Genomic DNA, 226,564 nt, shown 5'->3' with positions numbered 1-226,564 from the left:
GAGGCGCGTGGACAGTGCGTTGACGACGGACGAGCCGACGCCGTGGAGACCACCGGAGACCGCGTACCCCCCGCCACCGAACTTGCCGCCGGCGTGCAGGATGGTCAGGACGACCTCGACGGTCGACTTCTTCTCGACCGGGTGGATGTCGACCGGGATGCCTCGACCGTTGTCGATGACGCGGACGCCGCCGTCCTCCAGGATGGTCACGAGGATCGTGTCGCAGTAGCCGGCGAGGGCTTCGTCCACGGAGTTGTCGACGATCTCGTAGACCAGGTGGTGCAGACCACGTGGACCGGTGGACCCGATGTACATACCGGGCCGCTTCCGGACGGCTTCGAGACCTTCGAGAACCTGGATGGCACTTGCGCCGTAATCAGAGTCTTGGGCGTGCGTGTTGGGTTCTGATGTCATAGGAAAAGAGGGCTCCAAACCGTCGAGATTCGACCGTTCCATCCTACCAAACAGACCCCGTGAAGCCGCGAGAAAACGCCCGTTTGAGGCACTTTTCCATGCCCGGAGGCCGTATTTGCCTCCCTAGCCGTAAGTATCGCGTGGACCACGCCCTGGGATCGACCTGGGGCCTCTTTTCCAGGAGGGTGCTCCGGGGCCCTGGAAACGGATCGTGTCGACACCGGCGTCGGGATAGCGTTCGGTGATGCGGACGAGGATCTCGTGGCGCATGTGCCGCAGCTGTGTCGCCCAGGCCGTCGACTGGCATTGGACGAGCAGGACGCCGTCCGCGATCGACACCGGTTCGGAGTACCTGGCGGTGTCCTCGCCGCACAACTCCGCCCAGTTCCCGAGGACCTCGTGCTGGGCGAGTGGCGAGTCCCACCCGAGTCCGGCGGTCAGCGAATCGATGACCGTCCCGAGGCCCTTGGGGTCGCGACCGACACCGTACGGCACCGAGTCCTGAGGCCCCTCGGCCGAGCGTTCGCGGCGCTTGCGATCACGGGAGATCCGTTCGCCACCGAAGATCTCCTTGAATCGGAGATACACCGTGGCGGAGAGTTCCCCCGCCGGGTCGGCGTCCCGTCCGAGTCGCCGCGGCTCAGTCATGCGTCGACTCCGTGAGGAGCGGCTCGTTCACTGGGCCGGCCGTCTCTTCCGGACCGTCGACGATCCGTCCGGCCTCGATGCGCACGACGTGCGCGGTGAACCGTTCGGGGACGTCGTCGAACACGGCCGCGGTGATGATGACCTGGTCGTACTCCGCGACCGCGGCCGCGAGGCGTTCCCGGCGACGCGAATCGAGCTCGGCGAAGACGTCGTCGAGGATGAGCACCGGATCGCCGAGGGACGAGTCGGCCCGGAGGAGCTCGGCCGAGGCGAGTTTGGCGGCGAGCGCGAACGACCACGATTCGCCGTGGCTCGCGTAGCCCTTGACCGGCAGCCCGTTGAGACCGAAGAACACGTCGTCGCGGTGAGGTCCGACGAGCGTCAGGCCCCGCTCGAGTTCGGCCGACCGACGCTGCGCGAGCGCCGCACGGAACCGTTCCGCGATGCGCGCCAGATCGACGGGCGCGCCAGGCTCGACACCCTCCGTGGGATCGGCGGCTGCCGACTCGTCCTCGGCATCGGTGCCGGCGATACTGAGCACGGGCAGGAGGACCGGTCGGTGATCGTCGCCGGCCACGGCCTCGTACGCGGCACGCAGTGGCCCACCGAGCATGGCCAGGAGCTGCAGACGTTCGGCGATGATCTCCGTGCCGTACTGCACGAGTCGGTCGTCCCAGAGGTCGAGCGTCGCCAGGGGCCCGGACTTCAGCCCACGCGCCCTCGCCGACTTGAGGAGCGAGTTCCGCTGCTTCAGGGAGCGGTCGTAGTCGGCCATCACCCCGGCCAGGCGGGGGATCCGCTGCACGAGGAGCTGGTCGATGAACCGCCGGCGCGCCGACGGGTCGCCTCGGACGATCAAGAGGTCCTCCGGGGCGAACAGCACGGTGGACACGTACCGCGGCAGTTCGCGCGGCTTGATCTGCGACCGGTTCACCTGCGCGCGGTTGGCCGAACCCCGGTTGAGCTGCACCTCGGCGAGCAGCTCACGACCGTCGTGCACGATGCGCGCCCTGATGATCGCCGCGTCGGCACCGTGTCGGATGAGCGCCTGTTCGGAGGAGACCCGATGGGACCCGAGGCTGCTGAGGTATCCGATCGCCTCGACGAGGTTGGTCTTGCCTTGGCCATTGCGACCCACGAACAGATTGGGTCCGGGTTCGAGCGCCACATCGACCACCGCGTAGTTGCGGTAGTCGGTGAGATTCAAGTGCCGCACGATCACCACGTCACCCTACCGCCTCGCCCCGACGCCGAACGGGTCGGGGCGCCGTCGGACGTCCGAGCGCGCCCGTCACGACGACGCAGGGTGAACGAAATCGACCCTCCAGCGGAGCGGAAGGCTCCGGGAGGGTCGATTTCGTTCGTCAGGAGACGTCGTGTCGTCAGTCGTCGGCCTTCTTGACCGCGTGTCCGCCGAACTGGTTGCGGAGTGCGGCGACAGCCTTCATGGCCGGCGAGTCCTCCTGGCGCGACACGAAGCGGGCGAAGATCGATGCCGAGATGGTCGGGACGGGCACCGCGTTCGCGATGGCCTCCTCGATCGTCCAGCGGCCCTCACCCGAGTCCTCGACGTAGCCCTCGATCTGTTCGAAGTCCGGGTCCTCCTCGAGGGCGCGGACGAGGAGCTCCAGCAGCCAGGACCGCACGACGGTTCCGCGCTGCCAGGCCTTGAAGGTGCCGGGCACGTCCTTGATGATGTCCTCGCGCTTGTCGAGGAGCTCGAAGCCCTCGGCGTACGCCTGCATGAGTGCGTACTCGATGCCGTTGTGCACCATCTTCGCGTAGTGGCCGGCGCCGACCTCTCCGACGTGGACGAAGCCCTCGTCGCGTGGGCCTTCAGGACGCAGGGCGTCGAAGACGGGCATGACCCGCTCCACCTGCTCCTTGGAACCGCCGACCATGAGGCCGTAGCCGTTGTCGACACCCCAGACACCGCCGGAGACGCCGGCATCGATGTAGTCGATGCCCTTCGCCGACAGCAGCTCAGCGTGCTTGAAGTCGTCCGTGAAGCGGCTGTTGCCGCCGTCGATGATCAGGTCGCCGGCCTCGAGCAGGCCGTTCAGCTCCTCGACGACGGAGTCGGTGATGGCCCCGGCGGGGACCATGACCCAGACCGTGCGAGGTGCCGGGAGCGCAGCGACGAGGTCGCTGATCGTCGCGACGTCGGTGACATCGGGGTTCCGGTCGAAACCGGTGACCTCGATGCCGTTCGCACGCAGACGCGTGCGCATGTTGTTGCCCATCTTGCCGAGACCGACGAGACCGATGTGCATGGTGGATCCTTTGCGTGTCAGCGCAGCAGCAGGTTCGGCTGCAGCAGGTACTTGTAGCTGTCGGCACCCGGCTGATCCTTGGAGGATTGGCTCGTGATGAGCATGGGTCCCGGCTTGTTCGTGTTCTCCGTCTTCGTGAACGAGAACCGCACGTACTCGCTCCGGACCGCGGTCAGACCGTCGATCAGGAACTGCGGCTTGAGGGAGAGCACGATGTCGTCGCCGGTGAGGAGGGCGTCGATGCCCTCGGATGCCTGCGCCTGCTCGGATCCGACGGCTTCGAGCGTGAGGCCGTCGATGGTGAAGGTGAAGCGGAGGGCCGCTTCGCGCTCGAGGACGAGCGACATGCGCCTGGTCGCCTCGATGAGTTCCGCGGTGTTGATGATCGCGTAGTTGTCGGTCGTCTCGGGGAAGAGCCGCTTGACCGGCGGGAAGTTGCCCTTGATCAGCAGCGAGGTGACCGTCTTGCGGTCGGCCCGGAACGCGATGAGCTCGCGGTCGTCGCGATTCGTGATCGCGACGTTGATGTTGCCGCTGTGGCCGAAGGTCTTGCCGACCTCCTGGAGCGTGCGGGCCGGCACGAGGGCCGTGATCGTCTCGCTGGAACCGTCGCCCTGGCCCGAGTCCCAGTCGATCTCGCGGACCGCGACGCGGTAGCGGTCGGTCGCGACGAGGCTGAGGCTCGTCTTGGAGACCTCGAGCTGCACGCCGGTGATGACCGGGGTCACGTCGTCGCGGCTTGCGGCGACAGCGACCTGGCTCACTGCGGTGGCGAACTCGTCGGCGGGCACGAGGCCGAAGTCGGCGTCGACCTGCGGGATCGTCGGGTACTCCTCGACGGGCATCGATCCGAGCGTGAACCGGGCAGAACCACAGGTGACCTCGATGCGGTTCTCGACCTTGCTGAACCGGACGGGCGCGTTCGGAAGGCGGCTGGCGATCTCCGAGAGCAGCCGGCCGTTGACGAGTGCCGTGCCGGCCTCCTCGACCTCGGCCGCAATGCCGGTTTGGCTGGAGACCTCGTAGTCGAAGGAGGACAGGATGAGACCGTCGTCACCGGCTTCGATGAGGATGCCGTTCAGGATCGGCAGCGTCGGGCGCTGCGGGAGCAGCTTCACTGCGAACGAGACGGCTTCGCTGAATACATCCCGGTTGACGCTGAATCGCACGACAAGTCCCCTGTCTCTGGCTCTCGATGACGTCACCAATGCTAGTGGGTCTGCTTCCGGGGTCGAGTGGGACGAGGTGCTGTGGAGAAGCGAGCCTGGGGAAAGGTTGTTTGGCGGAGAGATCATTGAATTAACGGTTAACAGTCTTAACCGGTGTGGAAACTGTGGATAAGTCCGCCGAACCCGCTCGAACACAGGGAACTACATGTGTGTAACTTGGTGGTGGCCTGTGGAGAGAACGACACGAGGGTGTGGGACGCGGAGGCCGGTGAACGATGTTCACTCACAAGCCTGCCCGGAGCTTCCACATCTCTCCACAGGTTATCCACAGGGCTGCGAGGTCCGAATGTGGACAGATCGGGCTCGGATCATGTCGTCGAATGAGCGCTCGTCGTCGCCTGATGAACGAAATCGGCCCCTCGAGCGCACCGAGTGCGTCGAGGGGCCGGAAACGTTCACCAGGACGGGTCAGGCGCCGTAGCGGTTACCCGGTCCCCGAGCCTGTCGAGGGCCCTTCGACAAGCTCAGGGACCGAGTGAGGCTCAGTGACCGAACAGGGGTCAGGCGCCGTAGCGGAGGTTCTGCTTGATGCGGCTCGTGAGCTCGGTCACCTGGTTGTAGATCGAGCGCTTCTCCTGCATGAGGTCGGTGATCTTGCGGTTGGCGTACATGACCGTCGTGTGGTCCCGGTTGCCGAACAGCTGACCGATCTTCGGGAGTGAGAGGTTCGTGAGCTCGCGACAGAGGTACATCGCGATCTGACGCGCCGTCGCGACCGCCTGCGACCGGCTCGAGCCGTACAGGTCGTCGACCGAGAGCTTGAAGTAGTCGGCCGTCGTGTTGATGATGTCGATCGGCGAGATGACGTTGTCGTCGTCGAGGCTGATGACGTCCTTCAACACCGTCTGGGCCAACGTCATGTCGACGGCGGTCCGGTTCAGGCTCGCGAACGCGACGACCCGGATGAGCGTGCCCTCCAGCTCACGGATGTTGCTCGACACCTTGGTGGCGATGAACTCGAGGACCTCGTCCGGGATGTGCAGCTTCTCGTTCTGCGCCTTCTTGCGCAGGATCGCGATGCGCGTCTCGAGGTCGGGAGCCTGGACGTCTGTGATGAGTCCCCACTCGAAGCGCGAACGCATCCGCTCTTCGAAGCCGGTGAGCGCCTTCGGCGGCAGGTCGCTGGTGATGACCACCTGCTTGTTGTGATCGTGCAGGGTGTTGAAGGTGTGGAAGAACGCCTCCTGCGTCTCCGCCTTGCCCTGGAGGAACTGGATGTCGTCGATCAGCAGGATGTCGATGTCGCGGTACCGCGACTGGAAGAACGAGCCGCGGTTGTTGGCGATCGAGTTGATGAAATCGTTCGTGAACTCCTCGCTGGACACGTACCGGACGCGGATCCCCGCGTAGAGGTTCATCGCGTAGTGGCCGATGGCGTGGAGGAGGTGGGTCTTGCCGAGCCCGGAGTCGCCGTACACGAACAGTGGGTTGTAGGCCTTGGCCGGCGCTTCGGCCACGGCGACCGCGGCCGCGTGCGCGAACCGGTTGGACTGACCGATGACGAAGTTGTCGAAGCTGTACTTCGGGTTGAGTCGGGTGTCGTTCTCGCGAGCCGGCAGCGTGGGGGTCGGGGTCAGCTGCGGTTGCGGTGACTCGAGCGGTGCCGGGTCGATGTGCTGGAAGCCGGTCTGCTCGTACCGTTCCTCGACGATGTCGGGGTTGACGACGATCGCGTAGTTGCCGACGGGGCCGCCGTCGACGATGGACGCGAGTGCGGCGAGGATCGGTGCCCGCATGCGCTGGTTGAGCATGCCCATCGTGAACTCGTTGGGCACCTCCAGGTAGAAGGTGCCGCCCATGATGCCCTTGGGGACGATGAGGTTGAGGAACCCGCGGAGCGGCGGGGTGATGCGGTCGTCGACGGAGAGGATCTCGAGCACCGATTGCCAGGTCTCAGCGATCGCATCGTCGGCGTCCGACATAGTTCTCCCCACACATACTCACAGGTTCATCCACAGGCTCTCCCCTGAGTATTCGGGGCTGAGCGCGGTGCTATCCACACGCTGTGCATAACCCGAGGGCTTACGCTAACAACACGTCGCCCCAGTCCCAAATCACTGTACGGCCGCCCTGCGTGTCACTGCTACAATATCTGTGAATCCTGTGGATAATCATTCGTTTGGGCGCCGCTGGTTTGACCTTCGCGCGAGTAGACCGTAGGTTTAATCAGTTGACTTCTGCCCACGGGCACCCTTCCGTACCCTGCTGCCACCTGTGCAGTGGTGGGTCATGATCCGGAGATCGTAATTATGAGCAAGAGAACCTTCCAGCCGAACAACCGTCGTCGCGCCAAGAAGCACGGCTTCCGTCTGCGCATGCGCACGCGTGCCGGCCGCGGCATCCTGTCGGCTCGTCGCGCCAAGGGCCGCACCGAACTCTCCGCGTAGAGCCGTCGTGCTCGAGCGTGCGAGCCGGATCACGTCCGGCGACGACTACCGAGGGGTAGTTCGTCGCGGGTCCCGGTTCGTCGGCGAGCACACGGTCACGTACGTACGCATGAACCCGAAGGGCGGACAGCCGCGCTTCGGGTTCATCGTTGCGAAAACGGTCGGTAACGCAGTGACCCGCAATCTTGTCAGACGTCGTTTGAAGGCCATCTGTCACGACAGCGTCGTTCAGGCTGCCCACGGCGCTGACGTGGTCATCCGGGCGCTGCCGTCTGCAGCGACGGCGCCGTTCGCCTCGCTCCATGCCGAGATCGATCGCGCCTTCGCCAAACGCGGCGTCATCGTCGAGAGTTCGGACGCGCACCGATGAACGGCGTCCTCGCTGCCACCTGCCTCGCGCCCCGCAATGCTGCGGTGCTGGCGCTTCGCGGGTATCGCGCCGCGATCTCTCCGCTGTACGGCGACGTCTGCCGGTATTACCCCAGCTGTTCCGCGTACGCTCTGGGAGCGGTGCAGCAACACGGTGTCGTCGTCGGTTCGGCGATGGCAGCGGCGCGCATCGCGAGATGCCACCCCTGGGCAGCACCTCGTTTCGACGAGGTACCGCCCAAGAAGAACTTCCGGTACAGCGTCACTTCTCACGGATTTGTCGTGCAACCGAGCCACGGAAAGGGCTGACCCGCACCTATGGACATCATCGGCACAATTCTCTGGCCGCTCAAGTGGGCGGTCGAGCTGCTCCTCGTGGGCTGGCACCTGCTGTGGACGGCCATCGGACTCGACCCCGCGGCCGGTCTCACCTGGGTCCTCTCGATCGTCGGGCTCGTCCTGGTCGTCCGTGCGGCACTCATCCCCCTCTTCATCAAGCAGATCAAGAGCCAGCGCAAGATGCTCGAGATCGCGCCGCAGATGAAGAAGGTGCAGGAGAAGTACAAGGGCAAGCGCGACCAGGCCAGCCGTGAGGCGATGTCCCGCGAGACGATGGAGCTGTACAAGAAGCACGGCACCTCCCCCGTCAGCGGATGTCTGCCGTTGCTCGTCCAGATGCCGATCTTCTTCGCCCTGTTCTCCGTGCTCAACGACGCCCAGAAGAGCAAGGCCGGCGTCGGTCCCCTGAACGAGACCCTCGCCGTGCAGTTCGGCGACGCGAACCTGTTCGGGATCGCTCCGCTGCACACGAGCATGCAGGCGGCACTCGCCGGCAACCCGGTCAACTGGGCGGTCGTCATCATCGCCGCCGTCATGGTCATCCTCATGTGCGCGTCGCAGTTCATCACGCAGCTGCAGATCGTGTCGAAGAACATGTCGGCCGAGACGAAGGCCAGCCCGCAGTTCAAGCAGCAGCGGATCCTCCTCTACATCCTGCCGTTCGTGTTCCTCTTCTCCGGCTTCGCCTTCCCGCTCGGCGTCATGTTCTACTGGCTGACGTCCAACGCGTGGACGATGGTGCAGCAGTTCCTCGTCATCCGGAACATGCCGACGCCTGGTTCCGACGCTGCGAAGGCTCGTGAGGAGCGTCTCGCGCGGAAGGGCAAGCTCATGACGCCGAACGGCGACGTCATCTCGATCTCCGAGGCGCCGGTACCCGAGAAGAAGACCCCGACGCAGCGCCAGCAGCCCATGGGCAAGGCGCGCGCGAAGAAGCAGCAGACCGACGGACGAGACAAGTAGGAGTATCGGTGACTGACCAGGAACTGGCCCCGGCCCAGGACGAAGCACCCACCATCACGCAGCTCGAAGAAGAGGGCGACGTCGCAGCGGACTACATTGAGGAGTTCCTCGACATCTGCGACATCGATGGCGACATCGACATCGATGCCCGCAATGGTCGTGCGTACGTGTCGATCGACTCCCCCACGGAGAGCAACCTGCGTCTCCTCTCGCGTCCCGACACGGTCAACGCGCTGCAGGAGCTGACCCGCCTGGCTGTTCAGAACCGCACCGGTGGCTTCTCCCGGCTCATCCTCGACATCGGCGGATCCCGCGAAGCGCGTCAGCAGGAGCTCGGCGCCCTCGTGGAGCGAGCGGTCGAGCGCATCGAGGCTGGTTCCACGGAGGCGGCACTCCCCCCGATGTCGAGCTACGAGCGCAAGCTCGTCCACGACATCGTGTCGGCTCGCGGCTTCGTGTCCGAGTCGCACGGCGAAGGCCGCGACCGTCACACCGTCATCACCCGCGGCTGACGCGGCTTGATCGTTTCACGTGAAACTGCGATGACTGACGTGCCTGCAGGACTCGAACCGGAACCGGCGGAAGCAGCCGAGTTGTTCGGCGACCGGATCGATGTCGGTCGTGCCTTCGCCGCGAACCTGGCGGAGTTCGGTGAGCCACTCGGGCTGATCGGGCCCCTGGAGCTTCCGCGTCTCTGGACGCGCCACATCCTCAACAGCGTGATCGTGGCTCCGCTCCTTCGTCCCGGCCGAGTCGGGGATGTCGGCACTGGCGCGGGGCTGCCTGGACTGGTTCTCGCGATCGCCCGGCCGGACGTCGAGTTCGTGCTCATCGAGCCGATGGAACGTCGAGTCGCCTGGCTCAACGATCAGGTCGGAGTCCTCGGGCTCGAGAACGTCACCGTCGTGCGAGCGCGCGCTGAGGAGGTTCGTCTCGATGAGCCCCTCGACCAGGTGACCGCGCGCGCGGTCAGTGCGCTCCGCAAGTTGCTCCCCCTCACTGCTCCCCTGCTCCGGGACGGCGGAGAGCTGGTCCTCATGAAGGGTGCCGGCGCGCAGGCGGAGGTCGATGCATCGACCAAGGAGCTTCGCAAGTACCGGGTCTCCGGCGTCGAGGTTCGAACGCTTGGCGAGGGCGTTCTCGCGGAGCCGACCCGAGTCATCGTGGGAACCGTCCGCGGCTGAAGTCGGGCGAGAGCTCTTGGGGCCTCCGCGAGGGGCCTCACAGACGATGTTCGGCGGTTTGCGAGCTCTCGGGAGAATGGCTCCTGACGAACCCCGCTGGAAAACGAGGCCATTTCAGGGGTCCTGAGTTCGTCAGGAACGATTCTCCGGCCCATTCCGACGCGGATCAGGCCCGCTCGGTGGGCTGGATTCGAGTGTTTTCTGGCCTTTGTCAGCAGTGTTGCTCCTGATATCTCACATATGTTCTTCAATTGGCCTGTAGCCCAGTCTCGTGACGCGGAGCCGGCACCGCCATCGACGGACGGCGATGCTCCGCGCTCCGGTGGTCGGCGCACCCAGGTGTCGATGCTGTGCGCTGTGGCCGGCCAGCTAGCTGCCCCTCCGGAGATGACGGACGAGTGCGGGTGGCAACGGTGGGACCTCCCCGGTTGGTGATCCGGTCGGGCTTGTCAGGGATCTGTGGCCTTGGTTCGAATCCCGGGTAGGTCCGAGGCGGTCGTTGGTTGCAGGGAAGATGCGTCGGCCCCGTCCCCGCGTTCCACACGTTCAACTGACTCGCGGTGGTGCTTCACGTGGCTGATCCGTCGTTGGAGACCTGCTGCGAGATGCGCAGTCCGCCAGTTCCTCACCTGCCTGCGGGCCGACTGGCGCCCGACTATCGGCAGGTTCATGTCCACCGGCGGGTCGGTCCTGGGTGAGGTGCTGGGTGAGCTGCCGGCCGGAGAAGGAGAGATGGTCTGCCTGTCGCTCTCGCGTGCGTCGAAGGCGCCGCGCTCGTGGAGGTTCTGGCGCCGTGCGGTGCGGTCATGCGGAGCACCCTGCTGCTACTCCGAGCGCTCCCCCACGGACGGCGACGTACGGCGCATGGGGGAACTTCGGCGTCACGGTGTGTCGAAGGGTGTCGGCATTGCGGAAATCGTGCTCGTCACTACCGTCAGTTTGGAAGGAGCTGGCGTACTCCCGATTCCCGACGTATGATTTCGCGCCGAGATCGCCTCGACGGAGCGTGCTTACTGCCGTAAGGATGAGATCGAGCGACGTTTCACGTGGAACGTGGGAATGCGCCACGCGCTTGAGTTCTTCGTTCTCAGAAATGGTTCCCGTCGACCCGGAGCCGTGTGACCCGGCTCTCTGAGTGAATGCATACGCGAGTGAGGTCGTCACGGCTGACTGGCACGGTGTTCGATGTTTCACGTGGAACATGGGTGGCGGTCTGCTCCTGCGTGCCTGCAACGCGGTGGCGCAGACGGGTCGAGCTCGACGAGCACAGTGCGCGGGCGCAGGCTGGCTTGCGCTCGAGATCACACCCATCGGGTGCGTTGGTCCCGCCGAGAGTGTTTCACGTGAAACAGCGGCCGGGTATGACTGACCGAGTGTGGATTTGGACCGGTTACGTGATGCTTTGTCGCTACCGCTTCCCCAGTGTCGGATCACACCGGTGAGGCGGATGGCGAGCTGTGGCCAGAGGTTGGAAAGGCGCCTAACGATGTGAGCCGTTCGACGGCTCGGCGTGCACGGAGTCTTGGTTTCACGTGAAACGCTGGCGCGAACTTGCGCCAGTCGTACAGCTCTCCACAATACGTGCGCGTGGAGATGGCGCCTGTGGATAACTCTGTGGACAGTTCTCGCGCCTAACCGGAGGAAGTGGTGATCCTCCGCGAAGAAGCGGGCCCCAACCGGCGTACCACCGCACTGTGGTCAACCCGCACTGGGGCAAGAGAACGGACCTACCGAACCCGGAGAGGGGCCTTCGGGTGCGAACTTCCGCGGAAAGACGCGGATCTCTGCCTGATCACAGAGGACTCTCCCTCGTGGTTGTCAACACACATCCGCCGGGCTCGTCGCGGGCTGATCTGACCAGCTTCGACCTGCACGCCCGAAGCGCACGCGGTTCCGCGGGATCGGGCATCCCGGAGCCCTGTGGATAACCCTGTGGAAGAAGGAGGGGGAGGTGGCCCTTCTGGGCGCCGTTCGGGACGTCCGACGATATGCGGGTGTCGCGAAACAGCGCTCGATGGCCTCCGTGCGTACGCACTCCCCCGATCACTGTCGGAGATCGCTCCCCTGGCGTCAGCCCACGCTGGTACGGTTGAAGTACACGTTTCGAGCAAGAAGGTTTCACGTGAAACAACCCGAACCAACGCATTCCGCGGCTCCCGAGCGCGACTCCGTTGGTAGCGCCTTCGACGCGTCCACGCCGTTGGCTCGCGAGCTCCATCATCTGACTGAGAGGCGTAAAGCCTTGGCTCACGCAACCCTGCCGACGCCCGACCACACTCGGGTCTTCACGGTCTCCAACCAGAAGGGTGGGGTCGGCAAGACGACGACCACCGTCAACATCGGCGCCGCCCTCGCCCGTTCGGGCGCTCGTGTCCTCGTGATCGACCTGGATCCCCAGGGGAACGCGTCAACCGCACTCGGTGTCGAGCATCACTCGGACGTCCCGAGTGTCTACGACGTCCTGATCGACGACTTCCCCCTGGCCGATGTCGTCCAGCAGAGCCCCGAGTTCCCAACGCTGTTCTGCGCTCCCTCGACGATCCATCTCGCCGGCGCGGAGATCGAACTCGTGTCACAGGTCGCGCGTGAGCACCGACTCCGCACGGCGCTCGAACAGTTCATCCAGGACGCCGAAGAGCCGTTCCACTACGTCCTGATCGACTGCCCGCCGTCCCTCGGCCTCCTGACGATCAATGCCTTCGTAGCGGCCAAAGAGGTACTCATCCCGATCCAGTGCGAGTACTACGCGCTCGAGGGCTTGAGTCAGCTCCTCAGTAGCATCCAGCTGATCCAGCGGCACCTGAACCCAGGGCTCGCCGTCAGCACCATTCTCCTGACGATGTACGACGGGCGCACCAACCTCGCGCAGCAGGTGGCCCAGGACGTCCGAGACCACTTCACCGGGCAGGTCCTCGAGTCGGTCATCCCACGAGCGGTGCGCATCTCCGAAGCCCCCAGCTTCGGGCAGAGCGTCATCAGCTACGACCCCACGTCACTCGGCGCGGTGTCCTATCTCGAAGCAGCGGCGGAGATCGCCAACCGATGGGCCGCAGGCTCCTCCGATACACCCGATACGAACCACCCTGAGGGAGTCAGTCACTGATGGCAACGAAACGAACTGGACTCGGTCGCGGGATCGGTGCACTCATTCCGACGACGAGTTCAGACTCGCAGGCGAACCGTCCCGTCGACGTCTTCTTCCCCGACAACCAGGGCACTGCCCGCAAGGCGGCGAAGGACGCGGCTACTGCCGCCGCGGACGCCGCCGCAGCAGAGGCGGCGGCAGCCGACGCGTCCACTGCACCGGACGCCGCTGCGCCCACGACAGATGGGCCGCAGCTCGTGGCCGTCCCCGGTGCCCGGCTGGCGTACCTCTCCCCCGAACTGATCGTGCCGAACGCCAACCAGCCGCGCACGGTCTTCGATGAGGACCACCTCGCCGAACTCGTCACGAGCATCCGTGAGGTAGGCGTGCTGCAGCCGATCGTGGTCCGACCGATCCCTGGCGACGACGAACGATACGAACTCATCATGGGTGAGCGCCGTCTTCGCGCCTCCAAGGAGGTGGGTCTCGACCGCATCCCCGCGATCATCAAGGACACCGCCGACGAGGACATGCTGCGCGATGCGCTGCTCGAGAACCTGCACCGCTCTGAGCTGAATCCGCTCGAGGAGGCTTCTGCATACCAGCAGCTCCTGGCCGACTTCGGAATCACCCAGGACGAGCTTGCCAACCGCATCGGTCGTTCCCGCCCCCAGATCAGCAACACCATCCGCCTGCTCAAGCTGCCCGCGGCCGTGCAGCAGCGCGTCGCTGCCGGTGTGCTGAGCGCCGGACATGCTCGCGCCATCCTGTCGCTGACCGATCCTGAGGCACAGCAGCGCTTGGCCGACAAGATCGTGAACGAGGACCTGTCGGTTCGCGCGGCCGAGGCTGCTGCGGCTCAGGGCATTCAGGCGAAGAAGCCGCGTCCGGTGGCCGGATCGCGACGCGGACAACTCGATGAGATCGCAGACCGCCTCGGCGACCGCCTGAACACCCGCGTGAAGGTGACGCTCGGTGCGAAGAAGGGACAGATGGTCGTGGAGTTCGCAACCATCGCCGACCTCAACCGCATTCTGAGCGAGCTTGGCGAGTCAGGATTCGGACAGTCTTCCTGACGCTGTTTCACGTGAAACATGGGCCAGTCGGCCGCAAGGTTACTCATGCCCTTCGACAAGCTCAGGGACCGAGACGGTCGAGATCGCTCTGTCTGAACGGAGCCTGTTCGGACTAGCTAATCCCTGATCAGGGACGGTTTCGTAGATGTTTCACGTGAAACATCTACGATACCGAAAACCGCCCGGCTCAGATGAGCCGGGCGGTTCAGTGGTTCAGAAAAACCTGATCAGGCGAGGAAAGCTGCGAGATCCTTCTCGAGTGCGGCCTTCGGCTTGGCGCCGATGACGGTCTGCACGACCTCGCCACCCTTGAAGACCTTCATCGCGGGGATGGAGGTGATCTGGTACTTCATGGCCAGGTTCGGGTTCTCGTCGACGTTCAGCTTGAGAACGGTGATCTTGTCGCTGTTCTCGGAGCCGATCGTGTCGAGGATCGGGCCGACCGCGCGACACGGACCGCACCAGGCGGCCCAGAAGTCGACGAGGACGGGCTTGTCGCTGTTGATGACCAGTTCGTCGAACGTGGCCTCGGTGACTGCATCTGACATGAGTGTTCTCCTTCGTGGTGGCCAGGCCGACAGCCTGGCCGTCGATCAAACGGTGGTGGTGAGCACGGGGTCGGCCGGCTGCGGACGACCGGCCGTCTGTGCTTCGCCGATGGCCGACGCTTCCCCAGCAGCCTGCTCGAGGTCTGCGAGGTAGTGCTCCGCGTCGAGGGCGGCGATGGTGCCGCTGCCGGCCGCGGTGATGGCCTGTCGGTACGTGGGGTCGATGACGTCGCCCGCGGCGAAGACGCCGGGGAGGTTGGTCTTCGACGAGCGGCCCTTGACGGCGATCGTGCCCTCGGGGGCGAGCTCCAGCTGGCCGTGGATGAGGTGCGTGCGCGGGTCGTTGCCGATCGCGATGAAGAGGCCACCGAGCGGCAGGTGTGTCTCGGTGCCGTCGGTGGTCGAGCGCAGCGTCACGCCGTCGACCGCGTCGGCGCCGGTGATGCCGGCGACTTCGCTGTTCCAGATGAACTCGATCTTCTCGTTCGCGAACGCACGGTCCTGCATGATCTTCGACGCGCGCAGGGTGTCCTTGCGGTGGATGACGTACACCTTCGACGCGAACCGCGTGAGGAAGGTGGCCTCCTCCATGGCGCTGTCGCCGCCGCCGATGACCGCGATCGTCTTCTCCTTGAAGAAGAAACCGTCGCAGGTGGCGCACCAGGACACACCGTGGCCGGAGAGTCGCTCTTCGTCGTGCAGGCCGAGCTTGCGGTAGGCGGAGCCGGTGGCGAAGATCACGGTGTGTGCCTCGTGCACCTGTCCGTTGCCGAGGGTGACCGTCTTGACGTCGCCGTCGAGCTTGAGCTCGGTGACGTCGTCGTAGAGGACCTCGGTGCCGAACCGCTCTGCCTGCTCCTGGAGCTTCATCATGAGCTCGGGGCCCTGGATGCCCTCGGGGAAGCCGGGGAAGTTCTCGATCTCGGTGGTGTTCATGAGCTCGCCGCCGGCCTCGACCGATGACGCCACGAGCAGCGGCTGCAGCGAGGCGCGGGCAGCGTAGATCGCCGCCGTGTAGCCGGCGGGTCCTGATCCGATGATGATGACCTGACGCACGATGCTCCTCAGTGGTTCGTGGGCTCCCGGACCAGGTGGGTTCCGGGGTTCCGAGTGGTGTAACACATCCTAACCGGCCGCTATTCCGCTCCCCCCGGGGCCTCGGGCAGCTCTCAGCCGGTGTGCGTGAGGTGGCGTCGACCCGTGGGTGTCAGCGCCCGAACCGGGCGAGGACGGGCGCCAAGGCCGCCTTGAGCTCCGGCGTGCGGAGGAGGGCGAGCACCGCGAGGTACACGGCGGCCATCGCCGCCCCGACGACGCCCATGGTGACGATGGCGCCGGGGATCGTGGCGGTCGGGAACCCTTCCTCGCTGACACCGCCGAGCAGCAACAGCACGACGACTCCGACCACAGCCGCAGGCACGGCGGCGGCGATGAACCGGACCAGGCTCAGGACGATACGTCGGCCGTCGAGACCCCCCAGCCGGCGCCGGAGCAGCAGTGCGGCGACCACGGTCTGTGCGATGCACGCGATCGTGATGGCGAGCGCTACGCCGGCACCCACCAGATGCGGTGGGAGGACCAGGAGCACGATCAGCGCCAGGAGGACGAACAGGAGGGTCTGGAACAGGGTGAAGAAGAAGGGTGTCTTCGTGTCTCCGAGGGCGTAGAAGGCGCGCTGGAGGACGAAGAGGATGCAGAAGGGCACGAGTCCGATCACGAACGCGATGATGATGCCGCCCATCGCCTGCGCCTGTTCGAACGTCTCGGCGAAGACACTGCCGAACGGCACGGCGACCACCATGATGACGGCCGCTGCGAGCACGATGAGGACGCTCACGACGCGGATGGCCCCGGAGATGTCGGCCTGCAGCCGCGGGATGTCCCGTCCGCGATCGCGTGTGCCCTGCGCGTGCTCGCTCATCCGCGTGAAATAGGCCGTCGCGATCGAGACGGTGATGATCGAGTGCGGGAGCATGAAGATCAGCCAGGCGTAGTTGAGGATCGCGACCGAGGGTCCCTGCTTGCTCACGGAAGCGACGATCTGGGTCTCGACGATCCCCGCACCGGTCGTCAGGAGCAGCATGCCGAAGGTCCAGCTGGCGATCCGCCCGGTGGCGCGGAGGCCGACGCCTCGCCACTGGAAGTCCGGTCGGAAACGCAGTCCGGCCCGACGCCAGAACAGCATGAGGAAGGCAGCCTGGACGACGACGCCGAGGGTGGCGGAGCCTGCGAGGAGCACCGTTCGACCGTCGGTCCACTCGCTGACCGCGAGGTCGCCGCTGCCGTACAGCGTGATGAAGGCGATCAGCCCGGCGATCGCGATGACGTTGTTGAGCACCGGTGCCCAGGTGAACGGTCCGAACATCTTGCGTGCGTTCAGGACCTCCCCGAGGACGGTGTAGAGCGCGTAGAACAGGATCTGCGGGAGACACCAGTAGGCGAATGCCGTCGCGAGCGCGAATTGATCAGGCGACAGCGTCGCGGCGACGATGAACACGAACACGGGTGCGAGCAGGGTGATGAGCGCGGTGGCCCCGCCGATGAAGACGAGGGTGATGGTGACGAGCTTGTTGATGTACGCGTTGCCACCGTCGGCATGGATCCCCGCACGGACGATCTGTGGCACGAGCACGGCGCTGAGCACGCCGCCACCGATGATGACGTAGATCGTGTTCGGGAGCTGGTTGGCGATCGCGAAGGTGTCGCCGATGACCAGGACGCCGATGGCCTGAGCCACGAGGATCGCCTTGACGAAGCCGAGCAGTCGGGAGACGAGGGTTCCCGAGGCGAGGAGCGCGCTCGCCCTGCCGATGCCGTCAGCCATTCGTCTCCTGTCGTCCGGGTGACGACTCTACCGGGGGCTCATCGCCTAGCGGCTGACCGCTGTGCGGAGCATCTGCGGAGGCGGCGGAGTCGGCACCCGGGCCGCGTCGCTTGGCTCGTCTACTGAGGACCATGCGGACCACACCGCTGACGAACAGCAGGGCGACGAGCAGGGCGAGGACGACGGCACCGATGCCCTCCCAGTCGGCGCGGACGTTCACGCCCACGAAGGACTGTTCGCCGATCGCCTGCCCGCTGGTGCTGAAGAGTTGCAGACGGAGGGTGACGTCGCCGTTGCCGATCTGCGACTGCACGGGGACGAGCACGGTGGCGCGCGAGTCCGCGGCGATCTCCTGCGTCACGGAACCGGAGATGCTCAGTCGACCGTTGCTCGGCGAGGCCTCCATGACCACGGTGACGGGATAGGGCAGGTCATTGCGCACGGCGAACGGCAGGGACACCTCGCCGCCGACCATGTTGATGCGACTGCTGTCGGTGACGCGCACCGACGCGAGGACCGTGTCCGTCCGTTCCTGCTGCGCGGTCACCGCCGATCCCCAGTCGCCCTCCGTACGCAGCCAGCCGGCCGCGAGGCTGGAGAGCAGGGTGGCGCGCTCCCGTCCGGTCAGCAGCTCGGGTTCGTCGAGCACCGAGGAGAAGGCGTTGACGTCCTGTTCCTCGTCGAGGAGGACCTGCACGTCGGACACGCGTTCGCTGTCGGGTGCCATCGCCCCGAGCGTCGCCGCGGCAGGGGGCTCGGCGAGCGTCGCCGCCAGGGAGGTCTGCGTCGTGGCCGGCAGGGAGCGGAGCGCGTTCACGGTGTCGGCGAGGGCGGGCAGGGTCGTGTCCACTCCCCGAGGCAGCACGGCGACGACCGTTCCGCCGGACGAACCCTCGGTGCCGATGGCGGCCGCCCGCGCGTTCACGTCGGCGATGGCGCTCTCGAACGCGGCGTCTGTCGTGGCGGCGGCGGCGTCGCCCAGTGACTCGGCGAGGCCGTGGTCGGCCAGCAGCGTCTGCGCCGTGCCGACCGCCGTCGAGGCGCGCACGGACTGTCCGGTGTCGGTCGTGTTCGCGGAGTCGAGCAACGTGACCGTTCCGCCCGATGCGGCGAAGACGGCGAGATCCGCATCGGTCACCGCGCCTCCCGCCCACACGATGCTGGGGAGCGAGTAACTCCACCTGAGGAGCTCGTCCATCGTCGGAACGGTCGGCACCGCCTGCCCGGGCGTCTCGGAGGGGCTCGGTGTGGGTGTCGGCTCGTCCGACGGAGTGGCTGCCGCCGATGGGTCGGAGGACGTGGCCGGTGAGGAGCCGGCCTGCGGAGTCGGCTGGACGTCGTCGGGCCCGGTGGTCGGCGACGCGGTCGGGGTGGGCGTCTCGGTCGGCTGCACGACGGGGAAGTCGGCGACGTTCAGGGCGAAGGAGAACGAGCTCGGGGTCAGCAGTCGGTCGAGGCCGGCTTCGGCCTGCACGGCGGGTTCGGCGTCGCCGTACTGGAGCGCGAAGGTCTCGTTCGGAGCGGCCTCGAGGCGGGCGAGCCAGGCGACGGCGCTCTCCGGTGCGCGCGTGCCGAGCGCCCGGATGGACGCGATGATGCGTGGGTCGATCCCGAGCGCGATCTGCTCGCCGAAGAGTGCGTCGAGCTGCGTCGTGAGCGCGCCGTCGTCGGCCGTGAGCTCGGTGAGTTCGTCCGCATCGAGGAGTCCGCCGTAACTGAGCGGCACGGTGAGCGGGGCGACGAGCGCGACGGTGGCTGACGTGGGCTGTCCTTGCGCCCGCCAGACGAGCGCCGTCCGACCTCCGGCCGCCGTGTCGCCCGCGACGTAGCCGGCTGAGACGCCGTAGGAGCCCCACGCGTCGGTGTCGTCGAACCCCAGCGCCGGAGGAGTGAAGTCGAGCCCGCTGACGACGTACTGCTGCCCGGCGATGAGCTCGGGGATGTCGATCGTCCGCACCACGGTGGTGCCGGCGGGGGTCGCGGCCGCGTCCGCACCGGTCGTGTCGAGCCAGGCGTCGAGCGCCGCCGTGCCGGTGATCCGCGCCGTGGTGATCGCCACGGACACGGAGCCGGCGGGGAGATCGGCGTCGGTGCCGTTCGTGAGCGTGATGCCGAACGAGGTGAGGGAGGAGGGTTCGACCGCTCCCCCGTCGCTCGGACTCACCTCGACGGACACGAGGCCGTCGGGAGTCGATGCCGTGTTCGCGCTCAGCTCGGGCGAGGCGATCGCGCTGGAACCCGTGGACCATCCGCCGGCGGACACCACGGCGAACGACAGCGCGGCTGCTGCGAGGGCGCTGAGGAGGCGTGGGCGGTGGCGGTGGCGTGTCATGGGCGGTGGGGACGGTCCGCTCGGGCGGAGCCGTCCGGTGACGATTGTACGGGGGCCTCCCAGTCGAACCTGGATGCTTGTGCGCTGTACGACGCCGATGCGACGTCGGCGGAGGTGTGAGGCGGCCTCGCGTCCTACGCCCGCGGGGCCGGGTCGGACGTCTCGGAGGAGTGCGTCCCGTCCGCTCGTGCTCCGGCTTCGTCCTCTCGGTCCTCCCGGCGCCCGGCGCCGAGCGACAGGGTGGCGAGGAAGCCGACGGCCAGGAATCCTGCGGCCGCGAACGCCGCGGAGCGGGTGCCGTCCGACAGGGCGATCCTGGCGTCCTCGGCCACCGTCGCGGTCGCCGGGTTCGCGTCGAGACCGGCGATGGCGGCGCCCGAGCTGTCGACGACACTCGTCACGAGGGCGTCGCGCTGCGCGGTCGGCACACCGGCGTCCTCGAGTCGTCCGTCGAGGACCGACGCCGTGCTCACGAAGAGGATGGTCCCGAGGACGGCGATACCGAGTGCCGAGCCGATCTGCCTCGCCGTGCTCTGCGTCCCGGAGCCCTGGCCGCTCTGCTCGACGGGCACGTCCTTCAGGACGACGCCCGTCAGCTGTGCGGTGGCGAGACCGACGCCGAAGCCGTAGACGAACAGGAACGGCACGATCGCGAACCATTCGGTCGCCGGTCCGACGACCAGCCCGATACCCGCGACACCGATGATCTCCGCGACGATGCCGACGCGGACGATGAGGACGGGCGCGACCCGGTTGCCGAACGCGCCGGCGAACCCGCTCGCGACGAAGGAACCGATCGCGAGGGCCAGGAGGATCAGACCGGTCTGCAGTGCGCTGTAGCCGAGGACGAACTGGAGCCAGATCGGCAGCGAGAGGATGATGCCGAACTCCCCCAGCGAGACGATGAGGGCGGCGATGTTGCCGTTCCGGAACGACGGCAGTGAGAACAGGGAGAACGCGATGATCGTGCTGCGCCCCTGGCGCATCCGGTGGCGTCCCCAGAGGACGAACGCGACACCTGCGAGGACCGTGACCATGAGGGCCACAGGTACCGGGGAGAGGGTGAACGGCCAGGTCCAGTCCCCGATGACGAGCGGGGTGTCCGTGAGCCACCACCCGAGACTCCGGCCCTCGATGAGTCCGTAGACGAGGGACGCGCTCGTCAGGATCGACAGGACGGCGCCGACGGCGTCGATGCGGTCGGTCGCGGGTTCCCGCGACTCCGAGACGAACAGGAGCAGTCCGACGATGATGAGGACACCGAGCGGCACGTTGATCCCGAACGCCCAGCGCCAGGAGAAGTCGGTGGTGAGCCAGCCGCCGAGGAGCGGACCGACTGCCACCATGCCCCCGATCGTGGAGCCCCAGACCGCGAAGGCGATCGCACGGTCGCGACCTCGGAAGGTCGCGTTGATGATGGAGAGGGTCGTCGGCAGGATCATCGCGCCGCCGACGCCCTGGATGACCCGGGACAGGATCAGGAGGTCGCCCGTCGGCGCGATGGCGGCGAAGACGGAGGCTCCGCCGAAGACCACGACGCCGATGAGCAGCATGCGACGACGGCCGAACCGGTCGGCGAGCGTGCCGAACACGATGAGCAGTGCGGCGAAGACGAGCGTGTAGGACTCCTGGACCCACTGCACCTGGGTCGAGGAGATCCCGAGGTCGTCGACGATCGACGGGATCGCCACGTTGACGATCGTCGAGTCGACGATGATGAGCGCGACGGCGATGCTGATGACGACGAGGCCGAACCATTTGCGACGGTCCGACGGCGAGCGCTCAGGCTTCGCGGAAGGCGTGGACTCCGTCATGCGCGGAAACGATCAGCTGGCTGCATATTCTGATTATGCGCCTTCTCGAGGCTGATGTCACACGGACATCCGGTGGTCAGACGAGGAGCGGCTGCAGCTGGTGCGAGCCGTCGAGCAAGAGGTCCAGGAGTGCGGCGGGGCGCTCGATCCGCTCACTGGGTGCCGAGAGCGACAGCCCCGCGACGAGACCGCCGCGGTCGTCCCGGATCGGGACCACGAGGCAACCGTGACCGGGCGTCACCTCACCCACCTGTCGTGCATACCCGAGTCGTTCGACGTCGCGGATCAACGGCTCGGCGTCCCGGAACGGCCGTTGGACGAGTCCTGACCAGTCGTATCCGCCATGAGCGAGCTCGTGCAGAAGGAGGCGCCCGATCGCGGAGGTGTCGAGGCGCCTGACGATCCGCTGCTCGTCACTCAACGGGAAGTCGGGATCCGCATCCGCGATCCTGATCCGATCGCCCTCGTACCGCACGAGGTGGACGCCTCCTCGGACGCTCGACCGCAATCGTCCGATCACCTCGCGCGCAGCGAGCGGGGGTGGGGCCGGAGCGACGAGATGGGCGAGCTCGACGACCTTCCGCCCGAGTGCGAATCCGCGCAGGTCGGGCATGCGGACGAGGTATTCGTCCTGGACGAGGAGGTTGAGGAGTCGGTAGGTGGTCGCCCTCGGCATGTCGAGTCCGGCTGAGACCTCCTGCGCCGTCACACCGGCACCGCATCGCGCGACCTCTTCGAGCACGGTGAGCGCGCTGTGCACGGCCTTCGGCTGTCGGGCGCGGAGCTCGCCCGCGCCGCTCACCGGTGCTCCGCGGACGGTCCGCCGAGCACGTCGGCGCTCACCGTCTCGTCGTAGACCCCCACGGTCGAACTCAGCCACGGTCGGCGTCGATGCCGGATCGCCCAGATCGTGATACCGAGCGCCATCGTGACGAGGAACACCCAGACGCCGACGCCCCGTTCGCCGGTGCTCTCGACGACCAGGTAGACGACGAGCGCGACGGACAGCAGCACCCCGGCCACCACCGCGCGCAGGAGCGGCCAGAGCGTCAGTTCTCCGATCCGCCAGAGGAAGACCGGGGCTGCGATGCAGACGAGGACGTAGGCGGTGATGTACCCGGCCGCGGCCACGACGATGAGGACCTGCATGGCCGCCCAGGCTCCTCCGGTCAGCAGGAGCGCGAGCACCGAGACGGGCGTGACGATCGCCAGAGCCGTGATGATCGCCACATGGGGCGTTCGGAACCGGCCGTGCGTGGTCCCGAGGCGCGACGGGAGGACCCCTTCTCGACCCATCGAGAAGACGACCCGCGAGAACGCCGTGATGGAGGCGATCGCACAGGCGAGGAACGAGGCCGCTACGGACAGGTCGAGCAGCAGTCCCATCCATTCGACCCCGGAGGCCAGCGCCAGGTCGTTGATGGGCGTCCGCGTCGCGGTGATGTCCTCCCCCAACGCCGCGAAGCCCGCCAGCTGACTGTACGAGGTGACGAGGAAGAGGAGACCCGCGCCGACGACGGTCCAGACCAGGGACCGTGGGATGCTCGCGAAGGGCCGGCGGGCTTCGACGCCCAGCGTCGAGGAGCTCTCGAATCCGACGAAGGCGGTCACGGCGAGGACCGATCCGACCGCGAGGTGTTCCGGGGAGGCGTCCAGCCCGAGCACCGCCCAGTCGGGCGTCGGTCCCAGCTGCGACAGGAGCACGCCCACGAGGATCAGGATGATCGCGACCGAGGCGCTCTCCACGATCAGGGTCACCCGGGTGGACAGGTGGATCCCGCGGACGAGCACGACGAGGCAGACCATGGCCATGCAGACGAGCAGTGCGGACACGACTCCCGTCGAACTCGGCATGCCGGGCCAGAACCGGTGCAGCAGGATCGACAGGTAGTACCCGGCTCCGGCCAGGGCGAACATGGCGATGAAGCCGTACCCGATGAGCAGCGCGACGCCCGTGACGAAGGCCGCACCCGTTCCGAGCCCCTTGGAGACGAAGGTGTACAGCGAGCCGGTCGCGGCGATGCGCTTCGCGAACACGTTCACGGTGGTGGCGACGAGCAACGACAGCAGCATCGCGATGGCGAGCGACCACATGGTCGCCCCGCCCGCGGTCACGGTGACGATCAACGGGATCGTCGTCGCAGCGGCGGACGGCGCCACTGCCGAGACGGACTGGGCGAACACGTCGATGAACCCGACACTGCGCCGCTGGAGGCCGTCGACCGGTGACCGGGACTCGAGACCACGGACGCTCGGAGGATTGCTGATCGCGCGTTCCAGAGCCGTCACGTCCCTCACCTCCTCCTCGTCGTTCAGGCTAGGCGCGTCCCGTTGCACCGGCGTGGCGGGCGTGTTTCGGCTTCATGACCGTCAAATGAGACAGCGGTGTCGACCGGTCTCATTCGGTGCCGAGCAGGTGTTACGGCGACGAGACGAGGCGGCAACAGGAGACCGCGATGCTGGCCTCGTCCCGATACCGCCGCATTGCTCGAGGAGTGTCCATGACCGTCACGAAAGGTCCGGCCACCGATGCCGGACAGCCCACCCGGTCCCTGAAGGGATCGCTCGGCGTCACCGCCATCGTCTTCATGGTCGTCGCCGCGGCGTCGCCGTTGACGGTCGTCGGTGGAGCCGCACCGCTCGGCATCCTGCTCGGCAACGGGGTCGGCTTCCCGAGCATGTACGTCGTGTCCGCGGTGATCCTCCTGCTGTTCGCCGTCGGACTCTCGGCCATGACCCGGCATGTGCCCAAGCCGGGTGCCTTCTTCACCTTCGTCGGATACGGGCTCGGCAAGCCGGCCGGTCTCGCGTCGGCGTTCCTCGCCCTCCTGACCTATACGACCATCCAGGTGTCGGTGTACGGCTACATCGGCTACCTGTTGAGCGTGACCTTCGCCGGTCTCGGCGCTCCGGAGATCCCCTGGTACGTCTACTCGCTCGCGTCGATCGCCGTGGTCGGTCTGCTCGGCTACCGCCACATCGACCTCAGCTCGAAGGTCCTCGGCGTCCTGCTCGTGGCGGAGGTCGGGATCGTCCTCGTCCTCGCCGGCGCGGTCATCGTGACCGGCGGTGCCGACGGGCTGTCGGCCGAGCCGTTCGTGCCCGAGCAGGTGTTCTCCGGGTCGCCCGGTGTCGGACTGATGTTCGCGATCGCGGCGTTCATCGGGTTCGAGGCGACCGCGATCTTCCGCGACGAGGCGAAGGACCCGTCCCGCACGATCCCGCGGGCGACCTACATCGCGGTGATCGGGATCGGCCTGTTCTACACCCTCGCCTCCTGGGCGCTCGTCATGGCCTGGGGGCCGGACGACGTCCTCGCCGTGGCCGGTGAGGACCCGGGTGCGATGATCCTCCGCACCACGCTGCTCTACCTCGGTCCGGTCGGAGAGCTCGTCATCAACGTCCTCCTCATCACGAGCATGTTCGCCTGCGTCCTCTCCTTCCACAACGTCATCACCCGCTACCAGCACACGATGTCGAACGCCGGCGTCCTGCCGGGCCGGCTCGGCGGAGTCCACCCCAAGCACCTCTCGCCGCACACCTCGTCGCTCGTCCAGAGCGCAACCGCAGCGATCCTGATCGTCGTCTTCGCCGTGCTCGGTCTCGACCCCGTCCTGCAGGTGTTCACGTGGTTCGCCGGCGTGGCGACCCTCGCGATCGCGATCCTCATGGCGGTCACGAGCCTCGCGGTGATCGTGTACTTCGCTCGCACGAAGCAGGATCGGCGGCTGTGGAACACGGTCGTCGCACCCGGCCTCGGGTTCATCGGACTCGTCGGTTCGGCCGTCGTGATCGTCGTCTACTTCCCGATGCTCGTCGGAGACGTGGATGCGGGCGGCAACCCCGTGTTCGGAACCGTGAGCGCCGTCCTCCTCGCCCTCATCGCGGTCTGCCCCGTCGTCGGCCTCGTGCAGGCCGCGTACCTGCGTCGTCGTCGCCCGGCCGCCTACGCCGACGTCATGGACGCCATCGGCGGTTGACCATCCGACCCTTCCCCTCGCCACCCGCGACCACCCGCATCACCGAACCAGGAGCATCACGATGACCATCACCGACCCCACCACCCTGCGCAGCGCCGACGGCGACACGCCCGTCCAGCACCCGCTCGCCAGCCTGTCCGCACCCGAGTTCGACCGCATCCGCGACATCGTCACCGGCTTCGACGACTTCACCGAGACGACCCGGTTCGCCTACGTCGGCCTCGAGGAGCCCCACAAGCGGGCGGTGCTCGCCTGGCAGGCCGGCGACGGTCCACTGCCGGAACGCCTCGCCCGCGTGATGCTGCTCGACATGGCCACGGGTCGATCGACGGACAACGTGGTGTCCATCGACAGCGGGTCCCTGCTCAGCACGGGCGTGCTGGACGGCTCCCGCGGCCAACTGCCGATCCTCATCGAGGAGTTCGACGCCATCGCGGAGATCGTGGCGGAGGACGAGGGGTGGGTCGCCGCCCTCGCCGCCCGTGGCTGCACGGTCGACGAGGTGAAGGTCGTCCCGCTGTCGGCAGGCTTCTACGACTATCCCGAGGAGGTCGGGCGCCGGATCGTCCGGGTCCTCGCATTCCGCCAGGACTACCCGGCCGACCACCCGTGGGCCCACCCCGTCGACGGGCTGAGCGCCTATGTCGACACCGCGGCGCGGCGGATCACCCGCCTGATCGACGCGACCGCCCTGGCGATTCCGGCGGAGCCCGGGAACTTCGACGACCCGGCGGTCCAGGGTGCTCCGCTCTCCTCGCTCAAGCCGATCGTCATCACCCAGCCCGAGGGTCCGAGCTTCCAGGTCGACGGCGAGTTCGTCGAGTGGGGCAATTGGCGGTTCCAGGTCGGGTTCGACGTCCGTGAGGGCCTCGTCCTCCGTCAGCTCTCGTTCGACGATGCCGGCGAGGAACGACCGATCATCTACCGGGCGTCGATCAACGAGATGCTGGTCCCCTACGGTGACCCCTCCCCCGTGCGCTTCTGGCAGAACTACTTCGACACCGGCGAGTACCTGTTCGGCCGGTTCACGAACTCCTTGGCGCTCGGGTGCGACTGCGTGGGCGAGATCAAGTACTTCGACGCGGTGCTCGCCGATGAACTCGGCAACCCGTTCACGATCGAGAACGGTATCTGCATGCACGAGGAGGACTTCGGCACCCTCTGGAAGCACTCCGACCTGTACACCGGCTCGAACGAGGTCCGGCGGTCGCGTCGGCTGGTCATCTCGTTCTTCACGACCGTCGGCAACTACGACTACGGGTTCTACTGGTACCTGTACCTCGACGGCACCATCGAGTGCGAGTCGAAGCTGACGGGCATCCTGTTCACCTCGGCGTACCCCGGGCTCGACGCGGAGGGCGCCGACTACCCGTACGCCTCGGAGGTCGCGCCCGGGCTCGGTGGGCCGTACCACCAGCACCTCTTCTCGGCCCGTCTGGACATGATGGTCGACGGTCTGTCGAACGCGGTCGAGGAGGTGGACGCGGTCCGGGTGCCGATCGGGCCGGGGAACGAGCACGGCAACGCGTTCACGAAGCGGGTCACGCGGCTCAGCACGGAAGCGGGGTCCGGACGCGTGGCGGACGGCTCGGCCGCTCGGGCCTGGCACATCGTCAACACGGAGAAGACGAACCGGATGGGACGCCCGACGGGGTACGTGCTGTACCCGCAGGAGTCGCCGACGCTCATGGCCGACGCGTCGTCGTCGATCGCCAAGCGGGCGGAGTTCGCGACGAAGCACCTTTTCGTCACGAAGTACGACCCGGCTGAGCGATACGCGGCGGGCGACTTCGTCCACCAGAACCCGGGTGGCGACGGTATCACGCGGTTCATCGAGGGCGACGAGTCGATCGACGGCGAGGACATCGTGCTCTGGCACACCTTCGGACCGACGCACTTCCCACGTCCAGAGGACTGGCCGGTGATGCCGGTGGACTACGCCCGGTTCACGCTCAAGCCCTACGGTTTCTTCGGCAAGAACCCGACCCTGAACGTCCCGCCGAACGAAGCGGTCGGGCACTGTTCGCACGACACCGGCGCCGCGCACGCGGGACACGGAGGTCACGACCAGGGTGCCGAGGAGCACTGTGGCCACGGGCACTAGGTCGCGGCGATGAGCGAGGTCCTCCATCTCGGGGCGCTCGTCCCGGCCGCCGTCGGCGCCTGTTGCACCGTCGGCGGCCGACGCGGACCCCTCGACCTCGTGGCCGCGATCGTCATGCTCACGGCGATGCTCGACCTGGCGACCGGTGTCGGGATGCTGCATCCGTTGCTCTGGGCCGTCGTCCTGATCGTCCTCGCCGTCGCCTCGGCGGTCCGGCTTCGGTCCATCGCCGGACTGCCGGCTCCGGTCGACGACGCTGTGTCGCTCGCCGTCACGCGCCACCGTGCGGCGATGACCGTGCACACCTCAGGCGGTCTCGTCATCATGGCGGCGCTCGTGTGCACGATGGCGGGTCATGCCGCCGAGAGTATATATGCCGGATCGGGTATACACCCGGCAGGCCATCAGATCGGAAGCAGTGCCCTCCCTTCCGTGCTCCTGGCGGGCGCCATGGCGGGGTTCATCGCTCTGTCCACGCGCATCGCGGTCGACGCGGCTCGGCGGCGTGAGCGGGTCGTGGTCGTCGAGGTGGTGAGCATGACGGTCTCCGTCGTCGCCATGGGGCTCGCCGCGGCGCTGTGACCTGGGCGGCGGCGTCGATCTACTCGGCGTCGTCGCCCTCCCACGGCGGCCGCGCGACCTTGCCGGACATCCGCCATACCGCTCGGGTCAACTCGGGGTGCACGCGGGCGATCTCACGGAGTACCTCGTACTCCAAGTGGTCCGCGTTGTCGCGGTGGTCCTGGGCGTCGTCGAGCGACGAGTACCCGGCGAGCCGCGCCATCGCGTGCTGGGCGGCCAGACCCCGGGCGTGCAGCGCGTCGTCCCGGAGGACGGCGACGACGAGCTCGTCGACCGTCGGCATCGAAGGCAGGAAGTCCCAGGGGTCCTCGCCGTCGCGGGCGCGGTGCTCGATGATCACCTCGCGCTCGAGCTGTGCGTCGCGGCGCAACCTGGGGAGGTCGACGGCCTGCAGATCCACGTACCCTCCTCGCTCCGGCGCACCCCGCGGCGCGCACTCGGGTATCAAGGGTACGCCCGGTATCGGTGGACCATGCCGTCAAGGCGCAGCTCCCTCGCGGCCGAGGCTGGTACCGCAGGACCACCGATGTCGTCCGATCGGCGGATGCCGGGGTCGCATCAGGTCCATCCTCATGCGGATGTGACCGGCGGCGGCGCTCCATAGCGTGGAGTGGGGCGGATCGCGCCCACTCCGCGACCGAGAGGCCCGTCCTTCCATGTCATTCCTCACGAGGCTCAGCCTCGCCAATCGACTGATCGTCGGCCTCATCACCGCGGCGATCGTGGCCTTCGGACTCTTCGCGGTCGGTTCGCTGAAGCAGGAACTCCTGCCGTCCGTGCAGCAGCCGGGTGCCGTCGTGGCCGCGACGTATCCCGGTGCATCGCCGTCGTCGGTGGAGCGCGAGGTCACGAAGCCCGTCGAGCAGGCGGTCCAGGGGGTCAAGGGCGTCACCGGCGTCACCTCGACATCGGTCAGCGGTTCCACGTCCGTGCAGGTGAGCTGGGACTTCGGCCAGGACGACGAGAAGATCGTCGGCGACATCCGCAGCGCCCTCGCCGGCCTGAAGAGCACGCTCCCGAACGACACGACCACCGAGGTCTACGCCGGTGGGAGCGAGGACATCCCCGTGCTGCAACTCGCGGTCGCGTCCGAGGACGAGTCCGGCGAGTTCGCGGGCAAGGTCGAGTCCACCGTGCTCCCCGCGCTCCGTGGGATCGCGGGCGTCCGCCAGGTCGATCTCGCGGGTGAGAACGCCACGCAGCTCGTCATCACGATGCGTCCGGCCGACCTCGCGGCCAAGAAGGTGACCGCAGAGGAGGTCATGGCGGCCGTCCAAGCGAGTGGTGTCATCACGGCCGCCGGGACGAGCGTCGACGCCGGCAAGGAACTCTCGATCGAGGTCGGGTCGCCCGTCGGCTCGCTGACCGAGGTGCAGGCGCTCCCCATCCAGCACGAGGACGGGCCCTTCGCGCTCTCCGCCGTCGCGGACGTGGAGCTCGTGCCCGCAGCCGAGACCTCCATCGCCCGGGCGGACGGTCTCCCGTCGCTGTCGCTCACGATCCTCAAGGACCCGTCGGCCAACGCCGTCCAACTCGCCCACACCATCCGTGACGCCCTCCCCGGGCTGGAGCAGGAGCTCGGCTCGGGTGCGGCCTTCACCGTCGTCTTCGACCAGTCGCCGATGGTCGAGCAGTCCATCCACGACCTCTCCGTCGAGGGCGGACTGGGGCTGTTGTTCGCGATCATCGTGATCCTGGTCTTCCTGTTGTCGATCCGGTCCACGATCATCACGGCCGTGTCGATCCCGCTCTCCCTCCTCATCGCGATGATCGGTCTGTGGATCGGCGACTACTCGCTCAACATCTTCACGCTCGCAGCGCTGACCGTCGCCGTCGGGCGGGTGGTCGACGACTCGATCGTGGTGATCGAGAACATCAAACGTCGGCACACCGGGCGGGCGATGACGACCACGAGTGTCGTCGAGGCGGTCCGCGAGGTCGCCGGGGCCGTGACGGCGTCGACGATCACGACCGTGGCCGTGTTCCTCCCGGTCGCCTTCGTCGGCGGGACGGTCGGCGAGCTGTTCCGACCGTTCGCCGTCACCGTGTCGGTCGCGCTCATCGCGTCCCTCGTGGTGTCGCTCACGATCGTGCCGGTGCTCGCCTACTGGTTCATGCGAGGCTCCTCCGCCCCGGCTGTGGGCAAGACCACCGACGACGCGGCCACCGAAGCGGCGTCCGTCGTCGAGGACGAGTCCGAGGCGTACTCGAAGCTCCAGCGCGCCTACCTGCCGGTCCTGCGCACCGCCCTGAAGCGTCCGGTCGTGACCCTGCTCGTGGCGGCGGTCGTGTTCGCCGGGACGATCGTCTCGGCCGGGTTCCTGAAGACCGACTACCTCGGCGACATCGGGGGTGAGAACACCGTCACGGTCACGCAGGAACTCCCCGAGGGGACGAGCCTCGACGTGACCAGCGACGCGGCCGCGGCCGTCGAAGCGGTCCTCGCGAAGACCGCCGGCGTCTCCGGGTACCTGACCACCGTCGGTGGGAACGGCTCGAGCAACACGGCACAGATCAGCGTGACCGTCGGTGAGGAGAGCTCACGCGAGGGCGTCGCCGACACCATCCGGAAGGCCGTGGCGAAGCTCGACGACGTCGGAGAGGTCACCGTCGGTGACGCTGCCGGCGGGTTGACCGGTGGCGGAGGCGGCATGGAGGTCACGCTGCAGGGTGAGGACCCCGTGGCACTCGCCACAGCGGCCGCCGCGGTGCAGGACATGCTCGGCGGTACGGACGGCCTCCGCGATGCGACGAGCGACCTCGCCGACGAGCAGGGCCTGCTCAAGGTGAACGTCGACCGCGCCGCCGCCGCCCGGTACGGCTTCACGCAGGAGCAGGTCGGTCAGGCCATCGCCAGTGCGCTCCGCGGTACGCCGATGGGTTCGGTCATCCTCGAGGGAGCGTCTCGCGACATCATCGTGCGGTCGCAGCGGGTCGGCACGACGCCGGCCGAGATCGCCGCGCTCCCCCTCCCGGTCAGCGCGTTGCAGCAGGCCGCGGCCCAGAAGGCCGCGACCGACGCCCTCACGGCCGAGCAGGACGAGGCCACCCAGCGTGCGAAGGACGAGGCGGCATCCCAGGCCGCGACCCAGCGCTCGGAACTCCAGGAGGCCCGCTCGACCGCGGCATCGCAGCTCGACGCCCTACGGGCTCAGCTGAGCGCGTTGCAGGCGGCTCCCGTCGAGGTGCCGCCGGTCACGCCCACGACACCGGAGGAGGAGGCGGCACGACAGGCCTACGAGGCCCGCGCCGCCCAACTCGCCGGGCTGAGCGACGCCATATCCCAGCTCCAGGGCTCGATCACGACCATCGACGAGCAGCTGACCGCGATGCGGGACGCCGAGAGCGAGGCCGCCGAACAGCAGGCGGAGGCGGACCGCCTCACCCAGGCGCAGAAGGACCTCGCCAACGTCAGCGCCGTCCCGATCCCGGTCAGCGCCGTCGCGCAGGTGGGCGAGGAACGTGCCGCCGCGGCGATCACGCGCATCGACGGCGTCCGGACCGTGACCGTGTCGGCGACGCCGACGGGTGACGACCTCAGCGCGACGACGCTCGCCGTCCGGGAGGGCCTCGACGGCCTGGACCTCCCGAGCGGGGTCACCGCCTCGGTCGGTGGTGTCGCCCAGGATCAGGAGGAGTCGTTCGCGCAGCTCGGCCTCGCGATGCTCATCGCGATCGTGCTCGTCTTCATCGTCATGGTGGCGACGTTCCGGAGCCTCTTGCAGCCGCTCATCCTGCTGGTCTCCGTGCCGTTCGCGGCGACCGGCGCGATCGCGGCCCTCCTCATCACGGGGACACCGCTCGGCATCCCGTCGATGATCGGCCTCCTCATGCTCATCGGCATCGTCGTCACGAACGCGATCGTCCTCATCGACCTGGTCAACTCGTACCGGGCTCGGGGCGACGGCATCGACGACGCGGTCCTGCACGGGGCCCGACTCCGTCTGCGACCGATCATCATGACCGCCTGCGCGACCATCTTCGCGCTCGTGCCGATGTCGCTCGGCCTCACCGGCGGCGGGGTGTTCATCTCGCAGTCGCTCGCGATCGTCGTGATCGGCGGCCTGGTGTCGTCGACGCTCCTGACGCTCATCCTCGTGCCGGTGCTGTACCTGCTCCTGGAGCGCCGGACCGAGCGCCGTCTGGCGAAGCGCGAGCGGAAGCGCACGGCGAAGGCCGCGCAGCGCGAGGCCGAGGAGCACGACGAGCAGACCGATGAGGACCTCGACGCGATCCTCACCACGGATCGCTGACGGCGGCTGCAGGGTGGGCGGCTCGGCCCACCCCGCAGCTGGCACACTGGTGGGCGTGGACCAGCGACTGATCGACCTCCTCCGTTCCGACCTCGACGCGGCCGGGTACACGGTGGAACGGGTGCGTGGCCTCTGGGGTGAGACGGCCGAGGCCGCCCTGCACCGTTCCAACCGGGTCGTGGCGATCCGCTCACTCGACGAACGCCGCCGGACCGCGGGGGTGGAACCGATCGCGACGCTGGCGACGCTCTTCGTGCTCGGTGTCGCCGTGGAGGCCGATGACGCGACGCGGGCACTGCCGTCGCTCGGTCTCGACGGCGCGGTGGCGCTCGGTCTCGTCGGCCTGAGCGACGACGGATCGGTCGCCCCGGCCATCGATCTGCGGCCGTACGCCTGGGTCGACGCCAACGGGAGCGGTGCCTGGTGGATCGCCTCCGATCTCGGCGAACTCGCGCTGGGTCACGAGCTCGGCGAGGAGCACGTCCTCGGGGTCGGCGGCGCGTCGATGACCCTGAGCGGCATCATCCTCCCTGAGCGGATCGGAACGGCACTCGACCTCGGGACCGGGTGCGGCATCCAGGCGCTCCACCTGTCGCGGATCGCGGATCACGTGGTCGCGACGGACATCTCCGAACGAGCCCTCGAGCTCGCCGCACTCAACGCGCGCCTGAACGGCATCGACTCGATCGAATTCCGCCACGGCAGCATGTTCGAACCCGTCCGCGGTGAACGGTTCGACCGCATCGTCTCCAACCCGCCGTTCGTCATCACACCGCGTGCCGAGGGCGTGCCGAGCTACGAGTACCGCGACGGCGGTCTCGTCGGCGATGCGCTCGTCGAGTCCGTGTTCCTCGAGGTCGCCCGGCATCTGACGCCCGGCGGGGTCGCGCAGTTCCTCGGGAACTGGGAGTACCGAGACGGCGCCGACGGGCTCGACCGCGTGGCCGGGTGGGTGGAGCGCAGCCCGGAACCGGTCGACGCCTGGGTCATCGAGCGCGAGGTGCAGGATCCGGCCGAATACGCGGAGACCTGGATCCGCGACGGTGGAACACGGCTCGGGACGCCGGAGTTCGAGCGCCTCGCGGGAGCCTGGCTCGACGACTTCGCGGCTCGGGCCGTGACCGGCGTCGGTTTCGGGTACGTGCTGCTCCGTCGATCGGACCCGTCCACTCCGCTGCGCCGCTTCGAGCGGCTGCACGGGCAGGCGGGCTCGAACTCCGCCGGGCTGGGTGCGCACCTCGCCGTGTGTCTCCTCACTCACGACTGGCAGGTGGCGCTCGACGACGACCAGCTGCTCGGTGAACGCGTCATCCTCGCGGGCGATGTCACCGAGGAGCGCCACTACTGGCCCGGGGACGAGGACCCGACGGCGATGACGCTGCGGCAGGGTGGCGGCTTGGCTCGCTCGGTGGGCATCGACACGGGCCTGGCGGGGCTCGTCGGGGCCTGCGACGGCGAGTTGACCCTGGGAGCCATCATCGACGCGATCGCCCAGCTCGTCGAGGTCGATGCGGCGGAACTCCGCGCCGAACTCATCCCCCGGGTCCGCGCCCTGCTGGACGATGGCGTCCTCCTGCCGAGCTCCTGAGGTGTTCAGGCACGCTGGCCCTACTCGTCGTGGAACCGTGCCTGGGCGATGAGGACGCCGTCGTCCGTGATGCGGGAGACCAGTCGATGCTCCACAGCACCGACCGGGTGCCGGTTCGGGCGGTCTTCCAGGTGATGGCGATAGTCTGCCGTGTCGGACCGACCGACGCCGCCGACGAAAGCGACCACCCTCCATGCCGGAGAGCCCACTCTCAGCCAGCCCGTACGAGGTGCTCGGCGTGAGCACGACGGCGACGCAGGACGAGCTCCGGAGGGCCTACCGACGGCTCATGCGCGAGACCCACCCCGACCTCGGCGGAAGCGCGCGGCAGTTCAACGCCGTCCAGCTCGCCTGGGAGCGCGTCGGAACCGAGCAGGACCGGGCCGCCTACGACCGCGGGCGCAACGTTCCGTCCTCCGACGCGGGCGACGACGACGCGCCGACCTGGTCGGCGTCGACCACTGGTCGGTCGGGTACGCAGCGCGCCGACTCACGCCCTCGCGCTCGTGCCTACGGACACCCCGGCGGAGACTCGCGGGAGGCCTACCTCGGGCTCATCCGGGAGTGGGTCGGCCGAGGTGTCCCACTCGACGACCCCTACGACCCGAAGCTCGTCCGCTCGGCTCCGCGCGAGATCCGGCACCAGTTGGCCAACGCGCTCGCCGAGGAGCAGACGGCGCGCACCGTGGCGACGCTCGGCATCGGATACACGGTCTGGCACGACGTCCTGGCGCCGGGCGAGGCGAAGCTCGACCACGTCGTCCTCGGCCCGACCGGCCTCTTCGCGGTCAAGTCGGAGGACTGGGGTGGGCCGGTCCGGGTGCACCGTGGAGAGGTCGTCGGGGAGACGCTCGATCCTCGCGAGGAGCCCGTCCGGTCGATCGTGCGCTCGGCTCGGACCGTCGCGAAGGCGGCGCGGGTGAAGTTCACGGCTTCCGTCATCGTCGTGCCGGACGGCGCCACCCCGGAGTCGGTGGAGTTCATCGGTCGCAAGCATCCGGTGACGGTCCTCGTCGAGCGCTCCCGCCTGGCCGACCTCCTCCGCACCGGTCTCCCGGGCGTCGACCGCATGGGCGGCAACCAGCTGTTCGACATCCGCACGCGTCTGCAGCAGACCATCCGCTTCGTCGGCCTCTGACACGCGCCGTGACACGGCACGGGAGGAATCCCCTCCCGCCCCACTCGGGGACCTTGTGCCGTCGTGCTCCGGGCCCCAACATCAGGGCATGACTTCTCCCGCAGGCTGGTATCCCGATCCCGAGCAGCCCGGCCGGCAACGATGGTGGACCGGAGTCGGCTGGGGTGGGCAACGCATGCCGGCGGCCGTGCCCGCTCCCCCGGTCGCCGTCCCTGCTGCTGCTGCTGCTGCCGGGGACACGCGAACGCGCCGCCTCGGACCACTCCACATCGTCCTGCTCAGCCTGGTCGGAGCACTGCTGCTCGTCAGCGCCGTCGGTGGCGCGTTCTGGGCGATGCTCGCACTCGTCGCCATCGTTGCCGTGGTCATCGGCGTGGTCGCGCTCGTCCGTGGTCGCGTCTCCTCCCTCGGGATCCGCAACCGCGGGATCGCGGCCGCCGTGATCGGTGCCGCCTTGTGCCTGGTCGTCGTGGGCGGAAGCGCCAACGCGGCCATCCACCCGGTCGGGCCCCGTCCGGCGGCGCTGTTGTCGGCTCCGGAGGGGACGTCCGTCGCCAAGTCGAGTGCCACACCGACCCCCACCCCGACCGAGGTCGTCACCGAGGTGACCGAGGTGGTGGAGATCCCGTTCGCGGTGACCGAGGTGCAGGACCCGAACATCGACGTCGGTCAGGTCGTCGTGACGACGACGGGCGTCCCCGGGCAGCAGACGAACACCTACCGCGTCACCACGCGAGCCGGGGTCGAGATCGCTCGAGAGCTCGTCGCACAGCTCGTGTCGGTCCAACCGGTCGCGCAGGTGACGTCCGTCGGGACGCGGCAACCCGCTCCGCCGCCTCCCGCTCCCGTCGCCGATCCGGCCGGTGGAGGGTGTGACCCGAACTACGAGGGGCAGTGCGTTCCGATCGCCAGCGACGTCGACTGCGCCGGGGGAAGCGGCAACGGACCGGCGTACACGCCCGGCCCGGTGTACGTCGTCGGGAGCGACGTCTACGACCTCGATCGGGATGGTGACGGTATCGCCTGCGACGCCTGAGCAACCCCGTTCGCGTTCGGCGGAAGTCCGGGTCCGAGATGTGGAGCCGAGCGTATCGTCGCTGGCGAGGCGCTGGACGGTGCCTCGACGCTGACGGATTGGAGCGACGATGAGCGCAGCACTCAACGGCAAGCAGGTGGCCTTCCTGCTCACGGACGGCTACGAGGACAGTGAACTGACGAGCCCCTGGGAGGCGGTCACCGGAGCCGGAGCGACCGCCCGACTGGTGTCGCCCGCCACCCAGGACGTGACCGGCAAGAACGGACACGTCCAGCCCGTCGACGTCGCGGTCGCCGAGGCCTCCTCCGACGATTACCACGCACTCGTGCTGCCCGGAGGCGTCGTCAACGCTGACGACCTCCGCGTGGACGAGACCTCGATCGCCTTCGCGAAGGCGTTCTTCGAGCAGGGCAAGCCGGTCGGGGTCATCTGCCATGGCGCATGGATCCTCATCGAGGCGGACGTCGTCCGTGGTCGTGAGCTCACGAGCTACCCGAGCCTCAAGACGGATCTGCGGAACGCGGGCGCGTCCTGGGTGGACGAGGAGGTCGTCGTCGACCAGGGCCTCGTGTCGAGCCGGACGCCCGACGACCTCCCGGCCTTCAACGCGAAGCTCGTCGAGGAGATCGGCGAGGGCGAGCACGAGGGCCAGCACGCCTGACTCGGGTCGCAGCGCGACGCATGAACGCCCGGTCCTGGAGGACCGGGCGTTCGTGCGTGCGGGTCAGGCCCAACCGCAGATCGCGCGGAGCAGCTCGAGCAGCTTTCGGTAGAAGTCCATGAGACCACCTCCCCTCATATCAGATGCTGACATCAAACATCAGACATCCTGACAGGGCGCAGGAGGTCACACAGTCCCCTCAATGGCGGACACCCCGCGGTCGCCAGCCTTCCTCAGACACGCACGAACGCCCGACCCCTTGGAGGGGCCGGGCGTTCGAGTGCTGTGTGGAGGCGCTTACGCCTTCTTGTTGCGGGTCAGTGCGCCGTAGATGAGGAGCACGACGATGGATCCGCCGATGGCGAGGAGCCAGGTCTGCAGCGAGAAGAACTCCTGCAGGTTCGCGCCGAAGAGGATGCCGCCGAGCCAGCCGCCGAGCAGTGCACCGACGACGCCGAGCAGCAGCGTGATCAACCAGCCGCCGCCCTGACGGCCCGGAAGGATCGCCTTGGCGAGAGCGCCGGCGATGAGGCCGAGCAGCAGGAAGCCGAGAAAACTCATGATGTCTCCAAATGTGATTGCCGGATCGAACGGGGTGCCGGTCGACCGTGTTACCGCCCCCGCCGGTGGGCGGGGGCAGCCACTGTATCGCGAGGACTAGTGCTTGAACGCGTCCTTGACATTCTCGCCGGCCTTCTTGGCGTCGGCCTTCGTCTGGTCGGCCTTACCCTCTGCGACCTTGCTGTCGTCGCCGGTGACCTTGCCCAGGGCTTCCTTCGCCTTGCCCGCGAGGTCCTCAGCGGCGTTCTGGATCTTGTCCGATGCACTCATGGCGTTCTCCTTCGTCTGCGTTGGAAACCGGTGATGATGTCCGGTCATCGGGTAAGACGCAGCTCGGCGGGCATTCGTCACGAAATCCGTCGAAAAACTTCCGGGACGCCGCCGGTGTCCGATCGAATGCGAGACTGGAGGTTCGTGTTCCGCCAGGCAGCGCCGCCGTCCAGACCCGCCAGGAGGTGAATCGCTTGAGGACAGCACCCCCTCGCTCGGGCTTCGCGCGCTTCCTGCGTGTCGTCCGCAACACGATGTTCTGGATCATCGGCGTGATCCTCGCCATCGCATTGGTGATCTTCGTCTGGTTGCAGCTGACCCCGTGGCCGGGCTCGATGGTCATCCGCATGGCATTCGACGAGCGGGCGAAGGTCGTGCAATCCGACCTCGTGAAGTACGTCCCCGACGGTGTCGACGTCCGACAGGACATCCCGTACCGCTCCGGCGACGCGGACGCGCTGCTCGACGTCTACACGCCCGACGGGGTGCGCGGCAGCGGTGCCGCCCTCCCGACGATCGTGTGGGTGCACGGTGGAGCGTGGATCTCCGGCAGCAAGGAACTCATCTCCAACTACATGCGCGTGCTGGCCGGCGAGGGGTACACGGCGATCGCGGTCGAATACACGATCGCGCCCGAGGGTCAGTACCCGTTGCCCATCGAGCAGGTCGCCGACTCGCTCGGCTACCTCGACGCCAACGCTCGCGCGCTCAACGTGGACCCGTCCAAGCTCATCCTCGCCGGCGACTCCGCCGGTGCCCAGATCGCCGCCCAGGTCGCGAACGTGGTCACGAGCTCGGAGTACGCCAGCTCCATCAAGGTCGAATCGCCGATCGAACCGGAGCAACTCGCCGGGGTGGTCCTCGCCTGCGGGGCCTACGACCTCAGTCTGGTCAACGCCGAGGGCAGCTTCGGGTGGTTCCTCGACACGGTGCTCTGGTCGTACTTCGGAGCGCGCGACTACAAGACCCGACCGGAGGTGGCGTCCGCGTCCGTCGTCGACTATCTGACGGCGAAGTATCCACCGACGTACATCACGGTCGGCAACTGGGATCCGCTCTACCCGCAGTCGGTCGAGTTCAAGGCGAAGCTCCAAGGCCTCGGTGTGGACGTGCAATCGATGATCTTCAACCCGGACTTCCGACCGGGGCTCGAGCACGAGTACCAGTTCCTGCTCAACGACCAGGGCCGGTTCAACCTCCAGCGCATGGACGCCTTCATCGACGGCGTCACCGACACGAGTCTGCCGTTCGGCCAGCAGGGTCCGCCCGTCCGCTGACCGATCGGCGTCAGGGCAGGCGGATGCGTTCGCCGTCCTCGACGAGACGACCGTGGAGCACCGCCTGGGCGAGCGTGAGGTCCAGCCAGCGTCGAGCGGTCTCACCGAGGCGACCGTAGCCGAGCACGGACGCCGCCTGCATCGGCAGCTGCTCGCGGTCGACCTCGTGCTCGGGGCTCGCGGTGATCACGAGCTCCATGGCGTTGCAGATCTCCGCGGGACTGATGTCGGTGACCGCGCGGTGATCGCGATGCACCACCCGGCGGACGCCTCGCCACGTGACGACGTCGAGTCCGGTGGGCCAGGCGAAACCGTTCTGGACGACGAACGCCTCCGTCACCAGCGCTGACAGCTCGGTGCGGGACTCCTCGGACGGTCGGTCGACGCCGAAGCGCCGGGCGACGATGGTCACGAGTCGTGGGACGGCGATCGGGCCCTCGGTCGTGAGGATCGCCGATGCGACGCGGGTCACGGCGGCCTTCGTGAGCTCGAGGTTGTCGAGCACGGATGCCGGGCCGATGACGGAGTCGTCGGCGAGCTCGAAATCGGTGATGGCGACGCTCAGGGGGACGACCGGGGCCGACGCGGTGACGGGGAGGGCGACCGGGTCGACCAGGCCGGTCGTGGACCGGTCATGGGCTGGTGCTGCCTCGTCGACGTCCGGGCCGGCGACCGGCGTCCGGGGTGCGTGCGCGTCGCGGTCGTCCAGTGGCGCCGAGTCGTCGGGCTGCTGAGTAGGGGGTGTCGGCGTCGCCCGGGATGTGGGATCCGGCGTGCGCCGCGTCGAGTGGTCCGCTGCGGACTCGGCGTCGTTCGTGTCCGGTGTGGCCGGTGTCGAGGGGTCCTCCGAGAGCGCACGTTCAGCGCGTTCGCGCCACGCCTTCGGAAGCCATGTCGACTTCGCGACGAAGCCGTTCCACCCGCGACTCACGGTGCCACGCTCCGCTCGGGACGCGGGCTGGCAGAGCGACGATGCCCTGCTGGGTGGGTCGTCGAGGTCAGAGGTGGCACCTCCACAGGATAGACCGCGGCGGACGTGCGCTCAGCTCGCCGTCTGTCGACGCGCCTCGCGTCGGCGCTCGCGTTCGAGGTCGGCGGCTGCAGCCTCGGCGGGCGTCGGCGCCGTTCCGCCCAGGGCGCGAGGTTGCCACCACGCCCCGGTCCCGTCGACGGGATAGTCGCGTTGCAGTTCGTCGACCATGCCCTGCAGGCGGTCGCGGAGCTGCTCGGTACTCGTACCGACGTCGTCGCCGGGCGCGACGACGATCGGCTCGCCGAACGAGAAGTGCACGGGGACCCCGAACCGCTCGCGGAAGCCGACCCGGTGGTTCTTCGTCAGGAGGCGATGACCGCCCCAGACCGCGACGGGGATGATCGGCACGCCGGCCTCCTGTGCGAGGCGGACCGCGCCCGACTTGAGGTCGCGGACGGTGAACGAGGCGCTGACGCCGGCCTCGGGGAAGACCCCGACGAGCTCGCCGCTGCGGAGCGCTGCGACGGCGTCGGCATAGGCGGCCGCGCCGGCGCGCATGTCGACCGCGATGTGCCGCATGCTCCGGAGGAGGCGGCCCACGACGGGCTGGTCGAAGGCGCCCTGCTTGGCCATGAAGCGGATACGGCGACGGTTGTGGAGCACGGTGGCCCACTCGACGAGTGCGAACTCGAGGTACCCGAAGTGGGTCATCGCGATCACCGCGCCACCCTCGTCGGGCAGGTGTTCGATGCCGGTGGTGTGACGGCGCAGACGCCAGAAGCCGAAGAGGGAGCGACCGACACCGACAGCGGCGTCGTACACGGGCTCGATGCGGCGTCTCATGGCGACACCGTACGACAGCGACCTGGGGAAGTGCCGGGGTGGACACCTGGGGAAGGAGCGGGCTAGGGGCGCCTCGGGAACCCTTCTCCGGCGGTCCTCACGCCCGATACGATCGCAGGATGACGGTGACGCAGACGGGCCGCTCCCGCGGCAGCTACGCCAAGACGGCGGCAAGACGTCGGGAGATCCTCGAGGCGGGGATGGACGTCTTCGCCGAGCAGGGGTTCCGCAGTGGATCGCTCCGTGAGGTCGCGGAGCGCGTGGGCATGAGCCAGGCCGGCCTCCTCCACCACTTCTCGACCAAGAACGACCTGCTCGCCGCGATCCTCGACTTCCGGGACGACCGGGATCGCGAGGAGTCCGGCATCGAGATCGGGAGCGGCATCGAAGGCATCCGTGGGCTCCTCCGCCTCGTCGAGCACAACATGCGCGTCCCCGGTCTCGTCGAGCTCCACTGCGTCCTGTCCGCCGAGGCGACCTCGCCGGACCACCCGGCGCACGAACACTTCGTCCGGCGGTACAGCTGGTTGATCGACGGGATGACCGTCTCCTTCGAGGTGATGGCGCGCGAGGGCCAGCTGGTGGCCGGCGTCGAGCCCGCAAGCGCGGCACGCATGCTCATCGCGATGATGGACGGTCTTCAGCTGCAGTGGCTGCTCGATCGTGATTCGGTGGACATGGCCGAGGAGACCCGACGTTCGCTGCGGCCGCTGTTGACCGTCGAGCTGTAGCACGGCACTCGCCCGGCCGTGATCGGGATCTCTCCACATCCGGCGGTGTCCACCGGTCCCTCACTCATATCTGATATTAGAGTTGGGGTGGCTGCGGGACAACGCGGAGGGGAAGTCCTTATTTTGACTAATTCAAAACAACTCGGTACGGTGGCTGCATGAACGGATCGGGTGTGGAGTCGGCGGCGTTCGACTTCAATACGAAGATCCGGGCAGCCGGGCTGCGGGTGACCACGGGACGCCTCGCCGTCCTCGAGATCCTCGCCCGGACCCCGCACGCCGACGTGGAGCAGGTGGTCGCGTCCTTGAAGCCGCGAGCCCCGCAAACCTCCCCACAGGCCGTGTACAGCGTGCTCAACGCCTTCGTCGCAGCGGGTCTCGTGCGCAGGATCGAACCGGACGGCCATCCCGGCCGGTACGAGCTGCGCGTCGACGACAACCACCATCACCTGGTGTGCAGCTCGTGCGGCGCCGTGGTCGACGTCGACTGCACGCAGGGTGCGGCGCCATGCATGCACCCCGACGACACGGCTGGGTACGTCATCGACACGGCCGAGATCACGTTCTGGGGAGTATGCCCCGCGTGCCAGGCGGATGCCGCCTGACGCCGTTCCACAGACCACTCGACGGCACCTCCATGCCGATCGTCAGCTGACACCGCCAAGGTGGCAGTGCTGAATCCATCCGACCGTCCGACCAGCCCCACCCTCGAGGAGAGACATGTCCGAGACCAGCTACACCACCACCAACAGCGGAGCACCCGTCGCGAGCGACGAGCATTCGCAGAGCGTCGGCGCAGACGGAGCGATCGCGCTCCACGACCACTACCTGGTCGAGAAGCTCGCGCAGTTCAACCGCGAGCGGGTGCCGGAGCGCGTCGTCCACGCCAAGGGCGGCGGTGCGTTCGGACGGTTCGTCACGACCGGTGATGTCTCCCAGTTCACGCGCGCCGCGCTGTTCCAGCCGGGCGTCGAGACCGAGATGCTCGCACGCTTCTCCACCGTCGCCGGTGAGCAGGGCAGCCCCGACACCTGGCGCGACCCCCGTGGCTTCGCGCTGAAGTTCTACACGAGCGAGGGCAACTACGACCTCGTCGGCAACAACACGCCGGTGTTCTTCATCCGCGACGGCATCAAGTTCCCCGACTTCATCCGCTCGCAGAAGCGTCTCCCGGGCTCGCACCTGCGCGACCACGACATGCAGTGGGACTTCTGGACGCTCTCCCCCGAGAGCGCGCACCAGGTCACCTGGCTCATGGGCGACCGCGGTCTGCCGGGCTCCTGGCGCCACATGGACGGCTTCGGGTCGCACACCTACCAGTGGGTCAACGCCGCAGGCGAGCGGTTCTGGGTGAAGTACCACTTCAAGACCGACCAGGGCATCGAGATCCTCACGCAGGACCAGGCCGACCAGATCGCCGGCGAGGACGCCGACTTCCACATCCGCGACCTCTCCGAGGCCATCACGCGAGGGGAGCACCCGAGCTGGACGCTCTCCGTGCAGGTCATGCCCTACGCCGACGCCGCAGGCTACCGCTTCAACCCGTTCGACCTCACCAAGGTCTGGCCGCACAGCGACTACCCGCTCATCGAGGTCGGCAAGATGACCCTCGACCGCAACCCGGAGAACTACTTCGCGCAGATCGAGCAGGCGACCTTCGCGCCGTCGAACTTCGTCCCCGGAATCGCTGCGAGCCCCGACAAGATGCTCCTGGCCCGCATCTTCAGTTACGCGGACGCACACCGATACCGCGTGGGCACCAACCACGCACAGCTGCCGGTCAACGCGCCGCACGCGCCGGTGCACACGTACTCGAAGGAAGGCGCCATGCGCTACACCTTCAACGACGCGGACGCGCCGGTCTACGCACCCAACTCGGTCGGTGGCGCCCACGCCGACCCTGCGCGTGCCGCTGAATCCAACGGCTGGCAGTCCGACGGCGAGCTCGTGCGGGCAGCCGCGACGCTGCACGCCGAGGACGACGACTTCGGCCAGGCCGGGACCCTCGTGCGCGAGGTGCTCGACGACGCCGCCCGCGACCGTCTCGTCGGCAACATCATCGGCCACGTCTCGAAGGTGACGCGCCCCGAGCTCCGTGCGCGGGTCATCGCCTACTGGACCGCCGTCGACGGCACGCTGGGCGCGCGCGTCGCAGCCGGCCTCCCGCCGCTCGTCTAGAGCTCACCGCCGAACACGCAGAAACGGTCGCCATCCTTCGCGGATGGCGACCGTTTCTGCGATCTCGTGGGCTCAGACGCCCATCGGGCCGCCACCACGGCGCGGAACGCCGCCGGTGCTTTCGGCCAGGCCTCTCGCGCGTTCGCGCTCGACCTCCGCGTCGTTGTCGTGCGAATGGTGTTCGTCGGCCGAGCGCGCGGCGCGGTCTCGCCGTGACACGTACCAGACGGCCGCGATCGCCAGGAGGACGAGCGCGGCGAGGATGACGATGGTGCCGATGTCCATGTGATGCTCCTCTCCTCGTCCATCGACCCTAACGAGGCCTCGGATGCACGCAACCCCCTCGCCCGACGGGCGAGGGGGTTGCGGAACGGGGGTGTGTGATCAGCCGGCGACCTGTTTGGCGCGGGCAAAGACCTTCTCGATCTCCTCACGACGACCCGGCTGCTTCAGGGACAACGGCGAGGGGTGCGGAGCGTTGAAGGCGCTGTAGGTGTTGCCGAGCAGGGGCTCGACGTGCTTCCACCAACCGTCCTGGGCGTGGGGTCCGCAGAGGACGACGACGCGCAGGTTCTTGAGGAGGGGCAGGAGGGCACGCAGTTCCATCGCTCCCTGAGCGACCTCGGGCGCGTTCGGCTTCTTCCGCCCGGCGCTCAGGTACCACGGGACGATGTTCCAGACCATGACGTCGTCGAAGCCGATGTCGTTCCGCAGATTCCAGAGGCTCTCGGCGATCGGGTCGTCGTTGTCGACCGAGGCGAAGCCGGATCCCGGGGCGTCGAGGCTGTCGGGGGCCAGGGTCCCCGGGGCGTCGAGGAGGATCAGTGTCTTCGCGTTGACGGCCGCATCGGCCGGGTCGACGAGCGGGAGGACGAGGTCCGCCTGCCGCCGTCCTCGGCGGGTCATCATCGCGTCCGACCAGTCGCGCAGCGGCGCGAGTGCCGGCGACTCGGCCAGCATGCGGTGTCGTTCGGCCAGTTCGTCGGGGTCTTGCAGCCCGCGAGGGGCATCCATATGCATCTTCCGAGCGTAGCCCGTGACGGCTGCCCCGTCATCGTCTGAGCCGGTTCTGAGGCTGAAGATGCTGGACAGGACGGTGGATCCGTGCCCGTCAAGCCGGGGTGGACCGGGTTGACGCGGGCCTAGGCTGGCCAGGATGACTGACGAGCGAACCGCCCCCGACGACCGGACGAAGTGGCGCGCGTTCGCCATCTGCGTGTCGGTCGCCGCCCTCACGATCCTCGACCTCTCGAAGGTCAATGTCGGACTGCCGTCGATCGAGGAGGCGCTCGACGCCGGCCCGACCGCCCTGCAGCTGATCGTCGCCGGGTACGCCCTGGCCTTCGGTCTGATCCTCGTGCCCGCCGGGCGCTACGGCGACCTGCACTCGCGGCGTCGCATGTTCATGATCGGCCTGAGCGTGTTCGGGGCGGCCAGTCTCGCCTGCGCCGTCGCACCGAGCGTCGGCATCCTCATCGGCGGGCGGATCCTCCAGGGCATCGCCGCGGGTCTGCTGATGCCGCAGGTCATCGGGCTCATCCAGCAGTTGTTCGTTGGGAAGGAGCGCGGCCGCGCCTTCGGTCTCTTCGGAGCCATCATCGGCCTCTCGACGGCGTTCGGACCGACGCTCGGCGGTCTGCTCATCGCCATCGGCGGCCCGGAGGACGGCTGGCGCCTGCTCTTCTGGATGAACGTCCCGCTCGCGATCATCCTGTTGCCGATCGCCGCCCGACTGCTGCCCAAGCAGCAGCCGCACGAGGCGGGCGCCGGATCGCTCGACCCGGTGGGCATCGTGTTCCTCGGTCTCGCCGTGCTGTCGCTCATGCTCCCGTTCGTCCTGACGACCGGTTCTCCGGGCGACGACCCGGCGCGCTGGTGGTTGCTGGTCGCGTTCGCCGTCTTCGCCGGCCTTTTCGCCTGGTGGGAGGGTCGCTATCAACGCGCCGGGAAGACACCCGTCGTCGACTTCTCCCTGTTCAAGCTCGGCAGCTACCGCAATGGCGTCCTGATCTCCACGACGTACTTCGCGGCGATGCCGGCCACCTTCCTCACGCTCACGCTGTTCGTGCAGCAGGGGCTCGGGCTCGAGCCGGTCTTCGCGGGCATGATCACGATCCCCTTCGCCCTCGCCTCGGCCGTCAGCTCGTGGTTGAGCGGTCGGGTCGTCGACCGACTCGGACGTCCCCTGGTCGTCGGTGGGCTCGTGCTGGTCGTGGTGGGGTTCAGTCTCAACTCGCTCCTCGCCTTCATCACACCCCCGGAGATCACGCCGTACGCGATGGGTGCCGCGATGCTGCTCGCCGGCATCGGCGGCGGCGCGGTCATCTCTCCGAACCAGACGCTGATGCTCGCGGACATCCCCGTGGCCTCCGGTGGTGTCGCCGGATCGATCGGTCAACTCGGCCAGCGCATCGGCACCGCGGTCGGACTCGCCGCCGCGACGGCCACCTTCTACGCGACCGTGTACTCGGAGAACGGCGGCGATGCGTCGGGGGCCTCGCTCGACGTCTATCACGACGCGTATCGCAACAGCACCCTCGTCACGATCGGCTTCGTGGTCGTGGCGCTCGTCTTCGCGCTGCTCGACACCCGTTCGCGGAAGGTCGCCGCCGACGCACCCGGATCCTCCAAGTAAGGGTGACCTGAGTTAGGGTAGCCTCAGTCGCGGCCGTCGGAGCCGCCGGAGGAAGGGGCTCGAGTGGCTCGCACGAATGCCGAGACGGCGCGCATCAAACCCGAGGCGGCGACACTCCTCACGCTGCGGGTCGTCCGCCGCTCGCGTATCTCGCCGAACATCGCCAGGGTCACCCTCGGTGGCGGTGACATCGCCGACTTCACGTTCCTCGGTTACGACCAGTGGTTCCGGTTCTTCATCCCGGTCTCCGAGGGCGGGCTCGAGCGGCTGCCGACCAAGCTCGACATGCTGGCCTACGCCAAGTACCTCGCGATCTCCAAGTCGGTGCGCCCGGTGCTCCGGAACTACACGGTGCGGGATTTCCGGCGCGACGGCCCCGACGGGCCGGAGCTGGACATCGACTTCATCATCCACGGGTCGGCCGCCGAGGGGAGTGCGGGGCCCGCGGCGAGCTGGGCCCAGTCATGCGAGGTGGGCGATGCCGTGGCGCTGCTGGACGAGGGGCGCATGTTCAACCTCCCGGCGGACCTCGACCGGGTGCTGCTGGTCGCGGACGAGACCGGACTCCCCGCCGTCGCAGGCATCCTGACCTCGCTTCCGGCGTCGACCGTCGGGACCGCGATCGTCGAGATCCCGTCCGCGGCCGACGCGCAGGACGTGCGTGTCCCGGACGGGGTCGAGCTGCGATGGGTGGTCCGAGAGGATCCGCACGACGTCCCCGGACGAGCGGCGCTGGCCGCCGCGACGGCCCTCGGAGTGCCGTCCGCCCCGTGCTACGGGTGGGTCGTCGGAGAGCAGTCCCTGGCCGCGAACGTGCGTCGACTCTGGGTCCGTGGTGGCATGCCGAAGGACCGTGTCATGTTCTGCGGCTACTGGAAGGCCGGCAAGGCGCACTGATCGTCCGACCGAACCGGCGTTCGCGTCGACCGTGCGGTGAATTGGGTCGATCACCCGAATTCGGGGTGTCCCCGACGCGCTGGGCTGACGGCTCCACTAACCTCACGACATGCCCTCTCCCGCCGGTGCGTCCGGAAACACGATCGGTGCGCTGCCGACCGGCGTCGCGACGGGTCTGATCCGGACGGTGACCGGCGGATCCGCCGACCGGGCGTTCGAGGCCGATGTCCCCGAAACGGCCACGAGCGCTGCGGACACGTCCTCGCACTCGCACGACGCCCTCCGCAGCTGGGACGTCGTCCGCTCCACCTTCCGACCAGGTGAGGCGCTCACCTTCGACGAGCGCTACCGGTACGCCCAGCTCCCCCTGATCGACGCCGACCACCCGCTCGCGCTCGACGCAAGCCCTGACGGCGTCTACCGTGGCGGGCGGTACGCCGAGGCGCGCCTGGCGGTCGTCGTCCCCGTCCCGATCGAACGACTGTTCGTCGATCCGATCTTCCTGAGCTACGAGGCCGATCTCGCCTCGGCACCCTTCGCCCCCAAACTCGCCCGAGGCATCGAGCTCCGACGCGCCCACCGCTTGCACGCGACGCTCTCGTCCATCGACGCGGACTCCGGGTTCCTCGACGGGCTGCGGACGAGCGTCGGCGCGTTCACGCCCTTCCGGGTCAGGCTGGCGGGCCCCGTCATCGGCGGCTTCAACCGCGGACGCTGTTACCTGCCCGCCATCGCGGACGCCTTCGCCCCCATCCAGCGGGCCGTCGGCGGGCGTCCAGCACCGCTCGTCGGGGTCGGCCTGCACCACTTCCGCGATGAGCTCGACGCTGCCGAGACCGCGGCGCTCGCCGCATTCCTCGAGCGTTGGCGCGACGTGACCCTGTTCGAGTGGACGGTCACCGAGCTGGCGATCACCTCGACCAACGACGATCTCGTGCTGAGCGGGCGCACGCTCGCGCGCATTCCGCTCCACGCGGCCGACTGACACGCCGCGTCTCCGGGGTCAACTCGCGGTGAGTCGCCTGACCATCGGGAGGTCGGGGGTCGCCCAGTCGAGTTCGCCGAGCCGCTCGCGCGTGACCCAGCGCAGTTCGTCGTGATCGGTGCTGTGGGTCGGGGGCGCACCGCGGAAGACGACCTCGTAGCAGGCGAGGTCGATGACGAGCTCGCCCACGGCGACCGTGGAGCGGTCCAGCAGTGCGCCCACAGTGACGTCGGCGTGGAGCTCCTCGAGCAGCTCGCGAGTCAGCGCGTCCTGCGGCTGCTCATCGGCCTCGACCTTGCCGCCGGGGAACTCCCACAGTCCTCCGGACGCCCGCCCGGGTGCCCGCCGACATGCGAGCACGGTGTCGTCCTGTGAGGCGACACCCGCGACGACCTGGATCGTGGTGGTCATCATGCGCTCCCGTCCCGTGGCGTCGTGGTCGCTGTCCAGGCTAGGGGACGCGGGATCGAGGACGCCCGACGCCGCTCCACAGACGGCTCCCCCTCGGCCGACGACAGCCTGCGTCCCGCGGCGGTGCTGTGGTCGGTGGTGCGTGCCAGACTGACAGCGATCGGAGGCGGACCAGCCCCCGCAGCAGTCGTCTCGAAAGGCACCCACCGCACCGATGTTCCTCCTCGACGGTTCCGCCATCACGAGCGCCAGCGACCTCTCCAACGCCTCCTACTGCGAGTTCGCCTTCCTGCGCACGGTCGACGCGAAGCTCCGTCGGATCGAACCGATCGTCGAGCCCGAGGACGAGATGCTCATGCGGACCTCCAAGCTCGGCGACCAGCACGAGCTGCGCGTCCTCGAGTCCTACCGCGCCGAGTTCGGTACCGGCGTCGTCGAGCTCGACCGCCCCGACGTCCGAGACGCGGTGGCGCTCGCCGCAGCCGTCGAGTCGACGATCACGGCGTTCCGCGACGGAGCCCCGGTCGTCTTCCAGGCCGCGTTCTTCGACGGATCCTTCATCGGCTTCGCCGACTTCATCGTGCGCCGGCCCGACGGCCGGTATCGCGTGCAGGACACCAAACTCGCGCGCTCTCCGAAGGTGACCGCCCTCCTCCAGCTTGCCGCCTACGTGGAGCAGCTGCAGATGGCCGGGATCCCGGTCGACGACGACGTCGACCTCATTCTGGGAGACGGCACCGTCAGCACCCACGCGGTGGCCGACATCCTGCCGGTGTACCGTCGCCGTCGTGCGCGCCTGCTGCGGATCGTCGCCGAACGGCTCGAGGCCGACGGGCCGGTGGCCTGGGGCGACCAGCGCTACAGCGTCTGCGGACGATGCGCGTGGTGCGACGCCGAGATCACGGCCTCACGCGACGTCCTGCTGGTGGCCGGCCTCCGGTTGACGCAGCGCGACCGCCTGCTGGCGGCCGGCATCGCCACGATCGACGATCTGGCGTCGCTCACGCTCACCGGATCGACCGAACGACCGGGGCAGCACGGGCCGTCGGGTGGCGCCGGCGGGACGGTCGACGGCATCGCCGAGAGCACGCTCGCCGCGCTGCGAGAGCAGGCGCACCTGCAGCTCGAGCCGTCACTTGCCGCCGGCGTGCCGGCGTTCCGCGTGCACGACGCCACGGCGCTCGGACTCCTGCCGCAACCCGATCCGGGCGACGTCTTCTTCGACTTCGAGGGCGACCCGCTGTACACCGAGGGCGAGCCGGGCGACGCCCGCCGGGGCGACCGCACGAGGTGGGGCATCGACTACCTGTTCGGTCTCGTCGACACCGACGGCCGGTTCCGATCCTGGTGGGCGCACGACTTCCATGAGGAGCGCACGGCCCTGATCGACTTCCTCGCCTACCTCACCGCCCGTCGTGCCGAGTTCCCGAGCATGCACGTGTACCACTACGCCGCGTACGAGCGGACGCACCTGCTCTCGCTGGCCGCTCGGCACGGCGTCGGGGAGGACACGATCGACGACCTCCTCCGCGAGGCCGTGCTCTTCGACCTCTACCCCTTCGTCAGGAAGACGGTGCGCGTCGGCTCTCGGTCGTACTCGATCAAGAAGCTCGAGCCGCTCTACATGGGCGAGGACCACCGCGACAGCGACGTCACCGACGCCGCGGCATCCATCACCGCCTACGCGGAGGCGCGCGAGCTGAGTCGGAGCGACGACCCGGAGCTCGTCGCCGAAGGCGAACGGAAGCTCGCGGAGATCGCCGAGTACAACGCGTACGACTGCGAGTCGACCCGTCGGTTGCGGAACTGGTTGCTCGACCTCGGTGCGGAACGGGGCGTGCTGCCGGGCACCTTCGTCACCGACGCACCCGAGCCCCTCGTGGACGAACCGACGCCGCTCCACGACGCGCTGACGGCGTTGGCCGGAGACCCCCTCGACCCGGAACGCACCGCCGACGCCACCGCGTATGCGCTCGCGGCCGCCGCCATCGACTACCACCGGCGCGAGCACAAGTCGTTCTGGCAGGAGCACTTCTCCCGACTCATCGCCGCGCGCGACGAATGGGAGGACACCCGGAACGTCTTCACCGTCACCTCGGGAGTCGTCGAGCGCGACTGGTTCCGCGAGGGGCGGCAGCGCAGCGACCGCCGTCACGTCCGACTCCGCGGCCGATGGGCTCCCGGCAGCAGTGTGAAGGTCGGCGCCGACCCGTTCGCGGTCTACGACCACCCGGGACCGTACACGCTCCCCCGCGCCGAGCCCGGCTCGCGACCGGCGGGGCAGATCACGGTCCTCGACGTCGACGACGACTCCCTGCTCATCCAAGAGACGCTCAAAACGGATCGTGAGCCCTACACGGAGCTGCCGGTCGCGCTCACGCCGTCTCCTCCCCCGCGACCCGGAACACAGGTCGACGCGATCGCCGAGTGGGGGCAAGCGGTCCTCGACGCCGCTCCGGAGTGGCCGGACGACGGCGTCGTCGACATCCTGCGGCGACGGCCGCCCCGCACGAGCTCGGGTGAGCCGCTCCCCCACCGTGGAGACGGGCGGACGATCGAAGACGTGACCGCCGCGTTGCTCGACCTCGACGACTCGGCGCTCGCCGTCCAGGGGCCGCCCGGAACCGGCAAGACCTACGTCGCCTCGCACGTCATCACGGCCCTCGTGCAGCAGCACGGCTGGCGGATCGGGGTCGTGGCGCAGTCGCACGACGTCGTCGAGAACCTCCTCGAGCGTGTGGTGAAGGCGGGGCTCTCCCCCGCGCTCGTGGCGAAGACCCTGCGATCCGGTGCCGACCCGGATGCGGAGCGCGGCTACACGGTCCTTCCGGCCAATGGTCATGGCGCGTTCATGGCCGAGCAGGCCGGCGGCTTCGTCATCGGCGGGACGGCCTGGGACTTCAGCAACCCCAACCGGTTCGACCGGAAGTCGCTCGACCTCCTCGTCGTCGACGAAGCCGGCCAGTTCTCGCTCGCATACACGATCGCGGCGAGCGTCGCCGCGCGGAACCTCCTCCTCCTGGGCGACCCGCAGCAGCTGCCGCAGGTGAGCCAGGGGACGCATCCCGAACCGATCGACACCTCGGCCCTCGGATTCGTGGCCGACGGTCGCGACGTCCTCCCTCCGGAACTCGGCTACTTCCTCCACGAGACCTGGCGGATGGACGCCGCGGTCACCGAGCCGGTCTCGCGCTTGTCGTACGGTGGCGAGCTGCGCTCAGCAGCGGCCACGACGAAGCGGCGCCTGGAGGGTCGTGCGCCGGGACTGCACGTCGTCCCGGTCCACCACGTCGGAAATGCGACGAGTTCGCAGGAGGAGGCCGACCGCGTCGCCGAACTCGTCCGGTCGAGCATCGGGCTCCGCTGGACCGATCCGGATGCCGGCCGCATCGACGACCCGGTGAGCGAGGCCGACATCATCGTCGTCTGTCCCTACAACGCCCACGTCGCCGTCGTCCGTGCGACGCTCGACGCGGCCGGGTTCGACGCGGTGCGCGTCGGGACCGTCGACAAGTTCCAGGGTCAGGAGGCCGTCATCGCGATCGTGTCGCTGGCCGCGTCCTCCCCCGCCGACGTCCCGCGGGGCATGTCGTTCCTGTTGATGAAGAACCGACTGAACGTCGGGATCTCCCGCGCCCAGTGGGCGGCGTACCTCGTGCACTCCCCCGCGCTCACCGAGTACCTGCCGGTCACGCCGGAGGGTGTCGCCGAGCTCAGCGCCTTCATCCGGTTGGTCGACGGCCACTGACCAGCTCCACCGCGGCTGCGGAGGGGCGAGGATTCCGTCGCGCCGCGTCGATACGACCGTTCTGCGCCGCCTTCGCGAGCCACCGCTGACGCTGCTCCACGGTCGAATCCTTCACCCGACCGAACCGGTTCACGGCGACGGGCTTGATCCCGCAGAACCGGAGGGTGGTGGTGCGGAGTTGCTTCACCGTCGTGTCGCCGACGAGCGGCAGGTACCACGAGGGCGAGTCCGACGTGACGATCATCCGACCAGTGCGGCCCGCCAGCAGCCCCTCAGGGAGGCCGGTCGACTTCATCCGGTAGGCGCGACGGGGCAGCAGCAGGCGATCGAAGAACCCCTTGAGCAGCGCCGGCACCGATCCCCACCAGACCGGAGCCACGATCACGATGTGGTCCGCGGCGAGGATCTGCTCCCACGCCCGTTCGAGGTCGGGCTCCAGGTCTTGACGGCGGGTGTAACCGAGGCGGAGGTTCGTGTCGAACGCGAGGTCGCGGACGGCGAGGACGGTCGCGTCGCCGTGCGCCTCCGCGTAGCTCGTGGCGAGGGCGGCGCACAGGGACCCGGGGTTCGGGTGTCCGTCGATGACGAGGGCGGGCATGAGTTCTCCAACAGTTGTAGGTCTGGACAGTGCCAAGAATCTGGACACTGTCCACTTCCGGCCGGAACCGACTGTACGGGTACGATGTTGCTTGTGTCAAGATCGACGACGGCGTACCACCACGGCAACCTCGGGCCGGCGCTCGAGGACGCTGCGCTCGAACTCATGCGGACGCAAGGCCATGCCACGCTGAGCTTGCGAGAGGTCGCGCGGCGCGCGGGAGTCAGCCATAACGCGCCGTACCACCATTTCGGCGACCGGACCGCGCTCCTGAAGCGGCTGAGTGAACGCGGCATGGCCGAGCTCCTGGACGCCATGCGCGAGGAGCGGGAGGCGACGGCGGGTCGAGACCCACGGGAGGCGGCCGTCCGGATCGGTTCGACGTATGTGCACTACGCGGCGCAGCATCCGGAGCGGTTCCGCCTAATCTACGACCCCGAAGTCTGTGTCCCCGGTTCGCCCAGCGAGGCTATGGCGCCACTCATCGGTGGCGTCGAAGCGCTGCTCGCCGAGACGACGGCGTCGCTGGCGCCCGGCGCCGAGCCGCAGGTCGTCGCCGCCCTGACCACGGCGGTCTGGGCCGCGGTCCATGGGCTCGCGGAGCTCGTCGTCGCCGGACACATCTCCGAGGTGGAGGCCCGACCCGCGCTGGAGGCGTTGCTCACGCGACCCTGAGTTCGCGTCTCGCATGGAGCCTGTGCACGATCCTTATCCGGGAAACGGTCGGGAAGCTCAGAGGTCGTTCATAGTCGAACCAGACGATTCACTCGGATTGCGGGAGTCAGATGATCTCAGCACCCCGCCGAGAGGAATCCCCGTGAACACCACGCCAGATCCAGAACACCCTGAGCCGCGTCCCGCGGACGGCACGCAGACGCCGCAGCCGTCGCCCGCACCCGACCCGTACCAGCCGCCCACCGGCTCGTATCAGCCCCAGCCCGGGGTGGACGTCACTCCCCCGGCCGGCTACCCCGGCAACACGGCCGCGGGTGGTCCACGACGCGAGCCCACGACGCCCTTCGGTTACGCGACGGTTCCTCACGCGACGAGCGGTCACGTGTGGCCCGATCATCACCAGGGCCCGCAGGGTCAGTACGGACCGTACGCCGCCGGCCAGGGCCAGTCCGCGCCCTCCGGCACCTGGCAGCCCCAACCGTACGGACAGCAGACGATTCCCCAGTCGTTGTCGACCACGGGCACTCCCGCGAAGAAGCAGCCCATCGGCTGGATCATCGCCGCCGCGACGGCCGCCACGGTCGTGTCCCTCGTGACCGGTGGCCTCGGCCTCGCTTCGCTGGCGGCCGGCGCGTTCCAGAGCGTCGCCGCCTCCTCACAGGTGACCGAGACGGTGCCGGACGAGGGCGGTCAGAGCTTCCGCGCTCCCGGCGGGCTGCCTGGGCCGCAGCAGGCGACGCCGGATGCCGCGACGGCGAACACCCGGAGTGCCACCGCCGCTGAATCCGTGGGAGTCGTCGACATCGACACCGAGCTGGCCTACCAGGGGGCCGCCGCCGCGGGAACCGGGATGATCCTCACCGCGGACGGCCAGATCCTGACCAACAACCACGTCGTCGCGGGAGCGACGAGCATCGTCGTGACCGTCGTGGCGACCGGGGAGAAGTACGACGCACGCGTCGTCGGGACGGATGCCACGAACGACGTCGCGCTCCTGCAGCTCGACGGCGCCTCAGGGCTGGACACCGTGGCAGTCGACGATGACGGCGGCGCGGCCGTCGGTGACGCCGTCACCGGGGTCGGGAACGCGGGAGGCACGGGTGGGACGCCCAGCGCGGCGGACGGGTCCGTCACCGCCCTCGACCAGGACATCACGGTGCAGGATGAGACGACCGGGGCGGGCAAGCAGCTGACCGGACTAATCCAGACGGACGCGGACATCCAGTCGGGCGACTCCGGCGGACCGCTCTACGACTCGGAGGGCGAGGTCGTCGGCGTCGACACCGCTGCCTCCTCCGGTGGGACCGACATCGACGGATTCGCGATCCCGATCGACGACGCGTTGTCCATCGTCGACCAGATCCGCACCGGCGTCGCGACCGACACCGTCTCGATCGGCTACCCGGCCTTCATCGGGGTCGGTCTGGCCGCGTCCGGCGTAGCCCAGACCGTGCCGGGGGCTGTGGTCGGTTCGGTGATCGAGAACACGCCGGCGGCGTCGATCGGCCTCGCAGCCGGCGACGTCATCACGGGCATCAACGGTGCCGCCATCGACTCCGCGGAGACCTTGACGGCGACCATGGCCACGCTCGAGCCCGGCCAGACGGTCTCCGTCACCTGGACCACGGCGCGTGGGACCTCGCAGACCGCTGACGTGACCCTGATCGAGGGCCCGGTCGGCTGATCGCGCGCTCGGGACGCTCGACGACTCCTCACCTCCGGCCCGCAGCCGGACCCGAGGAGTGGTCGACGTCTGGCCAGTAGGCTCGGGAGGCGGTGCCTCGCCGCGACCACCGGAAGGAACCGCTCGTGACCCGCTTTCTCGGAGTCGACCTCGCCTGGGGCGAGGGGACCGGCTCCCGCGCGGCGAACGAGTCGGGACTGGTGTGCATCGACGAGACCGGGGCGGTCATCGAGGCCGGGTGGGCCGTGGGGATCGACGCCGTCGTCGCCTGGCTCGTCGACACCGCATCACCGGGCTCCGTGATCGCGGTCGACGCCCCACTGCTCGTCCAGAACCAGACCGGCATGCGTCTCTGTGAACGTGAGGTCGGACAGCGGTACGGGCGCTGGCAGGTTTCGGCCTATCCGTCGAACCTCGGCCTGCCGGCGCTCGGTGGTGTCGCGCTCTTCAGGGCGCTGGAGGCGGCTGGGTTCCAGTATTTCGACGGACTGAGCACGCCCGCCGCGGATGCCGTCCTGTTCTTCGAGGCCTATCCCCACACCACGTTGGTGGGTGCCGAGGAGTTCGGGTACCCGGATGCGCGGCCCCGCTACAAACGACTCGACCCCGGTCTCCCTGTCGCCGAGCGACGGCGACGCCGTGCGGAGGTCTGTGACGACCTCGTCTCGCGCCTGCAGGCGCTGACCTCGGCGACTCCGCCACTCGACCTCGACACACACCCGGTGACGGCGCTCCTCATCGCGGAACCCTCGCCGCTGAAGGAATCGGCACACAAGCACCGTGAGGACCTCATCGACGCGGCCATCTGCGCGTGGACGGCATCCGCCTGGTCCCGCTGGGGGCTCGAACGGTTCCAGGTCCTCGGCGCCTCGGATGCTCCGGACGACCGGGGGCGTGTCCCCACGCTCCTCGCCATGGCGCGGCCCGAGCAGCGCTCCAAACCGGATATTCCTTTCTCGGCATATAACGGTTCAGCCCCACAACGGGCATTCGCGCCACTCAGGGGGCCGATATCCCTGCAAACCACAACAGACCACGATCTCGACGAAGGACATATGAAGAAGAAGGAATACGCCCAGGACGACGCCCCGGCGGAATCGAACACGATCGAGTTCGTCCCCGGCGGAGCGGCGAACGCCGACGCGTCACCCGCGGCCTCGACGCGAGCCCCCTCCCCCGCTCCGACGACCGTCGAACTCCTGCGCAGTGCCACCTGGCACCTCGAGCACGCACGGGTGGTGGGCCACCCCGACGATGTCGAGTTCGAAGCGGCGAGGTCGGCGTTGGCGGAGGCCGTCTTCGACCTCGAGCACGTCCAGTACGGGGAGACGACTCGCGGCTAGGGCACCCGTCAGGCGGGTCCTGAGCCCGATCGGCGCCGTGTCTCCCGGTCCGCGCGTGCGCGTCGCTCGAGGATGTCGTTGCGAACCCAGCGGATCAGCAGCGACATGGCGAGCGACAGGAACAGGAACGCCGCCGCGCCCAGGGCGTAGGAGATGAAGTCCGTGGGGATGAACGTCGTGCCGAGCACGAGCGCCGAGGGCGGCCACTGGTCGGCGAGTGCGGCCGGCACGCCCGTGGCCTGGAAGCACTCGATCGCCGCCGAGAAGACGAACGCGCCGAGGGCGATCTGCCACAGCGGACGCCGTGGGGCGGCGAAGGCCAGGAGGAGCGCGACGAGGACCGTGTACAGCGCGTTGGTCACGGGGTTCGCCCAGGCTGCCGCCACCGACCAGTGCACCGTCAGCCCGGCGACGATCGTGATGATGGCTGCGCCGAGGAGCAGCGCGCGCTTGAGCGAGGTGGCGGGGCGTGGCCCCTCGTCCGTCTGGTCGGGTGCGTCGGTCATGCTTTCGTCCTCCGGGTGCGTCGTTGTCGCCCACGGGCCCAGTCACGGGCCTCGGTTCCGGAGAGGGCGAGGATGATGGAACAGTCGACCGCGAAGCCGATCAGGTTGGTCTGCAGGGTCAATCCGCCGGCGCCGGCGACATAGCTCGCGGCGAGGGTGGCGATGGACGTCGAGCTGAAGGTCATGGCGAGCAGGCGCGCGAGATTGCCTCCCCGATGGACCCGCCAGGCGAGGACGAGGTAGCAGAGCGTCACCACGGCCGACAGGGCCAGCACGGCCCCGACCACCCACGGGATGAGGACGACGTCGTCAGCCGTCGCAGCTGTCGCGCGGGCCTCCGAGATGACCTGCTTCCAATCGGAGACCAGGAGGGCGCCGGAGAGCACGGTGGACAGCGCCGCGACGACCATGAGGACCACGCCGACGGTGGTGTCCAAAGGCCGCGGATCGCCGGCCCGGATGAGGGAGCGCGTCGGGGGAGCGTCGGCGGCCGGCAGGGTCGCCGCCGGCGGCACAACCACGGCGCTGAGATCGATGATCGGCAGGTCGCCGTCGGTGACGATCGCGTCGCCTCCGCCGTTCCGCGAGTGGTAGCCGGTGGAGAAGTTGTCGATCACGGACGTCGACGCCCCGAGGTCTGCGGCCGCGATCGACGCGACGATGTGATCGCGTTCGTCGTCGACGTCGTCGGCGATCCGATGGGTCACCTGCAGGGTGAAGACGCTGATGCCGACCGATCGGTCGTACGTCCCGGCGGCCAGCCAATCCGCCTGGTAGCCGCCCGGGAGCAGCCAACCCTCGGGGGTCGGCCAGAACCGGACGTGGTGCCGCTTCCCGGGACTGCCGTCGACCTCCTGCTGGTAGCAGAACGCCTGGGGGCGACCGAACAGGTAGAGCGACGAGACGGGTGCCTCGGAGTAGCTGCGCCTGGTCAGCGTCGAGGTCACGATCCGCAGGTTCGCGCGCAGGCCGAGGTCGTCGGCGAGCGTCCAGCCCGCCGAGAGCATCGCCATGTGGATCTGCTCCTCCCGACCACGGAGGCCGAGGTTCACGGGATCACCGAGGATGCCCTCGCGCGTGCGAGTGCGTCCGATGAAGTAGTCGGGCAGGTAGACGCGCGACAGCACGGTGTGCAGGCGGGGGAGGATGAGGTAGGCGATGACGAGGTAGATGACGAGGATGAACCAGGCTTGGGCCCACCCGCGCGCGAACGCCTCGGTGAGCAGCACGTACGCCAGGAAGACGGCCGCAGCCGTGCCGAAGGCGAAGAACCAACCGTCGACGATGCGTGCGATCCGTCCGCGACGATCCTCGGACAGGCCGCTTGCGGGCCCGATGAGGTCGCTGCGGGTCTTCGTCACCCGTCCAGGGTAGGGCCTGGTGCATCCACGTGCCGGGTGCGTGGGTGGTGGGAGGATGGTGGGATGGACTCCGTCGCCCACATCACCGACCTCGCCGACTTCATCGTCGCCTCGCCCACCTCGTATCACGCGGTCGCGGAGAGTGCTCGGCGCCTCACGGCGGCCGGCTTCACCCGGCGGCTCGAGACCGAGTCCTGGGACGGCGGCGCCGGCCGGTTCTTCGTCGAACGCGAGGGCGCGGTGATCGCCTGGGTGCAGCCCGAGCAGGCCCACGCCACGACGCCGTTCCGCATCCTCGGCTCGCATACCGACTCGCCGAGCTTCAAACTCAAGCCGAAGCCGACGACCGGCGCTCACGGGTGGCTGCAGGCCGGCGTGGAGGTCTACGGGGGACCGCTCCTCAACTCCTGGCTCGACCGCGAGCTCGAACTCGCCGGACGCCTGGTGACGCTCGACGGCACCGTGCACCTCGTCCGGACCGGCCCGTTCCTGCGCATCCCGCAGCTCGCCGTGCACCTCGATCGAGGTGTCAACGACGGCCTCGTCCTCGATCGCCAGCGCCACCTGCAGCCGGTGTACGGGGTCGGCGACCTCGCCCACGCCGACGTGCTCGCGCACCTGGCGACGATCGCAGGTGTCGACCCCACCGCGATCGCCGGGTACGACGTGCTCGTCGCCGACACCCAGGAGCCTCGGCGATTCGGTCTCGACGGTCAGCTGTTCGCCGCCGGACGCATGGACAACCTGACCTCGGTCCACGCGGGACTCGCGGCGTTGCTGGCCGCGAGCGACGGGGGAGCGACGGACGACGCCGGACACATCACGGTCTTCGCCGCCTTCGACCACGAGGAGCTCGGTTCGGCCTCGACGTCCGGTGCCAGCGGTCCGTTCCTCGACGACGTCCTCACCCGCATCGGCGCATCGCTGGGCGCGACGACGTCCGAACGGCTCCAGGCCTATGCGGCCTCCTGGTGCCTGTCAGCTGACGCCGGCCACGCGATCCACCCGAACTACCCGGAGCGCCACGACCCGGCCAACCGTCCGATCGCCGGTGGCGGGCCACTGCTCAAGATCAACGCGAACCAGCGTTACGCCACCGACGCCCTCGGGGCCGCACTGTGGGCCCGGAGCTGCGCCGCCGCAGGTGTGGCCTCACAGGACTTCGTGTCGAACAACACGGTGCCGTGCGGCTCGACCATCGGCCCGCTCACCGCGACGCGGCTCGGCATCCGGACGGTCGACGTCGGGACGCCGCTGCTGTCGATGCACTCCGCCCGCGAGCTGTGCCACATCGACGATCCGACCGCTCTGAGCGCAGCGGTCCAGGCATTCTTCCGGGGCGCCTGAGCCGCGCCGCAGCAGGAGATCCGCGCGGGAGCAGGACGCCCGAAGGCGGACGGTCCTGCTCCGGCGCTGATCTCCTGCTACCGGACCGGGCTCAGCCCAGTTCGCGCAGTCGCAGACGACGTCCGTCGGGGCTCGCGTCCGGGTTCACCTCGACGAGGTCGGAGCGCGAGTTGATGAAGTCGCTGAACGAGCGGTAGCCGAGCGGCTTCTCCTTGAACGCCGGATCCATGCGGATCATCTGGTTCTTCACCTCGGCGTTCAGCAGCCAGTCCTCGTCGTCGTTCTTGGCGTGCACGAGGCGGAGCGCCCGCACGAGGAGCTCGGTCGCCGCACGCTGTGCGTCGGGGCCGGAGGGGTCCGCGGTCTCCTCGTCGGTGTCGTCCAGGTCGTCGGCGTCGCGGTGGCTGAAGACCGGTTCAGTGAAGAGGCCGCCGATGCGGGGAGGTGTCTGGGCGACCGGCGCTTCGGCCGTCGGCGTGGACCCGGACGAGGCGCGACGACGCCCGCCGGACTTGGGCGCGGACTTCGGCGCCTCCTCCGGGGAGACCTCCGCCGTGCTCTCGACGGCGGCAGGGGTCCGGGGCGTGCGCGTGACGACCGGCCGGACGATCCCGGGGATGTCGTCGTAGTCGGAGAACTCGTCACACGCCGCCATGAGCGCACGACTCGTCGCACCGGCGACACCGATCCCGATCACGTGGCGTCCGAGGCGTCGGCAGCGCTGCGCGAGGGAGATGTAGTCCGAGTCGCCTGCGACGATCACGATGTGCGTGAGGTCGGGGAGGCGGAAGAGGTCCTCGACGACGTCGACGGCGAGGCGGATGTCGGCACCGTTCTTCATCGCCTTCGTCGTGGGGAACATCTGCGTCAGGTCGACCGCGCGGTCCACGAGGTCCTTCTGATACGCGGAGTTGACCGGCTCGGACCAGTCGGCGTAGGAACGGCTGATGACGATGTTCCCGAACGACGAGGTGTAGTCGAGGATGGCGCCCACGTCGACGCGAGCGGCCTGCAGGCGCTCGGAGATCTCGTCGCCTTCGGGTGCGGCGGAGGGCACGTGGGACCGCGCGCGATCCCGGCTGAACGCCGCCTTCCCGTAGAGCTGGTTGTAGCGCGAGATGACGATGTTGTCGAAGTCGATGTAGACCGCGACTCTGGGCGTTCCGGTTTCTGCCATGACTCCATCATCCTCTGGTGGCCCGCGAATCGGCGACTTCAGTCCTCCACAGCCCGGCTTGCGGGGCTCCTCTCCACCGCTGCTGCGCCGGCCAGGCCGTGACCGACCTGGGCTGCGTACCGTGGTCGCATGCCCAGTCACGCCGTCGACATCTTCAGCCCAGGGTCGCAACCCAAGTTATACCCGGTTATACTCTCACCTGTGAAGACCGCCATCTCGTTGCCTGATGAACTGTTCACCCGCGTCGAGGCTCGCGCCGCCGAGCTCGGTGTCAACCGGTCCGAATTCTTCGCGGCGGCGGCGAGTCGGTATCTCGACGAGACCGATGCCGCCGGTCTCACTGACGCAGTGGACACCGCGCTGCGGCGTGCGGGAGTCGCTTCAGCGGAGGAAGCACGGGGCGTCGCCGCGGCCGGACGCGACCGCCTTGCCGAACTCACTGCCGGAGACGATTGGTGATCCGCCGCGGTGACATCCGGTGGGTCGATCTCGGCCCTCGCGAACGGGGGAGTGCGCCCGCCGGCCGCCGCCCGGTCGTCGTCGTCCAACATGACGCCTACACGCGGAGCGCACTCCGGACCGTGATCGTCGCGGTCGTCACGTCGAACACGGCGCTCGCCGAGCTCCCGGGCAACGTGTTCCTCCCTGCGACGGCTTCCGGCCTGCCGAAGGACTCGGTCGTGAACACCACGCAGCTGCTCACCCTCGATGAGGACGACCTCGGTCCGGCCGCCGGAAGGGTTCCCGTCACCCTGTCACTGGACCTGGACGCGGGGCTCCGGCGAGTGCTGCACCTCTGAGGCGGTGCCGGAGCGATCGGCTCAGAGGTGGCCGGTGAGCTTTCCGTGGAACGCCGAGCTGCGTTCGTCGAGTCCGGTGAACACGACCCGCTTGCCGTGTGCGGCGTACTTCTCCTGCACGGCGTCGAGGACGGCGACGCTCGAGGCGTCCCAGATCTGCGAGGCGGTGAAGTCGACGACGACTTCCGCAGGATCGGCGGCGTAGTCGAACTGCTCGACCAGGTCGTTGCTACTGCCGAAGAACAGGGGGCCGATGACGCTGTAGCGGACGGAGGCGGCGTCGTCCGCGAGGACCCGGCGGACGCGGATCACGTGGGCCACGCGCCGCGCGAAGAGCACCATCGCGAGGACGGCTCCTGCAGCGACGCCGATCGCGAGGTTGTGTGTGATGACGACCACCGAGACGGTCACCACCATCACGACCGTCTCGGGGATCGGCATCCGTCGCAGGGTCGCCGGGCGCACGCTGTGCCAGTCGACGGTCTTGATGGCGACGATCATCATCACGGCGGCCAGCGCGACCATCGGGATCTGCGCCATCACCGGGCTGAGCGCGGTCACGAGCAGCAGGAGGAAGACGCCGGCGACGAATGTGGAGATCCTCGTCCGAGCTCGGCCCAGTTTGACGTTCACGACCGTCTGACCGATCATCGCGCAGCCGGCGATCCCGCCGTACCAACCGGCCAGGATGTTGGCGACGCCGAGGGCCCACGACTCACGCCCCTTCGACGAGGTCGTGTCGGTGATGTCGTCGACGAGTTTCGCCGTGAGGAGGGTCTCCATGAGCCCCACGAACGCGACGCTCAGCGCGGTCGGCCAGATGATGCCGAGCGTCTCGAGGTTCAGCGGCACGAGCAGCGCGGTCAGGCCGGGGAGGCCGCCGGAGACGTCGCCCTGGTCGCCGACGGTCGGCACGGCGGCGTGCGCGATCATCGTGATCGCGGTGACGACGACGATGGCGACGAGCGGCGCCGGCACCGTGGTGGTGAGCTTGGGGAGCAGCAGGACGATCAGCACCGTGATGACGAACAGCGGGTAGACGAGCCACGGGACGCCGAGCAGGTGGGGGACCTGGGCGACGAAGATGAGGATGCCGAGCGCGTTGACGAACCCGATCATCACCGAGCGGGGGATGAACCGCATGAGCCGGGAGAGACCGGTGACGCCGAACACGATCTGGATGAGGCCCGCGAGGATGACGGCGGGGAGCAGGTACTCCACGCCGTGTTCCTTGACGAGCGGCGCGACGACGAGGGCGACGGCTCCCGCGGCGGCCGTGATCATCGCCGGACGCCCGCCGAGGATCGACATCGAGATGGCGAGCACGACGGAGGCGATGAGGCTGACCTTCGGGTCGACGCCGGCGATGATCGAGAAGGAGATGACCTCGGGGATGAGCGCCAGCGTCGTCACGATCCCGGCGAGGATCTCGACACTGAAGGCCCTGGGGTTCCGCAGGGTCGCGATGACGCCCGGGCTCGGGCGGACGGCGGTGCGCATGGGGGCGTCGGGCTGACTCACCGTGCAAGCCTAGGCTCGTTCGCAACGCAGGACGCACCGGGCGAGTCGCTGCTGGTGCCGCAGGGGCGCGTCGCGACATGCGACGACCGTCCTGAATTGTGAACCGTCGGTCAGCTCCGCAACCAGGCCTCGAGACCGTCCGCGCTGATCGGGAGTGCTGCGGAGAGCACCTCGTGGCCGGTGGCGGTCACGAGCAGGTCGTCCTCGATGCGGACGCCGATACCGCGCAGCTCCGGCGGCACGGTGAGGTCGTTCGCGTGGAAGTAGAGGCCGGGTTCGACCGTCAGGACGGCGCCCGGCTGCAACGGCTCGTCGAGGTACCGCTCGTCGCCGATGCGGGCGCAGTCGTGCACGTCGAGTCCGAGATGGTGGCCGGTGCCGCTCGGCAGGTAGCGGCGGTGCTGCTGGCCGTTCGGCGACATCGCCTCGTCGACCGACACCTGCAGGATGCCGAGTTCGCGGAGGCTCGTGGCGATCTGCTCGTAGGCCGTGTTCCGCATGTCGATGAACGACCGGCCGGGGCCCACCTCCGACATCGCGGCGCGGTGGGCCCGCTCGACGTGGTCGTGGACCTCGCGCTGGGCCGCGGTGTAGGACCCGCTCGCCGGGAAGGTCCTCGTGACGTCGGCGGTGTACAACGAGCGGGCTTCGACACCGGCGTCCATGAGGATGAGATGCTCGGGGAGGACCGGACCGTCGCAGCGCGTCCAGTGCAGCGTGGGAGCATGCGGTCCGCTGCCGATGATCGTCGAGTACCCGACACCGTTGCCGAAGGTGCGGGCGTGGCGCTCGAAGGTCGACTGCAACCAGCGTTCTCCGCCGAACTCGATGGCGGCGGGCAGTTCGCGCACGACCGAGCGGAACCCGCCGACCGTGGCGTCCACGGCGGCGCGGAGCTGCGCGATCTCCCAGTCGTCCTTGACGAGCTTCGCGGCGGACAGGGCGATGAGGAGCGCTCGCGACGCCGCGAATCGACCGTCGACCCTGGGCTCCGGGGCGCCTGCGCGGAGCGCGTCGGCGGGTACGAGGGCGAGGGACTCGTCCAGCACCTCGAGCGAGCGGACCTCGATGCCGAGCGCCTCCGCCCACTGGGGGAGTCCGGCGGACGGGCCGATCCAGAGCTCGCCGCGCATGGCGTCGGCGTAGAACGCCTCCTCACCGGGACCGACGGGCTCGGCGAGGTACAGCGTCGCGTCGTGCCCACCGGCGGTCGGCCGCATGACGAGGACGGCGCCCTCCGCCTGACAGGAGGTGAGCCACACGAAGTCGCTGTCGGGCCGGAACGGGAACTCGGTGTCGTTCGCGCGCGTCACGGCGCGTCCCGCGGTGACCACGAGCCACCGGCCGGGGAACTGCGCGCTGACGACGTCGCGGTGACGCCCGGCGGCTGCGCCGGCACCCTCGGCGAGGTCGACGGAGCGGTCCACCGCACCCCAGCCCGTCGCGAGGTACTCGCGGAACGCGTCGTCCCGGGGGAGCGGCTGGGTGCGGGGGTCGCGGAACTGCAGGCTGTCTGGACACATGGAGATCAGTAAGCCACCCGCGGTGGACGCCGTCAAGCTGCGACGCCTGGAGCCAGCGGAACATCTCGTCGGTGTCGTCAGATCCGGCGTTTCGTCCTGTCTGACCGGCTCAGGTGATGGACGGGATGGACGGATCGTCGGCAGGTTGACACCTGTTCGGACGCCTCCGCAGAATGACGGCATGACAGGAACCGCCGACACCGGCACCAGTGCCACGCTCGATTTCAACCTCGATGCGAAGGTGTTCGACATGGTGTCGTCGTCCGCGAGCGTCGTCGACGCCGACGCACCCACGCGATTCGTCTACCACGAGACGCACGGCGTGCTGTGGGGCGAATACGTCGGCGACACCGTCTCCGTCGGACGGTTCTGCGGGGTGCGCAGCGGCGAACGCATCGACATCTCGTTCGTGCACCGCAACCGTGCCGGCGACCTGACGACGCGCGGCGAAGCGAGCTCGATCATCTCCCGCGCCGAGGACGGCTCGTTCATCCTCACCGAGGACTTCATCGGCCCGGACGGCCAGTCCCACGTCAGCGTCTGTCGGGAGATCGCCGCCGCCTGAACCGGTCAGGTTCGGCACGCCGCCGCCGGCGGGTCAGCGTCCGCGTCGCTCCGGCACCCGCTGGGCGCGCTCGTCGCTCGTTCGGACGAACCGGGTCATGCCGAAGCGCTCGCCGGAGTCCTCGACGCTCGTGCGTTCGGACCTCGTCATGCGGAGCGACACGTTCGACCGCTCCTCGTCCATGAGGAAGACGGTCGTCGTCGCCTTGATGGACGGCCACTGTGCGAGCCGGGTGGCGACCAGTTCGTGGATCGCCGCCACATCTGGGGCCCGGATCAGCATCATCGCGTCGTGCTCGCCGGTCGTGACGGCGAAGTACTCGAGCTCAGGGACCGAGGACAGGCGCGCGCGGAAGTCCGCCCACTGGCTCTGTCGCAGCGTGATGAAGACCATCGCCGCGACACCGAGCCCGACCGTGGCCGGCTCGATCTCCGCGTGGACCCCTTTCAGGACGCCGGCGCGGAGCATCGCCTCGTAGCGCGAGTAGGCGTTCGAGCGGGAGATCCCGAGCTCTTCCGCGAGTGCGGCGACCGAAGCCCGCCCGTCCTCCCGGAGCAGCTCCAACATGCGGATGTGGGTGTCGTCGAGTTGCATCGATTGCTCCAAACGTCCAGATTCAGCGGTGGTCCTGGCGGTCGATTGAGAGGATATGGCAGATTCGCCGCGAAATCGAGACAATTCTTCTTTGGTAACGGCTTGTGGATTGACGAATGATCGCGTATCGCACTACTTTCAGCTCATCCCTCCAACCAGATAAGGAGCTCCACCTTGTCACGATCCTTCAGCCGCACGAGCCGGCGCGGCATGGCGGCCCTCGGCCTCGCCCTCGCCGCCGGCCTCGCGCTCAGCGCCTGCTCCCCCTCAGGTGGCTCCGATGACAGTGCGGGCAAGTCGCTCGTCGTCGACGCGTCCTTCGACCTCAAGACCGCCGACCCGAACCGCGAGTACGAGACCACCGGCTCGATCGTCGCGAAGGCGCTCTACGAGACCCTCCTCACGTTCAAGGGCGACGACGTCACCGCCCCCGTCGACGGCCTCGCGAGCTACGAGATGAACGCCGACAACACGGTGATGACCCTCACGATGAAGGACGGCAAGAAGTTCTCCGACGGCTCCGACGTGACCGTCGACGACGCGGTGTTCTCGCTGCAGCGCGTCCAGGGCGTGAAGGGCAACCCGTCCTTCCTGCTCGACGGCGTCACGATCGAGAAGACCTCGGACACGACCCTCACGCTCACCTCGGCGACGCCGAACCCCGCCCTCCCGTTCATCCTTCCGAACCCGGCCCTCGGCGTCGTGAACAAGAAGGTCGTCGAGGAGAACGGTGGCAGCGCGACCGCCGACGACGCGGCCGAGTCGTTCCTCAACACCACCTCCGCTGGCTCCGGCCCGTACAAGCTCGAGTCCTTCGACGCCGCCTCGCAGGTCGTCTTCACGGCGAACCCCGAATACACGGGGACCAAGCCCGCGTACGAGCGCGTCGTCCTCCGCAACGTGCAGGGCCCGACCCAGAAGCTCAACGTCGAGGCCGGTGACTCGCAGGTCGCCCTCGACCTGAACCCCGACCAGGTCTCCGAGCTCGACGACTCGAAGGTGAAGATCATCGCGAACCCCTCGCGCTACATGATCTTCCTCATGCTCAACCAGGACCCCGCGATCAGCGACATCACGAGCAACCCGAAGTTCCTCGAGGCCGTCAAGCTCGGCATCGACTACGACAAGATCGTCGACCTCGCCGGCGACGGTTCCGTCCGTCCCGGTGGCTTCATCCCCTCGATCTTCAACGGTGCGCTCGACGCCGCCGACGGCAACCAGTTCGACGCCGATGCAGCGAAGGCTGCGCTCAAGGAGTCCGGTTACGCCGGCGAAGCCGTCACGCTGAACTTCCCGAACGACATCACGGTGCAGGGGCTGTCGCTCCAGAGCATCGCCGAGTCGGTCCAGGCGCAGCTGAAGTCGGTCGGCATCACCATCACGCTGGCCCCGGCTCCGGTCGCCACCGAGCTGGACGCCTACCGCGACGGCAAGGAGACCGTGGGTCTCTGGTACTGGGGCCCGGACTTCCCGGACCCGTCGAACTACCTCGCGTTCACGCCGGGCGAGCTCGTCGGCCTCCGCGCGGGCTGGCCGGCAGGCGCCGACCCGACCGTGACCGACCTCGCGAACGCGGCGCTCGCCGCGACCGACACGGACGCCCGTGCCGCCGCGTACCAGGACCTCCAGAAGGCGCAGAACGCGAGCGGACCGTTCATCCCGCTCCTGCAGCCGGCGCAGAACGTGGTCACCGCGACCACGATCACCGAGGTTCCGCTGAACCCGACGTGGACCGTCGATCTTGCCGGAATCAAGTAGCGTCGCACCGACGACGTCCAGCGCGCGAGCGGGTCTCCACCCGCTCGCGCGCTATCTCGGCATCCGGCTCGGACTCACGGTCCTCCTGATGTTCGGGGTGACGCTCGTCACCTTCACGCTGACCAACCTCGTCCCCGCGGACCCCGTGCAGGCGGCGCTCGGTGAGCAGGCCGCAGCGGATCCGACGATCGTCGCGCAGTTCCGCGAGAGCGCCGGCCTCGACAAGCCACTGCCCGTCCAGTACGTCACCTACCTCGCGAACCTGTTCCAGGGTGACCTCGGGACCTCGCAGCAGACCCGCGGCGCCGTCGCGGACGAACTCGGTCGCGCCTTCCCGGCCACGGCCGAACTGGCGCTCACCGCCATCGTCATCTCGATCATCATCGGCGTCGGTCTCGGCATGTGGGCCGCGCTGCGACGCAAGACGATCACCGACCAGGTCATCCGGGTCGTGAGCCTCATCGGCATCTCGGTGCCGTCGTTCTGGCTGGCACTCGTCGTCTACTTCGTGTTCTTCTCCCAGCTGCACTGGTTCCCGGGCTCCGGGCGACTCTCGCCCGCGGCGATCCCGCCGCCGAAGGTCACCGGGATGTACACGATCGACGCGTTGCTCGCCGGCCAGTGGTCGACCTTCGGCGACGCCGTCGCCCACCTGATCCTGCCCGCCTCGGTCCTGGCGCTCTACACGATCGGTCTGCTCACCCGGTTCGCACGGTCGGCGATCCTCGAGGTGCTCGACCTCGACTACGTGCGCGCAGCACGGGCGAAGGGCCTTCCCGGCCACGTCGTCGTGACCCGGTACGTCCTCCGCGGTGCACTCGTGCCCATCATCACCGTGCTCGGCGTCGCCTTCGGGTCGCTGCTGTCCGGGACGGTCCTCGTCGAGAAGGTGTACTCGTGGCACGGCCTCGGCGAGTACGCGTACTCCGCGGCGACCAAACTCGACCTGCCCGCGATCATGGGCGTCGGGCTCATCGTCGGCTTCGTGTACATCGGCCTGAACTTCCTGGTCGACGTGCTCTACGGCTTCATCGACCCGAGAGTGAGGGTGGCATGACCGACGTCCTCGCCGTCCAGACCAAGCGCAAGGGCCGCCTCCGCATCTCGAAGCAGCTGCGCACCCCGCTCGCCGTCGCGGGTGGTGTCATCGTGCTCTTCTGGCTGCTCGTCGCGGTGCTCGCGCCGTGGATCCGGCCGTTCGACCCGCTCGCCCAGGACTTCGACCGCCTGCAGGCCCCGAGTGCTGCCCACTGGTTCGGCACCGACCAGGTGGGCCGCGACGTCCTGTCCCGGGTCGTCAGCGGCGCGCAGGTCTCGATCCCGCTCGCCCTCATGCTCGTGATCTTCGCGATGCTCATCGGTTCGCTGCTCGGGGCGATCGCCGGCTACTTCGGCAAGGCCCTCGACGAGACCATCATGCGGATCGCGGACCTCGTGTTCGCGTTTCCGACGATCATCCTCGCGATGGTCATCGCGGCTGCGCTCGGCCCGAGCCTCACGAACGCCGTCATCGCGATGCTCATCGTGTCGTGGCCGGCGTACGCCCGAGTGACGCGTTCACTCGTCATCGGAGCCAGGGGTGCCGAGTACGTCATCGCCGGTCGTCTGCTCGGCAATGGGCCGTTCACCTCGCTCGGCAAGGACATCCTGCCGAACGTCGTGTCGCCGGTCGTCGTGCTCGCCACACTCGACGTCGGTACGGCCATCCTGCTGCTGTCGGGGCTCTCGTTCCTCGGCCTCGGTGCCGTCCCGCCGACGCCGGACTGGGGCGCGATGGTGTCCGACGGGGTGCAGAACTTCTCCTCCTGGTGGATCGCGGTCTTCCCTGGACTCGCCATCCTCACGGTGGTGCTCGCCTTCAACTTCCTCGGCGACGCCCTCCGCGACGCCCTCGACCCCCGGTCGCAGGAAGCCGTGCAGGGGCGCGCGCTGTGAGCGGCGAGCACGGAGTGACCGATCCGAAAGGACGCGACATGACCCAGTCAGCAGGCAGCAGCGGTGGCGGGATCGTCATCGAGGGGCTCACGCTCGGCTTCGGTCGCGGCGCCGCCGCCAAGCAGATCCTCCGCGGCATCGACCTCGAGGTCCCCGCCGGTCGCATCACGGGGCTGGCCGGTGAGTCGGGGTCAGGTAAGACCATGACCGGGCTCGCGATCTGCGGGCTCCTGCCGGCCGGCGCGGACCTCGGCGGCAGCATCCGATTCGACGGCACCGAACTCGTCGGGCTCAAGCAGCGCACCATGAACCGGTACCGCGGCACGGAGATCGCGATGATCTTCCAGGACCCGACCGCGAGCCTGCACCCCATGCTCACGGTCGAGGCCCAGCTCGTCGACCACTACCGGCATCACACGGGAGCCTCGAAGGCGGCCGCCCACGCGCGGGCGCTGGAGATGCTCGGCCTCGTCGCCGTCCCGAACCCGGAGGCGGCGCTGCGCAAGTACCCGCACCAGTTCTCGGGCGGGCAGCTGCAGCGCATCGCGATCGCATCGGCGCTCATGTGCGAGCCCTCGGTGCTCATCGCCGACGAACCGACGACAGCCCTCGACGTCACGGTCCAGGCCGGCATCCTCCGCCTGCTGCGGAAGCTGTGCGACGAGCTCGGGATCGCGATCATCCTCGTCACCCACGACCTCGGAGTGATGTCGGCGCTCGCCGACACGATCGCGGTCATGCGGCTCGGCGAGATCGTCGAGCACGGCAGCCGGTACCAGGTCATCACCGATCCGCAGCACGAGTACACCAAGGCGCTCATCGACGCGCTGCCCGACACGGGAACGGAGGCGGCGTCATGACGCTGCTGCACCTCGACGACGTCCACGTGACGTACAAGCTGCCCGGTCGCGGCACGCTGAACGCGGTCGACGGCGTGACCTTCGACCTCGAGCCGCGACAGGTGCTCGGCCTGGTGGGGGAGTCGGGCTGCGGCAAGTCGACCCTCGCGCGAGCGGTCTGCGGGCTGGAACCGACCTCGGGTGGCGCGATCACGTTCAACGGGACGCCGATCGGCAAGCTGGGTCTCCGGAAGCGCGCACCGGAGCTGCTGCGGATCCAGATGGTCTTCCAGAACCCGTACGCCTCGCTGAACCCGCGCCGCACGGTCGGGAGTCAGATCGAGGACGGCCTCCGGGTCAACCCGGTGCGCGACGCGTGGGACGTCGGTCAGCTGCTCGAGCACGTCGAACTCGACGCCGCCAGCCGCACCCGCTACCCGCACCAGTTCTCGGGCGGCCAGCGGCAGCGCATCGCGATCGCCCGGGCCATCGCGGCGGGCCCCGAGCTGCTCATCGGTGACGAGCCGATCGCGTCGCTCGACGCCTCCCTGCAGGCACGGGTGGCGAAGCTCATGCGGAAGCTCGCGGTCGAGACCGGCGCGGCGCTCCTGTTCATCAGCCACGACCTGTCCGTCGTGCGGGTCATCGCGGACGACGTGGCGGTCATGAGCGCCGGTCGCATCGTCGAGCACGGTCCGGTCGACCGCGTCTGGTCCGACCCACAGGACGCCTACACGCAGCGGCTCCTCGCGGCGATCCCGGTCGTCGACGGACTCGGCACCCTCCCCGGCGCCTAGCCGGACCCCTGCTCCGTCCCTGTCTCAGGAGCGTCTCGGCGTGTCGGGTCCCCCGTGCTCGACACGCCGAGGCGTTCCTGAGTCAGGGAACCGGTCAGCGGAGGGTCGGCGGGCCGACCGGGCCGGGGGAGTCGTCGATGAACGGGCGGTCGATCGTCTCCCGGACGAGCAGTTCGAGGAGGCGGAACGCGCCGACCGCCGCGAGCTGGACGAGGAGGAGCGGCCCGAGGAGCGCACCGGCGTACGGCAACCAGACGAGGAGTCTCCGTTCCTCCCGCCAGCACACGGCGAGGACCGCGGGTGCCATCGCGAGGCCGAGCCACCCGGGCGTCGGAGCGCCGAGCACGGGCGTGACGAGTCCGATCGTCGCGACCCAGACGGCCAGGACCCCGAGGACCGACTGCCCGATCAGTACGGCGGCGATGCCTGGAGCGTGCCTGACGTATCGCTCGACCGACACGACCGCCCACATGAGCCAGGCCCGGAGGAGCGGCACCCGCTGCTGGCGGAGGCCGACGCGGAACTGTCGGTCGTCCTCGAACCGCTGCTCGAGTGCCTGGTCCGGCGGGAGCCCGAGCGCGAGGAGTGCCCGGTGGTCGTGCACGACGGCCGGCGCGGACTGTCGGCCGTAGCTGCCGATGAAGCTCCAGAGGACGCCCGGGACGGACGCGAGGTCGGTCCATCCCTCCGTGCGGTCGCCGTCGTGCCCGCCGTCGGACGCCGGTGCCCACACGACGGGACCGTCAGGTGCGTGCTCCTGGAACCCGATCCGCCGTTCGAGCCGGAACCGGCGTCCGGTCGGGGGGATCTGCGCCAGATCGATCCGCTGCAGCGGCTGCTCATCGTCGTCGAGGTAGGGCATGCGGACATCCTCCCGCAGCCCACCGTCAGGTGTGAGTCCCCTGGATGTCGGCTCGTGACCTTGCTCACGAGTTTCCCGCGTCGTAGCGTGGCGTTCCGTTGCCGTTCAACCGAGTCTGGTCAGATGGTCAAACAGCTGCGATGCGGTTCGGAGAGCATCGCTCGAACGAGAGTTGTCACGTGAGTCTTCGCACGGCCGAGTACCCGAGGCCCGATCACTTCCTGCTCCATGTGAGCGACACGCACCTCCTCGCCGGCGGGGGGAGCCTCTACGACAGCGTCGACAGCGAGACGCATCTGCGTCACCTGTTCGCCGAGTTCGAGGCGTCCGGCGGTCGGCCCGAAGCGATCGTCTTCACGGGCGACCTCGCCGACAAGGGCGAACCCGACGCGTACGACCGCATCCGCTCCATCGTCGAGCCGGTCGCCGAGCGCCTCGGATCACAGATCATCTGGGTGATGGGCAACCACGACGACCGCCAGGCGTTCCGGGCCGGGCTGTTCGGTGAGGTGCCGACCACCCGCCCGGTCGACCGCGTCTACGACGTCAACGGCCTCCGCGTCATCACCCTCGACTCGAGCGTGCCCGGTCACCACCACGGTGAGGTGTCGGACGAGCAGCTCGACTGGCTCGCCGAGGAACTCTCGACGAAGGCGCCCCACGGCACGATCCTCGCGATGCACCACCCGCCCGTCCCGAGCGTGCTCGACCTCGCCGTGAGCGTCGAGCTGCGCGATCAGGCGAAGCTCGCCGAAGTGCTCGAGGGATCCGACGTCCGGAGCATCATCGCCGGTCACCTGCACTACTCGTCGACCGCGACCTTCGCGGGCATCCCGGTGTCGGTCGCCTCGGCCACGTGCTACACGCAGGACCTCAACGTGCCCGTCGGCGGGACGCGTGGTCGCGACGGCGCGCGGGCGTTCAACCTCGTCCACGTCTACGGCAAGACGGTCCTGCACTCGGTGGTGCCGCTGGGTGAGACCCCGCCGCTGCATTACATCGACGCCGAGGAGAGTGCGCGCCTGCTCGCTCGCGACGGCATCGAGCTGCCCGTGTCCGACACGGTGCCCGTGCAGCCGGAGCCGCCGCTGACGATGCCGATCGGCGTCCTCGTCTAGGGCGGCACCTCCCCGCTCCCTGAACTTCCCTCCGGTCCCTGAGCTTCCCCCGGTCCCTGAACTTCCCCCGGTTCCCTGAGCCTGTCGAAGGGCTGCACGTTCTCCGGTCCCTGAGCTTGTCGAAGGGCTGCACGTTCTCCGGTCCCTGAGCCTGTCGAAGGGCCGCAGCCCGGCGGGTCCGCCGTTCCGGGAGCCTCCCCAGACCGACGCACCTATCGTGTACGGATGACCTCCCCAGAAGCACCCCGCACCGCACTCGTCGTCGGCGCCAGCGGCATCACCGGTTCCGCGATCGTGTCGCAGCTCCTCGAGGACGGTGGCTGGCGGATCCTCGCCCTCGCTCGCCGAGCGCCGGCGGCCCACCCGCAGGTCGAGCACGTCGCGGCCGACCTCCGGGACGCGGACGACCTCGCGCGCGCCCTCGGCGGCACCGGCGTCACCCACGTGTTCTTCACCGCCTGGTCACGTCAGGAAACCGAGGCCGAGAACATCCGGGTCAACGGCGGCATGGTCCGCGACCTGCTGGCAGCCCTCTCCGCCGAGCCCGTTCAGCACGTCGCCCTGGTCACCGGCCTGAAGCACTACCTCGGCCCGTTCGAGGCCTATGCGGCGGGCGAGATGCCCGACACCCCGTTCCACGAGGACGAGGACCGACTCGACACGCCCAACTTCTACTACGAGCAGGAGGACGAGCTCTTCGCCGCGGCTGCGCGAGCAGGGTTCACCTGGTCGGTACACCGCTCCCACACCGTGATCGGACATGCGGTCGGCAATGCGATGAACATGGCGTCCACGCTCGCGGTGCAGGCGGCGCTCTGCAAGCGGCTCGACCGACCGTTCGTGTTCCCCGGTTCCGAGACCCAGTGGAACGGCCTCACCGACATGACCGACGCCGGACTCCTCGCCGAGCAGATGCTCTGGGCTGCGACCTCACCGGCCGGTGCGGACGAGGCGTTCAACATCGTCAACGGCGACGTCTTCCGCTGGCGCTGGATGTGGCCGCGACTGGCTGCGCACCTCGGCGTCGAGCCGGAGGGTTTCGACACCGAGCCGCGTCCGCTCGAGCAGCAGATGGCGGGCGTCGAGGGCACCTGGGCCGAGCTGGCGGCCGAACACGGTCTCGCCGAGGCCGATCTCTCCCGCGTGGCGTCGTGGTGGCACACCGACGGCGACCTCGGCCGGGACATCGAAGTCGTCACCGACATGAGCAAGAGCCGACTCGCCGGCTTCACCGGCTACCGGCGGACGCTGGACGCCTTCACCGCGATCTTCGACCGCCTCCGCGCAGAGCGCATCGTCCCCTGACCGGCCCGCCGGTCCCTGAGCACCCGTCCGGTCCCTGAGCTTGTCGAAGGGCGGCACTTCGACAAGCTCAGTGACCGGGTTCGGCTCAGTGACCGATTCCGCTCCCTGAGCACCCATCCCGGTCCCTGAGCCTGTCGAAGGGCGGCGACCGTCCCGGTCCCTGAGCCTGTCGAAGGGCGGTCAGCTGAGCTTGGCGGGCTCGATCTCGAGCGCGTTCGGCACGGCGGCCTCGCGCTCCCACGGGGCCGGGAACGGGAAGTACCGCTCGAGGAAGTCGATCACGGCGGTGGTGCGCTGCTCCACCGAGATCTCCGGCCGGCTGCCGTCGTTCAGGCAGAACATGTCCTGGTCGCGTCGCTTGAGGAGTCGCTCCATCTGCCCGAGCGACTGCTTGAGCGTCGTCTCGATGTAGCGGACCTTCGCCTGGGTCTGCTGCACCGCGCGACCCGTCATGAGGCCGTAGTAGTGGTAGAAGGAGTTCGTCACCGAGATGTTGTCGGCCGCGCGGAAGGCGCTGTGGGAGGTCGCGCGGAACTCCTCCGCGAACTCCTGCTCCATCTCCGCCATGATGCTCCGGCGGAGGGGCGCGGCGCAGTGCTCGAGGTGACGGGTGGTGACGCGTCCGAAGCGCTCGTGCAGGAGCCGACGGTTCACGCGGGCCGCGTTCTCGAAGCCGCTGCGCGAGGGGTCGTTCGCCCCGAGGCCGATGCGGGTGGTCGCCTCCACGAACTTGCTGATGCCGCCCGGTGAGAAGAACAGTTCGGGACTGATCGGTCGTCCGAGGAACATGTCGTCGTTGGAGTAGAGGAAGTGCTCCGACAGCCCCTCGATGCGGTGGAGCTGGCTCTCGACGGCCATGGAGTTGTGCGTCGGCAGGGCGTCGAGGTCGCCGAAGAACTCCTCGCTGCGAACGATGGTGACCTTCGGGTGCTCCGCCAGCCATTCGGGCGCGGGGGAGTCGGTCGCGATGAAGATGCGTCGGATCCAGGGGGCGAAGGTGTGCACGCTGCGGAGGGCGTACTTGAGCTCGTTGATCTGGCGGAAGCGGGCGTCGGAGTCGTCGCCGTCGCCGACGACGTAGCTCTGCATCCGCTTGGCGCGGGCGCGCTGGAACTCCTCGGAGGAGCCGTCCACCCACGAGAAGACGAGGTCGATGTCGAAGGTGACGTCGCTCGCGAGCGCGCCGAACATGTGCTCGAGCGTCCGCCAGCTGCGGCCGTATCGTTCGACGGTCGTCTCGACGGCCTCCGTCCGTGGCATGTACGTCCGCATGAGGACGTTCTCCACGGGAGCGGTGATCTCCTCGTCGCCGAAGCGCCAGAGTTCGAGCTGCAGGGCGGTCTCCATGCCGTAGCGGAGGCGGCCGAGCGGTTCGATGCGCGGCCGGTACAGCCGGAACACCTCGGCCTTGCGGGCGCCGGTGAGCAGGCCGTCGGAGAGGAGGTGAGGATCGCCGGCCGGCTTCACCGTCGACATGCGCGCTTTGAGCGGCACGCTGTAGAAGGGCTCGTCGGCGAACGCCTCCGCGAGTGCGGTCTGCAGGCGCTTGCGCAGGGAGCGGTCGACGACGATGACGGGGCGGTCGTGCTCGCCCCGGATGAGGAGGTACTCGATCTCGGCCGCGTCGAGCACGTCGGCGACGGCGAGCAGGTCCTCCACCATCGACTGCTGTGGGGTCAGGTGACCGTTGATGAGGGTGTAGACGCCCTTGCGCTGCACCACGTCGGGGCGGTCGAATCGCTGCGATCGGGAGCCGCCGGTCACGAGGACGAGCTCAGGGGAGGTGGTGAACGGGAGTTCCGGCGGAATCGGGTCCTTCGCGGTACTGGTGAAGGCCGTCGGTGCCTGAGTGCCGACGGTTGGCCGCTGGTCGTCGAGTTCGTTCGTGATCGTGTCCGCCTCTGGTCTGCTGGGGAGTGGGTTCATCGTTATTGTACGGCCGTCGCCCGGGACCGCTCGCGGCTTGACGGCGACGGGGTCGCAGGCGGCGTCCGGGTACGATTGACCCCATGGTGAGCGTGGCGGAATCCTTGGTGCGCCTGCAGGACGTGGCCTCGTCGCCCGTGGTCGCTCGGGTGGCGTCGGCGTTCGCCGAAGCCGGGTACGAACTGGCCCTCGTCGGCGGACCGGTTCGCGATGCGATGCTCGGTCGCACCGTGAGCGACCTCGACTTCACGTCGAACGCCTCGCCCGACCAGATCCTCGCGGTCCTCAAGCCGATGGCGAGCGCCTGGTGGGACGTCGGCCGCGACTTCGGGACGATCGGCGCGAAGGTCACCGTCACCGACGACGGCGGCGTCGAGCACGCCGACACGGTCGAGATCACCACCTACCGGGCCGACGCCTACGACGGCGTGACCCGCAAGCCGGTCGTCGCGTTCGGCGACACCCTCGAAGACGATCTGCGCCGGCGCGACTTCACCGTCAACTCGATGGCGCTCCGCATCCCCGAGATCACCCTCGTCGACCCGTCCGGCGGCGTCGAGGACCTCGTCGCCCACCTGCTGCGGACGCCGAGCTCGCCCGAGGTCTCCTTCGGCGACGACCCGTTGCGTATGCTCCGGGCCGCGCGGTTCGCTTCGCAGCTCGGCTTCCGGCCCACCGACGACGTGATCGAGGCGATGGAGGAGCGTCGCGAGACCATCTCCATCGTGAGTGCGGAACGGATCCAGGCGGAGCTCGGCAAGCTGCTCGCGACCGACCACCCGCGCGCGGGCCTCGAGCTCCTCGTCGACACCGGCATCGCCGATATCGTGCTGCCCGAGCTGCCGGCGCTGCGACTCGAGCCCGACGAGCACCACCACCACAAGGACGTCTACCAGCACTCGCTCACGGTGCTCGAGCAGGCGATCGGCTACGAGCACTCGCGGCACCCCGGCGAGGCGCCCGACCTCGTCCTGCGTTGGGCCGCGCTGCTGCACGACATCGGCAAGCCGGCGACGAAGAAGACCGGCCCCGGCGCAGCCGTCACCTTCTACCACCACGACCTCGTGGGTGCGAAGCTGGCGAAGAAGCGCCTCACCGCGCTCCGGTACGACGGCGACACGATCAAGAGCGTCGCGCGGCTCGTCGAGCTGCACATGCGGTTCTTCGGGTACTCCGAGGGCGTGTGGGCCGACTCCGCGGTGCGGCGCTACGTCCGCGACGCCGGTCCACTGCTCGAGCGGCTGCACATGCTCGTCCGCGCCGATGTCACGACCCGCAACCGGCGCAAGGCCGACCGCCTCGGTTTCGCCTACGACGACCTGGAGCAGCGCATCGTCGAGCTCCAGGAGCAGGAGGAGCTCGAGTCCGTCCGGCCCGACCTCGACGGCAACCGCATCCAGGAGGTGCTGGGCATCGCACCCGGTCGCGAGGTCGGCGAGGCGTACCGCTGGCTGCTGGAGCTGCGTCTCGACGAGGGCCCGCTCGGCGAGGAGGAGGCCACCCGCCGCCTCCTCGACTGGTGGTCCTCCCGGTGACAGCCCCACCTGCCCGCGAACTGTCACAAACGCACAGTCAGACGGCGTCACACTGACCGTTTCTGACAGCTCGCGGGCGTTCAGACTGAACTGCTAGCCTCCCTGAGGTTCACGGAACGAAGGATTCTCATGCTCAAGCGCCACGCCGCCCTCGCGATCGCGGCCGCCTCCGCCCTGATGCTGAGCGGTTGCGCCGCCGGATCCACGGAGCGCACGACGGTCACGGTGCGCGTGTGGGATGCCGCCGTCGCCGACGCCTACGAGACCTCGTTCGCCGCCTTCGAGCGCGAGAACCCCGACATCCGCGTCCGCGTCGACGTCGTCGAATGGGCGGACTACTGGACGAAGCTCCGCACCGACGTCGCGGCGGACACCGCTCCCGACGTCTTCTGGTTGAACAACTCCTACCTCGCCGGGTACGCGGACAGCGGGAGCGTGCTCGACGTCGGGCAGACGCTCGGCAAGGACGCCTCGAAGGACTGGGCACCGAGTGTGGTCAGCCAGTTCACCCGGAACGACAAGCTCTGGGCCGTCCCGCAGCTGTCCGACGCCGGTATCGCGGTCTACTACAACGCCGACCTCCTCGACGCGGCCGGCGTGAAGCCCGCCGAGCTCGAGGACGCGACCTGGTCGCCCGACGCGACGAAGGACACGTTCCTGCCCCTGGCGAAGAAGCTGACGAAGGACGCGGCCGGGGTCTCGGCCGACCAGCCCGGCTTCAACCCGGCGGCGCCCGCGACCTACGGCACCGGCCTCGGGTACGACCTGCAGGCCGTGCTCCTCCCATTCATCGGTTCGAACGGCGGGAAGTACCAGGACGGCGACGACTTCGCCTTCAACGACCCGAAGACGAGCGAGTCCGTGAGCTACCTCGTCAACGCGATCAACGGCGCCAAGGTCGCCCCACCGGCCGCCTCCACGAACGCCGACGGTGACTTCTCCCGCGACGCCTTCCTCCAGGGCAAGGTTGCGATGTTCCAGTCGGGGCTCTACAGCCTGAAGGCCGTGCACGACGGTGCCGACTTCCGCTGGGGTGTCGCCGAGCTCCCGGCCGGCCCTGCGGGCAAGGTCAGCGTCACGAACGGGATCGCCGCAGCGGGCAACGCGGCCACGAAGCACCCCGACCAGGTGAAGAAGGTGCTCGCCTGGTTGGGCAGTACCGAGGGCAACGCTCCCGTCGGTTCGTCCGGCTCGGCGGTCCCCGCCGTCACCGCGGCCCAGAAGCAGTACTTCGACTACTGGAAGGGCCAGGACGTCGACGTGCAGCCCTTCTTCGACGTGATCGCCGACGACGCGAAGACCATCGCGCCGCCGACGGGTGCCGGGTACGCGAAGGGACTCGCCGCCTACGACCCGATCTTCAAGGAGATCTTCGCCGGCACGACGCCCGTCGCCGACGGCCTCAAGAAGGCGCAGGAGGCGGCCAACGCCGCCATCAACGACTGAGTCCGGGCGCAGGGCATCGCAGGGCATGATGGACCATCATGCGGATCCTCATCGCGAGTCACCTCGAGCCTGAGTACGTCGAGGCGATCGGCGCCTCCCACCCGGATGTCGAGGTGCTGTACGACCCGACGCTCGTCGCGGTCCCGCAGTACGTCGCTGATCACCGTGGGCCGGCCCCCGAGCTGTCCGTAGCGGACCAGCAACGGTGGGCGGAGATGCTCGCCCGGGCCGACGTCGCGTTCGACTTCGACTGGCAGGACCCGGCGGCGCTGCCGGAGCGCGCCCCGAACCTGAGATGGATCCAGGCGACGAGCGCCGGCATCGGTGCGTTCATGCGCCGGACCGGACTCGACCGCAGCGGCATCACCGTCACGACGGCGGGCGGCGTGCATGCCGTCCCGCTCGCCGAGTTCGCCCTCACCGGGGCGCTCTTCGTGGTGAAGGGTGTTCCGTTCCTCCAGCGACGGCAGCGTGAGCGCCGGTTCGAGCGGTACACGACCAGGCAGCTCGCCGGGATGCGGGTCACGGTCGTCGGCGTCGGCGGCATGGGGTCGAACGTGGTGCGGACCTTCGACGCCATCGGCGCACGGGTGACCGCGGTGGGTCGGGTCGGTGGCACCTATGAGCTCCCCGACGGCATCGAGCTGAGCGATGTGGACCGGCTCGACGAGGTGCTGCCGGGCACCGACGTGCTCGTCCTCTGCACGGCGCTCACGCCCGAGACCGAGAACCTCATCAGCGCCGACCGGATCGCGCTCCTGCCCCACGGCGCCGCCATCGTCAACATCTCCCGTGGGCAGGTCGTCGATGAGGACGCGCTGATCGAGGCACTTCGGTCGGGCAAGCTCGGTGGCGCGGCGCTCGACGTCTTCCGCGAGGAGCCGCTGCCCGCGGACTCCCCGCTGTGGGACCTCGACAACGTGCTCATCTCGCCCCACTCGGCGTCCACGGTCGAGAGCGAGAACGCGACGCTCACGGCACTGTTCATCGAGAACCTCGCCCGCTACCGCGCAGGCGGACCGCTGCTGAACCGGTTCGACGCCGAGCGCGGGTACTGACCGACCCCGGCCATCGGGGCGTCGAGCCCGGGATCTCGGTGGCGTCCGAACCTGGCGAAACGCGCGGTCATTGCGCTAGAGATGTCGCTCGCGCACGTTTCGTGCTCGTAACGAATCTGCACCGGAAGCCTTCTCGGTTTGAGGGATTTGTTCGGAGCGTGCTGTAATCCTCTACAAGCACGTGCGAAGAACCTGCACACAGCCGTGCCGTCTCTCACACACAGAAAAACGAGGTCGACATCAATGTCATCCCCACGTAGTGGATTCCGGAAGAGCGCCGTCGCGCTCGCGGGTCTGTCCATCACCGCCCTCGCCCTCGCCGGCTGCGCCGCCGGTGGCAGCGGCTCCAGCAGCGGTGCCAGCGGCACGATCGTCATCGGCACGACCGACAAGGTCACGACGCTCGACCCGGCCGGATCGTACGACAACGGCTCCTTCGCCGTCATGAACCAGGTCTTCCCCTTCCTCCTGAACACGCCGTACAACAGCCCCGACGTCGAGCCCGACATCGCCGAGTCGGCCGAGTTCACTTCGCCGACCGAGTACACGGTGAAGCTCAAGAAGGGCCTCAAGTGGGCCAACGGCAACGACCTCACCTCCTCGGACGTGAAGTTCAGCTTCGACCGTCAGCTGGCCATCGCCGACGACAACGGCCCGTCGTCGCTCCTCAGCAACCTCGAGAAGACCGACGCGCCCGACGACCTCACCGTCGTCTTCACGCTGAAGACCGAGAACGACCAGACCTTCCCACAGGTGCTCTCGAGCCCCGTCGGCCCGATCGTCGACGAGGACGTCTTCTCCGCCACCGAGGTCACGCCCGACAACGACATCGTCAAGGGCAAGGCCTTCGCCGGCCAGTACACGATCGACAGCTACAAGTTCAACGAGCTCATCTCGTACAAGAAGTACGCCGACTACCAGGGCCTCCTCGGCGAGGCGAAGAACGACACCGTCAACGTGAAGTACTACACCGACGAGTCCAACCTGAAGCTCGACGTCAAGCAGGGCAACATCGACGTCGCATCGCGCAGCCTCTCCGCGACCGACATCGAAGACCTGAAGAAGGACAAGAACGTCAAGGTCGTCGACGGCCCCGGTGGCGAGATCCGCTACTTCGTCTTCAACTTCGACACGATGCCCTACGGAGCGACCACTGCTGACGCCGACCCGGCGAAGGCGCTCGCCGTCCGCCAGGCCGCTGCCGACCTGATCGACCGCGCTGCGATCGCCAAGGACGTCTACAAGGACACCTACACGCCGCTCTACTCCTACGTGCCCGCCGGCCTGACCGGTGCCACCGAGTCCCTCAAGGGCCTCTACGGCGACGGCGACGGTGGCCCGGATGCCGCCAAGGCGAAGGAGACGCTCGAGGCAGCCGGCGTGACCGTTCCGGTCGCGCTCAACCTCCAGTACAACGGTGACCACTACGGTTCCGGCTCCGGCGACGAGTACGCGCTCATCAAGGACCAGCTCGAGGCCGACGGCCTGTTCACCGTCAACCTGCAGCAGACCGAGTGGGTGCAGTACTCGAAGGACCGCACGACGGACGTCTACCCGGCGTACCAGCTGGGTTGGTTCCCGGACTACTCCGACGCGGACAACTACCTGACGCCGTTCTTCGCCACGGACAACTTCCTCGCGAACCACTACGACAACCCGGCCGTCAACGACCTCATCAACGAGCAGCGCTCGACGACGGACGCGGACGCACGGACCAAGCTCATCGAGCAGATCCAGGACACGGAGGCGGCCGACCTGTCGACCATCCCGCTGCTCCAGGGCGCTCAGGTGGCGGTCGTCGGCAAGGACATCGAGGGCACCGTCCTCGATGCGTCGTTCAAGTTCCGCTACGCGCCCATCACCAAGGGCTGAGTAGCCTGACCAACTGATATCCGACTATGGTGAGTCGGACGTCGCGATCGGGGTGGCTCCACAGAGCCGCCCCGATCGTCTGTCCGGGCTCTACCGAGTCGGTGATCGAGGAGGATCCACTGCAATGACGGCAGCTGTCGCAACCCCACCCCCCAAGGCGGCCAGACGTTCCGGAGGTGGCGGACTCTGGCGGTACCTCGTCATCCGCTTCCTGCTGATCATCCCGACGGTGTTCATCCTCGTCACCATGGTCTTCTTCCTGATGCGCCTGACCGGTGACCCGATCACCGCGGCGCTCGGAGGTCGCCTCCCAGCCGACCAACTTGCGGAACGCATCAGCGCCGCCGGCTACGACCGGCCGCTCTTCGTCCAGTACTTCGAGTTCCTCGGACAGATCGCCGTCGGCAACTTCGGCACGACGATCTCCGACAACCGCCCGGTCATCGAGGTCCTCCTCACCTACGGCTCCGCGACCCTCGAACTCGCGATCTACGCCCTCATCGTCGCGTTCATCGTCGGCATCCCGCTCGGCATGCTCGCCGCCGCCCGCCGCGACCGCTGGCAGGACGCGGGCCTCCGCATCTTCGCGATCCTCAGCTACGCCACCCCGGTGTTCTTCGCCGGCCTGCTGCTCAAGCTGATCTTCTCCGTCTGGCTCGGGATCCTCCCGGTCGCCGGTCGAGCCAGCACCGGCACCGAGCTGACGCTCCAGACCATCTCGAACCCGTCCGGCATCTACCTGATCGACGCGATCCGCCTCGGCGACCCGACGGCGATCAGCGACGTCCTCGCCCACGCGGTGCTCCCGGCGATCGCCCTCGGCCTGTTGACGGCCGGCGTCTTCCTGCGGCTGGTCCGCACCAACGTCATCGGCACGCTCGGTTCCGGCTACGTCGACGCGGCCCGGTCGCGCGGCGTCAGCGAGTTCCGGCTCGTGACGAAGCACGCCTACCGTCCGGCGCTCATCCCGATCATCACGGTCATCGGCCTGCAGATCGCGCTCCTCCTCGCGGGCGCGGTCCTCACCGAGACGACCTTCGAATGGAAGGGCCTCGGCTTCATGCTGAGCGAATACCTCAAGGCGCGTGACTTCGTCGCCGTCCAGGGGATCGTCGCGCTGCTGGCCGTCATCGTGGCCCTGACCAACTTCATCGTCGACATCATCGCGGCGATCATCGACCCGAGGGTGAGGTACTGAGCATGAGTGCTCCGACAGCCACCACCGCCGTGCAGACCGCGCCAGCGAAGCGTCCGCTGCGCGACCGCCTGCCCGTCGTCAAGCAGTTCCGCCAGTCGGTCGGGCTGCAGCGGGCGATGCTCGTCATCGGTCTCGTCGTCACGGGCGTGTTCGTGCTCATCGCGATCCTCGCGCCGCTCGTCGCGCCCTACCGGTTCAACCAGCTGCGCGGCGACGACGGTTCGTTCGGCACGCAGCAGGCGCCGAACGCGACGAACCTCCTCGGCACGACCGTCGGCGGGTACGACGTCCTGTCCCGGGTGCTCTGGGGCGCCCAGACCGCGCTCTTCGTCATCGTCTCCGCGATCATCCTGTCGATCTTCATCGGCGTCCTGCTCGGGCTCGTCGCCGGGTACTTCGGTGGCTGGCTCGACCGCGTGCTCGTCGTCGTGTGCGACGCGGTCTACGCCTTCCCGTCGCTGCTGCTCGCGATCGTCATGTCGATCGTCATCAGCCGCGGGCAGTCGAGCCTCTGGGGTGGCATCCTCGCCGCCGCGATCTCGATCACCGTGGTGTTCATTCCGCAGTACTTCCGGGTGATCCGCTCCGAGGTCGTGCGCATCAAGAGCGAGGCGTTCGTCGAGTCGGCGAAGGTCATCGGTGCGTCGAGCTCCCGCATCATGTTCCGTCACGTGCTGCGGAACGCGACGCGGACCCTGCCGCTCATCATCACCCTCAACGCCTCCGAGGCCATCCTCACGCTCGCGGGGCTCGGCTTCCTCGGGTTCGGCATCGAGCCGACCGCGGCCGCCGAGTGGGGCTACGACCTCAACCGGTCTGTCTCCGACGTCACGAGCGGGATCTGGTGGACCGCGCTGTTCCCGGGCCTCGCGATCGTCCTCGTCGTGCTCGGCATCACGCTCGTCGGAGAGAGCCTCAACGACCTGTCCGACCCGCGTCTGCGCAGCCGTCGTCGTGTCGGCGCGTCGAGCGGATCGGTCGCTGCGACGTCGAGCATCACGACCACCGGTGGCACGCCCGACAGCCCCGGTGGCGCCGGGATGATGGACGCCGAGTCGCTGGGAGCCGTGAGCGACGCCGCGGCGGACAGCGATCTGGAGAACCGACGAGAGGACGAGCGCTCATGAGCCAGTCGACGCCGACCACCGGTCCACGCGACCTCGGCACCAAGGACATCGTCAGCATCCGCGACCTCGGGGTCTCGTTCTCGACCGACGCCGGCGCGGTGAAGGCGATCAACGACATCTCGCTGTCGGTCGCACCGCGCGAGATCGTCGCGATCGTCGGTGAGTCCGGCTCGGGCAAGACGGTCACGGCCAAGACCATCCTCGGTCTGCTCCCGGAGACGGCCACGGCCTCCGGCGCGGTCGTCCTGCGCTCGCGCGACGGTTCGACCGAGCAGGACGTCGTCACGGCGTCGGCGGAGCAGCTGCGGTCCATCCGTGGCAGCGACGCGGCGATGGTGTTCCAGGAGCCGTCCACGGCCCTCAACCCCGTCTACAAGGTGGGGTGGCAGATCGCCGAAGGTCTCCGCGCGCACGGGTCGTACACGAAGGCCGAGGCGCGGGCCAAGGCCATCGACATCCTGCGTCGCGTCGGCATCCCGGAGCCGGAGGAGCGGGTCGATTACTTCCCGCACCAGTTCTCCGGCGGGCAGAAGCAGCGCATCGTCATCGCGATGGCGCTCGTGCTCGACCCCGGACTGATCGTGGCGGACGAGCCGACGACGGCGCTCGACGTCACAGTGCAGGCGGAGATCCTCGACCTCCTGCGTCGGTGCCGCGACGAGTTCGGCACGGCCATCGTCCTCATCACCCACAACATGGGCGTCGTGGCCGACCTCGCCGACCGCGTCGTGGTCATGTACCAGGGCGACATCGTCGAGGAGGCTCCCGTCCAGGAGCTGTTCTCCTCACCGAAGGCCGAGTACACCAAGAAGCTCCTGTCGTCGGTGCCGCACGTCGGCCGCGGCAAGAGCTCCGCGCCGGCCGAGGTTGAACGCGGGAAGCAGCTGCAGCTCGGTGAGCCGGTGGTGGTCGCGAAGGGGCTCGAGATCGAGTACCCGGGGCGTTTCGGCCGTGCCGGGTTCCGGGCGGTCAAGGGCGTCGACTTCACGATCCACGCGGGCGAGGTCCTCGGCCTGGTGGGGGAGTCGGGGTCCGGCAAGACCACGATCGGCCGCGCGATCGCCGGGCTCACCAAGGTGACCGGCGGCTCGCTGTCGGTGCTCGGTGTGGAGATGAACCGGGTGAAGGAGCGCGAGTTCGCTCCGAAGCGTCGTGAGATCGGGTTCGTGTTCCAGGACCCGGCGACGAGCTTCAACCCACTGCTCACGATCGCGGAGTGCGTGGCGGAGCCGCTCATCGTGCACGGCCGCTTCGGCGACGCACGGGCGGCCCGACGTCGGGTGGACGAGCTCCTCGAGGCGGTCCAGCTGCCGAAGGCGTTCGGCGACCGATTCCCGCACGAGCTCTCCGGTGGGCAGCGGCAGCGCGCTTCGCTTGCGCGGGCGTTGGCGCTCGAACCGGCACTGCTGGTCGCCGACGAACCGACCTCGGCGCTCGACGTGTCCGTGCAGGCCCGCGTGCTGGAGCTCTTCGCCGAGCTGCAGCGTGAGTTCGGGTTCGCGTCGCTGTTCATCAGCCATGACCTCGCCGTCGTCGACATCCTCGCTGACCGCATCGTCGTGCTGTACCGCGGGGACATCGTGGAGGAGGGGCCCGGCTCAGCAGTCCTCGGTGCGCCGAGCGACGTCTACACGCGCCGACTCCTTGCATCGCTCCCCGTGCCAGACCCGGCCGAACAGGCCGTGCGTCGCGAGGAGCTCAAGCGCCTCCGCGCCTGACCCTTCTTCGGTCCGTGAGCCCGTCAAAGGGCCCGGTCCCTGAGCCTCACCCCCCGGTCCCTGAGCCTCACCCCCCCCCGGTCACTGAGCTTGTCGAAGTGCGCCCTTCGACAAGCTCAGGGACCGGGATGGAGCTCAGGGACCGCGTCGGTTCAGGCCCCGACCTCAGCCGAGCTTGACGGCGGTGCCGTAGGCGACGACCTCCTGGTAGTTCTGGCCGACCTCGGCCGCGTCGAACCGCATCGCGAGCACCGCGTCGGCTCCGAGGGCGGTGGCGGCCTCGATGAGTCGCTGCTTCGCTTCCTCGCGGCTCTCAGCGAGCTGCTTGGTGAGCCCGGAGAGCTCACCGCCCAGCAGCGCCTTGAAGTTGGCGCCGAGTTGCACGCCCGCATTGCGTGCACGGACCGTGAGTCCGGTCACCTCGCCCAGCACCTCGGTGACCTGGCGGCCGGGGACATCGTTCATCGTCGAGATCAGCATGCTCGCAGTCTGGCACCGCTGCGCCCACCCCCATAGGGGGGATGTCCCGTCTTCGGGGACTGCTTGGCCGTGCCTGCCGCCCAGCGAGCCCGCCCCCCCGTTCCGTCCCTGCGCTGCCCGCACGAGACCCGGATGGAACGCGCGATTCTGTCCGGGTCTCGTGTCTCCAGCGTGAGGTCGCGTCGGGTGAGGTCGGCGGGTGACGGCAGACTGGGGTGGTGCACATCGTCCTCCAGCAGCTCGACGGCGCCCGCGTGCGCGTCGTGCACCTCGAGGACCGCCCCACTCCGTCCGGCGAGCCACCTCCGGTCTCCGAGACCACCATCCCGCGGGCCGACCTCGCGGCCTTCGTCCGGCGTCTCGAAGCCGAGCCGAATCCGCCGCGCTGGGTGTGGGACGACACCACGCTTTGGTACCCGGCGCTCCTCGCCGCGGGTGTCCGGATCGCCCGCTGCGTCGACCTCCGGCTCTCCCACAACCTCCTCCGCAATGCCGCCTTCACCGCCGACTCCGCCCTCGCGACGGCTCCGGCCGGCCCGTGGGACGAGGTCCTCGACCCGCGCGTCGCCCAGCGTGCGGAGGCCGTCGGGACCCTCTTCGACCTCGACCTCCCGGGCGGCGAACGCGATCCCGTCGCCGAGTTCACGCTCCAGCGTGACGCCGTCGACGGCGCGACACCGCAGGGACGCTCGCAGCTCGGACTCCTCCTCGCCGCCGAGTCCGCCGGTGCCCTCATCGCCACGGAGATGACCTTCGCCGGTCTCCCGTGGGACGCCGAGGCCCACGACCGCATCCTCGCCGACGCCCTCGGCCCCAAGGTGCCGCCCGGTGTCCGTCCGGCGAAGCTGGCTGCGGTCCTCGAGGAGGTCAAGGCCGCCCTCGGCGTGCAGGAGCTCAGCCCCGAGTCACCTGGCGAGCTCCTCAAGGCGCTCCAGCGTGCCGGCATCAACGCGACCTCCACCCGGCAGTGGGAGTTGCAGGAGATCGAGCACCCCGTCATCGAGCCGCTGCTCCGGTACAAGAAGTTGTCGCGTCTCCTCACCGCGAACGGTTGGACGTGGGTCGAGACCTGGGTGAAGGACGGACGCTTCCGACCCACCTACGTGCCCGGTGGGGTTGTCACCGGCCGCTGGGCGTCCGACGGCGGCGGTGCCCTCCAGCTGCCGCACCAGGTCCGCGGTGCCGTCCTCGCGGACGAGGGGTGGCGTTTCGTCGTCGCCGACGCCGCCCAGCTCGAGCCACGCATCCTCACCGCGATGTCCGGCGACCGCGCGATGGCCGATGCCGGACGCGGCGTCGACCTCTACCAGGGCATGGTCGACGTCGGCGCGGTCGACACCAGGCCGCACGCGAAGATCGCGATGCTCGGCGCGATGTACGGCGCGACGACGGGGGAGAGCGGGCGCCTCCTGCCCCGGCTCACGCGGGCGTTCCCTCGGGCGATCGAGTTCGTCGAGACGGCCGCCAGGGCCGGTGAGCGCGGCGAGCGGGTCAGCACCCGACTCGGTCGGACCTCTCCGCTCCCCGGTGCCGACTGGCGGGAGATCCAGTCGGCCGCCTCGATGGAGGGGGCGAACGCCGCCGCGACCCAACGCGCCCGCATGGAGGCGCGCAGCTGGGGTCGCTTCACGCGCAACTTCGTCGTGCAGGGCACAGCCGCCGAATGGGCGCTGTGCTGGATGGCCGGCCTCCGGACACGGCTGCAGGCGCTCGCCGCAGAGTCGGTCGGTCCGGCGGCCGCGCTCACCGAGTCGGCCCACCTCGTCTTCTTCCTCCACGACGAGATCGTCGTCCACTGCCCCGAGCACCAGACCGAGCGGGTCGTGGCCCTCGTGCGTGAGGCGGCGGCGGAGGCCGGTCGCCTGATCTTCGGCACCGCGCCGGTCGAGTTCCCGGTCACCACCGCCGTCGTCACCTCCTATGCCGACGCCAAGTAGCCCGCGAACTGTCAGTTGATGCGGGTGTGCGCGGCCCGCACTGTGCCGAAGTGACAGCTCGCGAGCTGGGCCGGGCTCAGCCGCCGGTGATCGCCCGGACCGCGTCGCCGATGATGAGGTACCAGCCGTAGACGGCGAGGGCGAGACCGATGAGCCACCACCATCCCGTCCGGCGGGACAGGCGTCTGCCCTGCCCGGCCACGCCTCGTGGCGGACGGATCAGCGGGAACGAACCCGGCATCGTCGCCGCGTCGACCGGTTCCAGGCGGCGATCCCGCCAGCGCTCCCACTGCGCGATGCGCTCGGCCAGGATGTCGACGACCGACATCAGCCACGTCCACACCTCGGGGTCGAGGGTCGAGAGGTCCTTGGGTGAGTAGAGGAAGAGGTGGTCGTCGACGATCTCGACATCGAGCTCGGCGACGGTGTCGATGAACCTCGCCATGATGTCGGGCGTGAAGAGGTAGAGGGCGTCGGTCTCGTACCCGCGCGGGCAGTACAGCTCGAAGTGGCGGTCGAAGTCGCCTTCGAGCGACAGCCGCTGGTCCTTGGCGTAGGTGACGGGCAGACGGGGGTGCAGGAGCGAGTTGTTGCCGACGGCGTCCAAGACGATGTGGGGGAGCGCCACCGGCAGCCGGAGGGCCACGTAGCCCCAGCGGTGCTCCTTGCGGTTCCGTCCCGAACCGATGGTCGTGCGCAGGTTCCCGACGGACAACGGCGACCGGCCGCCCCGCCACAGCAGGTCCCTGACCACGCTCGTCCCACCCATCGTGAAGATGAGCCCGGGCAGCGCCACCGGTATGGCGAACGGACGGTAGCTCAGGCCGTTCGCCCGCGCGAACCGGTCCAGCCGGAACTGGCGGACGCCGCTGCGTCGTCGGACCGTGCGCACCAGCAGGACGAGCATGCCGACGGGCAGCGCGAGGTAGGGCAGGAGGATCAGGGCCGACCAGTCCCATGGCTCATCCGGCATCGAGCCGTCTTCGAGCACGAACCACCAGGCGGAGAGGAAGCCGATCGGCAGCACCGCCAGCACGACGGCGGGCCAGATCGCCGCCATGAGTGGTGGACGGACTTCGCCCGGGAGGCCCTTGCGGTACTCGCGGAGCGCGCGTCGGTCGATCCGTTCGGTGAGTGCTCGCGTGTCCGGCGTCGTGGTTCGAGTCTTCGGTGCGGTCATCGCACGTCGGGTGTTCCGTGGGGTACGGGCACGGGCGTCATCGTCGCGGGCGTTCGAACAGGGCGGTTCGCGGCGACCGTGAGTGCCCGGCCGGCCGCGTGGACGAGCGCCTCGAGCGGACCCCGACGCTTGGTGAGGGCGATGAGCCAGCCGAGGAGGAGCGCACCGGCGACGTGGATGAGCCAGAGCTGCGGGCTCGAGATGAGCCACGCCGTGTCCGCATACGTCCCGGCGATCGCAGCGATCAATGCGCCGACCGACGCCATGAAGACGTGCGCCGAGTAGACGGTGAGCGGAGCGGCTCCGGCCCCGGTCGCCGGCAGGAGCGCGAGCGACCAGCCGCGGTTCAGGACGGTGCCGAGCGCCAGGCACAGGCCGATGACGAGCGCCGCGATCCCGATCGTGAAGACGAGGTCGAGCGTGGTGCCCGAGTGCGGGGCGCGGGCGACGAGCCACCAGAAGGACTCCGTGGGGCTCGTGCCGTACATCCCTTCGGCGAGGGCGTCCTCGACGGCGGTGATCGTCGTCGGATCGGGCTCGAGGCCGCCGGTCCAGGCGCGCGCGATGCCCTGCACGCCGCCGACGGGACCGAGGAGCAGGGCGGCGAGGCGATCCGCGGCGATGGCGACGACGAGTCCGATCGTCGCGAGCCGGAGTGCGAAACGCCGCAGGGTCCCGTTCGCCCGCGCATCCATGAGCAGCCGGCCGACGGCCATCCCGACGAGCACGTAGACGATCCAGGTGAGCGCCGGGTACACCCCGGTGAGGAGCAGCCCGCGGGCGAACCCGCCGCCCGCGACGTCGAACCAGGACGCACTGCCGATCTCGGGGGAGTCGACGCCGCTGAGCGGCACCCGGAGCGCCTGCGAGCAGATCGGCCAGACCACCGCCCAGGCGGCCGCGACGATCAGCAGCGTGCGTGGACGCCACGTGACGGCCGGGATCGCGAGCCAGAAGGTCACACCGTAGTAGGCGATGATCACGTAGATGCCGCCGGGCAGCACGCCGAGGGTGAGGCCGAGGACGAGCAGGGCGAAGCCGCGTCCGAAGAGGTTGAGGCGCGCTGCTGCGGGAGAACCGGCGGCGAGGTCGCGTCGGCTCGTGAGGACGATCCCGATCCCGGCCAGCACGGCGAACAGGGCCGCGGCCTTGCCCGAGAGGACCTCCGTGATCGGCGTGTGTCCGCCGGTCGCGATGTCGAACGCCCAGACGTGCGTGGCCATCATGCCGATGAGTGCGAGGAACCGCGCGAGGTCGAGACCGATCAGTCGGTCGGCGCGCTGTCGGCTGGCTGGGGTGCTCATCGGGTCCAGCATCCCACGCGTGGCGGCTCCGCGACAGGCCCGCGGTGGCGGTACGGGCTCCCGTCCGGTACGCTGTGAAGGTTGCCCGGGTGCGTCCGCTCTGTTCTCACCCGATCGCAACGATGCTTACACCCTCCTGCCACAGAAAGTCTGTGGCCGTTCGAGTCCGAAGGAGGTGGGTTAGTGACGCATCAGTACGAACTCATGGTCATCCTCGACCCCGAGATTGACGAGCGCACGGTTGCACCGAGCCTCGACAAGTTCCTCAACGTCATCCGCAACGATGGTGGAACCATCGACAAGGTCGACATCTGGGGCCGTCGTCGTCTCGCTTACGAGATCAACAAGAAGACCGAAGGCATCTACGCCGTCGTGGACTTCACTGCATCGAGCGCTGCCACGCAGGAGCTCGACCGTCAGCTGAAGCTCTCCGAGGCCGTCATGCGCACCAAGGTGCTGCGTGCCGAAGAGGCCATCGCTCAGGTCGCCACCGAGACGAAGCGCAGCGAAGAGAAGGCCGCCCGCAAGGCTGCCGCCAAGCCCGCTGCTGCTGTCGCCGCGGCTCCCAAGGCAGACGCGGCTCCGGCTGCGGCTGAGACCAAGGAAGCCTAGGGCTCATGGCCGGCGAGACCGTCATCACCGTGGTGGGCAACCTGACCAGCGATCCGGAACTGCGTTTCACGCAGAACGGCCTGGCTGTCGCCAACTTCACCATCGCTTCCACGCCGCGCAACTTCGATCGCGCGACGAACGAATGGAAGGACGGCGAAGCGCTGTTCCTGCGCGCGAGCGTCTGGCGTGAATTCGCCGAGCACGTGGCCGGATCGCTCACCAAGGGAAGCCGCGTCATCGCGACCGGGCGTCTCAAGCAGCGTTCCTACGAGACGAAGGAAGGCGAGAAGCGGACTTCGATGGAACTCGAAGTCGACGAGATCGGCCCTTCGCTCCGGTACGCGACCGCGACCATCAGCCGTGCACCCTCGGGTGGCGGCGGCGGTGGTCAGCAGCGCGGCGGCGGAGCTCCGCAGGTGCAGCAGAACGAGCCCTGGGCTCAGAGCGCACCCGCAGCTTCCGGCGGCAACGGCGGTGCAGATGCCTGGAACACTCCGGGCAGCTACAGCGACGAGACCCCCTTCTAAACAGATTCGATCGGTCCGGTTCTGCCGGCTAGCCGATCACTCCATTCACACGCAAAGGAACAACCATGGCTGGAAAGTCGAGCGGCGACCGCCGCAAGCCTGCCCGCGGTGCTAAGGGCGGCAAGAACGTCGCTCCCGCGAAGGCGATCCGCGTTGGCGTCATCGATTACAAGGATGTCGCCACGCTTCGCAAGTTCATCTCCGAGCGGGGAAAGATCCGCGCTCGTCGTATCACCGGTGTCAACGTCCAGGAGCAGCGACTCATCGCACGTGCGGTCAAGAACGCACGCGAGATGGCGCTCCTGCCCTACGCCGGCTCTGGCCGCTAGGAGGCGCCGCACATGTCGAAAGTGATTCTGACGCACGAGGTCTCCGGCCTCGGCTCCGCTGGTGACGTCGTCGACGTCAAGAACGGCTACGCTCGCAACTTCCTCGTTCCCCAGGGTTTCGCGACCCCGTGGACCCGCGGTGGCGAGAAGCAGGTCGAGCAGATCAAGTCGGCCCGCGCTGCGCGCGAGCACGCCACGATCGAAGAGGCCCAGGACCTGAAGGCTCGCCTCCAGGCCACCAAGGTCAAGCTCACGGTCAAGACGGGTGGCGAAGGCCGTCTGTTCGGTTCCGTGAAGCCTGCTGACATCGCGAAGGCCGTGGCGGAAGCCGGGCTGGGCGAGGTCGACAAGCGCAAGATCGAGATCCACACCCCGATCAAGTACGTCGGCGAGCACGAGGCCACCATCAGCCTCCGCGACGAGATCGTCGCCACGATCACCCTTCAGGTGGTCGCGGCCAAGTAGTACCCGCCGTGCGGTGTCGGGCCTTCGGGTCCGGCGCCTCATGCACGTCGTGATGAGCGCGATGGCGGTGGACCGAGAGGTCTGCTGCCATCGCGTTTTTCTGTGCCCAGAACAGGGGCGACGCGTCGCTCCGACACCTGTGTGCTACACCCGTTTCGCCCTCTGCGTCAAGCAAGTTGTACACAGGTGACCCCCGTTCTCCCCAACGTTCGACACAGGATCGAAAGAACTTTCCACACACAGCCTGTGGAATCAGAATCTCCTGATCAGGGGCGTATTGCGTGGCAGAAAAACTTCTCTCTCCACAGGGTTTCCCACAGCTTGTGCACACGACACGCGGCGTTTCCCCCGATCTCTCCACAGAGTTATCCACAGGCAGAGTTGGTTGTGAAGACGAGTGGCCCTATCGTGAGTCATCGGCGTCTCGGAACAGTCGGGCGAGCAGGCTGCGCAGCCCTCGTCCGTAGCCCTCGAGCGCCCCGCAGGGCCCGTGCATGTCGCATGTTCCTGCTACACCTGAGTCGTCACCACCAGCACCACCCGAGTCCACATCGAGAAGGGATGTCCACTTGTCGATCGCTCATCTCAACCGCTCCGAAGGCGGCGGTTCGTACGACGAGCCTCGCGGCAACGAGCGGGTCCCTCCGCACGACCTCCTCGCGGAGCAGAGTGCACTCGGCGGCATGCTGCTGTCGAAGGACGCGGTCGCCGACGTGGTCGAGACGCTCCGTGGCGTGGACTTCTATATCCCGAAGCACGAGGTCATCTACGACGCCCTGCTGACGCTGTACTCGCACGGCGAGCCGACCGACGTCATCACCGTCACCGACGAGCTCGTCAAGACGGGCGAGCTGTCTCGCGCCGGTGGTGCTGACTACCTCCACACGCTCACGAGCCTCGTCCCGACCGCGGCGAACGCCGGCTACTACGCCCGCATCGTCGCGGAGCGCGCGCTGCTGCGTCGTCTCGTCGAGGCCGGCACCCGCATCGTGCAGATGGGCTATGCGGCCGAGGGGGAGGCCGTGGAGCTCGTCAACTCCGCTCAGGCCGAGATCTACGCCGTCTCCGGCAACCAGGAAGTCGAAGACTACGTCCCGCTGACCGACGCGGTGAGCGCGGCGATCGACGAGATCGAGGCCGCCAAGCACACCGACGGTTCCATGACCGGCGTGCCGACGGGCTTCCGCGAGCTCGACGAACTGACGAACGGTCTGCACCCGGGCCAGCTCATCATCGTCGCCGCCCGACCCGCTATCGGTAAGTCCACGCTCGCGCTCGACTTCGCTCGCGCAGCCTCGGTCCACTACAACCAGCCGTCGATCTTCTTCTCGCTCGAGATGGGGCGCAGCGAGATCGCGATGCGTCTCATGAGCGCTGAGGCGTCCGTGCCGCTGCAGCTCATGCGGAAGGGGACGGTCGATTCGCAGGACTGGACGAAGATCGCGCAGGTGCGCGGCCGCATCAACGACGCACCGCTCTACATCGACGACAGCCCGAACATGACGCTCGTCGAGATCCGCGCGAAGTGCCGTCGACTCAAGCAGCGCGTGGGGCTGAAGATGGTCGTCATCGACTACCTGCAGCTGCTGACCTCCGGTAAGCGTGTCGAGAGCCGTCAGCAGGAGGTCTCGGAGTTCTCCCGTGCGCTGAAGCTCATGGCGAAGGAGCTCCAGGTCCCCGTCATCGCGCTGTCACAGCTGAACCGTGGTGCTGAGCAGCGTGCCGACAAGATGCCGGCACTGTCCGACCTCCGTGAGTCGGGCTCGATCGAGCAGGACGCCGACATGGTGGTGCTCCTGCACCGCGAGTCCGCCTACGAGAAGGACAGCCCGCGAGCCGGCGAGGCCGACCTCATCATCGCCAAGCACCGTAACGGACCGACCCGGACGATCACCGTCGGCTTCCACGGCCACTTCAGCCGCTTCGCCGACATGGCGCCGGGGATGTAGTGTGAACGCGCAACATTAAGTGTCGTTGGCCAACGTAAAGTGTCGTTTTGTGTTCCCGACGACACTTTAGGTTGAAACGGCCTTAGTGGGCGGCGCACTTTCATGGTGTGAGTGGTCCGTGGGGATTGTTGCCATCCATCGCCTCGATGTACACCCCGATCAACCCGTCATCGCGAGTGATGATGCTCACCTCAGGCTGGGGAGCGAAGTGCACGTTCGCGTGGTCGCCATCGGCGAGTTGGCCTCCGATGGCAATACCATGACAACCACCATCGCCCGCACTCGGGAATCAACGGCGAAGTTCCCGCGGCGCGCGTTTGCAACGTCGCGGGGAAGTGCACCTAGCAGAGCTCTGTAGCGCAGCGCTCCTTCACGTGCTCCAGCAGCACCGTCGACTAGTCGGTCGGAGCGTTCAGCTGGACCTCTTAGAGGCCTCTGCCTCGGTTCTAGGCGGATCCGCGGAGCAACACACCCCGGGCCGCCGTGAGCTCAGGACTACGCGCCTTTACAGTTGACACGACACGTTCGGGCTGACCTTTCGGCCCTGTATGCGCGGAGCCGCAGCGGTCACACGAGGGGATCATCGCTATGCGCATGAGGACGTTGCGAATACAGAACTTTCGCGGCATACGGCAAGCGAATCTCGATCTCAGTGCGCCATTCATCGCCCTGGTCGGCCCGGGAGACAGCACTAAGACAACGATCCTCGATGCCCTCGGATTCGTCCTTACTCCTCGGTACAATCTCGTCTTCACTGACGCGGACTTCCACAACACAGTCACGACCGAGCCCATGGTCATCGAGGCCGTCATCGTTGACCTGCCAGACACTCTGGTCGACGAGCGTACTCATGGCAAGAATCGCAGCGGTATCCGCTCCGACAACACCCTGACCCATGACCCTTTAGACGAGGACTCGGTCGAAGAGTGCCTAATCGTGCGCCTCACCGTCGCAGCTGATCTTGAACCCGTATGGGAAGTGGTCCGCCCGGGAGAAGAGGTCGGCGACCGAATGACTGCGTCCGAGCGCGGGCAGCTCGGGCACTTCAGAATCGGGGAGAACTCCGGGCAGAACCTGCGGTGGGGTCGCGGATCCGCGCTGACCACGCTGACTCAGTCGAAGTCCGGCGCAGCGCATGCTCTCGTAGAAGCACAGCGCCAAGCACGCGACGCAGTGCGCGCACTCACCGGAACTGCATTGCACGACGCGGCAACTCTTGCTCAAAACCAATCCCTCCTGCTCGGCCCGGCGAAATTCTCTGACCTGCGACCGGGGCTTGACCCTGCATTCGGTGCCGGGAGCTCTTCTTTGATGCTGCACGAAGGCGATATCCCGCTCTCCCAATACGGTCTCGGATCGAGGCGGCTCTTGAGCCTCACGATCCAAGAGAACGCGTTGACTACTCGCTCCATGGTTTCCATCGACGAAGTGGAGTCGGGACTAGACCCACACCGCTTGTCGAACCTGCTGCGCCATCTGCGCGAACAGACCGAGTCTGGGACCACGCAGGTGATCTTCACTACCCACTCGCCCTTGGTCGTCGAGTCGCTGTCGTGGAGACAACTTTTCGTCGTTCGATCGGTCGACGGAGTCACAACGGTCAACGCTGTACCTGAAGACCTCGCGCCAGATCACGTCGAGACCGTCCAAGGTCTCGTTCGGTCGGCACCGTCATCCCTGCTTGCTCGTAAGGTGGTCGTCGGAGAAGGCGCCACCGAAGTTGGATTCCTCCGAGCGATCATGAACTCGCGCGACAATGCGCGAGCTGCCAAAGGCAAATCAATCTCGGTGTCGACAGGAACCTCGATAGCCAATGGCGGAGGAGACTCGCAAGCTCCGGAACGCGCCCGAGCGTTCGCTGACCTTGGGTATCGAACGATGCTGGTACTAGACGCGGATGTCGACACGAACGCGGATAGAGTGACGGCAGCCGCAGATGCCGGTGTCGAGGTAGTCCAGTGGGACCCGCCTCACGCACTCGAGGACGCGATCTTCGCCGCGATCCCAGACGCTGGCATAGCGGCGATCCTCGACGTCGTAATCGAGGACAAGGGCGTCGAATCTGTTGCAGGTGCCCTAGGGTCACGATTGGGCTCCAACCTTCCTCAAGACAACGTCGAAGGTTGGTCCGCGCTCGCAAATGACAGTGAATACAGGTCGGCGCTTGCCGCGACCGCAAAGGCCAAGAAGTGGTTCAAGAGAGAAGACCACGGCATGGAGCTCGGCGAAATCGTCTGGCTGCATCGGACCTCCCTTCCGCAAGGCGGGCTGCGCGCAGGTCTGAAAAACTTCCTCAACTTCGTCTATCGCGATGAATCCTGACGAGGACGTTTCGCGCATCCTCGATGCGCTGCCATGCTCCGTTGAGCTGCCCGCAGGAACGGGGAAAACCGAGCTCATCGCCCGACTCGTCGCAAGTGTCTCCCACAAGGGTCAGCGGTCACTGATCCTGACCCACACGCACGCTGGCATCGACGTTCTGCGCAGGCGCTTCAAGAGATTCGGCATCCCCCAGAACTCGTATTCAATCCGAACGATCGACAGCTGGAGCTTCGACCTGATCTCCAAGATGCCGGAGCTCTCGGGCATCGTCGTCGGGGACGAGCCCGACTGGAAACTAGCCCGCGACTACCACGCAGCTGCACAGTCAGCAGTCCAGTCGACGGCGATCACCCGAATGCTGGAGGTGAGCTACGACCTGATGTTCGTCGATGAGTACCAGGATTGCCAACTATGGCAGCACGAACTCATCGCCTCGATCTCGAACGTGGTTCCCACCGCAGTTCTCGGTGACCGGATGCAAGGGCTCTTCTTCTTCAACAATGCACAGCCTGTCGATTGGGAGATGGATGTAATCCCGGCATTCCCTTCCATTGAAGTTTCGATCCATCCGTGGCGTTGGCAAGGTCAGAACCCTGATCTGGGCGACTGGCTCCTTGAAGCTCGCACGTCGCTTCTCAGCGGCGACGGCATCGACCTCGACGGAGCGCCGATCACGCTTGCTGCTCCCTCGGACGGGCTCGCGACATACCACGCTGCACCCCGCCACCCAGAAACCACAGTGGCCATCGCCAAGTGGCCGAGTGACGCTGCGCTCCTCGCCCGAAAACTCGGCGGCGCCTACACGATGATCGAGGAGATCGAGGGCAAACACCTTCGCGCCTTCGCGACCATCATCGACGCGAATGACGCGGGCGAGATCGCAGCTGGCACCGTCCAGTTCGCGATCGATTGCGCATTCGGGCTCACCGATTCCTTTCCGATGCGACAGCGGAACCGCCTGCGCGGCGGTGACCTCCTGAACGGTGCGCCCACGAGCTCAGAAATGGATGAGGCCGTCTGCTCAGTCAACGCGTTGTTCGACGACGCGTCTGCTTCAAGGGTTCGTACCGCGCTGCTGGCGCTCAGCCAGATGCCGAGCTTTCGTCTCTACCGCCGCGAAGCCTGGTTCGGTGTTCTTGACGCCCTTCGTCTCTGCGAAGCAACTGAAGACCTTCCCGTACTTGATGCAGTGGTCAGCATCAGGACACGTGTCAGCCGTGCTGGAAGACGACCCGAGTCGCGAATCGTCGGGCGACCTCTGCTCATCAAAGGTCTGGAGTTCGACCACGCCGTCGTCGCCGACATCTACGGATACAACGCGCACGAGCTGTACGTCGTCTTGAGTCGAGCCTCAACCAGCCTCACGGTGATCACCAATGAGACGTGGTTTGCGCCACCGCGCCCCCGGCGAGCATGAAGTGAAAGTCCAATTTAGTCCGCTCACTCGCCCCGCATGCGCTGGACTTGTCGGTTGCCGGCCCAGCCTGGCTTGAGTGAAGACCATTTTGCAGGGAAGGGGAGGAAGCGTGAAGCGCGCCTACAAGGACGAGCAGGACATTATTGAACACGCCTCGGAAATCGACGATCTCGATGTGTGCTTCTACCCTGCAGAGAGCAACCTCGCTCATCGATTCCTAGCCTCAGTTCGCAACGGAACACTAGTTCAGCGAGAGCGCCCCGATTTCGAGGACCCCGCCGAGGCTCTCCTACTCGAAGCAATGGTCGTTGACGATCATCCGCGTCCGGGCGGACAGGACAAGACAAGGTCGCGCGAGGCCGAGGCGCTTAGAGAGCTCGCGATCGCGGGGCTCAACCTTCCAGCCGACGTCAAAGTGATCACGACGGTGAGCAGCGGGCTGCCGACGCACCAGGACCACAACTATCGGGCATACATCGACCACTTCACGGGTACCGTATTGAAGCACGCTCGGAAATCCGCAGCCTACAGGGCGACGCAACCGGGCTACGAACTGGGGTTCATCGTTTTCGATGAGTCCACCGCATACTTCGAGGAAGCAGATGTGGCCGGGCTACCGGGCGCGGTGCGGCCTCATTTCTGGTTCGCCGATTCGGCGTTCATTCATGTTGTCGTGCAGGCAGGCGCGGACTGTGTCGTGTGGTTGACGCCTTACAAGCGCCTGCTTACGGCGGAGTCTGTCGCAGTACCGCTCCCGGCTATGACAGTCATTGATGTCTCACTCCTGCGACAAGCGAAGCACCTCACCTACGAACCGCCCCGCATGGTCTCATCCGAGCGATGACGCAGAACACGTTTTTTAGAGCTTGTGTAGATGGCATGGTTACCTCGAGCTCTCGCCGCGTCCGGGTCGGTGGTTCGCGCTAGCCTTCAGCAACACGACGGAAGTGAGATGAAGTGGCGCGCTCCAGCAATAGCCTCCCCGACGGACGGATCATGTCAGCCGACGACGAGGGTATCGAAGCCGCCTTCCGAAGCATGGTCCCCACCATTGCTAGCCTTCGTCCTGGTGAGACGCTGGTAGACCTCGTGGGGCGTGCGCCGGGAATCATTCGCACGCATGTCGAGGCAATCTCGACGGTATTCCGCAGAGCAGATGCGTTCGACGTTATTGAACTGATGCGGCTCCGTGAAACGCCGATGGTGCTCGATGGATACCGCGAGAGCCTCGCTGATCAGCGACCCGCCGCGGTCGAAGTGGTAGCTCTCGTCATGTTGGCGCGAGGCCACCGCCTGCCGCCCCGATACCTGCGGCGAGCAGGGAACCCTTCACAAGCGATCTCGAATGTCCATGACCGCGCCGGAGTAATGCTCAGCGTCGGGCAGTTCATGCTCCTGTCAGATGGACAAGCTGAGAGGTTCGGGCCGCTGACAAGCTTGGCAGCCACCTATGTGGGCCACGAACTGAACGTTAAGTTCAAGCAGTATGCGCACATTCAGGATGGGTTGAACGAGGCGCTCTTCGCAAGTGAGTATCTCGGCGAGCTGCTGCTCGACACGCTGGGCTTTACGTATGAGGACTTCCATAGGGTCCGAGAGGCTATTCGGACGGTCTACCTCGACCGCTTCTTCGCGGCACGAGACATGCTTGGAAAAGTCTCGGAGGAATGGTACACGAATGGCCGTCGCGACCAGGGCGCGGAACGGATCGAAGAGGGTAGAGGTGCGGTCGAAGACCTGATGATCTTCCCTGGGCAGCGTGCGAGCTTCACAGCGGGTGACATCGCCGAAGCATCGGCAGTTAATCTCGATCGCGTCGGGCAGATACTCCAGCGGTTCAGCCTCGCGTTCGGTCCGGCGGGCGACGCGGTTGCGGCTGTGGAAGCGTTTCTCGCTGGAGATTCGCCCTTCCGCAGCGCAGCGCTCATCTACGACGGTGATGGGAACTACATCACGATGAACGTCCCGATCGGGACCGATTGCTTCCGCCAGGTGGTCGAGACAAAGCTGAAAGGCCAGCCTGCTCCATGGCGACGATATGAAAGGCGACGGCTTCTCGTCAGTGAACAGTGGTCAGTGGCGCATCTGGCTTCGCTGCTCGGCACAGCTCCGGCTTACGAGAACCTCAAGTACTTCCGACCGAACCCCGGTGTCGACGTTACTGAGCTGTCATCCTCTGGGACGAATATCACTTCGATCGCAGAGCAGACAGAGGCAGACGCGCTATTCATCGTCGAAGACGTCGCCATCTGTGTTGAGGTCAAGGGGCGAAGCGTCTCTCATCAAGCTCGCGGGGGGCATGTCCAGCGTCTGAGTGCGGATCTGCGCGCCACGGTGGGTGACGCTACTCAACAGGCATTGCGCCTCGAAGAGCTGATTCGCTCCAACGGTGGCCTCTGGCGCGAGGATAGAACCTGGCTCGACTTGTCCGGTATCCGCGAAGTCAGATCGATCGCAGTTTGCCTCGACGACATGGGGCCGTTGGGGACTGCTCTTGACGAACTGGTGCGTGGCAACGTCATCGCGTCCGATCGATTCCCATGGGTTGTGTCGCTCCACGACCTCGCGATCATCTCTGAAGTGCTGGATCGGCCAGCGGAGTTCTTGCTGTATCTTCGCCGTCGAACCGAGTCCGAGGTGTCGCTGAAATACTGGGCCGCGGACGAGCTGGACTTGTTCATGCTCTTCCTGTCTGGGCAGTTGTATGTCGAGCCAGACCCGGACCGAGTGAACGAAGAGTTCTTAGGAGTTCGCCGGCCGACTGGTGGTGACCGGCACCGGTATCGTAGCCAAGCCGTCCCGACGCGGGTGATGACTCACACCGATCCCCTCGATGCGTGGATCTACTTCAATGAAGGCGCATCACAACAAGCATCACCCAAGCCGGTATTCGAGTCACACGAGGCCGTGCTGGAGCTCGTGGACTTCCTGCAGGACGGGAAGAAGCCGGGCTGGTTCCGCTTCTCGGCAGATCTGCTGAATATTGCTGGAGACTCGCAGGAAGCGCTCGCGGTCGGAGTGAAGAAGCTGGTACGTGAGACGAAAGCTGACGGGCGACCGCACCACTACTTTGTCGGCTTTGCCGGCGCTTGGGGGTACCCGGCGCTGTTCGTTGGCACCATGCCCGCCGGAATGCCCCTGGCAGACGCCAGCAGCCATCTGGCGACCTACGGGGCCACCAAGAAGCACCAAATCAAGTCCGATCGGGCGCTGATGGTGCTGATTGATGAGCGCGGAAAAATCCGATCCATTCGCTACGACAATTCTCCGTCTGGCGAGAATCCTGCACTCGACACGCTCGGGCGGGCCATCGGACTCCTGCCCCTCGAAGTGATGGGTCGCCCAGTGCCGCCATCCGCGCGAAGGACAACGAAACGGCTGAAGCCCGGCAACAAGAAGCGGAGGTAGACGACGCTCGAAAGAACCATGAGCAAGTGCTCGGTGACTGGGAGATTTGCAGGGTTGAGACCGCTGTCCCCATCTGGCCGATCCATGGTCTCCGCTGTGATGAATGAAGCACCGTCAGGTCGGCTCGGCCGGCCGTGGGAACTATTGATTTCGAGGTTCGAGCTGATGCACCGGACTTATCCTCAAGACGGACCGCGCCTGTGTGAGCAGAAGACGCGCCGGAGAAGGTGACTAAGTTGGAGGCATGAAGCAGTTGAAAGTCGCTCGTGAGCAGCAGGTTGCCGTGTTTGGTGAGTCGGGCAGCGGTAAAACGGTCTTGCTGTCATCGTTCTACGGAGCGGCGCAGGAGCCGGCGTTCTTGAAGCAGAGCCTGTTTGCAATCGATGCCGACGACACCGCGCAAGGTCGCAAGCTGCACCAGTTTTTCCTGGGGATGAAGAACGCCGGTGCCACCCCACCGACAAATCGCTTCTCGGCGACGAAGTACGTGTTCTCAGTGAAGCGTCGTCCAAGAGCTATGGAGAAGGGGAAGAAAGCGGCCGCAGAGGAGCTGCGGCTGGTGTGGCACGACTACCCCGGCGAGTGGTTCGAGGAAGATCCGTCCACTCCTGAGGAGGTCACGCGCCGCGCCGAAACATTCAGCGCGCTGGTTGGCTCGGATGTCGCTGTACTTCTCATCGACGCACAGCGGCTGACTGACAACTCCGGCGAGGAGGAGCGGTATCTGAAGGCGCTCCTAACCAACTACATCTCTCATGTGTCGCGGGTGCGGGATGAGCTACTGCCGGACGGCCAGCGGCTCGTGCGTTTCCCCCGGGTCTGGATATTCGGCCTGTCGAAGGCAGACCTGCTGCCTGACGTGGATGTGACGACATTTCGTGACCTGCTTGTCGAGAAAGTCGGTCAAGAGATGTCACTTCTGCAAGAGGAGTTAGCCGCGTTCGTGGAGGAACCGGAAGCATTCTCGCTGGGCGAGGACTTCGTTCTGTTGTCCTCGGCCCGCTTCGAGCCTGGGAGAATCGATGTCGGCCATCAGGTCGGGGTGCGGCTGATGCTGCCGATCGCTGCCATGTTGCCATTCTCGCGGTACGTTCGTTGGGCGAAGGCGCTCCGCACTGGTGGGAAGGTAGCCTCAGAGCTCGTTAAGTACGCCGGGTCAGCAATCACGTTCCTAACTGCGTTGAAGCTGCCCGGGAAACTGAAGATCTTCACTTTGGTGCTCCCATTCGTCGCAGACCCGCTTCTCGAGTTCAGCACCGCGAAAATCCAGGCGGCGTACGACACTGCGGTGGCCAGACATGATTTTCTCGCTGCAGTGCTGCTCGGCTTCCGGCTCGACCTTGACCGTGCGGTGGAGGAACAGGTGCTCGTCGAAAGCACGAAGTGAAGTTCATCTGGGCAACCCGCGGCAAGTCTTGGGGTTTCCGATTCCTCCAGACGGGCGGGGTCGCAAACCCTCTTGCGGTGTACGAGCGTGCCTTTGCTGGGATCGATGGGGCGCCAGCGTTGCTTGAGAGGCGAGACGAACTCGTTGCGGTGAGGTTTCCTGACCCAGACGGGAGATCGGATCGCGCTGGGCGCCCCATCCCGCACGACTTTGTGATCCTCTCGGCTCACACAGACAGCTTCCACAATGTGGATGATGCGCGCGCGGCGCTCTGGCCGGAAGTCAGGGATGAGTACGATGCGATTTGGGAGACGCCGATCGCGCCGGATTCGGTCGCACCGGAATAGACCGACTGGGCGATATAGAGGATGCTCCTTCTTCCCCTATAGGCATCCCGCCGCACCCACGTGAATAGACCTCAAGCAAGGACGGGGCAGCCAGACCGCCAGCAGGCCCAGCAGACAGCGGTCTCGCTTGGTAGCGATTAGTGTCTGCGCAACGCGAGGTTGTGGAAGCCGCTAGATTTCGACTGTGCGTGCACCCGATCCCATCCCCGCTATAGCCGAACCCATCGTGATCTTCGTCATTAATCGGGCATGGTCTCCTGACTCCGATTCGCAGGCGACGTACGACGCGACTCGTATGTACTGGCGCGTGGGATCCGACACTCGTGAGCGTTCTAGGTATGCGCTCGGCGTCGCTGGTGGGATTGTCCGTGGCGCGTTTCGAATCCAGAGTTGGCACTCGAGCGAAGAGGAGGGCCGCTGGGGCTTCGAAGGCGTGCCGGCACCGGAACTCGGCGTTGTCGGGACGAGCGTCGAACGGCTTGCGCCTCCTAGAGGGGCGGCCAACCCGGTGCGCCGCTACTTGGACGGGGTACCGCCCGCCGAGGAAAGACCAGTTGAGTCGCTCGCCCACGAGCTGAATATCGAGCCGCTCGCGCGAATCATGTATGGACAGCGCGAGTTGTTTCACAGCAACCTACTCGCATGGTTTTTCGACACGCTGCCAGAAACTGCAGACTCCGTTTTCCGCGACCTGACCGTCGACGACCCGTCCGGTATCGGTTCGGTTCGAAGCGTCGAACGAGAACGCGAGAGCCTCGACCTTGTGCTTCGCTGGCCTGCCGCAGCACCTTTGGTGATCGAGAACAAGGTGTTCTCGCTCCCGGAGAGAGAGCAACTTGATGAGTATCGCAACAAGACCGCGAAGTGGAAGGGAGCGCGTGCTCAGCACGTCTTGCTGAGCATGTCCCCGCCGCGCGAGCCTGTCGACGGGTGGACCTACCTGAGCTACCAGGAACTCTCCGAGCGCATCGATCTCGCCCTCGCAGAGTGCGATGAGGTGAGCTACGAGATCGAGACGGTTCGACGCTACTCGCGAATCGTGAGGCTCCTGAGCGCGCTCCTGGACACCACGGCTGTCCACTCTATGAAGGAGCCTGTGTGGCTGGACGGCGATCAGCTGGCTGCGATCGACTTGCGGCAGACGAGGACGGCGCTGCAGAAGCTTCGCGCTCGGCGAGTGCAAGTCGTACTCGAAGAGATGGGTGTGCATCGCGGATGGGTCGAAGCGGGCCACACTCGCGGTGGGCCGTTGGTCTGGTGGCGACGCGGGGTCCGAGTCGGCGGCATCTCTATCCAAGCCGGATGGCAGTATCAATCGGGTCAGTTTCGCCGATGTGTGGTGTTGCCGCATCTCATCGGCCGTTCGGACGGGGACCGGAACGCTCGAGCTGAATTCGCTGCCGCGCACCCGCAGTTGTTCGACTTCGCTCCGCTGGATGACGTACTTGGACACACGGACTTGCTACCGATGCCGCTTGAGGGTTTCGGACACTTTGCGCCTGACTTCGTGCATCGATACGTGAAGGCGCCAGATCTGACCATCGAACAGCTCGTCGGTGCGACCCAGGCTATCGACGCTCAGCTCGAGGCGCTTGGCGAATAGCGTGGTTGGTCGATGGACAGATCAGGAACGCATCGATCGGCTCCGTCCGCAGGCTCAGGGTTCAAGACATAACGTCCCGCTGAAGGACTATCACCGGCTCTTGGCGGCTGTAGGATCCGGATGGTCATCGGGCGCAGCTCTGCCGTTCCGCGAGTGACGATCAACATCGAGGGCTAGTCGGCAGTACACGTATGTTCCCACATTGCTCCATACGCGCTTTGGCCGTCGTCATACGAGTAGACCACACCCATTGGACCGATGATTCCGGCGTTTCGCATTGCTGGAAACACCGTGGAGTCGCACACGCTGTCGATTGTCGCTCGCTGCCCGTCCAGAGCAGTTGTCGCGCTCGACCAGTCGACTGGATTTGCGTAGGTGTAGTAGAACCAGACAACCGAATGAGTTCCTACCGACAGTCCTCGACTACCATCTGACTCCTCCAAGCTTCCTTCGATGCGAACTTCCGAGTACAGGCCTGGGTACTGCGACATGATCTGCGGAATGGTGGCTCGCTCAGCATCCACGTAGCTGAGGAGCGCCTTGGCGTTCGCACTTTCCGCACTTGACACCGAGGAATCAGGGGAGCTTTTTTCCGAGGAGGCAGAGCATCCCGCTGTCACGAGTAGTGCGCTGGAAACGAGCAGGGTGAGGAACAAGCGGCGCAGCGTCACGGAAATTTCTGCCTTCATCGGGTTCGGGTGTCGATGATTTCTACCACGGATTGGCGCAGCGGTCGCGACTCGCCTGAGTCGAATCGTGAAGCACTCTGTTGCTTTGCCGGCAGCAGTCCCTACGGGCAGATCGCAAGTTGATGGTGCAGGTGGATGCGTCTGACCAGATTCAACGTCGTCTCATCATTCCGCACGTAGATCTCGCCGCGGAGCGCCACCAGATGACCCCATCCCTGCCCCAGAATCCGCGGATTCACGCGGGCGTGTTCGGAGCGACCCTTTGTGCTGGAAACCGCGGCGACACTTTACGTTGCAAACCCGCTCGTTCACTGGCCTCACAGCGACACTTTACGTTCGCGTTCACAGTAGTTGTGAACGCGCCACGCAAAGTGACGCGTGGCCAAACTTCTTGTCGTTTCGTGTGAAGCGCGACAGATTATTTGGCATTTCTGCCTCGGCGCGTCTCTTCAGCACAAGAGACGGGGCGCCCCGGTGAGAGCAAACCCGAATTGCCCTCTGGTCCGGCCGTGGCGGAACCCGATCCGCCGCGGCCTGCTTTCAACCTTGGTAGGTGAAGTCACTCGAGTTCGTCTATCCAGCGGTTCACCGTACGAGATTGGCAGATCCCAGTGTGCAGGGGAAGCTTTGGGCTGCTTGGCGTCTGTGTACGTGGGCTGAGGCCACGAAACCGGGCTCATGCGGACTCGAGTTTGCAGGTGGTGTCGACTACCCGACGTCGGTACGCACTCTGGCGTCACCGTGACTGTGCAAAGGGATTGGAACGGAGAAGCCCACGGCTGTTCGGAGGGGACCGGAGTAGCCGTGGGGCCCGAGCGACGTATCCACTTCCGCTCGGAAGTGCAGTGCTGCGGTCGTTCGGGGAAACGGGTGCAGCACCGCGACTGGAGCTGGATGAGAACAGCTCCGAGGGGACGGGGTTCAGGACGTCGGGCGGACGAACTTCTCCGGCGGGGTCCGAGTGCCGGCGAGGAACGCGGCGAGGCCGGCATCGAAATCCATGGCGGAGCCGACGAAAAGCGCACTCTCGTCGGGAGCGACGTAGATCGTCCCGCCCCCGCGCGTGGTATGCACGACGCAGACTCCTGCACCGTCCTCGAGCGGGATACTGCGCAGTTCTGCGTCGGGATCGAGTTGAGCGAAGTACCGCTCAGCCACCGTTACAAGCTGTTCGTTGTTGCGGGATCCGTTCATGGGAGCCTCCCAGGGGTCGTGAGGAGCACATCGAGTGAGATTCCGAGCACTGCACGGTCGCTCCGAGTCAGAGTCGGTGGCCGTAGAAATACTTCGCCCCGCGGACCCAGTCCTGGCGACTGAGTGCGTCGACGTAGGCGTGCACGGCGTCGAGCCGGTCGCCGTTCATCTGCGTGTCGTAGTCGACGGGACAGTCGACACCGGACCAGATCGACAGGAGACTCCCCGGAACGATGATCCCGAGCTGTTCCCCGGAAGCCGCAGCGATCGAGGCGTGTTCGACGAGTCTCCGTGCCAACAGCGAGGGGTGAGCGGGCTGACCGTAGAGGACGTATGCTGTCCGATCAGTCGACTGGATGGCGCGGCCGACGTGCTCGGCGAGTTCGTCGGGGGACGGAGAATCGCCGAGTTCCGCCTGGAACGGCACCAGGCTGGCGATGGCCTGGAGCAGGGCCTCGGAGATCTCCGGGTCTTCGTTCCAGTCCTCGAGCAAACCCAACATCAGCGCCACAGCCTCGATGGACATCATCGACGTGCTGCTGTGCGCGAAGGTAACGACCGTGGACGGAGCCGCATTCGTCAGGAATGCCATCGTCTCGAGGTCGGCCAGGTCGTCGTGCGTCGCAACCGACGCGAACACTCGGACAGCGAAGTCCGTGAATGGCTGGTGACGCACCGTATTGAGAAGATCGATGAGGATGCTCTTCGGATCGAGATCGCCGACCCTGAAGGAGTCGAGTGCTGCGAGAAGGTACTCGTCCGGCGTCCGCGCGGCACGCAGTGCTGCTGCGCGATCCGCAGCCGTCGCGCTCGATACCGGGCCGAACCATTTGCTGCGTTGCAGTTCGATGGAGATCGTCATGGCTGGCTCCTCTCGGCCGTCGAGCCTACCCGTCGCTGCCACGCCATGACGCTGATCGATCCGGAAGGCGATCACTTCGGTGCAGTTCGGGTTCGCTCTTGCGTCGATGTTCAGCCACTCCGGATTGGGCGTCCTACCGTATTGGCCAACGCAGAAGTCGGTGTTCACGTCGGCAAGGGCATCGGACGACACACGGTTCTCGCCGGTGAGCGGACATTGTCGACATCCGATACGCGGCCGACCTCATGGTGCACGGCGACCGGTTGAGACCGCCATCGTTACTGGACGGCGCTCAGCGGTTTATCGTGGATAACGCCAACGTCACACGCTGTTGTGGGACGGTCAGTAGGTCGGCTCGATCCTCATGTCCGTTCCCCGCACCGACCCAGGGCCTACGTTCTAGCGTGAAGCCCGTCGATGCTGGTTTCTCTCACCATCGAAAGCGGGATGGTCGGGAATGCTGCTTTCTCGTGGTGGGGTGGGTCGCGAGCGACGCGCTCCACGGAACCAACGCCAGCGGATGATCGCCATGACGAGCGCCACCGCGCCGGCGCCGCCAGGGAGGATCGCGATGAAGATCCCCGCCATGAGCCTCTCCTGATCGCCACTCGTCATTCCGATGGCGACAAAGAGGGCGGCGGCGCCGAGCATGAGGAGGCCGAGGGAGCCTAGTCCCCAGGGGCTGACCACCGGCCAAAAGTGCGGACCCGCCTGCCGTTCGTCGGTCAGCCAGGGAAACGGCCCACGACGAAAGTCGGGGCGGGGCGGACGAGTCACGTGCAGCTCCTGGTGCGCGTCACGGCTACCCGCCGAACTTCGGGACGTCGATGCTCACGGTGTCGTCCACGCCGTCGATGCCGGTGCTCGTCATCCTCTCACCATACTGCTCACCCCAATGATGACTTCCGCACGAGATCGCGATCACTGGCCGCGCCTGAGTTTGGCACTTTGCCCATCGTCAGTTCTGGCTCGGCACCGGGTCGCGCGCGACATTCCGCGGTGAGAAGCTTGCGTTGTGACCGGTATCGACCTGACCTTCGCGCCACCGCTGAGGGGCACGTTCTATCGCGCGATCGACCCGAGCTTCCGCGAGTTCGCGATCGCCGGATCGCGTGCCGCCGGGCGCTACTCGCGGGCGAACGAGCCGACGCTGTACCTGAGCTCGTCCATCGACGGAGTGGAGGCCGCGATGCTCGCCCACCAGGACGCTCGGGCGGCGGCGCGTGAGATCGTGGAGATCGATGTCGAGGCGTCCGGCATCGTCGACCTGCGCGACGTGGGTGCGCTGGAGTCGGCAGGCATCGACCTCGCTGACGCGGCAGCCCCGTGGCAGAACGTCGCCGCCGCCGGAGGCACGCCGACATCGTGGAGCGTCCGCGACCGCCTCCTTGCCGGCGGCGCGAACGGTTTGATCGATCCCTCGCGCAAGCGACCGGGCCTCTGGCATCTGGTGCTCTTCCGCTGGAACGAGGCCGATGCGCCGGTCGTCAGCTTGAGAGGGACTCATGTTGCCGCCGCGAATTGACGCCGCGATACGACGTTCATACTGATCCGAGCGTGTACCGGGCCGCTCAGCTCTGAGCGCGGCGCGCGTGCGTGCGCGCCTTCATCCGGTTGCCGCAGACCGCCATCGAGCACCATTTCGCGGTGCCAGGTCGGCTGTGGTCGACGAGGAACTGCGTGCACTCGTGGTTCGCGCAGGCGCGGAGGCGCCCGGGGAACTCCGTGATCACGCTCGACCACGCCAGCACGACCCCCGCCACAAGACGATCGTCCTCAGGGACTTGAAGCTCCCAGGCCACGCCATCCGGGGTGATGCGCGGCGTGCGCACGGCATCGTCGAGGATGCCCGCGAGGTCTCTGATCGCTCCTCCGTCATCTCCACGGACCATGGTCTGCAGCGCCTGTCTCGCACGTCGGAGGCGCGCCACCTCGTCCACGGATCCCGTGCCGCCCCAGCTGCGCGCCAGGTCTCGTCCGGTCGCCCCCTCGAGACGGTCGGTCGGGGTGCCCTCGACGACCGGCGCACTGTTCAACAGGCCCAGCAGCAGCTCCTCGTCGCGAAGCATCGTTCTCCGTTCTCGTGCGCCGTCCGGCGCCCAGGATCCATGCTACCGTCTGACTAACCAGTAAAACAATCTAAAGGGGTTAGCAATGGTCGCCGTCCACCACCGCACCGTCTCGATCGACGGGCTCGACGTCTTCTACCGGGAGGCCGGCCCGGCAGACGCTCCCGTCCTCCTGCTCCTCCACGGGTACCCGAGCAGCTCCCACATGTTCCGGCACCTTATCCCGGCGCTTGCCGGCCAGTACCGCGTCATCGCTCCGGACCACATCGGCTTCGGTCGCTCCTCCGCCCCCTCGGTCGACGAGTTCGAGTACACCTTCGCGGCGCTCGCAGGGGTGACCGGCCGGTTCCTCTCGACCATCGGCGTGACGCAGTACACGATCTACGTCCAGGACTACGGCGCACCGGTCGGCTGGCGCCTGGCCCTCAACGACCCCGCTGCCGTCGTCGGGGTCATCTCCCAGAACGGCAACGCCTACGAAGAAGGCTTCGTGCCGAGCTTCTGGGACCCGATCTGGGCCGACGCCGCCGAACGGACCACCGAGACGCGCGACGCGCTCCGTCCGGCCCTCGGGCGGGAAGCCGTCGAGTGGCAGTACACCCACGGCGTGCCGGACGTGACGACCGTCGACCCCGACGCCTGGGAGCACGACCTCGCGCTCCTCGCCCGTCCGGGTCAGGACGACGTGCAGCTGGCGCTCTTCCGCGACTACGCCACCAACCGGGACCTCTACCCCGCGGTGCACGAATGGCTCCGCACCTCACAGGTACCGGTGCTCGCGATCTGGGGTCGTAACGACGAGATCTTCGCCGCCGCCGGCGCCACGGCGTTCACCCTCGACGCCCCCGATGCTCGCGTCGAACTCGTCGACGGCGGACACTTTCTCCTCGAATCCGACCTCGACCACGTCGCTGACACCATCACGGACTGGCTCCGGACGACCGACCGGAGCGCATAGCCCGGCGGGTCAGTCCGTCCACCTGGACCGAGGTCAGCGGCGGCGCGTTCGGCTCGGACGGCTGGCTTGACCGTCCGGCGGCAGCGTGGACGATGCTGGCCATCTTGGAGGCGGTCATCGGCCCGCGGCCGCCGGACCCGTTCGCGGTCGCGGCCGCACCCGTCATACTGGACGGCGACCAGGGCGATGGCGGCCCGCACGGCCGACATGGAGGGCACCCGAGGATGGGTAGAGAACGGACGCCGATGGATCTCTGGGCGCGGATCCTCTTCCTGGTGCTCGGGCTAACGCTGGTCGTCTTCTGTACCTACGCCATTGCGACGCAGGACTTCCTGCGGCCTCGCTTCTACGTGTTCACGGGACTGGCGGGCGGGCTGATGCTCTTGGGAGCACTGGTCGTCGATGCGGTGAAACGGCGCGGCAAGTCTCGTTGAACACGGAAGATCACCGCTGATCCTCGCTGGAAGACGGGTCGTGAGGCGTTCGCTGATCGGGCGCGACGCTCGGCGGCGAGGCGAGGTGCTGGAAAGCAGCGAGGAGCGAGTCGCGCTGAGTCGGAGTCAACGCGGCGAAGTAGGAGGCGTCGGCCGATTCGACGTCTCGTGTCGCCAGGTTCGCCAGCTCGATCCCTCGCTCGGTGGGGTGCAGGGCGTTGGCGCGTCCGTCCTCGGGGTGCGGCTCGCGGCGGATGTACCCTTTCGTCTCCAGCGCACGGAGGACTTGCGAGGTCATCATCACATCGAGTTCCGTGTGCGCCGCGAGGTCCCGTTGGCTCACCGGCACGGTGCGATCCATCCAGGTCAGCGATGCGAGGAGCACGTACTGGACGTGCGTCAGATCGTGCGGGGCGAGGGCTGCACGGATGTGGCGCTGCCAGGAGGTACTGGCGCGCCAGAGCGCGAGCCCGAGGCTCGACTGCGCGTCAGGGAAGCGGGTGTCGAGGTCGCCGGCCATCGGATTACCGGGCCGAGCGCTCTGCCGCGGAGAGCAGTTCGCCCATCGCCACGGGGAAGTCACCGCTGATCTGCGGCCCGAGTTCGGGTCCCACCTCGTCGGAGCCCGGTCCGTCGATGACGAGCGTGTGCGTGACGGTCGTCCCGCCGTCTGCGGTCGGGCGCAGGTCGTGTCGGAAGGTCAGTTCCAGGTCGCCGAAACGGGTCCGGTCCGCATAGGTGGTCTCCGGGACGAGTGCGACGATCGTCGACTCCATCGGTTCCTGCCCCTGCGGTGTGATGGTGAGCGTCGTCCCGACGACGAATGGCCCATGCAGTTCGAAGCTGTCCGATGCCGGGCCAAGTGGGGTGCCGGAGTGCAGGCGCTCGAGCGCACCCCAGACTGCGGATGCGCTGGCCGTCGTCGTCTGCTCGTAGTTCGTCGTCCACATGTTGATCCTCCAAGTAGTAAGTGCGCTTACTGTAACATCAACCGGATCCCCGCGGAAAGCTCTTCGTCGGAATCGGTCTCGTGGCGCGTTCGGCTCGGACGGCTCAGGCTGTTGGCGGGTTGATCGTGAGCTCGCCGGGGAGTCCGGAGGCTGCGAACGCCGCTTGGATGGCGGCGGTGACCTGGTCATCCGGCTTGCTGAGGTTGGCGTGGAGCGTGGTTTCGCCATCGGCGACGGTGTAGATGATGCTGTCCAGGCCCGATGATCCCTGGAACGGGATGGTGAGCGCTTCGAGGAACTCGGCGAGCGCGGCGGGCGGTGTCTCGTCAGTGGTGATGCGTACGCCCTTGTAGGCGCCGGTGCCGCTGTCCCAGGTCAGGGTCCACCGGACGGGACCGACGGTGTCCTCGAGGCGGTCGCCGGTCGTGTGCTGACGGAGCAGGTCGACGAAGTCGGTGTACCGTCCCCGCTCGGAGGCGTCCAGATGGGCTGGGGCGTCGGTGGCGAAGTACAGCGTGATCGGCCCTGGCTCGGCCAGGTGTTCGGCGACCGACACCCAGCCGTCGTCGGAGATGGTGTTCCAGTCCTCGGCGAACACGGTCGAACGGGCGGCCGTTTCGACGGTGCTGATGTCGCAGGGCGCGAAGCGGTCGGTGGGTGCGAGTGACTGCAGGACCGTCGCCGTCTCATCGACCGTGATGTCCTCGTCGAGGTCCACCGACAGGGTGCAGCTCGAGCCGGAGCTGTAGGTGAACTCCTTCGCGTACGCCGAGACGGTGCCGTGTTCGCCGACGACCTCCTGGAGGACCGGTGTCACCCGCCAAGAGGCGATCTTCATCGTCGAACAGGAGTACAGGATCATCGCTGCGATGCAGGCCATGGCGATGAGGAGGACGAGCACGACGATCCGGCCGGCTCGGCTGCGACGGGTGCGTGGCGATCTCGGTCGAGGCTCGCGAAGGGTTGGCTGGAAGAACATCTCACACCACTTCCTGGGTGGCCGACCTGCCTCGGTGGAGGCGACCGGTGCCGACGGCGGCCGCGCGCGGTCTGATCGTCGCCGTCGCGGACATCATCGTCGGGAGAAGAGCCGCTCGAACAGCGAGGGCTTCGGAGCGGGCCGACTGCCGGCGATCCGGCGCATCCGTGCCTGGATCTCCGGATCGCTCTGCATCGCCAACATCGCCAACCGCGCCGATCCGAGACCCCACTGCGACCAGTGCTTCGCGTGAGCCGTCACCGCCGTGATCTGGCTGAGCTGGTTCAGATCGCTGAGTTCCCGCCATCGCGTGAGGTCGAGCATCGCGATCTCCTCGGCATAGGTCTCGTTCACCCGGGTGATCCCGGCGTTGCCCGCTCGACGGCGCGCAGGGGTCTCCGCTGAGGCGTCGCCCGTCGCGAGGTGGATGGTGGCGAGCTCGTCGAGCAACTCCTCGAACACCGCGTGCAGCTCGGAACGGACCTTGGGGGCTGTCGCGATGACCTGGTCCTCCTCGGTCCTCCACGCGATGAGCACGCCGCCGGAGCAGAGGCGGCACAGTTGCCTGGGCACGATGCGGCTCGTGGCGTAGCCGCACTGGCAATACCCCGCGATGTTGGAGAGGGTGTCGTCGAGTGAGACGAAGGTGGTGTTCTCGTCCGACTCGGCTGACTCCACGGACTCCACGGACTCCATCAGCAGCAGGGCTCCGGGCACACCCACGGCCGCTGCCCGTCCGACGTAGGTGCCGGGCACCCGGGTGATCTTCGCGGTCCACAGGTCGACGTCCTCGGTGCTGAACAGCCCACTCGCCTGACGGACGTACTCACTGACGCTCCGCTCGACGATCGCCTCGAGCTCGGTGTCGAGTCGCTTCATCGCCGTGTCGTCCGACGGGTCGTCGAATCGTTCGTTCAGCGCGATCACGGCTTCGCGGCCGCGAGCCACGATCGCCTGGTGCACGGCTGCGGCGCGCGGGTTCCGCTGCAGCAGCAGCTCCTCAGTGCCGAGTATCTCGATGCTCGTGATCATGGGGTTCCTCGCAATCGGGGACACCGGCTCATCCGGTGTGCTGACAGGACGTGTGCCCGGTGGGGCCGCGCCGGGTTTGACAGCCCGCAGGACGAGCCCACCGTGGACCGGCTAAAGAGGCCCAGCACCTCAGCGGGTGAAGGCGATGGCGCCAGCAGCGTCACGGGTCAACACTCCTGTGTAGGAGACGGTCAGGATGGGCAGGGCGTCGTCGGAGAAGCGGATCCGGAACGCCGACGTGGCGTGATACTCGCCGTCGATCAACACGATCTCCGGACCCGGCTCGCGGAACCATTCAGCCGTCACCGCATCACCGAGCGGTCCTGGCAGCACACTCGTCAGCTCTTCCGGACAGGACGGTCCGACGAAGTGCTCGGCCCCGCATGCCGCCTGCAGCCCCTCGATCGCCGCGGCCAGTCCGGGTTCCACGTCTGACATGAACGCCGGCGAGAAGCTGAAGCCGTCTCCCGTGGCCTGTCCATCGGCATCGACCAGATCCGGGACGTACGCGGTGAACGCATCCTCTTTCCCGATCAGCTTCACCAAGCCGGTCGGATCCTCGAAGGCCACGGCATAGGCGCCGGGGAGCAGCTGCAACTCGTTTCCGTCCTCAGCGAGCACGTACTTCAGCTGATCGTTGACGGTCACGGTACCGACCGACTCCATGCGGCTGATCGTGATCGGGCCGTCCCCTCGCCAGCTGGCGATCCTGAGTTCTCCTTCTTCAGGAACAACCCTGAGTTCGAGCCGTCCGGTTCCCTCGGCGCCCTCGAGCGTGTATTCGACGGTGGCGGTGAACCCGCCTGCGTCATAGCCCGTCGTCTTGACGATGCGCGCGTCAGATGGGAGCGCGTCGGACGCGCGGTAGAAGTCGTCGTCGATGAACTCCTCGGGGAAGTCGATGCTGGTCAACGCAGCTGCCTCGGTCGCTTCACCCGCCTCGAGGTGTGCGAAGAACGCTTCGACGAGAGCGATGCTGTCGGAATCGTCCGTGTCGATCGGACGTGCACAGGCCGTGAGCGCGAGGGCGACGGCGCAGACGACGGCGGCGAGGTGCGGAACGCGTGCAGAACGCCTGACCGGCGGCCTCGCGGTCGCGCTCTGCACCTCCACTGGCGGTGCGCCCCGGAGACTCACTGGTTCAATCCGACGAGTGTGATGCGATTCCCCATGGCCAAACAGTACTGTCCCCGTGCCGCCGAGCAGATGGGGACCGCTCCCCATCATCACGGCGGCGGGCCGCTCACTGGCTGGGGTCCGACGGAACGCGTGAGCAACTGGACGCCACATCGTGCGCGGACTTGCACCTGCCGTAGCGTCATGTGGTGCAGTGGACGTATTCCGCCCACCGAGGAAGGCCCCCCACATGTTCTCGTCCTTCACCCCACCGCGCCAGGTCACGATCGGAGGCGCCGCTGCGTTCGTCGGCACCACCCCACGGGCGATCCGTCACTACCACCAGATCGGTCTGCTCCCTGAGCCCGAGCGGGGGAGTGACGATCGCCGCCGCTACGGCTACGACGAGATGATCCGGCTGCTGTGGATCCGTCGGATGGCGGACGCCGGCATCGCCCTCGACGACATCCGCGACGCCTTCGCGGATGGCATCACCGACACCGACGACGATGTCACACGCATCCTGGACCGCCTGGAGGGCTCCCTCGTCGCTCGGCAGGCGGAACTCGAGCAGCAGCGGACCGCTGTGCAGCGCATGCGTGCGCAGGGCAGCAGGCTAGGGCTGCTCTCCGACGTCGTGAGCGACCGCCTCACAGACCTGCCCGAGGGCGCTCTGCGGCAGGACGACCTGGACACCCTGCTCGTGACCGAACGGATCTTCGGCGGGCTCGGCGCGTCCGTCCAGGCGTCGCGGTTCATCGCCCTGGCCACCCACCCGGAGCTGCGGGAGGAGTCCGACCGAGTCGACGCCGCCGAAGCCGCACTCGACGACACGGTCGCGGTCGACGATCCCCGCGTGGCGGAGATCGCCGCCGAACGGCATGCCTTCGAGGCGGTTCTCCGTGCGGTCATCGAGGACTCCGGCCTGGCGCAGACTGACGACGACCGCTTCGACGCGTGGGACGACTCCCACCCCCTTCCCGACGACGAGGACGGCGCAGGCTCGACGTGCGGCTCGACGAGCCTCACCGACGCCGTCCGGATGATGCCCTACGACTTCTCCCGCGCACGCCTGCGGTGCATGGAACTGGTCCTGGAACTCGATGCGCTCGACGTCGCGCCCGCGCTCGGACGCTGAGTCGTCGACCGCGATCGTCCGTGTCGCGGCTGGGCGTCACCGTGCCCGTCCTCGTCTTCATGACCTGATCATCCGCGCTGCTCGGTGTCACCGACACGGGTAGGTTCGGTGCATGGAGCAGACGCAGAACATCCAGGGCTTCCGGAAACTCGTCGATGAGCCGCTCTCCACCTGGCCCGGAGCGCTGGTCGTGCTCTTGGCCGTGTTGGGCGTCGGTTTCGTCGCAACGGCGGCGGCGGTGGGCCCACTGGACGACTACTCCGAGGAGGAGCTGGCGCAGACCCTGCCGGTCATCGTGATCTCGCTCGGGGCGTCGCTCTTGGCTGTCGGAGTCGTCGCCCACCAGGTCGCGGGAGCGGTGCAGCTGCGGATCGACGCCTCTGCCCGCGCCGTGGAGCGGCTGTCCGAGCCGACGACCGCCGCTCCGACCACACCGGCGGACGACGCCTTGAGCCGTCGTTTCGCAGGAGAACTCGCGATGCACGTCGAGACCGTCTCCGGCCTGCGTCGACGTCTCGGTCTCGCCAGGAGGATCAGCGCGGGCCTCGTGTGTGCTGCCGGGCTGGTGCTCGTCTCGGGTGCCGTGCTGAGCTTCTGGGCACTGCCTGTCCTGACCTGAGCCAGTCTCGCGAGGCGTCCGGGCCTCGCTCAGCCCGCGTGGAGGGCGTACCCGACCCCGTAGACGGTGACGAGGCGGGTGGGCTGCTGTGGATCGGACTCGATCTTGGCCCGGAGGTTCTTCACGTGGGTGTCGATGGTGCGGCCTCCGATCCAGCGGTCGGTCCCGTGGAGACGATCGAGCAGGCGGGCACGGCTGAGGACGATGCCGGGATGCAGAGCGAACTCCTCGAGGAGGTCGAACTCGGCACGCGTGAGGTCGAGCAGCCGATCCGCGAGGGTGGCTCGATGCCGGTCCGGGTCGATCTCGAGGTCTCCGACGGTGATGACCGTCGAGGCCGGCACCGTGCGGCGGGCTCGTCGCAACAGCGCTCGGACCCGGGCGACGAGTTCGCGGGGGCTGTAGGGCTTCGCGAGGTAGTCGTCGGCACCGAGTTCGAGCCCGAGTAGCAGGTCGTTCTCGGTGGAGCGTGCGGTGAGGAGCAGGATCGGGAGGTCGAACTGCTCCTCGCGAAGCGTGCGGCAGATCGTGAGGCCGTCGGCCCCGGGGAGCATGACGTCGAGGATGAGCAGGTCGGGCGCGGAGCGACGCACCTCGGAGAGCGCTTCGGCCCCGTCGGCCAGGACGGTCACGTCGTGCCCCTCCCGTTCGAGGTAGCGGCGGACGAGCTCCGACTGCAGGGCATCGTCCTCGACGATCAAGACTCTGGTCACGATCCGATCCTAGGCACGGGCTCGGCGCGCGGTCGGGCTCCGGACCGATCGCTCACAAGTCCTTCACATCCCTCGGCGAGCGTGGGTCACAGCCGCTCATGACACGAGGAGGAACCGTGACACGCATCATCCACCGATCCCTGACCGCCGCCGCGGGTGCCCTGGCGCTCCTGGCGGCACTCACCGCTTGCGCTGCACCGTCCGCCGATCAGTCCGGAGACGGAGGCATCGCGACGTTGGAGACCGCCGCTCCGACGCCCACCGAGGTCGCCGACCCGCTCGTCGCGAAGTACGGCGAGCCCGTGCGTCTGCGTCTCGACATGTCGGATGAGGAGGAGGCCGACGCGTGGAAGCCACGGGACCGCTGTCTCGCAGACCACAGCCCGGCGACGCCGGACGCTCCGACGGGCGGTGATGGAGACGCGGTCAGCGGCGGCGTCGCAGAGGATCTCGCGGGGTTCGCCGAGGCCGAGGCGCTCTGCCAACGCGTGGCGCCCTTGCCGCCGTGGGAGCTCGACGCTCAGAACCCGGACGCCCTGCGGTTCGCGCAGCGCGTGGTGGACTGCCTGCACGAACGCGGTGTCCGCGAGGTCGAGATCACCGAGCCGGATGCGTTCGGCCGGATCAACCTCGCCTTCGGTGGCGAGGCCAACGACACCACCTCGATCTCACTGGGGATGCAGTACGTGGACGCCTGCATGGTGTCCGCATCGGATGGGAGCGCCGAATGACCCGGTCGCGTCGCCGCACCGCGCTCGTCGGATCGCTCGTGCTCTGTGCCGTCCTCGCGGCGGGGGCCGGAGGAGCCGCCCTGTTCCTCCGGCCCGTGGCCGACGCAGCCCCGGTCGAGCAGACCGCCGCGCCGGCCACCGCGGTCGTCGAGCGGGGTGAGCTCGTGCAGACCGCTCACCTCGACGGCACCGTCGGCTTCGGTACCGCGGTCCCCGTGACGACGAAGGCCGACGGCATCATCACCGGGTTGCCCGACGTCGGCGCGACACTCGATCGGGGATCCGTGGCACTGCGCGCGAACGAGCGACCGGTGCCGGTGCTGATCGGAGCGCTTCCGCTCTATCGCGCGATCGACGGCTCGGGGATGGAGGGGGCGGACGTGAGTATGGTCGCTTCGAACCTGATGGACCTCGGACATCTCAGCCGCAGTGATCCGGAGACCTTCGAGGCCGGGTGGGAGTTCACGGAGGCTGTCAGGGACTGGCAGGAATCGCTCGGCCTGGAGTGCACCGGCACGCTGGCCCCCGCCGACGTGGTCGTCTTGAGTGCGCCGAGTCGCATCGCCGCAGTGACGGCACGCCTCGGCGACGCGGCGGGCGGTCAGCCGTTCTCGGTCACGCCAACGACACGCGTCGTCGATGCGTCGGTCCCGGCGCAGGACGCGGGAGTCATCGGGGTCGGCGCGAAAGCGACGATCGAACTGCCCGACGGGCGCGCCGTCGGCGGGTCCATCGTCACGGTGACCACGACCGGGGAAGGAGCCGACGCGAAGGTCCGCGCGCTCGTCGCGATCGACGATCAGGCTGCACTCGTGGGCGTCGACGCCGCCGCCGTGACCGTTCGGGTCGTCACGAGATCCGTGCCGGACGTGCTGATCGTGCCCGTCGCCGCGCTCGTGGCGCTCGCCGAAGGCGGCTACGCGCTGCAGGACGACCGCGGCCGACTCCACGGCGTCGAGATCGGCCTCATCGCAGACGACCGGGTCGAGGTCAGCGGTGCAGGGATCGAGGCCGGCATGACGGTGGTGTCTGCACGATGACGACGCCGGCACTCGAGCTCGAGCACGTCAGCCGCGTCCACCCCGGCGGAGTCGCTGCACTCGACGACGTCTCGTTGCAGATCGACGCGGGTGAACTCACCGCGATCGTCGGACGATCCGGCGCAGGCAAGTCGACGTTGCTCAACGTCCTCGGCACCCTCGACCGTCCCACGGCCGGCGTGGTCCGCATCGGCGGCACCGACACCCGCGACCTCACGGATCGCGCGCTGTCCACCTTGCGCGGGAGCTCGATCGGGTTCGTCTTCCAGGGTTTCCATCTGACCGACGGCGTGACCGCAGAACAGAACGTCGCAATGGCGCTGCTCTACAGCGGCGTTCCCAGGCGGGAGCGCCGTGACCTCGCCCGCGCGGCACTCGAGCGCGTGGGACTCGAGCACCGCATCGGGCACGCGGCGCAGGACCTCTCCGGCGGTGAACGACAGCGGGTCGCCATCGCCCGGGCGATCGTGACCGACCCGCTCGTCGTCCTCGCCGACGAACCCACCGGCGCCCTCGACACGGCGAACGGCGAACGCGTGCTCAGCCTCCTCGAGCGACTGCACGACGAGGGCACCACCGTCGTCGTCATCACCCATGACGTCGAGCTCGCCGCACGACTGCCACGACGCATCGAGCTGCGGGACGGCCGCATCATCACCGACACCCGGACCGACACCAGGGCGGTGCCGCATGCGTGAGCGTCGCAGACGTCTCGACCCCCGGGATCTGCTCGCCGTCGGCACGGTCGGGCTTCGCACCCGACCGCTTCGCGCCGTGCTCTCGACCATCGGGATCGCCATCGGCATCGCGACACTGGTGACCGTCACCGCCGTGCCCGCGTCCTCCCAGGCCGCGCTCGATCAACAGCTCACGGCGCTCGGAGCGGACCTGCTGCGAGCCGACCCTCGCGCAGGCGCAGACGGAACCCCCGTGCCGCTTCCGGCCGAGGCACTCGGCATGCTGCAGCGCATCGGAACCGTGAAGGATGCCGCGACGGTCGGCAACGCCCACGCCCCCGTCCGCAGCAACGAGCTCCGCGGATACCCGGAGACCGGGCTGACCACACTCGCGGTCCGCGGTGATCTTCGCGAGGTGCTGCGAACGGACGTGACCTCCGGCCGCTGGCTCGACGGGAGCGACCTGCCGACGGCCGTGCTCGGCATCGACGCCGCTGATCGGCTCGGCCTGTCGCAGCTCCCCGATCGGCCGGTCACGATCGACGTCGACGGCGTCGCGTTCACCGTGATCGGCGTGCTCACAGCGACGCCGCTCTCCGCCGACGTGCAGTCGGCGGTCCTCGTCGACGATGCTGCCGCTCGGCGTTGGCTGAGCTTCGACGGCGCACCGACGGTCGCCTACGTCACGGGTGTCGAGGCGTCGATCGACGCCTTGCGGCCGGTCGTCGCCGCAACCCTCTCCCCGGGGGCGAGCGGACTCGTGCAGGTGAGCCAGCCGTCAGCCGTGCTCGCCGCGAAGGCTGCTGCCCGATCAAGCTTCGATGGACTCTTCCTCGCGCTCGCGGCAGTCGCACTCGTGATCGGAGGCATCGGAATCGCGAACACGATGTTCGTCTCCGTGCTCGAGCGCCGCCGGGAGATCGGATTGCGACGAGCGCTCGGCGCCCACCGCGGTCAGATCCAGGCGCAGTTCCTCGTGGAGGCCATCCTGCTCTGCGCGCTGGGCGGCGTATCCGGAGTCATGCTCGGTCTCCTCGGAACCGCGGCCTGGAGCGGTCTGCAGGGCTGGCCGCTGGTCGTTCCGGTGGAGACGATCCTGTCCGGCATGAGCGCCGCGCTGGTGACGGGCGCCGTCGCCGGACTCGCACCGTCCATCCGCGCCGCCCGCCAGTCGCCGACCGCGGCGCTCGCCGCGACCTGAGCGGGTCCGACGGTGCGCGGGTGCGCGGATGCGGTCCGGGATGGAAAGTGATGAGAGCATGGCCGACGACATGAGCAACAGCAGAAGAGCGGGTACCGCTGGGCCCCGACGCGTGCCACGGCTGCTCGCGCGCTATCTCGCGGCTGGACTGCTGCTCGTGCTCGCCTCGGCCGGCGGTACGGTCTGGCTGGCTCAGACCTCGGAGTACCGGTACGACGAGCAGGCGTCCGGTGCCGATCTCGTGCGAGACGAGCAGGTGCTGGATGCGCTCAGGACGTGGGCGGGGAGTCACTCCGACTGGAGCGACGTCGGGTCCACGCTGCTGCTGCTCAGCCAGGAGACCGGGCGTCGGATCGCCGTGGTCGACGGTGTCGGAACGGTGATCGCCGACACGGCGCCCGAGCTGCCCCGTCCGGCGACCTCCACCCGATTGCTCGACCCGCTCGAGCCCCTCGGGGACCCGGTGACATCCGAACTGCGTCTGCCCGACGGCATCAGCGGGCCGTTCTCGCTCGACGATGCGCAACGTGACCAGCTCACCGGGCAGGCCGCCGCGGTGGTGGCGTGCCTGGGCGATGCGGTCGTCGACACCGGCGTGTGGGGGAGCGGCCGCCCCGTGGTCAACGGGTACGACGATGCACCGGACTGTGGCCGTGCCGCCTTGAACACCCCGCTGCCGAGCGAGCGGGTCGCCCTCGACGAGCTCCGTGATCGCACGAACGCCTGCCTGCTCGCCGCGAACGCGCCGCTGGTCACCGACGTCGAACTCGATCTGTCTCCGTCGAGCGCCCCTGCGCAGCTCGCGTTGCGCACCGTCCCGACCGGCGACGACTCGGCTGACGGGTGCCTGCTGCAGGCGCGCATCGACCAGGCTCGGGCGACGACGGCGCCTGCCGTGAACGTGGTGCTCACCGACCAGCGAGGTGACGCGCAGGGCCCGCTCGACGCGAGTCCTGGATCGATCGCCCGCGTGGGCGTGTTCGTCGTGGTGCTGCTCGCACTCCTGGCGGTGGCCGCGGCGCTCATCGTTGTGCCGACCCTCCGTAGTGCCCGCCGACTCGAGACCGCGGTCGATCGGTTCAGCGCGGGCGATCGTGAGGCCCGCGCGGCGTTGCCCGCTCGCGATGACCTCGCCGGCGTCGGCGCCGCGTTCGACCGCATGTCCGGTGAGATCGCTGGACACGAAGCGTCACGGCGACGGCTACTCGGCGACATCGCCCACGAACTGCGCAGCCCGCTCACGAACATCCGCGGATGGGTCGAGGCGGCTGACGACGGTCTCGGTCTCGACGATGCGGCACTCCGCCGGCTCGTGCTCGACGAGGCCGGGCGGATGGAGCGGATCACCGGGGACCTGCAGCTCCTCGCTCTCGCGGAGGCCGGCGACCTCGTGCTGGAGCGCAGGGCGTGCGACGCGGCGGTGATCGTGCGAGAGCTCGGCGAAGCGTACCGAGCGCAGGCGGCGAGCACGGACATCGCGTTGCACGTCGAGCTCTCGGGGCCGTTGCCGCTCGAGACCGATCCTGCGCGGCTGCGGCAGATCCTCGACAATCTGCTCTCGAACGCTCTGCGCCACACGCCGCCGGGCGGTCGTGTCGACCTCGAAGCGGTGACCGCTGACGACCTGGTGCGGATCGCGGTCGTCGACACCGGCGAGGGCATCGCCCCGGCAGACCTGCCGCGGGTCTTCGACCGGCTCTGGCGCGGCGAGCCGTCTCGGGTCCGCGCCGGGCAGAGCACCGGCCTCGGTCTCTCGATCGCCCGCGGCCTCGCTGAGGCGTTGGGCGGCACGCTCGTCGCGCAGAGCGCCCTCGGCGAGGGCAGCCGCTTCGAGCTGTCGCTGCCTGCGCGCGTGCCGGAGTGAGGGAATCCGCTTCGCGTCAGAGCCTCTGGTTGCAGGTCGGTCTCAGTTCGGTGCGTCGCCCATCGTCAGTTCCGGCTCGACGCCGGCCGGCATCGGGAACCAGGCGAGGAAGGTGACGCCCTCGTCGGTCGCGTCGAAGACGATCGTCTCGTTCGCCGGCTCGGTGAAGGTGTCGCCGGCGCGCAGGACGGTCTGAGGCCCGGTCCCCACGTGGAAGTTCACGGAGCCGGTTTCGATGGTGCCGAAGACCGGGCCGTTGTGCCAGTGCGGCCCGACGTGGAAGTCGGGGGCGATCGTGATGCGTCGCACTTCGACTGAGGCGAAGCTCGGAGCCCCATCGAGCGTCACCGTGCTCAGGGTCGTTCGTTCGATCGGGGATGCACTCATGGGTCGATGATGCCAGTGGTTAGCGATGCCGGGCCAGGCCGACGGTCAGAGACGTCCCCGCCGACGACGTGCCCGTGCGCCGAACTCATCCAGTGCTTGCAGGACCTCGCTGGCCTGCCAGTGGCGGTTTCGTCGGCCCGCGCTGGACTGGACGAGGATCCCGGCGTCGACGAGCTTCTGCACCGAGGTGTCTGCCGTCGAGAAGTGCAGCCCCAGGGTCGATGCCACGAGCGACGTCGTGATCACCGGCTGCCGCAGGAGCAGTTGCTTCAGACGCTGCACGGATGAGTCGCTGCGCACCTTCACGGTTTCGTCCCACCGCTCTGCGATCGACGTGATGTCGCGTTCCAGCGTTCGGCCGTTGGCGACCGCCGCGTACGCGGCTTCCGTCATCGTCTCGATGATCGGGCGCACGTCACCGGATCGGTACGCCGTGAGCGCGCGGAAGTAGTGGTCAGTGTCGCCGAGCAGGCCAGCGGACACGGGTACAGTGACGTTCCTCGTCACGTCTGCTGCCCGCAGCATGCCCTGCACGAGCGCGCGGCCGGTGCGTCCGTTGCCGTCCGGGAAAGGGTGGATCGTCTCGAACTGAGCGTGAGCGATCGCGATCTGCGCCATGACGGGCACATCGAGACGGTTCGCGAAAGTCATCACATCCGCCATGAGCTCAGGCACACGATCCTGGTGCGGGGGGACGAATGCAGCGCCGTGCGGGGAGAAGCCGGTTCCGCCGATCCACACCTGGTCGTCGCGCCACCGACCCACGATGTCGGGATCGGACCGCTCCAGCAGTGCGCGGTGCATCGTGAGGATCGCCTCGGGGTCCAAGCGATCCGCCAACGCCACGGCCGCCTCCATGGCGGCGACGTTCTGCACGACGAGCTTGGCGTTGACCGACGTCGAGTCGCCGATCTCGGCGAGCGCCACCTGCTTCGCGCTCGAGGTGAGATGCTCCACCTCGGAGCTCGATGCGCTCTCGGTCCGCAGCAGGATCGACGAGAACGGAGCCGCGAGGGTGCCGACCTCGGCGTCGAAGCGGGTCAGCTCGCGGCCGGCGTCCTCGCTTGCCGCCACGAGGTCCGCGGGCAGCTCGACAGACAGATCCGCGATGAAGGGTGGGACTGCCGCCTGGTATTGGCCCGCGGCCAACCGGCGGCGTCGCTTGGACGCGACCGCGTCGCTGTCGTGCGTCCATGGCCGCGGTTCGTAGCCCGTCGCCGGCCAAGACCTCTCCAGCCCAGCGGAGTCGTTAAGCGAGATCATGGTGACACCTTATTCGGGTTTACTGGAATTACCCCGAATACAGATCGCGATCCCAAGCATGGTGAACGCGACGGCGATCACCACGGTCGGGACGGCCTCGGGTACATCGGTGATCAGGACGGATGGCCGATCATGACGCTCTCCCGCTCGGCGCGAGAGAGTTTGACCCGGGCGAGACGGATCCGCTGCCCGCCCTTCACTGGTCGCGGAAGGGCCACGGTGAGCAACCCCTCGTCCTGGGCGCCGAACAGGCAACCGTCCGCTTGTGGAAACACCACCGTCGCGGGAATGGCGCGAAAGACGCCGATCTGCTGCTTGAGCACCGCCAGTCGGTGGATGTCGAATGCATGCGCCACCGTGGCCGCGCGGACCGTGCGCAGGGCGCCTGCGAACACCCACGTCGGCATCCGCGGGCCTGAGACGAGCATGAACGGCTTCTGGAGATCACGAGCGCGAGCTTCACCCCTGCCGCCGACCAGACGCTGGTCGTACGTGATGGTGGGCGAACCCTCGCCACCCCATTCGGCGAGGCCGCTCGGTGCCTGCAGGGCGACCCAGCCGTCCTTGCGGAAGATCCCGAACTCTCGCCGGAGACGCACCTGTATCGACACCACCGAGATGGCGATCAGCAGGAGGCCCGTGGCGACCCACCCTGCCACGGCCGGCCTCGAGAGCCATTCCCCGAGCACGCCGATGCCGGGCTCGGATGCTGTCGTGAAGGCATCGACCAGTCCGAAGACCTGTGGGATCAGGAACGGGATCCCGAGCACCAGCCCGAGTATGGAGTACTCGCCTTCAGTCTTCAACCGGCGACGGAAGCCGCCGAGGGTGCTGATCTCCTGCTCGATGCTCCACCGCAACTCGTCGAGGCGGCGAGGATCGACGCTCGCTTCCCAATCCGGGCCGAGCCAGCCACGCACCGGCCCACTGTCGTTCCGAGGAATGCTCACAGAACCCAGGGTAGAGGCACCGCCGCACTGCTCGACGAGTGGCCGAGAGACGTGTTCCGACTCAGTAACCGGTTGCGACATCCGCTTGGGGAAGCTATCTTCCTATAAACACGTTCCATGAACATTGGGGGAGATGATGATTCGCAAGAAGATCCTGGTACTGCTCACGTCCGGACTGGTGGTCGCCGGCGGACTCGGCGGTGTGGCGGCGCAGGCCGTGGCGAGCTCCGCGAAGGCGCCGGCGGAGGCGACCGCGACGCCGACCGAGAGCGCGACGCCGACCGCGACCACGCCGCCCACCGAGTCCACGCACATCAATGAGTTCTACCTGCAGGGCCTCTGGCAGCGATTCTTCGAGGTTGGTACAGCCGCGATGGCGTCCTGCATGACTGAAGCGGGGTTCGGGTTCGACGACACCAGCTTCGACGGGATGCCGCCAGGTCTGAGCGAGGCCGACCAGGACGCCTGGCAGGCGGCCGCGGTCCCCTGTCGTGAGGAGCGTGACGCGGCGACCGCTGCTGCCGAGGCGGCCTACGTGCCGACCGAGGAGGAGCGTGCCACGGCACTGGGGTTCGCGACGCAGTACCAGGGCTGGATCGATGCGATGCGCTCGTGCATGGCTGATCGCGGCCACGAGTTCGTGGGCGCCGTCGACATGACGCTCCAGGCCTACCCGTATCCCGAAGGTCAGCAGGCGACCGGGATGCCCGACGGCCTGTCTCCGGAGGAGAGCCACCAGTGGAAGTTGGATGCCACCGGCTACGACTACTCCTTCCCCGAGTCGGAGCAGAGCACCTGGGAGGCGTCCTGCGGATTCGTCGCCGACGCCGCCTACGGTGGGCCCGGTCACTGATCGGTCTGTCGAGAGTCGGTCTCGTGTCCGCCACAGAGCGTCGGACACGAGACCGGCCACCGAGTGGGTGAGGATGGGGCCATGCGCGCAATCTTCACGGACATCGTCAACGGGGCCGAGCAGCAGGTCCGAGACCGGATCGCACAGGATCCGTCGGTCGTCGGAGCCGTCGCCGCGGGTACGCCGAAGCAGTACGCCGGACAATCCACTCTGCAGGTGGCAGTCCGTTCCGGTGAATTCGCCATCGCGCACTTCTTGCTGGCGAGCGGCGCCGACCCCGGGTTCATCGACGTCGACTCGCCGAGTGGATGGGCCAAACCCGTGCTCCACGATGCGCTCTTGGCTGCAGTGCAACGCTCACGCTGGATGCGTCAGACGTTCACTGCGCAGTCGGAGCGAGCGTTTCGAACGGTGAACAGCGCATCGAAGTCGGACGACGCGTACAGCGTCGTCGTGGCGCTGCTCGATGCGGGCGCCGATGTACGCGCAGTGGATTCGAAAGGATGCACGCCGCTCGGTCGCGCCGCACGCGCAGCACACGACGTCCTTCCTCGCAGGCCGCACGGACAGCCCGATGCGCGAGACGGCAGACCGTTGAACCCGGAACTCGTCGAAGACCTCTCGCGGATCTTCGACCTCCTCCGCCAGCGTGGGGCCGACCCGGCACTCCGAGAGCCGCAACTGGACATGTCGTTGAGCACCTACTACGAGACTGAACTCGTCGGGGCCTTCCTCGCAGGTCGCGCGCGACCGGATCCCGCACCGTAGTCGACGCCTGCCCTGCCCATGGTGGGGGCAGTGGAGTGCGGGGTCATTCGGCTTGGAAGCCCTGGTCGTCGGTCTGTCGACGATCACCTCCTGGCTGGATGTCGGTCCGAGTCGTCATCCACGGTCACCGGATGCGTGTTCCGGCGTGGCGGGCCGGGCGAACGGAGCCCCCGGCGAGGACGAGCAGCGAGCTGGCTGGGATGGTGAGTACCGCCATCCCCGCGGCGGAGAGGGAGCGCCGATTGGCGCAGACGTCGTAGGGCGGCTCCGAGGTGTCTGTCGAGACGATCCCGCGAGCGACCATCCGGTCGCCTCCCGCGCCGAGCTCGCGGGGCCAGCCGGCGACGACCACGGATGAGCACACGGTGGTGTATCCGGGATGATCATCGCCGTCGACCCGCTCGTGGACGGTCGACGGGATGAACGCGAGCACGCCCATCGCCACGACGGACGCCAGCCCGACCGCGAGCAGCACCCACCACGAGACCGATCGTCGAAGGCTTCCGGTGTCGTCCATGCCGGTATTGTGACGCATCAGGGACTCGCCCGTCATCTCGGCGTGGGCAAGGCCACCGCCGAGGGCTCACCGCGGTCGCCACGACCCTCGATGTCGTCGCCGGCACCGCGGTCACCGGGTTCGGTATCCGTCTCGCCGTAACGCGCTGAGCACGGGCAGTCGAGAGTGTCGGCTTGGGTCGCCGGTCTCCGAGCGACGCTCGAATCGTCCGTAGGCTTGCGCGATGCGCAACTTGGTTCGCTTGGACGATTGGTCACCCGCGGACGTCGACGAGGTGTTCCGTCTCGCCGAGGCCTACCGCGACGGATCCGCCGTCATGTTCTTCCCGCCGACCAGCCTGCGCACGCGGGTCTCCTTCGAGCGCGGGGTCGCCCTGATGGGGCTGCAGCCGATCGTGTTCCCCAGCGAGACCCTCGACAAGTCGGAGGCGCTCACCGACGTCGCCCGGTACCTCGAGTCGTGGGCCGACATCATGATCGTGCGGCACGGCGACATCGGCGTCCTCGAACAGCTGGCCGAGGCCGCGGCGCTCCCCGTCGTGAATGCGATGACCGACGTCAATCACCCCTGCGAAGTGCTGTCCGACCTCTTTGCGATCCGTGAGCGGCGCGGGCTCGACGGGCAGCGGTTCCTCTTCGTCGGCGCCGACGGCAACATCGCCCAGGCATGGCAGGAAGCCGCCAGAGTGCTGGGTCTCGATCTGGCGCAGTGCTGCCCCGCGGACCTCGCGATCCCCGGTGCAGTGTGGACCGACGATCTGGAAACCGCCGTCCGCACGGCCGACGTCATCCTCACCGACGGGTTCGGCGAGCATGTGGCGCAACTGGAGCCGTTCCAGATCACCGCAGCCCTGCTCGACAGCGCACCGGCCGGCGTCCTGCTCAACCCCTGCCCGCCGTTCACGCGCGGCGAGGAGGTCAGCGCCGACGCCATCCGGCACCCCGCCTTCGTCGGTCACCGGTTCAAGGCGCGTTGCTCCCGGTGCAGCAGGCGATCATGGCGTTCGCCATCGGGATGTCCTGAGCTGCAGCGCCACCACTTCCGTGGTCAGCTCTCCGCGCCCGCCTCGGTCGCCGGCATCGACGTGGTGGGCGGCCACCACCAGATCGCGGCAGCGACGAGGCCGAGGAGGGAACTGATCCCGACACCGGCGGCGAGGAGCCCGAGGCTTCCGGCGGTCGCCGTCAGGTGGTCGGCCCAGAAGGCGATCTGCACACCGGTGGCGCTGATCAGGCTGAGCGATTCGACGGCGACGTACCCGAGCAGGAGCGTGGGCGGCGCGAGCGCGACCGCACCGGCGATGCGAGTGCGGCGTCGGGCTGTCAGTGCGGTCCCGACCAATGACAGGACGGCTAGCACACCGACGAGCATCGCCATCAGCGGCGGGACCCGGAGGTCGTCGATGATGATGGCGCGGATGATCCGCGCGTAGGTGTACCCGCCGAGGACGGTCAGGGTGACGCCGAGCGCGAGCATCCAGGACGTGATGCGCTGAGCGGTCCGCACGGTCTTGCCGTGGCGTGGGTCGGCCAGTGCGCTGCGACCGAGCTGGTGGACGCGCCAGGTCACGTCGTGGATGCTCCCGGTGACGAGTCGCCGGACGATGTCCCGGCGAAGGCGCCCGGCCGACCATCCGGCCTCGTCCGCCCAGAGCGCGTGCTCATGCAGGTCTGAGGCGAGCTCATCGCGCCGCGCGGCCGCGACCTCCTCGGGGAGGTCGCGGGTGTACTGAGCGCACCAAGCGAGGACCCAGTGTGCCGTGGTGTTGAACGTCCTCGTGTGGAGCAGGCTCATGCGATCCCCTGGTCGGCGACGCGAGCCGCGACGCGGTGCTCGTCGACGAGTCGTGCGTGCTCGCGGTTCCGTGCGGCGGCACCGACCGCCGTGATGCGGTACATCCGTCTTCGGGGTCGACCTTCGGCGGCCGCGATCTCGTGGTCCTCCCAGTCCTCCTCGATCAGGCCGGCTTCGGACATCCGCGAGAGCGCCTTGTACAGGGTGCCGTGCGCGGCGAGTTTCCCCTCGGGGCCGGCCAGGCGTTTCGCGAGCGCGAATCCGTAGAAGGACCCCTCCGACGCCTGCAGCACCGTGCCCACGTCGAGGATGTCGAGCTCGAGGGGGAACAGGGTGCCGGGGCGACGCTTGACCATGCGGACAGTATACGGAAGCTATCGGCCCATAAATCCACTTGTGTTCTCCGTGGGCAACAGTTGTCCATATATCACGGGCAATTTGCGGCCCGCCTGTTCGCGAGCTATCTTCCTATAAACGTGTTGTTCTAAGTTGGAGAGATGATGGCTCGCAAGAAGTTCTTGATCCTGGTCGCGGCCGGGCTGGTGGCCGCCGGCGGGTTCGGTGGCGTGGCGGCGCAGGCGCTCAGCATGAGGCCCGCGACGGACTCCTCGGATGCTCCGGAGACCTCGGCGAGTTCCCCGGAGACGCCGACGCCGACGTCGCCACCGACCGATGCCGCTCACATCGACGAGTTCTTCCTGCAGGACAAGTGGCAGGAGTTCCGCCAGGTGGGCCTCCTGACGATGGAGTCGTGCATGGTGGAGGACGGGTTCCCGTTCGACGGAACCACCTTCGACGGGATGCCGTCAGGGCTGAGCGAGGTCGACCAGGAGGCATGGTACGCCGCGGCGGAACCGTGCTGGGTCCAGCGGGACGCGGCGTCCGCGGCGGCCGAGGCAGCGTACGTCCCGACCGCGGAGGAACGAGCTACCGCGCTGGCGTTCGCGGCGCAGTACCAGCGCCACATCGACGCGATGCGCTCCTGCATGGCCGACCGCGGCCACGAGTTCGTCGGTGAAGTCGACATGACCCTGCAGACCGCGCCCTTCGCTGACACCGAGCGGCCGGCCGGTATGCCCGACGGCCTGTCGCCGGAAGAGACCCACCAGTGGATCATCGACGCATACGCGTACGACTCCAGCTACCCGGAGTCGGAGCAGGGGACCTGGGAGCGCGCCTGCGTCACCGCCGCCGACGCTGCTGCAGGGTTCGAACACTGATGGGGACGCCAGGAGCTGCACGTCTGGTCCCTCGGAGCCGAGCGCGAACCATGACAGCGCTCCTAGCGGCTGCCCTCGGTGTCGGCGTGTTCGCTGGCACCGGGGCGGCGGCGGTCGCCCAGGCCGCGTATGCAGCCGAACAGCGCACTGTCGGCACGCTCGAATTCGTCCCGCTCGAGGACCGTGGCGTCGATGTCTCCGCGTACCTGAATCCGGATCCCACGATCACGACTGCGGACGGCCGCCGGCGCAACACCTTCGGAACGCCGGTCTACGACGCGGACACCGACCCGAAGCTCGTGACCTACCCGAGCACGCTCACGCCCCAGCAACGTGCGGCGCAGGAACTGCTCGTCACCCGGAACTTCATCGCGGCGCAATGCATGGCGGAACTCGGCCTGGACTTCACCTTCTCCCTCCCGTGGGAGCGGACGGAGGATCAACGCCGCAGCAACTCCATCGATCTCCCCGCAGTCGGCACGCCGGAGTGGAAGGCGTACGTCGGCACGCGGCTCGCGGGCGAAAGCTACAACTGGGAGGACGCCGGCTGTGGCGGGTACGCGGAGCATGTCCTCGCATCAACCGGCGACGGCACCGAATGAGCGTCCCTTGAGGCGCGCTATGCGGCCGAAGCCGCTCCTCTCCCATGACTGCCGTCTCGGGAGACACGCCATGCGCGAACGATCCGCCTGGGACCAGCTCCTCGACGAGCCGGCGCGATGTCGCTGCAGATGCCACGGTGCGAGCCTGGGCTAGGAACCGGCGCAAGCGCCGAGAGTGCCCGTTCCGCTCGCCACGCGCGTCTCAGTGAGCGGAACGTGCGCTTTCGGCGGGCGCTGCCGACGCGGCGTCCAGCAGTTCGAGCACGTGGCGGTAGTCCTCGCCCGTGGCGCGGGTCATCCCGAGTTCGCAGGTGCGGTTGCAGGACGCGTGCGCGTCGGCACCCAGGGCGGCGACCTCGGTGGCCTCGGCCTTCGTCGCGGAGGCCGTCAGCTCGGGGTGCAGCATGCCGCGGTCGCCGGCGAAGGCGCAGCAGCCCCAGTCGTCCGGGACGTGCACGCGCTCGGCCACGGCTTCGCCGATCCGCACGAGATCGGGGTCGAGGCCCATCTGCCGTGAGGAGCAGGTCGGGTGCAGGACGAGTTGCTCGATCTGCGCTGACACGTCGACCCGGGGCAAGATCTCCCGGGCGGCGAAGGCCACCGCGTCCTCGACGACCACGCCGCTCTCGCTGAGGAGCTTCGCGAAGCCCTCGGTGCAGCTCGACGCGTCGCTGACGACCACGAGCCCACTGTCGGCCACGGCCGCTCGGATGCGTTCGACCGTGCGTTGCTCGTTCACCGCAGCACCGGACGCGAACCCCTTCGACGACCACGGGGTGCCGCAACAGATCGACTCCACGCCGTCGGGGACCATCATGCTCAGGCCCGCCCGCTCGAGCAGTCGGGTGAAAGCGCCCATGACGCCGTCCCCGCCGTCCACCGCGCCGAACATGCTGTTCACGCACGCCGGGACGTAGATGCCGACGGTCGGACCGTCACCGGCACCCACCGTCCGGCCGAGGGCCTTCCGCGACCGTCCGCCGCCCGGCAGATCGCCCGAGTACTTCGGCACGGTGTCCGCGCCGAGCACGGCACGCGCGACGTCCGTCACCGCACCGACCACCGGGGCCGGCAAAAGCTTCGCGCCGGAGAGCGCGACCGAACCGATCCTCGTGACCGGCCCCCAACCGGTGGCAGCAGCCTTCCAGCCCGCGGCGGCGACCGGAGCCGCCTCCGTGCGCCGGATGCGCTTGACCAGCGCGCCCGTGTTGATCTGGACCGGGCACGCCGTCTGACACATCCCGTCGACGGCGCAGGTCTGCACGCCGGCGTAGTCGTAGTCGTCCGCGAGCTCCTCCGCGAGGGCGATGTCCCCGCGAGCGCGAGCGGACTCCTCGGCACGGCGGACGACGATGCGCTGCCGCGGCGTCAGCGTCAGGTCGCGACTCGGGCAGACGGGTTCGCAGTACCCGCACTCCACGCAGCGGTCGACCTCCTCCTCGACGGTCGGCTGGAGCTTGATCCGCTGGAGGTGCGCCTGGGGATCCTCGTCGATCAGCACGCCGGGGTTCATCACCCCGGCCGGGTCGACCAACCGCTTCAGCTCGAGCATCACCCCGTACAGTTCGTCGCCGTACTGCCGGCGGACGTACGGTGCCATGGCGCGACCCGTGCCGTGCTCGGCCTTCAGGTTGCCGCCCGCCGCGAGGACGAGGTCGACCATCTGCTCGGTGAAGCCGTTGAACCGGCCGAGTGCGGCGTCGCCCTCGAACCGGTCGGTCAGCATGAAGTGGATGTTGCCGTCCTTCGCGTGGCCGAAGATGACCGAGTCGCGATAGGCGTGCTGCACGAAGAGCTCCTGCAGGCTCGCGCAGGTGTCGGCGAGGGCGGCGGTCGGCACGACGATGTCCTCGAGGAGGGCCGTGGTGCCGGAGGGACGCGCTCCCGCGACCGAGGCGTAGAGGCCCTTCCGGAGTGCCCAGGCGCGCGACCGCTGGGATGCATCGCTCGAGAACACCACCGGCGCGTGCACGTCCAGACCGTTCAGGAGCACACCGCCCGCCGTCGCGCGGTCCCTGAGTTCGACGGCGTCCTCGGAGCGGTACTCGACGAGGAGTGCCGCGTGATCCTGCGGCGTGAAGCCCTGGATCTCCGCCGGGCTGCCGGGGAGACGCTGCCCGACCGTCAGGGACGTGGCGTCCATGAGCTCGAGCGTCGCGGCTCCGGACGCGACCAGCTCGGGCAGCGCGCGCGTCGCCGCGTCGAGGGAGGGGAACACGGCCAGCGCCGTCGACACCAGTGGGAGGACGGGGACGGTGCGGAAGGTCGCCTCGGCGACGAATGCCAGCGTGCCCTCCGAGCCGATGATGAGGTGCTGCAGGACGTCCACGGGCGACTCGAAGTCGAGGAACGCGTTGATCCCGTACCCCATGGTGTTCTTCAGGGAGAACTGGCGCTCGATGGACGCGACCGACGCCGGGTCGGATCGCACGCGGCGCTGCAGGCGCTCGATACCCTCGGCGAGCTCGGGTTCCGCTTCGTGGAGCCGTTGGTCGGCCGTCGGGTCGGCCGTGTCGATCGTCGTGCCGGACGGGAGGACGAACACCATCGACTCCAGCGTCCGGTAGGTGTTCTCGTCGATCCCGCAGGCCATGCCGCTGGAGTTGTTCGCGATGACGCCGCCGATCGTGCACGCCACCTCGCTCGCCGGATCCGGGCCGAGGCGGTAGCCGAGTCGCGTGAGTCGCGCGTTGACCTGCGCCACCGTCGCCCCCGGCTGCACCCGGACACGCTTGCCGTCGTCGAGCACCTCGATGGACTTGAACCGCTGCCTGGTGTCGACGATGATGCCGGAACCGGAGGCCTGACCGGACAGGCTGGTGCCGCCCGACCGGAACGTGACGGGCGCGGCGGACCGCGTCGCCGCCCGGAGGATCGCGGCGACCTCGGCGGCGCTCTCCGCGATGACGACCGCCTCCGGTGTCAGCAGATAGTGCGATGCATCCCCGGCGTACGCGGCCAGGTCGATCGCCCGGGTGCGGATCCGGGAGGGGTCACCCACGGCTTCGCCGATGGCTTCGGTCATGAGGGATGGGACGGTGGTCGGGTGTGCCACGAGGCTTCCTTCTCGAATGCGGGCGTCAGCGGGGTGCCGGGGAGCGGGGTGCTGGGTTGCGGCTGCGGTGGCCGGACGCCTCAGAGGATGGGGCGTCGTCGGCCATCGCCCGGCCGATTCATTCGAAGCGTTGCCAGTCCGGCCGGTTGTCGTAGGTGTAGCGATAGTAGTCCGACAACTGCAGCCCTGATGCCGCTGCCTCGTCGACGATGACGGTGGCGTGCTCGTGCAGCTGGAGCGCCGACCCGGGGACGAACGCGCTGAGCGGTCCTTCGACGGCGGCCGCGACGGCGTCGGCCTTCCCCGCACCCTGGGCGACCAACACGAGCTCGCGCGCCTCGAGGATGGTCCCGAGTCCCTGCGTCATGCAGTGGGTCGGCACCTGGTCGGGCGAGTCGAAGAAGCGGGCGTTGTCCTGTCTGGTCTTCGGTGCCAGGGTCTTGATGCGCGTGCGTGACGCGAACGACGACGTGGGCTCGTTGAACCCGATGTGTCCGTTCGACCCGATGCCGAGGATCTGCACGTCGATGCCGCCGGCCTCCGCGATGGCCCGGTCGTACTCCTTCGCGGCGGCCGCGAGGTCCGCGGCGCGACCGTCCGGGACGCGGACGCGCGAGGGGTCGAAGCCGAGCGGGGCGACGACCTCGCGCGCGATCACGCTGGCGTACGACTCGGGGTGGTCTGCGGGGATGCCCACGTACTCGTCCAGCGCGAAGCCGCGCGCTTCGGCGAACGACAGCGAGCCCGCCTGCACGCGACGGGCCAGTTCCGCGTAGATGCCCTGCGGGCTGGACCCGGTCGCGAGCCCGATGACGGCTTGGGGCCGCCCGGCGACGATCGACGCGATCTTCGCGCCGGCGACGCGACCGACCTCGGCGGCGTCGGGAAGGATGATGATCTCCACGGTGTCCTCTCGTTCCTGCTCAGGCGCTCGCCGCGGCCACGGCCGAGCGGACGTCGCCCACGTGCGATTCCAGCAGCCGGGCGGCCGTCGCTGCGTCCACGTCGGCGAGGAGCATGACGACGGCGGTCTTCGCGTGGGCGCCGGCCTGCTCCAGGGCGTCGTCGGCGATCGACCGTTCGACCCCGGTGGCGTCGGCGACGATCCGCTGCGCGCGGTCGACGAGCTTCTCGTTGGTCGGCTTCACGTCGACCATCAGATTGGAGAAGACCTTGCCCGAGCGCACCATGGACGCGGTGGACAGCATGTTGCACACGAGCTTCTGTGCGGTACCGGCCTTCAGACGGGTCGAACCGGTGAGCGCCTCGGGGCCGGTCATCACCTCGATGGCGATGTCCGCCTCGGCGCTGATCCTGGCGTTCCGGTTGCAGGACACCGCGATCGTCCCCGCGCCCAGGTGGCGTGCGTAGCGCAGACCGCCGATGACGTACGGGGTGCGACCGCTGGCCGCGAGACCGACGACGACGTCCGTGGGGCGGAGGTCGGCCGCGATGAGTTCCGAGGCGCCGAGCTCGATGTCGTCCTCAGCACCCTCGACGGCGACGACGAAGGCGTGCTCGCCCCCGGCGATGAGCCCAACGACCTCGGAGGGGTCGGTGCCGAAGGTCGGCGGGCACTCGACCGCGTCGAGCAGTCCGATCCGACCGCTCGTCCCCGCGCCGAGGTAGATCAGTCGTCCACCCTGCCGACGAGCCTCCGTGATGCGCTCCACGGCGCGCGCGATGCTCGGCAGTTCCGCTCGGACCGCGTCGGCGACGAGTCGGTCCTCGTCGTTGATCACCTCGAGCAGCCGGAGCGTGTCCAGCGTGTCGAGGTCGACCGTGCGCGGGTTGCGTCCCTCGGTGGAGAGCGCTGCCAAGGTACTCGATGCTTCAGGCACGATCGGCCCTCCGTTCTGGGTCGGACGGGCTGGCGCCGTCGTGGTGGTCCGTGGGGCTGTCGACGGTCATGCTTCGAACCGCAGCGAGCGAGGCGGCCCGTCGAGCGTCCGCGCGGGGAGCGAGTGCCCCGGGACGATCGCGCCGAGGACGCTGCCGTGCGAGGCGCCGGTGGCCGAGGGGAGGGATCCCGCCTGGCCGTTCACCGTCAGGAAGCCGAGGACGGCGAAGGCGAGCGCCTCCTTCGCATCGGACGGGAGGCCCGCGTCGTCGCTGCTGACGACGTCGGCCTCGGGGAGTGCAGCCCGGATGCGCGCGACGAGCTGGGGATTGCGCACCCCACCACCGGCGAGGATGACGCGCTCCACCCCACGGACGGCGTCGGCGACGGTCCGTGCGGTCAGTTCGGTCAGGGTCGCGACGAGGTCCTCGATCGGAAGCGTCGGGCGGCCGGCGAGCTGCTCGCGGAGGTAGTCGAGGTGGAACAGTTCCTTGCCCGTCGACTTCGGGGCGGGGCGCTGGTAGTACGGCTCGCGCAGGAGGAGGTCGAGCGTCTCCTCGTCGACGGTGCCACGTGCGGCGAGCTCACCGTCGGCGTCGAACTGCCGGGCGCCGCCGGTGTGCTCGGCGACGACGGCGTCGATGAGGGCGTTCGCCGGTCCGCTGTCGAACGCGATCGGGTCCTGGCCGGGCCGCACGATGGTGGCGTTGGCGATGCCGCCGAGGTTGACGGCCGCAGCGGTCTCGCCACCCAGCCAGAGCGCGTCGATCATGCTGACGAGCGGAGCACCCTGCCCGCCGGCCGCGACGTCACGTGAACGCAGGTCGGCGACGACGGTGCAGCCCGTGCGTTCGGCGATCCAGGCCGGCTGGCCGAGCTGCAGCGTGCCCTCGACCCGGCCGTCCTCGACCCAGTGGTACATCGTCTGGCCGTGGGAGACGATCAGGTCGGCCTCCCCGTCGCAGAGCTCTGCAACCGCTCGGACGGCGAGGTCGGCGAAGGCCTGCCCGATCCGCGTGTCCAACCGACAGATGTCGTCGACACTGGTGGTCGCCGGTGGCAGGGCTGCGGTGATCGCGGCTCGCAGTTCCGGGTCGTACCCGGCGGTGAGCATCCCGAGTGGGCGGACGACGAGGGTGTCGCCGTCCACGCTGATCTCGGCTGCGGCGGCGTCGATCGCATCGTGCGAGGTGCCGGACATGAGGCCGATGACGCGCATCGGGCGGCTCACTTGCGCAGCTCCGCCCGGTGGGCGTTCCCACGCAGCGTACCGATGGCGATCGCGCTCACGAGGCAGGTCGCCATCACGTAGTACGCCGGGACGTCGACGTTGCCGGTCGAGGCGATCAGCGACGTGATGATGAGGCCGGCGCTGCCCGAGAAGACGGCGTTCGAGATCGAATAGGACAGCCCGAGGCCGGTGTACCGCACGGAGGTGGGGAACATCTCGGCGAGCATGGCGGGGCCCGGGCCTGCGATCAGGCCGACGACCGCTCCGGCGACGAACACGGCGAGGCCGTGGACACCGACGCCGAGGTCCGGGTTCTGCAGCACGTTGAGCAGGGGCAGCGCCAGGATCACGATGAGACCGGTGCCGGCGAGCATCACCCAACGCCGACCGATCTTGTCCGACAGCCACCCGGCCGGGAGGATCGTCGCCGCGAAGCCGGCGTTCGCGAGCACCGTGGAGATCAGTGCCTCCTGGAAGGACGCGTTGAGGCTGCTCTGGAGGTAGGAGGGCATGACGACGAGGAAGGTGTACCCGGCGGCGGACCAGCCCATCAGGCGGCCGATCCCCAGGAGGATCGCCTTGGCGGTCTCGGCGGCGCCCGCACGCACGACCACCGGCTTGGCGACGTCGGTGGTGTCTGCGGCGGCGACCTTCTGGAACTCCGGGGTCTCCTCGAGCTTCAGGCGGAGGAACAGGGCGACCGCGCCGAGGGGGATGGCGAGCAGGAAGGCGATTCGCCAGCCCCACGCCGCCAGATCGGCTTCGGACAGCAGGGATGCCAGCAGTGCGACGGTGCCGGCGCCGCCGAGGAGTCCGAGCGCGACCGTGAACGACTGCCACGATCCGTAGAAGCCGCGCTTCCCGGCCGGGGCGAACTCGGTCATGACCGAGACGGCGCCACCGAACTCACCGCCGGCGGAGAGGCCCTGCAGGATGCGCACGATCGTGAGCAGGATGGGCGCCGCGATGCCGATGGAGGCGTACGTCGGGAGGATGCCGATGAGTGCGGTCGCCCCGGACATCATGACCAGGACGAGGATGAGCGTCGGCTTGCGGCCGATCCGATCGCCGATCCGGCCGAAGAGCGCCGCCCCGACCGGGCGGAAGAAGAAGGCGATCGCGAAGGACGCGTAGGTCGCGATGAGCGACTCGATGCCGGTCTGCTGGCCGTCGCTGAAGAACTGCGCGGCGAGGATCGTGGCGAGGAACCCGTAGATCCCGAACTCGTACCACTCGATGAAGTTGCCGACGCTGCCGGCGACGATCGCCCGGCGTCGGGCGGTGCTGCTGATCACGTCGCTGCGTGGTGTGGAGCTGGTCACGGGACCTCCCTTGGTTCCTGGATCGTGCATGCCGGCAGCACCCGCGGTACTCCGCTACACGTGTCGGCCAGTCCGCACCTGAGGAGGGCACTGGTCGCGAGTCGGTGCAACAAACATACACAACTCAACGACGGATGGTAATTTCCATACATCCCGCCGGTGGGTGCCGACGGTACAGTGTTGACGGTCGAGAGGAGCACCGATGGGAGCCGACGTCCACCGGACATCACGGGCGGTGTCCACCGAGGTGCGCGCCCGTCTCGATGAACTCCGTCCCTCCGAGCGGCGGATCGCCGAATCGCTGCTCGCCGACCCGGGTGCCTTCGCAACGCGGTCGGTCGCCGAGATCGCCGAGGGGGCCTCGACGTCGACGACGACGGTCGTCCGTTTCACGCGCAAGATCGGCTACGACCGCTTCAAGGACTTCCGCCACGACCTGACCGAGGAGAACCTCCGCGAGCGGCTCGCGCTCGCCGGGACGAACGTGCAGTCGCCCGACATCGTCGCCGGAGACAGTCTCGACGACATCGTCGCGAAGGTCGCCGCGAACGAATCGCTCTCGATCGCCGACACCGCACAGGCGCTCGACACGGCGGCCCTCACGCGTGCGGTCGCTGCGGTCGCCGGCGCTCGCCGGGTCGACATCTTCGGTGTCGGAGCGAGCTCCATCGTCGCCGTCGACCTGCAGCGGAAGCTCTCGCGGATCGGGCGCGTGGCGCTCGAATGGCCTGACCCGCATGCCGCCTGGACCGCCGCTGCGATCCTCAACGAGCAGGCGGTCGCCGTCGCGATCTCGCACTCCGGCGCGACCGCTGACACCGTCGACTACCTCCGGCTCGCGGCCCGCTCCGGGGCGACGACCATCGCGATCACCAACCACGCGGAGTCGACCCTGGCGACCAGCGCGGACATCGTCCTCCAGACGTCCGCGCGGGAGACGGCGTTCCGCTCGGGAGCGCTCGGCAGTCGCATCGCACAGCTGATGGTCGTCGACTGTCTCTTCATCGGTGTCGCCCAGGTCGACTCCGAAGCGTCCATCGGTGCGCTGCAGCGGACCTTCGACGCGGTCCGCGAGCGTCGCTCCTCCGAGTGACGCCGGTGCCGGGCCCTCTGCACAGCAGGGCGTCGACCGCGAGGGTTGCCATCGCGACCGGCCTTGCTAGAGCATCCCGGTCAACACTCCGCCGTCCGCGCGGAGGGCTGCACCGTTCGTCGCCGACGCCAGTGGGCTCGCGAGGTAGGCCGCCACCGAGGCGATCTCCTCGGGCTCCATGAAGCGTTCGAGCAGAGTGGTGGTGTTGCGACCGATGATCGAGGCCTTCACCGCGTCGACCGGCGCGGCCCGGTCGGCGGCGATCGACTCGATCGTCGTGGCGACGCCGTCCGAGTAGGTCGGGCCGCCGAGGATCGTGTTGACCGTCACGGCGCTGCCGCAGGTCAGCTTCGCGAGTCCGTTGCCGAGGGCGATCATCGCCGCCTTCGTGACGCCGTAGTGGATCATGTCGGCGGGGATGTTCACGCCGGACTCGCTGCTGACGAACAGGATTCGTCCCCAGCCGCGGTCCAACATGCCTGGCAGGGCGTGCCGGGACAGCCGGACGCCGCTCATCAGGTTGACCTCGAGGATGTGGGACCAGTCGTGGTCCGAGATGGCCTCGAATTCCGCGAGACCGAACTGGCCCACGTTGTTCACGAGGATGTCCACGGCGCCGAGGTCACCGAGCAGTTGCTCGACGGAGGCGGGATCGGCGAAATCTGCGACGATCCCGTCGTGGCCGGCATCGGGGTGCGTGCGCCGAAGCGCGGCGACCGCGTCCTGCACCGCCTGCTCGGAGCGTCCGTTCACGATGACGCGTGCGCCTTCGGCAGCGAGCCTCCGCGCGACGGCGGCACCGATGCCGCCGGTCGATCCGCTGATGAACGCCGTCTTGCCGCGGAGTTGTAGGTCCATGTCGTCTCCCTCTGTCGGCGATACGCCGCCTCACTTGCTCAGGCAAGTCACTCTAGGTCGGTTCACTTGCTCAAGCAAGTCGAATAGGCTTGCCCCATGACCGAATCCGCCGAACATCCTGGCCTCAGCGGCGAGCGGCTCGCGGCCTGGGCCTCAGTCGCCACCGTGGTGGAGCGGCTTCCCGCGGCACTCGACGCCCAGCTGCAGCGAGACAGCGGGCTGAGCCACTACGAGCACGGGCTGCTCTTCGCGCTCGACACCGCCCCGGACCGCACACTCCGGATGAGCACGCTCGCCTCGTACGCGAGCAGCACGCTCTCGCGGCTCTCCCGCGCGGTTTCGCGACTCGAGAAGCAGGGCTGGGTGCGACGCGAGGTCGACCCCACCGATGGTCGGTTCACCCTCGCCGTCCTCACGGACGACGGCCACGCGCACGTCGCCCGGTCCACGCCGGCGCACCACGCCCTCGTCGAGGAGCTCGTCTTCGGCTCGCTCACGGAGGCGCAGGTGCGACAACTGGCCGAGATCAGCGCGAGGATCGCGACGACGATCGATCCGACCGTGCCGTGGGCGCCGTCCGAGTGAACCTCGGAAAGACGTCCTTGTGGGCGCGCTCACGCCGGGCGTAGCTTGACCGCATGAGCCTCTTCATCACGTGTCCGGTCGAGAGCGTCGAACGCGCGACCGCCTTCTACGACGCCCTCGGCTGGACCCGCAACGCGGCGATGTCCTCTGACCAGGTCTCCTGTTTCGAGATCGCTCCCGGGCAATACGTCATGCTCGGGAGCCGAGAGATGTACGCGAGCGTCGGCGGCACCGAGGAGCTGATCGGCGGACCGGACACGCCCTCGAAGGTGACGGTCTCCTTCGACCTCGGCAGTCGCGAGGCGGTCGACGAGCTCGTCGAGCGGGCCGGTGCCGCGGGTGGACGGATCGGCGACACCGACGACTACCCGTTCATGTACCAGCGCCAGTTCGACGACCCCGACGGGTACCACTACTCGCCGTTCTGGATGAAGCCCGACGCCGAGCCGACCGCCTGAGTGACCTCCCCGCGACACGGCGCGGCGAGCAGGTCGCCGGGCGCGAGGTCGCGGGGGAGCAGCACGCGCTGCTCGGTTCCTGCCGCGCTGTCGAGGTGGAACGACACTGTGTGCGTCGTCGACGCTCGCCCGATCAGCCGGAGTTCCGACCAGCACGGCTCGACGTCTGCGAGACAGGCGTCGAGGGTGAGGTGATGGCCGTCCTCGCCGAACGCCGCAGCGACGACGCGAGTGACGACCACGGAGGCCTGCTCGGTGGCGGACGGGCACCCGCCGGTGCCGGGGATCACCGCTGCCGCCGAGTGGACGCACGGGGTTCCGCGCTGCTCGACCAGGCGCAGCATCGGAACGTCGTCGACGATCACGTCCGTGGTGCTGAGGTGGGTGTGTGCCGGCCAGCGGTCGGCGAGGAACGGGTCCGGGATGCTGCGGCGGAGTGAAGGCAGGATCGTCGTGAGGGTCATGACCTCCGGTCTACGCCTCGCCTCCCGCCCGAATACCAGTCCTCACGGGATCCATACATCGTTCCCCGGAACCCAGACGGTCTCCTCACGTCGCGCGCGGGCGAGGGGGCATCGGGCCCCGACCATGGCTGGCATCTCCTGTCAGAGTTCGCGCGCGAACGACACCGTCGTGGCCGTGCGTCCGGTCTCGGCGAGTCCCGCCTTCAGGAGGACCCGCTGGGATGCGAGGTTGGTGACGTCGGTCTCCGCGGCCGCCCGTTCTGCGCCATGCGCTGCGGCGAACGACAGTGCGCCGGCGACCGCTTCCGTCGCGAGTCCGACCCCGCGAGCAGCGGGAACGAGACCGTAGCCGAACTCGACGCGGCCATCGCTGTCGGGCGGACCGAAGAAGCCGAAGCCACCGACGGCCGACCCGTCGGCATCACGGATGAGGTACATCGTGAAGATCGGGTCGCCGTCGGTCGATTCCGCGAGGCCACGGAGCGGGCCGAGCTCGTCGGCGAAGGGGTACTCCGGGTGCCAGGCGTCACCGTCGCGCTCATCGAGTTCGATGATGCGTCGTGCGAGCGCGGGGGAGATCGGTTCAAGGGTGGTTCGTTCGGTGCGGATGATCATCGACGCCAGTCTGGCAGGGGCCAGACACGCATGATCGCCATGCGGTATCGGCCGGTCTGACGCCGCCGCCCAGAGCGCCCGTTCTGCGCTTGACCGGAGCGTCAGGGGACGGATTGCGCACTCTCGGTGGCCTCCTCGAGGACCTCCAGCTCGTGACGCACGTGGTCGAGCGCATCCCCGGGGTGGCGATGCTGCAGATCGTGCAGCATGAACCGGCAGGCCCAGATGCGTGCGGCCGTCGACGCCTCGTCGAGGTTCGCGCCGTCGGTCCAGCCCGCGAGGAACGCCCGCCACACCGGCTGGTCGAGCAGCGGTATGGCGTGCGGGTCCAGCCGGAAGATGGCGGAGGTCCTGGCCCGGTCGTAGTCCGGCGACCCGGCTGCGGCGTTGGTCCAGTCGATGACGGCGGTCACGCGGTCGTCCGGCCCCAGCAGGATGTTCAACGGGTGGAGATCGAGATGCAGGAGCGAGCGCTCGCCGTCGATGGAGGCGAACGCCGGCGGAGCGGTGACCGTCCACAGCGCCGCCTGCGCACGACCACAGGCCAGACCCCGGGTGAAGGCCCGCTCCGCGGTCACCCCGCTGAGATCGGCGGCGACGGTGCCGTCGACCCGCTCGATGAGCGAGGCCGCCCATGGTCCGCCGTCGGTCGGGACGAAGGTACCGAGGGTCGCTGGAACCGGCACAGCCACGGAGGCTGCGTTCGCAGCGGCGAGTTCGTGCGCGATCGTCTCCGGGGAGCCCAGGCGCAGCACGACGTCGTCGGTACCGAACACCCGCCCGGTCATCCCGCCGAGCGGCTCGAGGCGTTCATGATCGAGCCCGAAGTGGGCGCTCGCTTCGATGAGGGCGCGACGGAATCCGCGCTCGTTGTCGTCGACCATCACGTCATCGTAGGTGAAGCGCGCCATCTGGTCACGGCTGTCGTCACCGTCTCCCCGATGACGAGCGGGTCGTGGCTGAGCGGCGCTGCCATGCCACTGTCGCAACGATGAGGACGGTCGTGATCGCCAGGCCCAGGACCGCTCCCATCGCGACATCATGGACGTAGTGCACGCCTTGCACGACCCGGCCGGCGGCGACGAGCGCCGCCAGCGCGAGCGCCGAGCATGTGACCCACCAACGGCCGACGGCGATCGCTATGACGACGGTCGCTCCGAACGCGAGCGTCGCGTGATTCGACGGCAGTGACCAGTCGCCGGCCGGCGGGCATTCGGTCGCGATCGACCACCGGGTGCATGGTCGAGGTTGGGCGAAGAGGAGTTTCAGTCCCTCGCTCGCGGCGTAGGCGAGGCCGACCCCGGCGGCGCCGGCGAGCAGCCGCGCCCGCCGTTCCGGGTGGCGGACCCAGGCGAACGCAGCCGTCGACATCGTCGTCGCCGCCAGGAGTGCGAGGCCGATCTCCGAGGCGAGTTCGACGTTCGGGATGGCCGAGCCGAGGGCGGCGAGCCAGCGCGTGCCGACGACGCTGACGCTGCCCGGCGCTGGGGCGATGAGGAGGGTGAGAGCGAAGAGGGTCACCGCAGCGAACGGTAGGAGGGCGCGGCGATGCGGGATAGAAAGCGGCATGCCTCGACCGTATGGACTTGCCACCGGCATCGCATCGGACTCCGGATGGCCCTGATGTCGCCACCGAGTCGGATGTGGAGAGCGCTGAGATCGTGCAACCGGCGCGCTCAGTGCTGCAGTTGTGTGGTCGGAAGCCGGCGCGCACCGAGACCGACGGGCTATACCGCGCCACGACGCACGACAGCCGGGAGAGGATGGATGCATGACTGCTCTCCACGGAATCGATATCGCCGCCGAACTCCGACAGGTCGAGGCCCACTGGACTCCTCGAGTGGTCGGGCGGGTCAACGATCAATACGTGAAGGTGGCGAAGCTCCTCGGCCAGTTGGTCTGGCACGACCACGCGAACGAAGACGAGATGTTCCTCGTCGTCTCGGGCACGCTCCGTATCCAGCTCCCCGACGATGAGGAGGTCGTGCTCACGCCGGGCCAGTTCTTCGTGGTGCCGCGGGGCGTGCAGCACAATCCCATCGCCGACGAGGAGGTCGAGATCGTCTTGATCGAGACCGTCACGACCGCGCACACCGGTGACGTGATCGTCGAGGGCACGGTGCCCGTCGAGCGTCAGCTGGGCGACTTCCGCTGAGGACATGATCGCCGGACGGCACTCGACCGTAGGGTGGGCGGATGCCTGTTCCGGATGAATCACGTTGGACCACGCTCGGGAAGACGACGGTCCAGCGAGGTCGAGTGACCTTGGTCGATCACGAGGTCCGATTGCCGGACGGGTCGCGGTCGAGCTATCTCGTCGACGAGAGCGTTCCCTTCTCCGTCGCCTCGCTGATCATCGACGGCGACGACGTGCTCCTCGCACGTCAGTACCGATACCCGCTTGACCGCTGGATCCACGACCTGCCGGGCGGTGCCGGTCGAACAGACGAAGCCCCGCTCGATGCCGCCCGGCGTGAGCTCGAAGAAGAGCTCGGTATCGTTCCGGACGACCTCCGACCGCTGCACACCTTCTTCATGAACCCGGGGCGAGCGTCCTGGCCGACACACCTGTTCATCTCGACTCGAGGCATCCGCCCCGGCCTGGCAGACCTGTCGGATCCCGCGGAGCAGGTGCGGCTCGTGCGCATCCCGCTGTCCGAGCTCGACGCGCTGATCGCCACCGGAGCGATCGTCGACCCGCCGCTCATCGTCGCCCGAGCCGTGGCGGCGGCCCAGGGCATCCTCCCGCCGCTGGGAGTGGCAAACGAGTAACGATCTCGCTGAACGCATCTGACCGAGAGCTCGAGCAGGCGGCACCGGTCGCGCTCCCTCGATTCGGGTACGCTCGCGGCGTGAACGAAGACGAGACGCTCGTCCACGTGACGCACGACGCGCCGTGGCTTCCCCCGGGAGGCCGGGCCGAGGTGGTCCGCCGGACGACACCACCCCGGCCGATGGCGGTCGTGCGCCTGCTCCTGCGCGACTCCGACCAGGTGTTCTGCGTGCCGAGGCAGGGCACAGGGCGGCTCGATCTGCCGATGCTCGAGGCTGCATCCGATGATGTCGACGGCACGGCGGCCGTTCGTGAACTGGCGCAACGCATCACCGGTGAGCACGCGGGCACGCACTTCATCGGCGCCGTACGCAACGTCGTGGAGGCACCGGCCGACGGATACGACTGGCCGGCACCGGTCGCCCACTTCGGCGTGTGGGCTTCGGACGCGACTCCGAAGGCTCACGGCACATGGGTGCGTCTCGACGATGACGAGCATCAGCTGCGCGACCGACACTGGTACCCGTTGGTGAGCTGAGTCGACAGCTCAGCGCGGCGACCTGACCGGAACGAGGCAATCGACCTCGCCCTCGCGCCGGTAGTGCTCGATGTGGGGACGGCTCTCGTCGTGATCGGCGAGGTCGAAGAGCACCTCGAAGGCGTCGCCGATCCGGGCGTAGACGCCGGGCACCTCGCCGCGAAGACGCAGCCTGAGGTAGTCGCCGCCGGGGACCACGGTCTCTTCCAGGCCGAGCGGGTTGTCGGCATCCCGGTCCAGCCGCGCGGACGCCATGCGGTACCTGTCACTTCCTCCGTAGACCAGGCCCATCATCCTGCGGCCCCGCAACGAGTCGAACGAGTTCTCGAACGCCGGCCAAGCCGCCTGCACCTGCTCGATGTCGAGTGCGACGTCCTGACTGAGAGCGGCGATGTCGTCGAGCGTCACGACGTCGAGCCGGCCGAGGTGGTGGGCCCGTGGGAAATCGGTCGCGTCTCGTGTCATCCGATCCACGTGTTCCCTGCGGCGTAGAGGTCGTTGTCCTCGGCGTCATCCCCCTGCAGGAGCCGATGTTGGATCGCTGCCGCGACGCCGGCAAGAGCAGGCAGACCGATGGCCGCGCTGAGGATCAAACCGAGCTCTCCCGACATGACGGCGAAGGCGATTCCGACCCCGAGCACGACGATCACGACGGCACCGAAGATGAGCCAGGCGCGGCGCCGGTGACGGTGTTCAGCCGCGCGCCGCTCCTCGTCTCGGCGTTGTCTCGTGGAGCGCTTGGAGCGTTGCGTCATGTACGAACTCTCTCACGGAGGTCGTACCCGAGGTGCAGTGGTCGGCCGGTTGGCGATCGAAGCATCTCGGGGGATCGCAGCCTGCCGGAGGGGACGCGACGCACGGACGGCGCACCCGAGATCACCCGGGTGCGCCGTCCGTCTCCGGTGGTGGTTCCCTTACTGCTCGATGAAGGCGAGGAGGTCGGGGTTGATGATGTCGGCGTGGGTGGTCAGCATGCCGTGCGGGAAGCCCTCGTAGACCTTGAGGGTCGCGTTGCTGAGGAGCTCGGCCTGCTTGATGACGGCGTCCTCGTACGGCACGACCTGGTCGTCATCGCCCTGCATGCAGAGGACCGGCACGGAAATCGCCTTGAGATCCTCGGTCTGGTCGGTCTCGGAGAACGCCTTGATGCCCTCGTAGTGCGCCACGGCGCTGCCGGTCATGCCTTGACGCCACCAGTTGTCGATGACGGGCTGGGACACGGTGACACCGTCACGGTTGAAGCCGTAGAACGGGCCCGAAGCCACGGCCTGGAAGAACTCCGCCCGGTTCGCGGCGAGCGCGCTCCGGAAGCCGTCGAAGACCGAGATGGGCGTCCCTTCGGGGTTGGCGTCGGTCTGCACCATCAGCGGAGGCACGGACGAGACCAGGACCGCCTTCGCCACACGACCCTGCGGTTCGCCGTACTTGGCGACATACCGCGCGACCTGGCCGCCACCCGTCGAGTGGCCGATGTGGACGACGTTGCGCAGGTCGAGGTGCTCGACGACCGCCGACACGTCGCTGGCGTAGTGGTCCATGTCGTGGCCTGAGCCGATCTCCGAGGACCGCCCGTGACCGCGTCGATCGCTGGCCACGACGCGGTACCCCTTCGACAGGAAGAAGAGCACCTGCGCGTCCCAGTCGTCCGACGACAGCGGCCAACCGTGGTGGAACATGATGGGCTGCGCCGTCGGGTCGCCCAGATCCTTGTAGTAGATTTCCGTGCCGTCGTCCGTTGTCACGAATGGCATGACTGACCTCCAAGCTCATGTCGAGCCAAGCCGTGCTCGGAACGACTCGCGAATTCCACTTCCACGGAATGTGGGAGCGCGACCACGGTAACGCGGCGAAGCGGCGGATTCGACGGCCAGCTGAAAGTCCCGACACCTGTCCAAACCGGTTGCCGCAGACGTCCAGTTCCGCCCGGCCGAGAGTGCTCGTTCTGCTCGCTGAGCGTGCTCGGAAGAGCAGAACAGGCACTTTCGGCGGACGACGTGTTCAGTCGTGGTTCGCGAGCCAAGCCGTGATGGCCGCCGGTAGCTGCGTGAAGTCCTCGACGGCGGTGTCGGGCTCGATCGGGACACCGTAGCGCTTGCCCGTGCGGTCGGCGTCGACGGCGACCGTCAGGTTGACGACCGCGCCGTCGTAGAGGCGGACCGGCTGGTTCGCCGTGCTGAAGCCGTAGCTCGGCTGACCGAACACGCGCACGTCCGACTGCCCGATGAAGGCGATCGCGACCGCCTCCGCGGAGCTGCCGGTCGCCCCGTCGATGACCACGGCGATCGGACCGTCCACCTTCGGCTGCGGCTTCGTCGCCGCGCTCTGTCGATTGCCGTCGGACGAGACGCCCCCGCCCGACACCGAGACGACCGTCGACCTGTCGACGGACTCGAAGGTCTCGACGGTCCCGTCGTCGAGCAGGGGTGCCACGGCGGCCAGCATCGGCCACACGTTGCCGCCATGGTTGTCCCGCAGATCGACCACCCATGCCGACGTTTGGGGCGCGGCGGCGGTGATCGCGTCGACGGCCGTGTCGATGTATCGCTGGCCGAAGGAGTCGCTCCCGGAGCCGCCACCGATGAGTGTCGGGAGCCGGATCGTCGTCACACCGTCAGCGCTCGTGACGGTGGGCAGTTCGTTCTCCGCTTTCGATCCCGACGACGGCCCGAACAGTTCGGCCGCGGTCGCAGGATCGTTGAAGGTGGTGTGGGGGCCGCCCAGCTCGGCCGCCGCTTTCGTGAGCGGCCCGTAGGTGTCGGCATAGTCGGAGGCGTCCGCGACTGAGGCCAGAGCCCGCTCCCGCACTTGCGTGTAGCGGTCTGGCGTCGCGTTCACGCCCCGCTGCATCGCATCCAGCGCGACCTCCGCATACGTCTGCGGCGATGGTGGGACGAGGTAGATCCCGCACGACCGCAGGAGCGGCGCGGCGACGACCGCACCGCCGACCACCAGCGCGAGGAATGATGCCGTGACGACGGCAGCGATGAGGCCACGCCGACGCCGACGACGTCGCTGTTCCATGGGGGCCGGTGATGGCAAGGGCGGTCGACTGCGGGTAATGCCGGGCATGCCTCCAGGCTACAAATCGTCGATGGTCGAATCGTCAGCCCGCAGGACGATCCCGCTCGCGGAGCATCATCCGCAGGCGGGACGTGGCAGATGGATCCCACACCGAGGTGGCAGGATGCGGTCATGAGAAGTCACCATGTGAGCCGGGTCATCGGCGCTTCGCCGGACGCCGTCTACGAATACGCGTCCGACATCGACAATCTCCAACGGTGGGCGGCCGGTCTCGCGCAGGCCGAGGTGGTCCGCGAGGGCGACACACTCTTCGTCGAGTCGCCGATGGGTCGGGTGGAGGTCCGGTTCGTCGAGCGCAACCGCTTCGGCGTGCTCGACCACGACGTCACCCTGCCGTCGGGGACCGTCGTGACCAACCCGGTGCGCGTCCTGGCCCATCCGGAGGGTGCCGAGGTGGTGTTCACCGTGCGCCAGATCGAGCTGGACGACGACGCGTTCGCGCGTGACGTCGCGATGGTCGAGGCGGACCTCGAGCGCCTCGATCAGCAGGTCGCCGGGCAGGCCGGCGTTCGTCGATGACGCGCAGCACTGGTGGCGTCGTCGCCGTCGCCCTGGCCGGTGGGCTGGTGTTCGGGCTCGTGGGGTGCGCCTCCGCTACTCCGTCCCCTTCGATGTCACCGAGTTCCCCGGTCTCGGCCCCGCCGTCGGCCTCGCCCACGTCGATGCCCGACCGGTCCGTCGAGTTCCAAGCCCTGGAGGCCGAGTTCAGCGCGCGCGTCGGCGTGAGCGCCGTCGACACCGGGACCGGTGCTCGCCTGTCGTACCGCGCGGACGAGCGCTTCGGGTACGCCTCGACGATCAAGGCGCTCGCCGCAGCGGTCTTCCTCCACGAGGTGCGCGGCTCGGCGCGTGACGAAGTCGTCACCTGGTCGGCCGAGGATGTCGAGGAGGCCGGCTATTCGCCGGTGACGAGTGAACAGGTCGAGACCGGCCTGACCCTGTCGCAGCTCGCCGAGGCCGCCGTCCGGCGGAGCGACAACACGGCCCTCAACCTCGTCCTCGCGCGGATCGGTGGGCCCGCCGCGTTGGACGCCGCCCTCGTCGCGCTCGGCGATGAGGTGACCGAGGTCGTCAACGCGGAGCCGCTGCTGAACGTGATCGAACCGGGCAGCACCGATGACACCACCAGCCCTGCCGCGTTCACCGACAACCTGACGCGCCTCGTCGACGGCTCCTACCTGGAGTCCGCCGACCGGGCGACGCTCCTCGCCTGGATGAGCGGCAACGCGACCGGCGACACCCTGATCCGGGCAGGTGCTCCGGCGGGATGGCAGGTGGCCGACAAGTCCGGGGGTGCAGGTGGGATGCGCAACGACATCGCGATCATCGACCGGCCGGGCGGCGACCCGATCGTCCTGACCATCCTCACGAACACCCTCGACCCGGATGCCGAGTACGACGACGCGTTGGTCGCGGAGGCGGCGAGAGTCGCGCTCGCCGCCTTCGAGCAGTAGCCGGGCTCCTGCGCCTACGGGATGAGTCGCTGATCGCGGAGGTCCTGGAAGATGCGGAGGAACATCGCCTCGGTTTCGACGTACTCGTGGAACCCGGCCCGGCGCGACTTCGACGTGTCGGCGATGACGTCGTAGTCCCACGCGAAGACGAAGTCACCGAACGCCCACGACGACACCTCGGCGTAGCTGGTGGGCGCGAGGCCGTGCCGCTCGACCATCGCGTTCCACAGGGCCTCCTTGTCGGCCATCACCTCGACGAGGCTCATCTCGAGTGGCGGCGCGACGTCGAGGTCGAAGAAGGCGGCGATCTTCGGCCACATCGACGACCAGCGGAACACGTCGCCGTTCGTGATGTTGAACGCCTCGTTGCGGGCGTGCTCGGTGGTCGCCGCCCACACCGTCGCCTTCGCGAGGAGGTCGGCGTCCGTCATCTCGATCAGGCTCGTGTACGCACCGGGCTTGCCGGGGAACCGCAGAGGGATGCCGAGCTCCTTGCTCATGGAGGCGTAGACGGCGATGACCATCGCCAGGTTCATCGGGTTGCCCAGGCCGATCCCGGCGACGACCGACGGCCGCAACGCCGACCATGACCAGGCCGCCCCGACCTGGCGGCGCTCGAGGAACTGCTGCTGGTCGACGTTGAACTCCGGCGGCATGTGCGGCGGGTCGGACTCCTTCGCGGGTGTCGCGAAGGGTCCCAGGTGCGCGCCGTAGACCTTGTAGCCCTGCATCAGGCTGATGTGCTCGAGGCCCGGCGCGACGGGTTCGACGGCATCGACGACGTTGGTGAGCATCGCGAGGTTCGGCTCGACGAGCTCGGCCCAGCTGGGGCGGTCCTGGTACGCGGCGTAGAACAGGTGCGTCACCTCCGACAGACCCCGCAACTGGTGGATGGTCGCGTCGCGGTCGAGCAGGTCCACCGCGAGGTGCCTGACGGATCCCCGGTGGGTACCGCCGCGGCGGGACAACCCGATCACGTCCCAGCCGAGCCCCTCGAGGTGGGTGATCAGGTTGCCGCCGATCACTCCACGGGCTCCGACCACCAGCGCTGTGTGCTGTGTCATGACATCTCCATCGTTAGATCGCGATTTACCGATCCACAGTGTTGCACAACATCGTCGATTCGCGATATTGCGATATGGTCGACGTATGACGAACGCTGACGAGTTGGACCTGGTGGCGGTCTTCAAGGCGCTCGGTCACCCGACGCGCCTGGCCATCCTGGGGTGGTTGAAGGATCCCGAGTCGTTCCCGCCGCAGGATCAACCGGCGGCCGAGGTCGGCGTATGCCTCAAGCACATCCAGGCGAGGGCCGAGGTGTCGCAGTCGACCGCCTCGCAGTTCATGGCCACGCTCCAGCGCGCCGGTCTCGTGACGTGCACCCGGATCGGCCAGTGGTCGCACTATCAGCGCGACGAGGCCGCGATAGAAGCGCTCGGTCGGCGGCTGTCCCTCGACCTCTGATCGCTGCGGGACGTCGGGGCGGCCTGCGGCCGCAACGGGGCACGTGCGCGATGGGGCGGGCGTCCGTAGGACCGCCCCGGCACCGACTGGATCATCACCGAGCTCTCACAGGAGTGTGCGGGGTAGGACTTGACCTTGCACCGGGGTGCAGGGTCGACAGTGAGGACATGACTTCCTCGATCGCGCGACGCACCGTGCGCCTGTCCGCTCTCTACGACCTGGTCGTCACCGCCGGGTTCGCCCTACCCTTCACCGCACCGACGCTGTTCGCCGGATTGGGCGTCATCCACTCCGCACTGGCACTTCCCGGGGTCGTTCCCGACCCTGGAGACGTGTTCGCGGTGATGTTCGCCAACCTCATGGGTTCGCTCGTGGTGGTCTGGTCGGCCTTCCGCCTGGTGCGCCCGACGTGGGCGGCCGGTGTGGCCGACACAGCCGGGAGGTTGCTCTTCTCGCTCGGCATGGGGGCCGCGTTGCTGCATGGCGCGTCACTGCTGGTCCTCGGGATGCTCGTATTCGAGCTGCTGTGGGCGGTCGTCCAGGGCGGCGTCATGCTGTCGGCTCGTCGGGCGGCCTTGGCCTAGGGTCGGCTTGTGCGTATCGCTGAGCTGGCCCGGCTGGCCAAGGTGAAGGTGTCCACCGTCCGGTTCTACGAACGGTCCGGTGTGCTCGCCGAGCCCGAACGGACCACCGGCGGTTATCGCGACTATCGGGAGACCGATGTCGTCCGCCTCCGGTTCCTCCGTCGCGGCCAGGAGCTCGGGTTCACGCTGGCGGAGCTCCACGACTTCGACCGGCTGTCTCAAGCGGCCCGGAGCGGCGGCGCTTCCGCCGGTGACGTCGCCGCCGCGGCCGCGCAGAAGCTGCAGGAGATCGACGAGAAGGTCGCCGACCTGCAACGGACGCGTTCCGCCATCTCGGATCTGCTCGATGCCCAGTGCGTCGATCCGTCGGTACCCTGCCCGATCGTCAGTGCCCTCGCCGGTGTGGTGGAGGCTGAGTCGTCCTGACGGGGTCGCCGCGGAGCTCCCGCCGCTCTCATCCAACGCCACCGCGACCTCGAGCGCAGTGAGCTCGACGTTGGTTGTTTCCTTTGGGGAAACACTGTGATAGTTTCTTCAGACGCAACGACTGGAGGTCGATCATGGATCATGAAGACGCACAGGACCGCTTGAACCAGGCACGAGACGCCTCGCGCCGCTCCGCCCGACAGGGAGCGCTCACCACCGCCATCCTCACCGCGGTACTCATCACCGCGCTCGGGGTCGTCGTCGACCTCGACATGGTCTGGCTGCTCGGACTCGTCGCCATCGGGTTCGTCGCCCTGTCCCTCGCGCGCCCGGTGAAGCTCCGCCTCGACTGGTCGGACCGGACCGGCGTACTGCTGCTCACCGCGAGCGGCGTGGCGGTCGCCGTGGTCTACGTCGTGACCCAGTGGATCGCCCGTTCCGCAGGCGTCTCCGTACCGAACACGGTGTCCGCGGTCGTCGCAGCCGTCGTCGTGTTCGCCGTCTGCCTGCCCGCACTGGTGCGCCTCGCGAACGGCTCCACGCCGCTCGGCGGACGGTCGGGGTCGCGCGATGCCTGACGACCACCCAGCCGAGGATGCCGCGGTCAGCCGCCAGGCGCTGAACCCGCTCTTCCACGAGCCTGCCCGCCTCGCTCTGCTGTCCGCACTCGCGCCCGCCGAGTACACCGACTTCGCCTCGCTCCTGCGCATCACCGGCGTCAGCAAGTCGGCGCTCTCGAAGCACCTCTCGGCGCTCGCCGATGCCGGGGTGATCGAGGTCGGGAAGAGCGACGCGGACCGCCGCGGACGCCGTATCGCACTCACGACGGAGGGCCGGGTCGCCTTCGACTCCTATCTCGACGCCCTCGATGCCATCGTGCAGCGGGCGCGTCGGTGACGCGGGGTCTTCCAGCGGCGGGCGGCGCTCATGGCTCGGCACCGGACTTCCGACGGACGTCGCAACGAGGCGTGACCCGCCCGACCTACGGTGGAAGCAGACCATCGGAAGGGGGCGCGATGCGAGCGACACCTGCTGGAGAGCGTCTGTCGATCGGGATCGTGGGCGGCTCCCTCGGTGGCCTGTTCGCGGCTTCCCTCCTCACGCGTCGCGGACATCGTGTGACGGTCTTCGAGCGGTCCCGGACCGGGCTCGAACGGCGCGGCGCGGGGCTCGTCGCCCAGCAGGAGCTCTACGACCTGCTGCACGCGGTGGGCCGTGACGCCGAGGCCCGCGTCGGCGTGGTCGCCACCGATCGCATCACCCTCGCTCGAGACGGCCGGGTCCTGACGAGCGACCCCACACCGCAGATCCAAGTCTCCTGGGACCACACCTACTCGGTCTTCCGTAGCCTTATCCCGCCCGAGGGGTACCGGCTCGGACAGGCAGTCGCCACCGTGCGCGACCGCGACGAGGGTGCCACCGTCGAGACGGCGACGGGGGAGCTGCACGAGTTCGACCTCGTCGTCGGCGCCGACGGACTCCGTTCCGTCACCAGGCATGCCGTCGCCCCCGACGACGACCGCAACCGGTACGCCGGGTACATCACCTGGCGCGGCCTCATCCCCGAAGCCGAGCTCCCAGCCGCCGCCGCACGCACCTTGCTCGGACGTTTCGCCTTCTACTCCGGTCCCGAGGTGCACATGCTCGGGTACCTCGTCCCCGGCGCGGACGGGGAGACCGAGCCCGGCGCACGCCGCTACAGCTGGGTCTGGTACCGCAGCATGTCCGAGCACGAACTCGCCGACCTCATGCGGCTGACGCACCGGCCGGCCGGGAGCTCCTCGACCGCGCCCGGCGACCTGCCGAGCGAGCTCCGCGAACAACTCCTCGCCGAGGCGGATCAGCTCCTCCCACCGCCGTTCGCCGCAGCGGTGGCAGCCGAGCCGCGCCCATTCATGCAGGCGATCTACGACTACGTGCCGCCGCGCATGACGAGCGGTCGCATCGTGCTTCTCGGAGACGCTGCAGCCGTGGTCCGCCCGCACACCGCCAGGGGAGCCGCCAAAGCGGCCGGCGATGCACTCGCGCTCGCAGCGGGCCTGGACCTGGGGCTCGGTGTCGAGGCGGCGCTCGCGCAGTACGAGGCCGAACGACTCCCGGTCGCGCGGGCGATCAGCGACTATGGACGTCGCATCGCTCGTTCCCTGCAGCTCTGACCGCACATTCATCAGGAGGAGAACACCATGGACGACGTCGAGCAGTACATCAAGCCGGACGTCCCGCCGTCCGGGCCCGGTTGCGTCGAGTGCGAGGCGACCGACAGTTGGTGGCTGCATCTCCGCCGCTGCACGTTCTGCGGGCACATCGGATGCTGCGACGACTCTCTGAACAAGCATGCGACGAAGCACGCGACCACCACCGGGCATCGCGTGATCCGCAGCTACGAGCCGGGCGAGGACTGGTTCTACGACTACGGCACGGAGGAGTCGTTCGTCGGTCCGACCCTCGCGCCCCCGCTCAGTCACCCACGCTCGCAGACGGTCCCCGGGCCGCACGATCGTGTCCCCGCCCAGTGGGAACGACTCCTCGGTTCATGACCGTCGTCGGGGAGGTCGCGATCGCGCCACTGCTCGTGTTCGAGCGGTCCTTCGGTCGCGAGGCCTTCGCGATCCGCGACTACCTCACCCGCAGCGGTGTCCCGTTCCAGACGGTGGTCGTCGAGACGGACGAGGACTGTCGGACACAGCTCGGTTCGGGTCTGGCGGAGGCCCGGCTTCCCGTCGTCGCCTTCCCTGACGGCACCCGGCTCGCCGATCCGACGCCCGCGCAGATCGCCGAACACTTCGGCTGGATCAAGCGACCGCAACGCAGTGAGTACGACGTGCTCGTCTACGGCGCCGGACCGGCCGGCCTCTCCGCCGCGGTCTATGCGGCGTCCGAGGGACTCGATGTCGCCGTGGTCGAACGGGATGCCATCGGCGGCCAGGCAGGATCCAGCAGTCTCATCGAGAACTACCTCGGCTTCGCGCACGGCATCTCCGGTGCGGCCCTCGCGGAACAGGCTCGTCGACAGGCGATCGCGTTCGGCGCCGAACTGCTCGTCATGCGTCACAGCCTGAGCCGGAGCTTCGGTGACCACCACATGCAGGCCGAGCTCGCGGACGGCTCGCGACTCTCCGCGCGGGCGGTCGTCTGCGCGACGGGGGTGCAGTGGCGTCGCCTCGGCTTGGCGAAGGAGGACGAGCTGGAGGGCTCCGGCGTCTACTACGGCGCCGGCACGAGCGAGGCGTCCTCGTGCGTCGGCGAGCACGTCTACATCGTGGGTGGCGCTAACTCGGCGGGCCAGGCGGCGATGAACCTCGCCGCGCACGCTGAGCGGGTCACCGTCCTCGTCCGCGGTCACTCCCTCTCGTCGACGATGTCGACCTACCTCCTGCGGCGACTGCTCGCGGCCCCCAATGTCGAGATCCTCGTGGACACGACGGTCACCGCGCTCCATGGCGAGGACCGCCTCCGCGGCCTGACCATCGACTCGGCGGGGACGACGACCGACGTGCCTGCGTCGCGCCTGTTTATCTGCATCGGCGGGAGCCCCAACACCGCCTGGGCCCGCGACTCCGCGGTCGCGCTGGACCCGCGCGGCTTCCTGCTCACCGGAGGCGACCTGCTGCCGGAGCAGCTGTCGGCGTGGCCGCTTCGCCGTCAGCCCCTGCACCTCGAGACGAACCAGCCCGGCGTGTTCGCCGCCGGTGACGTCCGCGCCAACTCCATCAAGCGGGTCGCGTCGGCCGTCGGTGAGGGGGCGATGGCGGTCTCCCTCGTCCATCGCCACCTCGCCGAGACGTTCGGGTAGGCCGAAGAGACACCGCCCGTTCAGCGGCAGCCGGGCCAGGTCAGGGGCGTCCGGCCGCTCGCCGGGTCATCGCGACACCGGCGACCACCGTCGTCACCAGTACGAGCGAGACGAAGATCAGCAGCACGTTGATCTCCGGAGCGAAGGTGAGGGCGAAGCCGATGGCCAGCACCGGGAGTGCGAGGCCGCAGTAGGCGATCAGGAACACGAGCGACAGCGTCTCGCCCCGGCGGGCGGGATCGGCGAGCGATCCGGCGGTCGCGATCGCCGACTTGAACAGGACGCCGACACCGAGTCCGGCGATCACACCGCCGACGAGGAAGACCCCCAGCTGCGGCAGGACCGCCCCCGCGGCGACCGCGGCGAGTCCGATGCCACAGCTCACGGTCGCGATCAGGAGTTGGCGCTGCAACGGGAGTCGAGCGAGCAGCACCTGACCGAGCGCGGCGGCTCCGAACACGGAGAAGGTCGTCACACCGGCGAGCAGGTGGTCCGGTGCATCGAAGGTGCCGATGAGGATGGTGGGTGCGAGTGAGGTGAACAGGCCGAGGAGCGCGAAGCCGGCGAAGGCACCGAACCCGGCAGCGATGAACGCCCCGCGGGACGACGCCGGGACCGCGAGGCGCTGTGGTCGGTAGCGCCTCCGTGGTTCGCTCTGCTCGACGGTCTCGGGCACGGAGACCATGACGATCGCGGCGACGACGAGCGCGACGAGGAACACCGCGTGCGGGAGCACGAGCGGGTTCGGGAGGAACTCGGCGAAGAGTCCACCGATGAGCGGTCCGAGGGCGAGACCGCCCAGGTTGCTGGCTCCGGCGACCGATGCCGCGACGATCGAGTTCTCGTCGGGCCGCGCGACCGCGCGCAGCTCGCCGAGGTGCGCGGTCGCCGTCGCGGTGAGCACACCGATGCTGACGCCGTTGACGACCCGCGCGACGATCAACCCCTCGACGCTGCTCCACAGGAGGAACAGCACTGCCGACAGCGCCGAGATCAGGATCGCGATGAGCAGCATCCGCCGCCGCCCGACCCAGTCGCTGATGTGACCGACGAAGAAGAGGCTGAACACGACGCCGACGGCGTAGGCGGCGAAGATGACGGTGATCGTCGAGACGGGGAACCCGTCCCTCGCCTGGTACAGCGCGTACAGCGGGGTCGGGACGGTCGAGTAGGCCATCACCAGCAGGAACGTGGTGGCGACGATCCAGAATCCGGCACCGTGGGAGACGCGGGATCGGGTCGAAACAGTGGAGGTCGTCATCGGGTCGCTCGGCTCTCGATCGGTGTCGACGTCAGGGCAGGATCGAGTCGACGTAGCCGCCGTCGACCCGGAGCGCGCCGCCCGTGGTGCCGGACGCGAGCGGCGAGGCGAGGTACACCACGAGGTTGGCGATCTCGATCGGCTCGAGGAGGCGGCCGATCAGCGACTGCGGGCGATGCAGACGCATGAACTCCCGCTGGGCGTCGTCCCACTCGAGCTCGTCGCCGACGAGCTGCCGGACGAAGGTCTCCACGCCCGGCGTGTGGGTGGGGCCGGCGATCACCGAGTTCACCGTCACGCCCGTCCCTGCGGCGGCCTTCGCGAAGCCGCGGCTCACCGCGAGGAGTGCGGTCTTCGACATGCCGTAGTGGATCATCTCCTCGGGGATGACCACGGCGGAGTCGCTGGCGATGTTGACGACACGACCCCATCGCCGCTCGGTCATCTCGGGGAGGAGGAGTCGCGTGAGCCTCGCGGCCGACAGGACGTTCACGTCGAACATCGCCCGCCACTGCTCGTCGGTGATGTCCAGCGGCGGTACGGCCTCGAAGACACCGAGGTTGTTGACGAGGATGTCGACCTGGCCGGCCTCGGCGACGAGCCGTTCAGCTCCCTCCCGGGTGGTCGCGTCGGCCGTGATCCCGCGCACCGACTCCACCGATTCGGTGTCGAGTGACAGGACAGCGGCCTCGAGGCGATCGGCGTCGCGACCGTTGACGATGACATCCGCCCCCGCCTCGACGAGCCGCGCGGCGATGGCGTAACCGATCCCGCTCGTCGAGCCGGTCACCAGCGCGGTGCGATGGGTGAGGTCGAGGGGGATGGTCCCCGCGCGTTCGAGTCGCATGAGCGGATCTCCTTGGGCGTCGTGGAGTGGATGGGTCGGATCCCAGGCGGCGGGCCGGTCCGACCGAGGCTACGCCGACGCCGGGCCGGAGTCTTCGGACGTTCGTCGGCGGCAGGTGCGACAGAAGTCGAATCCGACGTTGGCCGGGGCGCTCTCGTCGGGCAGGATGTGGGGATGAGCCCGCCCCAGCAGGAGCCAGGACCACAGCCCATCCTCGGAGGACCCACGCGACGACGCCGCGTCGGGATCTTCCTGTTCGACCAGGTGAAGACGCTCGACTTCGTGGGCCCCGCCGAGGTGTTCACCGAGGCGAACCAGCGGGTCGACGGCTACGACGTCCGGTTCTTCTCCCACGACGGCCAGGACGTGGTCACCTCGATGGGACTCCGGGTCGGCGTGGACGCCGCCGCGGCCGACAGCGGCCCGCTCGACCTCGTGATCGTCCCGGGGAGCGAGTCCGCACCACAGGTGTACCGCCCGGAGGAGGTGCAGCGTGCGGTCCGCCTCCTCGCGGCCCGAGCCGAGCGGGTGGCATCGATCTGTAGCGGCGCGTTCGCCCTCGCGGTCACGGGTCTCCTCGACGGCAAGTCGGCGACGACCCACTGGAAGTTCACCGGCGCGCTCGCCACCGCCTACCCCTCCATCGACGTCCGCCCCGACTCGATCTTCGTCCGCGACGGCGACACCTACTCCTCGGCCGGAGTCGCCGCCGGGATCGACCTCGCGCTCGCGATCGTGGAGGAGGACCACGGTGCGGACGTCGCACGCTCCATCGCGCAGTTGCTGCTCGTCTACATGCGCAGGTCCGGCGGCCAGTCGCAGTTCTCCGCCTCCGTCCGCGCGAAGCCGGCGCGGACCTCGATCGCGAAGGCCGTCGCGGACTACATCCATGGCGATCCGACCCGGGCGGGATCGTTGGCCGACATCGCCGCACACGCGAACGTCGGTGTCCGCCATCTCAACCGGGTCATCCGGGACGAGCTGGGCATGACGCCCATCCAGTACGTCGGCTCGCTCCGACTCGACGTCGCGCTCGGCATGCTGGAGGCCGGGGACACGGTGGGGCAGGTCGCCGCTGCCGCCGGGTACGCCAGCCCGATCGCCTTCCGCCGTGCGTTCGCGGCACGGTACAACACGACGCCCTCCGAGTACCAGCGACGGTTCCGCACGACGGGTGTCGGCGTGGCCGAGGCGTCCCTGCAGACCCGATCGCGCCTGGCTGACCCGATCGACGGAGCCGTGTCGCCGCGCTAACGGATCGCGATGGCAGCCTCTGGCGTCACGACGCGGAAGCTGAAACTCTCCTCGAGGTACAGGCTCACCGACTCGGCCGAGTGCGCCGCATAGCCGAGGGCGATGTCCTGACCGGATTCGAACAGGAAGTCGCCGCCACGTCGGCTGAGGACGACGGCTCCCTCGATACCAGGCGTCCAGACGACCTCCCCGCCGAGGATCGCCTCGATGTGCGAGGACAGCCGCGCACCACCGCTGTCGTTGCCGCCCGTGACCGACACCCAGCCCGGTGCGTCGATGGCCAGGGCGTAGGGGCCGCCGACCCCGGCCCGCGCGAGCGTCTCGACCGCCGTGGCGACCACCTGTGCGAACCGCGTCGGGTCGTCGTCCCGTGTCAGCCGTGGGTGCGGCGAGGCAGCCGTCGCACCCGTGTACCCGGCCGCGGACCAGCCGGACAGGATCGCCGCGTTCTCCACCGTGGACAAGCGGGTGACCGCGTCGTCGAGCGGGGAGAGGTCCACGTCGAGGGCGCCTCTCGCCGCGCTGTCCAGCTCGCTGCGCATGAGCGCGAAGTCGGCACGCACCTCCGTCAGGGGCAGCGACGCACGCTGTCGGGCGATCACCCCGTCCATCGGGGCGTCGACGACCGCGCCGACACGGCCGATGTCGGTGGAGGAGTGCTCCCAACCCAGCGGGCCGGCGAAGTCGACCACCCGTCGGCCGCCGAGTACCGGGGTGAGGCGCGCACGGGCCTCGTCGTCGAGCATCTGCCAGGTCTCATCGGTGATCGGCGCGAGGTGTCGGAAGAGATGGTTGTTCACGGTCACGTCCTTTCGGGAGCGGTTTGGAGCGAGCCGAGACCGAGGGAACCGTCGGCGGGCTCGGGCGGCGAGGCAGGGATGACGGCGCTCGCCGGATCAGCGGGGCCGGACGGGGCCGGATCGTCGTCCATCGCCTCGAGGAACGCGGCGCTCGGAGCGAAGAACACGGAGCCGGTCCGGGCGGTCGAGAAGTCGAGGAGTCGGTCGTGGAGTCCCGGTGGGTCACCGATGAACATGCGCTCGAGCATCCGCTCGATGACCCAGAGCCGTCGGGCGTACCCGATGAAGTAGGTGCCGAACTCGCCGCCGGCCGGGCTCCCGAACGGCATGTTGTCGCGGAGGATGTCGTGCTCGGCACCGTCGACGACGATCGTGGACAGGGTCTTGTGCGACTTCTGGCCGGTCTCCGCATCGTCGAGTTCGACGTTGTCGGCCTTCGTGCGGCCGATGATCGCCTCCTGCTGTTCCGTGGTGAGCGCGCGCCAGCGGTCGAGCGGATGCGTGTACTTCTGCACCACGACGTAGCTGCCACCGGCGAAGGCCGGGTCCTCGTCACCGACGAGCGTGGCGTCGGGAAGGTCCTGCCCGACGGGGTTCGCCGTGCCGTCGACGAAGCCGAGCAGGTCGCGGACGTCGAAGTACCGGAAGCCGACCGTCTCGTCCACGACCTCGACGGCGTCGCCGAGCAGGTCCAGGAGCTGCCGCTCGAACTCGAAGCACATGTCGCGTCTCGCAGCGCGGATGTGGAGCAGGACGTCGCCGGGCGTGGAGGGCGCGGTGTGCCGGTCGCCGACGACCGCGGGGAAGACATGAAGCTCCCTCGGTGCGGGACCGCGCGTGAGCTCACTCCAGACGCGCGCGCCGATCCCGACGGTGCAGGACAGGGCGGCGTCGAGGTCGCGGAAGGCGACGTTCTTCAGGACATCGGTGACACCCGCCAGGGTGCTGCGGACGGTGTCGATCGCGCCGACCGCGTCGCCCACCGTGAGCACGAGGAAGACGGCGGTCCCGCTGAGCGGCGCGTCCACGGCCTGAGGCTCGATCGGGACGCGTCGTGCTGAACTGGTCACGTCGACCTCTACTCGGTGCCAGCGGTCTGCGGGTGCAGCTGCCGCACCGGGGCGACGGTACGGGTCTCCGAAACGCGTCGGCGTCGGCTGGACGCGGACGACCGCTCCGACGCGGTGGGGACGTCGTTCCAGAGGCGGAGCAGCTTCAGCGACAGGTGCAGCGTGCTCCGCTTCAAGCCGTCGGCCAGCGCGTCGCGCACGACCTCCGGCATGGTGTCGAGCCGGTAGTAGAGCGTCGTGCGGTGGATGTGGAGCCGCTCGCACGCGACGACGACGTTGCATCCGGAGTCGAGGTAGGTCTCCACCGTCTCCCGACGCACGGGATCCGCGTGCCAGAGCTCGTCGGCCGCCGGCGACGCCGAGGTCACGAGCTGCGGCCCGCCGCCGATCGCGTGCAGGAGTCGCCAGCCGCCGAGATCCTCCGCGCGGGTCGACCCGAGCGCGTCTCCGACCTGACCGACGATCTCGGCCGCGGTGCGGGCCTCGTCGACGACGCCGAGCAGGTCGTCCTCGTCCGCGTGCAGCACGGCCGAACCGATCGCGGAGATGCGGACACCGGCCGGCGCGACGGAGCGGACCCACTCGTCGACGGGCGAGGCGGCGCGTCGTTCGGAGGTCACGAGGACGAAGCCGCCGACGTGATCGAGGACGAGCGTGTGGTCGCGGCCGTCGTGACGGAGAGCCCGCGCATACTCGTCCCGTTCCATCGTGCTCGTGGTCCCGAGCAGCACCGAACGCACGACCACCTCACCGTAGGAGTCGAGCCAGCGCCTCGCACGCGCGGTCCTGAGCGCGTGGCGCCGACGATCGCGGTGGTCGCTGAGCATGTCGATGAGGACGAACGCCCGGTCGTCCGAGATGGACCAGGAGCCCTCGGCCGGTTCGATCGTGCTGCGTTCGCTGTTCATCGGTGCCTCCGCGCGGTTGAACGAGTGGTGTCCCGCTCAAGCTAGGACGGATGGCCCTGGGCGAGCGTGGCCCGCCGAGAGCCACCCTGCCCGTATCACGGACGCAGCGGCGTGATCCCCTGCGCTTCCCGGGGGAAGGTCGCCAGGGTCGCCTCGTCGATGTTCAGGTGTGCGGCGACGAGCGACGGCGGCACGTGCGCCAGCCAGTTCGCGAGGGAGACCTCCTCGTAGCGGTCCGTGCGGAACACCTCGAGGAACTGGAGCACGTCGTCGCCGGTGTTCTCCACGTAGTGTCCGAGGTTCTTCTTCACGACGCCGATGTCGCCGGGGCGGAAGTCGGTCGTGTTCGCGTGGGGTCCGGTGTTGAACACGGTCATCCTGGCGGATCCGCGGAGGTAGTACTGCCACTCGTCGGCGTTGGGATGCCAGTGCAGCTCGCGCATCGACCCGGGTTCCACCGTCACGAGCGCTGCGGCGACCGACTGCGACAGCGGGAAGTTGGTGCTGTCCGCGATCTGGATGCTCCCGCCGCTGTTCCGGTGGAGTGGCTTGGACCGCGACAGTCGGAAGATGATCGGTTCCGACGCTCCCCACTCGACACCGGCGTCCTCCTGGTCCTTGGCGAGCGGGCCGGGCTCGTCGCCGGGGAAGATCCAGAGGTTGTGGAGCGGGATGTCCGCGAAGGTCTCCTGGGCTACCCCGAAGTTCTTCGCCAGCACGTCCGGCGGCGTGTGGGCGAACCAGTCCGTGAGCAGCAGGGTGTTGGACTCCGACTGGTCGCCGTCGTCGAACGCGAGCACGAACTCGGCGCCGTCGGGACCCAGCCCCTGCAGGGAGTGCGGCGTCCCGGCGGGGAAGAACCACAGATCGCCTTCCTCCACGTCCTCGACGCTGGGCATCCCGGATCGGCTGAGGGTGGTGACCCGGCACCTGCCGCGGGTCATGACGGCCCACTCGGCCGTCTGGTGCCAGTGGAGCTCGCGGATGCCGCCTGACTCGAGGTACATGTTCACGCCGGCGATCTCGTCGGAGATTGCGAAGTCCTGCTTCGTCACCTCGCGCGCCCACCCACCGTCCTGCACGCGGCGAGGCGAGATGTTGAACGACGACCAGAAGAACGCCTGCGTACTGATGTCGGTTCCCGGAGCGTCGATCTGGTTCGGGAACTGGCTTGCGACTGCCGGGTTCTGCGGGCCGGTCATCTGCGTGCTCTGCGGGTGGCGGAACGTGTTCACCTCGCCCTCCGCCGGAAGATCCGGGTTGCCCAGACTCGGGGTCTCGTGGTGCGGGACGGTGTCGTCCGTCGAATCCATGGTGTCCTCCTCGCTCCGCCGCCCTGCGGCCTGGATCGTCTCCAGCCCAGCAGGGACGGCACGACAACCCTTCCGACGGATGACGAGATGGTGCCCGTCGGCGGTCGGATCGTGGCGGCCCGCTCGTCAGGTCCGGTCGGGGGACTGCCCGGCGAGGACCGCGAGCAGCCGTGCCGAAGCCTCGTCGCACGCTCGCCAGACCACGAGACTCACGCCGAAGTGTTCGGGGACCTCCAACTGGAGGTAGCGCAGCTCGAGACGCCCGAGATCCGGACGGTCGAAGGTGAACGACTCGGCCGCATCGGGTCGGAAGCCCGGCTCCAGCCCGGCCCAGGCCTCGGCGAAGCGGCTGTTCCCGGAGCGGAGTTCGTCCACGAGGCCCTCGAAGATCGCGTCCCACTCGTGGGTGCCGAGCGACCTCCGGAGTTCGCCCACCACATGCTCGGTGACGAGGCCGGGATCGGGACTCGCCCGAAGGACCTCCGGGCGGAGGAAGGTCGAGCGCAGCAGGTTGGCTCCTGGGAGGAAGGCCTGCGACAACGCCTGGGCGAGGTGGTTGGCGTGCAGCACCGTGAAGTGGCGGTCATGGACGAACGCGGGGACGGTCGACCAGGAGTCGACGAGATCGACCAGGTCCTGAGGGAGCCGATCGGCGGGTCCGCGCTCAACCATGCGACCACGATAGTGACGTCGGGCGGCGACCGGGTGGGACGCGCAGGGTCAGGCTCAGCGAACGACCGATCGTCGGTCGACATGTCCAGAAACGACCCATGATCGGCCGCGGAAGGATGCATACGGACGAGCTTGCTAGGGGAGGATTGGCGTCGATCCCACTCGCTCTCCGGAGGACGCGGCGATGTCACCAACTCGGCTTTCGAATGCTCTCGGCGAGTTCCTCCGCGCGCGCCGGGAGTTCGTGCGGCCAGAGCAGGTCGGCATCGGCGCCGATGCCTCCCGACGGGTGCCGGGCCTGCGTCGCGAGGAGGTCGCGCACCTTGCGAGCATCAGCCCCGAGTACTACCTGCGGATCGAGCAGGGTCGTGTGCAGCGGCCGTCGGAGCAGGTCCTCCTCGGCCTCGCCCGTGCCCTGCTCCTGGACGACAGTGGACGCCGATACCTGCTCCGGTTGGCGAGTCCGAGGCCGTTCATGCGCGCGGTCGACGACCGGTCGACGCAACTCGACGACCGGGTCGCCCGGCTCCTCGCGCACTGGTCCGGTACGCCCGCGTATGTGAGCGACGGCAATCAGTACGTCGTCGCCGCGAACGCGCTCGCGAGGGCGTGGGTGCCGCCGGGCATGCTCGACCCCGGGGTCAACCTACTCGTCTCGGCCTTCGAGCAGTACGCCGACTTCCGAGGCGCCACGGCGCCCGACGCACCTGAGTACGAGCGCATGCACCGGGAGTGGGAAGGGACCCTCCGCGACCTCACCGCCCCGCTCCGCTACTACGGCCGCCCGGACGATCCTCGCCTTCAGGAGATCGTCGGGATGCTTTCGGCACGGCACCCGGTGTTCCGGACGATCTGGGCGGAACACCTCGTCAAACCGCAGATGTCCCGGCGGACGCGCACGTTCATCGAGCCGCTCGGCTGGGTCGACTTCCGGGCGCAGACCTTCGAGGTCCCGCACACGGACCAGTTCCTCACGGTGTTCTTCGACGAGCCAGGCTCAGCTGCGGCGGCGGCGATCGCCTACCTCGCAGCTCGGGACGAGCTTCAGCGGGAGGGCACCGGATCGCTCGAGGTGGAGGGCTCGTCCGGCGAGACCGCCTCGGACAGCCGCTTCAGCCGCGCCCGGGACGATGCTCCCGACGGGACGAAGACCAGCAGCAGGTCGCCCTCGGGCCCGGGCGCGTTCAAGACGTTGTAGACCATCCGAACCTCCCCGGCCGGCGTGGGGAAGACGATGGGGCCCGACGTCCCGGAGTGCCCGTCGCCCGAGGCCCAGGTCTGGGCGAAGTCGCGCGACTTCGCGGAGAGTTCGCCGATGATCCGAGCCGCCGGGCGATCCGTATCGTGCTCCTCGACCGACCGCTTGAGGAGCTCCGCGGTGGTCTCGGACATCCGGGTCCACAGCGGATCGCCGACGACCCGGTCGGGGGAGAGGAACGCGAAGCGCGCCAGGTTGACGCCGGTGTGGAACGCCGGCGTCAAGCGTGCCGCCGCCGGATTCGCCTCGAGGACATCCAGCGTGCGGTCGCAGAGGACCACGGGTACCTCTCGCCACGAGTCGATGAAGTCCCTGATCCGGTCCCGGCGCTCACGCACGCCCTCGTTCGCGATCATGCGTCCACGGTAGGCGCTGCGACCGCCGTCGGCTACCCCTCCGGTGCCCGCCGGCCCACCTCGGTCAGCGTGCGCCGGTCATCGCTCCGGATGGCGGTCAGTCGGCCCGGGCGGCGAGGTAGGCGAGCACCGCGGCCCCTGGGGAGCCGCGCTCTGCGAAGACCGTCGTCAACTGATGACCGGGCCAGTCGGGGACGAGGAGGTGCTGATACTGCAGCTCGACGGTCCCGAACTCGTCGATCGAGGCCCGAAGTGGACCGCCGGCGAGGGGACGGGCGTCATGGCGAGCCCAGAGTCGGGCGAACAGCGGACTGCGAGCGGTGAGCTCCTCGACGATCGTCTGCAACCGAGGGCTGCTCGGATCGCTGCTGTAGCGGAGCGCTGCGACCACGGCCGGGGCGCTCACCTCCCACTCCGGGGCGATGGACCGCACCCGATCGTCGAAGTACCCGAGCACGTCGTTCCGCCCGACGTCGAGGAGGCCGCCGCCGATGCGTCGCGCGAGCGCGTTCGATGCGACGATGTCCCGGTTGCCGTCGGTGATGTACGCCCCGGTGTCCGACCAGTGGTCGAGGAGTGTCGTGTCCGGGACGGATCGTCCGGCCGGTGCGGGCGTGCCGGCGTCCAACGGTCGGCGCTCGGCCGGGAAGAGGTCGACGTCGTAGGCGAGCCGGAAGAGGTAGTCCACGGCGTGCTCGTCGAGTCGAAGGGCCCGACCGATGCCCGCCAGCACCTCCTCGGACGGGCGCTGATCCCGCCCCTGCTCGAGGCGGAGGTAGTAGTCGGCGCTGACGTCCGCGAGGGCTGCCACCTCGGTGCGTCGGAGTCCGGCGACCCGCCGCCCGTCCTCCGGGACGAACCCCGCGTCCTCCGGTCGGACCAGTCCTCGACGAGCCCTGAGGTAGTCGCCGAGCGCGGCCGCCCGCGTGATGCCGGTCTCCGATGCTCCCTGCGTCATGGCCCGGTCAGAGTCCGCGCGACACCGCGGCTGCCGCTGCGAGCCACGCCCGCTGCGTGCTCGACCGCAGGGCGTCGTGACGGATGACGCCGTTCTTCAAGGCGGGATCGAAGGGGACGACGACCACGTCGCGCACGTAGGGTCGGAAGTCCTCGGCGTATGCGTTGGCGATCGACGTGTCCTTGGCCTCGGCCTCGGAGACGATGACGACGGCGTTGCGCGCGAGTTCAGCACCGCGCTCGCTCACGCGGCTGACGGCGGTGAGGGTGAGCCGCGCGCCCTCCTTCTTGTCCTCGACGGTCGTGGTCGGGATGACGAGCTGGTCGGTCAGCTCCACCATGCGCCGCCAGTTGGGGGCACCGGCCGAGTTGCCGGAGTCCATGACGATCAGGCGGTAGTACTTCGCGAGGACGCGATGCACGAGGTCGACCTCGTCGGCGGTCACCACGTGCTCGCCATCGGCCGCGGATCGCAGCACCTCGTACTTGTCGCCGGGCTGGTGGTGGACGAACCGCGACAGGTCGGCTCGCTCGGCGCCGGGCGAGAGGAGGTCGCCCGCCGCGGCGAGGAGGTCGAGGACGGTCGAATCATGGCCGCCCTGCTCGGTCCGCCAGCCGAGCGTGCCCATGGTCTCGTTGTTGTCCCAGGCCGCGACGCCGCCACCGCCGTACCGGGCGAAGACGGACGACAGGTTGACGACGGTCGGCGTCTTGTTGGCGCCGCCCTTCTGGTTCGCGACGGAGATGGTGCGACGCCTCGGGAAGTGGCGTGACACGGCGTGGACGTCGTCACGCTCGGCGCGCTCGCTCGCGGACGGCGGCACCGAGAAGCCGAGCTTGTTGAGCAGGCCGGCGAGCCCGTGCTGCGCCGGGCCGATCGTGGGCGGCGCGAGGAACGAGGGTGCATCGCGCAGGTCTCGTCGAGCCGGGGCGGTCGGCTGGCCCGGAGCCTGCTGCTGCTGCTGTGGGACCGGGTGCTGCTGCTGCGCGGGCGCGGCCGGCGGTGCCTGCACCGACTGCTGGACCGGGACCGCCCGCTGCGACGGCACCGGTTGCTGCGCGTTCGGCTGGTTCGAGACCGGCTGGAACGGCGGTGTGCCGAACGCGGGCTGCTGCACGGTCGGGCGCTGCGGCGGGACGGGCTGTGGCGTCGCGGTCGCCTGTGGGTTGGCGGAGACCGGCGGCGTGGGCTGCGCCGGGACCGGCGCAGGTGTCGGCGGCTGGACGGGCGCGGCACGGGGCGGTGTCTGCGGCTGCGCCGGGGCCGGGCGCGCGGGTGCCGGCTGCGAGGGCGTGGGCGGCGGCGCCTGGATGAGCGGCACCCGTTGCGCGGCAGCGGGCGGTGGCGTGGTCCGTTGCGCGGTGCGCGCGGGCGCTGTGGACTGCGGTTCCTCCTGCAGTTCGCCGTCGACACCGATGAGGAGCACGGTGACGCTCGTCGGGTCGGTCACCGTCACGCGGATCGGTCGACCCGACTTCCGGGCCTCCGCCTGCATCAGTTCGACGAGCTGGCGGCGGGCCGTTCCCTCGTCGGTGGCGGTCAGGTACTGCTCGGCGGTGCCGACGCGGAACACGCCGGAATTGTCCGCCAGCAGCGATGCCGTCATCGGCGGGAAGTCCTGTATCGAGGCCTTGTCGATCATGCTCTCACTCCTTCGCGGCGGGGGTGAACCCGTCCCCACTATGCCTTAGTACGCCGCATGTCGGATTTCCGGTCCCAGCCGTGACGCCTCGCCGAGAGTGCTCGTTCTGCGCTCTCAGGCGGCATCAGCGAGCGGGATGGGCACTTTCGACGAGCCTCCGAAGTCGCCGGACCCGAGCGATGAATGATGCGCGGTCGACGAAGAGGTCGTGCGCAGTGACGCGGACGATCCGCCACCCTGCTGCCTCGAACCGCTCCCGGCGAACGATGTCGGTGCGAAATCGGTGCTGGTCGGTGCGGTGCAGGTCGCCTTCGTATTCATACGCGATGCGGAGGCGAGGTTCGGCGAGATCCGGATGGAGCACCGCGGTGCCCCCGTCCACCTGCACGGGTGGATTGACGCTCGGCTCGGGGATGCCCGCGTCGATGAGCGCGAGTCGTAAGTGTGTCTCGGGACGGGAGTCGACGCCGATACGGACGAGTGGCAGGGCAGCGCGGAGAAGCAGAGCCGACCGACGAGAGCCGTAGGTGGTTACAGCAGCAGTGAGTTCGTCGATCGTCGTGTGTATGTCGACGCGCGAGCCGCCTCGAGATCGCGACCCCGATACGAGGAAGTCGCCGACAGCGACGAGGTCGGGCAGCTCGAGCATCGTCGCCAGGAGCGCGAACGTGTCGGCCGGGGCGGTGAGGGTGAAGCCTCGGACCTGTGTCGTGCGGGTCGCCTCGGCAAGCCGGTGACCGACGACGCCTCGGCCACGCGCGGGTTGCACTCCGTGAAGCGCGCCGATGTGGAGGTCCGTGGCCTGCTTGCAGGAGTTCGGAAGCGGGGCGCCGAGGAGCGCCGCCGCAGTGAGATGGCTGAAGACCCACCCTGGTCGGAGCCGAGGGGAGAACGCCGCGCAGCGCCCGAAGACGTTACCCAGGTCGACGTCGACCGAGCGCACACCCCAGAACGGTGCCTCGAGATCACTGCCGCGCAGTCTCCCGTTCGTCTCGCCGTGCAGCGCGCGGTCGCCGACCGCGAACGCCGTGCCGCGGAGCCGTGGCGGGAGCGGGCGATGGCGGGACATCGACCCATCGTGCCGACCTCACTCGGACGCTCGCTGTCGCTCTCCACAGAGTGCCCACCGAGAGTGCGCGTTCGGTCGTTGCCGAGCGGTTCAGAGAGCGGATTGCGCACTCTCGATCGCTCCAGGGCCCGCGAGGCCGACGTACATCGAGCGGTGGAGCTCCGCGACGTGGTCGAAGGCGAGGCGACTCGCTGCTGCCGCATCGCCGATGCGGAGGGCGTCGACGAGCTGGGCATGCTCCTCGTTCGACGCGCGCAGGTACTCGATCCGGTAGGGGATGAAGTAGGAGTACAGCTCGCGGGACACGCGGTGATGGAGGTCGGCCGCGCCCGGCACGCCCGCCGACACCGCCAGCTCGGCGTGGAACGCGGCGTCGGCCTCGCGGAACCGGCTCCAGTCCGGCTCCGTCCGCATGGTCGTCACGAGGTCGTCGAGTCGATGCAGGGACGACGCCTCCGGTTCGGTGGCTGCGAGCGCCGCCAGCCCGGCTTCGAGCGTCGCGCGCTGGTCGATGAGCGTGTGCACGTGGACGGCGTCCTCGCGGTAGGCGGCGATCTCGGGCACGGTGCCCACCGCGGGTGCATCCGCGATGAACGTTCCGCCCGTGTTGCCCTGCCGCCGGACCACGACGCCCTCGTCGCTCAACGCCCGATACGCGCGCCGCACCGACATCTCGCTGACCCCGAACGCTCGAGCCGCTTCCTCGGGTGCCGGGAGCCGTTGGCCGGGCACCAGCATCCCGACCTCCAGCGCCAGCGAGATCCGCGCGCGGACGGTGTCGACGGCGGTCGTGCGTCGGATCGCTCCGAGTGAGGGCGAACCCAGATCCATGGCACCCTCGTCTCGTCGCTGATCGACTCCGCGACCCTGGTTCAGCCGGCGGTCGGTTGGTCGGCGGTCGCCTCGCTCACCGCGCCGTCCGGCTCGGCGTCCAGGGGGAACCGCTTCCCCAACACGATACCGATCAGCATGGCGACCACGGGGATGAGGGCGAGCACGACACTCACGGTGACGCTTCCGCCGGTGACGAGCGTGAAGTTCGACAGCACGAGCCACAGCGCGAACGCGAGTCCGACCACCGCGAGGATCGGGAACACCCGCGCACCCCAGGTGCGGCCGGCGACCAGCTCGGGTCGGCGCGCGAAGAACACGAGGACGGCGATCGAGGTCGTCAGCATGAGCAGCACCATCCCGACGGTCGCCACCCCGGCCATGGATCCGAAGACCCCGACGAGCGGGTCGAGGCCGGCGAGTGCGAGTGCTGCGAGGACGATGGCCGCCGTCACCGTCTGCACGATCGAGGAGGTCGACGGGGAGTGGTGTGCGGGGTGGCGCCGGCCGAGGCGGGCGGGCAGCACCGACTTCTGCGCCAGTGTGAACTGGTAGCGCGCGATGACGTTGTGGAAGGACAGCACGCACGCGAACAGGCTCGTGATGAGCAGCACCTGGACGACATCGCGCATGATCGGGCCGAGGTAGGTCGTCGTCGTGTCGAGCAGGAGGTTGCCCTCGCCGGCGAGCGTCTGCTGGGCGACCGCGACGGCGTTCCCCGCGCCGACGCCCGTCACGAGCGCCCAGCAGGAGATGGCGTAGAACACACCGATGATGACGACGGCCAGGTACGTTGCTCGCGGGATGGTGCGTTCCGGGTTGCGCGCCTCGTCTCGGAAGACCGCGGTCGCCTCGAATCCGATGAAACCGGTGAGGGCGAAGAGCACGGCGACGCCGATTCCACCGGTGAAGATGTTGGCGGGGTCGAAGGTCTCGACCGCGATGCCGTCCGCGCCGCCCGTCGCGAAGATGACGACGTCGAGCACGACGACCACGAGGATCTCGAGCGTCAGGGCGATGCCGAGCACCTTCGCGCTCAGGTCGATGTGCCGGTAGCCGAGCACCGCCACGATCGCCATCGTCGCGAAGGAGTACAGCCACCAGGGCAGGCTCGGGCCGCCGAAGTACGTGACGAGGTCGTCGAGCGCCCACCCCATGTAGCCGTACACGCCCACTTGGATCGCCGTGTAGGCGACGAGTGCGGTGAACGCGGAACCCAGACCGAGGCGAGAGCCGAGTCCGGCCGTCACATAGGAGAAGAACGCGCCGGCTTCGCGGACGAACGGCGTCATGGTGACGAAGCCGACGGAGAAGACGAGGAGGATCACGGCGGCGAGGGCGAAGCCGATCGGGGCTCCGGCGCCGTTGCCGGTGCCGATCGCGATGGGGACGTTGCCGCCGATCACGGTGAGTGGTGCGGCGGCGGCGATCACCATGAAGACGATGGAGCCGGTACCGAGCTGGCCGTCGAGGCGCTGACGCGGCTCGGCGATGGGGTTCACGGTCATGAGGTCACTTTCCAGGGGAGTCTGGGGACTCGGAGGGGGAGGGGAGGAGGGACGGGGTCCTTCAATACAGCTCGGCGCGGCGGTCGGCGAGGTAGGGGTTCTCCTGCCTGGCGCGCTTGGTGGCCTCGGGATCGATCGTGGCGATCATGAGACCGACGGCGTCCGCGTCGAGCGCGTCGAGGACCACGCCGTCCGGGCCGACGATGCTGCTGCGGCCGACGTAGGTGAGGTCCCCTTCGGAGCCGACGCGGTTGACGTAGACGAGGTGGACCTGGTTCTCCCAGGCGCGCACCGGGATGAGCCGCTCGGCGATGTGCGCGTAGGGCTCCATCTGCGCGGTGGGGACGATCACGACGTCGGCGCCGTCGAGGGCCGCCGCGCGGACGGTCTCGGGGAACTCGACGTCGTAACAGATGAGGACGGCGACGCGGACGCCACCCAGGTCGACGGTCGGTGCGAGGGTGTCACCGGCTACGAAGAGCTGTCGGTCCAGCTCGCCGAACAGGTGCGTCTTGCGGTAGCGGAGTAGCTCCGTCCCGTCAGGACCGACGAGGACGAGGGCGTTCGCGACGGCTCCGCCGGGGAGCGGTTCGGGGAGGCCGGCGAGGATCGCGATCCCGGTCTCGCCGGCGATGGCGGCGACCCGGTCGATCAGCTCCGGGGTGGCGAGCGGGGCGAGGCGGTCGCCGAGGTTGTAGCCGGTGATGAACATCTCGGGGGTGACGAGCAGATCCGCGCCGCGATCCGATGCCTGTCGGGCGGCGTCGGCGACGAGCGCGAGGTTCGCCTCGACGTCTCCGAGGACGCCGTGGTGCTGCAGTCCGGCGATGGTCAGCGTCATGGCGGTGGAGCTCCTCTATGGGTGTGCGTCGATGCACTCAGTAAACAGCTCAAAGTGAGTTGTTTGATGTCCATCATGTTTCGATCCGGTTTCGCCCGCAAGAGGGGCGGGACATACTGGTGGCGTGCGTGCCCTTCCTATCGACGTCCCGATCGTGCTCGGCCCCTTCGGAGGCCTGTCCTCCGTCGAACTCACCGCGACGGTGAGTGAGCTGGGCGGCCTCGGTTCCTTCGGCCTGTACGGCTACGACGCCGAACGCATCGAGCGGACGGTCACGGCGCTCCGCGAGCGGACCGCGGCGCCCTTCGCACTGAACCTGTGGCTGCCGCGTGGAGACGAGCTGTCGCCCGACGACTCCGAGGCGTCCTTCGCAGCCGCGGTCGAGGCGCTCCGACCCGTGTTCGACGAGTTGTCGCTCGAGCTGCCCGATCGCCCGGCCCGGTACGTGCCGCCCTTCGACGAGCAGATCGAGGCCGTCCTGGAGGCACGGCCCGCCGTGGTCAGCTTCGTCTTCGGGGTTCCACCGCGGCCGGTGGTCGACGCAGCGCACGAGCAGGGCATCGTCGTGGTCGGGACGGCTACCACGGTTGCCGAGGGACTCGCCCTGCAGGAGGGCGGCGTCGACGTCGTCGTCGGCACGGGCATGGAGGCCGGCGGCCACCGCGTCTCGTTCCGGCGAGCGGCCGAGGACTCCCTCGTCGGTCTGGTCGCCTTGATCCCGCAACTCGTCGACGCTTTGGACGTCCCGGTGATCGCCGCCGGCGGTATCGCCGACCGACGTGGTGTCGCCGCCGCACGGGCGCTCGGCGCCGCCGGTGTGCAGGTCGGGACCGCCTTCCTCCGCACGAGCGTCTCCGCGGCGACGGCCGAGCATCGGGCGGCCATCGTCTCGACGCCCGCCGACGGTACCGTCCTCACGCGCGCGATGAGCGGCAGGCTCGGCCGGGGTGTCCCGAACCGGGTGCTGCGCCAGATCGAGGCCTCGGGGGTCGTCGCCCCGTTCCCGGTCCAGAACTGGCTGACCGGTCGGTTCCGCACCATCGCCTCCGAGCGGGGCGTCGCGGACCTCCAGGGCTTCTGGGCTGGGCAGGCGTCACTGCTGACCCGGGATCGGGCCGATGCCGAGTCCGTCTTCGCGGAACTCGCCGCGGGCCTGTCGGTCCCACCCAGGGCGCCCTGACCCCGGTCCGCGTCGCCCGCAGGACCGCGTAAGCTGGAAGGGACTTCCTGCAAGAGATGAGACGTTCACCGTGCCCAGCATTCCGTTCGACGGCGCCAAGCACGATCGGTACTGGATGGTCCCGATCCTGCGTGCGGTGATCGCGCTCGCCACGGCGGGGGTCGTCACCTTCACGCAGGGCCACTCCTCGCAGTTCGGCCTCGTGGTCTTCGGGGTCTTCACGCTGCTGTCCGGAGCGATCGTCGGCGCCTTCGCGTTCCCGAACTTCTCCGACACCGTGACGCGCGCGTTCTTCCTCGGCCAGGGCCTCATCGGCGTCGTGACCGGCGTCTTCTCGCTGCTCGTGAGCGGCGGCGGGCTGAGCATCTTCCTCTATGTCGTCACCCTGTGGGCGGCCCTCACTGGATTCCTCGAGCTGTACAGCGGGATCCGCTGGCGCGGACGCCTCGCCGCGGCGAAGGACTGGACCGCGGTCGGTGCCTTCACGGTGCTGCTCGCCATCGCGACGCTCCTCGTCCCGCCCGGACTCGAGCAGCGATTCGCCGCCCCGGGAGGTGTCGAGGGTGTCCTCCGTGCGGACATCGTCGTCGTCGGCCTCGTCGGGGCATACGCCGCGATCATCGGCGTCTACCTCGTCATCGGCGGACTGTCGCTGCGGTGGGCGGGCAAGCGCCCGGTCACCGGCGCAGCCACCGACGACACCACCGGCACGGCTGGAGCCGCATCATGAGCAAGCCCAACCGCGACGACGTCCTGCGGCCGATCGAGCTCCTCGTGCTCTCGGGCGTCATGGGGGTCTTCACCGGCGTCGTCGTCCTGATGTCGACCCGCGAGATCGTCCTGTCGCTCATCGGCCTGGGCATCGCGTTCATCGCCTCGCTCGTCGTCCTCGCGATGCTGGCGCTCGCCGTGAAGCCCGACTTCCAGGAGAAGCTCGACCTCGACGAGCAGGACGGCGACGACAAGCGTCCGCCGCGCCCCTCCGGCCACTGACCGTCTCGTCCTTCCGGCCCTGAGCGCTCCCTCCGGTCCTTCGGCGTCTTGCCGGGTCCCGCGCGTTCCCTCCGGTCCCTGAGCGTCCCTTCCGGTCCCTGAGCGTCCCTTCCGGTCCCTGAGCCTGTCGAAGGGCGCACGCCGACAGGCTCGGTGATCGGTCTCCCGTTCCCCGAGCCTGTCGATGGGCGACCTACGGCAGGTAGTCCACCAGGTCGTCGGAGAGCCCGAGGTACGTCGCCGGGGTGAGCTCGAGCAGGCGCTGCTTCGCGGCGTCGCCGATGTCGAGCTTGGAGACGAACTCGACGAGCTCCGCCTGCCCGAGACGCTTGCCGCGCGTGAGCTCCTTGAGGAGCGCGTAGGGGTCCTCGATGCTCGAGCGACCCGCGGTCACCTCGGCGCGGATGACCGTCTGGATGGCCTCCGCGAGCACCTCCCAGTTGTTGTCGAGGTCCGCGGCGAGCACGTCCTCCGCGAGGTCGATCTGTCCGAGGCCGCCGAGGATGTTGTCGAGGGCGAGCAGCGAGTGGCCGAACCCGACACCGATGTTGCGCTGGGCGCTCGAGTCGGTGAGGTCGCGCTGGAGTCGCGAGGTGACGAGGGTGGCGGCGAGGGAGTCGAGGATCGCGCTCGACAGCTCCAGGTTGGCCTCGGCGTTCTCGAAACGGATCGGGTTGACCTTGTGCGGCATGGTCGACGAGCCGGTGGCGCCGGCGACCGGGATCTGCCGGAAGTAGCCAATGGAGATGTACGTCCACATGTCCGTGGCGAGGTTGTGCAGCACGCGGTTGGCGTGGGAGATCTTGCCGTAGAGCTCCGCCTGCCAGTCGTGCGACTCGATCTGCGTCGTCAGCGGGTTCCAGTCGAGGCCGAGTCCTTCGACGAACTCGCGCGAGATGGCGGGCCAGTCCGCATCGGGATCGGCGACGACATGGGCGGCGAAGGTGCCGGTCGCGCCGGAGAACTTGCCGAGGTACTCGTTCGCCTCGATCTGCAGGGCGATGCGCTCGAGTCGGTAGACGGTGACGGCGAGCTCGCGGCCCATCGTGGTGGGCGTCGCCGGCTGGCCGTGCGTGCGGGCGAGCATCGGGACGGCCCGGAAGTCGACGGCCTTGGTGCGCAGGGAGTCGAGGACGAGTCGCAGCTTCGGCAGCCAGATGGCGCGGACGGCCTGCGACACGGTGAGCGCGTAGGAGAGGTTGTTGATGTCCTCGCTCGTGCAGGCGATGTGGGTGAGTTCGGCGATGCGGTCGAGACCGAGCTCGGACAGGCGGTGGCGCACGAGGTATTCGACGGCCTTCACATCGTGACGCGTGACGGCCTCCTTCTCGGCGAGCCAGTCGATGTCGGCCTGGCCGAAGTCGAGGTAGAGCGCGCGGAGCTGTTCGATCTCCGCCGGGGTGAGCGGGGAGGAGCCGAACATCGAGTGCTCGGTGAGGTAGACGAGCCACTCGACCTCGACCTGCACGCGGGCGCGGTTCAGGCCGGCCTCCGAGAGATACTCTCCGAGCGCCGTCACGGCGGGGCGGTAGCGACCGTCGAGCGGGCTGAGCGGTTGGGCGGGGAATTCGGTCATGGGGTGGCTCCCTGGGTCAGTGCTGGTTCGAGCTGGTGGAAGAGGGATCTGCAGGCATGGTCGATCATGCCGAGGACGGTCTCGAACATCTGGGCGTCCGAGTAATAGGGGTCGGGCACGTCGCGGGTCCCGGAGGTGCTGTCGAAGCTCAGGAGCAGGTGCACCTTGGAACGGTCGGCGTCGTTGCCCGCCCAGGCCCGCAGGATGCGTTCGTGACTGCGGTCGAGGGCGACGACGAGGTCGTAGCTGTCGAAGCGGTCGGGGTCGAACTGCTTGGCCCGGTGGGCGGTGGCGTCGTGGCCGTGCGCTCGCAGTGCGGTGACCGTGCGGTGGTCGGCGTGCTCGCCGACGTGCCAGTCGCCGGTGCCGGCGGAGGAGACTTCCACGACCCGCTCCAGCCCGGCGGCCGCGACGAGGTCGGTGAAGACGCTCTCGGCCATCGGGGATCGACAGATGTTGCCCGCGCAGACGAAGCACACGCGGAACGGGGTCGTGCCGGGGTCGGCCTCCCCGAGGGTGTTCATGCGTCTATTCTGGCCGACCGCGCCCGAGCCGTCGAACCGTTCTCAGCTGACTCCGCTCCACAGTCCCCGCGAGCGACATCCCCTCCACATCGAACGGACGGCGCCTCTGGCGATCGGCGGTGCTCCGGCAGAGTCGAGAGCTGTGGCTGGCGCGGGATCAGCACAGAGGGGACGGCGGGGATGGACGACGATGGCATCAGGATGTGCTCGGCCGAGGAGAGCCTCGAGGAGTCGGTCGCCGTGCTCGAATTGCGGTCGCTTCGTCTCGAATCCGTGATGTTCGACCTCGAGGTCTGGATGACGACGCTGGGGGACGCGCGTGCCGGGGCGCGGTGGTCGGGCCCAGCGGCCACGGTGTTCGGGTGGAGTGCGGATGAGCTCGCTCAGCACTTGCGTGCTGCCGCAGCCGCGCTCGATGTCGGTGCAGGCATCGCTCGCGGGGCCGCGACGAGTGCCGTGGCGGATGGACGCGGATGAGTGACGACGTCGTTCTGAGCGGAGGCGGCTCCACGGCCGTGGCGACCGACGACCAGCTGCATCTCGCGCGGGTCACCGCCGCCCTCGCCGAGTGGTGTCTCGACGCGGCGTCCCAGGTCGAGGCGGTCGCCGGTTCAGCGGACACCGGCACCGCCATCCCGACTGCGCTCGCGCGTCCGTGGCTCGACCCTTCGTCGTCCTCAACACCGTCCAGTGCGGGCGGGGAGGCTGCGATGCGCGCAGCCTCCGCCCTGCGGGACGCCGCGGTCGATGCTGAACGTCTGAGCGGGCAGCTCACGCTCGGTGCCGAAGCGTATGGGGCACTCGAGCGCGGGGTGTCTGAACTGTTCGAGTCGATCGCGGGTGCGGGTGCGTGGGTCCTCGGGGCTGTCGTCGGCACGGTGGTGCGGTTCCATGAGACCGACAAGCAGGTGGCGCCTGGCGAGGCGCAGTTCATGGAGGACATGGCGGTCACCTGGGGGCGGTCGCTTCTCGTTCCGTTCGTTGCGCCGGCCGTGGCCGCCTTCGCCCTCATCTCGCTCAACCCGAAGGTCTGGCCTGCACTCGAGGCGACGGCACAGCGGACCCTGCGGAACCTAGGATCCTCTGCTGCGACTGCACGTCTGCTGCGGACGTTCGTCTCCTCGGTCGACGATGCGCTGACCGGAGCCGCTGGTGCACCCGTCCCGTTCCTGCGCGACTACGACCCGCGGACGTCCGGCGGGGTCGCCGGTGTCGCGCTGCTCATCGCCCGTGGAGCAGACACGAGCGGGATCTTCACGCCGGCACCGGTCGACGTCAAGCCGATCCGTCCACCCGGATGGACGGCGCCGGCCGGAGCGCCGGCAGCTCAACCATGGGCGGCCATGGGGCCGCCGCGTAGCCCGTCCGAACTCATGGAGCGGATGCCGGGGAACGCTCCTGGCGCCCCGCAGATCAGGATCGAACACCACGTCGACGAGAACGGCGAAGACGTCTGGATCGTCTGGTCCGGCGGAACCGTCGAGATGCTCCCCGTGCCGGGTTCGACTGAGCCATGGGACGCTCGGAGCAACCTGAACGCTGTCGCAGGTGCGGCGGCGGAGAGCGTGCAAGCGACGATGGAAGCCATGAGACAGGCAGGGATCCCGGAGGGAGCGCGCGTCATGCACGTCGGGTACTCCCAGGGAGGGATCGTCGCAGCGGCCATCGGCGCTTCAGGCCAGTACGACTCGTCGGTCGTCACCTTCGGGGCGCCCGTCGAGACGATCGATCTCCCTGAGGACGTCCCAGCGTTGCACGTGCAGCACGAGGAGGATCCGGTCCCGGCGCTGTCCGGGGAACGGGCGGAACCGGTTGACGGTGGGCGAGTGGCGCGGCGTTCACTGTATGACGGTGGGCCGCCCCCGCCTCCCGCCGACGGAGTCGACGAACCGGTCCCGGCGCATCTGGCGCGGAACTACCTCGACACCGCCCGACTACTGGACGGCTCGAGCGACCCGGGCGTCAGAGATGCCCTTCGTCCGCTCGACGGACTGGCCGATGAAGGGGAGCGGATCATGTACCGGGCCGACAAGGTCCTCCCGTGACCGGGTGGTGGAGCTGAGTGTCAGTCGCGCGTCTTCGGGCGGATGACGATGCCGAGCAGCCAGTTCACGATCGAGATGACGATCGCCCCGAGGACGCCCCACCAGAAGCCGTCGACGGTCAGGCCGAAGCCGAACCAGCCGCTGATGCCTGCGGTGATGAGGAGGAGGAGCCCGTTGATGAGGAGCCCGATCAGGCCGAGCGTGAGGATGTAGAGGGGGAACGCGAGCACCTTGATGACCGAGCCGATGATGGTGTTCACGACCGCGAAGATGAGGGCGACGAGCGCGAAGGTCAGGATCGTCTCGAGCGTGCCGCCGGGCGCGTACGGTGTCACGTTCACACCGGCGACGATGAGGGTGGTGACCCAGATGGCGAAGCCGTTGACGATCAGGTTCAGCAGAAAACGTCCCATGACGGCAATCCTCCCACCCTTGCCACGGCGGGCAAAGGGCCGATTCGGACCGGCGCACTGCATTCCGACGCAGGTATCCTTCGCGGCCTAGACTCGTCGAGTGAGTGACAACCTGCCAACCACCGCCCAGCCGGCCGCTCAGCCGGGCCGGAGCCCGGTCCGTCTCCGTCCGGAGATCGCAGATCTGCCGCCCTACCGCCAGGGCAAGCCGGCCGCACCCGACGCCTTCAAGCTCTCCAGCAACGAGGTCCCGTTCCCGCCGCTCGACGCCGTCCTCTCGGCCATCACCGACACGGCTGCGCACTCCCACCGCTACCCCGACGGCGCCGCACTCGCGTTGCGCACGGCGCTCGCCGAAACCAACGGCGTCACGCCGGAACGCATCCACATCGGGGCGGGCTCGGTCGCACTCCTCAGCCAGTTCATCACCGCGACCGCCGGTCCGGGAGACGAAGTCGTCTTCGCCTGGCGCTCCTTCGAGGCCTACCCCGGTCTCGTGACCGTCGCCGGAGCGACGTCGGTGCGCGTCCCGAACCGGCCCGACGGCTCCCACGACCTCGAGGCGATGGCCGCAGCCGTCACCGACCGAACCCGCGTCGTCATCGTCTGCACGCCGAACAACCCCACGGGCCCGGTCGTCGAGCGCGCCGCCTTCCTCGCCTTCCTCCGCTCCGTGCCGTCCGACGTGCTCGTCCTCCTCGACGAGGCCTACCGCGAGTTCGTCACCGACGATGACGCCGTCAACGGCATCCCGCTCCTCGACGAGCACCCGAACCTCGTCGTGCTCCGCACCTTCTCGAAGGCCTACGGACTCGCCGGCCTCCGCGTCGGCTGGGCCATCGGCCACGAGCTCGTTCTCAACGGCGCCCGTAACGCGGCCATCCCGCTCTCCAGCACCGCGCCGGCGCAGCAGGCGGCCATCGCCGGACTCGCGAACGCCGAAGACATCCGAGCCCGCGTCGCGGTCATCACCGCACGACGCGACGACCTCGCCGCCGCACTCCGCGAGCAGGGCTGGTTCATCCCCGCGGCACAGGGCAACTTCGTCTGGTTCGGCCTCGGCGAGCAGACGGCCGCGGCGAACGAGACCTTCCTCGCGCACGGCATCGTCGGCCGCGCCTTCCCCGGCGACGGCGTCCGCATCTCGATCGGTGAAGCCGAGTCGATCGAACCGCTCCTCGCCGCCGCTGCAGAGATCCTCGCCGGACTGCCGGCCGACCACCCGACACGAGAGGGAGTGCGCTCACGATGAGCCGTTCCGGAGACGACCCCACCGTGCCCAGCGTCCAGTTTATCGACGCGGCCGGCACCTTCGCGCCGAACGAACACGCGGAGCGCTATCAGCCGTTCCTCGATCGCCTGACCGAGACCGACCTGCAGCAGTTCTACCGAGACATGGCGAACGTCCGCGCCTTCGACATCGAGGCGACGAACCTGCAGCGCCAGGGCCAGATGGCGCTGTGGCCGCCGAGTCACGGGCAGGAGGCGGCACAGGTCGGTTCGGCCCGTGCGGCGCGAGCCCAGGACCACATCTTCCCCTCCTACCGCGAACACGTCGTCGCGATGATCCGCGGTGTCGACCCCATCGACATCGTCCGCCTCATGCGCGGCAACACGCACGGCGGCTGGGACCCGGCAGATCCGTCCAACGGCAACATGCACCTGTACACCCTCGTGCTCGCCGCTCAGACCCTGCACGCGACCGGCTACGCGATGGGCCTGAACTTCGACAAGGCCGTCGGCACCGGCGACCCCGACCGCGACACGGCCGTGCTCGTCTACTTTGGCGACGGCTCGAGCTCCGAGGGTGACGCGAACGAGGCGTACATCTACGCCGCCAGCTACCAGACGCCGCAGGTGTTCTTCCTGCAGAACAACCAGTGGGCCATCTCCGTCCCCGTCTCCCGCCAGGCCCGCGAGCCGCTCTACCAGCGCGCCGCCGGGTTCGGCCTCGACAGCGTCCGCATCGACGGCAACGACGTCCTCGCGAGCTACGCGACGGCGGCGAAGCACCTCGACGACGCCCGCGCCGGCCACGGCCCGAGCCTCATCGAGGCGATGACCTACCGGGTCGGCGCCCACACCACGAGCGACGACCCGACGAAGTACCGCACCGACGACGAACTCCAGTCCTGGATCGCCCGCGACCCGATCGTCCGGTTCAAGACGTACCTCCAGGGGCTCGGCGCTTCGGACGCGTTCTTCGCCGAGGTCGACGAGGAGGCCGCTGCGCTCGCCGAGGACACCCGCGTGCGCACGCTCGCACTCGAGGCGCCCGGTCCCGAGCTCATGTTCGAGGGCGTCTACTCCGAACCGCACCCACTCATGGTCGAGCAGCAGGCCTGGCTCGAACGCTACGAGGCCTCGCTCGAAGGAGGCAACGCATGACGATGACCACCATGCCGATGGCGAAGGCGTTGAACGCCGGCCTGCGCAAGGCGATGACCGAGGACGACAAGGTCCTGCTGATGGGCGAGGACATCGGCCCGCTCGGCGGCGTCTTCCGCGTCACCGAGGGCTTGCACGCCGAGTTCGGCGGCGACCGCGTGCTCGACACCCCGCTTGCGGAGTCCGGCATCGTCGGCACCGCGATCGGCCTCGCCATGCGCGGCTACCGTCCGGTGTGCGAGATCCAGTTCGACGGCTTCGTGTTCCCGGCCTTCAACCAGATCACGACGCAGCTCGCGAAGCTCACCAACCGGCACGAGGGCAAGCTGCAGATGCCTGTCGTCATCCGGATCCCCTACGGCGGACACATCGGCGCGGTCGAGCACCACCAGGAGAGCCCCGAGGCGTACTTCGCCCACACCGCCGGTCTGCGCGTCGTCAGCCCGTCGACCCCGAACGACGCCTACTGGATGATCCAGGAGGCCATCGCCTCGAACGACCCGGTCGTCTTCCTCGAGCCGAAGAGCCGCTACTGGCCGAAGGGCGAGGTCGACCTCGACGGCTCGGCCGCGCCACTGCACGGTAGCCGCATCGTCCGCACCGGCACGGAGGTCACCCTCGCCGGACACGGCGCGATCGTGAGCGTCATGCTGCAGGCGGCGGAACTCGCCGCCACCGAGGGCACGAGCGTCGAGGTCGTCGACATGCGCTCGCTGTCGCCCATCGACTACGACCCGCTCGTCGAATCCGTCCGCCGGACCGGCCGCCTCGTCTATGTGCAGGAGGCGCCCGGCTTCACGAGCGTCGGCTCGGAGATCGCGGCGACCGTCACCGAGCGTGCCTTCTACTCGCTCGAGGCACCCGTTCTTCGGGTGTCCGGGTTCGACACCCCGTTCCCGCCGGCGAAGCTCGAAGGCGTCTACCTCCCGGATGCCGACCGCATCCTCGAGGCCGTCGATCGCTCGCTGGCGTACTGAACACCGAAGGAAGACGAGGAACCACGATGAGTGATCTCCAGTTCGAACTGCCGGACGTCGGCGAAGGCCTGACCGAGGCCGAGATCGTCGCATGGAAGGTAGCGCCGGGCGACGCCGTCTCGGTCAACCAGGTGCTGGTCGAGATCGAGACCGCGAAGTCGCTCGTCGAACTCCCGTCGCCGTTCGCCGGCACTGTCGGCGCTCTGCTCGTCGAGGAGGGCCAGACCGTCGATGTCGGGACGCCCATCATCAGCGTGAGCACCGGTGGTGGGGCAGCGACCGCCGAGCCGACCGTGCCCGCACCGGCGGTCGTCGAGTCGGAGGAGGCCACGCTGGCCGCTGACACCGCAGCGAGCGTCTCTCCTGCCGAAGAGCCGCGCCCTGGTGCCGTGCTCGTCGGGTACGGCAGCGCCGGCAGCACCTCGAGCCGTCGCCGTGGCCGTGGCGCGACGCCGGTCGTCGAGCCGGCGAGCCCGGCCGTCACCCCGCAGCCGCCCGTGCGCCGCCAGCCGCCGTCGAGCATCCCCGCCGCGTCCGCGCTGCCGGTCATCGCCAAGCCGCCCATCCGGAAGCTCGCGAAGGACCTCGAGGTCGATCTCACGGCCATCGAAGGCACCGGGCTCGCGGGTGAGATCACCCGCGACGACGTCATCCGCGAGGCCAGCCAGGCGAGCGTGTTCCGCAACATCGAGACGCCGGAGTGGGCCGACGAGCGCGAGGAGCGCATCCCGGTCAAGGGCGTCCGCAAAGCCATCGCGACGGCCATGACCCGCAGCGCCTTCACCGCGCCGCACGTCTCCCTCTTCGTCGACGTCGACGCGACGCGCACGATGGAGTTCGTCAAGCGCCTGAAGAACTCGACGGACTTCGCCGGCGTCAAGGTCTCGCCGCTGCTCATCATGGCCAAGGCGATGATCTGGGCGGTCCGCCGCAACCCCACGGTCAACAGCGAGTGGACCGACCAGGAGATCATCGTCCGCCACTACGTGAACCTCGGCGTCGCCGCCGCGACACCGCGCGGACTGATCGTCCCGAACGTCAAGGAGGCGCAGGCGATGAGCCTGCTCGAGCTGGCGCGAGCCCTCGAGACCCTCACCCTCACGGCCCGCGACGGCAAGACGCCGCCGGCCGACCAGCAGAACGGCACGATCACGGTGACGAACATCGGTGTCTTCGGCATGGACACCGGCACCCCGATCCTCAACCCGGGCGAGGTCGGCATCGTCGCGCTCGGCACGATCAAGCAGAAGCCGTGGGTCGTCGACGGCGAGGTGCGCAGTCGGTTCGTGACGACGCTCGGCGCCTCCTTCGATCACCGCGTGGTGGACGGCGACGTCGCGAGCCGCTTCCTGGCGGACGTCGCGTCGATCATCGAGGAGCCGGCGCTGCTGCTCGACTGAGCACCGGGCCCCTGAGTCATCTCTTCGGTCCCTGAGCCCGTCGAAGGGCGATTTTGAGAATCAGTATCAATAGGCGTAGCGTTGGTGCTCTCACCCCGATCGAGAAGGTTCATCAATGCGCGCTCGCACCCTGCTCCCAGCCTTGGCCATCTTCCCGGCAGCCGCCCTCGTCCTCGCGGGCTGCTCCGGCAGCGGCGCGTCGAGCGCGACCGACGATGGCAAGATCAACATCGTCGCCTCCACGAACGTGTACGGCGACATCGCTTCGAAGATCGGCGGCAAGGACGTCGAGGTGACCTCGCTCATCTCCTCGGCCGCCCAGGACCCGCACTCCTACGAGGCGAGCACGCAGGACCAGCTCTCCATCAAGAACGCCGACCTCGTCATCGAGAACGGCGGCGGCTACGACCCGTTCGTCGACACGCTCCTCGACGCAGCCAAGAACGAGTCCGTCGAGGTCGTCAACGTCGTCGACCTGTCGGGCCTCGCCCCGGACGACGACCACGCAGACGAGCAGCACACGGATGAGGCGCACGCCGAGGACGACGGCCACGACCACATCGAGGGCTTCAACGAGCACGTCTGGTACAGCTTCCCGACGATGGCGAAGCTCGCCGACGAGCTGGCCAAGGAGCTCGGCGAACTCGACAGCGGGAACGCCGCCACGTACACCGCGAACGCGAAGGCCTTCACCGAGTCCCTCGGCACGATCGAGACGGCCCAGGCCGCGATCAAGACCGCACACGACGGCGAGGGCGTCGCCATCACCGAGCCCGTCCCGCTCTACCTGCTCGAGGGCGCCGGACTCGTGAACCGGACCCCCGAGGCGTTCAGCGAGGCGATCGAGGAGGGCACCGACGTGTCACCGACCGTCCTCAAGGAGACGCTCGACCTCTTCGGCGGCGGATCGGTCGCGCTGCTTGCCTACAATGAGCAGACGAGTGGCGGCGAGACCGAACAGGTCAAGACCGCCGCGGAGAACGCAGGCGTGCCGGTGCTGTCATTCACCGAGACCCTCCCGGACGGCAAGGACTACCTCTCGTGGATGACCGAGAACGTCGACGCCGTGGCGGACGCCCTGAATCGATGACCAGCGGTCCGACCAACGACTCAGGCCCCGTCGACGTCCTGGCGCTCGCCGGGGCCGAGCTCGGTTTCGGCGGACGCACGCTCTGGGACGGCCTCGACCTCTCGGTGCGCCCGGGGGAGTTCCTCGCCGTGCTCGGCCCGAACGGCTCCGGCAAGACGAGTCTGCTGCGCACCATCCTCGGGCAGCAGCAGCTCGACCGCGGGACCATCAGGGTCGCCGGAGGCCCGGTGCACCGCGGCGACCGCCGCATCGGCTACATCCCGCAGCAGAAGCTCATCCCCGCCGGCACGCCGATGCGCGGTCGCGATCTCGTCGCCCTCGGCGTCGACGGTCACCGCTTCGGACTCCCCATCCGCACCGCGGCGACGAAGCGTCGGGTCGACGAGCTGATCGCCTCCGTCGGCGCGACCGCCTACGCCGACGGCGCGGTGGGCACCCTGTCCGGTGGTGAGCAGCAGCGGCTCCGCGTCGCCCAGGCGCTCGCAGACGACCCGATCCTCCTCCTCTGCGACGAACCGCTGCTCAGCCTCGACCTCCAGCATCAGCGCGGGGTCAGCGAACTCATCGACCGTCGTCGGCGCGAGCACGACACCGCGGTGGTCTTCGTCACCCACGACGTGAACCCGGTGCTCCCCATGGTCGACCGCATCCTGTACCTCGCGGGCGGCCGGTTCCGGGAGGGCACCCCCGACGAGGTGCTCCGCAGCGAGGTGCTGTCGGAGCTCTACGGCACGCCCGTCGACGTGCTCCGCAGCCACGGCCGGGTCGTCGTGGTCGGCATCCCCGACAGCGAGACCCACCACCATCACCACGACGATCCGCACACCGGTGCGGTGGGGGTCGGCGCATGAACACCGACGACCTCTGGGGACGCCTGTTCAACTTCCAGGACTACGGCGCACTCCTCGAACTCGTGCAGAACTCGATCATCGCCGGCGCGGTCCTGGGCATCGTCGGCGGCCTCATCGGCGTGTTCGTGATGCAGCGGGACATGGCGTTCGCGGTGCACGGGATCAGCGAGCTGTCCTTCGCCGGCGCCGCGGGTGCGCTGCTGTTCGGGGCCAACGTCGTCGTCGGGTCCCTCGCGGGCTCACTCGTCGCCGCGATCCTCATCGGCCTGCTCGGCTCCAAAGCGCGCGACCGCAACTCGATCATCGGGGTGCTCATGCCGTTCGGCCTCGGCCTCGGCATCCTGTTCCTCGCGCTCTATCCGGGCCGGAGTGCCAACAAGTTCGGGCTCCTCACCGGGCAGATCGTCTCGGTCGACGACCCGCAGCTCGGCCTGCTCATCGTCATCAGCATCGTCGTGCTGGTAGCGCTCCTCCTCCTCTGGCGGCCCCTCAGCTTCGACAGCCTCGACCCGGACGTCGCCGCAGCGCGTGGGGTGCCGAGCCGGTTCGTCTCGCTCGCCTTCATGGTGCTGCTCGGGCTCACCGTCGCGGTGTCGGTGCAGATCATCGGTGCGCTGCTCGTCCTCGCACTGCTCGTGACACCTGCGGCCGCGGCGCTCAGGGTGTCGTCGTCGCCCGTCCTCGTCCCGGTGCTGAGCATGCTCTTCGGCTTCGTCTCGGCGGTCGGCGGCATCCTGCTCGCCATCGGTGGATCGCTTCCGATCAGCCCCTACATCACGACGATCTCCTTCCTCATCTACCTCGTCTGCCGCATCGTCGGGCCGCGCACCGCGTCCGGGCGACGTGGTCGTCGGGCACCCGTCGGCGAGACGCGGCACGCCAAGGTCGCGTGATGATCGTGGACCGTGCACCGCGTCCGCGTGGAGCTGCTTCGGAGCGTCCTCCGAGCGGTTCCCGGGTACCCTTGAAGCGACAGGCAGGAGCACCCGTGGCGAAGCGCAACACCTGGCAGCGAGAAGCTGTCCGCGAGGCCCTCGGCGGCAACGACGGATTCATCAGCGCCCAGGGTCTGCACGCCGAACTCCGCGACACCGGTTCGCCGATCGGGCTCGCGACCGTGTACCGCGCCCTCTCCGACCTCGCGGTCGAGGGCGAAGCGGACTCCCTGCAGTCGCCTGAGGGCGAGAACCTCTACCGCGCCTGCACGCCGGGCACCCACCACCACCACCTCATCTGCCGCAACTGTGGTCTCACCATCGAGATCGAGGCCGACGAGGTCGAAGCCTGGGCGCGCTCGGTCGCGTCGCAGCACGGGTTCACCGAGGCGAAGCACGTCGTCGACGTCTTCGGGCTCTGCGAGAACTGCTCGGCGGCGGCCCAGCGCGCGTGAGGCCGGAGTGAGCAGGACGACCGGCACCCTCGGGGTCGACGACGACTGGACCGCGCCCGACGACGACGGCGCGGAGCACTGGGGTCGCACCGAGGGGCGTGATCCACGGAACCTGCGGACACCGCTCCTGATCGGCGTCGCACTGCTCGTGGTGGTCGGGCTCTTCGTGCTCCGGGCGCTCATGCCGCTCGACGAGGCGCTCACCCCGCCCACCGCGGTGCGCGACTTCGTGACCCTGACGCTCAGCGTGGTGGTGGAGTCGCTGCCGTTCGTGGTGCTCGGCATCGTGCTGTCGATCCTCGTGCAGATCTGGCTTCCCGACGGCTGGCTCGAGCGGTGGTTGCCCACGCAGCCGATCCTCCGCCGGGCCTGCATCTCGCTGCTCGGCATGTTCCTGCCGGTCTGCGAGTGCGGCAACGTCCCGCTCGCCCGCGGCCTCATCGTGCGCGGGTTCACGGTGCCGGAGTCGATCACCTTCCTGCTCGCGGCGCCGATCCTCAACCCCATCGTCATCGTCACGACGCATCAGGCCTTCGGCTGGGACGGCGGGATCCTCGTCGCCCGGCTCGTCGGCGGGTTCCTGCTCGCGAACCTCATCGGGTGGCTCTTCAGCAAGCACCCCGACCCCAGCTCGCTGCTCACGCCGACCTTCCAAGCCAGCTGCGAGGTGACCGAGCAGCACGGGCACGAGCACACGAAGGTGGAGCGCAGCCTGCAGCAGTTCGTCGCCGAGGCGCGCGCGATCATGCCGGCGCTGCTCATCGGGTCGGCCGTGGCCGGCGCCGTGCAGGTGCTCGTGCCGCGCGAGGTGCTCGTCACCCTCGGCGCGAACCCGGTCTGGTCGGTGCTCGCGATGATGACGCTCGCCGTGATCGTCTCGATCTGCTCGAACGTCGACGCCTTCTTCGTGCTGTCCTTCGGATCGACGTTCATGCCCGGCTCGATCGTCGCCTTCCTCGTCCTCGGCCCCGTCGTCGACGTCAAGATGCTCGCGCTCATGCGCACCACCTACACGACCAGGACCCTCGTGATCATCACCGCCGTCGCCGTGCTGTTCTCGGCGGCCCTCGGATTCGGAGTGAACGCCCTTGCCTGATCAGAACGTCACCCACGGACACGCGCACGCCGAGACGTCGACGGCCGGCGATCGTCGCGTCCCACTGCTCGAACGCCTCCGGCAGCGATGGTGGGGCGTGCTGCTGCTCGTCACCGCCGCCGTGTGCATCCTCTGGCTCGCGCTGACCGACCGCCTCGGCCTCTACATCCACCCGCGCTACTTCGTGTTCACCGTCATCATGGCGCTCATCGCGGTCGCGCTCGGCATCGTCAGCGTCCTCGTCCACGTGGACGTCGAGGAGGTGCCGAAGCGTCGCGGACGAACGGCGCTGCAGCTCGCCTCCGTCGTGGGCAGTCTCGCGGTGGTCGGTGCGATGGTGGTGCTCCCGCCGTCGACGCTGTCGGTCGCGACGGCCGACCAGCGCGCGGTGAACTCCGGCACGCTCGCGGGGGAGGTCCAGGGGCAGGACGCCCAGACGGTGCTGACCTCGAACCCGGACTTTAGCACCTTCGGCATCAAGGACTGGGCGACGCTGTTGCGCCAGACGACGCGTCCCGCCGACCTCGAAGGGCGCGCCTTCACCGGGGTCGGCTTCGTGATCGCCGATCCGGACGCGGCCGACGTCTTCTACGTCTCGCGGTTCGTCGTGAACTGCTGCGCCGTGGACGCCCAGCCGGTCGGTGTGCCCGTGCAGCTCGACGGCTGGGACAAACAGCTCAAGCCCGGTGACTGGGTCGAGGTCTCGGGGGCGCTCACCGCGAGCGACGCCTCGCATCTGCCATTGGTGGTCGGGACGGCGAAGGTCGACAAGGTCGAGGAGCCGGCGGATCCGTATGACTACTGATCGCCGGGATGCTGCACGAGGCCGGTCGACGCAGGCCGCCGGCGACCGGAGCGGTTTCGGCCGACTGGTCGCGATCGTGCTGATCGCGCTCGTCGTCATCGGCGGCGGAGCGGCCGTCGTGGGCTTGACCCAGGGGCCGAAGCTCGTCCGTACGGTGGTCGACCCGACCGGACTCGTGGAGTCCTGGGGCCAGCGGGTGGTCCTGGCGGTGAACCAACCGATCGCGGATCTCGGATCGGACCGGGTGCGGATCGAGCCGGCAGCAGACTTCGACGTCAGTACCGGGGCCGGCGGCATCACGCTGGTGTTCCCCGAGCCGCTCGCCTATGCGACGGACTACCGGATCACGGTCGACGGGGTCACCGCGCCGGGTGGCGGACCGGCGGCCACGCTCACGACGTCGTTCTCGACGCCGCCCGTCGAGGGGTTCTCGCTCGTGCGGAGTCCGGTCAAGGACGGCGGCTCGGCGGCGACGAAGGCGGACGACCGGATCGTGCGCCTCTCGATCGGCGGTGGTGAACCCGAGACCGCGTACGAAGCGGCGAAGATCCAGGAGTTCGCGACGATCGGCGACTCCCTGATCGTCGTGGAGCAGGAGACGAGCGGGCTCGGTCGCATCGTGGTGGTGGACACGACCGACGGGAGTACCCAGGAGGTGGCACTCCCGATGGGCGGGATGATCACCTCATTGCAGACCGCTCCGGCGCAGAGCCGGGTGGGGTTCCTGTTCACGGAACAGTCGTTCGGTCGCGATGGCGGCGACAACCTCACGCTGTACTCGTTCGAGCTGCGGCAGGGGAAACCCACCGAGGCCGCCAGGGTCGGCGGGATCGACGGGGCTGCGGTCCAGGCGGCGGAGTGGTCGTTCGTGCCCCGGACCTCCTCGATGCTCGTCCGCACGGTGGACAACTCGCTCGAGCTGCTCGATCCTGCTGCGACGACCGACCCGGTGCTGCTCGGCCGGGCCTCCCTCATCTCGAGTTACATCCCGGGCACCACCAAGGTCGTCATCGAGCAGGTCGACGGTGTGGTCGTGCTCGACCTCGCGACGGGGAAGAGCGAACCGTTCGTCCTGCCCTCGGTGGCACCCACCGAGATCCCCGGACAACTCGTCGCACTGTCCGAGTCCCTGTCGGCCAGGATCTACGCCGACTACGACCGCGTCGCCGGAACCACGGAGCAGCGGGTACTGGCGATCAAGGACGGCGCGACCGCCGAGCTCTATCGACCTGACGCGGGTGCCGTCATCTGGTCACTGTGCGCGAGCCCGAACGCGGAGTACGTCGCGGTCGTCGTTGTCCCCGACTTCGCGAAGGCCGGCTTCGACGGGTACGCCAACGCGCCGATGCCCAACGGCCCCGAGATCGAGGTCGTCGACGCCCGCACCGGCAAGGTGGTCGGGACGCAGGCCGGTTTCGACCTGTCCTGGTGCGCAGGCACGGGTGTCGCGCAGTGACCCTGCGCCGACCTGTTCGGGGCCCCCTCGGCGAAAACCGCGTGATTCCGGGCGACACGCCCGGGATGCAAGCGGAATTTGCCACGATCCCGAGACACACGTAGAGTAATCACTCGTCACCCCAAAGGTGCGGGAAGCGGAAGAGCTTCTCGGCCTCAAGCGGGGACAATCCCCAGCCAAAAGCGAGAACATTTCGATGTTACCGTTTCAAGTCTCGGTTGGATGACTTCCTCCTGGTGTCACTCGTGCTCAGCATGACTCTGTTCGCAGAGCGGCTGAAACGCCGAGTTGACAACAAGCCGGGAAGATGTAAGATAGAGAAGTTGCCCTGCAGGGCGGTCGTGATGGCCAAAGGCAGGAGCATCCGATCCTTGAGAACTCAACAGCGTGCACAATGTCAAATGCCAAAAACCTCGTGCAATTGATGCCTTCCTTTTCGGTCGGTTGATGTTGTAAGAGATTCCTTTGGAAAACATTTAAACAAAACAAAGCAAGTCAGTAATGATTTGTTCTGTCAGTTTCAAACTTGCATCGTGTTCACCTATTCCGGTGGCATGGTGCGCGAAATGGGTTGATGTTGTAAGAGATTCCTTTGGAAAACATTTAAACAAAACAAAGCAAGTCAGTAATGATTTGTTCTGTCAGTTTCAAACTTGCATCGTGTTCACCTATTCCGGTGGCATGGTGCGCGAAATGTGCCGGTCACTTCGGTGGTCGTGCAATTCAACATTTACGGAGAGTTTGATCCTGGCTCAGGACGAACGCTGGCGGCGTGCTTAACACATGCAAGTCGAACGATGAAGCCCAGCTTGCTGGGTGGATTAGTGGCGAACGGGTGAGTAACACGTGAGTAACCTGCCCTTGACTCTGGGATAAGCGTTGGAAACGACGTCTAATACCGGATACGAGCTTCCACCGCATGGTGAGTTGCTGGAAAGAATTTTGGTCAAGGATGGACTCGCGGCCTATCAGCTTGTTGGTGAGGTAATGGCTCACCAAGGCGACGACGGGTAGCCGGCCTGAGAGGGTGACCGGCCACACTGGGACTGAGACACGGCCCAGACTCCTACGGGAGGCAGCAGTGGGGAATATTGCACAATGGGCGAAAGCCTGATGCAGCAACGCCGCGTGAGGGACGACGGCCTTCGGGTTGTAAACCTCTTTTAGCAGGGAAGAAGCGAAAGTGACGGTACCTGCAGAAAAAGCACCGGCTAACTACGTGCCAGCAGCCGCGGTAATACGTAGGGTGCAAGCGTTGTCCGGAATTATTGGGCGTAAAGAGCTCGTAGGCGGTTTGTCGCGTCTGCTGTGAAATCCCGAGGCTCAACCTCGGGTCTGCAGTGGGTACGGGCAGACTAGAGTGCGGTAGGGGAGATTGGAATTCCTGGTGTAGCGGTGGAATGCGCAGATATCAGGAGGAACACCGATGGCGAAGGCAGATCTCTGGGCCGCTACTGACGCTGAGGAGCGAAAGGGTGGGGAGCAAACAGGCTTAGATACCCTGGTAGTCCACCCCGTAAACGTTGGGCGCTAGATGTGGGGACCATTCCACGGTTTCCGTGTCGTAGCTAACGCATTAAGCGCCCCGCCTGGGGAGTACGGCCGCAAGGCTAAAACTCAAAGGAATTGACGGGGGCCCGCACAAGCGGCGGAGCATGCGGATTAATTCGATGCAACGCGAAGAACCTTACCAAGGCTTGACATATACGAGAACGGGCCAGAAATGGTCAACTCTTTGGACACTCGTAAACAGGTGGTGCATGGTTGTCGTCAGCTCGTGTCGTGAGATGTTGGGTTAAGTCCCGCAACGAGCGCAACCCTCGTTCTATGTTGCCAGCACGTAATGGTGGGAACTCATGGGATACTGCCGGGGTCAACTCGGAGGAAGGTGGGGACGACGTCAAATCATCATGCCCCTTATGTCTTGGGCTTCACGCATGCTACAATGGCCAGTACAAAGGGCTGCAATACCGTAAGGTGGAGCGAATCCCAAAAAGCTGGTCCCAGTTCGGATTGAGGTCTGCAACTCGACCTCATGAAGTCGGAGTCGCTAGTAATCGCAGATCAGCAACGCTGCGGTGAATACGTTCCCGGGCCTTGTACACACCGCCCGTCAAGTCATGAAAGTCGGTAACACCCGAAGCCAGTGGCCTAACCGCAAGGATGGAGCTGTCTAAGGTGGGATCGGTAATTAGGACTAAGTCGTAACAAGGTAGCCGTACCGGAAGGTGCGGCTGGATCACCTCCTTTCTAAGGAGCATGTGCAACGCTCGTCTGTATACAGCGAGGTTTACGTTGCCAAGTCACACTGAGACGAATGTTCTCGGGTGGCGCTCATGGGTGGAACATTGACATTGATGCAGACGTGAGAGTCTGCCAGCAAGTACGTCTTCTTCGGGAGATTGGAACGGTGGCCGGCTGGAGGGTTTGCATATGCACGCTGTTGGGTCCTGAGGGACCGGATCTTCTCCGCTTCGGTGGAGGAAGGACGAACCTCAGGGCCTCTTTTGCTTGACATGAATGGTCAAGGAGAGAGGTACCGCCCGTACTTTGAGAACTACACAGTGGACGCGAGCATCTTAGATTCATGACCCTTCGGGGTTGTGGATCACAAAGATCAAAACATGCTTCTTCGGAAGTGATGTTGATCATTGGTCAATCTGCATCAGGTAACTGGTGCCGATCGATTCAAACTCATGTGATTTCAAATTTCTAAGAGCAAACGGTGGATGCCTTGGCATCTGGAGCCGAAGAAGGACGTAGTAATCTGCGATAAGCCTCGGGGAGCTGATAAACGAGCTGTGATCCGAGGATTTCCGAATGGGGAAACCCCGCCAGGCCCCTTGTGGTGATCTGGTGACTCCCGCCTGAATATATAGGGCGGGTAGAGGGAACGGGGGGAAGTGAAACATCTCAGTACCCCCAGGAAGAGAAAACAACAGTGATTCCGTCAGTAGTGGCGAGCGAAATCGGAAGAGGCTAAACCGGGCATGTGTGATAGCTATCAGGCGTTGCATGTCCGGGGTTGTGGGACTTCTCACTCCGAACTGATATTCGGGGAGCATTAGAACGTGGTATAGACGAATGGGATTGAAAGCCCAGCCAGAGACGGTGCCAGCCCGGTAGTCGAAATGCTGCAATCGTGCGAGGAGTATCCCAAGTAGCACGGGGCCCGAGAAATCCCGTGTGAATCTGTCAGGACCACCTGATAAGCCTAAATACTCCCAGATGACCGATAGCGGACAAGTACCGTGAGGGAAAGGTGAAAAGTACCCCGGGAGGGGAGTGAAATAGTACCTGAAACCGTTTGCTTACAAACCGTTGGAGCACCCTTGTTGGTGTGACAGCGTGCCTTTTGAAGAATGAGCCTGCGAGTTAGCGATATGTGGCGAGGTTAACCCGTGTGGGGTAGCCGTAGCGAAAGCGAGTCTGAATAGGGCGATTCAGTCGCATGTCCTAGACCCGAAGCGAAGTGATCTATCCATGGCCAGGTTGAAGCGACGGTAAGACGTCGTGGAGGACCGAACCCACTTAGGTTGAAAACTGAGGGGATGAGCTGTGGATAGGGGTGAAAGGCCAATCAAACTTCGTGATAGCTGGTTCTCTCCGAAATGCATTTAGGTGCAGCGTTGCGTGTTTCTTGCCGGAGGTAGAGCTACTGGATGGCCGATGGGGCCCAAAAGCTTACTGACGTCAGCCAAACTCCGAATGCCGGTAAGTGAGAGCGCAGCAGTGAGACGGTGGGGGATAAGCTTCATCGTCGAGAGGGAAACAACCCAGACCACCAACTAAGGTCCCAAAGCGCGTGCTAAGTGGGAAAGGATGTGGAGTTGCACAGACAACCAGGAGGTTGGCTTAGAAGCAGCCACCCTTGAAAGAGTGCGTAATAGCTCACTGGTCAAGTGATTCCGCGCCGACAATGTAACGGGGCTCAAGCACGCCACCGAAGTTGTGGCATTGATATTTTTGGTAGGCCTTCGTGGTCCAGCCGTATTGATGGGTAGGAGAGCGTCGTGTGGCGAGTGAAGCGGCGGTGTAAACCAGCCGTGGACGCTACACGAGTGAGAATGCAGGCATGAGTAGCGAAAGACATGTGAGAAACATGTCCTCCGAAAGACCAAGGGTTCCAGGGTCAAGCTAATCTTCCCTGGGTAAGTCGGGACCTAAGGCGAGGCCGACAGGCGTAGTCGATGGACAACGGGTTGATATTCCCGTACCCGCGAAGAACCGCCCAAGATAATCCAGTGGTGCTAAGAGTCCTAACCCGGACGACTGATTCCCTTCGGGGATGATGGGTCCGGTCTAACGCTCGACCCCATGCTGGTGCGTTTAGCGTATTAACAGGTGTGACGCAGGAAGGTAGCCCATGCCGGGCGATGGTTGTCCCGGTGTAAGTGCGTAGGCTGAGAGATAGGCAAATCCGTCTCTCGTGAAGGCTGAGACACGATACGGACCCGTAAGGGATAGTAGGTGATCCTATGCTGCCAAGAAAAGCATCGACGCGAGGTTCTAGTGGCCCGTACCCCAAACCGACTCAGGTGGTCAGGTAGAGAATACTAAGGAGATCGAGAGAATCGTGGTTAAGGAACTCGGCAAAATGCCCCCGTAACTTCGGGAGAAGGGGGGCCTGAGGCGTATTAGGACTTGCTCCGAAAGCGTTTGAAGGCCGCAGAGACCAGTGGGAAGCGACTGTTTACTAAAAACACAGGTCCGTGCCAAGTCGCAAGACGATGTATACGGACTGACGCCTGCCCGGTGCTGGAAGGTTAAGAGGAACGGTTAGCCGCAAGGCGAAGCTGAGAATTTAAGCCCCAGTAAACGGCGGTGGTAACTATAACCATCCTAAGGTAGCGAAATTCCTTGTCGGGTAAGTTCCGACCTGCACGAATGGCGTAACGACTTCCCAGCTGTCTCAACCGCGAACTCGGCGAAATTGCATTACGAGTAAAGATGCTCGTTACGCGCAGCAGGACGGAAAGACCCCGTGACCTTTACTACAGCTTGGTATTGGTGTTCGGTGTGGCTTGTGTAGGATAGGTGGGAGACTTTGAAGCTTGGACGCTAGTTCAGGTGGAGTCATTGTTGAAATACCACTCTGGTCACTCTGGATATCTAACTTCGAACCGTAATCCGGTTCAGGGACAGTGCCTGGTGGGTAGTTTAACTGGGGCGGTTGCCTCCCAAAAAGTAACGGAGGCGCCCAAAGGTTCCCTCAACCTGGTTGGCAATCAGGTGTCGAGTGTAAGTGCACAAGGGAGCTTGACTGTGAGACTGACAAGTCGAGCAGGGACGAAAGTCGGGACTAGTGATCCGGCAGTGGCTTGTGGAAGCGCTGTCGCTCAACGGATAAAAGGTACCTCGGGGATAACAGGCTGATCTTGCCCAAGAGTCCATATCGACGGCATGGTTTGGCACCTCGATGTCGGCTCGTCGCATCCTGGGGCTGGAGTAGGTCCCAAGGGTTGGGCTGTTCGCCCATTAAAGCGGTACGCGAGCTGGGTTTAGAACGTCGTGAGACAGTTCGGTCCCTATCCGCTGCGCGCGCAGGAAATTTGAAAGGATCTGACCCTAGTACGAGAGGACCGGGTTGGACGAACCTCTGGTGTGTCAGTTGTTCCGCCAGGAGCACCGCTGATTAGCTACGTTCGGGATGGATAACCGCTGAAAGCATCTAAGCGGGAAGCCGGCCTTAAGATGAGATTTCCATGCCTTCGGGCGAGAGGCTCCCAGCCAGACTACTGGGTTGATAGGCCGGATGTGGAAGAGAGGACGAAAGACTCTCGGAGCTGACCGGTACTAATAAGCCGATAATTTGATAACACTTTCTTTGTTTGAATACGAAGATGCTACGCGTCCACTGAGTGGTTCTCGATGTACGGTCGAGAACCCGCAAACAACACCACTGTGTTCGCACAGCGTGTTGGTTTGCTTGTTCACTTTGATACATCAATAGTGTTTCGGCGGCCATAGCGAGAGGGAAACGCCCGGTCACATTCCGAACCCGGAAGCTAAGACTCTTTGCGCCGATGGTACTGCAGGGGGGACCCTGTGGGAGAGTAGGACACCGCCGGACTTCTTCGTTGAACGGCGGCCATAGCGAGAGGGAAACGCCCGGTCACATTCCGAACCCGGAAGCTAAGACTCTTTGCGCCGATGGTACTGCAGGGGGGACCCTGTGGGAGAGTAGGACACCGCCGGACTTCTTCGTTGAAGTGGCCACCCAAGGTTCTTGGGTGGCCATTTTGCGTTAACACGCGCAGCGTGTTAACACGCACAGCGCGTTAACACGCACAGCGCGTTAACACGCGCAGCGCGTTGAGTTGTACAAACACGAATTTGCAAAACGCCCGGTCACAGCGTACGCTTGACCCTTGGTGTGGACGCTCCATGTCCACATCGTGTCCACGATCCCCCACCGCTCACGCCGACGGGGATCGCGCACGCCGACAAGAGATCTTGGGCAGGGCAGTCGCCCTGCGGTAATGAAGGAGAAACTACTATGGCAGCAGTGTGCCAGGTGACAGGAGCCGTTCCCGGCTTCGGTCACAACATCTCGCACTCGCACCGTCGCACGAAGCGCCGCTTCGACCCGAACGTGCAGAAGAAGACCTACTACGTGCCCTCGCTGCGTCGTAACGTCACCCTGAAGGTGTCCGCCAAGGGCATCAAGGTGATCGACGCCCGTGGCATCGAATCCGTCGTCAAGGACATTCTCGCTCGTGGGGTGAAGATCTAATGGCTAAGCAGCAGGACGTCCGTCCAATCATCAAGCTCCGTTCGACGGCTGGTACCGGTTACACGTACGTGACCAAGAAGAACCGTCGCAACAACCCAGACCGTCTCGTGCTCAAGAAGTACGACCCCGTAGTGCGCAAGCACGTTGAATTCCGAGAGGAGCGCTAAACATGGCTAAGAAGAGCAAGATCGCCCGTAACGAGCAGCGCAAGGTTATCGTCGACCGCTACGCCACGAAGCGCGCCGAGCTGAAGAAGGCCCTCGTCGACCCCGCCGGGACCGACGAGTCGCGTGAAGCAGCTCGCCTCGGCCTCCAGAAGCTTCCTCGCAACGCTTCGCCGGTTCGCCTCCGCAACCGCGACGCGATCGACGGTCGCCCGCGAGGCAACCTCTCGAAGTTCGGCATCAGCCGCGTTCGCTTCCGCGACATGGCGCACAAGGGCGAACTACCCGGCGTCCGCAAGTCGAGCTGGTAACACCCGCTCAGTCGGAGCTCACATTCCGCTGACACAGCATCGCAACACCGAAAGGGCCGTCCGCATCGCGGGCGGCCCTTTCGCGTTCTCGACGACAACTGCAAGGATCGAACGATTCCCACACCCACCGAGGAGGCGCTGCTGGACGTCCGCACGCAACGGGCCATCGCCCTCCTGGTCGCCGGCTGCTTCTTCATGGAGAACCTCGACGGGACCATCCTCACCACAGCCGCACCGAGTATCGCCCGGGACCTCGGTACCTCGTCGACCGCCGTCGGGCTCGCCGTCACCGCATTCCTGCTCACGGTGGCCGTCCTCATCCCCGTCAGCGGTTGGCTGACGGACCGGTTCGGTGCCAAGCGCATCTTCGCACTTGCGATCGCGGTGTTCACGATCGCCTCCGTGCTGTGCGCGTTGAGCTCGAGCCTGCCGATGCTCGTCGGCTTCCGGGTGCTCCAGGGTGTCGGCGGCGCATTGATGGTGCCGGTTGGCCGGCTGGCCGTGCTCCGGGTGACGCCAAAGGAACGGTTGATCCAGGCCATCGCCCTCCTGACGTGGCCCGCCCTCGCCGCCCCGATCATCGCGCCGTTCCTCGGTGGGGTGATCACCCAGTACGCCTCCTGGCACTGGATCTTCCTCATCAACGTGCCGATCGGTGTCGTCGCCTTCATCGTGGCGCTCCGCATCGTCCCCGACTTCGCCGCCGACGAGGTGCCTCCGCTCGACTGGCTCGGCCTGTCGCTCGCCTGCGTCGGGCTCGCGTCGCTCCTCGTGGCGGCGTCCCTGGTGTCCGGCGCCGGGTTCGACGCCCGGTGGTTCGCCGGGTCGCTCGTAGCGGGCATCGTTCTGCTCGCCCTCGCGATCCGACACCTGTTCCGCGCGCCCCACCCGTTCGTCGACCTCCGGTCGCTGCGGATCGAGACCTTCCGGCTGGCCAACGCCGGCGGCAGCGTCTACCGGCTCACCATCAGCGCCGTCCCCTTCCTCCTGCCGCTGCTGTTTCAGGACGCATTCGGCTGGACGCCCGTCCAGGCCGGTTCGATGGTGCTCTTCCTCTTCGCCGGCAACCTCGCGATCAAGCCGGCGACGACCTGGATGTTGCGGCGGTTCGGATTCCGTCTGGTGCTCGTGTCGTCGAACCTGATCGGAGTCCTGTGCATGGCCGGGATGGCGTCCCTCACCGCTGACACGTCGATCGTGCTCATGGCGCTGCTGCTCTTCCTCAGCGGGGTCGCCCGGTCGATCGGCTTCACGGCGTACAACACCATCACCTTCGCCGACGTCGAACCCGCTGCGATGTCTCGCGCCAACACCCTCAACTCGACCCTGCAACAGGTCGCGAGCGGCTTCGGTGTCGCCGTCGGGGCGATCCTGCTGACGACCGGATTCTCCCTCGAGGACGGGGTCGGTGGCGGCCAGCTGCTGCCGTATCAGTTCGCGTTCCTCGCGATCGCCGTCCTGACCCTCTTCCCGACGATCGAGGCGTGGTTGCTGTCGCGAGCTGCCGGGCACAGCGTCATCGGGGTCCGCTGAGCGGCCACACCGACGGCTCCCAGCTGGGAAACGACCGACACGCAGGCCCGATTGTCCGCGTAGAGCGGAGAAATCCGCGAAATCTCGCGGATTGCTGCTACATTCGAGGCGGTCACACCGACCAGTTGGTGCCGTATCAGCGACACCTTCGCTACCAACACATCAGCTGTACGTTGCAGCAACGTCCGAGGAGGACCCTCACAATGGCAAATTTGAACAAGACCGAACTCGTCGCCGCCATCGCCGCATCGACCGGCCAGAGCCAGGCGACCGTCGGCAGCGTTGTCGACGCGCTGTTCACCACCGTCGCTGAGACCGTCGCCACGGGCGGCAAGGTCTCGATCCCGGGTTGGATCGCCTTCGAGCAGACCGACACCGCCGCTCGCACGGGCCGCAACCCGCAGACCGGCGCCGAGATCCAGATCCCGGCCGGCAAGCGCGTCAAGGTGACCGCCGGCTCGAAGCTCAAGGCTTCCGTCAAGTAAGTCGTCGCGGGCGTCAGCCCGCACGGACTCGGATCACGGAGACACTCCGCCGGTTCAGACCACACAGCAGGGCGTCGCGAGAGCGACGCCCTGCTGTCGTTCGTCCGGGTGCCGTCCGGGGCGCGGCGAGGTGTCGGCGGCTCGGCCTAGCATTGCTGTCATGCGGATCCTCCACACCTCGGACTGGCACCTCGGCCGTTCGCTGCACGGGGTCGACCTGCTCCCCTTCCAACGCGACTTCCTGGCGCACCTCGAGCAGACGGTCTTGGACCACCAGGTCGACGTCCTCCTCGTCGCCGGCGACATCTACGACCGCGCCATCCCGCCGGTCGAGGCGGTGACGCTGCTGTCGGAGTCGCTCGGGCGGCTTGCTGGCCGCACCCGCGTCATCCTCGCCCCGGGCAACCATGATTCGGCCATCCGGCTCGGTTTCGGCGCCGCCATGCTGCGCGACGGGATCGACATTCGAGCCGACCTCGCGCGGGTCGGCGAACCGGTCCTGGTGGACGACGAACACGGGCCCGTCGCCTTCTATCCACTGCCCTACCTCGACCCCGACACCGCACGAGGGGTGCTGGCCCCGGACGACCAGCCGCTCGCGCGGTCGCACGCCGCCGTCATGGGTGCAGCCCTCGAACGCGTCCGAGCCGATCTCGCGGAGCGTCGCGAGCACGGAACGGTCCGATCGGTCGTTGCTGCGCATGCCTTCGTCATCGGTGGTCTCGCGAGCGACAGCGAACGCGACATCCGGATCGGCGGGGTCGATGCGGTGCCCGCCAAACTGTTCGACGACTTCGACTACGTCGCGCTCGGCCACCTCCACGGTGCGCAGCGCGTCGGGGCCGCGACGGGCGTCGAACGCATGCGGTACTCCGGCTCGCCGCTCGCCTACTCCTTCTCCGAACGCAACCAGGTGAAGTCGAGCGTGCTGGTCGACCTCGCCGCCGACGGTTCCGTGCACCTGGAGCTGCTGCCGGCGCCGGTGCCCCGTCGGCTCGTCGACGTCACCGGAACCCTCGCAGAGCTGCAGGGCCCCACGGGAGACGACGCCGTCGACGCCTGGGTGCGCGCCACGGTCACCGACGATGTCCGGCCACCGGAGCTGTACGCGACGCTGACCCGGCGCTTCCCGCACCTGCTCGTCTGGTCGCACGCGCCGGCGAACCGTTCCGAGGAGACTCGCGCCGCAGCCGTCACGGCGGTCTCCGACCCGGTCGAAGTCACCGCCGAGTTCATCGAGTACGCGACGGGTGCACCGGCGACCACTCGCGAGCGGGAGCTCATCGCGGCGGCGAACGAGGCAGCACTCGCCGCGGAGGTGAGTGCCTGATGCGCCTGCACCGACTCACGCTGCAGGCCATCGGACCGTACGCGGGTGAGCACACCATCGACTTCGTCGAACTCGGGCGGGCTGGTCTGTTCCTCCTGGAGGGACCGACCGGCGCCGGCAAGTCCACGATCATCGACGCCATCGTGTTCGGGCTGTACGGCGAACTGGCCGGTACCGGGGCCAGCAAGGACCGCCTCCACTCGCACCACGCGCAGCCCGGGACGGAACCGTTCGTGGAACTCGTCTTCGAGACCGGATCCGGCGTGTACCGGGTGCGGCGGACGCCGGCCTACCAGCGGCCGAAGCAGCGCGGTGCCGGCTTCACACCGCAGCAGGCGAGCGCCACCCTCGTCCGCCTGACCGATCCCGACGCACTGGCCGGAGAGACCCTGTCGACCCGCGCACAGGAGATCGGTCCGGAGATCAGCCGGATCGTCGGTCTCACCCGGGAGCAGTTCGTCCAGACGATCGTCCTCCCGCAGGGCGAGTTCGCGAAGTTCCTCGCCGCCGGCGGTGAGGAGCGCAGCGAACTGCTCCGGTCCCTGTTCGGGACGGAGCACTACGAGCGAGTCGCCAAGCACCTCGTCGAGCAGCGACGGCAGGCCCAACGCGACATCGAAGGCGCACGAGAGGCGCTGGGCCGCGCGATCGCCCGGTTCGCGGGAGCGGCCGAACTCGACGACGCACGGGAACTCGTCGCGGGCAGGGGAGCGGACACCCCGGCCGGGATGGACGCCCTCTCGACAGTCGATGCCGAGCCAGGCGATACCGCGACTGCCGGTGATCCGTCGGCTGCGGAGCCCGACCTCCACCCGGACATCGCGGATGGCGAGCCCGAACCCGACATCGCGACCCTCGCGGTCCCGCTCGAACCCGATTCCGAAGACCTCGTCGGTGACGCCACGCGCATCGTCGCCGTCCTCGAGCGCCACGCCGCCGCCGATGCCTCGACCGCTGGCGCTGCTCGGGTCGCCCTGGAGCGCGCTCGCGCCGAACACGCCGCGGCCCAGACGCTGCTCGCGTCCATCGAACGTCGCGCGGAGCTGCTGACCGAGCGCGAGCTGCTCTCGGTGGACGACGAACCGGTCGCGCGGCTCTCCGAACGGATCGCGGCAGCGGCTCGGGCGGACACCGTCGCGTCCGCGCTCGCCGGAGCGGCCACGGCATCGGCGGCGCTCCAGGATGCCATCGCGTCGCTCGCCGCGATGGAGGAGCAGGCCGACGAGGCGATCGTCGCTCTCGACGATGCGTCCGTCACCGCGCGCCGCGAATCCCTCACCGTCGAGCGAGCGTCGATGGCGGCCGTGCTCGTCCTCGAAGCCGCCGACGCCGACCGGGAACTCGCGCTCGCAGCACTCGCCGAGGAGCTCGCGACCGTCGACGAACGGCTCGCCGAGCTCGCAGCGGAACAGACGCGACGGGACGCCCGCCGGGCAGCGCTCAGCTCGGCACCGGAGCGCGCCTCGCGTGCGGCCACCGAGTCGGCCAGGGCCGCCCGGTCCGTCGAGCGCGCGGCTGAACGCCGTGCGGTGCTGGATCGGGTGGACGCGGCCGACGAACGCCTCGCGGGGCTCGCCGACGAGGTCACCGAGGCCGCCACGGCTGCGAAGGCGGCGATCGACGTCGAGACGTCGCTGCGCCTCCGGAGGATCGAGGGCATGGCGGGTGAACTCGCCACCGGCTTGCGGGACGGCGAGCCGTGCAGCGTCTGCGGCTCGCTCAGCCATCCGGCGCCCGCGGTGCTCGACGGAGACCACCCCGACGCGGACGCGGTCGAAGCGGCATCCGTCGCGCGGGCCGACGCCGAGGCGAGGATGCAGTCGGCGCAGAGCGCCCGGGACATCGCCCGCGCGGAGCGCCGTCGCCTCGTCGAGCAGTTCCTCGCGCTGGCCGACGACCCGGGCGACGTTGCCGCGGCCGGCTCCACCGACGCTTCGACGACGGCGACAGCCGGGTTCGACCCGGTCGCTGCGCGGGCGGCCGTCGATGCGGCCGCTGCGGAGGCCGAGCGGCAGCACGCGGAGGCCGTGGTCATCGCCGAGGAGGCGGACGCCGAGGTCGCGGAGGCCGGACGCCTCGCGGAGGAGCACCTGGCCGGCGTGGTCGCGGTGTCGGAACGCACCGCCACCCGGGCGACACTGACCGAGCGGCTCGCCGCCGCGCAGCGCGTCCACGAGCAGGCCCGCGCCGAGGTGGCCGGCGTCCTCGCCGGTCGAGCGGCTTCACTTGCCGAGCTCGACGCGATGCTCGAGGCCGAGCTCTCCTCGCTGTCGCTGCTCGCGGCGGCACGAGCGACCGTCGCTGACCGGCGCCTGCGTGACGCCGAGCGCGCGGTCGAGCTGGAGGCGGCACTCGAGCGGGCCGGGTTCGCCGACCGCGCGGCCGCGGAAGCCGCAGCCATGAACGGGGTCGAACGGGCGAGCGCCGAGGCGCGGGTGGCTGACCACCTGCGTCACACGACCGCGAACGCGGAAGCACTCGCGAGCCCGGCCATCGCCGGAGTCGCCGGTACCGCCGCACCCGACGTCGAAGCGACCGCTCGACGACTGGCCGACGCCGAGGCGGCGGCAGGCACCGCGACCGCGGCGGCCGCCGTCTCCGCACGACGAGCGACCAACGCGGCTGCCGCCTGCACGGCGCTCGCCGAGGCGGCCGATGAGAACGCCGACGCGGTCCGCGAGGCCGCGGCCGTCGTCCGCCTCGCCGACGTGGTGTCGGCCACGGGCAGCGAGAACAGCACGAAGGTCACCCTCGGCACCTACGTCCTCCTGCGCCGCTTCGAAGATGTCGTGGCGGCGGCGAACGCGCGCCTGGAGTCGATGTCCGGCGGGCGCTACGAGCTCGTCCGCAGCGATGTCAAGGAAGGACCCTCCCGCAGCCAGCGCGTCGGGTTGTCGCTCACGGTCCACGATCACCGGACCGACCGGCGTCGCGATCCGAAGTCGCTGTCCGGTGGCGAGACGTTCTACGCCTCCCTCTGTCTCGCACTCGGGCTGGCGGACGTCGTGACGGGCGAGGCCGGCGGTGTCGAGCTCGGCACGCTCTTCGTCGACGAAGGGTTCGGCAGCCTCGACCCCGAGACGCTCGACACCGTGATGGCCGAGCTCGGTCGGCTCTCGGCCGGCGGCCGCGTCGTCGGCGTCGTCAGCCACGTCGAGGAGATGAAGCAGCGCATCGGCGAACGCATCGAGGTGCGGCGGCTGGAAGACGGCTCCTCGACCCTGCTCGTCCGGGCGTGAGCGGCGCCCTTCGACAGGCTCAGGGACCGGTGGTTCGGCTGAGGGACCGAGCGCCGGCTGAGCCCGCTGCGGTCGGGGTTCCCAGCAGCGCCGCGTAGGCTTGCAGCGTGAATCGTGTCGTCCGCCTCGCGGGTCCTGCCCTCCTGCTCCTCGTGGCTGTGGCGACCCTCCTCGCGGGTCTGGCCTTCGGCGGCGGAGCGGATGCGCAACTCCTGGGCGATCCCGGCGCCGTCGTGCGGTGGGGGCTCCCGATCGCACAACTGCTCGTCAACCTGAGCGCCGCCGTCACCATCGGCGCGTTGCTCATGGCCTGCTGGGCGCTCAGCCCGGACCGGCGCGAGTACGGCGCGGCGCTCGACGTCGCCGCAGCCGGCGCCGCGGTCTTCACCGTCGCGTCCGGTGTGACGGGCTTCTTCACCTTCCTGAACGTCACGCAGGTGCCGCTCACCTTCGACGACGCGTTCGGCGCGAAGCTCAGCCTCTTCTTCACCGGGATCGAGTCGGGCCAGGCCTGGCTGCAGACGACGCTCATCGCCGCGGCCGTCACGGTGCTCTGCTTCGCCGTCCGCAACCACACGGTGCTCGTGTTCGTCTTCGGGCTGTCCCTCGTGTCGCTGCTGCCGAGGGCCCAGCAGGGTCACTCCGCCGAGGCGAGCGGGCACAACGCCGCCGTCACCGCGCTCGGCCTGCACCTCGTGTTCGCCGCCATCTGGCTCGGCGGTCTGCTCACGCTCGTCTTCATCCGCAAGACCCTCGAAGACGGCCGGCTCGCCCCCGTGCTCATGCGGTACTCGACCGTGGCACTCGTGTCCTTCGTCGTCGTGGCCGTCTCCGGATACGTGAGCGCCGAGCTGCGCATCGGCTCGCTCGACCGCCTGGGCACCCCGTACGGCATCCTCGTCCTCGTCAAGGTCTTCGCCCTGCTGGCGCTCGGTCTGTTCGGTGCGCTGCAGCGTCGGGTGCTGATCGGTCGCATCGAGCGATCCGCTGCTGCACGTGCGGACACCCCCGCGGGCCGCACCGGAACCTTCTGGTGGCTGGTCGCCCTCGAGCTCGGGTTCATGGGCATCGCCTCCGGTGCCGCCGCAGCCCTGGCGAAGACGGCCCCGCCGGTCGACCAGACCGTGCCGACCGCGCCGACGCCCGCGGTGCTGCTCACCGGGGAGGAACTGCCGCCGGAACTGACCTTCGCGCGGTACTTCACCGAGTGGAACATCGACCTCCTCTGGCTGCTGGCCTGTGCCTTCGGCATCTTCTTCTACATCGCGGGCGTCGTCCGTCTGCACCGCCGGGGCGACTCCTGGCCGATCCTGCGCACCGTCAGCTGGGTGCTCGGGCTGCTCGTGCTCTTCTACCTCACCTGCGGTGGCATCAACGTCTACCAGCCGTACCTCTTCAGCGTGCACATGCTCGGGCACATGGGTCTCACCATGCTCGTCCCCGTGCTCCTCGTCCCCGGAGCGCCTGTCACACTGCTCGCGCGGGCGGTGCGGAAGCGCTCGGACGACTCCCGAGGGGGTCGGGAGTGGGTGCTCCTGGCCGTGCACTCGAAGTTCGCGGGGATCATCTCGAACCCGCTCGTCACCGCGGTGCTCTTCGCCGGATCACTCTGGGTGTTCTACTACACGCCGTTGTTCCGCTGGTCGATGGAGGACCACATCGGCCACGAGTGGATGGTGGTGCACTTCCTCATCACCGGCTACCTCTTCGTGCAGTCCCTCATCGGCATCGACCCGGTCCCGTATCGCCTGCCGTACCCGATGCGGCTCCTGCTGCTCTTCGCGACGATGGCGTTCCACGCGTTCTTCGGGCTGGCGATCATCTCCTCGACCGGGCTGTTCCTCGCCGACTGGTTCGGGGCGATGGGACGCACGTGGGGGCAGGCACCGCTCCTCGACCAGCAGACGGGTGGCGGGATCGCCTGGAGCGTCGGCGAGATCCCGACCCTGGCGCTCGCCGTCGCGGTCGCGATCTCGTGGAGCAAGAGCGACGCGAAGGACCAGAAGCGACTCGATCGTAACGCGGACCGCACGAACGACGCGGAGCTCAACGAGTACAACGAGCGTCTCGCGCGCATGGCGGCCAACGACACCCGCTCCTAGCCCGCGAACTGTCACTCCGGAACAGTGTGAGGGGTGTCGGACTGTGTCGAAGTGACAGTTCGCGGGCTTCAGCGGAGGTCGATGTAGAGGGAGCCGTCGTCTCGGATCGTCACGAATGCCGACAGCGTGAACGGGACGTCCTCGTCGAGGGTCGAGACCGTGCCGTCGAACAGCGACTTCACGTCGACGACGAGGTGCGCGGCTCCGGCCGTCGCCGGCATCTGCCAACCGGTGTCGCCCGGCTGGACCGCCACCACGGGGTAGGCCGCGATGGACCACACCGGTAGGTCGTCCACGCGATCGCGGATCACCATGCCGAACGGGCACCCGGTGGGCTGGAGGACCTGTTGCGTGGCGCAGTTGTCGAGGTAGCCGTCGATCTGCGTCTGGACCTCCCCGACGAAGTCCGAGGTGGCACTCGCGGTCACCTCGGCGTCGACGACGCTCGCGACCTCGGTCGTCGTCGCCGTCTCCACCGACGCCGCCAGGTAGGTGGTGTCGACGTCGAAGTCGACGCTGCCCGGCGTGAAGGTGAGGAGCGGGATGGTGGAGGTGAAGGCCCCCTCGGTCCCTTCCGCGACGCGGCGGGTGTCGAGCTCGAAACCGTTCGCCCGGAACCCGGTCGTGTGCGCGACCGTCAGCTGGACGACGCTCAACGGGCTCGTCTCGAAGCGCCACGACGGGAACAGCCCGAAGGTGCGCTCGCCGCTCGTGATCGAGAACACCGTGCTGTGCGGCTGCCCCGCGAGTCGGTACGAGAAGGTGACCTCGTGGGCGCCCGAGCCCGTCGTGACGTCGGAGACGAGGCGCACGTTCTCGATGGTGCCGAGCGCCTCGCTCCGGAGCAGGGCGTCCGAGCTCTCGGCGGGCAGGCCCGCGTTGGCGAGTTCGGCGGAGCTCAGGGCGACTCCGGGCAACGCGAGCGCGGTCGCAGCGTCGTCGTCTGCGAGGGCGTCCAGGTAGCCGCGCGCGAAGGAACCGGCGCCGTAGACGTCGCGGGCGACGGCCGACCAGGCGGAGACGATGGCCGCGACGAGCAGCGCCGCGATGCAGAGCCACAGCACGACGGCGCGGACGAGCGCACCGCGCACCGTTCCCGGGCGTCGCAGCTCCCCACGTGTCGCGACATGGCTCATCCTGACATCCTAGGCGGGCACCTCGCGTAGGATTGGAGGGCGAAAACGGGAGGGAACCGAAGCATCATGAGCGTAGCCCTCTCCGCCGAGCAGCAAGCCGTCTTCGACCGCATCGAGAGTACCCGCGAGCACCTGTTCGTGACGGGTCGAGCGGGCACCGGGAAGTCGACGCTCCTCAACCACCTCGCCTGGAACACCTCGAAGCAGCTGGCCATCTGCGCCCCGACGGGTGTCGCCGCGCTGAACGTCGGCGGCCAGACGATCCACTCGTTGTTCCGCCTGCCGATCGGGCTCATCGCCGACCACACGATCGACCAGAACGATCAGACCCGCAAGCTGCTCAACTCCATCGACACCCTCGTCGTCGATGAGGTCTCCATGGTGAGCGCCGACCTCATGGACGCCATGGACCGGAGTCTCCGGCAGGCCCGGCAGCGGCCGCGCGAGCCGTTCGGTGGCGTGCAGATCGTGCTCTTCGGCGACCCGTACCAGCTCGCTCCGGTGCCCGGCAGCCTCGAGGAACGGGCGTACATCGCCGACACCTACCGCTCGTTCTGGTTCTTCGACGCCAAGGTATGGTCCGAGACGCCGCTGCAGCTCGTCGAGCTCACGGAGATCCACCGCCAGCACGAGGCCGAGTTCAAGTACCTGCTCAACGGCGTCCGGCATGGCCAGGTCACCGCCGAGATGGCCGGCCGGCTGAACGGCATGGGCGCCAGGACTCCTCCCGAAGACGGCGTCATCACCCTCGCGAGCCGCAACGACACCGTCGACCGCATCAACAAGGCGGCGCTCGCCAAGCTCGACGGCAAGCCACTCACCGCCAACGCGGAGGTCTCGGGCGACTTCGGCGGGCGGGCGTTCCCCGCCGACGAGGCGCTCGACCTCAAGGTCGGTGCGCAGGTCATGTTCCTCCGCAACGACAGCGAGCGTCGCTGGGTGAACGGCACGCTCGGGACCGTGGTGAAGATCGACTCCACCGTCTGGGTCGAGGTCGACGGCGAGCAGTTCGAGGTCGAGCCGGCGACGTGGGAGAAGTACAAGTACTCCTACTCCTCGGTGACGAAGCAACTGAAGCGCGATATCGTGGCGGAGTTCACGCAGTTCCCGCTGCGGCTCGCGTGGGCGGTCACCATCCACAAGTCGCAGGGCAAGACCTACGACCGCGCGATCGTCGACCTGGGCAGCCGCGCGTTCAGCCCGGGGCAGAGCTACGTGGCGCTCAGCCGCATCTCGACGCTCGACGGTCTCTACCTCTCCCGGCCGTTGCGCCCGAGCGACATCATCGTCGACACCGACGTGAAGCGGTTCATGTCGGGGCAGTAGCGTCTCCGGTCTCGGCCGAAGCCGTCCGGTCCCTGAGCCTGTCGAAGGGCGGCGTTGCAACGGTCGCACGTGCCCTTCGACAGGCTCAGGGACCGGGGTTGGGCTTAGGGATCGGCAGAGTTTGTGCGAGCGGGACTGCACCCGAAGAACTACGATTGTCGCTCATGACCTATGGACAAGCTCAGTGGCCGCAGCCCGGTCCGATCACCGCCTGGCGCACGCTCGAGCTGAACGCCAGCAAGCCGCCGTTCGCCGGATACTGGGGGTTCATCCCACTCGTCGTGCGCATTGACGGCTTCGAGCACCGCCCGACCTGGGGACCGTCGCAGTTCACGGTTCCGGCCGACCGGCCCGTGCAAGTCTCGTGCTCGATGGCGTGGCTGTGGGAGTTCGGCCGTGCCGACTACCTGCTGCAGCCCGGCGAGGCGCCGACGCTCGACTACATCGCGCCGGCGCAGCAGTGGGTCTCAGGCTCGCTCGCTCCGAGGGGTCAGGCGGTCATCAAGGGACGCGGCGCGCAGATCGCGGTGTACGCCGTGCTGGCAGTGGTCTTCATCGCGATACTCGGCATCCTGCCGCTCGCGTACCTCATGACCTGAGCGCCCGTCGACGCCTCGCGTTGACCTGCCTGGTCGTGGGTTGAGCAGAGGTCAGGTGCGGTCGACGGCCCGGAGCAGGATCGCGCCGAGCTCGGCCGGCTTCGTGAACTGCGGCCAGTGGCCCGTCGGGAGGTCGACGAACTCGACGTCGCGCAGCCGTGCCAGTTCCGCGACGTACGGGTGCCCCTGTTCCATCAGGCCGCGCAGCATCTCCGAGGAGAACTCGCACGCGACCACGGTCGCCGGGACGGACAGGCGGCGGTCGTCGTCGGAGAGCTGCTGTCGGTCGACGGCGACGCCCTTCGGTTGCGGGACGGCCCTGGCCCGGAACTGCTCACGGAGTTCCTCGTCCAGGTCGACGAGGTCTTCCGCGTCGAACACCGTCCAGTCGGGTAGCGGGATCTCGGAGCCCGACGAGGGGAGTTCCTCGTTGATGCACGCGCCGTCGGCGAGCGGACCCGAGTCGACGTACACGGCGCGGACGACGCGGTCAGGGCGGGCGTCGATCGCGGCGGAGATGATGGCGCCGCCGCCGGAATGCCCGACGAGCACGACTGGCTCGGTGCCGGAGTCGATCTCGGCGACCACGGCGTCGACGTGGTCGCGGAGGCCGATGCCGGCGCGGTCGGCACTGACGCTCTCGAGACCGGGGAGGGTGAGCGGTCGGACCCGGTGACCGGCTGCCTCGAGCGGGGGTGTGACCGCACTCCACGAGGATGCGTCGAGCCAGAAGCCGGGTACGAGGATGACGTCCATGCCCGAGATGCTACGCCGCGCGAGCGACACGCGGGAGGGGCGTTTCGCCGACCGCACGGCGCCCGGCCGAAAGCTGAGACGGACGGATCAGGCGACGGCGGTCGCTGCGGCCTTCGCGGTCGCGAGGTCGCGGAAGAGGTCGGTGTTGAAGCGGTACGCCACCATGACCTCGTCGATCACGCGGGCCTGCTCCTCGTCGTCCCACGGGACGGCGTCGAGCTGCTCGCGGTAGGTGTCCTTGAACTCGCGCGGCTTCGCGATGTCGCCGAAGAGGTAGAAGCCGACGCCGTTGGTGTCGAAGCCGAACTGGCGCTGCATGAGCGTGCGGATGATCTGCCCGCCCGAGAGGTCGCCGAGGTACCGGGTGTAGTGGTGCGCGACGAAGCCGCCGGGCCAGACGGCACCGACCTCGTTGATCCGTGCCACGTACCGGGCGGTAGTGGGCAGCGGGGTGATCTGTTCGCGCCAGTCCGGACCGATGAGGAACTCGAGGTCCTGCACGATGGCGGGGAGCCGCGTCAGCTTGTCGCTGATGAACGGAGCGGCGACGGCATCGGCGCGCATGCGGTCGGCTGCGGCCTCGAGGGCCTCGTAGATGAAGAAGTGCTGCGCGACGAGGGCGATGTAGTCCTCTTTCGAACCCTTCCCGGTCATGAGGTCGCTCATGAAGTCCGCCCCCTCGCTGGAGGAGTGGCCGGAGGATGTGCGCTCGCGCAGGGCCTGGGAGAAGGGGATCACAGTGCTCATGTCGGACTCCGCGTCGGCTGGTTCGGTAAGGGTTGCCTAAGTGTAACGGGCAGGGCTCGTGAACGGGAGGGTGGATCTGTCGCTGTGGAGGGAATCAGTGGCTGCTGTGCAGGGAACCGTGCGGGACCGCGAACGCACCGGCGTTGGTCTGGGCCAGTGCCGGTGTGGTGATCGCCGCCACGACCGCTGCCCCGGCGAGCAGGGTGAGCACGTATCGTCCGGTGCTCGGCTCGCGACGTGGCCGACGGCTCGCTCGCCTCACCAGGGCGTCGAGCTCGAGTTCGTCCGGCGCCGTCGAGGCGAGGGTGACCCGCCGGAGTCGCCGTGCGAGCACCCCGGCGACGATGAGCAGCAGGACCGTGGACGAGAGGGTCGGCAGGAACGGCGGCACGGTCGTGACACCGAGGGAGGCGAGTCCGTACAGCACCACCCAGACGACGACCGTGCCCACCGCGCCGGCGAAGGATGCTCTGAGGCCCGGCACCCGGTCGCGGACGAGGACCACGACGGACCACAGCAGCGCGGCGACGCCCAGGGTGACGAGCGGGATCGCGCCCACGGGGGAGGACCCGGCGCCGGTCGCGATCAGCACGAGACCGGCGCCGAGCGCGCACATCGCGAGCAGGCTGTTCGAGATCGACGTCGTACCGGTGCGGACTGCGGTGTCGCCTCCCGCTCGGACGTCCTGACGCTCGACGGAGACCGACATGTCAGGCCGTCGCCACCCGCTGCGTTCGCTTGTCCGCAGCCAGTCCGGCACCGAGCAGCACCACGGCGCTCGCGAGGTGAAGGAAGTGGTCGGCCGTGTTGAGCGCGAGGATGTTGAGCGCGGAGCCCACGATGAAGAACCCGACGACACCGAGCAGGAGGTAGAACCCGCCGACCACCGTGTTGACGGTCTTGGCCGCGACGACGTTCGAGAGCCCGGCGATGAGCAGTGCCGCGCCGATGAGGACGTGCGCGATGTTGTGCAGCGGGTTGACCTCGAAGATCCCGAGCAGGAGACCACCCTCGGTGGTGAGGAACGGCAGGCCGCCCGCGACGATCCCGCCGAGGAGTCCGACGACCACGTAGACCGCGCCGAAGACGGCGGCGAGGAGCCGGTTGGGTGAATGACGCATGGGAATGCCTCCTGATCCTTCGTGCCGCGAATCGTCTCGGGGCGTTGAGGAGTTCGGAGGTGCGGGCGTCGACGGTTTGGTCACCTGAGGCGGTCATCCGCGGTCGACGGCCGAGGGGCGGCCGTCGGTCAGTCGTGCGGGCGTGGCTCCACGCCCAGACGGGCGCACGCCGCGTCGTAGAGGGCGACGACCTCGCGTCGGATCTCGCCGCGCTCGGTGATGGTGCCGGCGGGCCAGGGCACCCGCCCACCCGCGGCGGTGCCGTCGACCGTCCAGGTCCACTCGCCACCCGTCCCGTCCAGCGCGATCATGGTGGCGGCTTGGGCTGCCGGTTCCAGGAAGGCGCGCACGATGAGCACGTTGTCGTCGGGGTGGTCGCCGTTCATGTGTGCCAGGACGGCGTCGACGGTGGTCTGGGGGAAGGCGTTCGAGGTCACCTCTCCAGGGAACACCATCGACGGGCCCCGCACCAGGTCCGCCGCCCGAGTGACCGGCACGCGGCGTGCGACCGCAGCTCTCAGCCGCGCCCGGTTACAATCGGGAACAGTCTGCAGCTCCGCAGGCCGCTCATCAGGGGGATGACTTGACTGCAACAGCTCCGAGGCGCCGGCGTCTCGCCGCACTCCTTACCGCGGCGACCCTCGCGACGGTGCTCGTCGGCTGCTCGGGCCCCTCGGTGTCCGACACCGACTTCCCCGACCAGGTCAGCGGCACGCTCGCGAGCGACACGACCGACGCCATCACGGCGGCGGTCGAGGCCGCTGTCGCTCAGTCCGGATCCTCCGGCGCCATCGTCGGCGTCTGGGCGCCGTGGGCCGGGAGCTTCACGGCCGGCGTCGGCACGACCGAGCCGGGTGGCAAGACCAAGATGGACCCGTCCATGGTCTACCGCATCGGCGACACCACGCGCCCGATGACCTGCACCGTGCTCCTCGAGCTCGTCGACGAGGGCAAGATCAAGCTCACCGACCAGGTCCACAAGACGCTCCCGCAGGTTCAGGGCATCGAGGGCATCACCTACCAGCAGCTGTGCCAGGGCACGTCGGGGCTCGGTACCTACACGCCCGCGCTCAACACCCAGTTCACCACCAACCCGACCCGCAACTGGTCGATGGCCGAGATCCTCGCGAACGGCCTCGCGAGCGGGACCCGGACGGCTCCGGGGGCACTCTTCGGTTCGAGCGACACCGGGTACATCCTGCTCGGCATGGCGCTCGAGGAGCTGACCGGTCAGTCCTGGCAGTCCCTGTACGACCACTACGTCTTCTCACCGCTCGGCATGTCGAAGTCCAGCTTCCCCGACGCCTCCACCGTCGCACTTCCGGGCGCGCACCCCAAGGGGTACCTGACGCCGCGCATCGCGGATGGCACCTACCAGTGCGACGCGCCGACCGACGAGACCGAGCTGTCGCCCTCGATGGTGTGGACCGCCGGTGGCGTCGTCTCCTCGGTCGACGATCTGCGGAAGTTCACCCAATCATTCGCGTCCGGCTCGCTGCTGAACGACAGCACCTTCAAGAAGCAGTGGAAGGACCCCGTCTCGCTGGGCGAGGCTGAGCCGACCTGGAAGAGCTTCGGTGTGGGCGGGTTGCAGGTCGGTCCCCTCCGGGGGCAGGCTGGCGCGATCCCCGGCTCGCTCTCGGCGGCCTTCTCCGACCCGACCTCCGGACTGACGGTCGTCGTCATGCTCAACAACTCGACGCTCGGTGCGGGCTTCGCGCAGACGCTCGCGATGCAGCTCGCCTCGATCGGTGCGAAGGCGGCACCGGCGAGCGGCCAGAAGGCCCCCGAGATCGCACTCCCGTGGTCCGGGCAGCAGATGGCGGAGCAGCTGGCCGCCTCGGCGATGGTGTGCGCCCCGCCGGTCGCCCCCGCCGGGTAGCGGAGGCATCGGCACGGTGCCGCCAGCGGGTGAGCGTGGCGGCGGATCGCGGCACGATGACGCTTTCGCGAGGGTCGCTGGGCCGTGCCGCTTCCTAGAGTGAACCCATGACGACGAACACCCCCGAGGACGACACCATCGTCCCGGACACGAAGAACTGGACCTGGGTCCTCGAGCGCGCCTGTCCCGAGTGCGGGATGGACACGTCGCGGTTCGGGTTCCGGGACCTCCCCGGGTTGATCCTGGAGAACGCCGCCGCGTGGCCGGCGGTGCTGGAGCGTGCCGACGTCCGGGAGCGGCCCGACCCGCAGACCTGGTCGCCGCTCGAGTACGCGGCCCACGTGCGGGACGTGTTCCGCATCTTCGACGTCCGGCTGCGGCTCGTCCTCGACGAAGACGATCCCGCGTTCGAGAACTGGGACCAGGACGCGACGGCTCTCGAGGAGCGCTACGGCGAGCAGGACCCGAACCGGGTGTCGGCGGAGCTGGTCGAGGCCGCGACGGTGCTTGCCGCAGCGTTCGAGCGGGTACCGGACGAGGCGCTCACGCGGACGGGTCGACGGAGCGACGGCGCGCGCTTCACGACCGAGACCCTCGGCCGCTACTTCATCCACGACCCGGTGCACCATCTCTGGGATGTGACGAGCGCGCGGTCGTGAGCGTCGTGTGGGCTGGTGACGGCCGCTACTGCGCCCGTGCGCGGAACGCGATCGTGTTGACCCGGTTGCTGCAGCGGACGGAGCAATAGCGTTTCGAACCGTTGCGGGACAGATCGACGAGCAAGCCGTCGCAATCGTCGGCGGCGCAGAGCCGCAGGCGGTCCCAGGCGTCGGACCGGACGACGTCGACGAGTGCCATGGCGATCTCGGTCTGGACGCGGTCGACGAGCGGTGCGTCGAACTCGGTGGCGTGGAGGTGCCAGTCGAAGCCGTCGTGGCGGCGCAGCTGGGGGAGCGCGGCGGACTCCCGGAGCATCGCGTTGATCTCGGTGACGGCGCGGTCGCGGGTGTCCGGGGCGTCCGCGTCGGAGGCCCAGAGTGCGTGGATCCGTTCCCGGAGCCTGGCCACCGCGGCCCGCTCGGGCTCATCGCCGTCGACCCGACCCGAGTACCGACTGACCCGCAGGAGCTCGACGAGTTGTGGCGGTGTCGCGAGCTCGTCGAGTCCGCTCCGGGACGCCGATGCGCGGGTGTTCACGAGCAGCGCGGCGAAGAGCAGCGCATCCTCGGTGTCAGGGGCAAAATGCAAGTTGACTCCTTACTCTCTCCGAGAGTAGCTTCATCTCAGCCGGGCGTCCACCTCTTCTGCCGGCCCCACTCGCGGCAGCTGGAGACACCTATGAAGCACACGTCCTCGACCACGGTCGGTCTGCTCGTCGCGGTACTCGCCGCGGTCGCGTTCGGCACCTCCGGAGCGTTCATCAAACCGGTGCTCGCATCGGGGTGGAGCCCCGCTGCCGCGGTCACCGTCCGTGCCTTGATCGGTGGCCTGGTACTCGCCCCGTTCGCCCTCATCGCGCTCCGCGGTCGCTGGGACGCGGTCTGGCGTGGACGCTGGCGACTGCTCGGCATGGGCCTCATCGGGGTGGCGGCGACGCAGCTCGTCTACTTCGCGGCGCTGCAGACCATCGCCGTCGGGACCGCGATCCTCGTCGAGTACATGGCACCGCTGCTGCTCGTCGCCGTCGCATGGGTGCTGACCCGACGTCGTCCTGCGACGGTCGTGCTCGTCGGCTCCGTCGTGTCGCTCGTCGGGCTCGTGCTCGTCGTCGCTCCGAGCGGTGGCTCGACGCTCGACCCGGTCGGCCTGCTGTTCGCCATCCTCGCGATGGTGGGCTGCGCCGCGTACTACGTCATCTCAGCGCGGCCGGCGAAGGGGTTGCCTCCGGTGGCGTTCGCCGCCATCGGTCTGCTCATCGGGGCGCTCAGTCTGTGGCTCGCGGGGCTCGTCGGCGTGCCGTTCACGACCTCCGACGCCGACGTCACGGTGCTCGGCACCGACGTCGTGTGGTGGGTGCCGCTCCTGTTCGTCGGGGTGGTGTCGACGGCCGTCGCCTATGCGGCGAGCATCACCGCGAGTCAGATGCTCGGCTCCCGACTGGCCTCCTTCGCGGGCCTCCTCGAGGTGGTCGCGGCGACCGGGTTCGCCTGGATCCTCCTGGGGGAGCAGCTGTCGCTCGCGCAGCTCCTCGGTGGAGTCTGCATCCTGCTCGGGATCGGCTTCGTGCGCTCCGAGCGGGCTCCCGCCGTGCCGATCCCCGTCGCGGTGCAGTGACGGTGTCAGCGGTGTGAGACAGGGACGGCGGCGTCGAGGTCGGCGAGGATCGCCATGACCGCCGCCCGCCCGGCCCGGTTTGCGCCGACCGTCGACGCTGAGGGGCCGTACCCGATGAGGTGCACCCGCGGCTCGTCGGCCGCCCTGGTGCCGTCGATCCGGATACCGCCCCCGGGCAGTCGGATGCCGAGCGGTGCGAGGTGGTCGAGCGCCGCTCGGAACCCGGTGGCCCAGAGGATGGCGTCGACCGGGAGGAACGAGTCGTCGGCGAGGACGACCCCGTGCTCCTCGATGCGGCGGAACATCGGCTGACGCACCAGGACGCCGCGCGCCTCGGCCGCTCGCGCCCACGGCGTCCAGTGCATCCCCGTCACGGAGATCACGCTGCCCGGTGGGAGGCCTTGGCGCACGCGTTCCTCGACACCCTTGATCGCCTCCACCCGGGCGGCGGTGTCGAAGTCGTCCTCCACCCACTCCGGTTCGCGTCGTGTCATCCACACCGTCTCCGCCACCCGCGAGATCTCCTCGAGCAGCTGGATGGCCGAGATGCCGGCACCGACGACGACGACGCGTTGGCCGCGGAACTCGTCAGCGGAGACGTAGTCGGCCACGTGCAGCTGGCGTCCGGCGAAGTGTTCCCGTCCCGGGTACGCGGGCCAGAACGGTTTCGTCCAGGTGCCCGTCGCGTTCACGACCGCCCGCGCCCGGAACGCGGCGGCGGGGGAGTCGGTGCCAGAAGAGTCAGCGCCCGAGGAGTCGGCGCTCGCCGCGGTCTCGACGAGGAGTCGACCGTGCGGGTCGTCGTCCTCGCGGCGGACGGCGCGGACCTGCACCGGGCGGCGGACTGCGAGGGCGAAACGCTCTTCGAACGCCGCGAAGTACGGCGGGATGACGTCGACACTCGGCGAGGCGGGATCGAGCTCGGGCTTCGGCATGCCGGGCAGATCGTAGATCCCGTTGACGGTCGACATGGTGAGCGACCGCCATCGGTGCTGCCAGGCGCCGCCCGGGGCGTCGTTCGCGTCGAGGACGACGAAGGTGCGTGCTGCGGTCGCGGCCTCGGTGGTGCCCAGCGGCATGAATCCGCGGCGATGCAGGTGGTACGCGGCCGACAGTCCGGCTTGACCCGCGCCGATCACGACGACGTCGACGGTCTCCGGAGTGTTCACGTGCTCTGCAACGTCGTCGACCGCTCCGGCATTTCCGACGGCGTCCGAGCTCGGGTCCGCGATTCAGCCGTGAGCCAGGACCTGCACGCCGATGACGAGGACACCCAGGAGCACGAGGGCCGCGAGCGCGATGAGCTGTTGCCAGACGGACAGCCGGGCGCGCCGGACGGCGACCCACCCGCTGAGCCCGAGCGTGACGAGGTAGACGATCGCGGACACGCGGAGGGACGTCTCGAGTTCCATGACGTCGAACACGGCGAGCACGAGCAGGATGGTGGGGGTCGCGACGGTGAGGAGCGAGCCCCACGCGATCCGGAGCATGGAGTGCCACCCGCGCTCGTCGGGGAACGCACCGTGGGCGGCGAGGTGTGCGATCATCTCGGCGACCAGGCCGGCGAGGGTGATGCCGACCACGCCGATGACGAGCGAGAAGAGCGCATCCGGCGCGTCGTGGTGCTCCACGTTCGCCGCCAGCACGAGGACGATCGCGAGGCCGGTGAAGGTCGCGTAGACGCGCTCCTTGAGGTACTTCGCGACCGTCTCGACGTCGCCGGGCGGCAGCCCGCGTCCCGCCGGACCGTGTGCGTCCCGCTGCCGTCCACGTCGTCGATCCGCCCAGGTTCCGCCGTCCGTCATGGTCCAGAGCGTAGCCGCCGTCGCGGGATAGAGTGCCGGGTATGAGCGAAACGATCATCACCGTCGAGGGCCGCTTCGACTACCACCACCCGGCTGAGCGTGGGACCGTCCTCATCTCGGCGGGGTTCCAGGGGCCGGAACGTGAGCCCGTCGTCTCCCGGACCACCGCGCTGCACCGGGCGCTCAGCCAGACGGCGGAGCAGTTCCGCGCGCAGTCGGCCGTGACCTGGTGGTCGGCCGACCGGCTGCGGGTGTGGAGTGAGCGACCGTGGAACAAGGACGGGAAGCAGCTGCCGCTCGTGCACCATGCGTCGGTCGCGCTCGAGGTGAAGTTCGCCGACCTCCAGGCGCTGGCCCGCTGGGCCGAGGAGATCGCGGTCCAGGACGGCGTCACGGTGACGGGTGTCACGTGGGCGCTCACCGAGGCGACGAAGCATCGCATCACGGCCGAGGCCCAGCACAACGCCGTCCGCGACGCCGTGGACCGCGCGACCGCCTACGCGCGGAGCCTCGGGCTGGGCACCGTGCGGCCTGTTGCGCTGGCCGATCCCGGCATGCTGGGTGACGAGACCCGCACCTCGGGGACCCAGACCACGGCGCCGATGATGCGCGGGGCCGCCGCACCCGCCGGCGACACCGGCCTCGACCTGAAGCCGGAGGACATCACCGTGTCCTCCCGGGTGCACGCCCGCTTCGCCGCGTCCTGACCTGACGATCAGCTCGGCGCAATGCTCGGCTGCACTTCGGGTGCGCGACCGTGCCGAGCTGAGAGCACGGCGCCCATTCCGGCACCGACCACGCAGGCGATGCCGAGCCACTGCGGTGTCGTGAGCTCCTGACCGAGCACGAGGAGCCCGGCGATCGCGGCGATGGCTGGCGCGGACGCGAGCAATATTGAGAAGGTCGCGGCGCTGAGTCGTCGGAGGGCGACGAACTCCAGCGCGTACGGCACGGCCGACGAGAGTGCGGCGACACCCAGCCCGAGCAGGAGGATGACGGGATCGAACAAAGCGGTGCCGGCGGTCGTCGCGGCGAGCGGGATGGTGGCGAGGGCGCCGATGGCGGCGGCGATCGCCAGACCGTTCAAGCCGAGGAACTCCGTCCCCGTCCGCGCCGACAGCAGGATGTAGCCGATCCAGAGGGCGCCGGCGGCGAGCGCGAGGATGACGCCGAGCGGGTCGAGTGCGGCCGTCGGTCCGCTGTGGAGGAGCACCCCGCCGAGGAGGAGGACGCCGACGAGGGCGACGCCCGCCCAGAGCGCACTCGCCCATCGACGACCCGCGATGACGCTGAGCGCCAGCGGGCCGAGGATCTCGAGGGTCACCGCCGGGCCGAGCGGGATGCGGTCCAGTGCCAGGTAGAAGCAGACGTTCATCGCGGCGAGGACGAGCCCGAAGCCGACCGCCGACCCCCAGGCGCTCCTCGGGTGTCCGCGGAGGGCCGGGCGGGCCACGGCCAGCAGGATGAGCGCGGCGAACACGAGCCGCAGCGTCACCATGCCGATCGGACCGACCTGCGGGAACAGCGTGACCGCGATCGACGCGCCGAGCTCCTGGCAGACGAGTCCGGCAAGGACGAGGAGGGCGCCGGTCGCCGCCTGGCTCGGTCGCGGTCTGCGGATCACTGCACCACGCTAGCGCGCCCCGGTCACCGAGCTTGTCGAGGTGCCGCCCCCAGCCGGGCTCGCCGGTGCGGCATCATGAGGGCATGAGGATCGACGAACTCGCGTACCTTCGGGCGCTCGCCGAAGACGGTCACGTCCCGTACGCCGCTGAGGCGCTCGGTATCTCCCAGTCGACGCTCACGCGGGCGATCGGTCGGCTCGAGGCGGACGCCGGGGTCGAGTTGTTCGATCGCCACCGCAGCCGGCTCGAACTCAACCGCTACGGCGAGATCCTCCTCGTGCACGCGCTCCGGGCGCAGACCGAGCTCGACAACGCGCAGTCGCGGATCGACGAGCTCCGCGACCCCTCGGCCGGACTCGTGTCCATCGCCTACGTCTCGTCCCTCGGTGGCTGGCTCATTCCGCGCATCGTGAGCGAGTACCGCCAGCTGCTGCCGGACATCAGGTTCGTCCTCGACGGCGGGAAGGCCGACAGCGTGCTGGACGCGCTCCGCTCCGGCTCGGCCGACGTCGCCTTCCTCAGCCCGGAACCGCGGGATCCGGACATCGAGTGGCGTCCGCTCACCTCCGAGCGGCTCGCGCTCGGCGTGCCGGTCGGGCATGCGCTCGCCGATCGGACGTCGTTGGCTGCGTCCGACCTCGAGCAGACGGAGTTCCTCGCGATGACGACGGACTCGGGGCTCCGGCAGATCGCGGACGCGTACTTCGCGAGGCACGGCGTCGTGCCTCGGGTGACGATGGAGGTGTCCGAGCTGTCGACGCTCCGTGGTCTCGTGCGTGCCGGGGTCGGGATCGCGGTCCTCCCCGATTCCACGAGCATGGAGGGCGTCGTGCTCGTCCCGCTCGACGACGAGGCGGTCCGGGTGATCGGTGTCGCCATCAGCCGTGCCCGGGCGGTGTCGCCGGCTGTCGAGCAGTTCGTGCGGTTCGTCCGCGAGGAGTGGGCGAGCGCGCGGATCCACTGAGCCGCCCATGTCTGCACGAATGAGTCGCCCAAACCTGCACGACATCGACCGGGATCCGAACCGTTTCGGGCAGTTGACGGGCCGGCCGCTCAGTGTTCGTGGGTGGTGCTCCATGGCGTGAAGGCGTCCGGGTAGTGCGCCCACGCCGCCGGCCCGGCAAGGAGTTCCTCGTCCGTCAGGGTGCAGGCGTGCAGGGCGGCGGTGATGGCGATCTCGTCGAGGTCGATGCCGGTGACGACGAGCTCCTGGCCGAGCGGTGCGCCGGGGTCGTTCGTCTCGAACGAGGTGGGTTCAAGATCGATCATCGAGCCGATGTGCTGCAGGACGCCGACGCGGGAGGCGCGCGTCGCGAGGACGAGGAACCCCGCCGTACGGATGACCTGGCCGAACCGCCCCGCCTCGACCGGTCCGTCGAAGCACGCGAGGAGTCGTTCCGGATGCATCGGTCGGGGGCTGTCGAACCGCAGGGTGGTCACGCGCTCGTGATCCACCCACGGCCGGTGCTCGCCGTTCAGCATCGCGATCCACCCGGGGGACGTGCTGAAGCGGTCCAGTTCGAACGGGGAGTCGCGGTAGCGCGCGAGCGGCTCACGGTTGCTCGCGGTCGCCGGAGTGCCGGGCGTGACGCGCGGTCGGGCTGCGACCGGTTCGACCATCCGCGTCAGCGCCGTCGGGTTCAGGTGGCTGAGGAGCGCGAGGAGCACCGCGAGCCGCTCGTGAGTGACGCCACGTCGGCCGGCGACGGCGATGGTGTCCGCGTACTCGAGCTGCTCCACGGTGATCATCGACCGCGCGGTGTACGCCGTATCGCCGTCCTCGTCGTGGGTGACGTACTCGTCGTCCTGGAGGTCGTGCAGGAGATGGGCTGCGTCGACGACGGTCACGACGGCGTCCAGGACGGCCGTGTCGCGGTGCCCGAGGACGGCGGAGACCGCGTCGACCGGGCGGACCGTGCTCCCGCAATCGAGGACGAGGTGCCGGGGAGCGAGCGGGTGTCGCGCGACGGCGTCGATCGCGTCGTCGATGTCAGGGTGGGCACTCTCGGCGTCGTCCTGCCGCTCGATCGTGACGAGCGCCGCGGACCTTCCGGCGATCTGTCGGGCCACGGTGCGACGCTCCGGCGGACAGGTGCCGAGGACGAGCGTCACGGTCAGCGGGATGCGAGGCGTGGTCACGGCGGGTTCTCCTGGTCGATGGGTGCTACAGTGCGTTCTGTTGAGAATCGTTCTCAACAAGGTAGCACGCATCGTGATCACCAGGAGGTCGCCATGAAGGTCCGCGCATCACTCAAGTCGCTCAAGGACAAGCCGGGGTCGCAGATCGTCCGCCGCCGTGGCCGGGTGTTCGTCATCAACAAGCAGAACCCGCGGTGGAAGGGTCGCCAGGGCTGAGCGTCAGCCGCGCACCACGTTCACGACAATCGTGACGACACCCAGTGCGGCGATCACGTACGCCCAGAAGCGGACGGGGATGAAGAAGAGTGTGGAGCTCGGGCGACTGTAGAGCTGCTCGCCGGTCTGCGGGTGGCGCACGGGGACGGCCTCCTGCTTCACGGTGATGCCGTGCTCGTTGACGTACGGCTGCGCGAGCTGCTGCCACACGACGACCGGCCGCGGTGCATCAAGCTTCGCCAGCGCGAACTTCCCGAAGGCCCAGCACGCGACGGCGCCGAGCAGGAATCCGATGCCGACGAACACCCCGGACTGCGCCGATCCGCCGTCGGGCGAGACGATCGCCTTGATGAGGAAGCCGGCGCCGACGGAGAGCCCGAAGATCAGGAAGACGACGATGCCCCAACGGGTCCAGATGATCATGTGTGCTCCTCCTCGGGTGTCGGTCGCGACGCGCAGCTGAACACGCGGCACCCGCGCGACCGTCGGCTCGTCCATCACGGTACCGAGGTCGGCCGTCCACCCGCGATGGGGAGCGGTGCCCATCGCGGCGGACCTGACGAACCGCTGGAGGTGCGACTGAGAGCGCGACCACGTCGTGAATCGACGGATACGCTGCTCTGAGCGAGACGTGCGGACGTCGCCAGGTGGGAGCCGGTGGGGCTGGTGGGTAACGACGACGAGAAGACACGGGTCGCGACGATCTTCGATGTGGCGCGTCTGGCCGGAGTCTCACACCAGACCGTCTCGCGGGTGCTCAATGATCTGCCGAACGTGCGCCCCGCGACGCGGCAACGGGTCGAGCAGGCGATCGCCCAACTGCGGTACACGCCCTCGCAGGCCGCACGGTCACTCGTCACCCGCCGTTCACGCACGATCGGCCTCATCACGACCGGCGGGCCGGACTACGGGCCGTCGAGCACGGCGCTCGGCTTCAACGAGGCTGCACGGGATGCCCGGTATGCCGTGAGCATGGCGAGCATGCTGGAGTCGGATCCGGCGTCGCTGCGGCAGGCCGTCGAGTTGCTGCTGCGGCAGAACGTCGAGGCGATCGTGCTCATCGCGGCGCATCGTGGGGCGCTCGACGCGGTGCGCGGGATCGAGCTCGGGGTGCCGCTCGTCGCGGTCGAGTCGAGTCGTCGGGACGGGTTCCACCGTGTCTCCATCGACCAGTACCAGGGGGCGCGGATCCTCGTCGACCACCTCGTCGGGTTGGGGCATCGCCGTATCGCGCATCTCGCGGGGCCGGCGGATTCGGTGGACGCGTTGGAGCGGGTGCGGGGGTGGCGTGACGCGCTGTCCGAGCACGGGCTCGTCGCACGCGAGCCGCTGGTGGGCGACTGGACGCCGGGGAGCGGGTTCCGGCTCGGGCGGGAGCTCGTGGCGGGCCTCGGTGTCGATGATGATGATGATGACGACGGACGGTCCGGCGGGCGGGTCGGTGAGTCGTTCACGGCCGTGTTCGCGGCGAACGACCAGATGGCGCTCGGCGTGATCCACGCGCTGTCGGAGCGGGGCCTGCGGGTGCCGGGCGACGTGAGCGTCGTCGGGTTCGATGACATCCCGGAGGCTGAGCACTTCGCGCCGCCTCTGACGACGATGCGGCAGGACTTCCCGGAGCTCGGGCGGACGATCATGTCGACGCTGCTCGAGGTGCTGAGCGATGCGGACTCCGTCGGCGTGGTGCGTTCGGTGCCGCAGCTCATCGTGCGGGAGTCGACGGCGGCGCCGAGCGCCTGAGCTGAGGTCTCCCCGTTCCTCGAGCTGACGCTCCCGGTCCCTGAGCTGACGCCCCGGTCCCTGAGCTTGTCGAAGGGCAGATGTTCGCTCGTGTGCCCTTCGACAGGCTCAGGGACCGGGGCGGCCGGGTTGTCGGATACAGCGTCGTTCCCGGAGCGCGTCGGTTCCCATCTCGGTTCCTGAGTCTGACGAGGGGTGGTTCCTGTCTCGGTCCCTGAGCTTGTCGAAGGGGGGGCGTGTCGGTCCCTGAGCTTGTCGAAGGGGGGTTCCCGTGTCGGTCCCTGAGCTTGTCGGAGGGCAGGCGTGTGCGGAGGCAGACGGGTGCCAGGGTTTAGGCGGCGAGGTGGAGGCGTCCGCCTCGGATGGGGGTTTGGTGGCGGTCGATGTGGCTGGGTGGGATGAACCAGGGGACACCGTTTTGGATGGTGATGGTCCAGTGGTCGTCGTGGATGCGGTGGTGGTGGAAGGGGCAGAGGAGGAT

Annotated in this window: 216 protein-coding genes, 4 rRNA genes and 2 pseudogenes (1 of these 222 running past the window's edge); 127 read left to right on the top strand and 95 right to left on the bottom strand. The window is 68.2% G+C overall.

Translation table 11 applies throughout. The annotated features are described in order from the left end of the window. The 6 genes from gyrB to dnaA form a co-directional block, all read right to left on the bottom strand. Positions 1-414: the beginning of a DNA topoisomerase (ATP-hydrolyzing) subunit B gene (gene gyrB / locus GV015_RS03220; protein ID WP_079704323.1), read on the bottom strand. Its footprint begins 1,596 nt before the window's first position; the window shows 414 of its 2,010 coding nt (coding positions 1-414); its start codon is at positions 412-414; its stop codon lies off the left edge, out of view. A 123-nt stretch (positions 415-537) separates the two neighbouring features. Beyond that, on the bottom strand, positions 538-1,062 hold the full coding sequence (locus GV015_RS03215; protein ID WP_159876514.1) for a DUF721 domain-containing protein: 525 nt from the start codon (positions 1,060-1,062) through the stop codon (positions 538-540). Further along, entirely contained in the window at positions 1,055-2,284 is a 1,230-nt protein-coding gene (gene recF, locus GV015_RS03210) for a DNA replication/repair protein RecF (protein ID WP_159876512.1), read from the bottom strand. The genes GV015_RS03215 and recF overlap by 8 nt, the downstream gene beginning before the upstream one ends. A 160-nt stretch (positions 2,285-2,444) precedes the next feature. Beyond that, a complete protein-coding gene (gene gnd, locus GV015_RS03205) occupies positions 2,445-3,335 on the bottom strand; it encodes a phosphogluconate dehydrogenase (NAD(+)-dependent, decarboxylating) (protein ID WP_064294036.1) in 891 nt (296 codons plus the stop codon). A gap of 17 nt (positions 3,336-3,352) precedes the next feature. Continuing rightward, positions 3,353-4,504 (bottom strand): DNA polymerase III subunit beta, encoded by a 1,152-nt coding sequence (dnaN, locus tag GV015_RS03200; RefSeq protein ID WP_064294037.1) that lies wholly within the window; start codon positions 4,502-4,504, stop codon positions 3,353-3,355. A gap of 560 nt (positions 4,505-5,064) precedes the next feature. Then, positions 5,065-6,486 carry a chromosomal replication initiator protein DnaA gene (gene dnaA / locus GV015_RS03195; RefSeq protein WP_064294038.1) on the bottom strand — a complete coding sequence of 474 codons (1,422 nt, stop codon included), beginning with the start codon at positions 6,484-6,486 and terminating at the stop codon, positions 5,065-5,067. A 327-nt stretch (positions 6,487-6,813) separates the two neighbouring features. Here dnaA and rpmH point away from each other — a divergent pair, with 327 nt between their 5' ends. The 8 genes from rpmH (at position 6,814) to GV015_RS03155 (ending at position 13,967) form a co-directional block, all read left to right on the top strand. Further along, on the top strand, positions 6,814-6,951 hold the full coding sequence (gene rpmH / locus GV015_RS03190; protein ID WP_056010217.1) for a 50S ribosomal protein L34: 138 nt from the start codon (positions 6,814-6,816) through the stop codon (positions 6,949-6,951). Next, positions 6,890-7,321 (top strand): ribonuclease P protein component, encoded by a 432-nt coding sequence (gene rnpA / locus GV015_RS03185; RefSeq protein ID WP_371416530.1) that lies wholly within the window; start codon positions 6,890-6,892, stop codon positions 7,319-7,321. Before rpmH ends, rnpA begins: the two co-directional genes overlap by 62 nt. After that, the gene (yidD, locus tag GV015_RS03180) at positions 7,318-7,629 is read left to right on the top strand and encodes a membrane protein insertion efficiency factor YidD (RefSeq protein WP_079003764.1); all 312 of its coding nucleotides are present in this window, start codon (positions 7,318-7,320) and stop codon (positions 7,627-7,629) included. Before rnpA ends, yidD begins: the two co-directional genes overlap by 4 nt. A gap of 9 nt (positions 7,630-7,638) precedes the next feature. After that, positions 7,639-8,622 (top strand): membrane protein insertase YidC, encoded by a 984-nt coding sequence (gene yidC, locus GV015_RS03175; RefSeq protein ID WP_064294040.1) that lies wholly within the window; start codon positions 7,639-7,641, stop codon positions 8,620-8,622. A gap of 8 nt (positions 8,623-8,630) precedes the next feature. Then, entirely contained in the window at positions 8,631-9,134 is a 504-nt protein-coding gene (locus tag GV015_RS03170; protein WP_064294041.1) for a R3H domain-containing nucleic acid-binding protein, read from the top strand. Between the two features lie 30 nt (positions 9,135-9,164). Next, positions 9,165-9,806: a 16S rRNA (guanine(527)-N(7))-methyltransferase RsmG gene (gene rsmG / locus GV015_RS03165; protein ID WP_159876508.1), complete on the top strand. Its 642-nt coding sequence runs from the start codon at positions 9,165-9,167 to the stop codon at positions 9,804-9,806. Positions 9,807-12,006: 2,200 nt separating this feature from the next. Further along, the gene (locus GV015_RS03160) at positions 12,007-12,909 is read left to right on the top strand and encodes a ParA family protein (protein WP_274500041.1); all 903 of its coding nucleotides are present in this window, start codon (positions 12,007-12,009) and stop codon (positions 12,907-12,909) included. After that, a complete protein-coding gene (locus GV015_RS03155) occupies positions 12,909-13,967 on the top strand; it encodes a ParB/RepB/Spo0J family partition protein (protein ID WP_159876504.1) in 1,059 nt (352 codons plus the stop codon). The genes GV015_RS03160 and GV015_RS03155 overlap by 1 nt, the downstream gene beginning before the upstream one ends. Before the next feature lie 227 nt (positions 13,968-14,194). On the opposite strand, the gene trxA is transcribed toward GV015_RS03155, so the two are convergent. The 7 genes from trxA to GV015_RS03120 form a co-directional block, all read right to left on the bottom strand. Further along, the gene (trxA, locus tag GV015_RS03150; RefSeq protein WP_064294045.1) at positions 14,195-14,515 is read right to left on the bottom strand and encodes a thioredoxin; all 321 of its coding nucleotides are present in this window, start codon (positions 14,513-14,515) and stop codon (positions 14,195-14,197) included. A 45-nt stretch (positions 14,516-14,560) separates the two neighbouring features. Next, on the bottom strand, positions 14,561-15,571 hold the full coding sequence (gene trxB / locus GV015_RS03145) for a thioredoxin-disulfide reductase (protein ID WP_086472471.1): 1,011 nt from the start codon (positions 15,569-15,571) through the stop codon (positions 14,561-14,563). 151 nt (positions 15,572-15,722) lie between these two features. Beyond that, positions 15,723-17,339, bottom strand: a complete 1,617-nt coding sequence (gene murJ / locus GV015_RS03140; protein WP_159876502.1) for a murein biosynthesis integral membrane protein MurJ — start codon at positions 17,337-17,339, stop codon at positions 15,723-15,725. Next, the gene (locus GV015_RS03135; RefSeq protein ID WP_159876500.1) at positions 17,332-19,671 is read right to left on the bottom strand and encodes a DUF6049 family protein; all 2,340 of its coding nucleotides are present in this window, start codon (positions 19,669-19,671) and stop codon (positions 17,332-17,334) included. Before GV015_RS03135 ends, murJ begins: the two co-directional genes overlap by 8 nt. 134 nt (positions 19,672-19,805) lie before the next feature. Continuing rightward, positions 19,806-21,485, bottom strand: a complete 1,680-nt coding sequence (locus GV015_RS03130) for a DHA2 family efflux MFS transporter permease subunit (RefSeq protein ID WP_159876498.1) — start codon at positions 21,483-21,485, stop codon at positions 19,806-19,808. A gap of 76 nt (positions 21,486-21,561) precedes the next feature. After that, positions 21,562-22,287, bottom strand: coding sequence for an IclR family transcriptional regulator (locus GV015_RS03125; RefSeq protein WP_124767826.1), 726 nt, complete (start codon positions 22,285-22,287; stop codon positions 21,562-21,564). Further along, positions 22,284-23,774: an APC family permease gene (locus GV015_RS03120; RefSeq protein ID WP_124767825.1), complete on the bottom strand. Its 1,491-nt coding sequence runs from the start codon at positions 23,772-23,774 to the stop codon at positions 22,284-22,286. Before GV015_RS03120 ends, GV015_RS03125 begins: the two co-directional genes overlap by 4 nt. Positions 23,775-23,986: 212 nt before the next feature. On the opposite strand from GV015_RS03120, the gene GV015_RS03115 reads away from it, so the two are divergent. From GV015_RS03115 to GV015_RS03105, 3 genes are all read left to right on the top strand, one after another. Continuing rightward, complete coding sequence (locus GV015_RS03115; protein ID WP_159876496.1) at positions 23,987-25,465, top strand: APC family permease; 1,479 nt, start codon at positions 23,987-23,989, stop codon at positions 25,463-25,465. Positions 25,466-25,526: 61 nt separating this feature from the next. Continuing rightward, on the top strand, positions 25,527-27,569 hold the full coding sequence (locus GV015_RS03110; protein ID WP_159876495.1) for a primary-amine oxidase: 2,043 nt from the start codon (positions 25,527-25,529) through the stop codon (positions 27,567-27,569). A 9-nt stretch (positions 27,570-27,578) separates the two neighbouring features. After that, positions 27,579-28,151 carry a hypothetical protein gene (locus GV015_RS03105; RefSeq protein ID WP_159876494.1) on the top strand — a complete coding sequence of 191 codons (573 nt, stop codon included), beginning with the start codon at positions 27,579-27,581 and terminating at the stop codon, positions 28,149-28,151. 19 nt (positions 28,152-28,170) lie between these two features. On the opposite strand, the gene GV015_RS03100 is transcribed toward GV015_RS03105, so the two are convergent. Then, positions 28,171-28,551, bottom strand: coding sequence for a hypothetical protein (locus tag GV015_RS03100; RefSeq protein WP_064294055.1), 381 nt, complete (start codon positions 28,549-28,551; stop codon positions 28,171-28,173). A 256-nt stretch (positions 28,552-28,807) separates the two neighbouring features. Here GV015_RS03100 and GV015_RS19110 point away from each other — a divergent pair, with 256 nt between their 5' ends. Together GV015_RS19110 and GV015_RS03090 are read left to right on the top strand one after the other, a co-directional pair. After that, positions 28,808-32,404 carry an efflux RND transporter permease subunit gene (locus GV015_RS19110; RefSeq protein ID WP_236555313.1) on the top strand — a complete coding sequence of 1,199 codons (3,597 nt, stop codon included), beginning with the start codon at positions 28,808-28,810 and terminating at the stop codon, positions 32,402-32,404. After that, positions 32,367-33,992 (top strand): methyltransferase, encoded by a 1,626-nt coding sequence (locus GV015_RS03090; protein WP_159876493.1) that lies wholly within the window; start codon positions 32,367-32,369, stop codon positions 33,990-33,992. The genes GV015_RS19110 and GV015_RS03090 overlap by 38 nt, the downstream gene beginning before the upstream one ends. Positions 33,993-34,012: 20 nt before the next feature. On the opposite strand, the gene GV015_RS03085 is transcribed toward GV015_RS03090, so the two are convergent. Then, the gene (locus tag GV015_RS03085) at positions 34,013-34,180 is read right to left on the bottom strand and encodes a hypothetical protein (RefSeq protein ID WP_159876492.1); all 168 of its coding nucleotides are present in this window, start codon (positions 34,178-34,180) and stop codon (positions 34,013-34,015) included. A 5-nt stretch (positions 34,181-34,185) separates the two neighbouring features. Here GV015_RS03085 and GV015_RS03080 point away from each other — a divergent pair, with 5 nt between their 5' ends. The 3 genes from GV015_RS03080 (at position 34,186) to GV015_RS03070 (ending at position 36,827) form a co-directional block, all read left to right on the top strand. Further along, on the top strand, positions 34,186-35,130 hold the full coding sequence (locus GV015_RS03080; RefSeq protein ID WP_079704305.1) for a DnaJ domain-containing protein: 945 nt from the start codon (positions 34,186-34,188) through the stop codon (positions 35,128-35,130). Positions 35,131-35,218: 88 nt separating this feature from the next. Continuing rightward, positions 35,219-36,166, top strand: a complete 948-nt coding sequence (locus GV015_RS03075) for a G5 domain-containing protein (protein WP_159876491.1) — start codon at positions 35,219-35,221, stop codon at positions 36,164-36,166. Positions 36,167-36,275: 109 nt separating this feature from the next. Next, complete coding sequence (locus GV015_RS03070; protein ID WP_079704303.1) at positions 36,276-36,827, top strand: type 1 glutamine amidotransferase domain-containing protein; 552 nt, start codon at positions 36,276-36,278, stop codon at positions 36,825-36,827. A gap of 297 nt (positions 36,828-37,124) precedes the next feature. Here GV015_RS03070 and GV015_RS03065 read toward each other — a convergent pair whose 3' ends face one another. Together GV015_RS03065 and GV015_RS03060 are read right to left on the bottom strand one after the other, a co-directional pair. Further along, positions 37,125-37,388 carry a GlsB/YeaQ/YmgE family stress response membrane protein gene (locus tag GV015_RS03065; RefSeq protein ID WP_064294061.1) on the bottom strand — a complete coding sequence of 88 codons (264 nt, stop codon included), beginning with the start codon at positions 37,386-37,388 and terminating at the stop codon, positions 37,125-37,127. 96 nt (positions 37,389-37,484) lie between these two features. Further along, positions 37,485-37,658, bottom strand: a complete 174-nt coding sequence (locus GV015_RS03060) for a CsbD family protein (RefSeq protein ID WP_064294062.1) — start codon at positions 37,656-37,658, stop codon at positions 37,485-37,487. Between the two features lie 194 nt (positions 37,659-37,852). On the opposite strand from GV015_RS03060, the gene GV015_RS03055 reads away from it, so the two are divergent. Next, positions 37,853-38,935, top strand: coding sequence for an alpha/beta hydrolase (locus GV015_RS03055; RefSeq protein WP_159876490.1), 1,083 nt, complete (start codon positions 37,853-37,855; stop codon positions 38,933-38,935). A 10-nt stretch (positions 38,936-38,945) separates the two neighbouring features. Here GV015_RS03055 and GV015_RS03050 read toward each other — a convergent pair whose 3' ends face one another. Together GV015_RS03050 and GV015_RS03045 are read right to left on the bottom strand one after the other, a co-directional pair. Beyond that, entirely contained in the window at positions 38,946-39,866 is a 921-nt protein-coding gene (locus tag GV015_RS03050) for a hypothetical protein (protein WP_159876489.1), read from the bottom strand. A gap of 111 nt (positions 39,867-39,977) precedes the next feature. Next, positions 39,978-40,751 carry a 1-acyl-sn-glycerol-3-phosphate acyltransferase gene (locus GV015_RS03045; protein ID WP_079704300.1) on the bottom strand — a complete coding sequence of 258 codons (774 nt, stop codon included), beginning with the start codon at positions 40,749-40,751 and terminating at the stop codon, positions 39,978-39,980. A 119-nt stretch (positions 40,752-40,870) separates the two neighbouring features. Between GV015_RS03045 and GV015_RS03040 the strand changes: the two genes are divergently transcribed. The 3 genes from GV015_RS03040 (at position 40,871) to GV015_RS03030 (ending at position 43,660) form a co-directional block, all read left to right on the top strand. Then, on the top strand, positions 40,871-41,482 hold the full coding sequence (locus GV015_RS03040) for a TetR/AcrR family transcriptional regulator (RefSeq protein ID WP_064294065.1): 612 nt from the start codon (positions 40,871-40,873) through the stop codon (positions 41,480-41,482). A gap of 158 nt (positions 41,483-41,640) precedes the next feature. After that, a complete protein-coding gene (locus GV015_RS03035) occupies positions 41,641-42,087 on the top strand; it encodes a Fur family transcriptional regulator (protein ID WP_201299338.1) in 447 nt (148 codons plus the stop codon). A gap of 115 nt (positions 42,088-42,202) precedes the next feature. Further along, positions 42,203-43,660, top strand: a complete 1,458-nt coding sequence (locus GV015_RS03030; protein ID WP_079704299.1) for a catalase — start codon at positions 42,203-42,205, stop codon at positions 43,658-43,660. A gap of 72 nt (positions 43,661-43,732) precedes the next feature. On the opposite strand, the gene GV015_RS03025 is transcribed toward GV015_RS03030, so the two are convergent. Further along, a complete protein-coding gene (locus GV015_RS03025) occupies positions 43,733-43,945 on the bottom strand; it encodes a hypothetical protein (protein ID WP_159876488.1) in 213 nt (70 codons plus the stop codon). A 99-nt stretch (positions 43,946-44,044) separates the two neighbouring features. Then, positions 44,045-44,680: a uracil-DNA glycosylase gene (locus GV015_RS03020; protein ID WP_158596626.1), complete on the bottom strand. Its 636-nt coding sequence runs from the start codon at positions 44,678-44,680 to the stop codon at positions 44,045-44,047. Between the two features lie 136 nt (positions 44,681-44,816). On the opposite strand from GV015_RS03020, the gene GV015_RS03015 reads away from it, so the two are divergent. The 3 genes from GV015_RS03015 (at position 44,817) to GV015_RS03005 (ending at position 48,177) form a co-directional block, all read left to right on the top strand. Further along, positions 44,817-46,295: an MFS transporter gene (locus GV015_RS03015; protein ID WP_159876487.1), complete on the top strand. Its 1,479-nt coding sequence runs from the start codon at positions 44,817-44,819 to the stop codon at positions 46,293-46,295. A 63-nt stretch (positions 46,296-46,358) separates the two neighbouring features. After that, positions 46,359-47,192: a siderophore-interacting protein gene (locus tag GV015_RS03010; RefSeq protein ID WP_159876486.1), complete on the top strand. Its 834-nt coding sequence runs from the start codon at positions 46,359-46,361 to the stop codon at positions 47,190-47,192. Positions 47,193-47,301: 109 nt separating this feature from the next. Beyond that, positions 47,302-48,177 (top strand): hypothetical protein, encoded by an 876-nt coding sequence (locus GV015_RS03005; protein WP_159876485.1) that lies wholly within the window; start codon positions 47,302-47,304, stop codon positions 48,175-48,177. An 18-nt stretch (positions 48,178-48,195) separates the two neighbouring features. On the opposite strand, the gene GV015_RS03000 is transcribed toward GV015_RS03005, so the two are convergent. Next, positions 48,196-48,588 carry a (deoxy)nucleoside triphosphate pyrophosphohydrolase gene (locus tag GV015_RS03000; RefSeq protein WP_159876484.1) on the bottom strand — a complete coding sequence of 131 codons (393 nt, stop codon included), beginning with the start codon at positions 48,586-48,588 and terminating at the stop codon, positions 48,196-48,198. 214 nt (positions 48,589-48,802) lie between these two features. Here GV015_RS03000 and GV015_RS02995 point away from each other — a divergent pair, with 214 nt between their 5' ends. Next, positions 48,803-52,336, top strand: a complete 3,534-nt coding sequence (locus GV015_RS02995) for a bifunctional RecB family nuclease/DEAD/DEAH box helicase (protein WP_159876483.1) — start codon at positions 48,803-48,805, stop codon at positions 52,334-52,336. On the opposite strand, the gene GV015_RS02990 is transcribed toward GV015_RS02995, so the two are convergent. Then, entirely contained in the window at positions 52,311-52,934 is a 624-nt protein-coding gene (locus GV015_RS02990; protein ID WP_159876482.1) for an NAD(P)H-dependent oxidoreductase, read from the bottom strand. The two genes, GV015_RS02995 and GV015_RS02990, sit on opposite strands and share 26 nt — an antisense overlap. Before the next feature lie 93 nt (positions 52,935-53,027). Between GV015_RS02990 and GV015_RS02985 the strand changes: the two genes are divergently transcribed. The 3 genes from GV015_RS02985 to GV015_RS02975 all read left to right on the top strand — a co-directional run bounded on the left by GV015_RS02985 (position 53,028) and on the right by GV015_RS02975 (position 56,636). Beyond that, positions 53,028-53,609, top strand: a complete 582-nt coding sequence (locus tag GV015_RS02985; protein ID WP_236555311.1) for a TetR/AcrR family transcriptional regulator — start codon at positions 53,028-53,030, stop codon at positions 53,607-53,609. Between the two features lie 142 nt (positions 53,610-53,751). Next, positions 53,752-55,293, top strand: a complete 1,542-nt coding sequence (locus GV015_RS19105) for a S1C family serine protease (RefSeq protein WP_236555310.1) — start codon at positions 53,752-53,754, stop codon at positions 55,291-55,293. A gap of 125 nt (positions 55,294-55,418) precedes the next feature. Next, positions 55,419-56,636 (top strand): DUF429 domain-containing protein, encoded by a 1,218-nt coding sequence (locus GV015_RS02975; RefSeq protein WP_159876477.1) that lies wholly within the window; start codon positions 55,419-55,421, stop codon positions 56,634-56,636. 8 nt (positions 56,637-56,644) lie between these two features. On the opposite strand, the gene GV015_RS02970 is transcribed toward GV015_RS02975, so the two are convergent. Together GV015_RS02970 and GV015_RS02965 are read right to left on the bottom strand one after the other, a co-directional pair. Next, entirely contained in the window at positions 56,645-57,142 is a 498-nt protein-coding gene (locus GV015_RS02970; protein ID WP_159876475.1) for a DUF2809 domain-containing protein, read from the bottom strand. Continuing rightward, positions 57,139-58,503: an LssY C-terminal domain-containing protein gene (locus tag GV015_RS02965; RefSeq protein ID WP_236555309.1), complete on the bottom strand. Its 1,365-nt coding sequence runs from the start codon at positions 58,501-58,503 to the stop codon at positions 57,139-57,141. The genes GV015_RS02970 and GV015_RS02965 overlap by 4 nt, the downstream gene beginning before the upstream one ends. 63 nt (positions 58,504-58,566) lie before the next feature. Here GV015_RS02965 and GV015_RS02960 point away from each other — a divergent pair, with 63 nt between their 5' ends. After that, a complete protein-coding gene (locus GV015_RS02960) occupies positions 58,567-59,850 on the top strand; it encodes a M18 family aminopeptidase (protein WP_159876473.1) in 1,284 nt (427 codons plus the stop codon). A gap of 91 nt (positions 59,851-59,941) precedes the next feature. Here the strand turns inward: GV015_RS02960 and GV015_RS02955 are convergent, their stop codons facing one another. Next, on the bottom strand, positions 59,942-61,027 hold the full coding sequence (locus GV015_RS02955; RefSeq protein WP_079704288.1) for an NYN domain-containing protein: 1,086 nt from the start codon (positions 61,025-61,027) through the stop codon (positions 59,942-59,944). Between the two features lie 201 nt (positions 61,028-61,228). On the opposite strand from GV015_RS02955, the gene GV015_RS02950 reads away from it, so the two are divergent. Then, the gene (locus GV015_RS02950; protein ID WP_159876470.1) at positions 61,229-61,486 is read left to right on the top strand and encodes a CopG family ribbon-helix-helix protein; all 258 of its coding nucleotides are present in this window, start codon (positions 61,229-61,231) and stop codon (positions 61,484-61,486) included. Continuing rightward, entirely contained in the window at positions 61,483-61,827 is a 345-nt protein-coding gene (locus GV015_RS02945) for a type II toxin-antitoxin system PemK/MazF family toxin (RefSeq protein WP_274498837.1), read from the top strand. Before GV015_RS02950 ends, GV015_RS02945 begins: the two co-directional genes overlap by 4 nt. 21 nt (positions 61,828-61,848) lie before the next feature. On the opposite strand, the gene GV015_RS02940 is transcribed toward GV015_RS02945, so the two are convergent. Together GV015_RS02940 and GV015_RS02935 are read right to left on the bottom strand one after the other, a co-directional pair. Next, complete coding sequence (locus GV015_RS02940) at positions 61,849-63,327, bottom strand: SulP family inorganic anion transporter (protein ID WP_159880040.1); 1,479 nt, start codon at positions 63,325-63,327, stop codon at positions 61,849-61,851. Between the two features lie 131 nt (positions 63,328-63,458). Next, positions 63,459-64,871: an aminopeptidase P family protein gene (locus GV015_RS02935; protein WP_079704284.1), complete on the bottom strand. Its 1,413-nt coding sequence runs from the start codon at positions 64,869-64,871 to the stop codon at positions 63,459-63,461. Between the two features lie 181 nt (positions 64,872-65,052). Between GV015_RS02935 and GV015_RS02930 the strand changes: the two genes are divergently transcribed. Next, positions 65,053-65,436 carry a hypothetical protein gene (locus tag GV015_RS02930; RefSeq protein ID WP_201299337.1) on the top strand — a complete coding sequence of 128 codons (384 nt, stop codon included), beginning with the start codon at positions 65,053-65,055 and terminating at the stop codon, positions 65,434-65,436. A 33-nt stretch (positions 65,437-65,469) separates the two neighbouring features. Here GV015_RS02930 and GV015_RS02925 read toward each other — a convergent pair whose 3' ends face one another. After that, the gene (locus GV015_RS02925) at positions 65,470-66,030 is read right to left on the bottom strand and encodes an Lrp/AsnC family transcriptional regulator (RefSeq protein WP_079003723.1); all 561 of its coding nucleotides are present in this window, start codon (positions 66,028-66,030) and stop codon (positions 65,470-65,472) included. Positions 66,031-66,204: 174 nt separating this feature from the next. Here GV015_RS02925 and GV015_RS02920 point away from each other — a divergent pair, with 174 nt between their 5' ends. Genes GV015_RS02920 through GV015_RS02900 form a run of 5 tightly spaced genes read left to right on the top strand, consistent with a single transcriptional unit; the run spans position 66,205 to position 71,359 of the window. Continuing rightward, complete coding sequence (locus tag GV015_RS02920) at positions 66,205-67,788, top strand: ABC transporter substrate-binding protein (RefSeq protein ID WP_197977346.1); 1,584 nt, start codon at positions 66,205-66,207, stop codon at positions 67,786-67,788. Continuing rightward, positions 67,772-68,845 (top strand): ABC transporter permease, encoded by a 1,074-nt coding sequence (locus tag GV015_RS02915; RefSeq protein WP_236555308.1) that lies wholly within the window; start codon positions 67,772-67,774, stop codon positions 68,843-68,845. The genes GV015_RS02920 and GV015_RS02915 overlap by 17 nt, the downstream gene beginning before the upstream one ends. Beyond that, a complete protein-coding gene (locus GV015_RS02910; protein ID WP_079704282.1) occupies positions 68,842-69,723 on the top strand; it encodes an ABC transporter permease in 882 nt (293 codons plus the stop codon). Before GV015_RS02915 ends, GV015_RS02910 begins: the two co-directional genes overlap by 4 nt. 38 nt (positions 69,724-69,761) lie before the next feature. Continuing rightward, on the top strand, positions 69,762-70,583 hold the full coding sequence (locus tag GV015_RS02905; protein ID WP_159876468.1) for an ABC transporter ATP-binding protein: 822 nt from the start codon (positions 69,762-69,764) through the stop codon (positions 70,581-70,583). Next, positions 70,580-71,359, top strand: coding sequence for an ABC transporter ATP-binding protein (locus GV015_RS02900; RefSeq protein WP_159876466.1), 780 nt, complete (start codon positions 70,580-70,582; stop codon positions 71,357-71,359). Before GV015_RS02905 ends, GV015_RS02900 begins: the two co-directional genes overlap by 4 nt. A 94-nt stretch (positions 71,360-71,453) precedes the next feature. On the opposite strand, the gene GV015_RS02895 is transcribed toward GV015_RS02900, so the two are convergent. Beyond that, the gene (locus GV015_RS02895; protein WP_159876464.1) at positions 71,454-72,221 is read right to left on the bottom strand and encodes a DUF1353 domain-containing protein; all 768 of its coding nucleotides are present in this window, start codon (positions 72,219-72,221) and stop codon (positions 71,454-71,456) included. Between the two features lie 179 nt (positions 72,222-72,400). Here GV015_RS02895 and GV015_RS02890 point away from each other — a divergent pair, with 179 nt between their 5' ends. Both GV015_RS02890 and GV015_RS02885 read left to right on the top strand, forming a co-directional pair. After that, complete coding sequence (locus GV015_RS02890; protein WP_229939153.1) at positions 72,401-73,339, top strand: phosphodiesterase; 939 nt, start codon at positions 72,401-72,403, stop codon at positions 73,337-73,339. A 225-nt stretch (positions 73,340-73,564) separates the two neighbouring features. Beyond that, positions 73,565-74,644 carry an SDR family oxidoreductase gene (locus GV015_RS02885; protein ID WP_159876462.1) on the top strand — a complete coding sequence of 360 codons (1,080 nt, stop codon included), beginning with the start codon at positions 73,565-73,567 and terminating at the stop codon, positions 74,642-74,644. Between the two features lie 180 nt (positions 74,645-74,824). On the opposite strand, the gene GV015_RS02880 is transcribed toward GV015_RS02885, so the two are convergent. Next, positions 74,825-76,570 (bottom strand): stealth family protein, encoded by a 1,746-nt coding sequence (locus GV015_RS02880; protein ID WP_159876460.1) that lies wholly within the window; start codon positions 76,568-76,570, stop codon positions 74,825-74,827. 83 nt (positions 76,571-76,653) lie between these two features. On the opposite strand from GV015_RS02880, the gene GV015_RS02875 reads away from it, so the two are divergent. From GV015_RS02875 to GV015_RS02845, 7 genes are all read left to right on the top strand, one after another. Beyond that, positions 76,654-78,105 (top strand): CCA tRNA nucleotidyltransferase, encoded by a 1,452-nt coding sequence (locus GV015_RS02875; protein WP_159876458.1) that lies wholly within the window; start codon positions 76,654-76,656, stop codon positions 78,103-78,105. A 129-nt stretch (positions 78,106-78,234) separates the two neighbouring features. Continuing rightward, complete coding sequence (locus GV015_RS02870) at positions 78,235-79,551, top strand: sugar ABC transporter substrate-binding protein (protein WP_124767791.1); 1,317 nt, start codon at positions 78,235-78,237, stop codon at positions 79,549-79,551. A gap of 38 nt (positions 79,552-79,589) precedes the next feature. Continuing rightward, complete coding sequence (locus tag GV015_RS02865; protein ID WP_159876456.1) at positions 79,590-80,609, top strand: D-2-hydroxyacid dehydrogenase; 1,020 nt, start codon at positions 79,590-79,592, stop codon at positions 80,607-80,609. 243 nt (positions 80,610-80,852) lie between these two features. Continuing rightward, on the top strand, positions 80,853-82,481 hold the full coding sequence (locus GV015_RS02860) for an ABC transporter substrate-binding protein (protein ID WP_079704272.1): 1,629 nt from the start codon (positions 80,853-80,855) through the stop codon (positions 82,479-82,481). A gap of 124 nt (positions 82,482-82,605) precedes the next feature. Next, on the top strand, positions 82,606-83,679 hold the full coding sequence (locus GV015_RS02855; RefSeq protein ID WP_159876454.1) for an ABC transporter permease: 1,074 nt from the start codon (positions 82,606-82,608) through the stop codon (positions 83,677-83,679). A 2-nt stretch (positions 83,680-83,681) separates the two neighbouring features. Then, positions 83,682-84,806 (top strand): ABC transporter permease, encoded by a 1,125-nt coding sequence (locus tag GV015_RS02850; protein WP_159876452.1) that lies wholly within the window; start codon positions 83,682-83,684, stop codon positions 84,804-84,806. Beyond that, positions 84,803-86,524 carry an ABC transporter ATP-binding protein gene (locus tag GV015_RS02845; RefSeq protein WP_079704269.1) on the top strand — a complete coding sequence of 574 codons (1,722 nt, stop codon included), beginning with the start codon at positions 84,803-84,805 and terminating at the stop codon, positions 86,522-86,524. The genes GV015_RS02850 and GV015_RS02845 overlap by 4 nt, the downstream gene beginning before the upstream one ends. 165 nt (positions 86,525-86,689) lie before the next feature. On the opposite strand, the gene GV015_RS02840 is transcribed toward GV015_RS02845, so the two are convergent. Further along, positions 86,690-87,004 (bottom strand): YbjQ family protein, encoded by a 315-nt coding sequence (locus GV015_RS02840; protein ID WP_064294105.1) that lies wholly within the window; start codon positions 87,002-87,004, stop codon positions 86,690-86,692. 218 nt (positions 87,005-87,222) lie between these two features. Between GV015_RS02840 and GV015_RS02835 the strand changes: the two genes are divergently transcribed. Beyond that, complete coding sequence (locus tag GV015_RS02835; protein WP_159876450.1) at positions 87,223-88,941, top strand: bifunctional 3'-5' exonuclease/DNA polymerase; 1,719 nt, start codon at positions 87,223-87,225, stop codon at positions 88,939-88,941. Between the two features lie 76 nt (positions 88,942-89,017). On the opposite strand, the gene GV015_RS02830 is transcribed toward GV015_RS02835, so the two are convergent. Further along, positions 89,018-90,121 (bottom strand): hypothetical protein, encoded by a 1,104-nt coding sequence (locus GV015_RS02830; RefSeq protein ID WP_159876448.1) that lies wholly within the window; start codon positions 90,119-90,121, stop codon positions 89,018-89,020. Further along, positions 90,118-91,425 (bottom strand): heparan-alpha-glucosaminide N-acetyltransferase domain-containing protein, encoded by a 1,308-nt coding sequence (locus GV015_RS02825; protein ID WP_159876446.1) that lies wholly within the window; start codon positions 91,423-91,425, stop codon positions 90,118-90,120. Before GV015_RS02825 ends, GV015_RS02830 begins: the two co-directional genes overlap by 4 nt. A gap of 204 nt (positions 91,426-91,629) precedes the next feature. On the opposite strand from GV015_RS02825, the gene rpsF reads away from it, so the two are divergent. The 11 genes from rpsF to GV015_RS02770 all read left to right on the top strand — a co-directional run bounded on the left by rpsF (position 91,630) and on the right by GV015_RS02770 (position 105,791). Beyond that, on the top strand, positions 91,630-92,037 hold the full coding sequence (rpsF, locus tag GV015_RS02820; RefSeq protein WP_194718777.1) for a 30S ribosomal protein S6: 408 nt from the start codon (positions 91,630-91,632) through the stop codon (positions 92,035-92,037). Between the two features lie 5 nt (positions 92,038-92,042). Continuing rightward, positions 92,043-92,564 carry a single-stranded DNA-binding protein gene (locus tag GV015_RS02815; RefSeq protein WP_064295656.1) on the top strand — a complete coding sequence of 174 codons (522 nt, stop codon included), beginning with the start codon at positions 92,043-92,045 and terminating at the stop codon, positions 92,562-92,564. Between the two features lie 65 nt (positions 92,565-92,629). Then, positions 92,630-92,893 carry a 30S ribosomal protein S18 gene (gene rpsR / locus GV015_RS02810; protein WP_056010351.1) on the top strand — a complete coding sequence of 88 codons (264 nt, stop codon included), beginning with the start codon at positions 92,630-92,632 and terminating at the stop codon, positions 92,891-92,893. Between the two features lie 12 nt (positions 92,894-92,905). After that, positions 92,906-93,358, top strand: coding sequence for a 50S ribosomal protein L9 (gene rplI, locus GV015_RS02805; protein WP_056010352.1), 453 nt, complete (start codon positions 92,906-92,908; stop codon positions 93,356-93,358). A gap of 575 nt (positions 93,359-93,933) precedes the next feature. Beyond that, positions 93,934-95,307, top strand: a complete 1,374-nt coding sequence (gene dnaB / locus GV015_RS02800) for a replicative DNA helicase (RefSeq protein ID WP_369808454.1) — start codon at positions 93,934-93,936, stop codon at positions 95,305-95,307. Positions 95,308-95,901: 594 nt separating this feature from the next. After that, positions 95,902-97,629, top strand: coding sequence for an ATP-dependent endonuclease (locus tag GV015_RS02795; protein WP_159876444.1), 1,728 nt, complete (start codon positions 95,902-95,904; stop codon positions 97,627-97,629). Then, a complete protein-coding gene (locus GV015_RS02790; protein ID WP_159876442.1) occupies positions 97,619-99,046 on the top strand; it encodes a UvrD-helicase domain-containing protein in 1,428 nt (475 codons plus the stop codon). Before GV015_RS02795 ends, GV015_RS02790 begins: the two co-directional genes overlap by 11 nt. A 109-nt stretch (positions 99,047-99,155) precedes the next feature. Continuing rightward, on the top strand, positions 99,156-99,890 hold the full coding sequence (locus GV015_RS02785; protein WP_236555307.1) for a hypothetical protein: 735 nt from the start codon (positions 99,156-99,158) through the stop codon (positions 99,888-99,890). A gap of 152 nt (positions 99,891-100,042) precedes the next feature. After that, positions 100,043-102,454, top strand: a complete 2,412-nt coding sequence (locus GV015_RS02780) for a hypothetical protein (RefSeq protein ID WP_159876438.1) — start codon at positions 100,043-100,045, stop codon at positions 102,452-102,454. Positions 102,455-102,698: 244 nt separating this feature from the next. Beyond that, complete coding sequence (locus GV015_RS02775) at positions 102,699-103,841, top strand: TRAFAC clade GTPase domain-containing protein (RefSeq protein ID WP_159876436.1); 1,143 nt, start codon at positions 102,699-102,701, stop codon at positions 103,839-103,841. 531 nt (positions 103,842-104,372) lie between these two features. After that, the gene (locus tag GV015_RS02770) at positions 104,373-105,791 is read left to right on the top strand and encodes a PD-(D/E)XK nuclease family protein (RefSeq protein WP_159876434.1); all 1,419 of its coding nucleotides are present in this window, start codon (positions 104,373-104,375) and stop codon (positions 105,789-105,791) included. 173 nt (positions 105,792-105,964) lie between these two features. Here GV015_RS02770 and GV015_RS02765 read toward each other — a convergent pair whose 3' ends face one another. The 4 genes from GV015_RS02765 to GV015_RS19100 form a co-directional block, all read right to left on the bottom strand. Beyond that, complete coding sequence (locus GV015_RS02765; RefSeq protein ID WP_159876432.1) at positions 105,965-106,480, bottom strand: hypothetical protein; 516 nt, start codon at positions 106,478-106,480, stop codon at positions 105,965-105,967. Between the two features lie 921 nt (positions 106,481-107,401). After that, a complete protein-coding gene (locus tag GV015_RS02760) occupies positions 107,402-107,674 on the bottom strand; it encodes a hypothetical protein (RefSeq protein WP_159876430.1) in 273 nt (90 codons plus the stop codon). Positions 107,675-107,741: 67 nt separating this feature from the next. Continuing rightward, positions 107,742-108,704: an Imm47 family immunity protein gene (gene imm47 / locus GV015_RS02755; RefSeq protein WP_159876428.1), complete on the bottom strand. Its 963-nt coding sequence runs from the start codon at positions 108,702-108,704 to the stop codon at positions 107,742-107,744. Between the two features lie 231 nt (positions 108,705-108,935). Further along, positions 108,936-109,187, bottom strand: coding sequence for a hypothetical protein (locus GV015_RS19100; protein WP_236555306.1), 252 nt, complete (start codon positions 109,185-109,187; stop codon positions 108,936-108,938). 364 nt (positions 109,188-109,551) lie between these two features. Between GV015_RS19100 and GV015_RS02750 the strand changes: the two genes are divergently transcribed. Then, positions 109,552-110,061, top strand: a complete 510-nt coding sequence (locus GV015_RS02750; RefSeq protein ID WP_236555305.1) for an RES family NAD+ phosphorylase — start codon at positions 109,552-109,554, stop codon at positions 110,059-110,061. Between the two features lie 46 nt (positions 110,062-110,107). Here the strand turns inward: GV015_RS02750 and GV015_RS02745 are convergent, their stop codons facing one another. Continuing rightward, on the bottom strand, positions 110,108-110,605 hold the full coding sequence (locus GV015_RS02745) for a CGNR zinc finger domain-containing protein (protein ID WP_159876426.1): 498 nt from the start codon (positions 110,603-110,605) through the stop codon (positions 110,108-110,110). Positions 110,606-110,690: 85 nt separating this feature from the next. Between GV015_RS02745 and GV015_RS02740 the strand changes: the two genes are divergently transcribed. Both GV015_RS02740 and GV015_RS02735 read left to right on the top strand, forming a co-directional pair. Next, positions 110,691-111,563, top strand: a complete 873-nt coding sequence (locus tag GV015_RS02740) for an alpha/beta fold hydrolase (protein WP_159876424.1) — start codon at positions 110,691-110,693, stop codon at positions 111,561-111,563. 92 nt (positions 111,564-111,655) lie between these two features. After that, positions 111,656-111,997: a hypothetical protein gene (locus GV015_RS02735; protein WP_159876422.1), complete on the top strand. Its 342-nt coding sequence runs from the start codon at positions 111,656-111,658 to the stop codon at positions 111,995-111,997. 10 nt (positions 111,998-112,007) lie between these two features. Here GV015_RS02735 and GV015_RS02730 read toward each other — a convergent pair whose 3' ends face one another. From GV015_RS02730 to GV015_RS02710, 5 genes are all read right to left on the bottom strand, one after another. Then, a complete protein-coding gene (locus GV015_RS02730) occupies positions 112,008-112,517 on the bottom strand; it encodes a MarR family winged helix-turn-helix transcriptional regulator (protein ID WP_159876420.1) in 510 nt (169 codons plus the stop codon). Between the two features lie 4 nt (positions 112,518-112,521). Next, the gene (locus tag GV015_RS02725) at positions 112,522-112,947 is read right to left on the bottom strand and encodes a polyketide cyclase (RefSeq protein ID WP_086472387.1); all 426 of its coding nucleotides are present in this window, start codon (positions 112,945-112,947) and stop codon (positions 112,522-112,524) included. 103 nt (positions 112,948-113,050) lie between these two features. Next, entirely contained in the window at positions 113,051-113,848 is a 798-nt protein-coding gene (locus tag GV015_RS02720) for a hypothetical protein (protein WP_159876418.1), read from the bottom strand. 171 nt (positions 113,849-114,019) lie between these two features. Then, positions 114,020-114,958: a hypothetical protein gene (locus GV015_RS02715; protein ID WP_159876416.1), complete on the bottom strand. Its 939-nt coding sequence runs from the start codon at positions 114,956-114,958 to the stop codon at positions 114,020-114,022. Positions 114,959-115,087: 129 nt separating this feature from the next. Next, positions 115,088-116,341 carry a hypothetical protein gene (locus GV015_RS02710; RefSeq protein WP_159876414.1) on the bottom strand — a complete coding sequence of 418 codons (1,254 nt, stop codon included), beginning with the start codon at positions 116,339-116,341 and terminating at the stop codon, positions 115,088-115,090. On the opposite strand from GV015_RS02710, the gene GV015_RS02705 reads away from it, so the two are divergent. Then, complete coding sequence (locus GV015_RS02705) at positions 116,325-117,212, top strand: MerR family transcriptional regulator (protein ID WP_159876412.1); 888 nt, start codon at positions 116,325-116,327, stop codon at positions 117,210-117,212. The genes GV015_RS02710 and GV015_RS02705 overlap by 17 nt on opposite strands. Before the next feature lie 112 nt (positions 117,213-117,324). Next, complete coding sequence (locus tag GV015_RS02700; RefSeq protein ID WP_079704234.1) at positions 117,325-117,831, top strand: hypothetical protein; 507 nt, start codon at positions 117,325-117,327, stop codon at positions 117,829-117,831. Between the two features lie 29 nt (positions 117,832-117,860). Here GV015_RS02700 and GV015_RS02695 read toward each other — a convergent pair whose 3' ends face one another. Then, entirely contained in the window at positions 117,861-118,544 is a 684-nt protein-coding gene (locus GV015_RS02695; RefSeq protein ID WP_201299336.1) for a response regulator transcription factor, read from the bottom strand. 116 nt (positions 118,545-118,660) lie between these two features. Between GV015_RS02695 and GV015_RS02690 the strand changes: the two genes are divergently transcribed. From GV015_RS02690 to GV015_RS02670, 5 genes are all read left to right on the top strand, one after another. Further along, entirely contained in the window at positions 118,661-119,275 is a 615-nt protein-coding gene (locus tag GV015_RS02690; RefSeq protein WP_159876410.1) for a hypothetical protein, read from the top strand. Beyond that, positions 119,272-120,315 (top strand): hypothetical protein, encoded by a 1,044-nt coding sequence (locus tag GV015_RS02685; protein ID WP_159876408.1) that lies wholly within the window; start codon positions 119,272-119,274, stop codon positions 120,313-120,315. Before GV015_RS02690 ends, GV015_RS02685 begins: the two co-directional genes overlap by 4 nt. Beyond that, positions 120,312-121,013, top strand: a complete 702-nt coding sequence (locus tag GV015_RS02680) for an ABC transporter ATP-binding protein (RefSeq protein WP_159876406.1) — start codon at positions 120,312-120,314, stop codon at positions 121,011-121,013. Before GV015_RS02685 ends, GV015_RS02680 begins: the two co-directional genes overlap by 4 nt. Then, positions 121,006-122,193, top strand: coding sequence for an ABC transporter permease (locus GV015_RS02675; protein WP_159876404.1), 1,188 nt, complete (start codon positions 121,006-121,008; stop codon positions 122,191-122,193). Before GV015_RS02680 ends, GV015_RS02675 begins: the two co-directional genes overlap by 8 nt. A 70-nt stretch (positions 122,194-122,263) precedes the next feature. Continuing rightward, complete coding sequence (locus GV015_RS02670; protein WP_159876402.1) at positions 122,264-124,057, top strand: cell wall metabolism sensor histidine kinase WalK; 1,794 nt, start codon at positions 122,264-122,266, stop codon at positions 124,055-124,057. Positions 124,058-124,099: 42 nt separating this feature from the next. Here the strand turns inward: GV015_RS02670 and GV015_RS02665 are convergent, their stop codons facing one another. The 3 genes from GV015_RS02665 to GV015_RS02655 all read right to left on the bottom strand — a co-directional run bounded on the left by GV015_RS02665 (position 124,100) and on the right by GV015_RS02655 (position 126,657). After that, entirely contained in the window at positions 124,100-124,444 is a 345-nt protein-coding gene (locus GV015_RS02665; protein ID WP_159876400.1) for a cupin domain-containing protein, read from the bottom strand. Positions 124,445-124,489: 45 nt separating this feature from the next. After that, complete coding sequence (locus tag GV015_RS02660) at positions 124,490-125,707, bottom strand: Fic family protein (RefSeq protein WP_159876398.1); 1,218 nt, start codon at positions 125,705-125,707, stop codon at positions 124,490-124,492. A 113-nt stretch (positions 125,708-125,820) separates the two neighbouring features. Next, positions 125,821-126,657, bottom strand: a complete 837-nt coding sequence (locus tag GV015_RS02655) for a hypothetical protein (RefSeq protein ID WP_159876396.1) — start codon at positions 126,655-126,657, stop codon at positions 125,821-125,823. 133 nt (positions 126,658-126,790) lie between these two features. Here GV015_RS02655 and GV015_RS02650 point away from each other — a divergent pair, with 133 nt between their 5' ends. Both GV015_RS02650 and GV015_RS02645 read left to right on the top strand, forming a co-directional pair. After that, positions 126,791-127,510, top strand: coding sequence for a hypothetical protein (locus GV015_RS02650; protein WP_159876394.1), 720 nt, complete (start codon positions 126,791-126,793; stop codon positions 127,508-127,510). A gap of 81 nt (positions 127,511-127,591) precedes the next feature. After that, positions 127,592-128,278 (top strand): hypothetical protein, encoded by a 687-nt coding sequence (locus GV015_RS02645; protein ID WP_159876392.1) that lies wholly within the window; start codon positions 127,592-127,594, stop codon positions 128,276-128,278. 124 nt (positions 128,279-128,402) lie between these two features. Here the strand turns inward: GV015_RS02645 and GV015_RS02640 are convergent, their stop codons facing one another. Next, positions 128,403-128,795, bottom strand: coding sequence for a hypothetical protein (locus tag GV015_RS02640; protein ID WP_159876390.1), 393 nt, complete (start codon positions 128,793-128,795; stop codon positions 128,403-128,405). A 223-nt stretch (positions 128,796-129,018) separates the two neighbouring features. On the opposite strand from GV015_RS02640, the pseudogene GV015_RS19290 reads away from it, so the two are divergent. After that, positions 129,019-129,681, top strand: a pseudogene (locus GV015_RS19290) (ornithine carbamoyltransferase); the annotation flags it as partial. 161 nt (positions 129,682-129,842) lie between these two features. Here the strand turns inward: GV015_RS19290 and GV015_RS02630 are convergent. Continuing rightward, the gene (locus GV015_RS02630) at positions 129,843-130,589 is read right to left on the bottom strand and encodes a hypothetical protein (protein WP_159876388.1); all 747 of its coding nucleotides are present in this window, start codon (positions 130,587-130,589) and stop codon (positions 129,843-129,845) included. After that, the gene (locus tag GV015_RS02625) at positions 130,586-130,945 is read right to left on the bottom strand and encodes a PadR family transcriptional regulator (RefSeq protein WP_124767744.1); all 360 of its coding nucleotides are present in this window, start codon (positions 130,943-130,945) and stop codon (positions 130,586-130,588) included. Before GV015_RS02625 ends, GV015_RS02630 begins: the two co-directional genes overlap by 4 nt. Before the next feature lie 144 nt (positions 130,946-131,089). Here GV015_RS02625 and GV015_RS02620 point away from each other — a divergent pair, with 144 nt between their 5' ends. Together GV015_RS02620 and GV015_RS02615 are read left to right on the top strand one after the other, a co-directional pair. Next, positions 131,090-131,809 (top strand): hypothetical protein, encoded by a 720-nt coding sequence (locus tag GV015_RS02620; RefSeq protein WP_159876386.1) that lies wholly within the window; start codon positions 131,090-131,092, stop codon positions 131,807-131,809. 50 nt (positions 131,810-131,859) lie between these two features. Continuing rightward, positions 131,860-132,411 (top strand): hypothetical protein, encoded by a 552-nt coding sequence (locus GV015_RS02615; protein WP_159876384.1) that lies wholly within the window; start codon positions 131,860-131,862, stop codon positions 132,409-132,411. A gap of 202 nt (positions 132,412-132,613) precedes the next feature. Here GV015_RS02615 and GV015_RS02610 read toward each other — a convergent pair whose 3' ends face one another. From GV015_RS02610 to GV015_RS02590, 5 genes are all read right to left on the bottom strand, one after another. Continuing rightward, complete coding sequence (locus GV015_RS02610; protein ID WP_159880032.1) at positions 132,614-135,436, bottom strand: FAD-binding and (Fe-S)-binding domain-containing protein; 2,823 nt, start codon at positions 135,434-135,436, stop codon at positions 132,614-132,616. A 148-nt stretch (positions 135,437-135,584) separates the two neighbouring features. Then, entirely contained in the window at positions 135,585-136,370 is a 786-nt protein-coding gene (gene nagB, locus GV015_RS02605; RefSeq protein ID WP_124767739.1) for a glucosamine-6-phosphate deaminase, read from the bottom strand. A gap of 19 nt (positions 136,371-136,389) precedes the next feature. Further along, positions 136,390-137,307, bottom strand: a complete 918-nt coding sequence (murQ, locus tag GV015_RS02600; protein WP_236555304.1) for an N-acetylmuramic acid 6-phosphate etherase — start codon at positions 137,305-137,307, stop codon at positions 136,390-136,392. A 66-nt stretch (positions 137,308-137,373) separates the two neighbouring features. Beyond that, complete coding sequence (locus GV015_RS02595) at positions 137,374-138,537, bottom strand: anhydro-N-acetylmuramic acid kinase (RefSeq protein WP_236555302.1); 1,164 nt, start codon at positions 138,535-138,537, stop codon at positions 137,374-137,376. Further along, positions 138,534-139,859 (bottom strand): MFS transporter, encoded by a 1,326-nt coding sequence (locus GV015_RS02590; protein WP_201299335.1) that lies wholly within the window; start codon positions 139,857-139,859, stop codon positions 138,534-138,536. The genes GV015_RS02595 and GV015_RS02590 overlap by 4 nt, the downstream gene beginning before the upstream one ends. 202 nt (positions 139,860-140,061) lie before the next feature. On the opposite strand from GV015_RS02590, the gene GV015_RS02585 reads away from it, so the two are divergent. Next, positions 140,062-140,952, top strand: a complete 891-nt coding sequence (locus tag GV015_RS02585) for a MurR/RpiR family transcriptional regulator (protein ID WP_159876378.1) — start codon at positions 140,062-140,064, stop codon at positions 140,950-140,952. 66 nt (positions 140,953-141,018) lie between these two features. Here the strand turns inward: GV015_RS02585 and GV015_RS02580 are convergent, their stop codons facing one another. After that, positions 141,019-141,810, bottom strand: coding sequence for an SDR family NAD(P)-dependent oxidoreductase (locus tag GV015_RS02580; protein WP_159876376.1), 792 nt, complete (start codon positions 141,808-141,810; stop codon positions 141,019-141,021). A gap of 96 nt (positions 141,811-141,906) precedes the next feature. On the opposite strand from GV015_RS02580, the gene GV015_RS02575 reads away from it, so the two are divergent. Together GV015_RS02575 and GV015_RS02570 are read left to right on the top strand one after the other, a co-directional pair. Further along, positions 141,907-142,395: a MarR family winged helix-turn-helix transcriptional regulator gene (locus GV015_RS02575; RefSeq protein WP_159876374.1), complete on the top strand. Its 489-nt coding sequence runs from the start codon at positions 141,907-141,909 to the stop codon at positions 142,393-142,395. Between the two features lie 53 nt (positions 142,396-142,448). Further along, the gene (locus GV015_RS02570) at positions 142,449-142,853 is read left to right on the top strand and encodes a VOC family protein (RefSeq protein ID WP_124767731.1); all 405 of its coding nucleotides are present in this window, start codon (positions 142,449-142,451) and stop codon (positions 142,851-142,853) included. Here GV015_RS02570 and GV015_RS02565 read toward each other — a convergent pair. From GV015_RS02565 to GV015_RS02550, 4 genes are all read right to left on the bottom strand, one after another. Then, the gene (locus GV015_RS02565) at positions 142,808-143,317 is read right to left on the bottom strand and encodes a hypothetical protein (RefSeq protein WP_159876372.1); all 510 of its coding nucleotides are present in this window, start codon (positions 143,315-143,317) and stop codon (positions 142,808-142,810) included. The genes GV015_RS02570 and GV015_RS02565 overlap by 46 nt on opposite strands. 141 nt (positions 143,318-143,458) lie before the next feature. After that, positions 143,459-143,932: a GNAT family N-acetyltransferase gene (locus GV015_RS02560; RefSeq protein ID WP_159876370.1), complete on the bottom strand. Its 474-nt coding sequence runs from the start codon at positions 143,930-143,932 to the stop codon at positions 143,459-143,461. Positions 143,933-144,033: 101 nt separating this feature from the next. After that, positions 144,034-144,816, bottom strand: coding sequence for a phosphotransferase (locus GV015_RS02555; protein ID WP_159876368.1), 783 nt, complete (start codon positions 144,814-144,816; stop codon positions 144,034-144,036). A gap of 43 nt (positions 144,817-144,859) precedes the next feature. Beyond that, positions 144,860-145,453 (bottom strand): phosphatase PAP2 family protein, encoded by a 594-nt coding sequence (locus GV015_RS02550; RefSeq protein WP_159876366.1) that lies wholly within the window; start codon positions 145,451-145,453, stop codon positions 144,860-144,862. 250 nt (positions 145,454-145,703) lie between these two features. Between GV015_RS02550 and GV015_RS02545 the strand changes: the two genes are divergently transcribed. From GV015_RS02545 to GV015_RS02535, 3 genes are all read left to right on the top strand, one after another. After that, positions 145,704-146,087 (top strand): cupin domain-containing protein, encoded by a 384-nt coding sequence (locus GV015_RS02545; protein WP_079704208.1) that lies wholly within the window; start codon positions 145,704-145,706, stop codon positions 146,085-146,087. Positions 146,088-146,128: 41 nt separating this feature from the next. After that, positions 146,129-146,704 carry an NUDIX hydrolase gene (locus GV015_RS02540; protein WP_079704207.1) on the top strand — a complete coding sequence of 192 codons (576 nt, stop codon included), beginning with the start codon at positions 146,129-146,131 and terminating at the stop codon, positions 146,702-146,704. 80 nt (positions 146,705-146,784) lie between these two features. After that, a complete protein-coding gene (locus GV015_RS02535) occupies positions 146,785-147,243 on the top strand; it encodes an NUDIX hydrolase (RefSeq protein ID WP_159876364.1) in 459 nt (152 codons plus the stop codon). Between the two features lie 9 nt (positions 147,244-147,252). On the opposite strand, the gene GV015_RS02530 is transcribed toward GV015_RS02535, so the two are convergent. The 4 genes from GV015_RS02530 to GV015_RS02515 all read right to left on the bottom strand — a co-directional run bounded on the left by GV015_RS02530 (position 147,253) and on the right by GV015_RS02515 (position 150,312). Then, positions 147,253-147,651: a GyrI-like domain-containing protein gene (locus GV015_RS02530; RefSeq protein ID WP_236555300.1), complete on the bottom strand. Its 399-nt coding sequence runs from the start codon at positions 147,649-147,651 to the stop codon at positions 147,253-147,255. 53 nt (positions 147,652-147,704) lie between these two features. Beyond that, complete coding sequence (locus GV015_RS02525; RefSeq protein ID WP_159876360.1) at positions 147,705-147,998, bottom strand: hypothetical protein; 294 nt, start codon at positions 147,996-147,998, stop codon at positions 147,705-147,707. A gap of 159 nt (positions 147,999-148,157) precedes the next feature. Next, a complete protein-coding gene (locus GV015_RS02520) occupies positions 148,158-148,994 on the bottom strand; it encodes an alpha/beta fold hydrolase (protein ID WP_159876358.1) in 837 nt (278 codons plus the stop codon). 247 nt (positions 148,995-149,241) lie between these two features. After that, the gene (locus GV015_RS02515; protein ID WP_159876356.1) at positions 149,242-150,312 is read right to left on the bottom strand and encodes a S41 family peptidase; all 1,071 of its coding nucleotides are present in this window, start codon (positions 150,310-150,312) and stop codon (positions 149,242-149,244) included. A gap of 123 nt (positions 150,313-150,435) precedes the next feature. Here GV015_RS02515 and GV015_RS02510 point away from each other — a divergent pair, with 123 nt between their 5' ends. Together GV015_RS02510 and bla are read left to right on the top strand one after the other, a co-directional pair. Then, complete coding sequence (locus GV015_RS02510; RefSeq protein ID WP_201299334.1) at positions 150,436-150,843, top strand: SRPBCC family protein; 408 nt, start codon at positions 150,436-150,438, stop codon at positions 150,841-150,843. After that, complete coding sequence (gene bla, locus GV015_RS02505) at positions 150,840-151,778, top strand: class A beta-lactamase (protein WP_159876354.1); 939 nt, start codon at positions 150,840-150,842, stop codon at positions 151,776-151,778. Before GV015_RS02510 ends, bla begins: the two co-directional genes overlap by 4 nt. A 14-nt stretch (positions 151,779-151,792) precedes the next feature. On the opposite strand, the gene GV015_RS02500 is transcribed toward bla, so the two are convergent. After that, positions 151,793-152,842, bottom strand: coding sequence for an SDR family oxidoreductase (locus GV015_RS02500; RefSeq protein ID WP_159876352.1), 1,050 nt, complete (start codon positions 152,840-152,842; stop codon positions 151,793-151,795). An 85-nt stretch (positions 152,843-152,927) separates the two neighbouring features. Between GV015_RS02500 and GV015_RS02495 the strand changes: the two genes are divergently transcribed. The 8 genes from GV015_RS02495 to GV015_RS02460 all read left to right on the top strand — a co-directional run bounded on the left by GV015_RS02495 (position 152,928) and on the right by GV015_RS02460 (position 158,045). Then, positions 152,928-153,242: a helix-turn-helix transcriptional regulator gene (locus tag GV015_RS02495; protein WP_079704198.1), complete on the top strand. Its 315-nt coding sequence runs from the start codon at positions 152,928-152,930 to the stop codon at positions 153,240-153,242. Positions 153,243-153,409: 167 nt separating this feature from the next. Beyond that, positions 153,410-153,826, top strand: coding sequence for a hypothetical protein (locus GV015_RS02490; RefSeq protein ID WP_159876350.1), 417 nt, complete (start codon positions 153,410-153,412; stop codon positions 153,824-153,826). A gap of 9 nt (positions 153,827-153,835) precedes the next feature. Continuing rightward, on the top strand, positions 153,836-154,252 hold the full coding sequence (locus GV015_RS02485; protein WP_159876348.1) for a MerR family transcriptional regulator: 417 nt from the start codon (positions 153,836-153,838) through the stop codon (positions 154,250-154,252). Positions 154,253-154,386: 134 nt separating this feature from the next. Next, positions 154,387-154,830, top strand: coding sequence for a hypothetical protein (locus GV015_RS02480; RefSeq protein WP_159876346.1), 444 nt, complete (start codon positions 154,387-154,389; stop codon positions 154,828-154,830). Further along, positions 154,823-155,149, top strand: coding sequence for a transcriptional regulator (locus GV015_RS02475; protein ID WP_159876344.1), 327 nt, complete (start codon positions 154,823-154,825; stop codon positions 155,147-155,149). Before GV015_RS02480 ends, GV015_RS02475 begins: the two co-directional genes overlap by 8 nt. A 119-nt stretch (positions 155,150-155,268) precedes the next feature. Further along, complete coding sequence (locus tag GV015_RS02470) at positions 155,269-156,408, top strand: FAD-dependent monooxygenase (protein WP_159876342.1); 1,140 nt, start codon at positions 155,269-155,271, stop codon at positions 156,406-156,408. Between the two features lie 27 nt (positions 156,409-156,435). After that, the gene (locus GV015_RS02465) at positions 156,436-156,789 is read left to right on the top strand and encodes a UBP-type zinc finger domain-containing protein (protein ID WP_079704193.1); all 354 of its coding nucleotides are present in this window, start codon (positions 156,436-156,438) and stop codon (positions 156,787-156,789) included. Beyond that, positions 156,786-158,045: an FAD-dependent oxidoreductase gene (locus tag GV015_RS02460; protein ID WP_159876340.1), complete on the top strand. Its 1,260-nt coding sequence runs from the start codon at positions 156,786-156,788 to the stop codon at positions 158,043-158,045. The genes GV015_RS02465 and GV015_RS02460 overlap by 4 nt, the downstream gene beginning before the upstream one ends. A gap of 40 nt (positions 158,046-158,085) precedes the next feature. Here GV015_RS02460 and GV015_RS02455 read toward each other — a convergent pair whose 3' ends face one another. Together GV015_RS02455 and GV015_RS02450 are read right to left on the bottom strand one after the other, a co-directional pair. After that, entirely contained in the window at positions 158,086-159,306 is a 1,221-nt protein-coding gene (locus GV015_RS02455; protein WP_159876338.1) for an MFS transporter, read from the bottom strand. A gap of 31 nt (positions 159,307-159,337) precedes the next feature. Continuing rightward, a complete protein-coding gene (locus tag GV015_RS02450; RefSeq protein ID WP_199862340.1) occupies positions 159,338-160,153 on the bottom strand; it encodes an SDR family NAD(P)-dependent oxidoreductase in 816 nt (271 codons plus the stop codon). Positions 160,154-160,327: 174 nt separating this feature from the next. Here GV015_RS02450 and GV015_RS02445 point away from each other — a divergent pair, with 174 nt between their 5' ends. Then, complete coding sequence (locus tag GV015_RS02445) at positions 160,328-161,407, top strand: GlxA family transcriptional regulator (protein WP_159876336.1); 1,080 nt, start codon at positions 160,328-160,330, stop codon at positions 161,405-161,407. Here GV015_RS02445 and GV015_RS02440 read toward each other — a convergent pair. The 5 genes from GV015_RS02440 to GV015_RS02420 form a co-directional block, all read right to left on the bottom strand. Beyond that, positions 161,404-162,207: a family 1 encapsulin nanocompartment shell protein gene (locus tag GV015_RS02440; RefSeq protein ID WP_159876334.1), complete on the bottom strand. Its 804-nt coding sequence runs from the start codon at positions 162,205-162,207 to the stop codon at positions 161,404-161,406. The genes GV015_RS02445 and GV015_RS02440 overlap by 4 nt on opposite strands. Positions 162,208-162,209: 2 nt before the next feature. Beyond that, positions 162,210-163,277 carry a Dyp-type peroxidase gene (locus GV015_RS02435; RefSeq protein WP_201299333.1) on the bottom strand — a complete coding sequence of 356 codons (1,068 nt, stop codon included), beginning with the start codon at positions 163,275-163,277 and terminating at the stop codon, positions 162,210-162,212. An 8-nt stretch (positions 163,278-163,285) separates the two neighbouring features. Further along, a complete protein-coding gene (locus GV015_RS02430) occupies positions 163,286-164,185 on the bottom strand; it encodes a helix-turn-helix domain-containing protein (protein WP_159876332.1) in 900 nt (299 codons plus the stop codon). Between the two features lie 95 nt (positions 164,186-164,280). Next, positions 164,281-165,498: a cupin domain-containing protein gene (locus tag GV015_RS02425; RefSeq protein ID WP_159876330.1), complete on the bottom strand. Its 1,218-nt coding sequence runs from the start codon at positions 165,496-165,498 to the stop codon at positions 164,281-164,283. 126 nt (positions 165,499-165,624) lie between these two features. Next, a complete protein-coding gene (locus tag GV015_RS02420) occupies positions 165,625-166,170 on the bottom strand; it encodes a hypothetical protein (protein ID WP_159876328.1) in 546 nt (181 codons plus the stop codon). A gap of 184 nt (positions 166,171-166,354) precedes the next feature. Between GV015_RS02420 and GV015_RS02415 the strand changes: the two are divergent. Then, a pseudogene (locus GV015_RS02415) lies at positions 166,355-167,176 on the top strand (helix-turn-helix transcriptional regulator); the annotation flags it as partial. Positions 167,177-167,214: 38 nt separating this feature from the next. Here the strand turns inward: GV015_RS02415 and GV015_RS19090 are convergent. The 7 genes from GV015_RS19090 to GV015_RS02380 all read right to left on the bottom strand — a co-directional run bounded on the left by GV015_RS19090 (position 167,215) and on the right by GV015_RS02380 (position 174,633). Next, entirely contained in the window at positions 167,215-167,784 is a 570-nt protein-coding gene (locus GV015_RS19090; RefSeq protein ID WP_159876324.1) for a hypothetical protein, read from the bottom strand. 97 nt (positions 167,785-167,881) lie between these two features. Then, positions 167,882-168,742 carry a helix-turn-helix transcriptional regulator gene (locus tag GV015_RS02405; protein ID WP_159876321.1) on the bottom strand — a complete coding sequence of 287 codons (861 nt, stop codon included), beginning with the start codon at positions 168,740-168,742 and terminating at the stop codon, positions 167,882-167,884. A 7-nt stretch (positions 168,743-168,749) separates the two neighbouring features. After that, positions 168,750-170,384, bottom strand: a complete 1,635-nt coding sequence (locus GV015_RS02400) for a chromosome partitioning protein ParA (protein WP_159876319.1) — start codon at positions 170,382-170,384, stop codon at positions 168,750-168,752. Positions 170,385-170,508: 124 nt separating this feature from the next. Continuing rightward, positions 170,509-171,453, bottom strand: coding sequence for a hypothetical protein (locus GV015_RS02395; RefSeq protein ID WP_159876317.1), 945 nt, complete (start codon positions 171,451-171,453; stop codon positions 170,509-170,511). A 90-nt stretch (positions 171,454-171,543) separates the two neighbouring features. Next, positions 171,544-172,284, bottom strand: a complete 741-nt coding sequence (locus GV015_RS02390; RefSeq protein ID WP_159876315.1) for a FadR/GntR family transcriptional regulator — start codon at positions 172,282-172,284, stop codon at positions 171,544-171,546. A 41-nt stretch (positions 172,285-172,325) separates the two neighbouring features. After that, positions 172,326-173,792, bottom strand: coding sequence for an APC family permease (locus GV015_RS02385; RefSeq protein WP_159876313.1), 1,467 nt, complete (start codon positions 173,790-173,792; stop codon positions 172,326-172,328). Positions 173,793-173,853: 61 nt separating this feature from the next. Then, a complete protein-coding gene (locus GV015_RS02380; protein WP_201299332.1) occupies positions 173,854-174,633 on the bottom strand; it encodes a carbon-nitrogen hydrolase family protein in 780 nt (259 codons plus the stop codon). A gap of 124 nt (positions 174,634-174,757) precedes the next feature. On the opposite strand from GV015_RS02380, the gene GV015_RS02375 reads away from it, so the two are divergent. The 3 genes from GV015_RS02375 (at position 174,758) to GV015_RS02365 (ending at position 176,806) form a co-directional block, all read left to right on the top strand. Beyond that, entirely contained in the window at positions 174,758-175,813 is a 1,056-nt protein-coding gene (locus GV015_RS02375) for a nitronate monooxygenase family protein (RefSeq protein WP_159876311.1), read from the top strand. Positions 175,814-175,883: 70 nt separating this feature from the next. After that, entirely contained in the window at positions 175,884-176,543 is a 660-nt protein-coding gene (locus GV015_RS02370; RefSeq protein ID WP_201299331.1) for a hypothetical protein, read from the top strand. Next, on the top strand, positions 176,540-176,806 hold the full coding sequence (locus tag GV015_RS02365) for a hypothetical protein (protein ID WP_056010480.1): 267 nt from the start codon (positions 176,540-176,542) through the stop codon (positions 176,804-176,806). The genes GV015_RS02370 and GV015_RS02365 overlap by 4 nt, the downstream gene beginning before the upstream one ends. 193 nt (positions 176,807-176,999) lie before the next feature. On the opposite strand, the gene purB is transcribed toward GV015_RS02365, so the two are convergent. After that, positions 177,000-178,382: an adenylosuccinate lyase gene (gene purB, locus GV015_RS02360; protein WP_159876309.1), complete on the bottom strand. Its 1,383-nt coding sequence runs from the start codon at positions 178,380-178,382 to the stop codon at positions 177,000-177,002. Beyond that, on the bottom strand, positions 178,379-178,906 hold the full coding sequence (locus tag GV015_RS02355) for a low molecular weight protein-tyrosine-phosphatase (protein WP_079704175.1): 528 nt from the start codon (positions 178,904-178,906) through the stop codon (positions 178,379-178,381). Before GV015_RS02355 ends, purB begins: the two co-directional genes overlap by 4 nt. A 180-nt stretch (positions 178,907-179,086) precedes the next feature. Between GV015_RS02355 and GV015_RS02350 the strand changes: the two genes are divergently transcribed. Both GV015_RS02350 and GV015_RS02345 read left to right on the top strand, forming a co-directional pair. Next, entirely contained in the window at positions 179,087-179,383 is a 297-nt protein-coding gene (locus tag GV015_RS02350; RefSeq protein ID WP_079704174.1) for a hypothetical protein, read from the top strand. Next, positions 179,380-180,951 (top strand): hypothetical protein, encoded by a 1,572-nt coding sequence (locus tag GV015_RS02345; RefSeq protein WP_159876307.1) that lies wholly within the window; start codon positions 179,380-179,382, stop codon positions 180,949-180,951. Before GV015_RS02350 ends, GV015_RS02345 begins: the two co-directional genes overlap by 4 nt. 20 nt (positions 180,952-180,971) lie before the next feature. On the opposite strand, the gene GV015_RS02340 is transcribed toward GV015_RS02345, so the two are convergent. Continuing rightward, positions 180,972-181,364: a phage holin family protein gene (locus tag GV015_RS02340; RefSeq protein ID WP_159876305.1), complete on the bottom strand. Its 393-nt coding sequence runs from the start codon at positions 181,362-181,364 to the stop codon at positions 180,972-180,974. Positions 181,365-181,464: 100 nt separating this feature from the next. Between GV015_RS02340 and GV015_RS02335 the strand changes: the two genes are divergently transcribed. The 23 genes from GV015_RS02335 (at position 181,465) to GV015_RS02225 (ending at position 208,717) form a co-directional block, all read left to right on the top strand. Beyond that, positions 181,465-182,616 (top strand): histidinol-phosphate transaminase, encoded by a 1,152-nt coding sequence (locus GV015_RS02335; protein WP_236555298.1) that lies wholly within the window; start codon positions 181,465-181,467, stop codon positions 182,614-182,616. Beyond that, positions 182,613-183,752 carry a thiamine pyrophosphate-dependent dehydrogenase E1 component subunit alpha gene (locus GV015_RS02330; protein WP_086472326.1) on the top strand — a complete coding sequence of 380 codons (1,140 nt, stop codon included), beginning with the start codon at positions 182,613-182,615 and terminating at the stop codon, positions 183,750-183,752. Before GV015_RS02335 ends, GV015_RS02330 begins: the two co-directional genes overlap by 4 nt. Continuing rightward, the gene (locus GV015_RS02325) at positions 183,749-184,729 is read left to right on the top strand and encodes an alpha-ketoacid dehydrogenase subunit beta (RefSeq protein ID WP_370282136.1); all 981 of its coding nucleotides are present in this window, start codon (positions 183,749-183,751) and stop codon (positions 184,727-184,729) included. The genes GV015_RS02330 and GV015_RS02325 overlap by 4 nt, the downstream gene beginning before the upstream one ends. A 26-nt stretch (positions 184,730-184,755) precedes the next feature. Next, positions 184,756-186,129: a dihydrolipoamide acetyltransferase family protein gene (locus GV015_RS02320; protein ID WP_124767695.1), complete on the top strand. Its 1,374-nt coding sequence runs from the start codon at positions 184,756-184,758 to the stop codon at positions 186,127-186,129. Between the two features lie 115 nt (positions 186,130-186,244). After that, complete coding sequence (locus GV015_RS02315) at positions 186,245-187,219, top strand: metal ABC transporter solute-binding protein, Zn/Mn family (protein ID WP_159876303.1); 975 nt, start codon at positions 186,245-186,247, stop codon at positions 187,217-187,219. Further along, on the top strand, positions 187,216-188,070 hold the full coding sequence (locus GV015_RS02310) for a metal ABC transporter ATP-binding protein (protein WP_079704167.1): 855 nt from the start codon (positions 187,216-187,218) through the stop codon (positions 188,068-188,070). Before GV015_RS02315 ends, GV015_RS02310 begins: the two co-directional genes overlap by 4 nt. Continuing rightward, positions 188,067-188,963: a metal ABC transporter permease gene (locus GV015_RS02305; protein WP_159876301.1), complete on the top strand. Its 897-nt coding sequence runs from the start codon at positions 188,067-188,069 to the stop codon at positions 188,961-188,963. Before GV015_RS02310 ends, GV015_RS02305 begins: the two co-directional genes overlap by 4 nt. A 95-nt stretch (positions 188,964-189,058) precedes the next feature. Continuing rightward, positions 189,059-189,460, top strand: a complete 402-nt coding sequence (locus tag GV015_RS02300; RefSeq protein WP_079704165.1) for a Fur family transcriptional regulator — start codon at positions 189,059-189,061, stop codon at positions 189,458-189,460. Between the two features lie 7 nt (positions 189,461-189,467). Beyond that, positions 189,468-190,556, top strand: coding sequence for a permease (locus GV015_RS02295; RefSeq protein WP_371416529.1), 1,089 nt, complete (start codon positions 189,468-189,470; stop codon positions 190,554-190,556). After that, positions 190,549-191,361: a TIGR03943 family putative permease subunit gene (locus GV015_RS02290; protein WP_236555295.1), complete on the top strand. Its 813-nt coding sequence runs from the start codon at positions 190,549-190,551 to the stop codon at positions 191,359-191,361. Before GV015_RS02295 ends, GV015_RS02290 begins: the two co-directional genes overlap by 8 nt. Continuing rightward, positions 191,351-192,817: a hypothetical protein gene (locus GV015_RS02285; RefSeq protein ID WP_159876299.1), complete on the top strand. Its 1,467-nt coding sequence runs from the start codon at positions 191,351-191,353 to the stop codon at positions 192,815-192,817. The genes GV015_RS02290 and GV015_RS02285 overlap by 11 nt, the downstream gene beginning before the upstream one ends. A 729-nt stretch (positions 192,818-193,546) precedes the next feature. Next, positions 193,547-195,067: ribosomal RNA gene (locus GV015_RS02280) — 16S ribosomal RNA — on the top strand. 452 nt (positions 195,068-195,519) lie between these two features. Continuing rightward, positions 195,520-198,637: ribosomal RNA gene (locus tag GV015_RS02275) — 23S ribosomal RNA — on the top strand. A gap of 136 nt (positions 198,638-198,773) precedes the next feature. Continuing rightward, a 5S ribosomal RNA gene (rrf, locus tag GV015_RS02270) occupies positions 198,774-198,890 on the top strand. 10 nt (positions 198,891-198,900) lie between these two features. Further along, a 5S ribosomal RNA gene (gene rrf, locus GV015_RS02265) occupies positions 198,901-199,017 on the top strand. The 16S, 23S and 5S rRNA genes sit together here, the layout of an rRNA operon. Positions 199,018-199,316: 299 nt before the next feature. After that, positions 199,317-199,553 (top strand): 50S ribosomal protein L28, encoded by a 237-nt coding sequence (gene rpmB, locus GV015_RS02260; RefSeq protein ID WP_056010522.1) that lies wholly within the window; start codon positions 199,317-199,319, stop codon positions 199,551-199,553. Next, positions 199,553-199,720: a 50S ribosomal protein L33 gene (rpmG, locus tag GV015_RS02255; protein WP_056010525.1), complete on the top strand. Its 168-nt coding sequence runs from the start codon at positions 199,553-199,555 to the stop codon at positions 199,718-199,720. The genes rpmB and rpmG overlap by 1 nt, the downstream gene beginning before the upstream one ends. Positions 199,721-199,722: 2 nt before the next feature. Beyond that, on the top strand, positions 199,723-200,028 hold the full coding sequence (gene rpsN / locus GV015_RS02250; RefSeq protein ID WP_064294760.1) for a 30S ribosomal protein S14: 306 nt from the start codon (positions 199,723-199,725) through the stop codon (positions 200,026-200,028). Between the two features lie 114 nt (positions 200,029-200,142). Beyond that, a complete protein-coding gene (locus GV015_RS02245) occupies positions 200,143-201,561 on the top strand; it encodes a DHA2 family efflux MFS transporter permease subunit (protein ID WP_201299418.1) in 1,419 nt (472 codons plus the stop codon). A 203-nt stretch (positions 201,562-201,764) separates the two neighbouring features. Then, a complete protein-coding gene (locus GV015_RS02240; protein ID WP_064294762.1) occupies positions 201,765-202,046 on the top strand; it encodes an HU family DNA-binding protein in 282 nt (93 codons plus the stop codon). 160 nt (positions 202,047-202,206) lie between these two features. Continuing rightward, positions 202,207-203,376 carry an exonuclease SbcCD subunit D gene (locus GV015_RS02235; RefSeq protein ID WP_159876297.1) on the top strand — a complete coding sequence of 390 codons (1,170 nt, stop codon included), beginning with the start codon at positions 202,207-202,209 and terminating at the stop codon, positions 203,374-203,376. Then, positions 203,376-206,615, top strand: a complete 3,240-nt coding sequence (locus GV015_RS02230; RefSeq protein ID WP_159876295.1) for an AAA family ATPase — start codon at positions 203,376-203,378, stop codon at positions 206,613-206,615. The genes GV015_RS02235 and GV015_RS02230 overlap by 1 nt, the downstream gene beginning before the upstream one ends. Positions 206,616-206,722: 107 nt before the next feature. Further along, complete coding sequence (locus tag GV015_RS02225) at positions 206,723-208,717, top strand: cytochrome c oxidase assembly protein (RefSeq protein WP_159876293.1); 1,995 nt, start codon at positions 206,723-206,725, stop codon at positions 208,715-208,717. Between the two features lie 68 nt (positions 208,718-208,785). Here GV015_RS02225 and GV015_RS02220 read toward each other — a convergent pair whose 3' ends face one another. Next, a complete protein-coding gene (locus tag GV015_RS02220; RefSeq protein WP_159876291.1) occupies positions 208,786-209,853 on the bottom strand; it encodes a hypothetical protein in 1,068 nt (355 codons plus the stop codon). 66 nt (positions 209,854-209,919) lie between these two features. Between GV015_RS02220 and GV015_RS02215 the strand changes: the two genes are divergently transcribed. Together GV015_RS02215 and GV015_RS02210 are read left to right on the top strand one after the other, a co-directional pair. Next, positions 209,920-211,179, top strand: a complete 1,260-nt coding sequence (locus GV015_RS02215; protein WP_079003639.1) for an ATP-dependent RecD-like DNA helicase — start codon at positions 209,920-209,922, stop codon at positions 211,177-211,179. 164 nt (positions 211,180-211,343) lie between these two features. Beyond that, positions 211,344-211,778, top strand: a complete 435-nt coding sequence (locus GV015_RS02210; protein WP_159876289.1) for a hypothetical protein — start codon at positions 211,344-211,346, stop codon at positions 211,776-211,778. Between the two features lie 51 nt (positions 211,779-211,829). On the opposite strand, the gene GV015_RS02205 is transcribed toward GV015_RS02210, so the two are convergent. The 5 genes from GV015_RS02205 to GV015_RS02185 all read right to left on the bottom strand — a co-directional run bounded on the left by GV015_RS02205 (position 211,830) and on the right by GV015_RS02185 (position 214,839). Next, positions 211,830-212,534, bottom strand: a complete 705-nt coding sequence (locus GV015_RS02205; RefSeq protein WP_159876287.1) for an alpha/beta fold hydrolase — start codon at positions 212,532-212,534, stop codon at positions 211,830-211,832. 87 nt (positions 212,535-212,621) lie between these two features. After that, on the bottom strand, positions 212,622-213,281 hold the full coding sequence (locus GV015_RS02200) for a heme oxygenase (biliverdin-producing) (RefSeq protein WP_079707436.1): 660 nt from the start codon (positions 213,279-213,281) through the stop codon (positions 212,622-212,624). A gap of 94 nt (positions 213,282-213,375) precedes the next feature. Beyond that, on the bottom strand, positions 213,376-213,990 hold the full coding sequence (locus GV015_RS02195) for a hypothetical protein (RefSeq protein ID WP_159876285.1): 615 nt from the start codon (positions 213,988-213,990) through the stop codon (positions 213,376-213,378). 1 nt (position 213,991) lies between these two features. Then, entirely contained in the window at positions 213,992-214,402 is a 411-nt protein-coding gene (locus GV015_RS02190) for a DUF4383 domain-containing protein (protein ID WP_079707434.1), read from the bottom strand. 128 nt (positions 214,403-214,530) lie between these two features. Next, a complete protein-coding gene (locus GV015_RS02185) occupies positions 214,531-214,839 on the bottom strand; it encodes a DUF2470 domain-containing protein (RefSeq protein WP_371416528.1) in 309 nt (102 codons plus the stop codon). Positions 214,840-214,985: 146 nt separating this feature from the next. Here GV015_RS02185 and GV015_RS02180 point away from each other — a divergent pair, with 146 nt between their 5' ends. Continuing rightward, positions 214,986-216,284, top strand: a complete 1,299-nt coding sequence (locus GV015_RS02180; protein ID WP_159876281.1) for a serine hydrolase — start codon at positions 214,986-214,988, stop codon at positions 216,282-216,284. A gap of 107 nt (positions 216,285-216,391) precedes the next feature. Next, complete coding sequence (locus tag GV015_RS02175; protein ID WP_124767680.1) at positions 216,392-216,943, top strand: DinB family protein; 552 nt, start codon at positions 216,392-216,394, stop codon at positions 216,941-216,943. 25 nt (positions 216,944-216,968) lie between these two features. On the opposite strand, the gene GV015_RS02170 is transcribed toward GV015_RS02175, so the two are convergent. Beyond that, the gene (locus GV015_RS02170) at positions 216,969-217,532 is read right to left on the bottom strand and encodes an ABATE domain-containing protein (protein WP_159876279.1); all 564 of its coding nucleotides are present in this window, start codon (positions 217,530-217,532) and stop codon (positions 216,969-216,971) included. Between the two features lie 90 nt (positions 217,533-217,622). On the opposite strand from GV015_RS02170, the gene GV015_RS02165 reads away from it, so the two are divergent. Beyond that, positions 217,623-218,558 carry a DMT family transporter gene (locus GV015_RS02165; protein ID WP_079707429.1) on the top strand — a complete coding sequence of 312 codons (936 nt, stop codon included), beginning with the start codon at positions 217,623-217,625 and terminating at the stop codon, positions 218,556-218,558. A gap of 5 nt (positions 218,559-218,563) precedes the next feature. Here GV015_RS02165 and GV015_RS02160 read toward each other — a convergent pair whose 3' ends face one another. Continuing rightward, positions 218,564-219,727 carry an FAD-dependent oxidoreductase gene (locus tag GV015_RS02160; RefSeq protein WP_236555293.1) on the bottom strand — a complete coding sequence of 388 codons (1,164 nt, stop codon included), beginning with the start codon at positions 219,725-219,727 and terminating at the stop codon, positions 218,564-218,566. Positions 219,728-219,790: 63 nt separating this feature from the next. Beyond that, positions 219,791-220,363, bottom strand: coding sequence for a hypothetical protein (locus GV015_RS02155; RefSeq protein WP_079707427.1), 573 nt, complete (start codon positions 220,361-220,363; stop codon positions 219,791-219,793). 41 nt (positions 220,364-220,404) lie between these two features. On the opposite strand from GV015_RS02155, the gene GV015_RS02150 reads away from it, so the two are divergent. Further along, complete coding sequence (locus GV015_RS02150; protein WP_159876277.1) at positions 220,405-221,070, top strand: SIMPL domain-containing protein; 666 nt, start codon at positions 220,405-220,407, stop codon at positions 221,068-221,070. A gap of 8 nt (positions 221,071-221,078) precedes the next feature. Here GV015_RS02150 and GV015_RS02145 read toward each other — a convergent pair whose 3' ends face one another. Beyond that, positions 221,079-221,987, bottom strand: coding sequence for a DMT family transporter (locus GV015_RS02145; protein WP_236555292.1), 909 nt, complete (start codon positions 221,985-221,987; stop codon positions 221,079-221,081). Positions 221,988-222,070: 83 nt separating this feature from the next. On the opposite strand from GV015_RS02145, the gene GV015_RS02140 reads away from it, so the two are divergent. Then, positions 222,071-222,952 (top strand): LysR family transcriptional regulator, encoded by an 882-nt coding sequence (locus tag GV015_RS02140; protein WP_159876275.1) that lies wholly within the window; start codon positions 222,071-222,073, stop codon positions 222,950-222,952. Between the two features lie 89 nt (positions 222,953-223,041). Here the strand turns inward: GV015_RS02140 and GV015_RS02135 are convergent, their stop codons facing one another. After that, complete coding sequence (locus GV015_RS02135) at positions 223,042-224,127, bottom strand: GTP-binding protein (RefSeq protein WP_159876273.1); 1,086 nt, start codon at positions 224,125-224,127, stop codon at positions 223,042-223,044. Between the two features lie 93 nt (positions 224,128-224,220). Here GV015_RS02135 and ykgO point away from each other — a divergent pair, with 93 nt between their 5' ends. Then, positions 224,221-224,343 (top strand): type B 50S ribosomal protein L36, encoded by a 123-nt coding sequence (gene ykgO, locus GV015_RS02130; RefSeq protein ID WP_079707423.1) that lies wholly within the window; start codon positions 224,221-224,223, stop codon positions 224,341-224,343. Between the two features lie 3 nt (positions 224,344-224,346). Here the strand turns inward: ykgO and GV015_RS02125 are convergent, their stop codons facing one another. Beyond that, on the bottom strand, positions 224,347-224,766 hold the full coding sequence (locus GV015_RS02125) for a hypothetical protein (protein WP_064294781.1): 420 nt from the start codon (positions 224,764-224,766) through the stop codon (positions 224,347-224,349). A 243-nt stretch (positions 224,767-225,009) separates the two neighbouring features. Between GV015_RS02125 and GV015_RS02120 the strand changes: the two genes are divergently transcribed. Further along, positions 225,010-226,083: a LacI family DNA-binding transcriptional regulator gene (locus tag GV015_RS02120; protein ID WP_159876271.1), complete on the top strand. Its 1,074-nt coding sequence runs from the start codon at positions 225,010-225,012 to the stop codon at positions 226,081-226,083. Positions 226,084-226,564 lie beyond the last annotated feature (481 nt).

This window comes from Plantibacter sp. T3 (assembly GCF_902506515.1).
Lineage (GTDB): Bacteria > Actinomycetota > Actinomycetes > Actinomycetales > Microbacteriaceae > Plantibacter > Plantibacter auratus.
Note: the sequence above shows the minus strand (reverse complement) of the source record. Positions and strands in the feature narration are given on the sequence as shown.

Excerpts from the sequence above, each read along its gene's own strand:
- GV015_RS02930 (WP_201299337.1), top strand. The coding sequence starts at position 65,053 with ATGACAGGAACCGCCGACACCGGCACCAGTGCCACGCTCGATTTCAAC.
- trxA (WP_064294045.1), bottom strand. The coding sequence starts at position 14,515 with ATGTCAGATGCAGTCACCGAGGCCACGTTCGACGAACTGGTCATCAAC.
- GV015_RS03060 (WP_064294062.1), bottom strand. The coding sequence starts at position 37,658 with ATGAGTGCATCGGACAAGATCCAGAACGCCGCTGAGGACCTCGCGGGC.
- GV015_RS02940 (WP_159880040.1), bottom strand. The coding sequence starts at position 63,327 with ATGCGCACCGCCGTCCGCCCGAGCCCGGGCGTCATCGCGACCCTGCGG.
- GV015_RS02475 (WP_159876344.1), top strand. The coding sequence starts at position 154,823 with ATGCCTGACGACCACCCAGCCGAGGATGCCGCGGTCAGCCGCCAGGCG.
- GV015_RS03115 (WP_159876496.1), top strand. The coding sequence starts at position 23,987 with ATGACCGTCACGAAAGGTCCGGCCACCGATGCCGGACAGCCCACCCGG.
- GV015_RS02210 (WP_159876289.1), top strand. The coding sequence starts at position 211,344 with ATGACCTATGGACAAGCTCAGTGGCCGCAGCCCGGTCCGATCACCGCC.
- GV015_RS02390 (WP_159876315.1), bottom strand. The coding sequence starts at position 172,284 with ATGGATCTGGGTTCGCCCTCACTCGGAGCGATCCGACGCACGACCGCC.
- GV015_RS02725 (WP_086472387.1), bottom strand. The coding sequence starts at position 112,947 with ATGTGGACGACGAACTACGAGCAGACGACGACGGCCAGCGCATCCGCA.
- GV015_RS02815 (WP_064295656.1), top strand. The coding sequence starts at position 92,043 with ATGGCCGGCGAGACCGTCATCACCGTGGTGGGCAACCTGACCAGCGAT.
- GV015_RS19090 (WP_159876324.1), bottom strand. The coding sequence starts at position 167,784 with ATGATCGCGAACGAGGGCGTGCGTGAGCGCCGGGACCGGATCAGGGAC.
- GV015_RS02125 (WP_064294781.1), bottom strand. The coding sequence starts at position 224,766 with ATGATCATCTGGACCCGTTGGGGCATCGTCGTCTTCCTGATCTTCGGG.
- GV015_RS02775 (WP_159876436.1), top strand. The coding sequence starts at position 102,699 with ATGAAGCAGTTGAAAGTCGCTCGTGAGCAGCAGGTTGCCGTGTTTGGT.
- GV015_RS02140 (WP_159876275.1), top strand. The coding sequence starts at position 222,071 with ATGAGGATCGACGAACTCGCGTACCTTCGGGCGCTCGCCGAAGACGGT.
- rsmG (WP_159876508.1), top strand. The coding sequence starts at position 9,165 with ATGACTGACGTGCCTGCAGGACTCGAACCGGAACCGGCGGAAGCAGCC.
- purB (WP_159876309.1), bottom strand. The coding sequence starts at position 178,382 with ATGACCGAATTCCCCGCCCAACCGCTCAGCCCGCTCGACGGTCGCTAC.
- ykgO (WP_079707423.1), top strand. The coding sequence starts at position 224,221 with ATGAAGGTCCGCGCATCACTCAAGTCGCTCAAGGACAAGCCGGGGTCG.
- GV015_RS02610 (WP_159880032.1), bottom strand. The coding sequence starts at position 135,436 with ATGACCGAAGCCATCGGCGAAGCCGTGGGTGACCCCTCCCGGATCCGC.
- GV015_RS02900 (WP_159876466.1), top strand. The coding sequence starts at position 70,580 with ATGACGCTGCTGCACCTCGACGACGTCCACGTGACGTACAAGCTGCCC.
- GV015_RS02585 (WP_159876378.1), top strand. The coding sequence starts at position 140,062 with ATGGGAGCCGACGTCCACCGGACATCACGGGCGGTGTCCACCGAGGTG.
- yidC (WP_064294040.1), top strand. The coding sequence starts at position 7,639 with ATGGACATCATCGGCACAATTCTCTGGCCGCTCAAGTGGGCGGTCGAG.
- GV015_RS03040 (WP_064294065.1), top strand. The coding sequence starts at position 40,871 with ATGACGGTGACGCAGACGGGCCGCTCCCGCGGCAGCTACGCCAAGACG.
- GV015_RS02780 (WP_159876438.1), top strand. The coding sequence starts at position 100,043 with ATGTCAGCCGACGACGAGGGTATCGAAGCCGCCTTCCGAAGCATGGTC.
- GV015_RS02420 (WP_159876328.1), bottom strand. The coding sequence starts at position 166,170 with ATGGTTGAGCGCGGACCCGCCGATCGGCTCCCTCAGGACCTGGTCGAT.
- GV015_RS02395 (WP_159876317.1), bottom strand. The coding sequence starts at position 171,453 with ATGTCCCGCCATCGCCCGCTCCCGCCACGGCTCCGCGGCACGGCGTTC.
- GV015_RS03025 (WP_159876488.1), bottom strand. The coding sequence starts at position 43,945 with ATGGACATCGGCACCATCGTCATCCTCGCCGCGCTCGTCCTCCTGGCG.
- GV015_RS02625 (WP_124767744.1), bottom strand. The coding sequence starts at position 130,945 with ATGGTCAAGCGTCGCCCCGGCACCCTGTTCCCCCTCGAGCTCGACATC.
- GV015_RS02515 (WP_159876356.1), bottom strand. The coding sequence starts at position 150,312 with ATGCCCGGCATTACCCGCAGTCGACCGCCCTTGCCATCACCGGCCCCC.
- GV015_RS03045 (WP_079704300.1), bottom strand. The coding sequence starts at position 40,751 with ATGAGACGCCGCATCGAGCCCGTGTACGACGCCGCTGTCGGTGTCGGT.
- GV015_RS02200 (WP_079707436.1), bottom strand. The coding sequence starts at position 213,281 with ATGAGCACTGTGATCCCCTTCTCCCAGGCCCTGCGCGAGCGCACATCC.
- GV015_RS02640 (WP_159876390.1), bottom strand. The coding sequence starts at position 128,795 with ATGGACGACACCGGAAGCCTTCGACGATCGGTCTCGTGGTGGGTGCTG.
- GV015_RS02305 (WP_159876301.1), top strand. The coding sequence starts at position 188,067 with ATGAACACCGACGACCTCTGGGGACGCCTGTTCAACTTCCAGGACTAC.
- GV015_RS03030 (WP_079704299.1), top strand. The coding sequence starts at position 42,203 with ATGTCCGAGACCAGCTACACCACCACCAACAGCGGAGCACCCGTCGCG.
- GV015_RS02285 (WP_159876299.1), top strand. The coding sequence starts at position 191,351 with ATGACTACTGATCGCCGGGATGCTGCACGAGGCCGGTCGACGCAGGCC.
- GV015_RS02355 (WP_079704175.1), bottom strand. The coding sequence starts at position 178,906 with ATGAACACCCTCGGGGAGGCCGACCCCGGCACGACCCCGTTCCGCGTG.
- GV015_RS02380 (WP_201299332.1), bottom strand. The coding sequence starts at position 174,633 with ATGACGCTGACCATCGCCGGACTGCAGCACCACGGCGTCCTCGGAGAC.
- GV015_RS02875 (WP_159876458.1), top strand. The coding sequence starts at position 76,654 with ATGGTGAGCGTGGCGGAATCCTTGGTGCGCCTGCAGGACGTGGCCTCG.
- GV015_RS02555 (WP_159876368.1), bottom strand. The coding sequence starts at position 144,816 with ATGGTCGACGACAACGAGCGCGGATTCCGTCGCGCCCTCATCGAAGCG.
- GV015_RS02935 (WP_079704284.1), bottom strand. The coding sequence starts at position 64,871 with ATGTGTCCAGACAGCCTGCAGTTCCGCGACCCCCGCACCCAGCCGCTC.
- GV015_RS03020 (WP_158596626.1), bottom strand. The coding sequence starts at position 44,680 with ATGCATATGGATGCCCCTCGCGGGCTGCAAGACCCCGACGAACTGGCC.
- GV015_RS02735 (WP_159876422.1), top strand. The coding sequence starts at position 111,656 with ATGCTGGCCATCTTGGAGGCGGTCATCGGCCCGCGGCCGCCGGACCCG.
- GV015_RS02870 (WP_124767791.1), top strand. The coding sequence starts at position 78,235 with ATGCTCAAGCGCCACGCCGCCCTCGCGATCGCGGCCGCCTCCGCCCTG.
- GV015_RS02620 (WP_159876386.1), top strand. The coding sequence starts at position 131,090 with ATGGCTCGCAAGAAGTTCTTGATCCTGGTCGCGGCCGGGCTGGTGGCC.
- GV015_RS02880 (WP_159876460.1), bottom strand. The coding sequence starts at position 76,570 with ATGAACCCACTCCCCAGCAGACCAGAGGCGGACACGATCACGAACGAA.
- yidD (WP_079003764.1), top strand. The coding sequence starts at position 7,318 with ATGAACGGCGTCCTCGCTGCCACCTGCCTCGCGCCCCGCAATGCTGCG.
- GV015_RS02565 (WP_159876372.1), bottom strand. The coding sequence starts at position 143,317 with ATGACCCTCACGACGATCCTGCCTTCACTCCGCCGCAGCATCCCGGAC.
- GV015_RS02830 (WP_159876448.1), bottom strand. The coding sequence starts at position 90,121 with ATGACCGCACCGAAGACTCGAACCACGACGCCGGACACGCGAGCACTC.
- GV015_RS02320 (WP_124767695.1), top strand. The coding sequence starts at position 184,756 with ATGAGTGATCTCCAGTTCGAACTGCCGGACGTCGGCGAAGGCCTGACC.
- GV015_RS02765 (WP_159876432.1), bottom strand. The coding sequence starts at position 106,480 with ATGAAGGCAGAAATTTCCGTGACGCTGCGCCGCTTGTTCCTCACCCTG.
- GV015_RS02450 (WP_199862340.1), bottom strand. The coding sequence starts at position 160,153 with ATGCGACTCGAACGCGCGGGGACCATCCCCCTCGACCTCACCCATCGC.
- GV015_RS02570 (WP_124767731.1), top strand. The coding sequence starts at position 142,449 with ATGAGCCTCTTCATCACGTGTCCGGTCGAGAGCGTCGAACGCGCGACC.
- GV015_RS02790 (WP_159876442.1), top strand. The coding sequence starts at position 97,619 with ATGAATCCTGACGAGGACGTTTCGCGCATCCTCGATGCGCTGCCATGC.
- GV015_RS02155 (WP_079707427.1), bottom strand. The coding sequence starts at position 220,363 with ATGACGGACGGCGGAACCTGGGCGGATCGACGACGTGGACGGCAGCGG.
- GV015_RS02580 (WP_159876376.1), bottom strand. The coding sequence starts at position 141,810 with ATGGACCTACAACTCCGCGGCAAGACGGCGTTCATCAGCGGATCGACC.
- GV015_RS02405 (WP_159876321.1), bottom strand. The coding sequence starts at position 168,742 with ATGACGCAGGGAGCATCGGAGACCGGCATCACGCGGGCGGCCGCGCTC.
- GV015_RS02400 (WP_159876319.1), bottom strand. The coding sequence starts at position 170,384 with ATGATCGACAAGGCCTCGATACAGGACTTCCCGCCGATGACGGCATCG.
- GV015_RS02195 (WP_159876285.1), bottom strand. The coding sequence starts at position 213,990 with ATGTCGGTCTCCGTCGAGCGTCAGGACGTCCGAGCGGGAGGCGACACC.
- GV015_RS02760 (WP_159876430.1), bottom strand. The coding sequence starts at position 107,674 with ATGAACGGATCCCGCAACAACGAACAGCTTGTAACGGTGGCTGAGCGG.
- GV015_RS19100 (WP_236555306.1), bottom strand. The coding sequence starts at position 109,187 with ATGCTCGGCGCCGCCGCCCTCTTTGTCGCCATCGGAATGACGAGTGGC.
- GV015_RS02205 (WP_159876287.1), bottom strand. The coding sequence starts at position 212,534 with ATGGACGTCATCCTCGTACCCGGCTTCTGGCTCGACGCATCCTCGTGG.
- murJ (WP_159876502.1), bottom strand. The coding sequence starts at position 17,339 with ATGGCTGACGGCATCGGCAGGGCGAGCGCGCTCCTCGCCTCGGGAACC.
- GV015_RS02860 (WP_079704272.1), top strand. The coding sequence starts at position 80,853 with ATGTCATCCCCACGTAGTGGATTCCGGAAGAGCGCCGTCGCGCTCGCG.
- GV015_RS02470 (WP_159876342.1), top strand. The coding sequence starts at position 155,269 with ATGCGAGCGACACCTGCTGGAGAGCGTCTGTCGATCGGGATCGTGGGC.
- GV015_RS02715 (WP_159876416.1), bottom strand. The coding sequence starts at position 114,958 with ATGATCACGAGCATCGAGATACTCGGCACTGAGGAGCTGCTGCTGCAG.
- GV015_RS02495 (WP_079704198.1), top strand. The coding sequence starts at position 152,928 with ATGACGAACGCTGACGAGTTGGACCTGGTGGCGGTCTTCAAGGCGCTC.
- GV015_RS03005 (WP_159876485.1), top strand. The coding sequence starts at position 47,302 with ATGCCCTCTCCCGCCGGTGCGTCCGGAAACACGATCGGTGCGCTGCCG.
- GV015_RS02465 (WP_079704193.1), top strand. The coding sequence starts at position 156,436 with ATGGACGACGTCGAGCAGTACATCAAGCCGGACGTCCCGCCGTCCGGG.
- GV015_RS02490 (WP_159876350.1), top strand. The coding sequence starts at position 153,410 with ATGACTTCCTCGATCGCGCGACGCACCGTGCGCCTGTCCGCTCTCTAC.
- GV015_RS02310 (WP_079704167.1), top strand. The coding sequence starts at position 187,216 with ATGACCAGCGGTCCGACCAACGACTCAGGCCCCGTCGACGTCCTGGCG.
- GV015_RS02960 (WP_159876473.1), top strand. The coding sequence starts at position 58,567 with ATGGACTCCGTCGCCCACATCACCGACCTCGCCGACTTCATCGTCGCC.
- GV015_RS03000 (WP_159876484.1), bottom strand. The coding sequence starts at position 48,588 with ATGACCACCACGATCCAGGTCGTCGCGGGTGTCGCCTCACAGGACGAC.
- GV015_RS02650 (WP_159876394.1), top strand. The coding sequence starts at position 126,791 with ATGATGATTCGCAAGAAGATCCTGGTACTGCTCACGTCCGGACTGGTG.
- rpmB (WP_056010522.1), top strand. The coding sequence starts at position 199,317 with ATGGCAGCAGTGTGCCAGGTGACAGGAGCCGTTCCCGGCTTCGGTCAC.
- GV015_RS02740 (WP_159876424.1), top strand. The coding sequence starts at position 110,691 with ATGGTCGCCGTCCACCACCGCACCGTCTCGATCGACGGGCTCGACGTC.
- GV015_RS02510 (WP_201299334.1), top strand. The coding sequence starts at position 150,436 with ATGAGAAGTCACCATGTGAGCCGGGTCATCGGCGCTTCGCCGGACGCC.
- GV015_RS02840 (WP_064294105.1), bottom strand. The coding sequence starts at position 87,004 with ATGCTGATCTCGACGATGAACGATGTCCCCGGCCGCCAGGTCACCGAG.
- GV015_RS02190 (WP_079707434.1), bottom strand. The coding sequence starts at position 214,402 with ATGCGTCATTCACCCAACCGGCTCCTCGCCGCCGTCTTCGGCGCGGTC.
- GV015_RS02665 (WP_159876400.1), bottom strand. The coding sequence starts at position 124,444 with ATGAGTGCATCCCCGATCGAACGAACGACCCTGAGCACGGTGACGCTC.
- GV015_RS02500 (WP_159876352.1), bottom strand. The coding sequence starts at position 152,842 with ATGACACAGCACACAGCGCTGGTGGTCGGAGCCCGTGGAGTGATCGGC.
- GV015_RS03090 (WP_159876493.1), top strand. The coding sequence starts at position 32,367 with ATGAGGACCTCGACGCGATCCTCACCACGGATCGCTGACGGCGGCTGC.
- GV015_RS02730 (WP_159876420.1), bottom strand. The coding sequence starts at position 112,517 with ATGGCCGGCGACCTCGACACCCGCTTCCCTGACGCGCAGTCGAGCCTC.
- GV015_RS02705 (WP_159876412.1), top strand. The coding sequence starts at position 116,325 with ATGTTCTCGTCCTTCACCCCACCGCGCCAGGTCACGATCGGAGGCGCC.
- GV015_RS02865 (WP_159876456.1), top strand. The coding sequence starts at position 79,590 with ATGCGGATCCTCATCGCGAGTCACCTCGAGCCTGAGTACGTCGAGGCG.
- GV015_RS02165 (WP_079707429.1), top strand. The coding sequence starts at position 217,623 with ATGAAGCACACGTCCTCGACCACGGTCGGTCTGCTCGTCGCGGTACTC.
- rpmG (WP_056010525.1), top strand. The coding sequence starts at position 199,553 with ATGGCTAAGCAGCAGGACGTCCGTCCAATCATCAAGCTCCGTTCGACG.
- GV015_RS02150 (WP_159876277.1), top strand. The coding sequence starts at position 220,405 with ATGAGCGAAACGATCATCACCGTCGAGGGCCGCTTCGACTACCACCAC.
- GV015_RS03075 (WP_159876491.1), top strand. The coding sequence starts at position 35,219 with ATGACTTCTCCCGCAGGCTGGTATCCCGATCCCGAGCAGCCCGGCCGG.
- rpsN (WP_064294760.1), top strand. The coding sequence starts at position 199,723 with ATGGCTAAGAAGAGCAAGATCGCCCGTAACGAGCAGCGCAAGGTTATC.
- GV015_RS02670 (WP_159876402.1), top strand. The coding sequence starts at position 122,264 with ATGAGCAACAGCAGAAGAGCGGGTACCGCTGGGCCCCGACGCGTGCCA.
- GV015_RS03015 (WP_159876487.1), top strand. The coding sequence starts at position 44,817 with ATGACTGACGAGCGAACCGCCCCCGACGACCGGACGAAGTGGCGCGCG.
- GV015_RS02175 (WP_124767680.1), top strand. The coding sequence starts at position 216,392 with ATGACGACGAACACCCCCGAGGACGACACCATCGTCCCGGACACGAAG.
- GV015_RS02795 (WP_159876444.1), top strand. The coding sequence starts at position 95,902 with ATGAGGACGTTGCGAATACAGAACTTTCGCGGCATACGGCAAGCGAAT.
- GV015_RS02240 (WP_064294762.1), top strand. The coding sequence starts at position 201,765 with ATGGCAAATTTGAACAAGACCGAACTCGTCGCCGCCATCGCCGCATCG.
- GV015_RS02970 (WP_159876475.1), bottom strand. The coding sequence starts at position 57,142 with ATGACCGACGCACCCGACCAGACGGACGAGGGGCCACGCCCCGCCACC.
- GV015_RS02520 (WP_159876358.1), bottom strand. The coding sequence starts at position 148,994 with ATGCCATTCGTGACAACGGACGACGGCACGGAAATCTACTACAAGGAT.
- gnd (WP_064294036.1), bottom strand. The coding sequence starts at position 3,335 with ATGCACATCGGTCTCGTCGGTCTCGGCAAGATGGGCAACAACATGCGC.
- GV015_RS02330 (WP_086472326.1), top strand. The coding sequence starts at position 182,613 with ATGAGCCGTTCCGGAGACGACCCCACCGTGCCCAGCGTCCAGTTTATC.
- rpsF (WP_194718777.1), top strand. The coding sequence starts at position 91,630 with ATGGTCATCCTCGACCCCGAGATTGACGAGCGCACGGTTGCACCGAGC.
- GV015_RS02460 (WP_159876340.1), top strand. The coding sequence starts at position 156,786 with ATGACCGTCGTCGGGGAGGTCGCGATCGCGCCACTGCTCGTGTTCGAG.
- GV015_RS02745 (WP_159876426.1), bottom strand. The coding sequence starts at position 110,605 with ATGCTTCGCGACGAGGAGCTGCTGCTGGGCCTGTTGAACAGTGCGCCG.
- GV015_RS03130 (WP_159876498.1), bottom strand. The coding sequence starts at position 21,485 with ATGACGGAGTCCACGCCTTCCGCGAAGCCTGAGCGCTCGCCGTCGGAC.
- GV015_RS02955 (WP_079704288.1), bottom strand. The coding sequence starts at position 61,027 with ATGGCAGAAACCGGAACGCCCAGAGTCGCGGTCTACATCGACTTCGAC.
- GV015_RS02990 (WP_159876482.1), bottom strand. The coding sequence starts at position 52,934 with ATGCCCGCCCTCGTCATCGACGGACACCCGAACCCCGGGTCCCTGTGC.
- GV015_RS03035 (WP_201299338.1), top strand. The coding sequence starts at position 41,641 with ATGAACGGATCGGGTGTGGAGTCGGCGGCGTTCGACTTCAATACGAAG.
- GV015_RS02895 (WP_159876464.1), bottom strand. The coding sequence starts at position 72,221 with ATGCCCTACCTCGACGACGATGAGCAGCCGCTGCAGCGGATCGATCTG.
- rpsR (WP_056010351.1), top strand. The coding sequence starts at position 92,630 with ATGGCTGGAAAGTCGAGCGGCGACCGCCGCAAGCCTGCCCGCGGTGCT.
- dnaA (WP_064294038.1), bottom strand. The coding sequence starts at position 6,486 with ATGTCGGACGCCGACGATGCGATCGCTGAGACCTGGCAATCGGTGCTC.
- GV015_RS03105 (WP_159876494.1), top strand. The coding sequence starts at position 27,579 with ATGAGCGAGGTCCTCCATCTCGGGGCGCTCGTCCCGGCCGCCGTCGGC.
- GV015_RS02445 (WP_159876336.1), top strand. The coding sequence starts at position 160,328 with ATGAGCCCGCCCCAGCAGGAGCCAGGACCACAGCCCATCCTCGGAGGA.
- GV015_RS02345 (WP_159876307.1), top strand. The coding sequence starts at position 179,380 with ATGAGTGACGACGTCGTTCTGAGCGGAGGCGGCTCCACGGCCGTGGCG.
- GV015_RS02575 (WP_159876374.1), top strand. The coding sequence starts at position 141,907 with ATGACCGAATCCGCCGAACATCCTGGCCTCAGCGGCGAGCGGCTCGCG.
- GV015_RS02825 (WP_159876446.1), bottom strand. The coding sequence starts at position 91,425 with ATGAGCACCCCAGCCAGCCGACAGCGCGCCGACCGACTGATCGGTCTC.
- GV015_RS02340 (WP_159876305.1), bottom strand. The coding sequence starts at position 181,364 with ATGGGACGTTTTCTGCTGAACCTGATCGTCAACGGCTTCGCCATCTGG.
- GV015_RS03155 (WP_159876504.1), top strand. The coding sequence starts at position 12,909 with ATGGCAACGAAACGAACTGGACTCGGTCGCGGGATCGGTGCACTCATT.
- GV015_RS02230 (WP_159876295.1), top strand. The coding sequence starts at position 203,376 with ATGCGCCTGCACCGACTCACGCTGCAGGCCATCGGACCGTACGCGGGT.
- GV015_RS02910 (WP_079704282.1), top strand. The coding sequence starts at position 68,842 with ATGACCGACGTCCTCGCCGTCCAGACCAAGCGCAAGGGCCGCCTCCGC.
- GV015_RS03215 (WP_159876514.1), bottom strand. The coding sequence starts at position 1,062 with ATGACTGAGCCGCGGCGACTCGGACGGGACGCCGACCCGGCGGGGGAA.
- GV015_RS03110 (WP_159876495.1), top strand. The coding sequence starts at position 25,527 with ATGACCATCACCGACCCCACCACCCTGCGCAGCGCCGACGGCGACACG.
- GV015_RS02350 (WP_079704174.1), top strand. The coding sequence starts at position 179,087 with ATGGACGACGATGGCATCAGGATGTGCTCGGCCGAGGAGAGCCTCGAG.
- GV015_RS02220 (WP_159876291.1), bottom strand. The coding sequence starts at position 209,853 with ATGAGCCATGTCGCGACACGTGGGGAGCTGCGACGCCCGGGAACGGTG.
- GV015_RS03135 (WP_159876500.1), bottom strand. The coding sequence starts at position 19,671 with ATGACACGCCACCGCCACCGCCCACGCCTCCTCAGCGCCCTCGCAGCA.
- GV015_RS02885 (WP_159876462.1), top strand. The coding sequence starts at position 73,565 with ATGACCTCCCCAGAAGCACCCCGCACCGCACTCGTCGTCGGCGCCAGC.
- GV015_RS02845 (WP_079704269.1), top strand. The coding sequence starts at position 84,803 with ATGAGCCAGTCGACGCCGACCACCGGTCCACGCGACCTCGGCACCAAG.
- GV015_RS02995 (WP_159876483.1), top strand. The coding sequence starts at position 48,803 with ATGTTCCTCCTCGACGGTTCCGCCATCACGAGCGCCAGCGACCTCTCC.
- rplI (WP_056010352.1), top strand. The coding sequence starts at position 92,906 with ATGTCGAAAGTGATTCTGACGCACGAGGTCTCCGGCCTCGGCTCCGCT.
- GV015_RS02365 (WP_056010480.1), top strand. The coding sequence starts at position 176,540 with ATGAGCAAGCCCAACCGCGACGACGTCCTGCGGCCGATCGAGCTCCTC.
- GV015_RS02525 (WP_159876360.1), bottom strand. The coding sequence starts at position 147,998 with ATGACGCAACGCTCCAAGCGCTCCACGAGACAACGCCGAGACGAGGAG.
- GV015_RS02425 (WP_159876330.1), bottom strand. The coding sequence starts at position 165,498 with ATGGATTCGACGGACGACACCGTCCCGCACCACGAGACCCCGAGTCTG.
- GV015_RS02685 (WP_159876408.1), top strand. The coding sequence starts at position 119,272 with ATGACCCGGTCGCGTCGCCGCACCGCGCTCGTCGGATCGCTCGTGCTC.
- GV015_RS02855 (WP_159876454.1), top strand. The coding sequence starts at position 82,606 with ATGACGGCAGCTGTCGCAACCCCACCCCCCAAGGCGGCCAGACGTTCC.
- rpmH (WP_056010217.1), top strand. The coding sequence starts at position 6,814 with ATGAGCAAGAGAACCTTCCAGCCGAACAACCGTCGTCGCGCCAAGAAG.
- GV015_RS02660 (WP_159876398.1), bottom strand. The coding sequence starts at position 125,707 with ATGATCTCGCTTAACGACTCCGCTGGGCTGGAGAGGTCTTGGCCGGCG.
- GV015_RS02630 (WP_159876388.1), bottom strand. The coding sequence starts at position 130,589 with ATGAGCCTGCTCCACACGAGGACGTTCAACACCACGGCACACTGGGTC.
- GV015_RS02325 (WP_370282136.1), top strand. The coding sequence starts at position 183,749 with ATGACGATGACCACCATGCCGATGGCGAAGGCGTTGAACGCCGGCCTG.
- bla (WP_159876354.1), top strand. The coding sequence starts at position 150,840 with ATGACGCGCAGCACTGGTGGCGTCGTCGCCGTCGCCCTGGCCGGTGGG.
- GV015_RS02925 (WP_079003723.1), bottom strand. The coding sequence starts at position 66,030 with ATGCAACTCGACGACACCCACATCCGCATGTTGGAGCTGCTCCGGGAG.
- GV015_RS02615 (WP_159876384.1), top strand. The coding sequence starts at position 131,860 with ATGACAGCGCTCCTAGCGGCTGCCCTCGGTGTCGGCGTGTTCGCTGGC.
- GV015_RS02215 (WP_079003639.1), top strand. The coding sequence starts at position 209,920 with ATGAGCGTAGCCCTCTCCGCCGAGCAGCAAGCCGTCTTCGACCGCATC.
- GV015_RS02430 (WP_159876332.1), bottom strand. The coding sequence starts at position 164,185 with ATGAACAGCGAACGCAGCACGATCGAACCGGCCGAGGGCTCCTGGTCC.
- GV015_RS02540 (WP_079704207.1), top strand. The coding sequence starts at position 146,129 with ATGCCTGTTCCGGATGAATCACGTTGGACCACGCTCGGGAAGACGACG.
- GV015_RS02700 (WP_079704234.1), top strand. The coding sequence starts at position 117,325 with ATGGAGCAGACGCAGAACATCCAGGGCTTCCGGAAACTCGTCGATGAG.
- GV015_RS02455 (WP_159876338.1), bottom strand. The coding sequence starts at position 159,306 with ATGACGACCTCCACTGTTTCGACCCGATCCCGCGTCTCCCACGGTGCC.
- GV015_RS03080 (WP_079704305.1), top strand. The coding sequence starts at position 34,186 with ATGCCGGAGAGCCCACTCTCAGCCAGCCCGTACGAGGTGCTCGGCGTG.
- GV015_RS02385 (WP_159876313.1), bottom strand. The coding sequence starts at position 173,792 with ATGACCGTGAACCCCATCGCCGAGCCGCGTCAGCGCCTCGACGGCCAG.
- GV015_RS02680 (WP_159876406.1), top strand. The coding sequence starts at position 120,312 with ATGACGACGCCGGCACTCGAGCTCGAGCACGTCAGCCGCGTCCACCCC.
- GV015_RS02480 (WP_159876346.1), top strand. The coding sequence starts at position 154,387 with ATGGATCATGAAGACGCACAGGACCGCTTGAACCAGGCACGAGACGCC.
- GV015_RS02850 (WP_159876452.1), top strand. The coding sequence starts at position 83,682 with ATGAGTGCTCCGACAGCCACCACCGCCGTGCAGACCGCGCCAGCGAAG.
- GV015_RS03065 (WP_064294061.1), bottom strand. The coding sequence starts at position 37,388 with ATGAGTTTTCTCGGCTTCCTGCTGCTCGGCCTCATCGCCGGCGCTCTC.
- GV015_RS02645 (WP_159876392.1), top strand. The coding sequence starts at position 127,592 with ATGCGCGCAATCTTCACGGACATCGTCAACGGGGCCGAGCAGCAGGTC.
- GV015_RS03070 (WP_079704303.1), top strand. The coding sequence starts at position 36,276 with ATGAGCGCAGCACTCAACGGCAAGCAGGTGGCCTTCCTGCTCACGGAC.
- GV015_RS19110 (WP_236555313.1), top strand. The coding sequence starts at position 28,808 with ATGTCATTCCTCACGAGGCTCAGCCTCGCCAATCGACTGATCGTCGGC.
- GV015_RS02905 (WP_159876468.1), top strand. The coding sequence starts at position 69,762 with ATGACCCAGTCAGCAGGCAGCAGCGGTGGCGGGATCGTCATCGAGGGG.
- GV015_RS02675 (WP_159876404.1), top strand. The coding sequence starts at position 121,006 with ATGCGTGAGCGTCGCAGACGTCTCGACCCCCGGGATCTGCTCGCCGTC.
- GV015_RS02560 (WP_159876370.1), bottom strand. The coding sequence starts at position 143,932 with ATGATCATCCGCACCGAACGAACCACCCTTGAACCGATCTCCCCCGCG.
- GV015_RS02235 (WP_159876297.1), top strand. The coding sequence starts at position 202,207 with ATGCGGATCCTCCACACCTCGGACTGGCACCTCGGCCGTTCGCTGCAC.
- GV015_RS02545 (WP_079704208.1), top strand. The coding sequence starts at position 145,704 with ATGACTGCTCTCCACGGAATCGATATCGCCGCCGAACTCCGACAGGTC.
- GV015_RS02315 (WP_159876303.1), top strand. The coding sequence starts at position 186,245 with ATGCGCGCTCGCACCCTGCTCCCAGCCTTGGCCATCTTCCCGGCAGCC.